This window comes from Paenibacillus xylanexedens, from assembly GCF_007676705.1.
In the GTDB taxonomy this organism is placed as follows: domain Bacteria; phylum Bacillota; class Bacilli; order Paenibacillales; family Paenibacillaceae; genus Paenibacillus; species Paenibacillus xylanexedens_C.
In genome coordinates, this window is the sequence record NZ_VEBF01000002.1 from 634385 (window position 1) to 865070 (window position 230686).

Consider the following 230686-nt stretch of genomic DNA (forward strand, 5'->3'; position numbering starts at 1 on the left):
ACATCGTGAATACTGAAGCGGTCTCCCCTTCTTTTAATCCGTTCTCATGAAGTTGCGTCCACATCTCTTCCGTCGCTTTTTGATGAGCCGTAATCCAGTCCTCCGCTTCTTGCTTCTTATTCAACAAGTCGCCAAGGATACGAATACGATCTTCTATTGAACCGAACGAATCAAATGTAACCGTAGGTGCAACCTTTGCGATCTGATCATATTGTGCTTCATCACTGTTGGAAAAAATGATCAGATCGGGATTCAAGTCCAGCGCCTTTTCCACACTGATTGGAAATCCTACATCTTCTGCCTGGGCAACCTGTTCATCGTACACGGTCCCCTCTTGACGAAGTATGCCGACAGGAACAACACCAAGTGCAAGCAGATCCCCGGTAACTTCTCCATGATAGATGACGCGCTTCGGATTCATAGGAACCTCAACCTCATGGCCAGTCCAATCTTTGAATACCCGGGTCTCGCCCTCATTCGTCTCTTCCACTGCAGTCGTGGTCTCTGTCGTTTCCGTGGCTGCTATGGAATCATCTGCGCCAGCAGCAGGTGTTGAGGCCTGATTCCCACAAGCCAGTAGCAGAATGGATAACCACGTGATCGTTAATAATACTGCCGTATTTCGTATACCCTTTTTCATTTCTATTTCTCCCCCTATATTATGTGCGTAGTGTAAGGAATTAATGATATTGATTATCATTATCGGATATTATCATAAAACATGGCTTCTCTCAGCTCAATGGACAAAACGAAATGAGCACTTTCAATTTTGTACAATACTCCGCTCTTTGCTCTCATGTCCTGTATAATCAAGTGGATTTCCCTCTATACAGCTCGGGATTGGCGTGATAAATTAATGAGAACTATTTGCCATTTTTAATAACCGGAGTGATGAATATAATGACCCATTCAGACCATATAACTGCTCGTTCAGCCTTTACGATACCGACTTCTGATGTGATGACACAGCTGCCAACGCAATTTTTTGCTACCCTTGTTCAAAATGTAAATCGCGAAATCGCAAGTGGTCATGACGTGATTAATCTGGGTCAGGGGAACCCGGACACACCGACACCACCCCATATTGTGAAAACACTGCAAGAGTCGGCTGAAAATCCCCTCTACCACAAATACTCCCCTTTTAGAGGGTACTCTTTCCTGAAGGAAGCTGTCGCCAAACGTTATAAGGAAGATTACAACGTTGATCTGGATCCCGAGACTGAAGTTGCGATTCTGTTCGGAGGCAAAACAGGTCTAGTTCAGTTACCCCAGGTCCTGCTTAACCCCGGCGACACCGTTCTCGTTCCAGACCCGGGTTACCCGGATTACTGGTCTGGTGTTGCACTTGCCAAAGCAAACATGTCATTTATGCCTTTACTGGAGTCCAATGCATTCCTGCCTGATTACGAAGCCGTTACTGCGGAAGATCGGGAGAAGGCCAAGCTGATGTTCCTGAACTACCCCAACAACCCAACGTCAGCAACGGCGCCCCTTTCGTTCTACGAAGATACGGTAGAATTCGCCATTCAAAATCAAATCGTAGTAGCCAGCGACTTTGCTTACGGTGCAATTGGATTCGACGGACATCGTCCAGTAAGTTTCCTGCAAGCCCCTGGTGCCAAAGAAGTGGGCATTGAATTCTATACGTTATCCAAAACATACAATATGGCTGGATGGCGTGTTGGATTCGCACTCGGTAACGCAGAGATTGTCTCTAAAATCAATCTGCTTCAGGATCATATCTATGTCAGTCTTTTCGGTGGGATTCAAGCTGCGGCAACAGAAGCACTGACTGGCTCCCAGGAATGTGTTGCCTCGCTGGTTTCACGTTACGAATCCCGTCGCAATGCGTTTTATGACGCTCTATCCTCCATTGGCTGGCAAGCTTCGAAACCAGCAGGTTCATTCTTCAGTTGGTTGCCTGTACCTGCCGGTTATACCTCCGCTTCATTTGCAGACTTGTTACTACGAGAAGCCAAGGTGGCCGTAGCTCCAGGTATTGGTTTTGGTTCGCATGGTGAAGGCTATGTGCGCGCAGGACTGCTAAGTGATGAAAACCGATTACGCGAAGCTGTGGAGCGGATTGGCAAGCTGAATTTATTCAAGTAATTTACAGGACCATAACCCCTTTGCATATGCCAAGTTTCCATGGTATGTTATAAGAAATATTGAACGAAACGTGATGACGGGACCAGTAAGAGAATATCAGTCGCGCCCAGAGAGTAAATTCCACCCTGCTGAAAGAATTTACCGTGACTCTTCTCTGAAACCTACCCCTGAGCGGCCTGTTACGTACAGGACAGTGCCTTCTGTTACAGGGCATGAAGCCGGATGATTTAATCATCAATAAAGGTGGTACCGCGGAAGTAACGAACTTTCGTCCTTTTTAACTAAAGGGCGGGAGTTTTTTTTGTACCCGCAAAAGCCTGCTCCAGAAGCACTTATTAATCATGTTTAAGGAAGTGAAACCATGACTTCACGTATTGTAGTTAAGATTGGAAGCAGCTCGCTTACAACGGAAGAAGGCGGTCTGGATCGCAGTTCGATCACTTTTTTTGCCGGAGAAATTGCAGCATTGGCTGATCAGGGCCATGAAGTGCTTTTGGTCACCTCTGGAGCGGTAGCGGCCGGATTCCGGGAGATCGGTTATCCTCAGCGCCCCAAACTGCTACATGAGAAACAAGCCGCAGCGGCCGTTGGGCAGGCATTACTGATGCAGGCATATCAACAGGCTTTTGCAGCGCACCGCGTTACTACGGCGCAAATTCTGTTAACTCGTACAGACTTTCACAGTCGTAAACGCATGGGTAATGCAGGCATGACCGTAGAAGAGCTGCTCAAACAGCGAGTGATTCCGATTTTTAATGAGAATGATACGGTATCGGTGGATGAATTGAAGTTTGGTGATAACGATCTGTTGTCCGCATTGGTTGCGAACCTGGTAAAGGCACAGCATCTGATCATTCTTACCGATACCAACGGACTGTACACCGCAGATCCGCGTAAAGATCCTTCTGCCGTTCGTTACGACCGTATCCCCGAGATAACGGCTGAGATCTACGCTTTTGCCGGCGGTTCAGGATCAACGGTTGGTACAGGCGGAATGCGATCCAAAGTCGATGCAGCCAAGGTTGCTACACGTGGAGGCGTACCTGTATTCGTGGGAAGTGTGAAAGAACTCGGAGATATGCAGAAGGCGGTTGATGGCACGGGCAAAGGAACTTACTTTGAGACACGACTCGCTTCGTTATCTCGTAAAAAGCAGTGGCTCGGCTTCATGTCTACACCGCTGGGAACAGTCGTTGTGGATGATGGTGCTGAAGAAGCACTTGTCCATGGGGGCCATAGTCTTCTACCTGTAGGGGTCAAGCGAGTACTGGGAACATTTCATGCAGGAGACGTCGTAGAGGTGATTGGTTTGGATGAAACCTTGCTCGGTCGCGGTATCGTCAATTATGATGATGACCAGCTTCGACTCATTGCCGGACTTCCCAGTGGAGAAGTGATGAAACAACTCGCTAGCATCCACAGACTTGAAGTTATTCATAGAGACGAATGGATTACGTTAAAATAAACATGAAGCAATATTAAGTTAAACTAATCATTTACACGTAACGGAGAGGACAGAAAAAACCTGAAAAAGCGGAGCGTTCGCCTTTATCACCGGATTTTCCCTTTAAAAAAGGGAATCGAAAAAATCTGGGGATAACAGCGATTGGAAGGTTATTCTGTCATCGTAGTGTCTGTGTGAATAATCTTTAGTCCAACATGTGGTTAAAATTTTAACTTTATATATATGAGGAGGAATTAAGATGAGTGAAGTTAGAGAAAAAGCCATCAAAGCCCAAGCCGCGGTTCCACAGCTGAACCGATTGAATACAGAACAGAAAAATACGGCCCTGCGTGTCATGGCAGATGCTTTGATAACGGAGACGGATTCCATCATTACGGCAAACGCCGAAGATCTGGTGCGAGGCAGGGAACAAGGTACACCGGAATCCATGCTGGATCGACTCGCCCTCAATAAGGAGCGCATTGCTGGCATTGCTGAAGGATTACGTCAGATTGCGGATCTGCCTGATCCAGTCGGTGAAGTATTGGAGACATTCACCCGTCCTAACGGATTGCATGTTGAAAAACTTAGAGTGCCGATTGGTCTGATCGGTATCATCTACGAAGCTCGACCTAATGTAACCGTGGACGCAGCGGGATTATGTCTCAAAACAGGTAATGCAGTGCTTCTGCGCGGCGGCTCCTCTGCCCTGTCCTCCAACCGCAAAATTGTAGAGGTGCTGCATCAGGCATTGGCAACGACAGACATGACTGCTGATGCGCTGCAACTCGTTGAGGATGCAGATCGTGCTTCCGTGGATGAAATGCTTAAATTAAACGGATTACTGGACGTCATCATTCCACGCGGCGGGGCTTCGCTCATTCGTAATGTGGTTGCCAATGCAACAGTACCTGTCATCGAAACTGGGGCCGGCATCTGCCATACCTATGTCGATGAATCAGCCGATCCGGTCATGGCAGCCGAAATTGCCATCAACGCCAAGGCACAACGTCCATCGGTGTGTAACGCCATGGAAACGTTACTGCTACATGCCACATACGCGGAAGAGCACCTGCCTGCTCTTGCCGAGCAATTCCGTGAGGCCAATGTGATTTTGAAAGGTTGCGACACGGTACGCCGTATTGTCCCTTCCGCTCTTGAGGCAACCGAGGAAGACTATGCGACCGAGTACAACGACTATATTTTAAATATCCGTGTGGTCGAGAACCTGGACGAAGCGATGCAGCACATCGCACATTACGGAACCAAACATTCCGAGTGTATCGTAACCCGGGATACAGCCCATGCAGAACGCTTCATGCATGATGTGGATGCAGCAGCCGTCTATCACAATGCGTCCACGCGATTCACCGACGGATACGAATTTGGTTATGGAGCCGAAATCGGGATCAGTACTCAGAAACTGCATGCACGTGGACCTATGGGACTACCAGCGCTCACGTCAACCAAATATCGGATTACCGGCAATGGACAGATTCGTCAATAATATTCCAGCACCAGTTATATAGGAGGAAGATAAATATGAGTCAAGAGCAGCAGACGTTACTACAACAGAAGATTACTTTCCACGGAGCAGGCGCGATGGCTGAAGCCATCGTGCGCGGACTGATCTCCCGCCTGGTCGTTCGTCCTCAGGATATTACGATGCTGAACCGCAGCAACCAGAAACGTCAGGAGGAGCTCAGCACCCGTTATGCTGTACATACCGGAACTGCCTCGCAATCCTTGGATCATCTTGCCTCCACTCCGGTCATTGTACTCTGTATGAAACCCAAAGATGCTGCCGCAGCACTGCGCGAACTGGGTCCGCTGTTATCGCCTGATCAACTGATCGTATCTGTCATTGCCGGGTTATCAATCCGCACGATGCAGTCCTTGCTCGGTCGTAAACAACCAATCGCCAGAACCATGCCGAATACATCTAGTACCATTGGACTCGGTGCTACTGGACTTGCCTTCTCTGCAGAGATAACGGATGAGCAGCGTAGTACGGTAATGACCATGTTTGAAGCGGTTGGTATCGTGACCATCGTGCCTGAAGATAAACTCGAAGTGCTCACAGGTATTTCCGGAAGCGGCCCTGCTTATGTATACTATTTAATGGAGGCCATGATTGCCGCAGGTATTCGTGGTGGCCTATCCAGCCAGCAATCTCGCGATCTCACTGTTCAGACAGTGCTGGGCGCATCACGTATGGTACAACAAACCGGTTTGGAACCGATGAAGCTTCGTAGTGATGTGACCTCCCCGGGAGGGGCAACCCAGGCAGCACTGAAAACGCTGGACGAAGGAGATTTCTTTGAAAATGTAATCGCAGCCGTCAACCGCTGTGCAGAGCGCTCACGGGAGATGGGAGCTGCTTTGGAAGGGGATTTAAAATGAATAACATGTGCACAGCCACATATCGTCTGCATGATGATCATGCAGACTTTCGCAAGAAAGCTCAGTCCATCGCGATTGGCATGACCGTTGGTAGCTGGACCGAGTTGCCACAGGCCCAGCGTGAAGCGATGCAGAAGCATCTGGGCGAAGTAATCAGCGTAGAAGTACATGAAGCTGATGGAATGGCTGCGGGTGAGCGTTACGCTGATATTACCATTGGATATCCTGATGTTAACTTCAGCCGTGATATCCCTGCCCTGCTCGTGACAGTCTTTGGCAAAATCTCAATGGATGGCCGTATCAAATTGACAAAGCTTGGTTTCTCGGATGGCTTCCTGAGTGCATTCCCTGGACCCAAGTTTGGACTGAATGGTGTTCGTGATTTGCTTGGTGTACATGATCGACCACTGTTAATGAGTATCTTCAAATCGGTTATTGGGCTGGATGCAGATGAACTGCGTGAACAATTTATTCGTCAGGCCCTTGGAGGCGTTGATCTGATCAAGGACGATGAAATTCTGTTCGAGAATAAATTGACCCCAATCGAAAAAAGAGTTGAAGTCTGCATGAAAGCTGCCGAACAGGCACGCCAGGAGACAGGCAAGAAACTTCTGTATGCAACCAATCTCACAGGACCTACATCTCGTCTGAAGCAACAAGCTGAACGCGCTATAGGTGCAGGAGCCAATGCCTTGTTGTTCAACGTATTGTCTTACGGATATGATGTGCTGCATGAACTCAGCAGTGATTCTGATATTAATGTGCCGATTATGGCTCACCCTGCTCTTGCAGGTGCACTGTATCCTTCACCGCATTACGGCATCTCGGCTTCGGTTGTACTTGGCCAGTTGATGCGTCTTGCCGGCGCCGATCTGGTACTCTTCCCTTCTCCTTATGGATCGGTAACGATGCCGAAGGAAGAAAATATGGCGATTACCGAGCAGCTGTTGTCATCTGATCTGCCGGTGAGAACCAGTATGCCAGTCCCTTCAGCCGGCATCCATCCAGGCCTTGTACCGCTTATTTTGCGCGACTTTGGCACAGATGTCATCGTTAATGCGGGTGGCGGTATTCATGGACATCCGATGGGCACTGAAGCAGGCGGACGAGCATTCCTGCAAGCCATTGATGCAGCTCAGCGCTCCATAACCCTCGCGCAATATGCAACCGAGCATCCGGAGTTGAAAAGCGCACTGGATCTGTGGGGTGGCGAACGATGAGAAGTGATAAGAAAACCGTTATTTTCTGTGACTTTGATGGTACGATTACTCTCTCGGACAACATCGTAGCCATCATGAAACATTTCAAGCCTGAGGGCATTGAAGCGATTATGAAAGATACGATTGAGCAAAAAATCTCGCTGCGTGAAGGTGTTGGAGCCATGTTTGCTCTGTTGCCTGCATCACAGAAAGATGAAATTGTGGAGTTCGTGCTTGGACAAGCAGGGATCCGTGAAGGATTCAGCGAGTTTCTTGAATATGTTCGCAGCGAAGGTATCGAATTCAATGTGACCAGTGGTGGCATGGACTTCTTTATCGAGCCGTTGCTCGCACCATTCCATATCCCGCAGGATCATGTCTATTGCAACGGGGCTGACTTCTCGGGTGAAACCATTCGGATTGAATGGCCGAATCCCTGTCAGCCTCCTTGTGAGAACGGCTGCGGCATGTGTAAAACGACTGTGATCCGTACCTTCCCGGAAGAACAATACAATCGAATCCTTATTGGAGACAGTTTGACGGATTTTGAAGGTGCCAAGATTGCTGATCTCGTCTACTCTCGCTCCATTTTAACGGACAAATGTATTGAACTTGGTGTAGACCATGTGTCATTCGCTACCTTTTACGATATCATCGAAGATATGAAACAGAAGCAAACACAAGGAGTGCTGTAAACGATGGGCTTTGAAAAGATTACATTGGAACACAAACGTCAGGTCCTGGAAGAACTGGCTGATATTAAAGCACTGTTCGCCAGTCGTAACTGGTTCCCTGGAACAAGTGGCAACCTTTCGATGCGTGTAGGAGATTTTGATTCAGAGCAATTTTATTTTGCGGTTACCGCCTCTGGCAAAGACAAATCTCTTCGCACACCGGAAGACTTCCTTTTTGTGGACAAGCACGGCAAAGCAATTGAAACAACAACGTTGAAACCAAGTGCCGAAACGTTGATTCACTGCGAAATTTATCGCTTGACGGGTTGTGGTGCTGTATTCCACGTACATACCGTGTTTAACAATCTGATTAGCGAATTCTTTGGAGCAGAAGGTCAGGTGCCTATTCAAGGCATTGAGTTGATCAAGGCTTTCAACATCTGGGAAGAGAATGCGGAGATTCGTGTACCAGTCCTGCCTAACTTTGCCGACATTCCGTCCATTGCTGAATTGGTACCGGATGTTCTGGATGCCAAAGTGCCAGGGATCTTGCTTCGTAACCACGGCATATATGCGTGGGGCAAGGATGCTTTTGAAGCGAAACGTCATCTGGAGGCTTTCGAATTCCTATTCGAAGTGATGTACCGTCAACTTCTGCTGAAGGGTGCTACGAAATAGCAATCATTTATTCGAAATCAAAGCTGCATAACAGAAAACACGCCAAAGGCTCGTTAAATAGCCCTTGGCGTGTTTTTAGTTTGTGGGATAACAGCGATTAGAAGGTTGCTCTGTCATCGTAATGTCAGTGTAACTTTTCTTTAGGTCACTCTACAGTCGATCATCCCGATCCTTGAATAAAAAGAGACTGTCTGCTTCTTCGTCATTCGAATGAAGCGAGCGATTCGTCCCCAATTCCCGCTGCTTACCAAACAGCAATTTCAAGCCGCCAAAAATGAGCAGCAAGGAAACAATGACAGTGTTCAAATAGGAACGGATCTCATACGTCATAAAGGCATTTGGGAACAGCTCATTCAGCTGTGGAATGACAAGCCGGATCGTTAGGTAATATAGTCCAAGCGCCGCAATCCCGAATCCAATCAGGCGCTGATGGCGGGCCCAATCCTTGAAGATCGGTTGGTCAATCAATGGCTCGCGTCCATAGCGACTGGAGCACTGTAGTCCGTCAAAGAAGCTGTAGAACCAGACCAGTGGAATCATGAACAGAAACACCGATAAGTGAAGCAGGTCCAGAACATAGATGCTTGCAAGGAATAGGAACATCAATTGCATGCCTCTTTTTTGCAATCCCAGATATAGATGACCCGCGCCTGGAAAAGCGGATAGCAGCGTTGCAAGCACTTTGCTACGTCGTCCGGCTACTCTGCCCATCTCCAATTCTTCGAATAATGTCCGATCTTGCAACACCTCACCAGCCTGCTTACGGTGGACGTGCTGCACCGCATCAAACATGCAGTATACCCATATTACTGGCAGAATGAGTAAGAACATTAGAAATACTGATTCATTGGTGATCGAAGCCACGAAAACCATCATGGCAAATGAACCAAAGAACGCCATCAAGAACGACAACCCGCGATGCAACAATCCCAGATGAAGGTGGCCCAATCCCGGAACAAATGAGAGCAAAATGGTGAAGAACCGTTCACCCTCACTGCCTTTTCGATACATGGGTTGACCATAGGGCCCCCCAGGATGACCATATTCACCACCAGGATGTTGATGCAGCTCATCTTCATTCATCTGCTCCATAGGCCCTTGCTGACCCATGTATGCTCCCTGGTAGGCTGCTCCTTGGTGTGATGCTTCATAAGGCGCACCGTATCCCCTATAATGTGCTTCTCGGGCAGAAGGTGCACGGAGTAGAACAATCACGATGTCCAGCATGCTGATCCCCCAGAAGAAAGCAGCACCGAGGGCACCGAAAATCATTAAATCTTGTTCATTAGTGACCATTGCTAGCATGAATGAGCCAACAGCTGTTCCGAAGAAAAGCAATGGATAAATCACAGCCCTTGCGGCCCGTCCCCAATACATGAAACCAAGACCTGGTATCAGGTTTAATAGAAATGCGAGTAATTTGTTACGATCTGAGTGCACAGTCGTCATCCTTTCTTTTCAGGCAATGCGAAACCATTTATGGTTTAGGCTTAAAGTTATCCAGCCATGAAGTGGCTGCCTCCGTCCATTTCTCCGTGAAAGACCCTCTGTGGTCGCCATCCTGGAACTTGTGATAAGGGGCTACCTTGTCAAAAAGTCCAGACGAGAGGAAGATCAATGTCAGACAGGCTGCTACCGCATAATGAAACACTTTATGTTCAAGCCAGCGCCGGTTCCGTCCAGCGCGGGATTTACGTTGAGACTTGGAGGATTGAATACCCTCAATCCGATGCATCACTGAATCTGCAAACCCTGTCGGGTCAGGCAACGGAGGCAGTTCCTGATGGATGCCGAGTGCTTCCAGATAGCTGTCCATTGCATCTGTGTCTTCCATCAGCAGCTGTTCCATTCTGCTCGCTTGAGTTTCACTCATATGGCCTTCAATATAATCATCCCATTGCGCAGCGGTATACTTCTCCTGTTTACTCACGCCATTCATCCTCCTTCCAATGATTCCGAATCCACTGCCGGGCACGATACAAACGGGATTCCACGGTTTTCACAGCCACCTGTGCATCACTGGCAATCTGCTCGTAATTTTTCTCACCTAAATAATACGCAGTGATAATGTCACGGTGCTGAGCAGGCAACTGATTAATACGTTCGCGAAGTTTGTCCTGACGTTCTTCACGAACGAGACGGGCAAGAACGTCTTCATCCCGTCCGGGCATGTTTATTATTTTTTCTTCTCCACCCAGATCCTCAGCACTTCGCCTGCCCAGCTTGCGTTTGGCATCAATCGCTTTGTGAAAGGCGATTCGGGTTAACCACGTTTTGAAACCTTCGGAACGGTAGTCGGGGAGAGACTTGTACATCTGAATGAACGCCTCCTGAGCTGCATCCTGAGCATCCTGATCGTTCCGCAATACGGAATAGGCCACATGGTACACATGCTGGCTATATTTATCAATCAGAGTACGCATCTGAGATGTATCTCCTTGACGGATTTGTTCGATTACGCGCGCTTCATCAATAACTCTCCCCTCCTCTCCAATACTATAGACGACAGCTTGTGTGGTAACCCCTGCGTGATCCATCAATTTTTTTAAAAACATAATGCATTCATTGCCTGAAAGGTTGATGCCGCTAAGAACTCATCCCATCTATAATCCAAAAAAAACAGGCACAGAATGACTTCTGGCCTGTTTCTTGTCCTTGCCTGTGCTGAATTAACGTCCACCATTACGAAACCGCTGCGTATATGCCTTTGCGTCTTGAACCGTCTTGACACGATTACGGCTCCACTCAAGCAGAATTCGATCGATATACCGAAAATGTACTTTGCCTGCAAAAACAGCTTCCTTCAGAGCCATTAGAATCAGTTCCTCTTGATAACGATCCTGATCCAACCAGCTGGATATCGTCTCGCACTCCATTGGAGAGAGCGGACGGCCAAATTCTTTTTCAAAGATGGAGAACATATTTCGTTCTTCCTCTTCTTTTTGAACACTGTTCGAATCTTGGCGTGCTGTACTGCTGCTCTGCTGTTCTGCACGGAAAGCCGCTACTTCTTCGGCAGTGCACGTTGCAAGCTTGGCATATAATCCATGCAAATCATACCGTTCGTACTGGATGTCACGTTCCTCGTCACGATGCTCGTCAATCGCAATATACCCATCTCGCATCAGTCGTTGCAACATTCTCGCAATACCTTCTGGTGCAAGTCCCATGCGTGCAGCAAGCTCTTCAAGCGTGGGAAACTCATTGAACTCTGCTTGACGGAACCCTAGCAGTTGAATCAGAAGAAGCACTTCTGCATCGGATAGGCCCAGCTGGTGATAATAACGTAACAATGCATAAGGTAGGTGAGCTGTGCCCGAAGTCATGCCATAAGCTGCTCCATCCAACCAAGCTTTGGATGTCGTGTCTTCCATAGACGCTCCTCTGTTAAGCATTAAGGGTACAGACGATAGAGCATACGTGGGAATGCGATTGTTTCACGTACATGATCCAACCCACAGATCCATGCTACCGTCCGCTCCAATCCCAGACCGAAACCGGAGTGAGGAACCGATCCGTATTTACGCAGATCCAGATACCATTGATACGCTTCATCCGAGAGGTTGTGCTCCTCAAAACGTTGTTGCATCAATTCCGGATCATCAATACGCTGCGAACCGCCAATAATCTCTCCGTAGCCTTCTGGTGCGATCATATCCGCACAGAGAACAACTTCTGGACGATTCGGATCTGGTTTCATATAGAAAGCCTTAATTCCAGCAGGGTAATGTGTGATAAAGACAGGTGTATTGTACTTCTCAGCAATCGCTGTTTCGTGTGGTGCACCAAAGTCTTCCCCCCAAGGAATATCGAAGCCTTGTCCATGCAGGAATTCAATCGCTTCATCATACGTAATACGTGGGAATGGAGCTACGATGCCTTCGAGTTTGGATACGTCACGGCCGATGGATTCCAGTTCTGCACGGCAGTTTTTCACCACGGATTGAACGACATGAGCGATAAACTTCTCTTGTACGCGCAGACTTTCCTCGTGATCTACAAAGGCCATTTCCGGCTCAATCATCCAGAACTCAATCAAGTGGCGACGTGTTTTGGACTTCTCTGCGCGGAATGTTGGACCAAAGGAATATACTTTGCCCAGCGCCATGGCTGCGGCTTCCATGTACAATTGACCACTTTGCGTCAAGTAAGCATCTTCATCAAAGTATTTGATATGGAACAGGTTAGTTGTTCCTTCCGCAGAAGATGGTGTCAGAATCGGAGGGTCCACTTGTGTGAATCCGTTACCATCAAAGAACTGCTGAACAGCGCGAATAATCTCTGCACGAATCACCATTACCGCACGTTGCTTCGTGGAACGAAGCCATAGATGACGATGATCCATCAAGAAATCAACACCATGCTCTTTTGGCGTAATAGGATAGTTTTCAGTCAGGTGAATGATCTCGACCCCAGTTACTGTCATCTCATAACCAGATGCGCTACGGGGTTCCTCACGAATAATACCTGTAACATACAAAGAACTTTCTTGAGTCAGGCTCTTGGCATTGTTCCAGATCTCTTCACTAACTTCACTTTTCACTACAACCCCTTGAATATATCCGGTTCCATCACGCAGCTGCAAAAACTGAATTTTACCGCTGGAACGTTTGTTGTTAATCCAGGCACCGATTGTCACGGTTTCGCCCACATGCTCGTTCACATTACGAATTACACAATTCGTATTCATGCCATATCTCCCCTTGATTCCTGAAATTTGAAAATGCAGCGGGCAGGCTTATGCCTGTCCTCTGCACTTCCTTGTCATTCTATATTTACTTTACAGTTAGATTACTGAGAATTCAATACGATTCGGTGTGTATCGCGTGCAATGACCAATTCTTCATTTGTTGGCACAACGAGAACTTCCACTTTGGAATTCGCTGTTGTGATCCGGCGTGGTTCACCGGAACGAATGGCATTCAACGCTTCATCCAGTTCAACACCCAGATAAGTGAGCTGCTCACATACTTTTTGGCGAAGAACAACGGAGTTCTCACCTACACCAGCCGTAAAGACGATCACGTCTACACCGTTCATTGCAGCTGCATATGAACCGATGTATTTACGCAGACGGTATTCGTACATTTCAAAAGCAAGCGTGGAGTTGGCATCGCCATTCTCCATACCTTCCGTAATCTCACGCATGTCACTGCTGATTCCGGAGATCGCAAGCAATCCACTGTGTTTGTTCAACATGGAGTTCACTTCGCTTACGCTCAGTTCTTCCTTGTTCATTACATAAGGTACGATGGCTGGGTCAAGGTCACCAGAACGCGTTCCCATCATCAGTCCTTCAAGCGGAGTCATACCCATCGAAGTATCCACGGATACGCCACCTTTAACTGCTGTTACACTACCACCGTTACCGACGTGACAAGTGATAATTTTCAGATCTTCCACTGGACGATCCAAGTATTCAGCAGCTGCCTTACTTACGAAATCATGGGAAGTACCATGTGCACCGTAGCGACGTACTTTATATTTTTTGTAAAGTACACGCGGAATAGCATACAGATATGCTTTTTCCGGCATCGTTTGATGGAACGCCGTATCGAAGACCATAACTTGTGGTACACCAGGCATATTGGCTTCAGCCGCACGAATACCCATCATTGCTGCAGGGTTGTGAAGTGGAGCCAAGTCGAACAAACGACGAATTTCAGCTTTCGCAGCATCATCTACCAGTGCAGATTCCTTAAATGCTTCACCACCGTGAACAACACGGTGTCCAACAGCTTGAATTTCACTTACGGATTCCAGTACGCCATTTTCTTTGTGAGTCAAAATATCAATGACTTTACGGATTGCTGTTGTGTGTTCCAAAATTTCACTAACTTCTGTAACATCCTCACGGCCTGTCGGTTTGTGTGTCAGAATGGAGGAATCCATTCCGATCCGCTCTACCAGACCTTTAGCCAGGACAGATTCGTCAGTCATATTATACAGTTGATATTTGAGCGAGGAACTCCCCGCATTAATTACGAGTACTTTCACAGTCGGTCACCATCCTTGTCGTACTTGAAGAATCCTTCGCCTGATTTAACACCCAGGTGTCCTGCACGTACCATTTTCTTCAGGACTGTGGAAGGACGATATTTCAATTCTCCGAATTCACGGAACATTCTTTCGAGTGCAGCTTCAACAGAATCCAATCCGAAACGGTCAGCCATTTCGAGTGGTCCATGTTGGAAGTTGTATCCGATACGCATTGCATCATCGATATCTTCAGCAGATGCAACACCTTCTTGCAATACATGCAACGCTTCGTTAATCAGCAGGCAGATCAAGCGAGAAGTTACGAATCCAGGTGATTCATAGATCATGACTCCTTTTTTGTCCGCTACTTCTTCTACAAAACGTCTGGTCTCTTCGAATGTCGTATCCGAAGTTTTCAGTCCACGAATAATCTCTACAAGGTCAACCCGGGATACCGGGTGAATAAAGTGCATACCAATAACACGCTCTGGGTATTTGGTCGAGCTTGCAAGCTCGGTCAAACTCAGCGTGGATGTGTTACTTGCCAGAATGACATTGCTTGGGCAAACTTGGTCCAGTTGGCTGAATACTGCTTTTTTCGCATCCAGATCCTCTGAAATAGTCTCAATGACCATATCGCAAGTTCCAAGTTCAGCCAAATGAGCTACCTTGGTAATACGGGAAAGAATCAATTTCTTTTCCGCTTTTGTAATCGCCCATTTCTCCAGTTGTTTATCCAGGTTCGTTTCGATCATATCATATGCATGATCCAGTTTTTGTGTAGTATGCTCCACGAGAAGCACATCAAGTCCTTTGGCTGCGAGCATCTGGGAAATACCTTGTCCCATCGTACCGCCACCGACAACTCCTATTTTTTTGAAAAACATGGTTCTGCTCCATCCTTTCGGTTCTCTATTTCTCTATTGTACCCTGTTCGCCGAAAATTACAAATTTCGACCCAACATATAATAATATCTTAGCACGAGTGAAATGTAAAAAAAAATAACCAGCATAAATAAATTATGCTGGTAAAAGGGCACTGTCACGAAATTGACAACGAAATTGCTCGCCAGACAATACTTCCTCCCGAATCAGGATGTCGAGTGAATTGTCGAAAATTGTCCGTTGTTCTTCAAGCAATCGCTTCGTTTGTTCCATCAAATCTTGCAGAATCAATTTATTCTCACGCATAAGTTCTTCGGTTGTAACCATATCCATGTTCACAATACCAAGTGAAGTCAATCCCGAAGCCATCATGGTCTGTACGACATTGGTTGCCTGATCAAAGTCATTGCGTGACCCAGTGGAACGTCCACCGTAGTACATTTCCTCCGCAGCGGCTCCTCCGAGTGCAATCATGATCTGCTCTTCCAGGAAGCGCTTCGTATAGAGGAACTGTTCCTGTTGCGGGTTGTGACGTACATATCCCAGCGCCTGACCACGCGGACTGAGTGCCACCTGACTAACACTGCCTGGACGAACTAGTTCAGCCATAATGGCATGTCCCAATTCATGAATGGCGACCCTTTTCTTCTCTTCCACACTGGACTCACGGTCTGTCTTCTCACCCATCATGACTTTATCAATAGCCAGAGACAAGTGCCGCTGTTCGATGTTCAACAGCCCGTCCCGCATGGCGTATATTGCTGCTTCGTTCATAACACTTTCGAGTTGTGCGCCGGAGAAACCATACGATTCTTCAGCTGTCTTCTCCAGATTAACTTCTTTCATCAGAGGTTTATTCACCGCATGCAGTTCCAGAATATGCTTTCTGCCCTTTTTGTCAGGCAAGTCCACTTGAATGTGGCGGTCAAAACGTCCCGGGCGCGTCAGAGCGCTATCCAGCATTTCCTTGCGGTTCGTTGCAGCGATAACCAGAATTCTTGGCGTATCAGAAGAATAGATTCCATCCATTTCTGTCAGGAGCTGATTCAGGGTCTGATCATATTCACGCTGTTGACCGCCTTCACGTTTACCCCCGATGACATCAATCTCATCAATAAAGATAATAGCGTTTTCCTTATTTTCTTTGGTGGCACGGGTTCTCGCGTCCTTGAACAAATCCCGAATTCTGCTGGCACCCACACCAACATACATTTCCACGAATTCACTACCCGATGCTGCTACGAAAACAGAATCTGTGTAATGGGCAGCAGCCTTCGCCATCAACGTTTTCCCCGTTCCTGGAGGGCCCGTCAGCAAAATCCCTTTTAACGGACGAATCCCGAACTTGCGGATTTCTTCATGTTTGATGAGAAAGTCAAGTGCTTCACGCAATTCCTGCTTGGCACTGTCCTGACCTCCAATTTCTTCAAAAGTAAGCTTGGAAGGTCCTTTTTTCTTCCGTTTACGTTCCTGTGCAGCGCCTACTGTAATCCCGCCACGCATTTGCATCATGAACAGCAAAGCCCCGACAAGCACCGCTGCAATCAGAATCGGAACAATATTAACACCAGTAAAAGCAAGGAAAATAATCAACACGGGAAAAAATCCGATGGCAACTTCTTTTGTCCACTTAGGCATTAGGCCACACTCCTATCTGACCGGGCACACGCGGCAGAATAATAAACTTGCTGGCATCTCCGTCTCTGAGACTGACATATACATTGTTGTCATCCATCGCTGTATTTACCTTCATTCCATTCGTCGCCATCTTCGACAACGTTGGTGTAATCTCGGTGTACTGCTTGTTCTCCATCGCCTGAGCTACGGTAAACATCGCATCCCCCCACCAACTTTCCAGTGCTTCACTGGAATGATCCACAACATCCAACTTAAGTGAACGTGTTCCAATCAAGGTCTGTCCTTCTTTGTGAATATATTGTACCAGTCTGCCCAAATCAACATCGGGTTGCAGATCCAGTTTCAATTGTACGTCATTGCGGTTAATAGTTAATTGAACGTCATTGACTCCATCGTACTGGGTGACCATCTTTTCAATGGGATTCTGCACAGCCACCTGACGATACACAAACCAACCTCCAAACAACACAACGGCTGAAATGACGGCAGTTAAAGCAATAGGCAATACTTTTAGCTTCAAGTGAATTACCCCTCCCAGAATTTGGCCCAACCTACTGGCTTATTGGTATAATACGAATATGCGTACATAGACTCCTGCGAGAATTTCGACAGGATTATTTGTTTCGAATGTAACTTTGAGTACATAACTGAGTATATCACATCGTATATACAATTTCGAAGGCGAAAATATGAATAAATTATTAATTTTAACTATTTAAATCAAAAATGTTTACAGACAACACAAAGAACCGGTTCAGTCGGATATCCGTCTGCCGGTTCTTTCACTTCTATAATTCACTAGCTGAAGCACTCTATTTGTTCTAACTGTTCGGTAGAGTGTAGACCAGGTCCACCTGTTCTCCATTGCTAAAACGATAAAAGCGATAGTGGTTATGCGTACCGTCTTTATAATACACTTGCCACACATATATTCCATTGACAACTCCAGGCATGATTCGCTTAATCTCCCCGGCAGGAACTTCAGAACTGAAGCGATTGCGGATTTGCGCTTCGGACATGCCATTCTGCAGCAACTCGCTGTGTATAGCGTTTGCACCCGTAGCCGGTTGATTGTTTGCATCGAATTTCACCCAGACCATAACATCCTGGTTATCCTTATTTTTCCCGATCAGGGTCCAGTAGATGTTGTCAGAGCCTTCTTTATCTCCCCAGATGTACTTTCGCAATTCATCATAAGATGTAATGCCCAGTTGCTCCTGTGCTGCCTGTATGGCGAGCGCTTCTTCCTTGCGCTGGTCCTGCGTGACATAGACGTAATAACGCTGAAGTCCAAACAGAATCAGAACCAGTGCAAGTAGCGAGATCCATATCCACTTCTTTTTTTTCTTCAAAAGCCGAACTTCCTTTCCCTATGATGCTCTGTCCTGCAATTAACGAGCAAGCAGACCATCAAATGCCAATTGAGACTCACGCAAAATGCGCTCTTCATCCAGCGTCAGACATTCGCCATGTTTAACCACTTGTTTTCCATCCACCCATACGTGCTCTACATCTTTGGCAGAAGCCGAGTAGATCGTATGTGAGATCAGGTCTGTATGTGGATAGAAATGTGCCTGTTCAATGTCCAAGGCGATAAAATCAGCCTTCATGCCGACCTGGAGTGCTCCGGTATTGTTCAAGAAGATGGATTTGGCACCGTATGACGTTCCGAGTAGTAACGCTTCGCCTGCTGGCACTGCCGTCGGGTCACCAGACACGCCTTTGTGGATCAATGCAGCCAGTCTCATTTCCTCGAACATATCCAGGTTGTTGTTGCTTGCCGGTCCGTCTGTTCCAAGTGACACGGTAACTCCCGCTTTCAGCAAAGCAGGTACCCGCGCAACACCGGAAGCAAGTTTCAGGTTACTACCCGGGTTATGGGATACAGCCACATCATGACTCGCCAGAATCTCAATCTCTTCATCATTCAGATGCACCGCATGTGCAACCAGGGATGGACGGGAGAAAAAGCCCAGTTTTTCCAAATGTGCCACAGGACGCAGGCCATAATCAGCCACATTCTGCTCCACTTCACGAAGCGTTTCCGACATATGTGTATGGAGCGGAAGGTTTAGGTCGTTCGCGACCTGTACAAGCTTCTCTATGTAGTCAGGAGGGCATGTATATGGTGCGTGTGGCGAGATTACGGTTGTAATACGACCATCTGCTTGTCCATTCCACTCACGCGCAAAAGCAGCCGACTCCTCCAGCTTCCGCAATTGCTCTTCTTCCGAGCACAACCCAATGACACCACGTGCCAATGCTGCTCTAACGCCGGACTGTTCCACGACTTTGGCAACCTGATCCATGTGGTCATACATGTCCAGGAAGGCTGTAGTTCCGCCTTTCAACATTTCAAGCACCGATAGGGAAGTTCCCCAATATACGTCTTGTGAAGTCATTTTCGCTTCCATCGGCCACATTTTTTCCTGCAACCATACTTGCAGCGCAAGATCGTCTCCATGTCCTCTGAGCAGCGACATTGCTGCATGACCATGCGTATTGATCAGACCCGGCAGGAAGAACAATCCTTTTCCATCCACTTTGGTACAATTTTCGTCTCCATCCGGCAATGTCTCACCAATATGCACAATCTTGTCATTCTCGACAACCATGTATCCTTGAACCACGTTCCACGTTGCGCCTTCATTAACGGCAAATTTACCGTTGTGGATTACCCATCTATTTGTTGTCATCTTCCTCGTCGTCCTTTCCAGTCTCCAAGTAATAGGCCAAACTAAGTAGATCCGTCGTAAAGTCAGCATGGTGAATGCGGATATGCGGCGGTGTTTTTAGAATTGTTGGTGCAAAATTAAGGATCGCTTCAATTCCCGATTCAATAAGCTGATCGGCTACATTTTGAGCTTCCGTATCCGGAACCGTAATAATTCCAATGCGGATGTTGTCCGTTTTAACTGCTTCCGTCAATTCGTTCATAGGCTTCACCGTCAAACTGTTGATTTGACTGCCAATCTTCGGTCCGTATGCATCGAATACAGCAACAATCTTCATATTGTCTTTCAGATATGCGTTGTAGTTGGACAAAGCCTGTCCGAGATTACCCGCTCCTACCAGAGCTACATTAATTTGCTGATCAATCTTGAGGATGTGACGAATCTTCTCGATCAAATAGGATACATCATACCCGATCCCTTTACGACCAAAATCACCGAAGTAAGCCAAGTCTTTGCGAATTTGGGCCGGATTCAGATCCAACCTTTGTCCAAGCTCTTGAGAAGAAACAGTGGCCACCTCACGCTGATGCAACTCGCTCAAATAACGCAAGTACACAGGCAAACGTCGTACCACCGCTTCCGAAATTTTATCTGATTTCATTCTTGCTCCCCCTTACCAAGGCCACGGTAAAATAATAGATGAAAAGATGAGCATCCTGTATAAAATTAAAGATAAACGTGACATTTTATACAAAATGCTCCTTGTAATTTAGGTTATAAGTTCTTACGTGCAACTGCTTTAATCGGATACGGAAATATCTAATAAAGTTTAACGCCAAACGATAGTGTCATGCAATGATATAACGAACAAAACAACCATTATTCTTGTTCTGTAGCAGGTTTTTCCAACCACTCGGTAATTCGTGGCACCATCTGCTCTGTAAGCATATGCTCCATTTTGGGCCCAGGTAATGAATATAAAAAGAATTTACCATAATACGCTTCGATCACCCGTGTATCATACACAATGACAATACCTCTGTCCTTTGCTGTACGCACCAATCGGCCAAATCCCTGCTTGAAACGAATGACCGCTTGTGGCACGGACAGTTTCATGAACGGATTTTTCTTCTGCTCCTGAAGCAACTCACTCTTGGCTTCCACCAACGGATGATTCGGCGGCTGGAAAGGCAGTCGCACAATAGCGAGACAGGTTAGCGCCTCTCCCGGGATATCTACACCCTCCCAGAAGCTGCTTGTGCCCAGAAGTACCGTTGCTTTGGCCTCTTGGAACCTGCGAGTTAACTTGGAGCGACTTCCACTGTCAACGCCTTGCCCCAGCAACGAGATATCGTTACCAGACAAAGCCTCCTTCAGCGGATCATAGACCTGTCGCAGCATCTTGTATGAAGTAAACAGAACCATCATGCGTCCACGAGTGGCGATTGCGGTCTCTGCCAGTGATTGCACCAGCATATTGACAAAGTGCGCATCACCCACACTTCCCTTCACACTTGGGAAATCACGCGGAATCACCAGAAGTGCCTGATCGCGATAATTGAAAGGTGAAGGCAGCATCGACGTTAACAGTCGATTATTCTCGGAGGCTTCCTGCAAGCCAAGCTGTTCAATCATGAACTGGAATGACTTATCTACAGAGAGCGTAGCCGATGTAAGCACAACACTTTTCTTTTTATCAAAAAATAAATCCTTAAGTTGTGCACTCACATCTACAGGTACGGCATACAGCTGGAGAGATTTACTACGGAACTGGCCGCTGGCTTCCATCCAGTACACCGTTTTGGCGTCATCCATTCGCATGAAGAAACGTAGATTCTCCTTCAATGTGGTCAGATCTTTCAGCAGTCCTGTAATATCCGTGATCAGACTATCCGATTGATAATCATCCTGATCCTCTTTCACCTCAAGCAGCAATTTATCCCCTTTGCGAATCAAATCGCCCAGAGTCACATAGATCTGGTTCTCCAGATCCTGCAACTCCTGCCATTTTGCAGGTTTCTGAGATGCTTTCAGACGCAGGGAAAATTGCCCTGTCTCTCCCGGTGAAGCATCACTTCGTTCAGGCAACAGACCGAACAAGGCATCGCTCATACGATCCCACAGTTCCTTGACCTCAACAGCCAGAGGGAACATCTGATCCACCATGGAGCCCCATTGCACCGAATTTTCATGCCCGGATAACTGCGAACGAAGCATAGGCAGCTGTCCATTACGACTGTCTTTAAACAGACGGGTCAGTGTATGAACCAAGGTGAAATATTTCATATGCATTCCAAGATGTTTACCAGCGACATCCTCCAGATGATGTGCCTCATCGATCACAAGACTCTCATAGGCTGGCAGCAGCTGATGCGCAGCTTTCACATCCGTAAATAATTTGGAGTGATTGGTGATTACGATATCCGACAACCCGGCCTCATGTTTAGCGCGATGATAGAAACATTTGCGGAACCATGGACAAGATCTTCCCAGACATGACTCGGATTCGCTCTGTACCGTCTCCCAGAAGTCCCCTCCGCGTCCGCTAAGGTTAAGTTCCTCATCATCTCCGGTTTCGGTCTGCGTTAGCCAGACAATCATCTGAGCGGCTGTAAAATAATCTTCTTTTGGTGTGGCGAATTCACGTTTATTGATTTTGTGTTCAAATTTACGCAGGCACAGATAATGTCCACGTCCTTTGAAGACAGCAGCCTTAAACGGGAACGGAACCACTTGAGTCAGCATCGGAATATCCCGCTCTCTCAATTGCTCCTGCAGATTGATCGTATGCGTGCTGACCATAACTTTCTGTTCTTGCTTCACACTTTCGTAAATAGCAGGCAACAGATAACCCAGAGATTTACCAGTGCCTGTTCCTGCTTCGATCAAGAGATGTTTCTCTTCATCCAGAGCTTGCCTTACACTGCTGAACATCTGAGTCTGCGCTTCGCGCTCTTCATAATGATCCAGCGTATCCTTCAGATTCTCTCGGACCTGATCCATAAATTGTTCGAAACTTACACCATCAAGGGGGTTACCCTCACGCTCATCGCGGGGTGCACCAATATCGGTCCAATCACTCACATTAAGAGCAAGCTGACGATAATAGGTATGTCCGTCCAGGTCCTGAATCGGCTCTGCTTCCTTCTCACTGCGCATTCCGTCCAAGAACCAACCCAAATCACTGTCTTCTGGTGCGAACAGGTCACTGAGCCGCTGAATCGTTATGAGCGGTAATTCCTTTAACTCATCCAGACACTTAAGCAGCACATAAGCTGTCGCCAGTGCATCACTGTCTGCCTGATGAGGGCGATCATGCTGAAATCCAAATTCAGAAGATACATAACCGAGTTGATAAGAACCAAGTGATGGGAACGTAATCTTCAGAAAATCAATCGTGTCCAGAATGCGACCAGTGAACGGTAAATAACCGCAACGATCGAGAGCATTCTGCAAAAAGTGAAAATCAAAAGCTACATTGTGTCCAACAAGAACCACATCATTAAGCAGCGGAACCATTTCCATCATCATCTCTTCGAGTGATGGAGCGTCCGCCACATCTTCATCGGTAATACCCGTTAACCCCGAAATAAACGGGGGAATCGGTACACCAGGGTTCACATAAGAACTATATATTTGAGTTATGCTGTAATCATGATCTATGATGGCAAGTCCGGCTTGTATAATCTCACCGTCGGACTGCGTGCCGGTTGTTTCGAAATCCAATACGGCAAATTTCATTGCAATGTACGGTCCCTTCCATTCCAGTCTATGTTACAGCATAGCAAAAAAAAGGGCATTTGAAAATTAACTGACAAAAAAGCGGTGTCCCCGCCGCTATGCCAAAGGAGGGAACACCGTTTTCTTGTCGCTGAATACCCCCTTTAATGGAGGGTCGTCAGCTGATTTGCATATTGCAATTTTCCTCTGTTCAACCTGCAAGCTTCCATGTTGTACAGTGGTTCGGTCAATGTTGGGTCATGCTGAAGGGCCTGCGCAAAGAGTGAACATGCAGCTTCCGGATTCGCAAGCTTGGCTTGAATACAGCCCAGGGCGTTACATACAAGCCCTTTCAAGCGAGGAGAACCCTTAAGGTACATGATCTGCTGCAAATGTGTCCCGGCTTCCGTCATTTGTTCCAGATTCAGATACGCGAGCGCCAGGTAAAAACGAGTCAATGCACTCTCCGGATGGTCGGCCACAACCCGGGAGAACTGCATGATCGCCTGTGGATACATCTGTAACTTGAAATAACCCTGCCCCCGACTGAAACACTCCAGATGGAGTTCAGGCAGTGCGGTGACTGCTTCCTGTTCAGGTTCAAGGGAAGCGGGCTTATCCATCTCCCGCTCCCGCACTTGGCTCATCTTTTCTTCAAACATCAGCCATTCATCCAGCATTCCGTCACTCATCCGCTTGAGCAAGTTCCACTTTTGCAGCAATTCCTGTTTGTTCAGGCCTTCAGCGGAAGGATAGCTCTTGATAATTTCATCTAACATGTCGTTCATTTCTGCGAAAACATGCTGGAACATCGATGCATCCCCACCCTTGAAAAAATGGATTAGTGCAGTGACCTGTACTCATTTTTTGCTTCAAGGGCCGATTTCATTCTCCTTACCAGTCGATTACATAATCGTCGCGTGAACTTCCTGCTTCATCGTTTGTACAGGTTTATTCTGTCCATCTACAAATACAACCGTTGGTTTGTGAGTATTTGCCTCTTCTTGAGACATCATGGCGTAAGAAATGATAATGACGTTATCTCCGGGCTGTACCAGACGTGCAGCAGCACCGTTAAGACATATGACCCCGCTTCCGCGTGGTCCTGGAATTACATAAGTTTCCAGACGTGCACCATTGTTATTGTTCACAATTTGCACTTTTTCGTTTTCCATCAGATCGGATGTTTCCATCAAATCCTCATCTATGGTAATGCTACCCACATAGTTTAAGTTGGCTTCCGTTACCGTAGCCCGGTGAATCTTGGATTTCATGAGTGTTCTAAACATGGGACAGCACCTCCGATTTTTGCAACCTTATATTGTCAATCAATCTTGTTTTTCCGAATTTCACGGCAAGTGCGATAAGCAGATCGTCACGTCCTTGAACTTCTTCCTGATCTGCGAGTGGCTCCAGACTAGGAAAAGCCTGAATCTCTGCGTAATCGATAACGGCAAGCGGTGAACTTGTAATCTGCTCACGCAAGATACGACGGATGTCTGCGGCGGTTATAGCCAAACCTGTATCTGCGGCTTCCTGGGCTGCGCGCAGTGCCTTTGACAGAACCAATGCCTGAGTACGCTGTTCAGCACTAAGATAGACGTTACGTGAACTGAGGGCAAGGCCATCCTCTTCGCGAACAATCGGACAAGGTATAATTTCTACAGGCATATTCAAATCATTCACCATCTGTTGAATGACAGCAACCTGTTGGGCGTCTTTCATCCCGAAAAATGCACGCTGAGGCTGTACGATGTTGAACAGCTTGGAGACTACGGTCGTTACCCCGTCAAAATGTCCTGGACGGGAAGCGCCGCATAAGCGCTCAGTCAATTGTGAAACAGATACCGTTGTCTGCGTTGCCTGTGGATACATCTCTTCAACCGAGGGAATAAATACGATATCAACCCCTTGTGAACGTGCTGTTTCCACATCTCTGGCTTCATCCCGCGGATAGCTGTCAAAATCTTCATTTGGACCAAATTGAATCGGATTAACGAATATGCTCAATACCACGACATCGCTCTGTTGTCTGGCTGCTTGCATCAAGCTTGCATGACCTTGATGCAGATACCCCATTGTCGGTACGAGACCTACAACGGACGCACTGGACCGAATCGCTTGACGCTTCAGGCTTAGCTCCTGTCTTAACTCTGCGATTGTCCGCAATACTTTCATGAGTTACTCTCCACCTTTTCCTTTTGTTGTCCATACAGTTGATCCAGAACACCATCCGCAGCGTTGAACACGTGCTCCTCGGCCGGGAATGAACGATCTTTAACTTCCTTCACGTAAGCTTCGATGCTGGTTCTGATTAATGTTCCCACATCTCCATACGTTTTGACAAAACGTTTAGGTGTATAAGGAGAGGCGTATTGAACCACATCGTGGAATACCAGCACCTGACCGTCACAACCTCTTCCGGCTCCAATCCCAATGGTAGGGATGGACAGCTCCTCCGAGATGGCCCGAGCGACTTCTTCCGTGACCAGTTCAAGCACGATACCGAATGCACCTGCCGCTTCCAGCGCTTTAGCTTCGTCCATCAGGCGTTTCGCATCCGCTGCATCTTTACCCTGAATCCGGTAACCACCGAGCTGGTTAACCGATTGCGGTGTCAGTCCGATATGTCCAAGAACAGGCACACCTGCTTGCACGACCGCTCTGACAGTGTCCGCTATTTCGACTCCGCCTTCCATTTTGACCGCATGGGCATGCCCCTCTTGCATCAGTCGACGTACACCCTTAAGTGTCTCATCCAGACTGCCATGATAAGTCATAAAAGGCATGTCAGCCACAATAAATGTCTTCTCTGCCCCGCGTACTACGGAACGTGTGTGGTACACCATGTCATCGATGGTCACCGGAAGAGTGGAGTTATATCCCAGCACTACATTGCCAAGTGAATCCCCTACCAGGATCAGATCGATACCTGCTTCCTCTGCAAGGAGAGCTGTTGGATAATCGTAAGCCGTGATCATACTGAGCGGCACGCCATCCTGCTTATATTTTTTCATTTTCACAATATTCAACGCTTGTTTGTTTGCCATTTTTTTTCATGGCTCCTCTCTTCTTTTCAAATAAACGCAACAAAAAAACCTTTTAGTTTTCCACTAAAAAGTCCCGAAAAGTCAAAAAAGAGTCACTTGCGATCGTCCCTTCTGTCTCGGTCCTCTTCGGCTCAGAGCAGAATCCAACAACTCACTTTACTTATTTCATACTTGTACTGCTGTCTGTCTGCCTGTGTAAAACACGTCAAAGCAGAACAAAGGTTACTTTTGCCGGAGTGCAATTCGGTCTGTATCAGCCGATATCGCCTCACGAACACAGTATACCAAAGTTCTGCTCAAACTTCACGTCTTATGTTCATTTTACCAGTGAAAATTCGACAAATGGCTACGATTTCCAGGAGACCTCACCAGAGATGACGAGTACATGTTCTCCATTATGTTTCTCCACAACAAGTGCTCCAGAAGGGTCCAAGCCGATTGCCTTCCCTTCAATGATACCTTGAGGATTCGTCACTGAAATCTCTCGATTCATCGATACGGACAGGGCCTCCCAAAGAGCTGAGATGACACCGAATCCTTCTTTTTGATACAAAAAATACAATTGTTCCAATTCCGTCAAAATGGCAGCCGTGAGCTTGGTGCGATCAACGGATTGACCCGTCTCCATCTTGAGCGAAGTAGCGATTGTAGTCAGATCTTCCGGATAATCCTCGGGATTAAAGTTCACGTCCACACCTATACCTGCAATACAGTATCTGACTTCATGATCTTCCACCGTAGATTCAAGCAATATGCCACACACCTTGCGTCCATCTATCAACAGATCATTTGGCCACTTGATGCCTGCATCAGCTCCTGTACAAGCTCGTACCGCACGACATACAGCCACACCTGCTAATAAAGTAAGCTGCGGCGTGTGCTGAAGTGGTAAATCAGGGCGCAACAGGACGCTCATCCAGATTCCTTTACCCGGAGGAGAGAACCACTTTCGACCAAAACGGCCTCTTCCCCCGGTTTGTTCTTCCGCAATGACTACAGCGCCTTCGCCCTGCCCCTGCTCAGCTAGCTTCAGAACATCCCCTTGGGTAGACAAGGTCGTGGTCAACAGAATGGCCTTACGGCCAAATACAGTTGTGTCCAGTGCCAATTGAAGGGCAGTGGCGTCAATGCTGTCCGGCTTGGTAACCAGACGATACCCTTTGCGGGATACAGCCTCGAACTCATAGCCCATGTCACGCAACTTGTTCACATGTTTCCACACAGCAGTCCGACTAATGGATAGATTACGGCTGATCTCCTCACCCGACACGAATCGTCCTTCAGCATTCAATAACATATGTAACAGATCTTCATGCTTGGTCATCTTGAACCACCCGCTTCACTTCTGCGCTTAGCGCTTCATGCTGATTCGCTATCGTTCCAATCGCCGTTTCTCTTAACAAATGTTTCATTAGTTGTCCCAACCAAGGTCCGCCTTTACGCTGCACCATCTGCAACACTTGTTCACCTGTGATATCCAGTTCTTTCAAGTCATGCACAGGGATGGATTGACTCCATTCGGCAGCAAGGTCTTGAACCACAACGACTTGCACTTCTGCCTGGTCAGACTGATTCCGCCACCCAGCTGGCAACAGCGACTGTATCTGAAGCCAATCATCCGCAGCCTGAACGCCGCAAGCCAGAACAGTAACAATCCAATCGGATCGCAAGCTGGCCGTGTCCTTCTGTTCCTGAACTGATGAATGAATCAACTGCTCTACCTGAAGAACTCCAGCGATCCGGGAGCGATGTTCATTGGAGAATGTCCACTGACGTAATAAAACATCTGCTTCATCTTTGCTAAACCCGCCAGCAATCAGGATAAGTGACCACCGAAGTAATACATGCTCGCCTGACAATTGTTCCAGATTGGATAACAACGTCTTGTTGAAGCGAGCTGAACTAACTGGCGCTTTAATATGTGCAAGCGCATCACTTCTGTATAAAAGCTCCAACCCTCTTAATGGATGCGGTCCCGACATCATTTTTACCATCTCGGTTCGTACCCGTTCCATCGCTATATGTTCAAGCAGGTCTCTCTGCCTAACAAGACCCTTCCACGTATTATGGGCGATTTTGAAATTAAATACCGAAGCAAACCGAACACAGCGAAGCATCCGGAGTGCATCTTCACCAAATCGTTCCAACGCAGAGCCCACACATCTGACTCGCTCTTCCTTAATATCTGCCTGTCCACCGAAGGGATCAACAATTGTCCCAGTGACGTCCATGGCAAGAGCGTTCATCGTGAAGTCACGCCGCTGTAAGTCTTCCTTAATATCCTGGACAAATTGAACCGCAGCAGGTCTGCGGTTATCCTGATATTCGGATTCTGTTCGAAACGTGGTAACTTCAAAGTAGTAGCCGCCTGAACGCACTGTCACCGTTCCATGCTGCAGGCCCGTAGGAATGCAATCATCGAACAATTCCATGACTTGCTGAGGAGAAGCTGATGTCGTGATGTCCATATCATCTACAACTCGTCCCAGCAATTCATCACGGACACAACCGCCCACCCAATATGCCTTGTAGCCCTGTTCATTTAATCTTGTGAGTACGTTCTCACTTTGAATTGCCATTTCACGATCTACCTGTGTCCATTGAACCACCACATATCACCTCTTCTCTTGCCTGTTGTGGTATGCACAGTATGATTTCGCCAAGCAAATGATTAACCGCAAACCGGTTTCAGATTTGGAACTTCCCTTCCCAGCACCCGGTAGTAAATCTGTTCATATTCATGCCGAATGGCATCATTGCAAAAATCATGATGGGCGCGCTGGAGACACGCCTCCCTGAACTCCGCAGCCAAACGGTCATCCGTCAACAAACGGATGGTGTTCTCGGCCATGGATTGTGTATCCCCGATTGCGGATAGGAAACCCGTCTTACCATGTAAGACCAGTTCCGGAATTCCTCCGGCCCGTGAACCGATCGTGGGTACACCGCAAGCCATTGCTTCGAGCGCCACAAGTCCGAAACTTTCCTTCTCCGATGGAAGCATCAACACATCCGCCATGGAGATGACCTGAGCGATGTCATCCTGTTTGCCAAGGAAATGAACCTTATCATTCAAGCCGAGATCATTAATTTTCCACTGCATCTTCGGCAAATCAGGCCCTTCACCAACAAATAGCAGTTTGGCTGGAACCTGCTCCTGTACCTGACGGAAGACCTCTACCACATCCTGAGTTCTCTTCACCGGTCGGAAGTTGGAGATGTGCATTAATATCTTTTCTTCTGGCGCAGCGAAGTCTCTCCGCAGACTGGCAGCATCCCGCGGATAATATATTCGTTTATCAATAAAATTATAGGTCAAATCGATTGGACGCTGAATATCCAGCAATTCTACCGTTTCACGAATCAAATCTTGTGACACTGCAGTGACCGCGTCACTTTCATTAATGGCCAGACGGATTAGATCCTTCAGAGATTCATCCTGAGCCAAAACCGTAATATCGGTTCCATGTAACGTGGTAACCACTTTGAGGCCATCCCCTACCATCTGTTTCGCGAGAAAGGCACATACTGCGTGTGGCACGGCATAATGAACATGCAGCAGATCCAGTTGCTGTGACTTGGCCACCTGAGCCATCTTGGTAGCGAGTGACAGATCATACGGAGGGTAACGGAAAACATAATAATCATTTACTTCAACTTCATGATAAAAAATATTCTTCTGGAACGTACCCAGTCTGAACGGGATACTGTTGGCAATAAAATGAACCTGATGCCCCTGTTCGGCAAGCAATTTGCCCAGCTCCGTTGCGACAACGCCAGACCCGCCGAGGGACGGATAACAGGTGATGCCGATTTTTAGCTTTTTATCCATCCTGTGGACGCTCCTTTGATCTCCCGCTTAAGCAGGTTGATATAATGCAACGGGATAATGTAACCCTTCGTTTCATTAAAAGTAAAATCTGAAATCGTTTATTGGGCACCCGAGCCAAATTGATGAACCACGTAAGGTGTAATTGTAGCAAAACCTTCTGCAAACGTGATGAGACTGCGTTGTCCGAGCAAGGAATCACGGGCTCTTACACGTTCAATATACCCTTGATTCAATGGCGTCGAGACCGCTCCGTCTCCCAGTTCGAATTGGGAACGATAACAGAGCAACGAAGTTTCTTTTTGCTCATAGTGTTCCGTAATATCCACAATCAAATCCGTAGGTCCAATGTCATTAATAAAGTAAAAATAAAGTTCCTTCACTTGTACGGCAGGCATGTCCGGCATGTAGTTCCGAAGCTTGGCATTAAATACAGCCTCCTGCACCAGCTTGCTGCAATTGACATGATCCGGGTGACGATCTTCCCAATAGGGAGCAAACACCATCCGAGGGGCATGACGGCGTATCTCAGCCGTTACCGCCTGAACATGCTCAGGCGTGAGATATAATCCCCGATCAGGCAGAGCTAGATTCGTTCGACACGAAAGACCGAGGACGCGGGAGGCTTGCTCCGCTTCCTCGGTTCTGCGCTCTACTGTTCCGTTGGAAGACATCTCAGCCCGAGTCAGATCACACACGCCTACTTTCAAGCCCGCAGCGGTATGTTTGGCAATGGTTCCAGCCATACCAATCTCCGCGTCGTCCGCATGTGCTCCAAAGATGAGAATATCCAGACTCATTCGGAATCACCTGAATTCAGTCCAGCCTCCGGCTTATATTTATGTACCAGTTCTCTCCAGCCGAAATCGCCACGATCCAGAGCCTTAACCAGGATTTCAGCAGTTGCGATATTTGTAGCAAGTGGAATCCCCTGCACATCACAAAGACGCAGCAACGCATTAATATCCGGTTCATGTGGTTGTGCCATCAGTGGATCGCGCAGAAAAATAATCAGATCCATCTCATTTTGCGCAACCAAGGCTCCAATCTGCTGATCTCCACCCAATGGGCCTGATTCGAATCGATGAATCTGCAACGAGGTTCCTTCCATAATACGAAGCCCTGTTGTTCCAGTCGAGTACAATTGATGGTCTGTAAAGACAGGCTCATATGCCGTCACGAAGTTAACCATCTCTTCTTTTTTGCGATCATGGGCGATAAATGCTATTTTCAACATGACAATCTCCTTTAGTCGATAAAGTGATCAAATCCGTAGATGAGTCCTGTATATTCCATAACCTTTTGTACGCCAATCTTAACACCAGGCATATACCCCGCACGTTCATAGGAGTCATGCCGAATTTTAAGCGACTGGCCATAATCTCCGAATACCACTTCCTGCTGCGCAAATACGCCAGGTAGTCGTACACTGTGAATTCGGAAGCCATTGTAATAACCGCCGCGTGATCCTTCAATCGTTTCTTCCTCATTCGGATTACCTTGACGAAGTTCTTCACGATTAGCAGCAATCAGTTCCGCTGTTTTGATCGCTGTTCCTGAAGGAGCATCCAACTTCTGGTCTCCGTGATATTCAATGATCTCCACATTCGGCATATGCTTGGCAGCCTGTGCTGCGAATCGCATCATCAAAATGGCACCGATCGAGAAGTTAGGGGCAATGAGCCCTCCGATTCCTTTGTCCTGACACTGCTTGTCCAACTGTTCGATCTGCTCCGGCGTGAAGCCGGTAACACCCATCACAGGTCTGACTCCATGACGGATCGCGATCTCAGTATGTGCAAAAGCATATTGTGGCACTGTAAAATCAACCATGACCTGCGGTTTTGTCTCGGCAAAGGCCATTTCGATATCATCAGTCACCAGTACTCCACACTCTGGCAAACCAACAAGTGTTCCGGCATCGGTGCCCGCTCCGGAGCGGTTGACTGCAGCTGCAAGCTCCAGTTCCGGGTCCTGAAGTACCAATTTCACGACTTCACGGCCCATTCGACCAGCCGCTCCGATCACGGCAACTCTTATTACTTCACTCATCTTGACTGCATCTCCTCGCTATATTGGATCATATGGTTGAATCCATTTCAACTTGACTTGGATATCCTTGTGAAATGAATTCTTATTGAATAGATTTCATACGTTGCTTGATTTCCTGTAACATCTGATGCAGCTGTCCGTTCTGAGGGTCCAACAAAATGGCCTCACGTAACACCTGAATTGCACAATCAAATTCATTTAAGTCACTGTAAGCCAGTGATAGCATGACATGAGCTTCTACTGAAAGAGGATCAAGTCTCACCGCTTCTTTCAACAGCGTAGACGCTTCCACATAACGCTCCTGTGTTGCAATCCCCCCCTGCTCCAACAACAGCTTGGCTCTGGAGGTCAATTGTTTCGCTTCCAATGTCTGCAGGTGCAAAATATATTCCTCTGTTCCTGCCGACATTTCAACCGCTTTGCGCGCATATTCAAGCGCCGGAACCAGATGATTGCTACGTGCGTGGGTAATGGAACAGCGATAATATAACTCCGCATGCTGCGGATGAGCATGAATGGCTGATTCGAACCAACGAATGGCCTGCTCAAAATCATTTTGCAATATACAGCGATAAGCCTGCTGCATATATTCTTCCGGTTTCATCATTAAGCTGACCCTCCCCGATCGGGTGATGGTACAGCATATGTAATCTACGCCTAATCGGTGTTTTTGGGAGTCCACCGATTGGCATCGCGGGTGTTAAATTTATGCATGACTTTATCGTGCGCCTCAGCCAGATCAATACCCAGCGAGTTCGCAAAACAAATCGTGATAAATAAAATATCTCCGAGCTCAAGTTCAATGGAATTGGCGGCTTCGGAAGACTTCTTGGGCTTCTCACCGAACTCGTGATTCACTTCCCTGGCAAGCTCTCCAACCTCTTCAGACATCCGGGCCAACATGGCCAGAGGACTGAAATATCCCTCCTTGAACTGGGAGATATACTGATCAACCTCACGCTGCATTTCTGCGATGCTTTTCTCCATGAGAACGGATTCTCCTTTTGAAATGATGTCGTATTTGTTCCTAATAATATCAGTTATTTAGATTCACTTCCACCATCATCAGGACAAATCATTTTTAAAGAATCAATAAACAGGTATACTAAGATGGGAATGACTGCTTCTCATTCTAATTCATCTACAGTGAGGGATCTTATGAGCACTGCCAAAACCTGGGTTCAAGTCAAACTGGTTCTGCCCATCCTGCTGGGTACAGCCTTATATGCCTTCGGGCTCCTCTATTTCATTATCCCCAACCAGCTTATGGAAGGTGGTCTCACCGGGGTTACGGTGCTGATCAATTATGCATTCGGCATATCACCTTCACTCACAACGCTGATTCTTAACGTTCCTCTATTTCTGATTGGGCTTAAAATTTTGGGCGGCAGACAGATGATCTATACCGGTATCGGGATTGGGGCATTGACCGTTTTTCTGTGGTTGTTCGAGAAATTGATTCATTGGGGCTGGATTGAACCATTACATACCGAGAATGATCTCCTGCTCGCAGCCCTATATGCAGGTGTTACCCTTGGAGCCGGTCTTGGTATTGTATTCCGTTGGGGCGGAACGACGGGCGGCTCAGACATCATTGCTCGTATTCTCAACCGCAAGTATGGATGGAGTATGGGGCGAGTATTACTGGGCATTGATTTCGTCATTATCGGGCTCTCTCTCATCTACATCCCCAAGGAAAAAATTCTGTATACGCTCGTAGCGGTATTTATCGCCTCCAAAGTCATCGACTTTATTCAGGAAGGTGCATATTCCGCCCGGGCATTTATGATCATCAGTGACCATGCACCGAAGATTGCGGATCAGATCACACGGGAGATGGATCGTGGTGTTACCCTCATTCCAGCCATTGGCGCATACTCTAAACAGGCCAAACACATGGCCTACTGTGTTATATCCCGACAAGAGTTCAGGCGGTTGCAGACGATTGTACGTTCCATTGACCCCAGAGCTTTTGTCATCATCAGCGATGTTCACGATGTACATGGAGAAGGTTTCAAAGAAAGTTGATGTACTACACAGAAACTACAAGAAAACCTCTTTTCGCATGAAGAGCCGTTATAGTGGCTGTTTATGTGAAAAGAGGTTTTTTTAATATACGAGGATCAGGGATCAGGTTCATGTCCTATTAGCGCCGAAAAGGAAATATACCCTGCTGCTGTGCACGATATTTACGGTACCCGGCATAACTTAGCGTTGCCACAATGACCGAACTAATAAGCAACCCGGCTGCCCTGCGATCCGGACCCTGTACAAACGGTACAAAGGCACTCTCATCCTTCTCGCGACCAAATAACTGGTTCACCAGTTCCTCACCATGGCCCACCATGCTCTTTAACTGAGCTAGATCTGGCTGCTTTGCAGTGGTAAGCCCCTTGGTATGAGATAACCAGGCATCCATCTGAGCAATCTCATACGGTTCACGGCGAATCAGTGCGGCAGGACGAATCGTCTCGTAATGCTCCTCCAGAACGGCGTAGCGGTTTGCCAGTACGGCCGCAGTTTGCCCCTGATTTGTAGCAGCAGATAAAGCATCCAAATCGTTTTTCACGATTTTATAATACTGCAGCCATAACGGCTTGCTCGGATTTGCGAGACTATCTGCTGCAAGTCTTAGTTTGGCAGAGGACTGCTGAAGAGAAGCATCATCATTCTTCACCTTCACAATGGCTTGTTTCACTTCAACTATGGTTTCGGACAAGGCATGAATGCCCTCTACTGTCGTTTGTCCCTCAAAAGAGATATGCTCCAGACTTTTACTGATGCGCAGAATGCTTCCTCGCACTTCTTCAATATTGTTCTCGAGTGCCTGACGATACAATATGGCTGCTTCTTCATTCAGTTGTGCAATTGAATTGCTTGTGGACACTTGCTGATCTGAATTCGAATTCAATCCTTCACTGTGTGCGGATACACGATATGCTAAGTTCGTCCACAGCAGCAGAGCCATGAACGATACCACCAATAAGCCAGTCTTGATCCTGAACGTTCCCTTCATGGACATCCCCCCCCACCATCAATGTATGGCGGCGGGCAGTTCCTTAGAACAAGCTCAAGATCGGATATCAGGTTCGTTTCGCTTGTCTCAGCGCAAGCCAGGCACACAGTATACTCACCAGCGTCAGCCCGAAAGTGAAATTGCGTACGCCATCTACATGATCGTAGAGGGAGGCGGGCAACCAAGGGTAAATATCATATGTATAATCCATCGTATCGTTCAAAAGCGTCCAAAGACCTGCAACGACAAGGGCTGCCCAGCGGAAGCCGAAAAACCGCACATATATAAGAGCTTCAATTGCCATCGCACTATGCGAAGCAATCAACATCCAGTCTTGCCAGTGCTGTGTACCCCCTTGCATCCACCCGGCGAAAATAATGGATACGGCCCACACGCCATATTTCACAGATGTGACCACGGCAAGCGCCTGAATCACATGTCCAATCCGTTTGATAATGATGGACCTTGGTGGATACAGGATCCATAGCAACGCTAAGGTGAAAAACAAACTCGCCGTCGGGCTATCCGGCACAAATACGATCTGCCACACCGGTTGCTCGGCCAGCGTCATTTTCATTTGATCACCGTACCAGATGTATCCGTACACTGTTCCTACTGCATTACACCAAAACAAAAGCCACAGAAAATAACGGTTGGTCAGAAATTCCCTACTCCAGAAAAACGATAAAGCCACATTCCCTGCCCCTTCCTTCATCATATGTTGCGCACAATTGAGTGCTGTCCAAAAAACACTTCAAAAAACCTGACCGCATAAACGATCAGGTTTCATTGGTTATTTCGATTTTACTGTTCTGCTTTCTGTTTCGCAAGCCATTCGGCCAGATGAGTAATCTCTTCATCCGTAACACCTTGAGCGATGGCATTATTGTACTGAGCAGGCATCTCGTTGTAGCCTTCTTTGATAATGGTGAGAATCTCTTCCTGACTGTGCTTGTCACCCACACCCCGAAGTGAAGGTCCACTTGCGCCCTTCATATCAGCCGCATGGCAGCCAATACAGCCGGCCTTCTTGTACGTTTCCATTGCAGGGTCATCCTGCTCCACGATGGCCACTTCCTCTTGCTGTCCAGGTGCATTGGAAATGGGTGGAAGCCCCTGTTCATGCCTCTCCAGCGCTTCTTCCTCACGCTGAATGTGTTCAGGCTTCTGTCCTGTCGCTTCAAGCTCATGCTTGTAGTGCGTCCATGCCACGTTCGTCAGGTAAAATACTGAAATGACCGATAGTATCATCAACGATGAAGCAATAGGACGTTTATAGAAACGTCGCTCCTTGCCTGTGTCCAGGAACGGTGCTAGCAGTAAAGCTCCGAAAGCGACCCCACTGACTCCCAGTACCCCGAGCAGGACGTAATCGCCTGATGCGTATGGATACTTCAGATACTGATACAGAAAAAGGAAGTACCAGTCCGGCATGGGAATAACGGATGCGCTCGGATTGGCCGGATATCCCAAAGGTGCAGGTTCTGAGATCGTGAGAACCAAAATCCCTACCAATACAACGACACCAACCATCCATTCTTTCAGCAGGAAGTTGGGAATAAAGGCTTCTGATTTGCCGGGATACGCCGAGTAATCAGGCGGGGTAATGAATCCCGCCCCTTTACGGACGCGTGAGTCACCGACAAAGATAACCTTTTCCTCATCATCCTTCTTATGTCCGTGAGCCATTGCGATTCCTCCCTTCTCAGTTTATAGTGGTCCCGAAATGCCCTGTCTGCGGATCATGATAAAGTGTCCGACCAGAAGCACCAGAAGCACAGCGGGGAGGAAGAATACGTGCAGGGCAAAGAATCGGGTTAGTGTCTGTGCACCAACGATCGTACCGCCTTGCAGGAATTCTTTGATAATTGGTCCCAGCCAAGGAACCGTGTTGGCAATCTCCAGTGTTACTTTTGTTGCAAAATAGGCTTTGTTATCCCATGGTAGCAAGTACCCTGTGAGCCCCAGGCCCAACATGACGAAAAAGATCAGCATGCCGACAACCCAGTTCATTTCTCGCGGTGCCTTGTAAGAGCCTGTAAAGAACACACGCATCGTATGTAAGAACATCATTACGATAACCAGACTGGCTCCCCAGTGGTGCATGCCGCGAACAATTTGGCCGAAGGCTACTTTGGTCTGCAGATACTCCACACTTGCGTAGGCATTGATAATATCAGGTACGTAATACATGGTCAGGAACATGCCTGACAGAATCTGAATAACAGTAATAAAGAACGTCAATCCACCAAAGCAGTACACGAATGCGGAAAAGTGATGAGCCGGATTTACATGCTCTGGAACTTCATGATCCGCAACGTCCCGCCAAATTGGCGTGATGTCGAGACGCTCGTCAATCCAGTCATAGACATTTTTAAACATCTGCGTTCACGCCTCCTAATTCACTCGGGTGTTCGGAACAATGTCGCCCAGATATACCCAACCCTGCTCTTCCTTAACTACGTACTCATCCAGCGGTTTGGGGGCTACGGCAAGATTCTTCCCTTCCTTGTCATAGTGCGCGCCATGGCAGGGGCAATGATACTCGTCAGGATAACTTTTGTCACTATTCCAGCCCACTGTACATCCCAGATGTTTACAGATAGGTGAGAGCGCATAAATTTTACCCTGCTCATCTTTGCGAATCCAAGCCACCAACGATGCATTACTCAGATACCAACCATCCTGTTGTTGAAGTTCAAAGGTGAATTCTTGAGGTTCATTCGTAATTTTGCTGATTTCAGCTACTTTGACAGAGGTGCCTTCTCCCTTATGCTGCAAAATCGGGTCCACCGCAAAACGGACCATGGGAAGAATTGCACCGGCGGCCATGTAGGCTGTAGCTCCACCAAGCGTGTACGTCAAAAACTGCCTGCGTGACATCTCCATGCGGCTTGGCAATTTCATCGAAGCTTCGTGCTGGTCATGCTCACTGCTCATACTGTCTCCAACCCCCTTTTTCAGCCAACTCTCTCAAACGTTTTCATTTTCATAAATTCCACGACTTACTAGAACATACATAATCATATAGTAGCCCTAGAACACCGTCAAGAATTTGTCACACATTTTTAAGGTTCAATTGTAAGCGTTATTAAAAAAGTGTTGTAAAATTGTCACATTTGTCACATAAAACTCACTTTTTCCACAACTCTCGTATTTTCTCCCCGACATATCTCGCAATCCCCTCTTCTCCGATCTCACGAGTTAATGTTAATCGGCTCAAAACCAAATCAGCAGATGGAATTTCCACACCCTCAAACTGACCATCAGATGACATAATAACCACATATTTGAATCCTGAAGATTTAAGCTGGGCGGACAAGGAATTTAATGTCATTGACATTTGCGAATTAGCATAATGAAAGGCTGGATAAGTCATGATTCTCCCTTTGAAAGGAATTTCGACCATATCCAAAAAATCTCTCAGCCGCTCCAGTGCCTCGGTAGCTTCAACTGGCGACTGCTCACCGCTAAGAGCTGTGTATGGAATAAGGCATGTATCCAGATAGAGTTGCAGTTCAGCCCAGCTGTCTTGAGTCATCTCACTGAATTTCAATTCCCTATATCCCCTTTCTATCCATTTTATTCCCATATTATATATGAGCATATCTTATAAATCCAGACAATCATTTTGGAATTACACATATCAAAAAAGGGAACACGCATCTGCGCATTCCCTTTTATCTCAGAAAAGATGTATTTAGCCCATCAGTTTATGGTCCTCAGTTCATCCGTCAGACTCCGGAAAGCTACTTCGTCTCCGGTAGCTAACGCTTTATCGATTTCCAAATAGAGCTTCTCGCTGCGCTGTTTGCGAAGCGCTTCGTCCCACACCATCTCAGCTGCTAGCCCCAACATGACTTCATACGTAACTTTCATTTTATCCAATAGGATGCACCTCCAAAACGGATTTAAGAGCTCCTATATTCTTTCCCTTTGGTAACATAACCCAGTGAAGTTCTGGACATCCGCTCCAAATCAGCATCAGTCAACTCACGTATCACTTTGGCAGGTGTCCCCAAAGCAAGAGTATAGGGCGGTATTTTACTATTTTCAGTAACTACAGAACCGGCGCCAATCAGCGTATATTCGCCAATGTCGGCTCCATTCAGCAGAATGGCTCCCATGCCAATCAATGACCCTGTTCCAATACAACAACCATGAATGATCGCTGAGTGTCCTACCGAAACATCGTCTCCCAAGATCAAAGGTTGGTCTGTGTTGACATGCCCAACAGCATTATCTTGAATATTACAGCGCTTTCCAATGATTATAGGAGCCAAATCAGCCCGTAGGACTGCATTGAACCAAACGGAAGACTCTTCTCCCATTCTCAAATCACCGATCAGTTTTGCACCTTCAGCTATGTATACCGAAGGATGTAACTGAGGTTGTATACCTTTGTATGGAATTATCATTCATATCACTCCTTAATTTGGGAGTGATTTTAGCAACTTGTCCTTCACTTGTCAAACATAATGGGTGTCGTGTCTCCTGAGATGGAGCGACAGGATGCAGCAAGACGCGTACCCCAAGCTGTCATCTGAACAGTCCGGCCTTCTTCGTGTTCCCCAATACGGACCATGCCAAGATGCAACATCATTTTAATAATTCTGTTATCATATATGGCCTCGGCCGTATCATAATAGAACGGCTGAATGAATGGACCGATCTGTCGAAACAGTGACTCGGCGGTTGACCATTCAGATGCACATTCGCCTGTCCAATACACAATAGAGGACAGATTTGGAATAGCGCCTTTATATAATCTTAACCAAAACCTAAATAGCTGTATCATTTCAGCTGTTTTCTCAGCCCCCAGCTTGTCTTCTCCAGCTGGCGATAACCTCAGTGTACCTTGCTCTTCGCGAACCAGCCGATGGTGAAATGCATAGTCGTAGAGAAGGGCGAAACGATCCGGATAATCCTTGAACGAACGGCCATATCCGAACCTCCAACCGGCCTTGCCTACCAATTCCTCGCTGATGTGCAGATGCTCCATAATCTGCTGTTGAGAGCGGCGATACATCATACCTTCAGCGTTAAGGGCAATTTCATGCTGCTGAACAAACTGCAGGAACAACTTGAGATCGTCCGCCAAGAGATGATACTCATCCCGATACATGGGGGGTTCCGTTGTTTTCGTAATCCCTGTTCGCAAATGAGTGGATAGGACATCCCTGAATCTTAATTTCAGATCCTGGGGTACCTGATACAGATATCTGGTCTGCTGCGTCGTCCCATTGAACAACCATCCACTTTTATTGAAGCGGACGATAAGATCACGTGGACTTGCTCCAGCCTCACTCTCCTTTTTATCCATCGATTGACGAGCTATGGCAACGAGTTCTTCCATACCATAGTACTGGCGAGGATCGAACAACAAGTTGTTCAAGAAGCGCTGATCTGCTTGATTCAGTTGACGTACCTGCTGCTCAAAAAAGGGTCTGCTGCCCAATGTGGTGAGAATACTCTGGATGAGTTCATGTTTGGAGTTGGGCTTGCATTCACATTGGTAATAGTCTGCTATTCGATTAAGCTGGCCAATATCGGCAAAAGTAAGCATATCCGCTAGATTCATGGGTCCATCGCCTCGCCCGTTAACTACTTCGGCTGCTGATTCGGGGCCTGAAATAGTTTGGTTTTGTAAACATCGTTGACGGAATTCCCACAATCTAAACCTCTTTTTGGAAATCTTTTATGTTTTAAAATCATACTATGCCTCAAGTTGGTTAATCAGAAGAAAAATGAGAGGTTTGAAATCATATAAAGCCTTTCTTTCCCCATAAAACGCAAAAAAACAACCCAAGTTGGATTACTCAGGTTGTTTCGCTGTGTCTAGAGACAGATGTCGTGTACAATTATATAACAGCGGACTCCAGTCATCACGTTCCTTCTCCAGGATCGTTAGTGACAGGTTTCCAATCCGTTCTGTATACCGATCTTTATACAAGGCCGTTAACAGGTTGGCCAGAAAAGCTCCATGAGTGACTATAAGCACGTTTTGATCCGGATAGGCACACCATAGATCTTCCAGAAATGCCAGTGCACGAATCTGGATATCCGCAATCTGCTCCTGTCCCAGATCAAGCGTCTCCCAGGCTTGGCCCCAGCGGGCAACCCGCTCCTCTGAAGTCAGACCTTCAATCTGACCAAAAGCCCTTTCTTTCAACCGTGCGTCCGGTTCAAGCAAAGGTACATTCAACAGTTTGGAGATAATCTCCCCTGTTTTCTGTGCCCGTGATAATCCACTTGTGATGATATAGTCCCATTGGTATTCTTCCGTCAGCAGACGTCTTCCCAGGCGTTCGGCCTGTTCACGACCTTCTCCATTCAAAGGTATATCAGTCTGCCCCTGAATACGGCCCGCCGCATTCCAGTCTGTAAGACCGTGACGAATAAGCCCGATTCGCACTTACATCCCTCATTTCTCCACACGGCGAACGAAAGGTTATTACCTATGCACGCGCACCTTGTTTTCGTTTATTCGTTGTTCGATGCATACGTCCAAGAGAAAATAAAGCCATCCCTATTGCTAGTAAAGACAGGGCCATCCAATACTGAGGATAAGCGGGTCCCATGCTCACAACAAAAGGTTCAATGATGCTTCCTCTGTCCGCTCCAGTCATGTTGTACTGATACAATCCAGATGACGATGGTCCGCTTCCGGCAACCCCTGTCTCCAGAATACCTGTAGCAACAACCTTGGTTTGCTCAGCTTCTGATACATCTGGCTTAAACATTGCCATGTACAGAAAGCTGCATAAAAAAATAGCCAGGAACGCGGCAATCCACAAAGACATATGCTTGCGAATCGCAGCAGAGAAACGATTAACCTTTGCCTCTTCCGGCAGTAGCCATGGAGACTCCGCGTAGATCCGGTCCATAACGTTACGGTTTACTCTCTCTGCCTGTTGTTCTGTCACTGGAACCGGAATGCTGTGCAGCAAGATCTGAGCTTCTTCCCAGACCTCAAACTGCTCGGAGCACTCTTCACAACCAGCGAGATGAGCATGAAATGCAATCCGCTGAGGATGATTTTCCGGCAAGTCCCAGACCAGTGCAAACAGTTCCTGGGCTTCATTGCAATTCATCGGTTCTTCATCCCTTCATATGGCTCGTACACCGGTTCGAAGAAATAAGGTTCCAATTGAGTTTTCACGCTTGATCTTGCTCTGAATAATAGCGATTTCACAGAACTGACGCTCTGCCCAAGAATATTCGCAATCTCTTGGTAGTCTAGTTGATCATACTCACGGAGTATAATCGCAGAACGCTGCTTCTCCGGCAAATTGTTAATCGCATCCCTAACCAGCATCACCCGCTCGCTGCGTAGTACAGCATACTCCGGTGCATTCTCCGAAGGAGCAACGGGCACAATCCCGCTCTCTTCAAGTGGGACATTTCCGCTGCGCTGTTTGCGAAGCTCACTCAGTACCGTATTTCTCGCAATGGTGTATAACCAGGTTGAGAATGAGGCATCCACCTCACGGAAAGAGTGCAGACTGCGGAACGCCTTATAGAAAGTCTCAGAACAGAGATCTTCCGCAAGCAGCTCCATATTGGAACTTTTCAACATATGATATACGAAAGCCAGTATTTTACGCTGATAACGACTCATCAGCTCGGAATATAACTCCAGGTTACCTTCCTTGATCTCTCGAATCAACTGGGAATCCGTCATTTGAGTGCGACCCCTCCTCGCCCATCCATGTGCTTCTCCCCGTTCGACTCTATCCATGTATTACCGAACAGGCACAAAAAAGTTGCGGTTCTCACCGCATATAAACAGCGTTCAGCACCATAACTGGCCTTCCCGCCAAATTCCCCTATGTAATGGCAATTTCCCCAACGTTTCTACATAACAGTATTTATTGTACAACGGTCTGCATCATCCTGGCAAATCCATTGCTCTCCACAGAAACCCGACCTGTCATTCATATGCAGTGTTTTTCACGTTCATGACTTCATTTTGAGCCTTTTTGGTAGGCCTTGCTTATATAGACGAACGAAATTCTGAAAAGGTTACAAAAATGTGATATTTTTTTGATCTAAGGTATCCTAACAGATTAAGGAGGATGATGTAAAGAGAGAGAGGATGTAATAAGTAGTGTACATATTAACATATCAATATCTTTCAAATATCTTTTAAGACAAAAAAAAGACCGCTTACATAAGCGGCCATTGCTCACGTGGAGCAATACAGTTATTGGATAGGAGTGGAGAGAAACCATACTGTACCCTTATTATATGTATACGTTTTCATTTTGTCAACACTTTAAGTAAAATTGTTTGAATTCATTATAGCTTTCGGAAATTCAGGATAATAACTCCTTTTCCTTGTGGACAAGAATCAAATGAACAACTCCAATAAAACCTCACAAAAAAGAGGGCTTTCGCCCCCTATCTCGTCTTATATCCACACCTGATATCCCAAGGAATCCAGCAGAGTCTTCGCTCGTTCCATATCCTCTTCCTGACGGAAGGACAGACGCATGATCCCCGGCACATCCACCCGGTTCTCGATAATTTCCAAGTTGCTCAGGTTGATGTCATTCGCACCAAGCTCGGTTGCGATTTTACCGATCATACCAGGTGCATCCTGGACATCGGTATACAGATCAAATAACGGCGAAATCATGCCTTTACGTCGCTCTGGCAATACACTCCTGAACTCGCGGGCCTGACGGAATGCATCCTCAATGCCTTCACCATTCTGATGTTCCAGCATATCCGTGAAGGCCGTCATTTGGCTATTCCAGTCCTTGAGCAAGCCCAGCAGCACATCACGGTTGCTAAGCAAGATGTCTCTCCATACAATGGCGTCACTGGACGCAATCCGGGTAATATCCCGGAAACCGCCTGCTGCCAGCATTTTATACAGTGGATTCGATTCATTATATTGACGTACCTGATTTACCAATGCAACAGCAATAACATGTGGCAGATGACTAATCGCCCCCACAATGTCATCATGCAGTAGTGGCTCCACACGTACGATCTGTGCCCGCGTATACGCAAGAAGCTCAGACAACCTGCTGTACGCTTCCTCAGGCACATGTTCTGAAGGAGTTAAGACGTAGTATGCATTCTCAAACAACACGGCTGAGGCCGCATCTACGCCTGCACGCTCCGATCCTGCCATCGGATGACCACCAATGAAGTAAGCGTCGGTCAACCGCACATGCTCGGCACAAGCGGCGATGGAAGCTTTGGTACTGCCTACGTCCGTGATAATGCATCCTTTTTTCAATGGCAGCTTGGAGAGCTGTTCGAAATAGGATTCAAGCAAACCTACGGGCACACACAAAAAAATAAAGTCGGCATCCTCTACCGCTTCTTCCAGAGAGAGCGTAGCATCATCCACTACACCGCTCGCTATGTACTTGGCCTTCAGTTCCTCCAAATGGGCGTAGCCCATCACGGATACACCTGGCTTGCCTTTGAAGCAAAGCGCCAGTGATCCGCCAATGAGTCCTACACCGATCATTGCAATTTTTAGTTTCATGGGTCCTCACTCTTTCATCGCCAGTATTAAGGGCGTGCTACCGCCTTCTCAGCCAGCGTGTTCTCCAGTGCCGTGACAAATGCACGGTTCTGTTCTGATGTTCCGACGGACACACGAATGTATGTTGGATATACGTGGAATCCTGGGCGAACGATAATGCCTTGTTTGAGCAAGGATTGGAACGCCGTTGCCGAAGGCATATTCAGATCAACCATAATAAAGTTACCCTGCGAAGGGAAATACGACAATCCCAACCGCGTAAATTCATTTTGCAGAAAATCCCGATCCGCTGCATTCCGCTTCGAGCACTCTTGAACAAACTCCTGATCCAGTAGTGCAGCCGTTGCTGCCACCTGTCCAAAACGCGAAGTGTTAAATGGCTCACGTACACGGTTAATCAAATCAATAATTTCGGGACGTGCAATACCGTACCCAATCCGGAGCGAAGCCAAACCGTAAATTTTGGAGAACGTCCGCAGAATGACCAGATTCGGGTACCGTTCAATTAATGGCACACTTTGTGGATATGCTTCATCGGTTACGAATTCATAGTACGCTTCGTCCAGTATAACCATCACATGAGCAGGCACGCGGTCCATAAATGCGATAAGTTCCTGTTCGGAAATAATTGTTCCGGTAGGGTTATTTGGGTTACATACCCATACTGCTTTGGTCTTGTCATTGATTTGTGCAAGCATGGAGCTCAGATCATGCGTTCCATCCTTCAGAGGCACTTCGATGGTTACGGCACCTTCAATATCTGCATTGCTTTTGTATACGGAGAATGTCTGATCAGCCATAATGGTCTCGTCACCCGGTAAGAAGAAAGCTCTCGTGATCAAAGCAATAATCTCATCGGAACCACAACCAAATATCAGATTGTTCCGCTCCACGCCAAGATGCTTGGCAAGGACCCCTGTCAGCTCAACTGAGCTACCGTCAGGGTATATGCTTATATTAGTCATTTCTCTCGTAATGGCTTCCAGAGCGGCAGGAGAACTGCCGTATGGGTTTTCGTTGGAAGCCAGCTTGATGACTTGTTCAAGCCCCAGTTCACGTTTCACTTCTTCAATCGGTTTGCCCGGCTGGTACACAGGCAGATTGACAATCTGGGATTTCGGTTTCAACCCGACCGCCTCCTGTTATTGAAATAATGTTGGACACGATTAACCTTGTACTGCACGTGTCCAAAGAATGTACTTTCAGGACATTCCTATCCTTTTAATTGTGCCACAAAGTTGCGAATTTGCAACAGTCCCGCTTCACGCGTATCGGGATTTCCTAGCAAAGGAATCGCGTCTTCCACCTGACGAACGATAGCACTTCCTACAACAACGCCATCGCAGATACGGGAGAAATGCGCCACTTGCTCATGACTGGAGATACCGAAACCTACCGCCACCGGAAGGTCTGTCAGACTTTTCACCGTCTCGATGAAGCTTTCTACACCATCAAAGAAAGAAGCCCTCTCTCCGGTTACACCAAGGGAAGAAACGCAATAGATAAATCCGCTCGCTCCCGTTACAATCCGCTCAATCCGTTCATTAGACGTAGGTGCAACGAGCGGAACCAGATGTACACCGGCACGATGTGCACGCTCACGCATTTCTTCCGATTCCTCAATTGGCAGATCCGGAATGATCATGCCGCTAATATCGTGTTTGACCAACTCTTCAAAGAACACATCCAGTCCAGTCTGCAACACCGGATTATAATAGGTGAACAGCACAAAAGGCAGTTTCACACCTGCCTCACGAGCTTTTGCAGCGGTCTCCATGACAGTACGAATGGTAACCCGGCTCTTCAATGCACGTTCGGAAGCACGCTGAATGACGGGTCCATCCGCTAGCGGATCGGAATACGGAACACCCAGTTCCAGAATGTCTGCTCCGGCCTGCTCAAGCTCCTTGATGATATCGATCGTTGTCTCCACATCCGGGTCTCCAACGGTTAGAAAGGGGATAAGTGCCGTTCGATTCTGTTCCTTCAATTGCTGGAAGGTCTGGTCCATCAGATTCATGCCAAGTCGCCTCCCGTGTATTTCATGATGGATTCAACATCCTTGTCTCCACGTCCCGACAGACAGATGACAACGATATCGTCCGCTGTGAGTTCAGGCGCCAATTTAACAACTTGAGCAACCGCATGTGCAGACTCAAGAGCAGGAATGATTCCTTCCGTCCGGCATAGCAATTGCAGAGCATCCAGAGCTTCCTGGTCCGTGATCGGTACATATTTCGCCCGCTCAATATCTTTGAGATAGGAGTGTTCCGGACCAACACCCGGATAATCAAGCCCGGCCGAGATGGAATGTGCCTCCTGTACTTGTCCATATTCATCCTGCAACAAGTAGCTCATGGAGCCCTGGAATACACCATGCGTACCTTTGCTCATTGTCGCCGCGTGATACTCGGTATCTACCCCTTTGCCTGCGGCCTCAACGCCAACAAGTTTCACATCCTGATCACCGATAAATGGATAGAACATCCCGATTGCATTACTACCGCCACCGACAGCGGCTACAATCACATCTGGCAAACGTCCTTCGATCTCCTGAATCTGACGACGGGTCTCGTCACCGATCACACGCTGGAAATTCCGAACCATCATCGGATAAGGATGGGGACCAACAACGGATCCGAGGACATAGAACGTATCCTCCACATTGCTGACCCAATAACGAAGTGCTTCATTACCTGCATCCTTCAATGTACGTGTTCCAGACGTCACCGGAATCACCTCTGCTCCAAGCAGCTTCATCCGAAATACGTTTAACTGCTGTCGCTGTGTATCCTCTTCGCCCATAAATACTTTGCATTCCAGTCCGAGCAATGCAGCTACTGTCGCCGTTGCAACGCCATGCTGGCCTGCTCCCGTTTCGGCAATCACTTTCTTTTTGCCCATACGTTTGGCAAGTAAACCTTGTCCAATGGCGTTATTAATTTTGTGTGCACCTGTATGATTCAGATCTTCACGTTTCAGATAAATTTTAGGTCCGCCCAACCGACGAGATAATTGCTCTGCATGGTACAATGGCGTTTCACGTCCAGAGTACTCGCTTAGCAGATAGTTCAGTTCCTTGTTAAAATCCTCGTCTTCCGAGAAGTGGCTATAGGCTTCCTCTAGTTCAATGAGTGCGTTCATTAGTGTCTCGGGTACAAAGCGGCCTCCGAAGGGACCGAAACGCCCGTGTTGATCCGGCAATTGATGTGTCATGCCTGCTTCACCCTTTCTACGAATGCTGTAATTTTGGCGATATCTTTCACACCTTCAGTCTCCACGCCGCTGGATACATCGACGCCGAAAGGTGCATATGTCTGTATTAGTTGTTGTACATTATCCGGCTGCAAACCTCCTGCAACGAACATCCCAATGCTGTGACTTTTCGCCCATTCGGCATAGGCAGGAATACGTTCCCAGGCAAAGGTTTTGCCGGAGCCTCCTCCATACTGAGGATCATAGGTATCGAGCAATATCGCATCCACGAATTTATCGTAAGCATCAAGAGCCGTTATGGCTGTATCATCAGCTTCCGAACCCGTTTCATCTTTTGGAAAAGAAATAGCTTTGAACACCTCGGCATTCCACCGTTGCTTCACCTGCTGGCAAAATTCCGCAGTCTCTTGTCCATGCAGTTGAATAACATCCAGTTGAACGACCTCCATAATGTGTTCCAGCTCTTCGAGAGTAGGATTCACAAATACACCGGCAAGCTTCGGTCGATCACAAGCAGACCATTCGAACAGCACCGTTCTTAATATAGCAGCCAGCTCAGGTTCGATTCGGCGGCGTGACTTGGCAAAAACAACACCAATGTAATCCACAGGCAAGTTTATCATCGATTTTAGCACTTCAACGTCCTGAAGTCCACATATTTTTACGGCCGCTGGCAGCGGGTTTCTCAGTTCTGACTGACTGTCGCCTTTGCCATCTTGTATGGAGGTATTCATCATTTGGGTCCCATCAGATCATATACAGCTGCCTCGACATCATCCTTACGCATGAGGTGCTCCCCTACGAGAATACCGTGAACACCTGCTTGGATCAGAGGTACTGTTGATTCTGGTCCATCAATTCCACTTTCACTGATCAAGGTGACACCACTCGGAATCAATTCCATCAAATCCAGTGTCGTATTCAGACTGGTTTCGAATGTTTTCAAATTGCGATTGTTGATGCCCACAAGGGTTGCCTGCGGAATTTCCAATACTTGCTCCAGTTCTGTCCGATCGTGGACTTCAATTAAGGCATCCAGCCCCAGACTTTTGGCGAATTCCAGATATTGACGAATCTTTTCTGGTGTCAGAATGCTGGCAATCAGCAGAATTGCATCTGCACCCAGCAATCTTGCCTCGGCAATCTGTCGTTCATCTATAATAAAATCCTTGCGTAATAGCGGAATATTCACCGCCTGATGGATAGCCTGCAAGTACTCATTATTTCCTTGGAAATACGACACATCTGTTAATACGGAGATGCAGTCTGCCCCCGCTCGTTCATAAGCAGCAGCTATCTCTACCGGATGAAAATCCGAACGGATCAACCCTTTGGAAGGCGAAGCTTTCTTCACTTCAGCGATAAGACCGAGTTTGCGATTGCGTCTGCTCGATAATGCTTGTTCGAACCCCCGGGTTGCGGGTAGTTGTTCGATTTTTTGGATAGCTTCATCCATGCGAAATGTTTGTGCCAGAACTTCAACTTCTTTATGTTTGGTTGCAACGATTCGATCAAGATACATGACTGTACGCCTCCGTTGTATGAATTAACTGTTCAAGCTTCCCGGCAGCTTTCCCCGAATCTACCGCTTCTGCGGCAAGTGTCACCCCTTCTGCAATGCTATCTGCAAGACCGGATACATAGATGCATGCTCCGGCGTTCAGCAGAACGACATCTCGGTAGGCACTCTGCTCACCCTGGAAGATCCTCTTAATAATTTCGGCATTCTGTGCCGCATCTCCTCCAAGCACTGCTTCGAGCGGATGCAGAGACAAACCCATATCACGTGGATCAATATCATAGGTGTGCACTTCACCATTGCGAAGTTCAGATACCTGAGTCGGTGCCGAGATGCTGATTTCATCCAGACCATCATGACTGGCCACGACCAACGCTCTTTTGAGACCAAGACGATTCAGTACTTCAGCAATCATCGGCGTCCGGGAACGATCATACAGGCCAAGCAATTGGCGATCCGCTCCTGCAGGATTGGTTAAAGGTCCGAGCATGTTGAAAATGGTACGAACACCCAGCTCTTTTCTTGGTCCTGCTGCATGCCGCATGGAAGGGTGATATACCTGGGCAAAACAGAAGCAGATTCCGATATCATCCAGACATTGTCTGGCCTGCTCACCGTTCAGATGAATATTTACACCGAGTGCCTCTAATACATCAGCGCTTCCAGCTTTGCCTGAAGCGGAACGGTTGCCATGTTTAGCGACCCGAACCGAGACGGCCGAAGCAATGATGGCAGATGCTGTGGAAATATTGAATTTGTGAATACCCGAACCGCCTGTTCCACAAGTGTCCAGCAAGCCGCTGCCATCCGTGAGAATTCGTCCGCCTTGACCACGCATCGCTTCAGCAAAACCGGTGATCTCATCCACCGTTTCCCCTTTCATCCGCAGCGCCATCAGCAAACCTCCGATTTGAGCCGGCGTTGCCTCACCTCTCATGATCAAATACATCAAATCTCGTGCTTCGGCTTGCTCCAAATGGCCGCCCTCCAAAACCTTTGCCAGGCCATTCTTCATGCCCTCCTCACGAGCAATCTCAGCTACGGGTGTTACTGATTTCTCATTCATCATTGGGTTCATGTTCATCTCCGGTCTCTCCTCTCTCTCAGTTCTTAGCGGCCGCTGGTGTGACAAAATAGTCTGCATTCGCCAGTCTCAACGTGCTGTCTTTGTCTTTGGCAGGAAACATTGCTTCTGCTGTTCGAATGGCCTTAAGCAGCGCTTTGGCTTTGTTAACCGTTTCCTCGTATTCATTCTCAGGCACAGAATCCCACACGATTCCCGCTCCGGCCTGAACATATGCTTTTCCTTTTTTGAAAATAATCGTACGAATCGTAATACAGGAGTCCATGTTACCCGAGAATCCGAGGTATCCGATCGCTCCTGCATAGGCACCCCGTGCCTCTTTCTCCAGTTCCGCGATAATCTCCATCGCACGCAATTTCGGTGCACCGGATACGGTACCCGCAGGCAAACATGAGAGGAATGCATCGAAGAAATCCTTATCGTCTCTAAGCTCGCCCGTAACGTTGGATACCATGTGCATAACGTGAGAATACCGTTCAATCTCCATGAACATGTCACACTTCACACTGCCGAAGCTGGATACACGGCCCAGATCGTTACGGCCCAAATCTACCAGCATCAAATGTTCTGCACGTTCCTTCTCATCCTGGAGCAGATCTGCAGCAAGTGCACGATCTTCCGCTTCTGTCGCCCCTCTTGGACGTGTGCCTGCAATTGGTCGTGTCCCCACACGATTTCCGTCCACCTTGACCAGTGCCTCCGGCGAGGTGCCAACGATAATCTCATCATCCATCTTGAGGTAGTACATGTAAGGCGATGGATTTAGCGTCCGAAGCACGCGATACACGTGAAGCGGAGAAACTTCCGTATCGATATGAAAGCGCTGGGATAATACCACTTGAAAAATATCACCTGCGCGGATGTATTCTTTGGCTTGATCCACATTGCCGATAAACTGCTCCTTCGTAAGATTGGAGCGAATGTCCCCCAGCTCCACGTCTCCCGGAATGGAACGCGGATTCAGGTTTTCCCCGGGTCCTTGCTGCTGCAAACGTTCTGCGGCCTGCTCCAGCTTCTCCGATGTCACTGCATACGCCTGCCGTATCTCATCATCCGTCGCTCCGTCTTTGACGTGTACATTACCGACTAACAGCATTTGCTGCTTCACATGGTCAAACACGATAATCTGGTCACAGAACATAAAACGAATGTCATCCATATTCAGATCATCCAGCGCGTGAGCCGGAAGCTTCTCATAATAGGAAAGCAGATCGTATCCGAAGAATCCAATTGCTCCACCTGTGAATGGTGGCAGTTCATCATCTTTCGGGCTGCGGTACTTACGCAGCAATGCTTTCAGTTCTTCAATCGGTTTGCCTGGCAATTCACGGGTCTTCCCTGCTTCTTCAACAACAATCCGGCCTTTCTTCGCCGAAATCATCAGGAACGGATCTGTACCGATGAACGAGTATCTCGCCCATTGAATACCACCCTCTACACTTTCCAGCAGGAATGCACGGTCGTTGTCAGCATAACGGCGGAATATTCGAATCGGGGTCTCCATGTCTGCCAGAATCCGTTTGACTACCGGAATCAGATTATACTCATTCGACATTTTTAGTACTTGATTAACGTTTGGCGTTATCATCAGATCACGTCCTTTCAGATTTATATAAGTTCAACTAAAAGAGGTTTACACTGAGCACTCCAATGACAGAACAACCTTCCGATCGCTGTTATCCCCAGATTTTTTTGATCCCTTTCTAAAGGGAAAATCCGGTGATAAACGCGAACGCTCCGCTTCTTCACGTTATTTCTGTCCTCTGCGTTTTTGTGTAAAAGTTCAGTTGAACTTATAGGGGTAGAAAAAAGTTGTATATACGAAAAAAACCTCTACCATCAGGTAGAGGTTTGGTTATAAGCTGTATTTAACAGGGTGATGCTTCATAAATAACAAGTCCCTATACTTCGCTGTCGGATTATGCACAGGTTGCTGAATCGATGGAAGTCACATCATTCAATCAGGTAAATACTTCAGTCATAACACGTCAACCACTCAGTCCAATATTTCATTAATAAGGAAGAGTACATTGATTGTGTTTGTACCAAAATATATCAAAACAAAAGATGCCCTAAGACAAATTTGTTCGCCCTGTTCCTGTTACCTATTCCGTAGCACGACGTACCGTGAATCAGTTGACCGGTTTCTGTTGCCCCGGTTACCACCCACTGGACTCTGCTATATACTCCACTAGCTCAGCTGCTCTCAGCTCAATCTCTACTCTACTCAACTGGTTTTCACTATACATCATTATAACCGGTTTGACAACCCACTTGCTTAAGAACCAGAAGGTGCTGCCAGATCTGGACGTAATGCCTGTGCACCATTCAGGTACACATGATTGATTTCATTCTGACTCTTGTTCGTATTCACATGTACCATGAAACGGATGCACTGTGCCAAGGCACCTTTAACCGGAACTTCCAGTGCACACATCAGTGGTACAAGCTCCCAGCCGTCCAGTTGGCGAATAGCTTTTGCCGGGAAAGCAGCATCCAGATCCCCAGTTAACGTAATCCATACACTGCAGATATCTTCCGGTTGGATCTCATTGCGATCCACGATCTCCTGCAACAATACAGCCGTTTCCTTCAAAATCTGTTCTTCGTTGTTATGCGTGACTGTTGTAGCCCCGCGAATTCCCCGTGTGACCATTGCTGTTATTCTCCCTTCCTGAGCATTTCGATGACGTCCCGAACCGCCGCCACAGGTACGTCCTTCACAATTCTTGCAGCTCCAATCCGATCAGGAATGATAAACACCATATGACCTTCACGGAACTTTTTGTCATGCATCATCGCTTCCATTAATGCATCCGTGTCGAGATGCGCAGGCATCGTTGTTGGAAGGCGAAGTGAACGCAGCATGCGGACCGTATCTTCATAGAGCCCTGCTGGCGCACCAAGCTTCTCACCAAGCAATGCTGATCCAGCCATACCGATCGAGATCGCTTCTCCGTGCAGGAATTCTCCATAACCTGCAATCGCTTCAATGGCATGACCTATCGTATGTCCCAGGTTCAACAACGCACGTTCTCCATTTTCCCGTTCGTCTCTGGATACAATCTCTGCCTTAATACCACAACCGCGCTCCAAGCCGTATCCCAATGCTTCCGGATTAAGCGCAAGCAACTCTTCCGCATGCTCCTCACACCAATGTGCAAAAGCCTCATCACGGATTAGTCCATGCTTCAACATCTCTGACAACCCTGCCGATACATCTCGTGGTGGCAAGGATTGAAGTGTGTCCACATCATAGAGCACTAGCTCGGGCTGGTGGAATGCACCGATCATATTTTTGGCCAGCGGATGATTGACAGCTACTTTGCCGCCCACACTGCTGTCATGCGCCAAAATCGTTGTAGGTACTTGAACAAACTTGATTCCACGCATATATGTAGCAGCAACAAAGCCAGCCAGATCACCTACGACACCCCCACCTAGGGCCAGAATCGCAGAGCTCCGATCCAGTTTGCCTTCGATAGCGACAGTCATCATATCCTGGTACACCGAAAGGGATTTCGATGTTTCACCAGAGGGGACAACCGCCGATACGACTGTATAACCAGCCGTACGCAGCGTTTGCTCCAAACCTGACAAGTATTTGGGTGCCACATTTTCATCTGTAATGATGAGTAACGGACTTTTTTTGGTCAAGCCATATTTCTCAAAATATTGAGGTGCTTGCGCCAATAGGCCGCTACCAATCAGTATCGGATATGAGCGTTCCTCCAACTGTACCGTCAGCTGACGCATATTAGTAATTCTCCAGCTGAGCGTTATAGCTGGCCACGTTCGCACGGATCTCTTCCATCGAATCCCCGCCGAATTTCTCCAGGAATGCTTTGGCAATTTCCCACGCTACGACATGCTCCATAACCACACTCGCTGCGGGTACAGCACAAGCGTCTGAACGTTCAACCTGAGCCGTGAATGCTTCTTTCGTATCAATATCGACACTTTGCAGTGGCTTATACAACGTTGGGATCGGCTTCATCACACCACGTACAACCACTGGCATACCGTTCGTCATCCCACCTTCGAATCCACCGAGACGGTTGGTTGCCCGATGGTAGCCGCGCTCATCCGTATGCATGATCTCATCATGCACCTGTGATCCACGAATGACTCCGGCTTCAAATCCAATACCAATCTCTACACCTTTGAATGCATTAATGGACATTACACCTTGAGCGATTCGTGCGTCCAGCTTGCGATCGTATTGAACATAACTTCCCAAACCAACAGGCACACCTTCAACGATACACTCTACAATTCCTCCAATGGAGTCACCTTCCTGTTTGATCTGGTCAATGTAGGCTTCCATCTTCTTCTCTGTCTCAGCATCTGTGACACGTACAGAGGAAGCTTCTGTCACTGCGATCAGTTCATCAATCGGAAGGTCATGGTAAGGAGCTTCGATCTCTCCGATGCGAAGCACGCGCCCAGCTACCTTAATCCCGAATTCAGCCAGGAACTGACGTGCAATGGCACCACATGCCACACGTACCGTTGTCTCACGCGCACTGGAACGCTCCAGTACATTACGCAAGTCTTTGAGATTATACTTGAGTCCACCGTTCAGATCGGCGTGTCCAGGACGCGGACGATGAACGCGCCGTTTCTCTTCGTCACTGCCTTCGATCGGCTCAATATTCATAATATTCTGCCAATGTTTCCAGTCATTATTTTGAACAACCAGCGCTACTGGAGCACCTGTTGTATATCCGTGACGGATACCACCAACGAAATTGGCCTGATCCTTCTCGATCTGCATCCGACGTCCACGGCCATAACCTTTCTGGCGGCGGTGAAGCTGGAAATTCAGTTCTTCAAAGTTAATCGTCAAATTACTTGGCAATCCTTCAATAATAGCGGTCAATTGGGGTCCGTGCGTCTCCCCTGCGGTTAAATAGCGTAAACTCATAATACGTTCCCCCTTTAAACTGTTAAACTTCACATTGCTAAAATCCCATAATTTCTTTGCTTATTATAGTATAGCTGACCGGCTTTGACAAGAAAGTCGGCTCTTTCTTGAACTTAATATACAAATAACCGCCTGAACACATGTACATGTGCTTCAGACGGCTCAACAACCAATATCATTATTTCTTCCGATAGAAGAATGTCTCTGCTGTCTCCAGACCATATTGTCCCGGGGAGAAGATCTGCTCCGTACTGCCCACAAACAAAATACCGCCTGGACGCAAACTTGCTGCAAATTTGTGATACAACAGGTTTTTGGCTTCCTCGGTAAAATAGATCATGACATTCCGGCACACAATCAGATCGTACCCATCGTCAAAACGGTCCACCAGCAAATTTTGTTTCATGAACTTGATCGAATTTTTGAGTTGCTCATCAATACGGTATACCAAGCCATCCTGCTTGAAGTAACGGTTCGCCGTTTCCTTGGGCACATCCTTAAGTGAGCGTTCCATATAACGCCCTTCCTTGGCTTTGGCCAATGCACCTTCATCCAGGTCGCTTGCCGTAATGGAGCTGTCCTTCAAAATACCCATCGTGTCCAGAATCATGGCAAGTGTATATGGTTCTTCACCTGTTGAACAGGCTGCACTCCACACTTTGACACGACGCTTGGAACCCAGCAGCTCAGGCAGGATCTCGTCCCGCAGTACTTCCCAACGATTGGGATTACGCCAGAATTCCGACACGTTAATCGTCATGCGATCAAGGAACTCGTAGAACAATGATTTATCTTTCTGCATAGCCTCAAAAAAGATAGAAAATGTATGAAACCCGTTTTTGTTGCGAAGTGTGGTCAGCCTTCTTTTCATCTGGCCTTCCTTGTATTGAGCAAGATCAATGCCTGTGCTCTCTTTGATTTTACGAATGAATCCGGTGTAATCCGGGTCTAGTAGTTGTTCTTGCTCCAGCATCGTGTATCACCCTTTTGGCTAATAATTACAACCAGGCTGCGATGCTCTTGTCGTATACCACCAGTTCATCTGAAGCAAAGAAATTTGCTGCTTCACGGGAAGCACTTTCCGGCGAATCTGCCCCATGAATCAGATTATGTGGTGTGTGGCTGGCGAAGTCTCCGCGAATGGTACCCGGAGCGGCTTCCTTCACATTGGTTTTTCCGATGACAATGCGGGCAAGCGCCACAATATCGTCCCCTTCCCACACCATGGCAAATACAGGCCCAGATGTGATAAAACAAACCAAATCATCGAAAAAGGGTTTGCCCTCATGTTCAGCATAATGGCGTTTTGCCTGATCCTCAGACATCTGCACCAATTTACCTGCCACCAACTTAAATCCTTTGTCTTCCAGACGGCTAATAATTCGACCGATCAAACCACGCTGCACACCATCCGGCTTCACCATCAAAAATGTACGATCCATCAGCTCACTCCTCACTCACGGTTCAAAGTTAATCACTATGTAAACGCAATCCCTCTGATTGTAACATACATGTCCAAATCCTCCCAATGAGGAATTTCACACATCTGTTTATCTGTGTTTGTGAGTCTTGGGTCATACAATGTTTAATGTGTACGTTTCACCACAAAATGAGCGATATCACGCAAGTTTTTGGTCGTCTTGATGTTAGGCAGCTGATCCAGAGCATCGAGCGCTTTCTTCATATATCGGTCAGCAAGGGCTTCTGCTTTAGCAATTCCTTGACTTTGGCGAATCATTCCAATTGCGTCCGAGGCACTCGCCCGTCCTTCCTCATGCTGGACACGGGAAATCTCCTTCAGCAGAGGTTCACGCAGCTCAGTTTCTTGGAGCGCATACAGCACAGGAAGAGTGATATTCCCCTGCTTCATGTCACTGCCAGGTGGCTTGCCAAGTTGTTTCTCCGTACCTACCAGATCAAGTACATCATCTTGAATCTGGAAAGCCATCCCCACATTGTAGCCATAAGTATACAGCAGAGAAGATACATGCTCAGGGGCACGTGTGGCCAAAGCCCCTAACTGACAACTGACCGCAATCAGAAGTGCTGTTTTACGGCGAATCCGTAGCAGATAGTTACGGACACTTTGTCCCGTATTGAAAAAGTCCCGAATCTGCTCCATCTCACCGATGGACATCTGTACCATGGCTTTGGCAAGTATGCGATGAATAGCCGGGTCGGATAATCCTGAAGTCATTTCAAGTGCCTTACCGTAGATATAGTCTCCAGTGTACATGGCAATCCGATTATCCCATTTTGACTTCACCGTGGGTTTCCCACGACGTGTCTCCGCATTATCAATAACATCATCATGAACAAGGGAAGCGGAATGAATGAGTTCCAGCGGAACCGCAACCAACTTCAGACGTTCAATATCATATGTACCAAATTTCCCGCCAAGTAACACAAAAACGGGCCGCAACCGTTTTCCTCCTGCTTTAAGCAGATGAAGAGACGCTTCACTAAGCAGCTTCTGTTCTCCTCGAACACTGCGATACAACTCTTTCTCAATGTAATCCATGTCCTTTTTTAACAACCCGAAAATATCCAATAGTTTCATTCGTTCACCCGTATCAGCGTATTGTCAGTCCATAAATCCATGCTTACCTTCCCCTCCAGCAAGTCGGGCCTGCAGGCATCACGAAAAACCAGGCTTACCGTTCTTGCTTGTGTTCTTCTATAAGGTAATCTAACGTATTATTCTTCTTCGAATGTCATGGCCGACACCCGGGAATTAAACTCTGCGACTTGTTCTGAAACAAAAGTACAGAAGTTGCCGGAGCATGGGTCAAGACTGTGGTATAAGAAGACTAACCATCAGCACTCACCAATACCCCGGGATTCGGGGGACAACGACACCGTCCAACGCCCTGTCAAAAATGACAGCCGTGGATCGGACACAATCGTTATCCCCGTTCATCCGGTTCTCCCCATCTTTTAAAAAGTTGATGTGGGATGCGCAAGCTATCCAGCACTTTCCCCACCAAAAACAGAATCAACTCATCCATACTCTGAGGTTTGTAATAAAAAGCGGGCATAGCTGGTATCATTCGTACACCAAGACGGGAGAGCTTCAACATGTTTTCCAGATGGATCGCATGAAGAGGCGTCTCACGTGGTACGAGGATCAACGTCCTTCCTTCTTTCATCATGACATCAGCTGCGCGGGACATCAGATTATCCGAAGATCCTTGCGCGATGGATGAGAGAGTTCCCATGGAACAAGGCATGATAATCATGCCTTCGGCCAAATAAGAACCACTTGCGATGGAGGCCCCTATATCACTCACAGGATGATAGATCAGAGATCCGGCACGGTTGCCGAATTTTTCTTCCAGCACCGCGTCTCGATTCGTCACATCCCAGTCCATTTCTTCTTTCAATACACGCCACCCTGCATTGGATATGACCAGATGAACGGTATAATCCAGATCAAGCAGCGTTTCAATTAATCGAATGCCATATATACTGCCACTCGCTCCGGTAATTCCGACAACCAGTCGTTTATTGTCCGGCTGCTGTACCATTACTTCACCGCCAGATCAATCAAAGTAAACGTAAATACGATTAAACTGAGCAAACTGTTCATGGTAAAGAATGCCGTTTGAACACGGCTCATATCATTAGGCGATACAATATAGTGTTGATAGAAAAGAATTCCATACGTAACCAACATGCCTGCGCCATACCACCAGCTCAGATCTGTCATTAACAATAACGCAAGAAAACCAACCGCTGTAACCACATGGAAGAACTTGGCGATCTGCAATGATTTGGCTAAGCCAAAACGGGAAGGTATGGAATGAAGACCCTCTCCCTGATCGAATTCCAGATCCTGACATGCATAGATAATATCAAAACCTGCTGTCCAGAACACAATCGTAACGTACAGCACAATCGCTGTCCAATCCATCGTACCCGTTACAGCTACCCAACCACCAAGTGGTGCCAAACCAATCGTCATTCCAAGAACGACATGGCATAACCATGTGAATCGTTTGGTGTACGAATACAGTACCAGCATAAACACAGCAATGGGTAACAGCTGCATGGATAATACATTAAGATTGGATGAGGCCCAGAATAACAATATAAATGAGATGATGACGAATATAACCACTTCACCATTTTTCAACAGCCCTGCCGGGATGGCTCTCATCGCAGTACGCGGATTTTTACCATCAATGGCTTGGTCAATAATCCGGTTCAAACCGAAAGCTGCACTACGTGCACCGACCATCGCTAGTAATACCCACATAATCTGCATCCAGGTTGGGAACGTACCGTTCACTACCATGGAGCCGAGGATGGCTCCCATAAATGCAAATGGTAAAGCAAAAAGCGTGTGTTCAATCTTGATCATTTCTAAAAAGATGCGAATTTTCCTAAACATGCTGATTCTCCTTGGTTCCAATATGCAGTGCCGCGATGCCTCCGGTCAGAGGGTAGGCCTGCACTTGCTGCAATCCGGTTTCTGCAAAAATGTCTGCCAGTTCCTTCCTTCCTGGAAAAATTGCCAGAGAGTCCGGCAGCCATTTGTATTGCTCAAAACTTTTAGCGAACACTTTGGCAAGATTCGGTAAAACCTTCTCAAAATAAAAATAATAAATGCCTTTGAACGGCTGCCATGTTGGCTTGGACAATTCCAGACAAACAACCATACCGCCCGGTTTTACCACACGTTGCATTTCAGACAACACTTGTCTGAGATCAGGTACATTGCGCAGACCGAACCCAATCGTCACATAATCAAATGAATTATCTTCAAAAGGAAGTGACATGGCATTCCCCTGTGTCAGAGTAATCTGTTTCTGACGCTGCACCGCATTGATCTTCGTCTGACCAACCTCAAGCATATTGCTGCTGAAATCAAGTCCATGCATGTGCCCCGTTTCACTTGCCTCTGCCATGGCGAGCGTCCAGTCACATGTGCCACAGCACAAATCAAGACCGGTATCGCCTTTGGACATATTCATCTTTTTCATCGTGAATTTACGCCAAGCCTTATGCCTGCGGAAACTCAGAATATCATTCATGACATCATACTTACCGGCTATACTCTGAAAAACCGAATGGACATATTCTTCTTTCGGTTTGGTCTCTCCGCTCCCCATTCGTCTGTCTCCCCTCAATCTTCCCTTACTGCCGCATGTGAAGGCTGCAAATATGTCAAGTAAGGTTCAAGTATTGCATGTAACTCATGCAAGCCCATTCGCCCTTCCTCGTCTTGCAACAACAGCTGAATGCGGTGTGTACACTCGCGAAGCTTGTCCAGCAGAGCTTCGCCAACCTTATACTTCATCACCATAGCGTTCCATGCGCGTGCATCCGGTTCAGACTGACGCAGCATAGTTCGCTCATCGTCATTCCCATGCTCGTATATATGCCAGAATGCATAGCTATGAAGAAATTGTTGTTCGTCATTCATCCGCTTCAGTTCTTCCACGATCGTCTCGCAGGAGCTGAATTCGGTCAACAGGCTGTTCCATAACGACTCTTCATTCTCTTGAATCATGCCTGTAAATGAAAGAAACAGCTGCATCCTCAGCTGTACCGTTTCACGCAAGTATTCATCAGCCGAAACGAGAAGCTTCTTCATCCGTTCATACAGCGTCATCTTGCGTGCGTTCACTTCGGAAACTGCACCACTGAGTTTACCAATCATTTCAATTCTGCCCGCATGGGCAAGCAATTGATAAAAACGGCTACTTAAATAATCCCCGGCGAGCACATTCAGCTGACGCGAACGCATCTCCTGTTCTCTACGCTCTCCGGAAATGGTATCGATTCGATCATGCGTATCCATGGCCAACTGAACGAGCGAGGTTGCAAGAGCGTATAGCTCATGGTGCACCTTTTCGTCTGTGCGTCCCACAAATACCTGCAGCAGACGTGCCCGGCTATCCGGAAATGATGGGATTTCCGTATGTTGTCGAATCATGTCGTAATCCGTATATTTCTTTGCTAGTTGGGGTACGCGATATGAATTCATTCTCAGCCTCCGAGCCTATACATTGTTAAACCATTTCTGCACTACAATCTTATATATTATATCATATGTTGAACGGGCACGCACTGAATCCTGCTATTCTATTACCCCTGACTTGTCATTTCGAATTGCTTCTTCCAAAGTTCGGTATCCATCAGATGAAACCAGTCCTTCAATTCATCCGAAAAGGTAGCGCTTTTCCAGCTACGTAATGTTTCAATCGCATACAGGGGCCACTCTCCACGCCGAATATCAGCCGCAAGTAACAGATGTCTTTTATGCATCCATTCATCTTCTGCCATCACACGCAGCAGCACCTGTTCGACGTTATCCAGAGTCCGAAAACTCAGCTCCGCCACAGCTGCCATGTTCTCATAGATTTCAGTGTAACTCGTACCCGTGCCTTTTACCTTGAGGTCCAGTGTCAAAATGGACTGTTTCCATTCTACTCTCGCAATGGGCGTAGATAGTTGCATGGTGCTAAGCACATCTACGAGATTGTCCTCCGTTAGCTGGACTGGTTGATGTGATGCGGAGACTGGCTGAACGTTTTCTCCGCCTGATGTACGCATATGTAAGGTTTGTATTGCAACAAGCAGAAAGACCGCCGCAACCGTTGCCAGCATTGAAGCAGTAACAATCATCCGCGGATTCATATACGCCTCCCTGCCTTTACCTGTTAGTGTAGTCTGTCCGGTAAAGGCTCATACCTCATTGTACAATGAAAAAAAGCAGGCTATGCCTGCAATCTTCATTTGATCGTATTCAACCGTCCATTACTCCGATTCAATCTGTCCATGCTTGGTAATCAGCGTGGCTTTGCCCCGGATTTTAATAGCTGAAGTATGAGTGGTAAACTGGGCAAACATTACTTCACCCTTGTCCAATTTTTCGGTGTGATGAAAACGTGTATCCTGACCTCGGGTTAATCCGATCACCTGGACACCATTTTCCTCTGCCTTAATTACAATATAATCATTGCCGGTTGGATGATCCATCACGCACGTCCCCTTTTCTAGTTCGATAGCGTTAATGATGATTAAGATTGTTTCATTTGTCAACCAGTGCCTTATGCGAATGAACCGCAAGAATCGGCTTTCCTCGGGTCATACTACAGTTGTATATCACAGAAAGGAGAATCTGCATGAAGTACACCCCTGCCGCACTCACAGACGAGCATATTCATCAGTTAAAAGAAATTGAACAGCATCTGTCTGCAGCTGCTGGCGAAGAATTGATTCTCGTTGCTTATGCCGGGCAACCGGATGATCCTGAACCCTCGGATACCCGAAAGAATCATCATTAAAGGGCAAAAGAAAAGGCCGTGAACAAGTCACGGTCTTTTTGTCGACATATGGAATATGTAGAAATCTTATTTAATTCCGTCTTTGAGCGCTTTACCTGGTTTGAACGCAGGAATTTTGCTCGCAGGAATTTCGATTTCTTCACCTGTTTGCGGGTTGCGTCCTTTACGTGCAGAGCGCTCGCGAACTTCGAAGTTCCCAAAACCAACCAATTGTACTTTATCTCCGCTTTGAAGAGCCTCAGAGATTGCTTCGAATACGGCATCAACCGCTTTCGTTACATCTTTCTTGGACAATTCAGTCGCTTCGGATACGTGTGTAATCAAGTCTGATTTGTTCATTTGTTTTTCACCTCCTGAATCAATGTCCTGAATGTTATACTGTGTTTCCGTTTTATAGCGAAATATACGTTCATACGCAAAAAATCTACGTACATCTTGAGCGATGAACACAAATCTCCGCCAGCGGTCAACAGTCATTTTCGGCAGAATGTCGCCTGAAACCAAGGGCATTTCAGACGCCGAACAAATTTCATACTAATACAGACAGCCCACAATTTCAAGTCCGGTTGCGGTTTAAGACGTAAAATGTAACCGCCAGGGCAAGTACAAGAACCCCACCTTTTACAATATCATGCGTGAAATACTGTACGTTCATCATCGTCAATCCGTTCACAAGTACACCAATCAGAACCGAACCGATGAAGGTTCCGATGACATTGGGTTTACCCGCGCCAAATACAGAGAAACCGACAAATACAGCAGCTACGGATTCCATTAACAACGGTGATCCCGCATCAATCTGCCCGGACCCTACTTTGGAAGCATAGATGATACCACCGATTGCTGCAAACACTCCAGCGGCTACATAGGCGAGCGTACGCACCTTTTTTACCTTGATGCCGGACAGGCGCGCAGCTTCCTCATTACCACCTGTAATGTACATCTGGCGCCCATATTTCGTATACGTCAAAAAGATATGCACACCGATGACCGCAATAAGCAGCAGGATGACTGATATCGGCATACCCAGCCATTTACCCTGCCCTATAAGCAGAAATGTCGGGTCCATCTCTCCCGCAGCTTTGCTTCCATCAGGGAACTGCATGTGATTATAAATGGTGTATCCCTGTGCATACGTTTTGTGAATGCCTCCAATGATGTACATCGTGGCAAGGGTAGCTAACAGATCAGGAATACGCAATTTCACAATCAGCAAAGCGTTCAGTAAACCAATAACAGCTCCAATGATCAGTGGCACGATAATTACGATTGCGAGCGGTTGCTGATACCAGATCATTAATGAAGCCGTAACGACGGTTGTTAATGAGACGGTCGCCCCTACGGAGAGATCAAACCCATCCACAATGAGAGATAACGTAACACCGATTGCTACAAACGTAACGATAGAGATCGAGCCCAAAATATCAGTTAAATTACTGTACGTAAAGAAATAAGGCAATTTAATGCCGAAAAATGCGATAACACCTATGATGACAATGATCGCCCCGTAACGGAACGCAAAATCCAGTGATTTATCCTTCATGATTGCACCTCTTGTCCACCGCTTGCATAGTATAGCAGCTGTTCTTGGTTAGTCTCGCCCCGCTTGAACTCTTTTACGATAACACCTTCGCACATGACGGCAATGCGGTCACCAATCCCCATGCCTTCATCCAGTTCACAGGTGAAATAGATTACGCCCTTGCCTGCCAATGCCAATTCATTGATGATGCGGAAAATGTCACTTTTCGCCCCAATATCCACGCCCTTGGTTGGCTCATCAAATATAAATACATCTGCATCCGCATTAAGCCATTTACCAATGGCTACCTTCTGCTGATTACCACCGCTTAAATACTTTACTTCCTGCTTTACTGACGATGTCTTAATTCCGAGCTGTTTCACCAATGACTCCGCATTCTGACGCTCCCGTTTGCGGCTCACAAACCCCATTGTACTGAGGCGACTAAGCAAAGGCAGGCTTAAATTCCGTTCCACGTTCTCCTGAATCAGAATTCCTTGTTTACGTCGCTCCTCCGGTACAGAAACAATCCCTAGAGCCGCAGCATCCGCAGGCTGAGTCAGGCGGAGGTTACGGTTGTTAAGCCGGATCTCGCCTCCTTCCAGTCGATCTGCGCCAATGAGCAAGCGAGAGCTTTCCGTTTTACCAGCGCCTACCAGACCCACTACAGCGAGGACTTCACCTCGGCGTACAGACAGGTCAACACCCTTGACCTTCACTCCACGACGAAGCCCACGTGCCTCCAGTAACAGTTCTCCCACGGGTGCTTCCGTCTTCGGAAACTCTTCTTCGAATGGTTTGCCCAGCATCTGTGTGACCAAGTCGTTAATTGTCAGTCCTTTTGCTTCACCGGTAAATACATGTTGTCCATCTCTCATGACCGTAACGCGATCACAGTGACCTGTCACTTCAGCAAGGCGATGGGTAATGAAAATACAAGCTACACCCCGATCCTTCAGGAGATGAACGATTCGGAAAAATGCATCCGTTTCTTCCTGACTCAGCGGTGCAGTCGGTTCGTCAAAAATGATGACCTTGGCATCCTGAATCAAAATCCGTGCCAACAGTATCATCTGTTTCTCTGCAAGCGTCAGATCGGCCACTTTTTCGTGAACGGATATGTCTGCTCCTAATTGCTGCAACGCCTCAACCGCACGCTGTTGCAGCTTTCGTGGACTTTTCCACCAACCTCCAGCAGATGAAGCCAGCTGATCCAACATAATGTTCTCCGCAGCCGTCAGCTGTGGCACCAGTGCCGCATCCACTTCCTGATATACACAATGTATCCCACTTGCCTTCGCGTCTCCCGGAGAACCCAAGTGAAGCGCTTGGCCACTCAACTGAATCGTACCCTGATCCAATGGATAGGCACCGGACAAAATTTTCATTAACGTGCTCTTACCGGCACCATTGGCACCCAGCAGCGCATGAATCTCGCCGCCTTTAACAGAGAAATCCACATCCTTCAGTGCAGGAATGCCTGAAAACTGCTTGTGGATATGTTCCATTTGAAGCAGAATCGGTGCAGTGCTCATGATGTTAACCTCCAATCATTCCCATCCGGGAGTATCCCATTTCTCATCCAGATCTCGCAGAGCTTTATTATGGTGGAAAAAGCGCGCCTTGCGGCGCGCTTCCCTTACGCTGCTTATTTAGCAGTAATTCCGTATTCGCTCATCCAATCCTTGATTCCTTGTGTACTGCCTCCCCAACCCTCAACGAACTCTGACAGCTCTGAAGTGGAGATTTGTTTATCTGGCAAAGCTTCACGTTGAACGTAGACCGGATTAAGCACAACTGCATCTTCCGTCTCGTCCCCGTTCAGTTTCTGATAGGCATAACGTACTTGTACGCGACCGATATCTGTTGGATCAACCGCAGCAGAAGCAACCCAAGGATTTTTCGGGTCTTGAATCATTTGCAGATCCTCGTCACTCATATCGATACCATACACTTTGATCTCGTCACGTCCAGCTTGTTGAATTGCACGCGCTGCACCTTTGGCGAACTCATCCCATGCAGCCCATACAGCTGTAATTTCACCTTTTGGATATTGTTTGAGAATGGCTTCCATTTTGGCCTGTGTATCCAGCGCCGGGTTCTGTGCGGAACCGAATGTTGCTATCTCTTTAATGTCCGGATTTGCTTTCAGGAATTCACCGTATGCGATCTGACGGCGTTCCATTGGAGCAAAACCAGCTACCCATACTTTGACGATGTTACCTTGTCCATTGATATCTTTTTTCATTTGCTCCAACGTGAGTTCAGCCATCTTCTGGTCATCCTGCGACAGGACTGTTGCTCCCGGAACACTGATGGCTGCGTCGAACACAACGACTGGAATGTTCTGTTCTACTGCCTTCTTCACACCTGGCTCTAGCAGGGAATCCCCGTGATCTGTGAGAATGGCATCGAATTTCTGGTTAATTGCGCTATCGAGCAAGGATACCATCTTCGCTTTGTCATTATCGGCAACAAACGTAGTCAGCTCTCCGCCGAATTTTTCGATTTCTTGTTTGACTCCTTGTACATATTGTTGCGAGAAGGTACCTGTATTGAATTCCATAATAAGTGCGATCCGTTTGCCGCTTAGAGGGCCTGTGACTGCTTCCGTTTTTGGTGTATCATCTGATGCACCTGAAGCCGGAGTTGCTGCCGGTTCTTTTTTGATTCCGCAAGCGGACAGCGCCAATGCGAATACTAAAAACACACTCAACCATACCCATTTTGTCTCTTTTCTTTTCATCTCTGTCTCCCCCTGTCCACTCTCTGTGATCTCGATCACAATAGTTGAATATTAATATAACGGCTAATCCCTAGTATGTAAATGGGTTTTAGTAATTTAAAGCTAAAAATCGCTAAGTTTTTTCGAAAGCATTATCCTTCCTATCCATTTCATCCAAAATTAAGAAATCACACTAAAAAAGACCGCGAGGGGGAGTCCCCTTACGGTCTTTTGATGTTTTACAGAATGATGGCAATCAAGCCGCCTGAACCTTCGTTAATGATTCTTCCCAGCGTCTCTTGCAATTTGTATCTTGCATTATCCGGCATCATGGCAATCTTGCCCTGAATACCTTCTCGCACAATGGAGTGCAGCGAACGACCGAACATGTCTGAATCCCATACCTTGATCGGATCGTTCTCGAAGTCCTGCATCAGGTATCTCACCAGTTCCTCACTTTGTTTCTCCGTACCGATGATTGGAGCGAACTCCGATTCCACATCAACCCGGATCATGTGAATGGACGGTGCAGTTGCTTTCAAGCGTACGCCAAATTTGGTACCCTGGCGAATGAGCTCAGGTTCATCAAGAGCCATCTCGGCGAGAGATGGAGCAGCAATGCCGTATCCGGTCGTTTTGACCATCTCCAGCGCTTCTGCAAAGCGGTCATATTCTCTCTTCGCATGCGAGAATTCCTGCATTAATTGCAGCAGATGATCCTTGCCTCGAATTTCAATTCCGACCACTTCCACGAGAATCTGATCATACAGTTCATCCGGCGCATACAGGTCAATTTCGGCTACACCTTGCCCCATATTCATGCCACTTAGACCCGCGCGATCAATGAATTCATATTCCATGAACTGAGCCACAACCCGATCCACGTCACGAAGTCTGCGAATATCCTTTACGGTATCCCGTACGGAATTTTCGTAGTTGCTACGCAGCCAGTGAGTCTCGTTCAGTACCATAACCCAGCTCGGCAGGTTTACATTCACTTCATGCACAGGGAACTCATAGAGCACTTCTCGAAGGACACCCGTCACATCATCTTCCGTCATCGTGGCTGCACTAAGTGTCATGACCGGAATATCATATTTGGCAGCAAGCTCACTACGCAGTTGCAGGGCTTCTTCACTGCGAGGACGAGTGGAGTTGATGACCAGGACAAACGGTTTGCCCACTTCTTTCAATTCCGCAATGACTCGTTCTTCGGATTCCACATAGGAACTGCGGGCAATTTCGGCGATCGTGCCGTCCGTTGTTACCACAACACCCAGCGTGGAATGCTCCTGAATGACTTTGCGAGTACCAATCTCTGCGGCTTCCTGGAACGGAATTGGCTCCTCGAACCAAGGCGTGGAGATCATGCGCGGACCATTCTCATCCTCGTATCCCTTGGCTCCTTCAACCGCATAACCTACACAATCCACAAGGCGCACATTGACATCGAGTCCTTCGGCCACCTTGATTTGAACTGCGTTATTCGGTACGAATTTGGGCTCCGTGGTCATGATCGTCTTACCTGCTGCACTCTGTGGAAGTTCATCCACCGCCCGACCACGATCTGCCTCGTTAGTGATGTTTGGCAATACAATGGTCTCCATGAATCGTTTGATAAATGTTGATTTTCCCGTCCGGACTGCGCCGACAACCCCGAGATAAATATCCCCTCCGGTCCGCTCAGCTATGTCCTTAAAAATGTCCACTTTCTCCAATGAAATCCCCTCCCTAAATTACTCCGAAGGAAAAATGCTAAAGAGCATCCGCTTCGTTTTTTCAATCAGAAGACTGAAATCCCTGCAACGGTAGAGCCGCCTTTGTGAGTGCCCGGAAGTCGTCCGCCGCCGAACGTTGCATTCTGATGAAACCGGCGAGAGCGGCGTTAACTCGTACATGCAATTGGACTAGTATCATCTTATGTATCCGTATGCGGCAATATGACGCGTATTTTTGTTTTTTTATCTTAAGGTGATGACATTAGGAGAATCCCCCGATCTCGGACTGCGCGTCTTTATTTCAATCTACTTTATGTGATCCTTGAAGCTTTTATGACTGTTAGTGTTCATGATTTCAGAATAAAAAAGAGATATCCCGTATTGGCGGAATATCTCTTCTTAAGCCATTGGATCAATGGCAGCATATGCTTTTACACCACTTGAAATGACGAATCCTTAATTGGTTGGTTGAGCAACAGGTATATTATTTTGCCATGCGTAGGGAACAGATTTAACAGGAACGAAGTAGGAGTGTTCCAATAGAACATCCCGAACATCTTCAGTCTCCGCTGGAGACACATCAGACTTTTCCACCGCCTGCATAATGTCAAAAGCATAATCCACATATACATTGCCTTCCTCATCCATCATAAAAGGTAACTCCTGACCGGAATATACACTATTCAACGTTATAGAAGGAGTACCTGCCTGTGCAGCCTGCTCCATATCCACAGCATATAGACCCGGGTACAGTTCCTCCCCGCTTGGCAACTTATTGTTATGTACGGTCTTGTATTGATTAACCATTCGTTGCACATCATTTACTTTCTGCACGGTCAGAAGATCCATCACTTTAACGGTTGGGTTCACTTCTTCATTCTGAATTAGGAAGTAAGCGCTACCACCGCTTTCAAAAGCCGTTCCCGGTATTTCATCCAGATACCCCAGTTGCTTCAACTTGAGCAGATCCACTCTGAACTTTTCATATTTTGGGGTTTGCATGTCTGCATTAATGATTGGCAAAATACCTTCATCTTGCTGGAATGTTTCGACCGCATTCTGGATACGGCTCACACTTTCCCGATAAGCTATTTTAGGATCCGTAATGTTCTGGGATGGGTACATGCAACCACTTGCTGTAAAAGCAAACAACAGGAGTAACAGCAGACCGCCCGTCTGATGCATAAGACGCTGCCGTCCACTTCCCTCTACACATTTTGGCTTGTTCCTGATCATCCGTATCCTCCTTGAATAACTCTTATCTCAGAACCAGTCGTCTTCCTGTTGTTGACGTTCCAATTGTTTTCGAATAGCTGCCTTCAGAGGATCCTCAGGAACATGAACCGATAGAGATCCACACACCTTGGCCTGACAAGACAGACGTGTACCTGATTCCAACAGTGAACCCAGCTTACGTTTTTCTGCATCCGTTGGTGGATAGAGTTCCGCCCGATGTTCTTCGTCCACGTTCACTTTGCACATCAGGCAAGCCGCTTTACCATCGCATCGGGTCGTAATCTTGACTCCAGCACGCCTTGCCGCATTCAGAAGTGTTGCCCCTGGTTTGAGCGTTATCGATTTGTTCATAGGTAAAAAAGTAATCTTATAGTCCATCATTGTCCTCCCTCAACCTGCTCGGCCATGCAAAGCCAACAAGATCTTCCACTTCTGCTCTGAAGCGGCTTGTCCATACATTCTGTTGACTTAACTGTGTCATTATAGGTTGATGTGCAAGTGGTTGCTGACGCATCTGTCTCGCAATGGGTACATAACGATCTTCACGACCTCGCAGCAGATTAAACAACAACTCATGGGCAAGCGGCATCAGGCGCAGGGTATACGAACCCACCTGTGCTACTGGTGCATGTGGAGCAAGTACATGTTCAATCTCGATGCGGTACCAACTTTTGCGAGCCCATATTTCGAAACCACCAACCAGTTCCAGCGCACATGCTCCAACCTGATAGTGACTCAATAGGGAAGCATACGGTCCTGTCTTATCCACAACAGGCTCGTCAAGCATTTCCCCCGGAGCAATGCGGTGAAGTTCCTTTGCTGCAGCCACATCCGCATAGACATCAATATCTCTGGGAGCCTGCTGCAACTCCACCCCCTGAAGCAGCAACCCACAGCTTCCGCCAAGCAACCATGTATGCGGCTGAGTATTCCAGGCTTTGGCCGTTTCCAGCAAAGCCGCGTGTAATTCCGGATAACGCTCTGTCCGACCCTCCGTATCATGCGGCCTCATTGGCTCACACTCCCCTCATCCGTGTTCATTGTGTCAGTTCTTATGATGTGCTTATGCGGATGTTATCCTTCAGGCATAGGAAATCAGGTCAGAGAAGCGATTCCGCCGAAAAAGCCAATCAGCATAATCAAAAATGCAAGCAAGGAAAGAATCCCCCGTACAATGCCTTTTGTTTTGGCACGAGCAAACGTAATCAAGAATACAGATAGTCCCATAATGAGGATGGCGACCAATGACAGCCACATCTTGTCCATTGCGCTCATAATCCAACAGTCTCCCCTTTAGTCCGATATTCATCACTGACACTGTGACAATTGCAACCATTATAACACGAAATTCAGCTTAACTTTCCAAAAAAAAGACAAAAAAGCAAGCCGGCAGAAGCCGACTTGTCTTTTTGTCTTACTCGATCACCTGCACAAACAGGCGTGATCTATTATTTTTTCATCATCATTTTCATTAACGACTCCATACTGTTTGGATTCAGTCCGCTTTTCTTGACCGCACTCACAATATCCTTAACCGTATCCTCAGATACCGGAACTTTCGCCATGGCGGATACTTGCTTGATCAATTGGCGCAACTGAGCTTCATTCTGGATCGTCGTTGGTTTCACCGTGCTTGCCAATTTCTTGACGGCACCCTCAGTTATCGTTTTACCCGTTTTTTTGTTGATTGCATTCAGCGCATCTTTGGAAATGTTGTTACCCATTCGTCTCCCCTCCTCCGGCAATACTCATGTGTATAGTATGAGTCCGCTACAGAAAAGGTGAATAAGCTCCTTATTTCACAAGATGCGTTTAGGCTGATAACAATCAGGAATGCCACTGCTCCCAGGTTTCAAGCTTCATGACTTCCATTTCGGTCTTCGGGTCACGTCCCATCAAGGCTTCAACCGCATCACGCGGCTGTCTCTCTTGGAATAAAACGTGATACAACTGATCTGCAATCGGCATTTGCACACCGTATTTTTGAGAGATGAAATAGGCTGCCTGTGTGGTTCGAATGCCTTCCACCACCATGCCCATGGACTTCAGGACATCATCGAGCTTCTGTCCCTGACCCAACATAGAACCCGCTCTCCAGTTACGGCTGTGCTGACTCGTAGCCGTTACAACCAGATCCCCGATTCCGGCAAGTCCTGAAAACGTTAAAGGATTTGCCCCCATCTCCACACCAATACGTGTGATTTCCGCCAGACCACGGGTCAACAGCGCTGCTTTGGCATTATCACCGAATTGAAGACCATCGGACATGCCTGCACCAAGAGCAATGATATTTTTGAATGCGCCTGCCAGTTCAACACCGAGCATGTCACGATTGGTGTAAACACGGAAATAAGCATTCATAAACAAAGCTTGGGCCGCCTCGGCAGATGTCTTATCCAGTGAGGCCACAACCACTGTCGTAGGGCAACGCTTCACCACTTCTTCGGCATGGCTTGGGCCAGAAAGCACAACCACACGTCCTTCTTCGCATTCCAGCTCTTCTGAAATGACTGTGGACATCCGTTTCAGGCTTTCTGTCTCAAAACCTTTGGTTGCATGAATGATTAACATCTCAGGCTTATAATAAGCCTTAAGCTGATTCGAAACTGTACGCATGGCTGAAGAAGGCGCAACAATTAACACAGCTATCGCACCTTCCACCGCAGCTTCCATATCAGTTGTTGCCTGAATCCGAGGTGAAAGCTCCGCATCCGGAAGATAGCGAGTATTCGTGTGCTTGCTATTGATTTCCGTCGTTTGCTCTTCACCACGAGTCCACATCATCACATCTAATTGATTAGCAGCTAGTACACTGGCCAGAGCCGTTCCCCAGCTCCCAGCGACTAGAACAGCAACTTTTTTAGACAACTCGTTTACCCCCTCCAGGGTTTTTCGATCCCAATTTATTTTCCTGTCCTTTGGCGAGCTTCGTAATATTGGTACGATGTCTCCAGAACGCAAACAGACAAATAATTAGACTCCCCCAGAAGATATTCATTGAATACCCGGGTAATACCAAGATAAAGATGGGCGTAAATGCCACAAAAATCAGAGACCCCAATGAAACATATCGTGTCAATACAATGGACAGAATGGCGATCACCCCAGCACATAACGCAGGCAGGAAAGCAAGACTTACCAGAACACCAATGGCTGTGGCAATCCCTTTTCCTCCACGAAAATGGAAGTAAAGCGGCCAGTTATGTCCTGCAATGGCTGCTATACCACTGAGTGCAGGAATCCAGGCAGAACCGTTGCCCAGCCAGATTCCAATCCATACTGCTGCAACACCCTTAAGTACATCAAGTAGCAGAACAGCAATTGCTGGCCCTTTACCCAGTATACGCAACGTATTGGTAGCTCCTGCGTTTCCGCTTCCGTGCTGACGAATATCGATCCCCCGTATCGCTTTTGCAAGGAGGACACTAAAGCTGATCGAACCGAGCAGATAACTCAGTACAATCGCTGCGATTTGTAAAATCACAAACTTCTCCCCTAACTTTCGTCGGACTTCCTCCGAGTAAATATGCGAATTGGTGTTCCTTCGAAATCAAACGCTGCACGGATTTTATTCTCCAGATAGCGCTCATATGAGAAGTGCATCAACTCAGGGTCATTCACAAATATAACCATGGTCGGCGGTTTAACAGCAACCTGCGTTACATAGTTAATTCTCATTCTCCGTCCTTTGTCGGTTGGAGGAGGGTTAATTGCAACCGCATCAGATACTACATCGTTAAGTAGATGTGTTTGCACACGTAACGAGTGTTGCTCTGCTACCCGTGTGACAACTGGCAACAGTTTTTGTAAGCGTTGTTTTGTGAGGGCTGACAAAAATACGACTGGAGCATAAGTCATAAACAGGAAGTGATCCCGAATATTTTTTTCAAACTCTTTCATCGTTTTGTCATGCTTCTCAACCACGTCCCACTTGTTCACCACAAACAAAGATGCTTTACCAGCTTCGAATGCATATCCTGCAATATGCTTGTCCTGTTCAATAATGCCTTCTTCACCATTAATGACAATCAGAACAACATCTGCACGCTCAATCGCACGCATAGCACGCATTACACTATATTTCTCAGTTGTTTCATATACTTTACCACGCTTACGCATACCTGCTGTATCAATCAGCACGTAACGTTGGCCGTCTTTTTCAAAAGGTGTATCAATCGCATCCCGGGTTGTTCCAGCCACGTCACTTACAATGACACGCTCTTCACCCAGAATCGCGTTCACCAGTGAAGATTTACCCACGTTAGGACGTCCGATCAGCGCTACACGAATGACATCTTCATCGTAAGTCTCTTCCTCAAGTTCAGGCAACTTCTCCACAATCGCATCAAGCAAATCACCTACACCTGTACCGTGACTTCCGGATACGCCGATGGGATCACCAAAGCCAAATCCATAAAACTCATAAATGAGCTCACTTCGTCCGATATTATCCACTTTGTTAACGGCTACAACAATAGGCTTGCCTGAGCGGTACAACATCTCTGCGACCTCTTCATCCGATTGCGTAATACCTGCTTTTGCATCACACATGAATACAATAACATCCGCTTCTTCAATAGCGAGCTCTGCTTGCATCCGGATTGATTTTAAGATGACATCCTCACCATCAATTTCGATACCACCTGTATCAATAATACTGAATGGTTTACCGTTCCATTCGCCGATTCCGTAGATCCGGTCACGGGTAATGCCCGGCTTGTCTTCCACAATGGCCAGTCTGTCGCCGATGATCCGATTGAAAATGGTGGATTTACCCACGTTCGGTCGTCCGACAATTGCCACAACGGGTCTTGCCATACATTCCACTCCTCCTGTCCATACTTACGATACTCATCATAGCAAAAAAGATATGTCTTGGCTAACGTTTCATGCCAAAATACTCGCAATAAAAACAATCGGCGAACCCGCCTAGGGCTCGCCGATCTTGCTTTTATTTTTCAGCAAAATATGCAGTATATAACTAAGAACCATGCATTGTTAACTTATTTGAATTTGCTGAGTTTGTCACCAAACAGTTCGCCAAGCGTAGTGCTCATACCTTGATTGTTCAAGGAAACGTTTGGATTGTTGATTTCTTCACGTGGAGCGTTGTTTCTTGCAGGTCTTTCTGATTTTTGTGGTTGAGCTGGAGCTTCTTCTGTTTCTTTGATGCTCAAGCTTACACGTTGTTCAGAAGGGTTCATGTCCAAGATTTTAACTTGAACTTCCTGTCCTTCTTTCAGCACTTCATGAGGAGTGCCGATGTGTTTGTGGGAGATTTGCGAGATATGCACAAGTCCCTCAACACCAGGAGCGATTTCAACAAATGCACCGAAGTCTACCAGACGTTTTACAACACCTGTTACGATATCGCTGGAATTGAATTTTTCGCTAGCTGTTTCCCAAGGACCTGGTTGAACAGCTTTCATGCTCAAGCTGATTTTTCCTTTTTCAGGATCAACTTTCAGCACTTTTACACTAACTTTATCGCCTTCAGACAGAACGTCGGATGGTTTTTCAACGTGTGTCCAAGCCAGCTCGGATACGTGAACCAAACCGTCAACTCCGCCCACATCAACGAACGCGCCGAATTGAGTCAAACGTTGTACTGTACCTTCGATCACTTGACCTTCTTGCAAACCAGCCATTACTGTAGCTTTGTTTGCTTCGAATTCTTGCTCCAGTACGTCTTTTTGGGAAAGGATCACTTTGTTGTTCTCACGGTCGATCTCTTTCACTTTAACACGCAGTGTGCGTCCTTTGTAGTCGCTGAAGTCTTCAACGAAATGGCGCTCAACCATGGAAGCCGGGATAAATCCACGTACGCCCACGTCTGCAACCAGACCGCCTTTAACAACATCACCTACAACAACTTCGAATACGTCTTGGTCTTCAAAATGCTTTTGCAATTGATCCCATGCGTTTTCGCTGTCGATTGCACGTTTGGACAGAACGAGTTTTTCTTTCTCGTCGTCGATGCTAAGAACTTTAGCTTCAACTTCTTGTCCAACTTCTACTGCATCAGACGCGCTGTCCACATGTAATGAAGACAGTTCACGAATTGGAATGACACCGTCATATTTATATCCAATGCTCACATAGGCTTGGTTATCTTCCAATTTGACGATGGTTCCTTTTACGGTATCTCCTTTTTTCAAGGAAACGAATTGATCCAACTCATCTTGGGTTGCTTCTTGATTTTTCATTTCTTCCGACATGTCAAATACCCTCCTCAATTCAAAAACCCCATTATATTCAAACCTGCCTGTAGCAGAGTTCAAAACACTTTCATCACTGAGTACTCACGCTTAGTCTCCCTCAAAAATATGGAAACATGCACTCAGCTATCGACGAAGCCGTTACTTGCTCGGCACGCCCGTTTGGACCATTTCGTTAATCTTGGACATAATTTTCTCAGTCGCTTTCTCCAGAGCTTCTCCGGATGGGTCTTCCTTGAACTCGTCCAAACTTACCGGTGCTCCATATACAACTTTCATCTTACGAAAAACCTTGTAGTTGCCGATAATAGCAGTAGGAATAACTGTAGCTCCACTACGGAGAGCAAAACTCGCTGCCCCTTTTTTGCCGATGCCTCCGTCATTATGACGGCTTCCTGAAGGGAAGATTCCAAGCACTTCACCATCACGCAAAATATTGAGTGAGGTCTTAATGGATTCCTTGCTGACACCTCCACGTTTAACGGGGAAAGCGCCCACGGCTTTAATAATGCGGCCGAGTACCGGAATATCAAACAACTCGCTTTTGGCCATGAAACGTACCTTACGGCGAATTTTGATACCAACGGTTGGAGGATCGAAGTTACTGATATGATTGGAACATAAAAGTACGCCGCCATCTTTCGGAATATTCTCCCGTCCGACAGCCTCCAAGCGGAAAAGAATGGTGTAAATGATCCGCAGTAATGTGCTGCAAAATGTGTAAATCATAGACCGATCTCTCCTCTGACCATTGTGCAATAAGATACGATTTTGTCAACCACTTCATGGATGTTCATCTCAGTTGTATCAAGAACGATTGCATCCTCAGCACAACGAAGCGGGGAAATTTCCCGATTCTCATCCAATTTGTCACGGGTGGCAATGTCTCGCTCCAGTTGTTGCAACGTTAGTCCTTCAGAGGGGTCCAGTTCTTTGAAGCGGCGAAGCGCACGCTCTTCCACACTGGCAGTCATAAAGATTTTCACTTCCGCATCGGGCAGTACTGTCGTTCCGATATCGCGTCCATCCATGACGACGCCCTTGCGCAAAGCCATTTGCCGCTGAGTATCCACTAATTGCGTACGCAGCCCCTCGATTTGCGCATATCGGGACACGATTCCCGTCACTTCACGGGAGCGGATTTCCGAGGTTACTTCTTCCCCATTACAGAACACTTTCTGTCCGTCGGGATCCGGTTGTAAATCAATGACCAGCTTTTGGGCTTCCTGAAGTACCTGTGTCACATCTTCCGGTGTAATTCCTTTCCGAAGCATATGCAAGGTTACCGCACGGTACATTGCGCCTGTATCGACGTATACATACGCGAGCGCTTCTGCAACCAATCGGGCCACCGTGCTTTTCCCGGCACCGGCAGGTCCGTCAATTGCAACGTTCATTTTCCCGTTCTCTGATGTGTTCTGGCTTGCCAACGGGGCATTCCTCCTCAAACGATAAACCTCAATAAAAAAACAGGCATTGCCTGCATCGTGAAAATTATACCACACTCTACACATGGATGCAAAAACAGACAAATCAATGAGATTCGAATTCATTCATCGTTTGCACACGGATTGGCGTTCCCTCCAGGCGATCAATGGTGGTCATATTTTTTTTGAAGCCAGGTACGAGCAGCAGCAATTGATACACTACAAGCAGGATTAGAAGGGTTGTGATCACAATCATCACCCTTCTTTCCATTCGCCTGGAGAGCACATAATAGAGGCGTTCATATCTTCGGGTTGCATGGCGATGACTCATGACATATCCTCCGTTTTTTCATTACGGTATCCACAGCGCCCTCTTTTTATGCCATAACATTCCTATTTAGTTCGATAATCTAATTGACGCTCAAAACAGAACTTGATAATTTTCTGGCGTTCCGAGTCTGAGATCTGCACAAATTTCAGCATGCACAACATTCTGCCTGTTTCCAGTGTTTTGATCCGCACGACTTCAGCCTCAAAATTCACATGTTCAATTGTTGAATTACGGTATGGAACGAGCAGCCAGCATTTCAATTTTTGTCCTTCAGCAATTGAAAATCCTGTTTCGCCATAGATGGACAATCCACCGCCACCAATATCTTCAGTCAAGCCTACGGCACGAGTCAGGTCTTCACTTTGAATGGCCATTTCAAGGTTTGCATGAACACGAAGAAAACTGCGGCGTTGTATTTTCGATATATCACCTGGAAGCGGTTTACGGATACGGACTAGACGGACCACATCTTCTTCAAATCCGGTGACATAGGTATTAAAATAATGCCGGACTCCATCTTCCGTAATATATGAAATGGACAGTTCCTCTCCGAAAAAGAGCCTTTTCAGACGGTTGCTTCCCTGTTGCATCGGGACCTCTATCAGAAAACTGTTGTCATCCATATCTGCAATGCGTGATTTGTACTCTTTGTTTTCCTCTTTTTCATCTGCGGAAGCAATCTGGATGTATAGAACTTCATTGATTTTAGGAAACAATTGGTTCACCGCCACTTTATGTATTTATCTTCGTATGTACAAGGACTATTATACCATGACCTTTCTCACATTGAACTAGAAAAAAACAGACCACAATGTGGTCTGCCTTGTTTGAACAACTTAACATTTAGCTTCCTAAAGCTGTTTATGAGGTTGCGTTGACTGGTTTGATCTCCTCAACGGCTTCTTCCATCCCCGTATTCGCATTAATGTATATCCGGTAACGGGAACCGTTAATTCTCCCTCCAAATTCATAACACAATACCTCTTTGCTGTAATCATTTTCAATCAGTGATTTACGAACATAATTTTCTTTGAACTCGGAATTAAGTTTTTGACGAGCCTGTTGCTCCGTAAGAGTTGCTTTCGGAACTTTACGCTTGTCATTATGTTCGTAGACAAAGTCACTCGCCTGGAAGCCCGTTACTTCCCCTGTATCCAATCCCACTCGAACTGACATTTTCTCGGGATAGATTAAGGTGTCCCCTTGCTTACGCACATAAGTGAGGTTACCCAAATTACCGAATTCATCGTAGTTTACAGCCTTCATATCTTTGTAGCCTTTATTCGTTAGAAATTGATCTGCTTTTGCCATGGCATCCTGACGAGATACTTTTTTGGTTCCAATCGGACGTGTATCGCTGTAAGAGATAAGCATCCCCCCATTCCGGGTGAAATCCATCATCAGTTTGCCATTGTTGCCATGATTGACAGTCGCAGTATACGATTCCCAGTCCGTTCCTTTACCGTTCTCTTGTACTTGGATTTTGCTACTGTCTGCATCAGAGAATTTCGCAGCTTTGCTTTGAATTTGTTCTTTGGTCATCGGCAGACCATCCAGTTTCTTCACCGTGCGTTTGGCATAGATATTGGATACGGAAGGACCCCAATCAAGCTCCGGATACTCCTGCACCTTTTTATTCACGGTACGGAATCCATCTACAATCGTGTTATCCATTGTTTGTTCTTCCGTTGCCATAGCTGTCTCCGCATCCATCCAGCGCAAACGATCCGTAAGAACTTTCTGCTGTACATCCTGCAAATTCTTGGTAATCTCGGATGAATTCTGATACAGCTTTTTCAGGTTCCCCATTTCTTTTTCACTTAACGGTTCGTTCGTTAGGTCACGCATCGACGCTCGATAAGCAAAGTTGGAAATACGGGAGAGAAATTCCTCTGTCTCGTTAAATGGCAACATGGTGAGTGGCAGTTGGTTGATCTCATTTTGCGCTTCACTGGTGAGTCGCCATACATTCATCAGACCTTTACGATGCATCCCCTGTGACGTGGAGTGAACCGCCAAGGTGTTGCCAATCTCGGAATGCAATTTATCCATATGAAAAGATAAATCGTGAAAGGCACGCTGATATTGATTCTCTGCCTTGATCAGTATTGCATTCTTTTCTTGATTCTCCTGATAGCCCCACACGAGTGCACCGACCAGCAAGACCGCAAATATCGGAAACATGACTGAACTTAAACGTTTATACATCCGTAGAGTCTCCTTTCTTCTAAACCACTACCTCTATTGTGGATCGAAGAAAGATCTCTTATGCATGCGATTTCCAGTCCTTACACAAGCAGGCTGTATTGTAACGTTGTAAAACTTCCTTTAATTCAGCTGAAGCCCGGTAGCCATGCCTTCTTCTTCAATTTCGAATTGATCCCTGTTATCACAGAGACATTGCTTGAACCCCGTTTCGATCCGGCCACGTTCTTTCTTACCTCGTAATGTAAAACGTTCACCGCATTGTTTGCATCTGATTTTAATTTTAATTCTCATCGCAGTCGATCCCCGTTTCTGTTGGTCATTCCCCGGGAGTTTATCCAAAAAAAAATAAAAACACACCGGGGCAGCAGGCGCAATATGCGCTTTATGTCCACCAGTGTGTCCGTATTTTTATAATTTAACCTCTTCCTCCCGCTTCACAAAACGAAATGGAGAACGGTTATTGGCTCGTGTGATTTTACCCATTGCCCCATACCACAGGCCCGCCATTAGTGGCGCTATAAACCATAACCAATGATTCACCATGGTGTTCATGATGACGTCGTACAGTGCATGCCAGAAAAATGGTAACACGAGTGAAAGAACCAGGTACCACCGCTTTTTCTTGCCTCCGATAAACTTGGCCTTGCCCATGTAATAACCCATAATCACCGCAAACATTGCATGCCCTGAAACAGGGAGCAGTGCTCGAAGGAACATGGCTGAGACGGATGCATTCCCCGCAAAGGCATACAACACATTCTCTACTGTGGCAAACCCAAGTGATACAGCGACTGCATATAAGATTCCGTCATATGGCTCATCAAATTCGGTGTGATTATAGATGATATGATAAAGCACGAACCATTTAACAAACTCTTCCACGCCACCCGAGATCATAATGGCCTCAAGATAAGGATTATCCCCGAGCCACAGCATCATGCCACGCTGAATAATCATCACAGGCAGTACCATCAGAATCCCCATGAGGAAAACTCGCAATACCATATGAAGTGGCTCATAATCATAACGGTCTTTCAGGTAAAAGTATGTTAACAAGGCGAGACCCGGGGCAACTGCTGCCGCTAAGACCGAAAACAAAAGCACCGAAATTCCCTCCTCTGACTAAAGACGCGATTATAACTAGAGATTAATCCTGACGTTTGAAGTGGGTGCAGATAACCTCAATCGCTTGTGCAGGAATAACAACTTTACCGTACTCTTCCATAACTGCTGGAGTAACTGAAGAACCTTCACCAAATTCAGCAAGCAAGGCAATCAATGCCGCATGTTTGGTGGAATCCACCTCATCTGGTTCCAAATGCAAGAACCACTTGTCTTTATACGAATAAAGTCTCCCAGCATCCGTAACATGCTGACGCAACATATGTGCAGCTTCAATGAGCACTTCAAAGTCCTTGAACGCATAAACGATGGAATCGCTTTGCTCGAGTGTAACTTCCATTTCATATACTTCTTCAGGAAGATCATCTTCATGACCTGAACCATATTGTTGCGGATCATATTTTCCACGTGTGACAATGACAACCATCCCTTGAGCGGGAAGTGCGAATACTTCGACAGCAAGTGGACCTGTGGCATCAAATCCAAGTTCGGAATAGGCCTGGTCCATCATTTCAGTGAACAGTTCATGAACCTTAGGTATTTCCTGCCACATATCTTCTTTTTGTATTCCGCGCTCGCTCAGATCGTCAAAGGTCAGGAAAATCCGTATCTTATCGTGACTTAGTCGTTCTATTTTCATACAGGATCTCCCCTTTATAAGCAAGTCTTATAACAGATTATGAAGCACAAAACAATATGTGCTGAAAATAAATCTATGTAGTTATGTTATCATTTTATACCTCTAAATGCACGAAGTAAAATCGACAAAAAAAGAATCATTCCACAGCAGATCCAGACTGTGGATGATTCTAATTGGTGGTTTTGGTTTATAAACCCGGTACTGTTGTGTTTGTTTGATTTAAAATCTGTTCAACTTCATGCTTCACATCCGGATTGGTGCGAATAAAATCCTTGAGCATGCTCATATTCGCTTCTTTTTCCTGCGGAGTGATTGTACTTGCCTTTTTTACTGCTGGGGTTTTATGTGATTCGCCATGTTGATTTTGCTTGCTGGTGAACCCATCCATACCCGGGAAAGTCATCTCCATCATCTTATGTTTTGCCTGATCCATCATATTTCGTGATGAACCCGAAGACAGCATGGGCAACTTGCCTTTGGACAACCAAGAACTGGCTGCTACGCCAATTGCAATTCCCCAAAAAAAGGACGACGCCTTCATTACACCAACCTCCTTTAAGTGTTAAAATCACATGTAGTGTTTGCGGGAGTGAGCATTCTCATTCCGTATAAATACAGGAAAGCGAGTTGAAATCATGTTCAGACATACCGCCGCATTAATTATTGCTGCAAGTTTGCTGCTGTCGGCCTGTGGGGCAGCGGAAGAAAAAATACCGGAAAATTCCAAACCAGCGAGCGAACCCACGACCACAACTCAAAAAGAGAAAAGTGATTCTAACCCAGCTGAAACAGGAGAACCTTCTACTACTGAGACCGAGTCTGCAACGGAAGAGTCAACTGCAACAGAAGAGGAATCTGCACCTTCCGAGCAAGCTCCAGCAGAAGAAAAAGTGGAACAGACGTATCATATGAATTCAAATTATTATATTAAACCGAATGATGACACGAGCCCAAGCAAAGTGGTTTTGTTAACTTTTGATGATGGACCCAAAGAAGAAAAGATGATTAATTCACTAATCGACACATTAGATAAACACAACGCCAAAGCGATATTTTTCGTCAATGGATATCGGGTGAAAAGTCATCCGGAATTGCTCAAGCTCATCCATGAACGAGGTCAGATTGTAGGCAATCATGCCTGGGATCATGAGGATCTCAAAAAAATGTCCAATGCTGAAGCGGCCAAGCAGGTTACGGATGTCCAAAAAATTGTGAAGGACACTATCGGTGAAGAACCGCAGTTCTTCCGTCCACCTTTTGGATCGGGCAATGATGCACTGAAAGCTACTGTGAAGAAAAATGGCATGTTATATATGACATGGTCTAACGGTTCCCTCGATTGGGATAAAAGCACCAAAGACAAACCGGAGAAAGTCATTCAAAATGTACTGGATCAGTTAAATCCAGGAAGCAATATTTTGATGCATGAATTGCCATGGACGGTTGAAGCATTGGATGAGTTGTTGACCAAGCTCGAACAAAAAGGCTATTCTTTTGTAGATCCGCGTGCGATCGAACTGGAAGCTCGTTAAATCGATATTTCTCGCATCAAAATGAAACAGCCTTGATCCAATGGATCAAGGCTGTTTCTCTGTGATTGCTTTTTCCGTAGGCACTCTTAATGTAATGAGGTGCATCTCTGCGGGACAACCTAGTCGAAGAGGGAGATGATTCGTACCGTATCCTCTGCTGACAAGCATTTTACCTTCTTGATAAACGTCCTCTGGATTGCGCTTTAGGGAGTACCATCCATTCGATATGGGACGATACGCCTTGCTCAGAAACACAGGGCCGAAAAACGGTAACACCATTTGCCCGCCATGTGTATGGCCACTCAAGATAAGATCTGCATTCTGCTCCAATCGAAGGGCCTGCAAAGGATCATGAACGATTGCAATTTTACAATACTTATCATCGATTTGCTCCAGCAGCATATCTCCCTGTTTGGAACGATAGTCTATACCGATCAGGCTCAATCTGTCGTTGCCCCTTCGCAGATATACCACGTTATCCTGAAGGAGCTGAACGCCCGATTCCCGAAGGATTCGGGCAAGTTGAGCTGTACCGGCTCTCTTGTCATGATTGCCATACACCGTAAAAGAAGAAGCAATGTTCGATAAGAGTTGCATATTATGTCTGACGATAGACCATGAGATTCCTTTTTCTGCAACGTCCCCACCGATCAGTACCCAGTCGACCTTCTTTTCAAGGTTTTCAAAATCCTTCACCTTCAGCTTGCGCTTGTGAGTGTCGGATAGATACAGAATCACAGCCCCGTCAAAGGCTATTGGCAGATGAGGTACTTCGACCTCTTCTTCAATCATTTGATGAATATGGGCTTCATGCCACATATGAAGGAGTAATAAAACTCCTATCAGTATGAGTGAACCTGCGAATAATAGCATTACCACGGCAAGGGTAGAAAGGTATTCAGAGGAGGTGCTCCTTTAACCCCCCACCAAACCAGGCTAATCGTTAGCATGACAAAAATAAAAATGAGTGAATTAACAAACCTCTTGCTTAATTTTAATCGCCGAGAAGGGTGTAATTCTGTTCGTGTTGGAAGCGAGCTCGCTTCGGGAATCGATTCTTCGGTTGATTTTGACGTTTTTTTGGAGCGTGCTGGGGCCCTCTGAGGAAGTACTGGACTTTCCAGCGTTTCTTTATAAGGCTTGCGCTGTGATCTAGGTATGGAAACGGAAGTTATTGGTGTAATACCTCCAACCTCTGCAGCGGCTGCGGTCTCGGCAACCAAGCTGACTTGCGAAGCCACCTGACGCTCGGATGTCTCTTTTTTATCCGATTGACGATGGCGCTGACTGCCATATGTCTTCATTCTACTTAATGGCTGATTCATGATCCCCTCCGAAAACGTATCGCTAATCCGGACACCAAATCAATAATAAAGTGACACAATATAGGCGCCCATAACGTGCCGGATTGCATGTAAATCCAACCTAATCCATAACTTGAGACAAACACCCACCCTGTTGGAATCCAGTGTCGCAAATAACGAATGTGGATAACTGCAAATAAAATACTCGTCCAATAAGGACCGATGGCATGTTGAATGGCTCCGCGGAATAATAATTCCTCACACACCGCAACAATGGCTGCAATACATACAATATGCCAGATTGGACGCCCACGGAACAGCATCTCGTTAATTCCACCGTCATCCATGCTTTCCTGAGGAATAACATACGACAGTACCAAGTCCATAACAAGCATAACGCCAGCAAGACCGAGACCCCACCATATGAATTGGTAATGATCAGGCCATGCGAGTACATCTAACAAGTTTCTTTTCTGCAATAAGATCCATACAACTCCGATTATCAGTGTCAGACCTTGTGTAAAGTATAGATTGATTAAAAGCAAACGCTCGGTAAGCTGTTGTGGCTCAGCCTTCTGAATCTTGAACTTGGGAAACTTGAATTTTTTCATCGGATGCGTCTGTCCTCTTGAGTTAAATTTGATGGATAACAATTACGTTGTCCAATCGGATAGTATACTAAATGATAGCCAAAAAACCAAATAGGTTCAAGGCCTGCCCGAAGTCCCGGTTTTATGTCAAAGCCATTACTTCATTAAAGCAGTAAAATCCGGTTCATCAAACAGCATATATTCCATCTCGTTGTGGTGTGTGTAGTCACTATTGAATAGCTTATAATGACTTTGTTGACGATTGAATGGAAAGACATCTGCAATGTAATTTAAAACATTTAAGCCTATTGACATGCTCATGTCAGCCATGATACATTATGAAAAAATTAGTCACGTTAAACACGATGATGGAAAAAAGATGTTGCTTCGTCTTACAGAGAGCCGATGGTAGGTGTGAATCGGTGGCAGGCAGATGATCTTGAGCGCTCCTGAGTTATTGCATTGAAATTGGAGTAGGTGCAATCGGTTTAGACCCGTTATCCTCTTCGGTCTTCATTGACCGCTAAGACTGTCGTTGCGAAACGGCGGTGAATTAGGGTGGTACCACGACAACTCTCGTCCCTTATTGCGCAAGCAGTATGTGGATTGAGAGTTTTTTGATTATTTTAAAGGATATCTGTGGAATCACTCTATTTGCTTCACCTTCCCCCTCTGCTGCGACACCGCGTTATTAGGCGGAAGAATCACCCTGGTTTTAAGGAATACCTCTTGCTGAGGTCAGACCTTGACGATATAGATACACATACCTAAGGAGGAAGAAACCATGTACAAAGTGTTAGTGTCGGACCCAATCAGTGATCTGGGAATCCAGCAACTGGTGGATGCAAATGATGTTGTTGTTGAGAAGAAAACCGGTCTTAGTGAAGATGAACTTGTTGCCATTATTGGTGATTATGATGCCCTTTTGGTTCGTAGTCAGACTCGTGTTACAGATCGTATTATGACGGCTGGTACCAACCTTAAGGTAATCGGACGCGCAGGGGTGGGTGTAGACAACATTGATCTGGAACCTGCTACACAGCGTGGTATTATCGTTATCAACGCACCTGATGGCAACACCATCACAACCTGTGAGCACACATTTGCCATGATGATGGCACTGGCACGACACATTCCTCAGGCATACGCCAAAACCATTCAAGGTACGTGGGATCGTAAAACCTTCCTGGGTGTGGAATTAAGAAACAAAACGCTGGGTGTACTGGGCATGGGACGGATCGGTAGTGAAGTTGCCAAGCGCGCCAAAGCATTCGGAATGGACATTCTTGCTTACGACCCTTTCCTCACGGAAGAGCGTGCCGAGAAGCTGCAGGTGAAACTCGCAAGTGTGGATGATATCATTCGCAATGCGGACTTCATGACCGTTCACACGCCATTAACTCCGGAAACACGGCACATGATTTCACGTCCACAATTCGAAGTTATGAAAAAAGGCATGCGTATCATCAACTGTGCCCGTGGTGGTGTAGTTGACGAAATGGCACTTGTGGAAGCAATTGACGAGGGCATTGTTGCCGGGGCTGCATTCGATGTATTCGAAAGTGAGCCACCTGCTCCAGACCATCCGTTCCTGAATCATCCTAGCATTATTGTCACGCCTCACCTTGGTGCATCCACTGTTGAAGCACAAGAAAATGTAGCGATTGACGTATCCGAACAAGTTCTTCACATTCTGCGTAACGAACCATTCAAGAACGCAGTTAACATGCCAGCGGTTGCACCTACCGTTATGAATAAACTACAACCTTATTTCAAACTGGGTGAAACACTCGGTAGTTTTGCAGCACAGATTACACAAAATGCAGTGCAGGAGATTCGGATCGACTATGCTGGTGATCTTTCTGAAGTAGATACGTCTCCTCTTACTCGTTATATTGTGAAGGGTATTCTCGCAAGACATTTGGGTGGAGAAGCCAACATCGTCAACTCCATGCATTTGGCCAAAATCCGTGATCTGAATGTGGTTGTAAGCCAAACCTCCGCAACCAAAGGATTCACTAACCTGATTACCGTAACATTGGTTACGACTCAGGAAGCTGAGGAACGCCGCGTAGCGGGGACATTGCTTGCAGGTTATGGAGAACGTATTGTTCGCCTGGACAAATTCCCGGTAGATATCGCTCCGGAAAGTCATCAAATTTTGATCTCCCATAACGATAAACCAGGTATTATCGGACGTGTAGGAACCCTGCTTGGACAGAATGATGTCAATATCGCATCCATGCAAGTGGGACGGAAAATCATTGGTGGTGCCGCGATCATGATCCTGACCGTGGATAAAGCAGTTCCCAAAGATGTTCTTGTTCAGCTTGCTGCACTTCCAGAAATTAATACAGCTGTTGAAATCGTGCTGGAATAGTTACTTATCATTCATTAAGAATCAAAAGAGACGAACCCCAAAGGGTCCGTCTCTTTTTTTTGGTAATTAGCTTAAGCGGATAATGTTGAGTGTCGCACCTGGCGGCGATAGAACAGCTGTGGCTATTAGGCCGAATAATTGAAGCTGAATGGTCGAACCCGCTGTAGCCGTGATAATAAAATCGGTTGCCAGTTGGCTTAGAGAAAGCACTGGTGAGATTACACTCGCTGGAACCACTGCTCCATTTAGCAATATACGTGATTGTACGGCGAGTGCGGCCGTCAAATTAACTTTATAGCTAATATAATACCTGCCCGCTGTAGCCAAAGTGAAGGTATCATTCGCTCCATTTACCGTAATACCAGTTCCAATGTTCTGGTTTGCAGGAAGAGCAACAGCTGTTCCGCCCAGAATAACAAGGATGGTACCATTCGTATTCTCTGCATAGGAAGAAGCTGCAGTGACCGAAGTTCCTGTCACGCCCGTTGCACCGGTTGCACCTGTTATACCGACTCCCGTTGCTCCTGTAATGCCTGTAGCTCCAGTCAAGCCTGTAACACCAGCAGCTCCTGTTTCACCAGTTACACCGGTTGTTCCCGTACTTCCGGTTACACTTACGCCTGTGGCTCCTGTAACGCCAGTCGCACCTGTCAGTCCCGTTACACCTGTCGCTCCTGTTTCACCAGTTGTACCTGTTAATCCCGTACTTCCGGTTACACCTAAACCAGTCGCACCAGTCAAACCTGCAAGACCAGTCGCTCCTGTCTCACCAGTTACACCAGTTGTTCCCGTACTTCCGGTTACACTTAAACCAGTTGCTCCCGTTTCACCAGTCGCACCGGTCAGACCTGCAAGACCAGTCGCCCCTGTCTCACCAGTTACACCGGTTGTTCCCGTACTTCCGGTTACACTTAAACCAGTTGCTCCCGTTTCACCAGTTGTACCTGTTAATCCGGTACTTCCAGTTACGCTGATTCCAGTAGCTCCCGTAACGCCAGTTGCCCCAGTCAAGCCCGTTACACCCGTCGCTCCCGTTTCACCAGTCGCTCCAGTCAACCCTGCAAGACCAGTCGCACCTGTCTCACCAGTTACACCAGTTGATCCTGTACTTCCGGTTACGCTGACGCCAGTAGCTCCTGTAACGCCAGTTGCCCCAGTCAAGCCCGTTACACCTGTCGCTCCTGTCTCACCAGTTAGACCAGTTGATCCCGTACTTCCGGTTACACTTAAACCAGTCGCTCCCGTTTCACCAGTCGCTCCAGTCAACCCTGCAAGACCAGTCGCCCCTGTTTCTCCAGTTGTACCTGTTAATCCGGTACTTCCAGTTACGCTGATTCCGGTAGCTCCGGTAACGCCAGTTGCACCAGTCAAGCCCGATACACCCGTCGCTCCTGTTTCTCCAGTTACACCGGTCGTTCCCGTACTTCCGGTTACACCTAAACCAGTCGCTCCCGTTTCACCAGTCGCACCAGTCGCCCCTGCAAGACCAGTCGCTCCTGTCTCACCAGTTACACCAGTTGATCCCGTACTTCCGGTTACACTTAAACCAGTCGCTCCCGTTTCACCAGTCGCCCCTGCAAGACCAGTCGCTCCTGTTTCTCCAGTTGTACCTGTTAATCCGGTACTTCCAGTTACGCTGATTCCGGTAGCTCCCGTAACGCCAGTTGCACCAGTCAAGCCCGATACACCCGTCGCTCCTGTTTCTCCAGTTACACCGGTCGTTCCCGTACTTCCGGTTACACCTAAACCAGTCGCTCCCGTTTCACCAGTCGCACCAGTCGCCCCTGCAAGACCAGTCGCTCCTGTTTCTCCAGTTGTACCTGTTAATCCGGTACTTCCAGTTACGCTGATTCCGGTAGCTCCCGTAACGCCAGTCGCACCTGTCAATCCCGTTACACCTGTCGCCCCTGTTTCTCCAGTTGTACCTGTTAATCCCGTAATTCCGGTTACACCTAAACCAGTCGCTCCCGTTTCACCAGTCGCACCAGTCAACCCTGCAAGACCAGTCGCTCCTGTCTCACCAGTTACACCAGTTGATCCCGTACTTCCGGTTACACTTAAACCAGTCGCTCCCGTTTCACCAGTCGCACCGGTCAGACCTGCAAGACCAGTCGCCCCTGTCTCACCAGTTACACCAGTTGATCCCGTACTTCCGGTTACGCCAACTCCCGTAGCTCCTGTAACGCCAGTTGCCCCAGTCAGTCCCGTTACACCCGTCGCTCCTGTTTCTCCAGTTGTACCTGTTAATCCCGTACTTCCGGTTACACTTAAACCAGTCGCTCCCGTTTCACCAGTCGCACCAGTCAACCCTGCAAGACCAGTCGCCCCTGTCTCACCAGTTACACCGGTTGTTCCTGTACTTCCGGTTACGCTGATTCCGGTAGCTCCCGTAACGCCAGTTGCCCCAGTCAAGCCCGTTACACCTGTCGCTCCTGTTTCACCAGTGCTTCCTGTCACTCCTACTCCAGTTGCACCCGTGACACCTGTGGCTCCTGCACCAGCAAGTAATGTATAATCCGGCGATGTGCCCGGCGTTCCTGTTGGTGATGCTACATTAGCCACATAAGTACTGCCGTTAAACGTCACAACTTGACCGGCTGGATACGTTGGGGCTACTGCGGGGTCAAATGGCACAATTCCACTTAATCCTACGCCTGTCGCTCCTGTTACGCCAGATGCACCTGTACTTCCTGTCACTCCAACTCCGGTTGCCCCTGTGACTCCCGTGGTTCCCGCACCAGCAATCAACGTGTAATCCGGCCATGTGCCCGGCGTTCCCGTTGGCGATGCTAAGTTCGCAATGTACGTACTGCCGTTAAACGTTACGACCTGACCCGCTGGGTACGTTGGGGCTACTGCGGGGTCAAATGGTACAATTCCACTCAAACCTGCGCCCGTCGCTCCTGTTACTCCAACTCCGGTTGCCCCTGTGACTCCCGTAGCTCCTGCTCCAGCAAGTAATGTATAATCCGGCGATGTGCCCGGCGTTCCTGTTGGTGATGCTACATTAGCCACATAAGTACTGCCGTTAAACGTCACAACTTGACCGGCTGGATACGTTGGGGATACTGCGGGGTCAAATGGCACAATTCCACTTAATCCTACGCCTGTCGCTCCCGTTAAGCCAGATGCACCTGTAACACCTGTACTTCCTGTCACTCCAACTCCGGTTGCCCCTGTGACTCCCGTGGCTCCTGAACCAGCAAGTAATGTGTAATCCGGCGATGTGCCTGGCGTTCCTGTTGGTGATGCTACATTAGCCACATAAGTACTGCCGTTAAACGTCACAACTTGACCGACTGGATACGTTGGGGCTATTGCGGGGTCAAATGGCACAATTCCACTTAATCCTACGCCTGTCGCTCCCGTTAAGCCAGATGCACCTGTAACACCTGTACTTCCTGTTACTCCAACTCCGGTTGCCCCTGTGACCCCCGTGGCTCCTGCACCAGCAAGTAATGTATAATCCGGCGATGTGCCCGGCGTTCCTGTTGGTGATGCTACATTTGTAATGTAGGTACTGCCTCCAAACGTGACGATCTGTCCAGCGGGATATGTTGGTGCCAATGCTGGATCGAACGGAACGATGCCACTTAAACCCACCCCTGTGGCTCCGGTCGCTCCAGTCGTTCCTGCGCCTGTCGCTCCTGCAGCAGCAATTAATGTATAATCCGAAGAAGTTCCCGGTGTTCCTATTGGACCAGCTACACTTGTAATGTAAGTGCTACCGTTATACGTAATTACTTGCCCTGCGGGATAACCCGGCGCGAGCGTTGGATCAAATGCTAAGGCTCCAGTCAAACCAGCTCCGGTTACCCCCGTTGCTCCAGTCGCTCCACCAGACAATAAAAGAGTGTAACCTGGTGAGCTTCCGGGTGTACCCATTGGGCCATTTACATTAACAACATAAAGACTTCCGTTAAAACTGACGACCTGACCTTGAGCATATGTCGGCCCAAGCGCAGGGTCAAACGCCGTAATATTGTTCAAACCCACACCAGGTGCTCCTGCCGGACCCTGCGCTCCCTGTGGGCCAACTGGCCCCACTGGTCCTACCGGTCCAATTGCTCCTGCAGGTCCTACAGGTCCCGCAGGCCCTTTCACTCCAGGCACGCCTGGTACACCGGGTACTCCCGGAACCCCTGGAACTCCCGGTGGACCAGCCGGTCCGGTAATTCCTCCAGTTCCAAATGTCGTCGTGGCCCGACTTAAGGATACCGATATGGAACGAATTAATCCCACAAGGTTATCTTTAGCTGCAGGCGGAATTTCCAGAAGTAACGTTACACTTAATAAGTCATCCAGTAAGTTCTGCAAGTTACCTGCGAGATTAATGAGAGGGACAGGCACAATCTCTGAGCCTGCAATCGTCAATTCTAATACGGCTTGCAATTCTGCTTTTACACCGGCACGAAATCCGGAATTATTTACAAAAGTAAGTAACTGACGCAACCCGTTTTGTAACGCTAGTATATTGGATGAAGTTGGCTGACTGATCGCAGCAGGAACAGTCACAGCCAGAGAATCAAGAATAGAGTCGAACTGCTCCAGTTCACTTGATGTTATTGGAATAAACGGAGAACCTGCTCTGAAAGACCCGCCTTCCAGAAATGCTTTAATATTGACCCTTTTTCGATCATCGGACATGCTTAACTCAATCCTCCTCTAATCTGCTTGTTTTTCAAGCTTATGTAACATGGGAGGGGAAATTATCTTGGACACACTTTATAGTCAAAATAAATACGATGATTCATGTTCCACGTTGAACAAGATTAAACGGTACTCTTCAACAAAAAAACACCCTCCACAAGAGGGTGTTTTCGCAATTTTTGTATGATATCAGGCTATTTCGATGAATCTACGGGAAACTGTAAAATAAACTCCGTACCTTCGCCTAATACACTATTCACATTAATGACGCCTTGGTGGGCATCTACAATATTTTTCACAATGGCTAAACCGAGTCCAGTACCTACACTTTCCCCCCGAACACGCGCCTTGTCTGCTTTGTAGAATCGTTCGAAAATAAAAGGCAAGTCGGATGAAGGAATCCCTACACCCTGATCTTTCACAGATACTCTGACAAACGGAGCACGAAGATGCGTGACCAGCTCAGCAGAGATCATGACATCTTTGCCAGAAGGAGTATGCCTGAACGCATTGTCCAGCAAATTCGTGAATACTTGCTCCAGTCGATCCTCATCTGCCTGTTGAAGTTCAATAGTTGGCTGTTTGCATTCAAACTGCAGTCGGATTCCCTGTTCTTTTGAACGCACCGAGAACTTCCGATACATACGTTCCAACAGTTCTTCGAGGTCAACCTTCTTCATCACCATGTCCGTATGTCCAGCTTCCATTCGGGCAAGATCAAGCAAGTCTTTGACCAGTCTTCCCATCCGTAGTGACTCATCATGAATGACCTGAATGAGTTCTTCATTCTCCTCGGGTGAGGTTGCCATGCCGTCCAGAAGCGCTTCGCTGTAGCCTTGCATCATGGATAATGGGGTACGTATCTCATGAGATACGTTAGCCACGAAATCACGCCGCATCTTCTCCAGCCGAACTTCTTCTGTTACATCTCTCAAGACGGCCACAGCACCTCTGACAACACTGTCAGCGTACAAAGGTGCCATCTGAACAGACCAGACACCTTGCTGTACATGAACATTGGAGTTCTGATCCCCACCTTGCTCCATCACCATTCTGAACAAAGGAAGGAGGGGCTCCGGTACATCGCGTGAAGACTTGCCAGACTGCTCGGAATCTTGTCCTTCATCCATTTGTGCCCAATCTAGATCATACCAAGCCTGCATAATCTTCTCTCCTGGCGGATTCGTCAGGATAACTTTACCTTCACCATCAAAAGTAACCACCGCATCGGTCATGCTTCGAAGCACACTCGCCAAATGCTCTTTCTCATGGTTAAGGTTTCGAATATTATCTTCAAGTTGTGCGGCCATATGATTAAACGTATTGGCAAGCTCACCAATCTCATCACTCGTTACCAGGGAGAGACGTGTTCCGTAGTTCCCTTTGCGAATCGCATTGGCTGCCTGAATCAATTGCTGCATGGGCTGCGTTATTTTGGTGAATAGAAACAATGCAAAAAACGTGGTTAAACTGAATCCGATTATACAGATATAGGTGAACAACCGCTTAATATCTCTGGATTCGGATTCTGCAAAGTTCGTATCAATGTAAGGCAGCAAAAAAAGACCCAGCGCTATAAGTACACAACCCACAAGGCAGATAATAGTGATCCATAACTTCCCGACCAGTGATCTCCAGAAACTAAAACTACTTCGGTACTTCCAGTTTATAACCCACACCCCACACCGTCGTAATCATGGCCGCCGATTCAGGCGATACCTTGTTAAGTTTCTCGCGAAGACGCTTCACGTGCGTATCCACGGTACGAAGATCGCCAAAGAATTCGTAATTCCATACATCTTTGAGCAATTCTTCTCTGGAGAAAACTTTGTCGGGAGATGTTGCCAGATAGTGCAGCAATTCATATTCTTTGGGCGTAAGACTGATTTCTTCGCCACCAGCCGTTACGCGGTGGGCATCATGCTCAATAACCAGGTGCGGGAATACAATGTTATTACTCGAATTGCTCTCCTTGGAGAGATAAGCTGTAGCGGAAGATCGACGCAAAATTGCTTTTACGCGATAAATCACTTCACGCGGGCTGAATGGTTTAACAACATAATCATCAGCGCCAACTTCGAAGCCCTGAACCCGGTTAATCTCTTCACCTTTTGCAGTGAGCATCAAAACCGGCGTTGATTTCACCTGACGAAGGCGGGTACACACTTCAACTCCATCCATACCCGGTAACATGACATCAAGCAAAATCAATCCGTAGTCCCCTGCTGTTGCTTTACGCAGCGCAGTTTCTCCATCCTCGGCCTCATCAATTTCATAACCTTCTTTTTCAAGATACATTTTCAAAAGTCTGCGGATTCTCTCTTCGTCATCCACGACCAGTATTCGATTCTCATGTTCAGCCATGTCTCTCCAGCCCCTTTGCAATAACTCCTCATCACTTCTATTATGTTCGATCTGGCGAACAATATTTGAATACCCTTCAATTAAAAGGTACGTTTGTGTTCCCGTTTCTAAACTCAACCTTTGCAATACGAGTCTACCCTAGTCCGCTCCAGCGTAAGAATGTAATCCCGCAATAACCAGATTCACCCCAACCAGCGTAAACATGACAACCAGGAAGCCAAGAACTGCAAGCCATGCAGACTTCTGACCTTGCCAACCTCTGGATAAACGCAAATGCAGATACACACTATAATATAGCCATGTAATCAATGCCCACACCTCTTTAGGGTCCCAACCCCAAAAGCGACTCCAGGCAATCTGAGCCCAGATCATGGCGAAGATTAATGCTCCCAACGTAAATATTGGAAAACCAATGGCAATCGCGCGATAACTAATTTCATCCAGATCATCGGCATCGATTCCATCCATCATCGGCTGTAAGGCTTGTCCGAGTGGTCTGCGCACAAGAAGTCGTACAATTCCATACAGGATTAGACCAACAATAAGTGACCAAACCACCGTATTCAGCTTGCGCCCGGCATTTACCCCATTCATCCAGGAAGGCGTCTCAAGTAAAGGTTTTTTCATGCCAAGAAACGGTGTCATGCTCTCCACTTCGCTATTATATGGAGCAAAAATCGGAGGCATGCGATAAATCACTTTCTCTATTGTACTATTTTCCTGTACCTCTGTGTCAATGCTGACCGTTTTCTGCACAAAAACCGTCTCATAGCCAGCCGCACGAAAGGCAAATACCGTTCCAATAAATCCGATGACTACGACGATCGTTATCAGGGTAAATTCGACCCAACCACGCTGGCGTCTTGAAGATTTGTCTTTCCCACTGAAATCAACGGTACGGAGCAAATACATGAACCCTGCCGCAAAACCCACGGCGAAGAATGCTTCACCAAGCGCGGCCAACGTCACGTGAATTTTCAACCAGATGGACTGAAGTGCCGGGATTAATGGTTGTACTTCCTGAGGAAATACAGCGGCATACGCCATAATGATGATGGTAAGTGGTAAAGCAAACAAACCTAGTAATGACTTGCGGTATATGGCATATACAACAATAAATGCAACCATGATCATCATGGACAGGAAAGACATGAACTCGTACATGTTACTAACCGGGATATGACCTGCCCCAGCCCATCGGGTTACAAAAAATACGATATGTGCTGCCAAGGCGACAGTCGAAGCGATAAAAGCTCTTTTACCCCAGCGATTCATATGGTCCAGAGGATCACGATTACTCCATTTTTTGCCCATTACCGCGACAGCATATAACAAGAATGCAGCACAATAGAGAAAGAAAGATACGATAAATGCGTCGCTGCTGAAATCCAATAATCTCATGCCTGGTTCCCCCCGTTATCCAACGACTTCTCTTCCACTTCCAGATTCATCTGTTTCAAGACGGCCGCAACTTCACGCCTGAAGCCAAACCAGTTTTTGTTGGTATGTCCACCCAAAGTGAGCTGTTTATCATCAAAACGAATCCAGATGCGGCGATGATGCCAATAAAAACCCATGACCAGACCCAACATAACAATACCGGCTCCTACCCACACAAAAGGCATTGCCTTATCCACTCTTATATTGAGATAACTTACGGACTGAATAATATCGACCTTGTCCATGCTGTCTACTTCCAGCTGTAAAGGAATCTCAGCTCCAATCAGCTGTTGGTTAATCGCATCCTGTTGAAACCGTTGTTTATCAATCTGCTTCGCAAAATACAGATATTGTATCCCTTCTTGCGGCAGATCCGGTCCCTTGATGAGAAAGAGAAAAGCAGGTGCATTAGGTGAAGGCGATTTTGATTTGGGCTCACCATTCTCATCCAACCCAAAGTCCATGAACTTTTCTTTTATCGTCAGTTCATAAGGACCTGCTTCAAATGTTCTTTGGGTATCTACCATATCGATCTTAATCGCCCCGTATACTTCACCCGTCTTCGCATTGACCAGATCAGGCGTTACCGACCTAATAGTGGGTGTTAAATCATAGTCAAACTGATAGGCTTTCAGACCGTTATAATTCAATGGATGATTCACGCGTACATCATGTCTGGCCACCTCAGCTAATTGAGGTTTCTTTGAGAGATCCGAACAATCTGCTGTACATTCATACAAAACAACTTTCGTTTCGAACAGTTTCGGAACAGTTTTATTGAGGTTACGGAATTGCTCGGGTACTTCTTCCTCACTGTAGAATTCAACATTAAACTGTTCGTTCTGCAGATACATCGACGTATTCGGGATCTTTTTGATCTCACCTTCAGGAAAAGCGACATGCTCGTCCAGATTCAGACCAGGAAGTCCTCGTGCGAGCACCGCCAGCAGAAATATAATGAGTCCAATATGGATCACATATGGGCCCCATCGACTGAATCGCTGTTTCTCGGCGAGTAATGCATCACCCTGCGAGTGCACGCGGTATCCTTTCTTTTTCAGCGGCGTAACCGCTTTCTTAATCCAGTCTTCGGGTGCCTCTTCGATGGAACCTTGGTACACCAGACGCTGTCTTGTCAAAAATTGCGTATGCTTACGTATTCTCTGTTTATTAAGTGCTTTGTAGAGCGGTAGGACGCGATCCAGGCTGCATATCACCAATGATGCCCCAATCAGCACCAGCAGTAGAATAAACCACCAGGATTCGTATGTATGGGATAGACCCAACAGATAATAAATATGACCCAACTGGCCGTAGGTTTCTTTGTAATACACGGAAGGATCGATATTCAGAAATGTACTTTCTTGCGGATAGATCGTGCCAAGCATCGAGCCTACAAGCGTGAAGACAATCATATAGACGGCAATTTTGACGGATGAAAAAAAGTTCCATACGCGGTCAATGATATTGGGATTACTGCGCTGTGAACGGCGCGCCATGCCATCATAACGCATTTCCAGCACTTCATCCGATTTAGCTTCTGCCTCCAGCAACGGCTTGCCACATGCTTCACACAGCACAGTGCCGACTGGATTTTGGTGTCCGCACTCACATTTGGTATTTTGGAACACGAATAGACCTCCTGTCAGGGCTGCTTCGCCAGTTGCGAAATTTGAGCGTCAAGTGTGTCCAAATCAAGTTGCCCGATATGAATGGTAGAGATTTTGCCCGTGTCGGATACAAAAAATGTCGTTGGCATCGGAGAGATTCCGAAATCACGAACCGAGTTCTTCTCCCGGTCAAGCATGATTGGAAACGTAACCCCAACCTGCCGGACAAAATTATCCACGGTCATCTGGTCTTCCCCAACATTGATCCCGACAAATTGCACTCCTTGGTCCTTCCATTTGTCAGCTTGTGCCTGAAGTGCAGGCATTTCTTTAACACAAGGCTCACACCACGTGCCCCAGAAGTTGATCACCATTGCTTTTCCTTTGTACTCATCAGACGTATGAACTTGACCATCCAGGCCCAGCAGTTCAAAAGAAGGAGACTTGTCCCCTTCCTTTGGCTTGCCATTCGAGCCGGATACCGATGTGGTAATCGCATATCCGCCCAACACCAGGATCAATAACAAAATGACGATTTGCACCGTTCTTCTTGATTTCCCCATGTGCTGCTCCCCTTTTAAGTGACTGTAGCATTCGCATCTCATTGGTATAAGACAACTGTGAACATCCTATGAACAATTATAGCGAATTTCGTCACAAAACTGCGGCGGTTTTATGAAAATTATGTGTCCTCACATTACCTTTTTTTCATTTTTTTGGCTGGTTCTGATTGTGCGAGGGTAATCAGGTTGTTGACTTCCTCTTTGGTCAGATTGCGTGTCAAACCTCGTTTCAGGTTTTGTAGCAAAATCCCACCAAACGAAATCCGTTTCAGACGGGTTACCGGATGGTTGATTGCCTCGAACATGCGTCTAACCTGACGGTTACGTCCTTCGTAGATCGTAATGGAAATGACCGACTCATTGGCCGCCGTATCCACATCTTTGTACTCCACCTCTGCAGGAGCAGTCATGCCGTCATCCAGCATAATGCCTGTCTTTAATTTCTCCAGAGCTGTACCATGCGGCACACCTTTAACCGTTGCATGATACGTTTTAGGTACGTGATGCTTCGGGTGCGTCAACAAATGTGCAAACTCACCATCATTGGTCAGAATTAATAATCCCTCTGTGTCATAATCCAGACGACCCACAGGATATACGCGTTCCTTGACACCTTTCAAATAGTCGGATACAATTTTCCGACCTTCCGGGTCAGATGCACTTGTAATTACGCCTTTTGGCTTGTTCAACATCAAGTACACTTTTTTCTCACTGCGGATCGGTTTTCCATTAACCGTAATCATATCCTCTTCGGGGTTCGCTTTCGTACCCAGTTCGGTTACGACCTCCCCGTTAACTTCCACTTTGCCGGACAGGATCAGTTCCTCGCTCTTGCGGCGGGATGCAATGCCTGCCTGTGCGATAATTTTTTGTAATCTTTCCATGTTTGTCATGTCACCTCACACTAATGATACCCATCAAACAGGGAAATCACAAGGATAATCCAATGATTTTGTAAACTAGCGCCACGAATATTCATTTTAAGGTATCTTCTACCTCCAGATTAACGGAGAAAAAGCCTACCTGTACACAACCTGTTTTTCACAGATGGCGTAAAGATAAGCCTTTTCCTCAAATCATTTAATTGGAAACTTTACCGACAACCGCAATCTGCTTTTTGGCAGGCGTGCTGCTGTCTTTAATGAAAGTCTGCAATGTTTTGGAAGTAATATAATAGGTGCGTCCACCGTACACAAATGTCATCATACCAATTACCCGGTTGTTCTGATCCAGAACAGGGCCACCTGAATTACCTTGTGCCATGGATTTCACAATACTGCCGATTCCTTTTTTACCTGGAACGTCCGAAGCTTGGGAACTGAACACTCTGCTTTTGGCTATCGTATTGTAGGTTGAAGGAAAATCTTCATCCAGGATGACAAGATCACCAGCAGGATTTTTGGGGAATCCAATCGTATAGACAACCTGATTATCCCTTGCATTCGTGAATGTGACCGGTTTGGCGTCTATTTCCTTGTCCAGCTTCAGCAGTGCCATGTCTGTCACTGGATCTGTCTTAATAATCTTCGCCTTTACAGGCTTACCCAAAGAGCCAGGACTCGCAACAGTCAGTGTACCTTCATCGCCATCAGACAATTCAGCATAACCCTGAACGACATGATAATTCGTGAGCACTTCATCCTTCGAGATCAGGATTGAGGTACCAACATCATAATACACCATATCCGGGTCATCCTGCTTAACCAAACGTACATTCACGACTGGAAAAGAATCCGCTGTGACTGCCATTTGTGCACGCAACTGTTTGTCGAAGTAACCTGTAAAATGTATCGTCTGAACGGCTTGGGCCGCCGCCATTCCCGTTGACCCTGCGAGCATTGCAATGGCAAGCACGCCTGACATTCCGAAACGGAGCACTCGTTTCCAACTCTTCTGCATGTCTCACTCTCCTCCGCTATTATTCTAGCATATCTAATATATCGGAAGGAAAGGAGATATCTTTTAACCGAAAACAAGTAAACAAATGGCTAGCGCAGCGATAAAACCAACGACATCGGAAAACAACCCCACTTTGAGTGCATATCGACCGTTACGAATACCCACTGCTCCAAAATAGACAGTCAACACGTATAACGTGGTATCCGTACTCCCCTGAATCGTAGATGCCATGCGTCCGATCATAGAGTCAGGGCCATGGGTTTTGATCAGATCTGTCGTAAATGCAAGAGAGCCTGTCCCGGTCAATGGACGCAGAATCCCGAGTGGTAACACTTCTCCCGGCACACCCATCCATGATACAAGCGGTGCGAATAGACTAATTACAAAATCCAATGCACCCGAGGCACGAAATACGCTGATTGCGACCATCATGCCCACGAGATGCGGAATAATGCTAATTGCAGTCGAGAATCCATCTTTGGCCCCATCAACAAAAGATTCGTATACCGGGACCTTTTTGGTAAACGCATATAATGGAACAAACGCGATAATAACCGGGATGGCCCAGACAGAGATCCAGTTGATGAAGGTTAACAAGGGTGCTCATCCTTTCATGCCGGGATTGCCACTTTTCTGTATACGCGGCGGTTTGTGTAATGCCCTGTTTCGATACCAGCGATCGGCGATTATAGCAGCAAGTGTAGCGATAATGGTAGCCATCAATGTTGTTCCCACAATCTCTGTTGCATTGGCAGAATGATAGTTTAAGCGGATGGCGATCAGCGTTGTCGGAATAATGGTAATACTAGCCGTATTCAGAGCCAGTAAGGTGCACATGGCAGGAGAAGCGGTTTGTTTGTCCGGATTAAGCTCCTGCAGCTGTTGCATGGCTTTGATTCCCATCGGTGTAGCCGCATTTCCAAGCCCCAGCAGATTGGCACTCATATTGGAGAGAATATAACCCATTGCCGGATGATTTTTGGGCACATCAGGGAACAGGAAACCAACAACCGGACCGAGCAGCTTGGCGATCCTCGCCAGAAGACCGGCATCTTCAGCCATTTTCATCATCCCCATCCAGAACACAAGCACACTAATCAGTCCAAAACAGACCGTGACTCCCGTTGCCGCTCCATCGAAAGCAGCTTGCGTGACCACTTCGATATTGCCGTTGACGGCTGCAAAAGCAAATCCGATTAAGATCATGAGTAGCCAAATTAGATTGATCATGGGTTATACCCTCCCCTCAATGTCAATTTAGCTAAGGTGATAACAGGTGACTTAATACAGCACGCCATGCTGCTGCCCAGGAAGTGACATCGCCAATTCCGCCCAGCGTTGCATCTTCTGTCTTCGGTTCAGGAGGAATATAACTACCTTTGCGGTACACCGGAATGGAGCCAACAAGTTTGCCATCAAGCTGCATATCAATCCGACCTGCCAATCCGAACGAAGGATCTGTCGATTGTTCATTGCCTTCCGTTTCAGACTGTCTTCGATTTTCGTGTAGGATCAACTTCTTGGTCAATGAGCCTTGTTCACTCTTAGCCAGTGGGTACCAAAATCCGCGGCCTGTAACGACATCTGTATTTTGAACAGGCTGTTCTTGCTTCGCGACCTCTACCAACGGGAAGTACTCAAACCCGAAATCAAGCATCCGAGCATGATCGTTCCAATCGTTTCCGTCGTTCAACGTTACCGCGGCGAGCTGCTGACCATTACGTGTAGCGGAGCTGACCAAACATCTAAAAGCTTTCTTCGTGTAGCCGGTTTTCACTCCATCCGCACCTTCATACATCCGCAGCATTTTATTTTTGTTGTGCCAGGAGTATTCCCAGCTTTCATTGGGATTCGGTGCGGATTTGTCCTCCGTGGCTACGATGCGTTTGAACACAGGATTGTGTAGCGCATATGCCGTTAATCGGGCCAAATCATTAGCTGTTGAATAATGACCTTCTGCATCCAGTCCATGAGGGTTCATAAAGTGGGAATGCGTCAGACCGATTTGCTCCGCCTTTTTGTTCATTAACAGGACAAAGCCTTCTTCTGAACCTCCCACATGTTCTGCGATCGCAGAGGCAGCGTCATTGCCTGAACGGAGCATTAGCCCGTACAACATGTTTTCAAGCGTCATCTCTTCACCTAACTTGAGATAGAGAGATGATCCTTCTTTGGCAAAAGCGGTGGGCGTCACTTTAACTTTTTCATCCAGCTTGCTGTGTTCAATCGCAACGATTGCCGTCATGATTTTGGTCAAACTGGCAATTCGCAGTTCCTTATCCCCATCTTTGCTGTATAAGATCCGGCCTGATGTGACATCAATGAGAGCAGCGCTTTGCGCATGTGTAGACGGACCTTGAATTGTTGCCTGGGCTTGAGTAACCCCAAATGAAGACAGCAAGAAGACAGGGATAAGCATGCATGCAATGACTTTCGTTATTTTTCGCATCAATTCATTCCTCCGGGTCACTTGGAATCTTGTACTATCTTATGTTCGGACAACTTGGAGTATGTCCCATAGGGGAAAACAACAAAAAATCCCTCTCGCATGGGGTGCGGAAGGGATCGTTGCGTGTAGATCTTAGCTATAGGTTGATGGGTCTGGTGTAACGGGTACATCTGTTGTATTCGTTTGTGTTGTATCCGTTTGTGTTGTATTACGTTGGAACATGCCCTGGATTCGGTCAAGAACATAAGGCGTAGAGTCAATGAGCTTCTCAAACAAATGCGTGGAGTTATCGAGTGGTACAATGTGTACCCCTTGTTTACCAACGACAAGAAATGCGATTGGGCGGATGGAAACTCCACCACCACTACCTCCACCAAAAGGTGAAGATACAGAGGCATGCTCTGTCTTCGCTCCAGTCGTGGAACCAGTCTCCTTATTCTTTTCATCATTCACGCGAAAATCGCTACCACCTGCTGCAAATCCGAAACCCACTTTACTGATCGGCAGAATGACTGTACCGTCAGGTGTTTCAACTGCATCGCCAACGATAGTATTGACATCCACCATGGCCTTGATATTTTCCATTGCAGTTTCCATTAAGCCTTGAATTGGATGATCTGACATCTGAATTCCCTCCAGTTTCAATGTAAGCTAGGTTTGATCTAACCATATGATCCCCAAACACCAGGGGACTTATGTAACAAATGCATTTTATCCATATCCTGCGATTTCTCAGTCTCATCTGGGTTAAATGTGTATCTAGTGTTCTACACATCACTGTACCCATCAGAAACTGCCGGTCCAAATTGGGAAAACACGAACGAATAACACATCGCTGTCTTCAAAAAGTTACGGTTTTGCTCCTTCGAGCTTTTGTTTCTCCTTGTGTTTACGACGCTGCTCCCGCAGTAGCTTGAACCACATCCGCCATCCGCCCTCGACTTGTAACACTCGGGTTAATAACCTTATTCCCGCAACCATAATGGCTGTAATCCGGATCTTCAATCGGAATTCAAGTTCCGTCCGAAACTCCATCTCATCTGACCATACCGGCATAACTTCAAGCATTGGCGTCTTTTCAAACTTAACCTGATAGGTCAGAAAACCAATGATAATGGACTTGATTCCCCATACCCAGCCCGTAAGGACAGCCGTATACGCTGCATCACTTACCCCGATGTGAGTAGACCAGGACAGTTGGGTCATATGTACACGAGTAAGGGTCTGCTTCAGCCAGAGCTTTAGCGCATCGGTAGCCCTCAGCATGATTTTGACATCTTTAACCCACTTTTTAACTTTACGTTTGTTGACTCGCTCGCTTCCCTCGGCCCTCCCTCTGGAATGATTCATGGATTGTTCGGTCTTGACCAGAAAACCTTCCTTCATATTGCGAAAAACAATACTCGGGATCTCATAGTTCATTCGAACAATTCCATAGAGAAGACGAACATTAATATTGGCGTAGTCATCACTTTTGTGTTTTCTGAATGTAAAATGTACATGAACATTTGAGATGAGGACTGCGGCAATCAGCAATGCGAACAACAAACCGATTCCTCCAAGCCAAATCCACACAGGCCTTACCTCCAAGCCCTCAATTCTTTTCTCGTCTAGTATGGCACTCTGGATAGGAAAAAATTCACGTTGGACCTAAAAATCCCATTTCGTATTTGTTTGGAAACGGTCCGTTATACCTTTTATATACATGAATTGGACTACACTGGTACTCCGATGACAGAATAACCTTCCGATCGCTGTTATCCCCAGATTTTTTTGATTCCCTTCTCTAAAGGGTAAATCCGGGGATAAAGGCGAACACTCCGTTTCTTCAGCTTATTTCTGTCCTCTCCGTTTTGTGTAAATATTACGTTCAATTCATCTAAAAATAATGCACAAAAAAACCGACTCCACTAATGGTGTCGGTTAATATGAACTTGCAAATTAAAGTGAAGAATCCGGATTATCCTCTTCATTGTCGACATGAATTAGATCATCCGCCGTATCAGCACTGTCCGGTTCCAGTTGTTGCAAATCCAGTTTGTTGAATAACAATTGTGTCTCTTCCTCCAGGTTTTCCGAATCTTCGAACAAACCTGGTTCTGGCAGATCTTTAAGGGAAGCCAGTCCGAAGTAATCCAAAAATGACTTGGTCGTTCCATAGAGAATCGGTCGTCCGATCGCCTCGGCTCGTCCCACTTCAATAATCAGATCCTTATTCACAAGTGTATGAATAGCACGCTCCGATTTTACACCACGGATTTCCTCAATCTCAACCCGTGTAATCGGCTGCCGATATGCCACGATGGCCAGCGTCTCCAGAGCCGCCTGCGATAAGGAGGTACGAGCTGGAGAGTATGCAAGTTTCTCGAAATACACTGCATGCTCAGGCAAGGTGCCCAGCTGGACTACACCAGCGATTTTGAGAATCTGTACACCTCGTCCCTGCTGTGTAAATTCACTGATCATCTCCTCAATCGCGTCCGTTACCAGCTCAACTCGCTGATCGACGATCTCGGCAATTTGTTTGATACTCAGACCTTCTTCTCCGGACAAAAACAGCAGGCCTTCAATAATCGATTTCAATTTCGGAAAATCCATGATTCTTTGTTTCCCCTCTCCACTCCATAACGATATCCTCAAACATCCGTTCCTGATAACAGACAATCTGCTTCATCTTCATCAGTTCCAGCACCGCCAGAAAAGTCACGACAATCTCATGGCGATAGATATGCTCATCCATTAACTTGGAGAATAAAAGTCTGCCTCCCGGCCCCATACTTTCCAAAGCGCCGATGACATCCCGTATCCGGTCCTTAACCGAAATTTCATCCCGTTTGATCCGGGTTACAGTTGTACGCTTCTCTGCCTTGCGTAGCGCCTTCTGGAATGCAGCAATCAGATCAGAGGTATGCAAACCCTCTACCGGGTTCGAAGGGGCTTCTACAGGCATATACGGGCGCAGATCCTCGGGCTCTTTGGAAAAAATAAGGCTCCGTTCCCACTCCCGTTCATGAAGATGACGTGCAATGCCCTTGTATTTGCGATATTCAATCAGACGTGCAATCAGCTCTGCACGTGGATCATAATCTTCTTCTTCCATATAATCATAATCCTCGAAATCCTCAATTACCGGTGGTTTGGGCAATAAAAGTTTGCTCTTGATCGACAGCAGTGTTGCTGCCATGACCAGAAATTCACTCGTAATATCCAGTTCCAATTCCTGCATCGAATGCAGATACGCCATGTATTGATCGGTAATATCGCTGATGGGAATATCCTGGATATGAATTTCAGCCTTATCAATCAGATGGAGCAGCAGATCCAAAGGCCCTTCAAAAGTCTCCAGTTTGTATGTAACTACCGTCACTAGACGAATCCTCCCGCCAGAAAAATACAAAACCCTGCTAAGCCGTCCGAATCCGGTCTCCCGTTTTCGTCTGCGCAAAGCAGGGCACTACTATTAAATAAGCACTATTTTAGCTGTTTCGTCAAGTTTGCCATCTCAATTGCCGCCGTAGCTGCATCCCAACCTTTGTTACCCGCCTTGGTTCCGGCACGTTCAATCGCTTGTTCAATATTTTCTGTTGTAACCAGACCGAAGATTGTAGGCACGCCTGTTTTCAGGTTAATTGCCGCTACCCCTTTAGCCATCTCGTTACATACATAATCGTAATGTGTAGTTGATCCACGAATGACAGTTCCCAGCGTAATCACCGCATCATACTTGCCACTCTCCGCCATTTTCTGCGCTATTAAAGGGATTTCGAACGCACCTGGGACCCAGGCTACATCCACTTCCTCATCCTTCACGCCGTGACGTTTGAATGCATCGAGCGCTGCGCTAAGCAATTTGCTCGTGATGAATTCGTTGAAACGTCCAACAACAACTCCATATCTTAATCCTTCTGATACTAAATGTCCTTCAAAAAATTGTGGCATTCATGTCATCTCCCTAACGGTATAATATAATGTAAGCACCGGATGTCTCTTAGTAACGACTTCCATAAATTACATATCAAAAGTTATTCATTTAAAATACATTTACTCTTCGTTCTGCTCGATATCATCGAACTTGAGCATATGACCCAACTTGGCTTGTTTCGTATGAAGATAGACGGTATTGTCCTCGTTCTCTTGCATCTGAATTGCAACCCGCTCCACCACTTCAAGTCCATATCCTTCCAGACCTTTGATCTTGCGAGGATTGTTGGTCAGCAGTCTGATCTGACGAACCCCAAGGTCTTTCAGAATTTGAGCGCCAATCCCGTAATCACGCAAGTCGGCAGCAAAGCCCAGCTTCAGGTTTGCATCGACGGTGTCCAGACCTTCTTCTTGGAGCTTGTAAGCTTTGAGTTTGTTGATCAGGCCAATCCCTCGACCTTCCTGTCTCATATAGAGCAGTACGCCATTGCCTTCCTCGTGAATCTGTTTGAGTGCCGCATCAAACTGGGGACCACAATCACAACGATGGGAATGAAATACATCGCCTGTCAAACATTCAGAGTGCACACGCACCAGGACAGGTTTCGAACCATCAATCTCACCTTTGACCAGAGCCACATGCTCCTTGTTGTCTACAGCGTTCGTATATGCCACTGCTTGAAACTCGCCAAAATCTGTTGGCATACGCACAGCCACTTCACGTTGAACCAGCTGCTCTTTTTCGTTACGGTAACGAATCATGTCTTGAATACTGATCAGCTTCAGATCATGCTTGCGGGCAATCTCCTGCAGATCCGGAAGTCTGGCCATCGTACCATCTTCCTTGATTACTTCACAGATTACGCCCGCAGGGTAGGAACCACACATGATAGCGAGATCTACAGCCGCTTCCGTATGTCCGGCACGGCGCAGTACACCGCCATCTTTTGCAATCAACGGGAACATGTGACCAGGCTTGCGGAAGTCCCCAGCTTTCGCTTCAGGATCAATCAGCCCCTTCACGGTGATGGAACGTTCATGTGCCGAGATACCCGTTGTAGTATCTTTGTGGTCCACAGAGACGGTAAAGGCCGTTCCATGGAAATCTGTATTTTGTTGAACCATGGGTTTCAGGTTAAGTTCGTCCGCACGTTGTTGTGTAATCGGAACACAGACCAGACCTCTGCCCTCAGTGATCATGAAATTAATCACTTCAGGTGTTGCCTTTTCGGCCAAAGCGATAAAATCGCCTTCGTTCTCCCGATCTTCATCATCCACAACAATGATGGGTTTGCCACGCATGAGATCGTATATGGCTTCTTCTACCGTGTCCAAAATGGATTGTTCTGACATTGGTCCACCTCCAGTGTATTTCTGTTCTCTATGTTCTTGTATAGATGTTATGCAAATCCGTGATTGGCGAGAAAATCTTCACTGATACTGCGCGGCTTGCCAGCAACTGTCTCCTGATGTCCTCTTCCATACTGAAGCAGATGATCCACATATTTGCCTAAAATATCGCATTCGATATTAATGGTATCCCCTGTCTTTTTCACATTTAGTACAGTCTCACCAATGGTGTGCGGGATAATGGAAACGGTGAATGCACTCTGTGAAGTATGAACAACAGTCAAGCTAATACCGTCCAATGTAACGGACCCCTTAGGAATCAGGTATTTGAACAACTGGTGATCATCAGGTTTGATTTCAAACACAATCGCATTCTGATCACGTGTTATACTGCCAATCACTCCAGTACCATCCACATGGCCTTGAACGATATGTCCGCCAAAACGGCCACCTGATTGCATGGCTCGCTCCAGATTGACTTTACTGCCAGATTGCAACTGACTGAGATTGGTATGCCGAAACGTTTCAGGCATTACATCAGCGGTAAAACCTCCACCTTCCAGCGTTGTCGCAGTTAAGCACACTCCGTTCACTGCTACACTATCGCCAATCTTCAGATCGTCCATGATGGCGGAAGCTCCGATATTCAGGACCATCGCTTCGCCTTTCCGACCAATACGCCGAATCTGACCGACTTCTTCCACCAAACCGGTAAACATGCTGCCGCCTCCCTCGATCATTTCTAAGGACCCTAACTTACTACTTTAAGATCCATTTATTTATTCAGGCCATACCGGAATACCGCCAATGCTGATATTATCCCCAACTTGTTCGATTTCCAGCTGATTCAATTGAATCGCCTGATTCATGCGTTCCACACCCTCAAAGCGGAAACTTCCAGGTGTATCATAACCGCCTACAATCTTTGGAGCGATGAACATAAGTAGTCGATCGACCAACCTTGCCTCCAGCATGGCTCCATTCAGGGTGCCTCCACCTTCAAGCAAAATTGAACCAATCTCACGCTCACCCAGCTTGCTAAGTCCGCTTAACAGATCCACACGTGGCCCAGGACCACAGCGTATAATTTCGACACCATAGGCTTCCAAACGCTCAGCAGCTTCAGGACTGGCTTCGTCTGTTGTCAGTACCCATGTTGGGGCTAGACCATCTTTAACCATTTTGGCACCTAAAGGAAGACGTAACTTGGAATCCACCACAATGCGTACCGGACTGATGCCTTCCACTTGCAAACGGGTTGTAAGCTCCGGATTATCGGCAATCACTGTGTCTACGCCAACCATAATTCCCTGGTGACGATGACGAAGGGCATGCACAATCTCACGAGCGGGCTCATTAGAGATCCACTTGCTATCTCCACTGCGAGTGGCAATCTTGCCATCCAACGTAGTAGCTGTCTTCAGCGTCACAAAAGGTAGGCCCGTTGTAATAAATTTAATGAATTTTTCATTCATCCGTCTTCCACGCTCACGCAATACGCCAACTTCAACTTCAATGCCTTGTTGACGGAGCATGCTAATGCCCCTGCCGGATACTTGCGGATTTGGATCTTCACAACATACCACGACACGTTTAACCTTTTCGTGAATCAGGCGTTCACTGCAAGGTGGCGTCTTGCCGTAATGACTACAGGGCTCAAGTGTAACGTATACCGTACTGCCTTCTGCGTCGCTGCCTGCCATGTTCAATGCATGTACCTCTGCATGGCCGGTTCCACGTTTCAGATGACTTCCCAGGCCTACAATACGCCCTTCTTTCACAACTACACATCCAACGACCGGATTAATTCCCGTCTGTCCTTGTGCTCGTTCTGCCATATCAAGTGCCAGTGCCATATAAAATTCATCATTGATCATTTCCAAATCCGTTCACCCCGCGGTTTAAAGTCTTGATTATGAAAAAATCCCCGTCGAACAATCAGTTCGATGGGGATGATGAGAGACAAATGTCAACAGCAGGAGTGAAATGGATACAACACGCCAACACTTTGCCCAAAACTTCATTTGGGGCAAGTGAAAATAGACACATACCTTAATGAACATCAATCACAGGTAAAGAGCTTCTATAGTGTGGCATATGTTGTATGGAACTGTCCGGCGTAACCGGCTCTTCCCTGCACAGTGCAATACATCACGAATAGTGACTGTGCAGCAATACTCCTACTGAGTACAAACCTGTTAGGTCTGCACCTCTCCTTCTCCCATCCAGACTATACTGTCGGTTCTGGAATTACACCAGATCAGCCATCTGCCACAGGCAGACAGGTCACGGACTTTGCATCAAGTGCTGGACATGTGTCCTTACACTTCCTGCATCACCGCCGGTAGGGAATCGCACCCTGCCCTGAAGGATTGCTTTCGTTATTAATTGGATGTTAGCACTTTAATGCCAAAAAATCAATTGTTTTTTGTTCCTTTTTGTCACATACTAACTTTTAATAAGTCAATAAACAACAAAAAACCGCTTCCTCTCAAGGAGGTACGGTTTTTCTTTGAAAGCATTTCATATTCATCGTCTCATTCTACAATTCGGGAAAACACCAACTCGCCATATGCTTTAATTCTTTGGCATTATGAAATGGAATGCGGTCAGGTTCTTGCAAGGGCGAAGTCGGAAGCGGGAACTCTCTTGCCACCCTTCTGACCCAACTTGTCGAATCGATTGCAATAGCCGAGCACTTCCAGCGTCCATTCGTTCTCGGTCGAAATGCCTCATGCAAATCTGCTTTTCCCGGCATCTCTGGAAACACACCATCCAGATATTCGACGATGACGCGCTTGTCTCTGACTTCATGACAATACACCGTCACCCATACACCTTCCCTGACCCGAACAGCATACACATCTCCAGGTTGTACCTCTCCGGTACCTGCATAAGGAGATGCTTTTGGTACTTTCCCCCGGACACTTCTCTTCTTCTCCAATGCTCCTAAGATCGTGTCCTTTCCAGGTGGGCTCTCTTCAGGCTTCTCTTCATGAGATGTACTACTCAGATCAAAACCATAGAATATCTTGTTCAGGTTGTTCTCATTAATTCCAATAGATGAGTCCCACCACGCCAAAGGCGCCTGTACTTCAACCCGTACATTGGGACGCTCGTCACGCTGTATGTAAGAAGTAAATTGAGTTATCATTCCGGGATGTTCCGGCGTATCCAGTATGCCAATCAGAGCTAACGTCTCGAGCAGGTCACGATAGGCATATTCCTTTTGTGTAGGCAAAAGACGTTCCTTCTTGAGCGCTATTGCTGCATTGCTGTAGCGTGTTTTGGGAGGTAATTCGCGAAGCACCGTTAACACCGCACGGAATGTCCAGCGGTCGTATTCATTTGGTATTGGAAGCTCCTGTGCGGCAGCCAGCTCTCGAAGTGCTAGCATTTGTCCAAAGGGATCACCGTCCAAAGGGGTTCCATTGGTCATCCTCCAATACCATTGCAACGTCGTGTCGGTTGCTTGATCTACGCTTAACCCGCAGATTTTACACGTACTCGAAGATGGATACGGCGTGTGTTCATGGTCTGGCATACGACTTGCAATAAGCTTGCCCGCAAGCAACGAGCGCCAGATCATGGGTGCTGACCACAAAGAAGAGACAAAGGCCTGCGCTGCATCCTCTATCGTCCATTGATTCGCAAGTTTTTTCAGTTCAGTGACCGTTTCATCATGTTGCGGACGTACAAATTGATTCGGTTCATGCCCGGCTGCCTCAAGCGCTTCTCGATCCTGTACGGATACACTATTCGGAACAACATGTCGCGATGCCTGCAGTTCTTCATCCCACAACGTGCGCTCACTATAAATTTGTTTTAACAAACTTAGCTGAGTAACCATATCCAAGGTTCATTCATCCTTTCCAATCATCGATTTCGAATACGTGACATATGAAAAATAAAAAAAGTGCTTCTATAAAAGAAGCACTTCATGTTTGGATCCAGTTAAGCTGAAGGATTTAAGCTTCTACAACTTCAACAGTTTCCATTTTGTCTTTACCTTCTAAAGCGTCTACGAACTCCATACCTTTAGTTACTTTACCAAATACAGTATGTTGTCCATCCAAATGTGGTTGCGGTTGGTAGCAGATGTAGAACTGGCTTCCACCTGTGTTACGGCCAGCATGTGCCATAGCGAGTGTTCCGCGCTCATGTTTGTTCGGGTTGATCTCACAGTTAATTGTGTACCCTGGGCCACCTGCACCGGAACCGTTAGGGCATCCGCCTTGAGCTACGAAGCCTGGGATAACGCGGTGGAATGTAAGACCATTGTAGAAACCGGAGTTAGCCAGTTTCTCAAAGTTTGCTACTGTGTTTGGAGCTTCTTGATCGAACAGATCGATCAAAACTTCTCCGCCGTTTGCCAATTTAATTTTCGCTTGTTTCGCCATATGTAAATGACTCCTTTCGTATTGACCATCGTTAATGGTGCCAGAACGCATGACCCTGGGCCAAGCATTACAGCACTTTTCTTAGTGTACACCGAAAATGTCTGGATCGCAAAAAAAACGGCAATTTTTTTCATAATTTAGTCTCAATACACAAAAAGCAGACGAAAAAGGAAGTTCCCTTTTCATCTGCTTCAACTGTTAAACCCATATATCCTGAATAATACAGAAACGCATTATCTTTGACGAATTAGCGAGTAACTGGCTGTTTGCCAATACGCGCAGGTACCAGGTCATTCTGGATGATATCCTGATACGTCTCACGGCGTACCACTACATCTCCTTGACCGTCTTTGACAAATACAACGGCCGGACGACGAATCCGGTTGTAGTTGCTCGCCATGGAGTAGTTATATGCACCTGTACAAGCTACAGCGAGCAGATCGCCGCTCTCCACTTTAGGCAAGTCCAGATCCCAGATCAGCATATCGCCACTCTCGCAGCATTTACCCGCAACAGATACTGTTTCCTGGGCAGCCTCATTCGCACGATTGGCAAGCACGGCTTCATACTTGGACTCATACAAAGCTGGACGCGGGTTATCGGTCATCCCCCCATCAACAGCAACATATTTACGCACACCAGGAATGTCTTTGCTCGTTCCAACGGTATACAGCGTTGTTCCCGCTTCACCTACGATGCTGCGGCCTGGTTCAACCCAGATCTCAGGCACTGCATAGCCGATTTGAGCAAAATGATTTTTAACGGCATCTGTAATAGCCTTCACGTATTGTGCAACTTCAAGCGGCGTATCTCCATCGATATAACGAATTCCGAATCCACCACCAAGGTTAACTACTTTGAAAGCAACGTTAAGACGCTCATATACGCTTGCTGCAAATTCAGCAACACGTTGAACAGCCATCTGGAAGCCTTCAACTTCGAAGATCTGGGAACCGATGTGGGAATGAACACCCAACAGAACCAGGTTGGACTGCTTGGAAGCCAGTTCAATCGCTTCAAATGCAGTACCATTACCAATATCGAATCCGAATTTCGAATCCGTCTGACCTGTCGAAATATATTCATGCGTATGTGCCTCAACACCAGGCGTCACACGAAGCAAAATGTTTACTTTACGATTTTTGTCCGCTGCTACAGCCTGCAACAGATGCAATTCATTGAAGTTATCGACAACAAAGCATCCGATCTCTGCATCAAGAGCCATTTCGATCTCTTCCAGCGTTTTGTTGTTACCGTGGAAGTGGATGCGCTCAGCAGGGAATCCTGCTTGAAGTGCTGTGAATAGTTCACCATCAGATACAACATCCAGGGAAAGTCCTTCTTCTGCTGCTAGGGCACACATTGCCATTACACAGAAAGCTTTACTTGCGTATGCAACCTGGAAGCCCAGTCCGGAAGCACGGAATGCTTCCATGTACTCTCTGCAACGCTCGCGAACCAATTGCTCGTCCACAACGTACAGGGGAGTTCCAAATTGTTCTTTCAGATCTGTTGCATCGACTCCGCCAATTTCCAGATGTCCTTGCGCATTTATTTTACTTGTACCATGTAAATACATAATCTGCATTCCTCACTTTTTATATACTGGAACAGTTGCTATTCCAATGATTTTACACCAGTATACCAAATTAGGCAGCGAGATGAATGGATTTTTCGGCAGATCATTTGTGTTTTTTACTTTTTCGCAGTTCGCCGTCCGGATCATCGGACATTTTGGTGTTGTCACGTGTTTTGTTGAATGATGGACGTTTTTTATTTTCCAGCAACGGAAGCCGGAATAAAAAGTTGCCCAAGGCCTTTGCATTAAACGGTATAAAAGGCCAGAGATACGAAGAATTGTATGATCGGTGAACGGTGAGCGCCAATATGAGCAGTGTACTGCCCACCACCAATCCCGGAACCTTGAATATCGCTACTGCAATGAGCAGAACCAGCCTGACCAGCCTGTTGGCGAGACCCAGCTCGTAACTCGGCGTGGCAAACATACCGATGGCTGCGATGGCCATATAGAGTACAACCTCATTGACAAAGTATCCGGTTTTCACCGCGATATCCCCAACTAGAATGGCTGCGATTAAGCCCATGGCCGATGCCAGAGGTGTAGGCGTATGAACCGCTGCCATCCGTAATAAGTCGACGCCAAGCTCGATCAGAAGAAACTGTAGGATTAGAGGAAGCTTCACATTTTCCTGTGGACCAATGAAGTCGAGTCCCATCGGTTTGATCGAAGGGTCAATAACCATGAGAAGCCATAACGGTAGCAAAAACAGCGATATGAGAATCCCTGCAAAACGCACCCAACGTAAATACGTTCCCATCAAAGCTGTCTGTCTGTTCTCCTCCGCATGCTCACAGAGGTCGAAAAAGGTCGTAGGCAGAATCATTACACTGGGGGACGTGTCTACGAAAATGACAACTCGTCCTTCAAGCAAATGGGAAGCCGTAACATCCGGTCGTTCCGAGTAACGAACGAGTGGAAACGGATTCCAACCCTTGTTGATAATCGCTTCCTCCAACTGTTTATCGGCGGCGGGAATACCATCGATATCCACTCGCTGTATTTTCTCACGGACCGAATCCACCTGCACTTTATCCACAATATCATCAATGTACACCACGCAGACATCGGTTTGTGTTCTCCGGCCTACCTGCATAATCTCGAACTTCAGTCCTGGGTCGCGTATTCTGCGGCGCACCAAGGTTACGTTGGTCAGGAGTGTTTCGGTGAAGCCGTCTCTGGAACCTCGGACGACCCTTTCCAATGAAGGCTCTTCGGGTGAACGTACCGGATAACTCCGGGTATCCATAATTAGGACCGAACGATCCCCTTCAACGAACATCGCACTCATGCCGGTAAGAACCTTGTTGATGACGGCACTCATCTTGTCCACTCTTTCTACCTGAATATGGGGAATGTAACATTCAAAATAGGATTTGAGTGCATGTCCTGACACTTCATCAGGCGTGAGATAGGTCAGTCTTTTTAATACTTCAAGCAATATCTCATCTTTCGCGAAGCCGGTGATCATCAGCAAGCCAACGTGTTTGCCACCCAGAACCATTTCCCTCAAATTAACATCAAAGGATTCTCCGAGCCCGAGCACCTGTTGCAGTGTATATTTATTCTCACTCATGCGTGGGGAAATATCATCGTTTTCCTGCCAATACTGCACCGATTCCTCAATGCTGTCGGACATTTCATTTTGTTTCTTCTTATTGTACGCTCTCTTCTCTTCTTCCTTTTGAATCTCATAAGCAGACTTGTGTAACATCTCTTCCGTTATACCTTCCCTATTTTCCTGGCCTCTATGATCCGAACGTTCATCCATTTTCCATCCTCCTATGGCCACGATCTACCGCTGATATATAAAAAAATCAAACAGAGAACCTGTCATTTTGCCTAATATCATGGCGAGCAGTAATCCAAACAAATAAGGTTTCATACCCAGACGTTTGGCTAGCACGGGCAATACATTAAGCACCTCAGTGAGTGCCGCGGCCAGTAGACCGATAAACACGCCACAGAATAGACCAATGATTGGGCTTAGCAGCAGTACCCCATGCATTTTCCAGTGCCAGAAGTCCGCCACAGTCCCGAGCAGTGAACCCCCAATTAGCGCCCCTTCGTACCAGTGGGTCTTGTCATACGATTGCGTAAGTTGAGCCAATCTGGGAATCATATCGAGCACCAGAATGAGCGCAATTACGCCGCTTCCAACGGCAATCCCCCCTGCGATACCCAGTACAATGCTGATTGCTCCATTAAGAACGCTCATCCGCATTCATCTCCCCGCGTTCCTGCTCATGCATCCGTTCACTTTCTTCAATCACCACATATTTATCCACATTTTGCTGGTATAGGAACATCTCTACTTCCAGCGGGGTAGGCTCTTCATTCCACTTCTTCTTGAATAAATGATTGAAGAATACGGCCATTCCGAATCCAATGCCAATGGAATACGCCACTTGGAACAGATAGGGATGTTCGTCCCGATGCCCTGTAAGCATCTCCACAATTCGAATCTGTACTTCCTGCATGTTCACATCCGCATGAAAATTCATGATCGTTAAGGCCGATCCGAAGAACAGCAGCAGCCAAACCAATATGAACAGAGACTTGGAAGGTTGACCATTTCCCGCAATGACTTCAACAAGCGTATGGCCTGATCCAATCAGTTCCACGCTTACCTCAGGCAAGATGTTCCGAATTCGGGGAATAATCTGCAATATATCAATGAGGATCAGATTGCCGTCCTCCGGTCCAGGGTGCAGCAGTTCAAGCTCCAGTAACCTGTCCTCCTGATCTTCAGCAGAGGTCAGCACATGTGCAATGTCTCTAAGCTTGACTGCTCTGCCCCTCTGGATGCGAATACGGCTGCGTAGACGAACATAGACCATTGGAGTGGGTGTCTGGGACATCCATAGCACTCCTTTACTGCGTAATTTAGGTTAGTATTTGAAGAATGTGCAAATTTATTACAAACTGGTTGGAAAAAAGGTGGAAGGCTGAGTTGACGCTGCGGGATGGATCGGTCACTGGTCGCTGTTATCCCCGGATTTCTTGAACTCTCCTTTTCAAGGAGGAAATCCGGTTATAAAGGCGAACGCTTCGCTCCTTTTGACCGATTCCATCCCTCCGCTACCAGTCGTCCTCCCGTTTCCAAACGTTTGTAATAAACATGCTGGGGAGTGGGCAGGGGGGATTTAAAAGATGAGTTTTTGGGGTTTATTTTGACTTAACGGAGGAGTGACTATTGATCGAATTGAGGCGTAACTTAATGTGAAGCATTATTTACATATCAAAAAAGTCGCCGTATGGGCGACTCTTCGGTATTGGTTTTATAGGCTCACGGATCATGAACAATAACTCAAAAATTATGTTCTTTGTCTCTTTTGTTCAATTCCCTTCTAAATCGTAAAGGGGTTGAATTCATTGTTTTCCGGAATTGGTTAATGTAATAACTCGTGCTGTTAAAACCGACCTCATAGGCAATTTCGGTGATGCTACGTTCGGAGAGTTGCAATAGTTCAATGCTTCTTTGGATGCGGTACTCTATCACATATTGCATGGGTGTGGTTTTCAGGATTTGCTTGAAATAACGGCACGTCTCCGATCGACTTAACTGTCCGGCCTTTGCAATATCTTCTAACCTAATCGGATCGGCATAGTTGAGATGAATACATTGCAACATGTCTTTCATTCGCTTGTTTCTGCTCATCTCTGATGGATCATGTTTTAGAGAATATCCGTTCATAATCAGCAGTTTCCACATATTCAGTACCGCAGATGCAACATTCACTTCGTAAAAAGAAACTTGCTCCGCTAGCTCCTTTCTAATCCGTGCAATAGCGTCCAGGATCTGTTCTCCCCAACCGTTAGCTCTTTCGATATACAGAAAAGGCAAATTAGTTGCTGTTACATGTGAATGTACATACTTTATATACAAATCTGAAGGCATGATAGCATGCGGGGACAAATTCAGACATAAATAGATGCACTTCTCGCTCACACCATGATCTTCGGCCATATGCATTATTCCACTGTTGATAAAAATCCCGTCACCTCTGGGTACTGCTATTATTTGATCGTTGATATGGAACAACGCCGTACCCTGAATAACAGCAACAAACTGCAATTCATCATGCCAGTGGAGAGGAATATGTCCGTGAACATTTTGAACAATGGTTGTCTCATAACAGGCTACGGATAATGTATCCGTACGGTGTTGCGTCATTTCTTTCAAATGTTGATCAATGATAAATTCGATCTTCTGCATGGCCCTCATCTCAATATAGTTATATTTTTAAGTGTAATATTGATATTAATGTACCGCATTTCTCCTTAATATAACACTATTCTTATATTTAAGGTGAGGCGAACAAGAATGACAACTTCTGCAAAATCCAAAATTTCAGGCATCGTACTCGTTCTGACGGGAGCCATCTGCTGGGGCATTGGGGGGACAGTATCTCAAAAACTGTTTCAACTGGATGGAATTGAAGTCAATTGGTATGTCACTGTACGATTGTTGATTGCTGGGTTACTATTACTGGTTATTCAATCGTTTACAAATGGACGACTTCAGATTTTTGATGTGTGGAGAAATAAAAAAACAGCTGGACAGCTGATCATCTTCGGATTGGTGGGCATGCTTGCCGTCCAGTATACGTACATGGCATCCATTAAACACGGCAATTCAGCGGTGGCTACACTCCTGCAGTACCTGTCCCCTGTCATGATCATGATTTACATCGCACTCCGGAAGCAGTCTGTCCTCACACGCAATGACCTTGCATGCGCCGTTCTGGCTCTCGGTGGGTGTTTTCTCCTGCTGACGAATGGCTCGATTACGCGGTTATCTGTCTCCTCGCTCGCAGTGATATGGGGGCTGTTATCCGGGGTTTCAGCTGCATTTTATACGCTGTATGCCGTGCAACTGATTAAAAAGTTCGATTCACTTGTTGTGGTCGGCTGGGCAATGATCATCGGTGGTCTGGGAATGAGTTTTATTCACCCGCCCTGGAAAATGAATTTTGCTAGCATCACGCTCGAAACTTACGGTTATTTAATATTTACGATCCTTTTTGGAACCATGATTGCTTTTTGGTTTTATATTGCGAGTCTCAAAAGTCTTACACCCAAGGAAACTAGCCTGCTCGGGAGCGCGGAGCCCCTTGCTGCTGTTGGAACAACCGTCATATGGCTCCATGAACCCTTTGGCTTCTATCAATGGATTGGTATGGCATGTATTCTTGGCATGATGCTGGTCATGCAGTCCAATCGTTCGGGATCTACCCGTATTAACAACAAATAACCTCCCTCGCCATAATGCGCGATAGAAGGTTGTTAGTTGTCGTATATTGGTGTATAAACGCCAATATTGATGTTCAATCCACGAAATTACTGCGCGATCTGGTCGCGGATGGATTGCAGTATTTTTTTCTCCAGACGTGATACCTGCACCTGAGATATTCCCAACCTGCTGGCTACCTCCGACTGGGTCTGATCCCGGTAATACCGAAGATAAACGATTAATCGCTCCCGCTCGCTGAGACCACCAATGGCTTCGTTCAGCGCCAGCTTGTCAAACCAACGTTCCTGAGACTCGTCGGCAATCTGATCCATTAATGTAATGGGATCGCCGTCATTCTCGAATACCGTCTCATGGATAGAAGTCGGTGGTTTGTTCGCTTCCTGGGCAAATACGACTTCCTCCGGGGTTACCCCCAGTTCCGCAGCAACTTCCTTAATCGTTGGCAAACGATCCAAATGCTTGGACAGTTCGTCCCTTTTCTTGCGGACTTTATTCGCCATCTCTTTCAGTGAACGACTGACCTTCAGGGTACCGTCATCCCGCAGGAATCGCTGGATTTCTCCGATGATCATCGGCACCGCATAGGTTGAGAACTTCACGTCATAACTGAGATCGAATTTGTCCACTGACTTGAGCAGACCGATACAACCAATCTGGAACAGATCTTCCGGATCATATCCCCTATTCATAAAACGCTGTACGACGGACCAGACGAGTCTGATGTTGCAGTTCACCAGCGTATCCCGTGAGACATGGTCACCCGACTGACTGAGCGCAATCAGCCGTTTGACCTCGGCATCGTCCAAATAGGTCTGTGAAGATGGTTTCACTTCAGCATCCATAAGAACACCAACCCCTAATTATACAATGCTTTCTTGGATTCAATCCTTTTCTTCATCTTGATGGAGGTGCCTCTGCCGGGCTCACTGCTGACTTCGAATTCATCCATAAAGTTTTCCATAATGGTGAAGCCCATGCCCGACCGCTCAAGTTCGGGTTTGGACGTATATAGCGGCTGCTTCGCCAGTTCAAGATCTTCGATTCCTTCACCGCGGTCTTCCACAATAATCGTGATCATGTCTTCCCGAATCTCGGCCTGGATGGACACAACACCCTCGGAGTTATTGTTGTATCCGTGGATGATGCTGTTGGTCACGGCTTCCGAAATGACCGTCTTCAGGTCACTGAGCTCGTCCATCGTTGGATCAAGCTGGGAGATAAATGCAGCAACGGTTACCCGCGCAAACGATTCATTCTCTGACTTGGCCGCGAATTGCAGATTCATGAAATTTGTCCCTGTTCCTTCATTCATGAGACGACCTCCAGACCTGAGAGAGCAGTTCCCTCATTTTCGTATATCGGCATAATCTTGAACAAACCCGACATTTCCAGCAAACGGTACACCGGCGAATTGACGTCACATACTACCATCTTGCCGCCTTTATTCTTAATAAGCTTGTATCTTCCCAAAATGACACCCAGACCCGAACTGTCCATAAATTGCAGATCTTTCAGGCTGAGTACCAGATGCTCGCTTTGTCTCCGCTGGATAGCTTCATCCATTTGCATCCGTACCATGTCAGCTGTATGGTGATCCAGCTCCCCGGATAATCGTACAATCAGAATCCCGCGATGGTGTTCCATTTCCACATGCAAGTTCACGTTTGCCCACTCTCCTCCCTGTCTTGAACAAGGATTTCTACGTTTCCGAAGGCTTTTCCTGCCCCCCGACAAAACTAGAAGAAAACCCCTATTTAACTACAAAATATGTTCGAAGGATGCGTGGAACTCGCGTAATTCGCCGTTTAATCAAACAGGTTGGACGTCGTCCGCTTAAACAGCTTCCACCAGCCAGCTTTATTCACGTCCTGTGGAGCCTGAATGTCGAATTCCTTAATGACGTCGTTGCCCTGGTAAACCACCAGTTTACCTATACTTTGCCCAGCCTTGATCGGGGCTTTCAATTCTTTGGCAACCAACAATTCATGCCGGATGTCATTGGATTTGGCTCCTTTGCGCATCAGCACACTATAATTTTGCGTGGCATTCAGCGGTAACTCGGCAACTTCACCTTTTTCAATTTTCAGACTACCCAGCAGATCCCCTGCCTTGTAGAGCGCCTTCATCGTATATTGACTAAAGGCATAGTCAAACATCGAAGACACTTCACTGTTCCGTGTTTTGGTATTCGGTTCACCGAGTACCACTGAAACGACACGCAGTCCGTCCTTGGACGCTGTAGCGGACAGGCAGAACTTCGCTTCGGACGTGTAACCTGTTTTCAAACCATCTGCCCCTTGATAAAAGCGAACCAGCTTGTTCGTGTTCACCAGCCAGAATGGCTTTTCCGTATCTTTGCGAAGGTAATCCTGATATGCACCGGTGTACTTCGTAATTCCGGAATGTTTCAGTAGTTCACGGCTCATGACGGCAATGTCATGGGCGGAAGAATAATGATTATCGACCGGAAGGCCGTTACAGTTGGCAAAATGAGTATCCTTCATGCCAAGCTCCTTCGCACGCTCATTCATCAGCTGCACAAAGGCTTCTTCCGAGCCAGCAATCTTCTCAGCCATCGCTACCGAGGCATCATTGCCTGATGCCATGGCAATCCCTTTTAACATATCATCGACCGTCATTTCTTCCCCGGGCTCCAGAAAGATCTGCGAACCGCCCATGGATGCTGCGTATTCGCTCGTTCTTACCTTATCCGTCAGCTTCAACTTGCCCGAGTCGATCGCTTCGATCGTGAGCAACATCGTCATAATCTTCGTAATGCTTGCCGGAGGCAGCTGATCATGACTGTTTTTCTCATAGATAACGGTTCCTGTATCTGCATCCATTAAGATCGCAGAACGCGCCGACGGGGCTAAATCAGCGGCTCCCGCTGCCTTTGGTGTTTCTTCAGCCAATGCCGTTGATGCCATAAGGGACAGCAGGATACAAAGGGTCATGAACGATGCCATTATTCTTTTCTTCACTAGGTTACCTCCTCAAATGACTTGCTTACTGCATGTTCCATACATGTACTGCTAATCATTGTCGGCGCGTTTGCAGTAAATTATTCCATCTTACCTATGATTTCCCGAACTTTTTGTGGAAAAGGGGCTCAAAGCAAAAAAACGCACTGCACTCAACTCATGAGCAACCGTACGTTCAACATAACAAGAAAAGGTTACCCCCGATGATTTCTCATTCGAAGAGGTAACCTTCTCTACTCAAATCTTGCTTACATTTGTGGAATAACTGCCACTACCAACGCCAGGAAAGACTCACGCACACGTTCAGTGGTTTCCATAACCTCATCGTGCGACAGCGGCTGGTCGAGAATTCCGGCTGCCATGTTGCTGATACAGGAAATGCCGAGCACTTCCAGACCTGCATGGCGTGCCACAATCACTTCAGATACAGTGGACATGCCCACTGCGTCTGCGCCTAATGTGCGCAGCATTTTGATCTCTGCTGGTGTCTCGTAGTTCGGACCAAGCATACCTGCGTATACCCCTTCACGTACGTTAAAACCTTGTGATGCGGCCGTATCCTTCGCTAGTGCACGCAAGCGGCGGCTATAAGCTTCCGACAGATCCGGGAAACGTACACCCAGTGCAGCGTCATTCGGTCCGATCAGTGGATTTTTGCCTGTAAGATTCAAGTGATCAGAGATCAGCATCAAATCTCCAGCTTCGTACGACGTATTCACGCCACCCGCAGCATTCGTTACAAGCAGGCTACTTACACCCAGTTCTTTCATAACACGTACCGGGAAGGCTGTCAGTTCGGGGCCATATCCTTCGTACATGTGGAAGCGGCCTTTCATCATCACGACCGGACGACCTTTGATGGTTCCGACCAATAATTCACCTTCATGTCCTTCTACTGTGGACACTGGAAAATGCGGAATATCCTGATAAGCGATACTTACGCCATCTTCAATCAATTCTGCAAGTACGCCAAGACCCGAACCCAAAATCAAACCGACTTCCGGCTTGATGGAGCTTTTGCTTTGAATATAAGATGCTGCTTCCGAAATCATTTGTTGGTTTAATGCTGCCATACGATGTATGTTCCTCCTTGAGTTGAAACGATCCGTCTTTATGTATAACGGCGTTTAGATGTATTCAATTTATTTTATCCTAAATCGGCACCATGTTCCGCATTTATTTGTGAATGCCATGCGTCAAAATCTATCTTGCCCTCGGATGATGGGTTTCATAGATTTCTTTCATGGTTCTGCGACCATGATTGCCATACTGTTGTCCCGGCTGCTCGACATGGCCGAGCATGTCCTGAACGGCACGTGTGTCCGCCCCATTGGCAATCAGATGTGCTGCAAACGAATGACGCAGCGTATGCGGCGTAATTTCTTCCGAGATTCCCGCATCCACCGCCGCTTTTTTAAGCAGCTTCCAGAATCCCTGCCGGGTTAAACGCCTTCCAGACACATTCACGAATAGTGCCTGCTCGTCCGAATCGGTTTTGAGCAACTGATTGCGGAATTCCTCTACATATACACTTGCCCAATGTGCGGCTGGCGCACCGATGGGAAGAATGCGTTCCTTGCCTGCCCCACCGCATCGTATAAAGCGCATGTCCGGCTGTACATCCCGAATGTCCAGCGCAATCAGTTCCGAGACGCGAATGCCTGTAGCATACAATAGCTCAAGCATCGCTCGGTCTCGCACACCCTGCGGTGAACGAATATCAGGCGCTGTCAGCAGCTGTTCGATCTCCGGGATAGTTAACACCTGTGGAGGCGTCTTATCCGCCTTGGGAGCTTCCACATCGAACGTAGGGTCCTGTATGATATCACCCCGCCGCAGCAAAAAATGAAAGTAGGAGCGCAGAGATACGATGCTGCGGGCAATCGTTGCGTTGGCACGTCCTGCCTGTTTGAGCTGACCTACAAACAGGACGACATGTGTGCGTCTGACCTGATCGGCTTCGCGTATACCATATTCCTTATCTGCAAATTCAATGAACTTGTCCACGTCTCGGAGATACGATTCAAGTGTGCTGCTTGACATCCCTTTATCATCTTCCAAGTATAAGGCATAGGCGTGTATCGTCTGTTTCATGTACAACGCTCCTCAACTGACAGATCTGCCGCTCCGGCAGACTGCTCCCGTATTTGCATCCCTGGCTGTTCGAAGCTACTCCCCGTACCAATAGAACAAACGGAGACGCTCTGCCATCGTAGGACGTCCTTCTCCATTACCCGGCCAATCCGTTTCCTGAAATACTTTGATGGCATTTCCAGTCGGCATCTGATACTGATCCACAGGTGAGATCCAGCCATTAAACAGGTCCAGAACATGATAGAACAGATAAACTAATGCAGCAAAAACTATGATAAATCGAATAAAACGGAGCCCTCTCCGCACTGATATAATCATGGGTGTGTCCCCCTCCTGATTGAATCCGGTTTTGTCCTTGAATCAGGGTATGTCCATAAACACAGGTTTATGCCACTTGAGGTAACTCCATATCATGTCCGGTGCCAAAAAAGCTCTCCCGTCAAAACCGCCGGTGAGAGCTTGAAGATATGCTATGTTATTCTTCATCTTTGGGCTTCTGTTCATTTTTAGCTTTGCAACGATAACAAATTCCATGAAAGTCCAATCGGTGATCTACTACCGAAAAGTTAAATTCCCGCTCCAAACGCTCTTCAAGCGGTCCAAGCCAGTCTTCACGTATTTCATCCATACTTCCGCATTGAACACAGATTAAGTGATGATGGTGATGCTTGGATGTATCTCCGCGCAGATCATAACGCGCTACACCGTCGCCGAAGTTGATTTTCTCTACAACATGCAGCTCACTCAGCAGTTCGAGGGTACGGTACACGGTTGCCAGACCGATTTCGGGAGCCTTTTCTTTAACGAGCATGAATACGTCTTCTGCGCTCAGATGATCTTCTTCATTCTCAAGAAGTACTCTTACGGTGGCTTCCCGCTGGGGCGTTAATTTATATCCTTGGGACTGTAGTTGCTGCTTAATTTTATCGATCCGTGCTTCCATTTTCTCCCTCCCCCTAGGAAATCACTGCACACTGCAACTTAACCCACTCTTTTCATTATAGGGGGAGTGCGTAATTAAAGTCAACATTTTACACTATACGATACACGCTAGGCCGGTAGTAACATTGGCGTGACCCAACGCATCATCGCAGGTGTAACCCATGTTTCAAAAGATGCCACGCCGAGCAGCAGTGCAGCCATGACCAAAGTTAACACTATATATGAAGAAAAAGGTCTTTGTCGACCCGGTGTTCGCTGCATCAAAACACGATTGCGAATGATGTATAACGAGAACGTCATGGCCGCCACACTGCAGATCAGCAGGATCGGTATGACGAACAAATTATGCGGCGCCACGGAAACCAGTGCAAACAGCAACCCTTTCCAGGAATACTGCCCAACAAGATACCCCACTGTGAATCCAATAAGCACACCTTTTAGAAAATCCAGAACCAGTATACCGGGCAGTCCGACGACGGATAAACCCAGAATAAAGATCAGACCTACCCATTTTAGATGAAGCATGGCAATGTCCCAATATGCCCCGGTTTCCGTCACTTGTGCGCTGTGCTGCACTGTCATGAAGAAGTTCCCAAGATAGCCCTCCAGATCCTGACGTTGCTCAAGAGACAATGCATTGACCATAAGCGCCCCAAAAATGACGCCGACCAGAAACAAGACAGCCACGAATACATATAACGAAGTCTGACCTTTAAATGTAAAGTAGGAAGAGCGCATACAGGTACAAGTCCCCTTTCCGGTTGTCATGCTGCAAGGATGCTCAATCATATCCTCATAGTCATTCTTATGAACCGAAACGCACCTGTATGACTTCTTGTCCAGATTGGCTCTACGTGAAGTGAAGCTATATCAGTTGAAATAAAGAATATTTACACGGGTCACTCCGATGACAGAACAACCTTTCGATCACTGTTATCCCCAGATTTTTTTATTCCTTTTTTAAAGGGAAAATCCGGGGATAGCGTATGCTTCCGATGCAGCTTTCTTTCAGAAAGCTTTTAGGCGAACGCTCCGCTTCTTCAGGTTCTTTCTGTCCTCTCCGTTTTGTGTAAATGTTTAGTTCAATTTATCTAATCTGAAGATTTCACCTGAACTGCAACCTTCCCGTACGTACCTCCACCTCCGGAAGACAGCTCCAGTTGTCCGTTCCGTGCAGCCACTATCAGGCCTGCCAGCACAGGTCCAACCACCTCAGCAAGCTCTTCCTCACGGGTACGGTGAAGTACATTCATTTCCGTACCAAAATGGTCCAGTAGCTGGCGCAGTTTGGCTTTGCCAAGTCCCGGGATGAACTCCAGTGGTACCTGATAATGATAGGCCGGTCTGTTTGCAGGAACCTGAGGACTCTCCCGATCAGAGATCGCCAGAATGCGGTCCAGCACCCCCTGCACCAGCTTCTGACTGCCACAGTGAGGACAACGCTCTGCTGACATCGCCTGCTCGTCCATAATGCTGCCACATGCTGCACAGTAGGTACGATGATACTTGCCCAGCCTTGGATTCAGACCATAATTAGCAGTAATCCTTCTGCCTGCTTCTCCCTGCAGTGCCATACGGAATTCATCAAAAGAAGGTGCAGCCAATTGCAGTTCATTATACTCCCGTCCAATCTTGCCGAGGGAATGTGCATCCGAATTAGTCAGGAACGGTACATGATCCAATTCCCGAATATAACTGGCCATCGATGAATCGGAGCTTAACCCCAGTTCGACGGCATCCACCAGACGAGTATCCAGTACATCGCCCATACGGGGCGCCGTGCTGCCATAGATGCCTTTATGCGGAGTAAAGACATGTGCAGGCACAATAAGTCCACCACGGGCTTTAATCTCGGCCTGCATCTCAAGAGCAGGAACATATACCCGCTGAGAGCTGAGGTTCACATTTTTCATATAACGCTTCATCCAGTCCGTGAAGGACTTCATCGTTCTCAGATCACGAAAGTACGCCAGCATATGGAACTCACGCATTCCAGGTTCTCGGAGCTCAATCTCTGTACCCAGTAGAATAGTTGTGTCCTGGTAGGCAATACCGCCTCCCTCAATCTCGGACATCGTGCCATCCTCCAGTAATTGCTCAATATCCATCTGCACCACTGGGGAATGACAATCAATGACACCAAGCAAATGGATCCCTTTTCGTTCCGAAGCTTCCCGAGCAATGTTCTCAAATGTCAGATCCCGACTTCCGCTGATTTTAACCGCCTCTCCGCGGGACGTACGCCCGATGTGGATATGCAGGTCCGTATAACAGGGCTCCCACAAAGCGGACGTTGCCAATTGATCTTGCATCCTTAAAACCGTCCTGTCGTTCTGTAGAGGTCCCACGCATACACAGCCATCATCGTTTTCGCATCGCTAATCCGGTTCTCATCCATGAGCGCATAGGCTTCCTCCAGTGTGATCTCGGATACTTCAAGGAATTCATCCTCGTCCAGCTCCATATCTCCAGCTTCCAGCTCTTCAGCGATGTAGAGATGAATGATCTCATCCGCGAAGCCCGGTGAAGTGTAGAACGAACGCAAATGACGCAGTGACTTGGCTACATACCCCGTCTCTTCTCGTAATTCACGCGCTGCTGCAACCTCTGGTTCTTCACCCGGGTCCAGTTTCCCCGCAGGAATCTCCACTTCGGTGCGCCCCATTGCCTGACGGTACTGATCCACAACAAGCATGCGATCCCCGTTCAGGGCAAGTACAGCTACTGCGCCAGGATGCCGGATAATCTCACGTGTAGCCGTTTGACCGTTCGGTAGCTTAACGGTATCGACCTGAAGTGAAATCACTTTCCCCTCGAAGATGGGTTTGGTGGACATGGTCACTTCATCCAACTTCGGATTGGCAGGTTGTGCTGCATGGATGGATTGGGCAGATTGGTTTGATTTCATTTGTTCTTCAACTCCATATCGTTGGATTATATTTGTTTAATGTATAATTCTCTGATTTTGGGCATATGGTGAGCGTATAGAACTCTCACAGCAAATATAAACAAATCAGGGGGACTTTCGATGAACAGTTATATGACGCCTCAATCCTTACATGTGGTAGGACAAGCCCGGCAAGTACAGCTCATACTCAAGCAATGGTTGCGCGAGTGGGGCCCTGATGCCAAGTTAATCGATCTGCTCGCTGGACGTAAATAAACGAGTCTTCTCCCATGAAATATAACATGAATTCACAAAAAGTCCGAATCCGTACAAACCGGGTTCGGACTTTTGTCTAACAACATGCGAGGTAACATGTGCTCTATATTATTTCTTATCTGCTGCGTTTTCCTGGATGATAGCGACAACCACCTGAGACAACTTCACAATGTCCTCGGCACGAATGCGTTCTTTAGTTGTGTGAATATCCTCATACCCTACCGCCAGATTCACTGTCGGAATCTCAAATCCGTTAAATATGTTGGCATCACTTCCACCGCCGGAAGCAAACGTGCTTGTCTCCAGCCCCAGACTGCGAATAGCACGCTGTGCAAGCTGCACAACATCATGTTCATCATGGAAACCAAATGCGGGATACAGGATCTCACTTCTGAATTCGGCCGTAGCACCGTATTTGCGACAAGTGGTTTCCAAGGCTTCACGCATCTGTGCAACCTGCAATTCCACTTTTTCCTGCACAATACTGCGAGCTTCCGCTTCAATCTGTACAAAGTCACATACCACATTGAGTGCTGATCCACCTTGGAATTTACCGATGTTCGCTGTCGTCTCATCATCAATTCTGCCCAGTGTCATCGCAGCAATCGCTTTGGCTGCCACCTGAATCGCGCTGATCCCGTCTTCCGGATTCACGCCCGCATGGGCAGACTTACCATAGATGCTCATCTGAATTTCAGCTCTGGCTGGTGCAGCTACACAGATCGTGCCTACAGCTCCGTTGGAGTCCAGCGCATAACCGAACTCGGCTTCGATGTCTTTTGGATTCATGGCACGTGCACCCACCAGACCAGACTCTTCGCCCACCGTAATGACGAATTGAATTTTACCATGCGGAATGTTGTTTTCCTGAATCACACGAATCGCTTCGAACAATGCTGCAATTCCGGCCTTGTCATCTGCTCCCAGGATCGTTGTTCCGTCACTGCGAATCCAGCCGTCTTCACCCAGTTCAGGTTTGATTCCTTGTCCGGGCGTTACGGTGTCCATGTGACATGTAAAAAAGATCGGTGCAACTCCTTCTGTTCCTTCGGCTTCCCAGGTAATGACGAGGTTTCCGGCGCCATGTCCGGTTTGCTCCATGGTGTCATCCTCATAGACATGAAGACCAAGGTCTGCAAACTGTTCTTTTAACACCTTGGAGATATTCTGTTCGTTTTTCGTTTCACTATCAATCTGCACCAGTTCCATGAACTGATCAATAACACGTTGGTGTTTAATCATAGGACTTTCCTCCCTCTCGTGGATACGGTACAATACAATTACTATGGCTTGTTTACTTTTTGTTGAAAGGAGTTCTCTCATCATGCAAAAAAAGAAATGGTTCAAAATCATCATCTATCTCATGCTGATCGCCATGATCGGGTCCACCCTTTTCATAGCTCTCGAACCGTTATTGTTCGGATAGCAACCCCTGAAGCCTTTTGACGATCTGTTTACAGACGTTGAAGGGCTTCTTTTTCGGTGACCCAATTAATCTCATAAGGGAAAATGCGATTAAAGTACGGCACAATCTCCTGCGCTACCTGCTCTACTGCATAGGACTTGCCCGTTATATCCTCCAGTGAGGTCACGCCATACTGCTCAATCCCACAAGGAACAATGCCCTGAAAACCAGCATGCTGAATGCCTGAGGTGATGTTAAAAGCAAACCCGTGACTTGTCACAAAACCGCGGCGGTGTTTGCAACGATTAAACTTGATGCCAATTGCAGCAATCTTCATATCGCCAATCCACACACCGGTGTAACCTTCTTTGCGTCCGGCTTCGATGCCCTGGTCTGCCAGATAATCCATGAGGACCTGCTCAAGTTTCCGTAAATATCCGTGTAGATCCAAGTCTTCATCCCGACCAAGTACCAATAACGGGTAGCCTACCAACTGGCCCGGGCCATGATAAGTAATATCACCGCCACGGTCAATTTGAAACAAGGAAATCCCTTGCTCCCGCAACTCTTCCGGACTAAGAAGCAGATGCTCCGGATGATTCTGTGAGCCGATCGTATACGTTGGGGGATGCTGTAAAAGAAGCATCTGCTCCGCTCCCTCGCCCTCGTCCAATCGCTGCACAATCGCTTTCTGGCGGTTCCAAGCCTCTTCATAATCAAGCATCGGTATGTATGCAACATCCAGCGGCTTGCTCATGATTTCCCCACACCCTTCTGCTTCATGTTCAATGTACAATTGAGCACCTGTCCGTAGATAGCCGGAAAAGTGCACGGCCTGCGGCACATACACTTTCCCGTCCTTCAACTATTGAACATTTTGCATCATTCATTTTCAAACGCTCCCGGGTACAAGTTCTAGACGAATAGAACCATTTCGATCTATAACTTGATGATTGGGAACTGCTCTTTGGATTGATGCAAAATGCCTACTTAATACACCTTGCTCTCCATCGTGTATCCTTCAAGATTCTCTTTGACACGTTGCAAGAACCGTCCGCTGATTACGCCATCCAGGATTCGGTGATCCAGCGACAGACACAGGTTCGCCATTGAACGAACGGCGATCATATCATTAATGACCACTGGCTTCTTGACAATCGACTCAAAAGTAAGAATCGCTGCCTGCGGGTAGTTAATGATTGGCTGGGACAGGATTGAACCGAATGAACCCGTATTGTTCACCGTGAACGTACCACCCTGCATATGGTCCAGCTTCAATGTACCCTCCCGCGTTTTGCGAGCCAGCTCATCCACTTCACGAGCCAGACCTGCAATATTACGCTGATCGGCATGTTTGATTACCGGTGTCAGTACGGAATCTTCGGTTCCTACTGCCATGGACAGGTTTATGTCCCGTTTAACGATAATTTTGTCAACTGCCCAAACCGAGTTCATGATCGGGAAGTCTTTGATCGCATTAACGACTCCCTTCATCATGAAGGACAGGTATGTCAGGTTGATGCCTTCCTTGCGCTTGAACTCATCCTTGAGTTTATTGCGCAGCATCACAAGATTCGTTACGTCTACTTCGATCATCGTCCATGCATGCGGGATCTCTGATACGCTCTGACGCATGTTTCGCGCAATGGCATTACGCACAGGGGTCACATCGATGAAATACTCCGATCTTCCCTGACCGCCCCCTTCCACTTCGATCTGTGGAATTTTCGGACTTTCGGTCAGATGAATGCCAGAATGTCTCACAGGAACACCTGCATCGGATGCTGATATCGCTTCTCCGGCCGTTAAACCCATTTCGCCATTTCCGCGATTCACTCCGCTGAATGGAGAAGCCGACGGTACGCCAGAAGGCGCATGGTGTACTGCTGCAGATGATGCTTGTGCAGACGATCCAGCCGCGTTACCTCCTTGTGCAACAAATGTCAGCACATCTTTGCGGGTAATGCGGCCACCGGCACCGGTGCCTTGGATGCTTTGCAAGTTCAAGCCATGCTCTGCTGCCAAGGATTGCACTGCCGGGGAATACCGATTGCGCATCGGCTGGTTAGGGTCATGTGCTGCTGTATTTGAGGCAGGAACAGGAGTGTGGCTGGCATTATGTTGCACTTGCTCCTGTTGCTGCGATACTTGTGTTACTTGCTCAGCCGCTTCTTCGTCGGAAGCAACGACCTGCATGCGGCAGATTGCTTCACCAACAGCAATCGTTGTGCCCTCTTCCACCAAAAGGTCACCCATAATTCCATCCACAGTGGATGGAATCTCGGCATTGACTTTATCGGTAATTACTTCACAGATCGGCTCGTACTGTTCCACACGGTCGCCCGGTTTTTTCAACCATTTGCCTATGGTAGCCGAGACCAGCGATTCCGCCAATTGCGGCATAATGACCTCGATCCATTTCATACGTTCAGCCATTTGATTATCACTCCAAACTTTACTTTTAAACGATCCAAAGAACGAAATTAAAACTCGGCCAGTGTACGCATTGCTACTTTGGCTTTGTCCTTGCTCAGCATGTAGAATTTCTCCAATGTTGGGCTAATTGGCATGGCCGGTACGTCAGGTCCGCAGAGACGCTGAATCGGTGCATCCAGTTCAAACAGACATTCCTCACTAATAATAGCGGCAACCTCGGCACCTACACCACCGGTTTTGTTATCTTCGTGTACAATCAGCACCTTGCCTGTCAGACGAGCGGAAGCAATAATCGCTTCGCGATCCAACGGTTGCAATGTGCGCAAATCCAGAACGTGGGCTGTAATGCCCTCTTCCCGTTCGAGTTCCTCAGCAGCCTGCATCACAAAATGCAATGGCTGGCTGTAGCCGATCACGGTAATATCGGCACCTTCACGAAGTACGTTGGCTTTGCCAATCGGAACGATGTAATCATCTTCAGGCACATCTTCCTTGATAAGCTTGTAGCATTTTTTATTCTCAAAAAAGAGTACCGGGTCCGGGTCGCGAATGGCCGCTTTGAGCAATCCCTTGGCATCGTATGCCGAGTAGGGAGCTATAATTTTCAGACCAGGCGTACCAAAGAAGATCGATTCCGGACATTGGGAGTGGTACAACCCACCGAAGATCCCGCCACCAATCGGCGCGCGGATGACAATCGGACAACTCCAGTCATTGTTGGAACGATAGCGAATTTTCGCTGCTTCACTAATGATCTGGTTCGTTGCTGGCAGCATAAAGTCCGAATATTGCATTTCGGCAATCGGCTTCATGCCATACATCGCAGCACCAATGGCAACACCTGCAATAGCGGATTCAGACAACGGTGTGTCCATCACCCGCATTTCGCCAAATTGATCTTGCAACCCTTTGGTTGTGGTAAACACACCACCTTTGAGACCTACGTCTTCACCAAGGATAAAAACATTTTCATCCCGTTCCATCTCTTCTTTCATCGCGAGACGGATTGCATCAATATATTCCATCACTGCCATCCTTACCGTCCCCCTTCTTCGCTGTCCGCATAAACGTGCGTCAGAGTGTCCTCAGGTTTCGGATATGGCGCGTTGTCTGCATACTCAGTTGCTTCTTTCATTTCCAGCGCAAGCTGGGAAGCCAGATCCGCATCCCGGGCTTCATCCCAGATGCCGCAATCGATCAAATAGTTTTTCATGCGAGGAACGCCATCTTTCTTCCAGTTCTCCTCCACTTCCTCTTTGGTCCGGTAAGCCAGATCATTGTCGGAGGTGGAATGAGGAGACAACCGATACATCATCGCTTCAATAAGTGTCGGGCCTTCTCCCGCAATGGCACGGCGACGTGCTTCCTTCACTGCAGCGTATACTTCCAATGCATCGTTACCATCTACACGCAGTCCGGGGAACCCGTATCCTAGTGCTCGATCGGATATTTTGCCGCTCAGCTGTTTGTGAATCGGTACCGAAATTGCATACTGATTGTTCTCACACATAATAATGACAGGCAATTTGTGTACACCTGCAAAGTTGGCTCCTTCGTGGAAGTCCCCCTGATTGCTTGATCCCTCACCAAACGTAACAAAAGAAACAAATTCTTGCTTCTTCATTTTGGCAGCGAGCGCAAAACCAACAGCGTGTGGAACCTGTGTTGTAACCGGGCTGGAACCCGTCACAATCCGCAGCTTTTTGTGACCAAAGTGACCCGGCATTTGCCGACCGCCACTATTCGGATCTTCTGCCTTCGCAAAAGCAGACAACATCAACTCACGCGGAGTCATGCCTACCGCCAGTACAAAGCCGTAATCGCGGTAATAAGGTAAATAATAATCGTGATCCCGATCCAGACCAAAAGCAGCGCCTACTTGCGCAGCTTCCTGTCCTACACCGGATACGTGAAAGTTAATTTTGCCGGCACGCTGCAAAAGCAAGCAACGCTCGTCAAACTTGCGTGCGAGCAGCATGTATTTGTACATATCCAATACTTCACCATCGCTAAGTCCCAGCTGTTGATGCCTGTGGACCGCGTCTGCAGTACCTTTTGAACTCATATGAGGTACCTCCTTTTAATCAGAGCCTGTGCCAGTCTTACTACCCGATCTTATAACCTGGTACTAAGACTTGGCTTAACCTTATTATAATCCCTTTTGCCCAAAAAAGGAAAGGACCTTTCTCATAAGCCTGCTTGACTTATATTCCAATGGCCTTTCCATCGACCGCCAACATGGCTTCACCCATGATTTCCGACAGAGAAGGGTGTGGATGGATGGTTTGTCCGACTTCCCAAGGTGTGGCATCCAGCATCTGAGCCAGTGAGGCTTCAGCGATCAATTCCGTCACATGGGTTCCAATCATATGTACACCCAATATATCATTCGTCTTGGCATCTGCGATCACCTTCACGAATCCATCACGACTTCCGTGAATGAGCGATTTACCAATGGCCTGGAACGGGAATTTGCCTGTTTTAATATCATGACCCCGTTCCTTGGCTTCTCGCTCGGTGAATCCGATGCTGGCTGCTTCCGGACGTGTATACACGCAGCGCGGAATACGATGGGATTCTACCGTATGTACCGTTTCGCCCGCCAGATGATTGACAGCGAGAATACCTTCATGACTTGCGGCATGCGCAAGCTGTAGACCTCCAATGCAATCACCAATGGCATAGATGTGACCTTCACCCGTTTGTAGCTGTTTGTTCACAGCGATGAAGCCGCGTTCCAATTTAATATCTGTATTTTCAAGTCCGATATTTTCGACATTAGCCTGACGTCCAACCGACACAAGCATTTTCTCCGCTCTCAACGTTTCCTGCTTTTCTTCTCCAAGCTGCACGTCAATCTGGATACCCTCTTGATTCGTGCTATATGTCTCCGTTAGAACGGTGGCGCCTGTCAGGAAACGAACACCTCGTTTGCCGAGCAATCGCTGCATTTCTCTGGCAACATCCTCATCTTCGGCAGGCAACACGTGAGCAGCTGCTTCAACAACTGTGATTTCTACGCCAAAGTCATTGAGCATGGATGCCCACTCCAATCCAATCACACCACCTCCAACAATGATGAGTGATGATGGAAGCTCATCCATTCGCAATGCTTCGTCACTGCTCATAATGAACTTGCCGTCTGGTTCCAGGCCCGGCAGCACACGTGGACGTGAACCGGTCGCAATAATGAGATTGGTTGGCACAACCGTATCCATCTCTCCATCTTCAAACTCCACTGCGACTGCTCCGCTCTGCGGTGAGAAGATGGATGGTCCGATGACGCGACCTTTCGCGTGTACAACCTGGATCTTATTTTTTTTCATCAAGTATTGAACGCCCTGATGGAGCTGCTCCACAATCGCATCCTTGCGTGCCTGAACTTTGGGAAATACAAGTGTGGCCCCAGCTGTCTCGATACCATACGTCTCGCTCTCCTGAATCTCGGCGTACACTTCCGCGCTTTTCAGCAAAGCCTTACTCGGAATACAGCCACGGTGCAGGCAGGTTCCACCAAGTTTGTCCTTCTCAATAATAACAACCTGTTTTCCGAGTTGTGCTGCCCGGATCGCGGCAACGTACCCTCCAGTACCTCCTCCAAGAATTGCAACATCACATGTAATTGGCATCTCTCATGCTCTCCTCTATGAATCAAATTTCAATATAAATGTATTAATTGATAATAGGTTAACTCATGGTTTTGCATATAATCTCTATATACCATTGTACTCTCCTTAAGCGGTCAACTCAAAGTTTGAACCAATCACACATGGACAGCCCATGCATTCCAAGCTATGATGGAATCAGGCATGATCTGTAAGCGTAACCTTTATTTTATGTCGACTCTGGCAGAAAGGGTATAATGCTCATGAATACAAGATTGGTCTTTGCGCGATTCTTGGCGATTATTGTTTTGGTCATTCCCGGTTTAATGGCAATGAAGGGTTTTCTAATGATGAAAGATGCCCTGTTCCTATATTATGCCGAGCACGGGAACGAACTGATTTCACCAGGTTTCCAGTGGCTTTCCTTTGGCGGTGGACTTGTCCTTTTCGCGGCAGGCATGAGTTTTCTAGGAGGCTGGATCCTATTCCGTGACCGCAAGCGTAATTATGTAGGTCCCCGTTTCCGATCCAAAAGTGTACCCGAAAAAGCAGAGACGCCCGGAAGGACTCCATGAGTCCGGGCTTTTTGTGTGTTTTCTGCAACACACCGACAATTATACATAGACAGGATGGATCTTCATGGTATCGTTTTTAATCACGTTACAACGATTGCTCAAAGGCATTTTTCATGCGTTCAAGGACCCCAAGTTTCTGGCTTTGTTCGTATTAACTGCAGCTACTCTACTGTCAGGCACTTTGTTTTACACGCGCGTTGAAGGCCTGCACTGGATCGATGCGCTTTATTTCTGTGCGGTTACTTTAACTACGGTGGGACATCCTGATTTTGTGCCAGCCACCGGATTCGGCAAAGCCTTTACCGTGATTTATATGTTTGCCGGCATTGGGCTTACCTTTGCCATGATTGCCAGAATTACAGCAGGTATTCTATTCCCTCGCAAATTAAAGACAGAAGAGGACCCGGAGTAATCTCCGAGTCATTCGTATAATGCATCCCGCAGTTTGGTAGACATACGTGATTCTTTGGAAGAGGACTTCAATATCGTTCTGCGCAAGGTAAGGTTACTTGCGTGCAGTCTCTCCGCTTCTGCGAACAATTCTGCAAATAATGCTTGCGTCGCTTCATCCAGAGACCCCTGTTCTTTCAGGCTTTCATATTGCGCTTGCAGTGATGTTAATGCTTCACTCATCGTAAACACCTCTTTTCCATAACTCCTGTTAAATAGCTGCCGGAACCAACGGCTTAACATTCCATATAGTAACACAAAGCTGCACAGATTAGTTCTGGCTCTTACTAAAGATTTTGTGGTACTCTGTAATGGTCGCTTTTTTTGTTGAATCCCGTATGTGAGAGGAGTAGCAGCACCGTGCAAACAGGACGTATTACCGTAATTACTGGACCCATGTTCAGTGAAAAATCCGGTGAACTCATTCGCCGTTGTCAGAAATTAATTCAATTTGGCCGTAAAAAGGTTGTGGCCTACAAACCAGCCGAGGATGATCGATTTGCCCAGGATGAGATCGTGAGCCGCATTGGTTATCGATTACCTGCTCATTCCATTCCCCGGCAGTTAACCCCGGAATCCGTAGAAATGATCTTGAACCAAACCATAGATGCTGATGTTGTTGCATTTGATGAAGTACAATTTTTCAGCAGTGCCATTATGGAACTGGTCTCGGAGCTAGCCTATTGTGGCAAACATGTTATTGTGGACGGACTTAATATGGATTACCGTGGTAAGGAATTCGGATATGTCGGTGGTCTGCTCGCCATGGCAGATGACATTGAGAAACTCTCAGCTTTCTGTGCGGTATGTGGCAGCCCGGATGCTGCCTTTACACAACGTATCGTCAATGGTGAGCCCGTTACCTTGGGTCCGGTTGTCATGATCGGCGATTCAGAAGCTTACGAGCCTCGCTGTCGTTGCTGCTTCATTCCTCCTCACAAAGTTGAATGCTCTTCATAATTTCTAGGAGATCTCTGAGATCTCCAAAAAGCCCTTATGGGCTTTTTTTGTTGAAGCTTAGCACTCGTACAAAAAAGCACCGCTTCTCAGCGATGCTTGCAGGGTCACTTCCCGCTAATCCCGGGAAACAAAATATTTGTTGGTCATGTAGTAAGCGTCACCGCGTGACGTTTCCACCATTCCTTTTTTGGCATCCAAAAATACAATCTCTTTACACTTTGTGCAGTACCATTTCGTACGCTTATATGGAGATTCCGTCACGTAAGCCGTGCCGCATTTACAATCAATCTTCATTAATAACTCGGTTGATTTGTAAGCACTAGACAAGCGTTCCAGGTTATCCTGCTGCTGTGTAGGCATAATCGTCTGCTGGTAATCCGATAAATGATTCTGAACCTTGAAATCTGCAACCAATCCTGCATTCAATCCAAAAAACTCCTTGCCAATTTCGGTCACGAAGCGCTTCTCATTTCTGTAGCAATCCAGCCACTCAATAATCTGCTTATTAGACAGTGGAACCGTACCCTTGATACCGCTGTTTAAGGTGTAGGTCATGATGTATAAAGTATCGTCTTGTCTACCTGAGTACATTAGAATCCTCCTTCGAATACATTTGCTAATGTACTACAAAAACGCGCATAAATCAAAGCAATGTTATTTCCTGAGCGCATCTCTTCTTATTAAATGGGGAACATTCCTCGTTCATCCGCCAAAGACTTACAAGAACTGCATACACCTGAAACATTTCCCTGTGGGGCCGCATAATGCACGACCGATTTAACATGTTTCTTGCAAATGGAACAGTAGTGCCTCCTTTCCTTTTTTGGGGTGTAGTCCGATAGCTTCACTACGTTTTTGTTCAGTCGGAATCGGCGTAAGAAGCCCGGCCATTCATCTCGCTTCACTCTTTCTTGTTCGCCTACTTTTGTAGTCGTTTTTTCGCTCTGGGCTAAAAATTATCGCGCCTTTTTTATGTATACGATTCCAAGTTGTGCATGTCTATCTCATAATCTATTCGACGTTTTGAGCGTTTTTCCTGTTTTTAATCTCTACACATATAAAAAAAACCGACAGAACCTGCTCTCCTTATTATAGGGAGAACAGCATTGTAGTCGGTTTCCAACCTCATTTATAAAAAGTTCCCAGAACGTCCAGCTCTGGTGAGCGCTCAATTCGAAAAGGATAGATGTAGCCCTGCTTCATTCGGGTAAATTTGCGACTCCACAGGTCCAGTCCGGATGTGAACTGATAGGCCTGATATATAAACTTGGAACAGTAATTGCGCTCAATACTATGCAGATTGGTCTGCAAACGGTAGAATTTCACCTGCTTGTAATGGTCCTGTACCCACCCAGCTGCCTTCATGCCTGCCTCATTCAGTCTGGAACGGAATACAATGAACCGATCTCCTTCATAGAAACGGGTGATATACCAATCCAGTGAATCAGCAAATACAGGCCCATAAGGGTGTACATGATATACTTTGCCGTCGAGCCCGATAATGCCCATATGCCCGGCGTAATACGTTGATTCCGAGCTTGGTGTATACACGATATCCCCTGGCTCCAACTTCATCTCGCCCAATGCGTTAATTGGCAAGTCCTGATGTAACCGTTTTGCTGCTGAACGTTCACGCCGACCTTCAACCAATAGACGATGAAGCGCACCGGCGAGTGCGAGATAAATTTCAGACCATTTAATTTTTTTCTTGTCAGGTCGTTTAAACCAACGCTGAATGAAGGTGAAACCTCGTTGTGGTTGTGAACCCTTTTTCATACGCCGCACTCCACTCTGATCTAGTTATTGTATCTATATAAGTGAATTAAAGATTATTTACACTGACACTACGATGACAGAACAATCTTCCAATCGCTGTTATCCCCAAATTTTTTCGATTCCCTTTTCCTAAGGGAAAATCCGCGGATAGCGTATGCTTTCGATGTAGCTTTCTTTCAGAAAGCTTTTAGGCGCCCGCTTCGCTTTTTCAGATTTTTTCTGTCCTCTCCGTTATTGTGTAAATGATTATTTCAATTTATATAGTTGACATTCTACAGTTTCTCAGGCTTATTATAGACATTTGGTAGTGTATATTCAATTCGGTAACCATTGTATCTGTTGAAATTATGCCTTCTTATTACCCATTTTATGCAAAAAAGATGACTTCGGAATGAATCCGAAGTCATCTTAATATAACCCATCGCAGACCTTTATTCTTCTACAACACCCAAGGCTTTATTTTTCTCCTTAAAGCGGCTGTTATGGGAAGAAACATAAGCCACTTTCTCCGCTTCAGGGTCCATGTAAAGCTTCGCACTGTTTACAGCGAGGGCTGCATCAGTGAAAGTACCCGCAATCAGGTACAGTTTGCTACCATAATCTACAAAATCACCTGCGGCAAATACACCAGGAATATTGGTTTGTAATCTCTCTGTGGTAGTGACATGCCATTCCCCAAGATCAAGTCCCCAATCCCGGATTGGACCAAAATCACTCTTCATGCCATGGTTTACAATGACAGCATCTACTTCAAGCAGTTCAGTTTCACCTGTGTCCACGTGTGAAATGGTCACCTGTTCAATCACATCGCCACTCAAACTATGCAGTGTCTCTACTGCATACGGTGTACGGACATCCACCGAGGATTCTCTCATGCGCAATACATTACGCTCAAGCCCGCCGAAACGGTCACGTCGATGTACAACCGTAACTTGCTCTGCCAGTGCTTCCAATTCATTCGCCCAATCCACAGCAGAGTCGCCTCCACCCGAGATCAGCACGCGTTTACCACGGAACGGCTCTAGTTCCTGCACGGTATAGTGCAGATTGCTAACCTCATAACGGTCTGCACCTTCAAGCTCCAGCTTGGCCATTTTATATATACCATATCCGATTGCCAAAATGACGGTACGTGTCCAGTGTTGTTCACCTGTTGCAGAAGTTAACAGAATCGTGCCATCAGGTTGACGCTCGAATCCTTCGATCTGTTGTTCAAACACAAGGGTTGGCTCGAAAGTTCGAGCCTGTTCTTCCAATTGTTTGATCAGATCCTCACACAGAATTGGTGTCACACCTCCAACATCCCAGATCATTTTCTCCGGATAAAAGAGCATGCGACCGCCCAATCTGTCACGCGCCTCAATCAACTTGGTCTTCATATCCCGCATGCCGCTATAAAAGGCAGAGTACATGCCCGCAGGGCCACCGCCGATAATGGTTACATCATAAAGTTCCAACTGCTGATTCATATTAAAAATACCTCCGTTAATTCGATCCAGAACATCGAGTATTTGATATCGATTCTCATTATCACTTAAATCCTAGTTTAATGGTAATCTTATCAAATTACAATGACTAAAAAACAAACATTTCTTGTACAAAACTTCTGCGAACCGCTCTTTACTATTGCGCTCTTGGAGCCGCCAACATCTTTTCTACGACAAAATCAAGTTGTTTATTGACTGAATAGATATCGGAATAATAGAAAAATTCAAAGTCAATCTCGATCAGACGGCCTTCCTTAACAGCCGGTATGCTACTCCAAATTGGATCATTCGTAAGGTTATCTGCCCCTTCATACACCGAACGAAACACATAATCTCCGATATACTCAGGCAGTACTTCCATGGATAAGTTGGAGCCTCCTGCTTCCGAAACCACATCAATTTTCTTTTGCACTACTTCCGGAGCTTTCATGTCCAAGTACTCATATAGTGCCTGAGATCCTCGGCCATATTGCTTGCTCTCTACAACGACCATACCTTTCAAACCGCCCTCCACAATGGAAACCGTTTTATCCAATATGCCTGCATCTGCAAGTGTTTTCTTGCTTTCTTCAACTTTGCTGTTGAGATTAGTGATTAATGTCTCGGCTTCCTGTTCTTTGCCAAAAACACTCGCTATACTCCGGAGTCTTTCTTCTGTAGTCATTTTCTCGTACGGAATATATACCGTAGGTGCGATATCCTTTAACAACGAATACGTCTCTTCTGAAGGCGCAATAATCAGATCCGGATCGAGGTCTATGACAGCTTCAGGATTCGGTTCAAACCAGGCACCCAGTGAATTTACACCTTCAAGTTCGCCCTTATATGCAGCTCCGGCGAATACTTCTGAGGTAGCGATTGGCTTAATTCCAAGTGCGACAACATCCCCCTGGAGATACAATACAACAACCCGTTTCGGATTCGCTGGAACAACCACGTCACCTTTAACCGTTGAGACCGTACGTGTTTCATTGTCTTTGTTCGTCTGGCTTCCAGTGTCCGATGACACGGCCGTACTGCTGTTATTGGAACTGGCACCCGTTCCTTCGCCAGCTGCTGGTGTTGTTGCAGTACCTGAAGAGCAGGCTGCGAGGAGCATCGTTATGCTCAACAATGCAACCATGATCATACTGGAACTTGTTTTTCTTCTTTTCATTGGTGTAGACCCTCCGTCTATATATTGATAATGATTCTCATAATCAATATATCCCGACTTCCATCTTCGGCCAATGGACGATTCAGAGATTTGCAATGGACGATCCTCTGTTCGAGCTTCTTCTCTCATCTTTCGTTGATACAGAATCGGAGAGATCCCCACATGTTTTTTGAAGATTCGACTAAAATAATACACATCTGAATAACCCACTTCGGCTGCAATTTCACTCAGCGTTGCATCGGATCGTACAAGCAGATTGCGCGCCTTGGCGATTCGAGTCTGAATTAAATAATCGATTGGACTGTAACCCGTCTGTCGTTTGAATTGCATGGATAAATGCCGGGAGCTATAGTTGAATTGTTCGGCCAGAAAATCAAGCGTGACCTGTTCCCTGTAATGCTTTTGTATATAACGAAGGGTTTGTTTCACCGGGTCAGCAAGCTCAGTTTTGATCTCCTGCTCTGCCAACTGAACCATCATTTCATGAATGAATTGGTAAAATAAACTTTTCGTATGAAGCAGATCCAGACTGCCAGACTGCACCCATGCATTCTCAAGCTCGTCAAGGTAACGTAACAGCCCAAGTGGACTACTTGGCGCAAAGCCATATTGCAATGAGAACGGTGTAACCTCAGGTTGTGCCATTAACCACTTTTTACGATAATTAGGAAAGGCAAGAAATGCTCTGTAATAGAGCAGAATATATTCAAAATCTTCGTTGGTTTGGATATCAAGTGAAGATCCTTTCGCCCCATGAAGCATGTAAAATCGCTCTGCCTTGTATGCTTGCCCATCCAATCGTAGTATAGCAGATCCTCTAATCGTATATATAAAACCATTTGCCGGAAGTGTATAGGACTCCAGTTGTGCTCCTGCCTCCATAACAATCCGGCGTATATCCAGGACCTTCACAGCGGCATGATTCCAGCATTTCATCTGTTCGTCTAATTGCATCGAATACTCTCCAATCCCAGCCTCACCCGCAACAAAGACCTTGCAAGGTCATCATTCTGCCACCCATCCTTGTAATACATGCGGTAGTAGCAGAGGTTCACTAATATTCCTTACATTATAGATGATAATAATTTTCATTATCAACTGTAATTTTAGGCTGGAATTGCATTTCATCTTATCATACAGTACTCGTTACTTTATTGTTGTTCAGAGATCTTTGTACACCACGCGGCCAATTCCTTTGTCTGATCTTAATGTTGCAATTGTGTCAAAGTACCACGAACGATCCGGTTGCAATCAGTTCAGTCACAATCTATCTAGACAATGGGAAGCGGAATGTGGAATGATTATTTTATCCTCTGGAACTATGCTGCAGTGAGAATAAAAGATATCCGATACATGAAATTTGGGCACTCATTTATTGATAACCATATCAATTATAATGATCAAGTACGCATAGGCCTACGTAAATGAATCCATTCTAACGAAGCGATTGATCTTCAATTACTTCTCTTAACATCCGATATATGTAAATAGACTCACAATTAAGCGTAGAAGGAGAACAGGATATGACTTCAATTTCATCTGCAACCAAAAGCAGTTTCACTCCCGGGAACCAAGTCTCCAATCGGGATAAAGAAATTCAGGGACTCATGCAGCAGAAGATCAGACTTAATGAAGAAATGCAGGGCGTGAAAGCCAATGACGAGTTGGATACCAAAACTAAAGCTGAACGAATTAAATCCTTAACAAACTCCATATCCCAAGTCGACAGCCAAATTGCCCAAATTAAAGCAGAAGAATTGCAGGAAAAGAACAAATTAAAACAGCCCGAAAAGAATCAGCAGCAACAGACAAAACCAACCGACGAGGCACAATCCCCTTCACTGGATCACCTGATCAAGAATAGTCAGACTTATGATCAACTGGGTAAGCTGGTCGGTATGCGTGATCGGATGCAGGGCTCCATACAGACTACCGAGGGAGAAACCCGCTTCGACCGACTTGTTCTGGAGATCAACCCTCCGGGAAATGATCTCGATCTCGGCAAATCAATGATGCTGGAAAATGCAGAGCGCACTGTCTTCCAGGCAAAACGAGAAGTAGTTCAGGACATCAACGCTCAGTTGAGCAAAGTCAATCAGAAGATTGGGGAACTGGTGGAAGAGATCCATCCATCCGCGCCTAAAGAAGCGGTCCAACCTCCTAGATCTGCAGCATCTGGGGAAGAAGATCAAGAAGTAAACGAAGATAATAAAACTGGAAATAGTGAGAAGCCATCGGCTGGCGAAAACACAGATCAGGTATCTGGAAACCGCCTGCAAACTCCGGCTTCTGCATCTCCTGCTGCTTCATATCCATCCGTTGATATTCGAATCTGAGTACGTACTGATCATACATTCTTATATGTATACATAATGAGATTAAAGTGTTTTCGTTACACAACTTTCGACTCTTAGCCAAGGATAGAATAACCGCTATGACAGGTGACTAACGCCTGATACGTAGCGGTTTTCTTGCATCTTGCACGTTAGCTGCATCTATTATAAGTAATTCTTACTCTAACATGAATTACTAGCGGTATCATTTGCACAGATGATACTGCCGGCAATCGCTTTACAACTTTTTTTGATGCGTGTGGCCTCATCGATAATCTGATCTATGTTTTCATATTTTTGCTTCCTATTGGTCACAACAGCGATGGATACCGTCACTAGAGGAATGGGCCGATTCAACCCGGAGCGTCCTTCCCCCAGAACGTATTGATGACTCCAATCATGTTCGTTGTAGAACGTCCTCTTCATGTCCTCAAAGCCTGAAATGACCTCCTCACTAATATGCTGATAATTATGATGATTCAGGATTGCAATAAAATCATCACCCCCGATATGTCCGAGAAAAGCTTCCGGAAAAACAAAAAGCTTGCGAAGCAAGTTAGCTGTTGCCTGAATAAGCTGATCCCCCATCTTGAAACCATAGCTATCATTGTAGGATTTGAACTGATCGAGATCCACGTAAAGCACGCTAAAATGATCCATCTGAAGCGCCTGATATAACCGTTCGTTTATGATATGATTCCCTGGAAGACCTGTCAGCGGGTTCATAAAAATCGCCATTTCAGCCCGTACATCAGCAACAGCAAGCAGTAAACGGCGAATACTCACAGCACCCAAGAAACTGTCGCCCGAGGTGATCAGCACAAGGTCATATAAATCCCCTTCGTCTCGATCCATCGCAAGAACACTTACATCTGTAATCTGTTCCGAATAATCCACGACTAGTGCCCGCGTATTCATCACGAGTTCTACAGGACGTCCCATATACAGATTATAGCCATATTGTGTGCCAATCTGTTGGAAGAATCGGGCTCGCATCATCAATGACACACCCTTGTCCCCCATAACAGCTACACCTTCCAGACTGGGATTAGACTTAAACAGATGATAGACGATATCGCATTTTGTATCAGATCGTACTACAGGAATTGGTTCAGCAATCTCACCTATTTGCGTAAACATACCACTCTACCCCTCTATTCGTAGCATCAAATCCAAGCATTCTAATTATATAGTGGGTCTTTGTCAATGGTCACATCGTACCACTTTCTAACTAAAAAAGCGTTAACTCAAGGTAAAAGTTTATAAAATATTTCCTTTTTTCTAAAATGGTACTAAGAGGTAGGTTTTTCCTCAATGATCGGAAGTAACGTTGAAAAATAGGATTCATCATCATAATCTCCGTTATTTCGTAATGCAAAATACCGTCATTTATTGGATGATCTTCAATCCACTAAATGACGGTATTCGTTAGCATATATCACAAAAGTTTATCGCCATAAAAACTTTGCAGGCTCACTACTCCTGACCCTTTCAGCTTACCTTATGCTCAATTCTCAGCTTGTCAGCGACCATCGCAATGAACTCGCTATTGGTCGGTTTAGACTTGCTGATGTTGATCGTATAGCCAAACAAGTGGCTGATGCTGTCGATGTTACCACGCGTCCAAGCTACTTCAATGGCATGACGGATCGCACGTTCGACGCGGGACGGCGTTGTTTTGAATTTTTCGGCAATGGCCGGATACAGAGTTTTGGTGATGGCTCCCAAAATTTCGATATTGTTGTACACCATCGTAATGGCTTCGCGCAAATACTGATATCCCTTAATATGCGCAGGAACGCCGATTTCATGTATGATGGACGTGATGCTGGCATCCAGATTTTTGTGTTTGCCCATTGGCACGACATTGGATTTCATGAACATGGATGATCCGTTGCTTGTGGACATCGCGGTCTGTGTTCCCACCAGTTGGCGTACACGATTCGCGAGCACTTCCATGTCAAACGGCTTAAGAATGTAGTAGGAAGCTCCGAGTTGCACGGCACGCTGTGTGATATTCTCTTGTCCGAATGCCGTAAGCATAATGACTTTAGGCTGTGGAGATAGGTTCAGGTTACGCAAGCGCTCCAGCACACCCAGTCCATCCAGATGTGGCATGATGATATCCAGAATCAGTACATCCGGCACATCCCGGGTTTGCTCCAGCAATTGCAGTACTTCTTCTCCATTGTATGCAATACCGGTTACTTCCATATCTTCCTGTTCAGATATATATTCGGCAAGCAAATTCGTAAATTCACGATTATCATCGGCCAGCAATACCTCAATTTTTTGCAAAACGGTATCCTCCTTTAAATTAAACATCGTTTCGTACATTTCCTTACAGGTTAAATTTTCGACACAGCAGGTTAAATTCCTCCTGTCGAAAATTATTTTTCTTTATTTTTTTTTCTTGATCCTATATAATAAATAATTTATTTCATTATCCGATATATTATGTTTGCTTTCGACAAAAAAGAACCTCAGGGCTGTTTATCCAGCCTTGAGGTTCTTTGCGTTTTCCTTTTTCATCATAACGCCAGCATCCTGTAACATCCATTCAATGAAGCAACCGTACCCTGATTTCGGATCGTTGACAAATACATGAGTCACTGCACCAATCAATTTACCATTTTGCACAATTGGGCTGCCACTCATGCCTTGAACAATGCCTCCGGTCTTATCCAGCAGTTTCGGGTCTGTAATTCGAAGTACCAGACCTTTAGTCGCTGGCTCAGATTGATCTGCTACATGAACAATGTCAATGGAGAAGCGCTCAACTTGTTGACCGTCAACCACGGTAAGAATTTCGGCCGGGCCTTCCTTAACTTCATGAGAAAAAGCAACGGGAATACCTTTGGAATACAGACTGTGCTCAGGATTTCCGGACATTTTACCAAAGATGCCAAAAGCCGTATTGCGTTCAATATTGCCCAAAATCTTACTTTCCTTGAGGAAATGAGCACGTTTTTCACCCGGATCACCGGTCTCGCTCTTCGAAATTGACGTAACGTTTGACTGAACGATCTGACCACTACCCACAACAATGGATGTCTGTGTATTCATATCTGTAATGACATGGCCCAGTGCGCCATATACGCCCTGATCGGGAGCATAGAAGGTAAGAGTACCAACACCAGCTGCAGAATCACGAATATACAAGCCAAGCCTCCACGCTTGATCCTCGGAGTCATACGCTGGAGTCAATCGTGTTTTGACCGTTTCCTTGCCACGTTTTAATACCACATCGATGCCTTTTTTACTTTTGCCTGCAAGTTCAACCGCTTCGGAGACACCTGCCACACCATCAAGACGTTTACCATCCATATGCGTGATCAGATCCCCAAGCTTAATGCCCGCGGTTTCTCCGGGCGATACGCGCTCATCTTGGCCAGAATGGACCAGATGATGTCCAACCACCAGAATACCTGCCGATTTAACTTTGACGCCAATCGTTTGACCCCCGGGTACAACACGCAAATCCGGTATCACATTTACCTGAACTGTTTTCACCGGAATTTTACCCCACAACTTCAACGTTAATTTAGCATGTCCCGTCTCGTGAGGGTGAAGATGCAAAGGTTGTTGCCTGGTAACATGCATCGCTGCCTGATCATCCAAACCAACGATATCAGGACGATCGACAACGGCGCTTGAAGCAGCAGGTACGGCGAGCCGGACATCCGCTTGCCTGCCAGCAAACACCTGTAATTCATCCGGCAGTGAAGCATAACTTTGCACAGGCTGAATGGCCTGGCTAATCACACAAAGAAAGAAGGCAAATAAAAGACCTAGCAATTTCTTCCTGAGGGGGGAATTCAATGGCTGTCACACTCCCTTTGCTTCTTTCGCTTGACGAAAGGTGGTCGCCAATTGCGTACCTTTAAGATAACCTCGCCCCCAGGCTTTTATTACTGTCAATCATTACGCCAGCCGTCCGTTTCACCCTTTTTTGGCTTCCGCCAAATTCAGCATTTCCTGTGCGTGATGCAGCGTTTTTTCTGTAATTTCCACGCCGCCCAGCATACGTGCCAATTCCTTCACTCTGCCTTCGTCTGACAGCGATTCCACCTGCGTCATCGTCCGTCCATCATAGACATGTTTCTCGATGAGATACTGATGATCTGCCATACAAGCCACTTGTGGTAAGTGAGTTATTGAGAATACCTGACAAGTCGAAGACAGCCGGAATAATTTTTCTGCAATGGATTGAGCTGCTCTACCACTAACGCCAGTATCAACTTCATCAAAAATCAACACAGGTATCCGATCATGTCGTGCAAAGATACTCTTCATCGCAAGCATCATTCTCGACAGCTCTCCACCTGAAGCAATCTTGCCCAATGGTCGAAGTGGTTCACCGGGGTTCGGTGAGATCAGGAATTCGGCATTGTCCGCACCCTGACGATTCAGACGAATACGGCGGCCATTCCATTCAATGCCCTTCGGATCTTCAAATGGAGTAATCTGAACACGCAGTGAAGTTCGCTCCATCTGCAGATCCTTAAGCTCACTTTCCACTTGCGCAGCGAGTTCCTCGGCACATTGTTTGCGAACCTTGCTGAGTTCCTCGGCAGACTCCATCACAAGATTAAGCATTTTATCACGTTCAGCACGCAATTTCTCCAGACGCTCGTCCTTGTTCTCCAATTGGTCGGTTTCATGACTAATCTGATCATAATAACTCAGAATAAGTTCCACGCTGTCCCCGTATTTCCGTCTGAGGCCAGAAATCAGATTCAACCTTTGCTCCACTTCTTCCAGCCTTGCCGGATTAAATTCAATTTTCTCCCGGTAATCCCTTAACTGGAATGTTGCATCTTCCAATTGATAAAATGCCGATTGCAGCTGCTCTACAATCGGTTGCAGACCTTTACTATCGTATCCGGATATATCTTCAATTCTTGAAAGAGCAATACTTACAGCTTCAAGTCCGCGTTGACCACTGAGCAAATCATATGCTCCGGCAACACTGTCCATCATTTTCTCACTATGGGATAGTTTGACCCGTTCTTCCCCGAGTAATTCATCCTCACCTCGTGTAAGGCTTGCGGCTGCAATCTCTTCAAGCTGAAAGCGATACATATCCAGAAGTTGATAAGCACGCTGACTGGACTCCTGAAGTGCACGCAATTCTTTTTCCGCTGTGATAAACTTGCTGTAGCGCTCCTGATATTTCGCTTTGATCGGTCCGATGACTTCAGAGCCATAGGTGTCGAGAAGCCCCAGATGGCTCTCAGCGCGCAGCAAACTCTGATGTTCATGTTGACCATGGATATTGATCAGCTTCTCGCCTACTTCCCGCAGCATGGTGAGATTGACCAATTGCCCATTAATGCGGGACGTACTCTTCCCCTGTGTGTTCAGTTCACGTCGAATGACCAAATGCTCTTCCGGCTCACAATGGATACCCAGCTTCTCTAATGTCTGCCATACCGGATGACTCTGCTCCATCTCGAACAGGGCTTCCATCTCTGCCTTATCACAACCGTACCGGATCAGATCTGCTGAACTGCGTCCACCAGCAATTAAACCAAGTGCATCTATAATAATCGACTTCCCTGCACCCGTTTCCCCAGAAAGTACATGGAATCCCGGGTGGAATACAACATCCACTTCTTCCACCACAGCCAGATTACGAATCGATAACGTAACTAACATCTGCAAAAACACCTCCGGATGACTAACTCAGAAATTATGTTTTTGAACCATTTATTCAAGAAATGTAACCCATGATCCGCTCAATAACGGTCACACTGTTACCTTCAGTCCGGCAGATAATCAGGATGGTGTCATCTCCACAGATCGTGCCCATGACTTCATTCCACTCAATATTATCAAGTAAAGCAGCAATGGAATTCGCTGTTCCCGGCAAACATTTCATCACAACCAGGTTGTTCGTGTGATCAATATGCAGGAAGTTGTCAACGAGTGCACGCTTCAGCTTCTGAATCGGATTATATCGTTGATCTGTTGGCAAAGAATACTTGTACCGTCCGTCATCCATCGGAATCTTGATTAATAAAAGTTCCTTGATATCCCGGGATACCGTCGCCTGAGTCACCTGAAAACCTGATTTGCGCAGTGCTTCAACCAGATCATCCTGAGTCTCAATTTCATTTTGACTAATGATTTCACGAATCTTGATGTGCCTTTGTCCTTTCATACATGCCTCCAGTTAAATGTATTGCAATAAAGCAGCAAGTGTAGTTCGCTGCAGATTTCGCCAAACCATGTTCATTCTACTATACTAGTCCAGATCATCCCCATCATACACATCTTCCTGATAGTCCATGAGCCTGATTAACTTAATATCGGAATCCTCCACGTCAACATACAGCAGTCCTTCACAACCAGGATATAACAACAGATAATTGAGGAAGCGATCCCTTAGCGCAGGACCAGTCAATTCAAGCGGCTGTCTGCGACGCGATGTTTTGACCAGGTATCTGAGATCCTCACGCTCTGCAACATAATCGATAAATAATCTGCTGTAAAATACGGATTCGTTGGCCTCAAAAGCCAGGGGGACTTTCATTTTACCCCCGATGACTTCGTACCCCTGCGCTTCAAGCAGATCTAATGCCGGGGAATCCTGAATCTTCACGTTTAGTTGCATTCCAGACAAGCTTACAGGCATCGGTCGGTTCACCCAATTACGCAGGCCGATGAACAGCCACAAGATCAGACAGACAGCAAGAACTCCTATAACGATTGTGTCATATTGACCATTCATTATCGCTCACCTCGAAGACATATTCGAGATTCAGTCATGATTTCCCTTTACATCAATCACCTTTCCAGCGAAAAGAAACCCATCTTATGATGAGTTTCCCGTAAATGTATGCGCCGCTTCCTTCGCAACTTGCTCCGCAAGTGCATCAAGTGAAGCTGGATCGTTCTCTGGTTGTGTTGCCTCTGGTGCTTCCAGACGCCAATGAGCAAGAAATTCTATATTGCCTTCTCCACCGGTTATAGGGGAAAAAGTTAAACTCTGCAGATTCAAACCAAGTTGACTCGCAAAATGAAGCATGGTCTGTAATACATCCTTGTGTACCTTGGTATCACGCACTACACCGGACTTGCCTACTTTTTCACGCCCTGCCTCAAATTGAGGTTTAATCAATGCTACGATATCTGCAGGTTGTTTCAAAAGGGCCAGGAGTGGCGGCAATATGATGCGCAGTGAAATGAAAGACACATCAATACTCGCAAAATTTGGCACGGGTCCGGTCAGATCTTCGGGAGTCACATAGCGGAAATTGGTTCTTTCCATCACGGTAACCCGTTCATCATTACGCAAAGACCAGTCGAGCTGATTATAGCCCACATCAATGGCGTATACGTGGGACGCACCATGCTGTAGTGCACAATCCGTAAAGCCACCGGTGGATGAACCGATGTCGAGCATGACAAGTCCATTCATATCAAGGCCGAAATGACGGATCGCTTTTTCGAGCTTTAATCCGCCTCTGCCAACATAGGGATGTACCGAGCCTTTAACCTTCAGCTCGGCTTCCCGTGGAATTTTCATGCCCGCCTTTTCAATCGGCTCATTGTTGGCATACACCAGTCCAGCCATGATCGCTGCTTTCGCCTTCTCACGACTTTCATAATAGCCCTGCTCAACCAGCAGAACATCAATTCGTTCTTTCGGGAGTGACATGTCTTTCTCCTATCATGTAAATTTACGAAGGAAAACGTGTTTTGGGCATGCTGTAAGATGACTGAACAGCCATGTTGCGCAGTTCAGCACATACATTCTCAACGGTAAGACCCACTTCCTCACGTTGTTCCTTGATGCTGCCATGCTCGATAAAGCGATCCGGAATCCCCATCAGTTGCACATGTACATCATGCAATCCCTGTTCTGCGTAGAACTCCAGAACCGCACTGCCCATGCTACCTGCTTGGGATGCTTCTTCAAGCACAATCAATTTGGTGCCTCGAACAGCCAAATCACGCAGCATTTGCTCATCCAGAGGTTTGAGGAAGCGAGCGTTGATTACGCCTGCTGTAATGCCTTCCCGTTTTACCATCTCTGCTGCTTCTTCTGCAAGCTGAACCATCGATCCTGAAGCGATAACGGCATAGCCTTCCGATGGACGCAGTTGCTCCCATGTTCCAATCGGAATCGGAACAAGCTCATCATCCAGAGGTACACCCACCACATTGTTTCGTGGATAACGGTATGCAATCGGACCTTCATTATAATCAAGCGCCGTTTTCATCATATGACGCAATTCATTTTCGTCTTTTGGCATCATTAGAACGATATTTGGAATATGGCGCATGAACGCCACATCGTACACCCCTTGATGTGTTTCGCCATCGGGACCTACAAAGCCTGCACGGTCAATGGCAAACATCACGTTGGCGTTATGACGACAAATATCATGTACAATCTGATCATAAGCACGTTGCATAAACGTTGAATACACGGCAAATACTGGCTTCAAGCCTTCCATGGCCAACGCAGCACACATCGTCGCCGCATGCTGTTCTGCGATACCCACGTCAATCATACGATCCGGAAATTCCTTACTAAACGGAATGAGCCCTGACCCTGTAGGCATTGCTGGAGTTACAGCTACAATCCGCTTATCCTGCTTCGCAAGATCAATCAGCGTTTGACCGAACATTTCGGTGTACATCGGTTTTCCCACAGCTTTCAGCACTTGACCGGATTCAATTTTGTACGGAGAAATCCCGTGCCACTTGTGCGAATCGGCTTCAGCTGGCTGATAACCTTTTCCTTTGGTCGTGAGCACATGAACCATGACTGGACCATCCACATTGTCCGCCTGTTTAAACGTCTCGATCAATTTAGGAATGTCATGACCATCAATCGGTCCCAAGTACGTGAAGCCCAGTTCTTCAAACAGAACCCCAGGTACCATCATATATTTGACACTGTCTTTGATCCAGCTTGCCGATTTGGCCAAACGCTCCCCAATAGCTGGGATTTTTTTGAGCATTCCCTCGACATCATCTTTCGCTTTCAGATAATGGCGATCCGAACGAATCTTGCTCAAATATTTATGCATAGCCCCAACGTTTGGAGCAATGGACATTTCATTATCATTCAAAATAACCATCAGTTTTCTCTGCTCATGACCAATATGATTGAGGGCCTCAAATGCCATACCACCTGTAAGCGCTCCATCACCAATCATTGCGATGACTTGATTATCTTCACCCTTCAGATCACGTGCAAGGGCCATCCCCATCGCAGCGGACAATGAAGTACTGCTGTGGCCAGCTTCCCATACATCATGTTCACTTTCGTTACGTTTAACAAATCCGCAGAGTCCGTTGTGTTGACGCAATGTATCAAAGCGATCCATACGCCCTGTAAGTATTTTGTGCACATAAGCCTGATGCCCTACATCGAAAATCATTTTGTCTGCTGGACTGTTATAGCAGTAATGCAGGGCTACCGTGAGCTCAACCACTCCTAAGTTGGGTGCAAGATGCCCACCTGTAACGGACAGTTTCTCAATTAGAAACTGCCGGATCTCTGCCGACAAAAGCGCAAGATCATCCTGAGACATCGACTTTAGATCACTGGGTTGTTTAATTTGTGGAAGCAGCACGAGAATCTCCCCGCTTTCCTAGATTGTTTAATTATTTGTGTAAATCCCTATTTACATTATGAATCAAATGACATTAAATCATTATAACATAAAAGAACAAGAATCATAATTTACTGCACTTTACTCCCGATAACGAGCATTTTCGCCAGCAAGATAGATATGATCTGTCTCCGTATGTATTCCCGAATCTACTCGGGACAGACTTTTTCCATCCACTCGGAAAAAGGACATTACATTCATTACACTGTTCTACAGGTTTTGAAACAGCGCGCTCTGTCAGAATCTAATGGTCTCGACTCATCAGATAATCTGCGATCTCCACCAATCTCGATGCATCAGGTAATTCGGCTCTTTCAAGTGCATCTTTTGCAGATTGTGTAAGGGACTTCACTTCATCCATAGAGGCATCCATCCCAATAAAATAAGGATACGTTACCTTTTGCTGATTCACATCGCTCTGTGTTTTCTTGCCCATCTTATGCTCGTCGCCCGTCAGGTCGAGAATATCATCCTGAATCTGGAACGCCAGCCCCAGATCACGGCCGAACACACGCAGTGCTTCCAACTGTTCTTCTGTAGCTCCACCGATTCGTGCTCCAGCAATGAGGGAGAATACAATTAAGTCACCCGTTTTGTGCAAATGAATGTACTGGAGCTGCGCAAGATCAGTCATCCCTTGCTCGCCTTCCATATCCGCAACTTGGCCACCGACCATGCCTCTTGCTCCAGCGAGTTCAGACATATCCTCTACGATGGACAGCAACGCTTCTGATGCCACCCCACTGCGCCGACCCGCTTGAACAATACTATAAAAAGCATGCGTTAACAGTGCATCACCTGCCAAAATGGCTGTTGCTTCACCATATACCTTATGATTCGTTAATTTTCCCCTACGGTAATCATCATTATCCATAGCAGGCAGGTCGTCGTGGATCAGTGAATAGGTGTGAACCATCTCCACGGCGCAGGCTACCGGCATTGCAGCTTTACGCTGTGTACCGAAGGCTTCCGCCGCAGCAACGACCAGAAGAGGACGAAGGCGTTTGCCTCCGGCCATAAGTGAATATTGCATCGCATCCTTCAGCGATTGAGGTACATCCCAATGATCGGGAAGAGTGTGCTTCAACTCTTCAGTCACCTCAGCTGTGACTTCCTCAAGGTATGCTTGAAACGAAGGACGATTACTCATGGACTTCACCGCTCTCATCGTCAGCAGTTCCGAATGGCTTCTTGCGAAGCTCTCCATCTTCTTCTACGATCATCTCGATCTTACGTTCCACTTGTTCCAGCTTCAGACCGCAAAGTTGCGAAAGTTTCATCCCGCGCTGAAACAGATCGATGGCCTGTTCCAACGGAACATCACCATGCTCCAGCTGACCTACGATGTCTTCCAATGCCGCCATTGCTTCTTCAAAATTCAATTCCGGTTCATTCGCCATGGGTATTGTCGTCCTCCTTCATTCCCCAAACCTGACAGTCCAGCTGTCCGTCTGTTAATTTAATCTTGATCGAATCTCCAGGTTGTACATCCTTCATCGACTTGATCAATCGTTGTTCCTGCTCGTCATAGACGAGGCTATATCCGCGTGACATGACTTTAAGCGGGCTAAGCGCATCCAGATGCCGCACAGATGACTTCCACTGTTGCTGTTTCGATCTGGTTATGGACCTGATCGCAAGTTCAAGTTGTCTGCGTGCTGCGGCGTTTTCACGGCGTGCTGCATTGACCTGATCACGAGGATTGAATCGTTGCAGTGCGGCCCGAAGACGTTCCTGCTTCTCTCCCGTCCATTTCATACGCGTATCCACAGTTCTCAAAAGCCGTTGGTGCATCATATCCAAACGTTCCGTGTGCTGCATTAAGGTACGTCTTGGATGAACAAGCACCGGCGAACGCTGTAATCTTGCGAGCCGTTCACGATTATGTACAGCACGCTGACGCAAGCTGTGCTGTAACTGGCGCTGACGTTGTCCGATCTGATCGAGCAACTCAGCCCGATTAGGTACAGCCAGTTCAGCAGCTGCTGTAGGTGTAGCCGCACGCAAATCAGCCGCAAAATCGGCAATGGTAAAGTCCGTTTCGTGTCCAACCGCAGAAATGACAGGAATATCCGAAGCGACAATTGCTCTTGCCACGATCTCCTCATTGAACGCCCACAATTCCTCCAGTGAACCGCCTCCGCGTCCAACGATAAGTACATCGGCTTCTCCCATGCGGTTCAGGTTACCAATCGCTTTAACAATGGAAGGTGCTGCGCCTTTACCTTGGACAAGAACCGGATATAAAACGACTTTGGCAGAAGGATATCTGCGTTGGAGTGTGATCATAATGTCCCGCACCGCCGCTCCCGTCGGTGAAGTTACAACCCCGATCGTCTGTGGGTAACGAGGAATCTGCCTTTTTCGCGAAGGTGAAAATAAACCTTCATCCTCCAGCTTTTTCTTCAATTGTTCGTAAGCCAAATACAGACTTCCAATTCCGTCCGGTTGCATATGGGTAGCATAGAATTGATACTGCCCGTCCCGTTCATATACCGAGACATTACCACGGGCAATAACCCTTGCACCCTCCTTCGGTACAAAGGGTAATCGCTGATTATGGGATGCAAACATAATCGACTTGATCCGGCTGTCCTTGTCCTTCAATGTAAAATACATGTGGCCGCTGGAGTGATGTGTGAAATTCGAAATCTCCCCGCGCAGCCAGACGTCCGACAGGACCTGATCCGATTCCAGTTTCATTCGAATGTATCGGTTCAGATCTTTGATGGAGTAGATCTTTTGATCTGCCACAGACAGAACCCTAGGCCAATCCGTGAGCGCGTTTGGCAGCGATCAATGTATTTTGCATCAGCATTGTAATTGTCATTGGACCAACACCACCAGGAACAGGTGTAATTGGACCAGATACTTCTTTCACGCTCTCGAAATCAACGTCTCCTGCCAGCTTGCCATTCTCCAAACGGTTCATGCCGACATCGATAACAACAGCACCCGGTTTCACAAAATCAGCATCCACAAAATTGGCACGGCCGATAGCTACAACCAAAATATCTGCCTGACGTGTGATTTCTTTCATGTTGGCGGTACGGGAATGACACATCGTTACCGTCGCATTCTCACGTTGGAGCAACAGCGATACCGGTTTGCCAACAATGTTGCTTCTTCCGATGACTACTGCATGCTTACCTGACATTTCGAGTCCAGTACGCTTGATCAGTTCGATTACACCCGCTGGAGTACACGGAAGCAGACTATCGTCACCAATAACGAGATTACCTACATTCACCGGATGGAATCCGTCTACGTCTTTATCCACGGCAATCGCATCAATAACCGCTTTCTCTTCAATATGCTTCGGCAGTGGGAGCTGAACCAAAATTCCGTTAATGGATTGCTGATTGTTCAGCTTGTCCACCAGCGCAAGCAGATCTTCTTGGGAAGTGTCTGCATCCAGCCGATGCACTTCGGAATAGAAGCCGAGGTCGTGACATGCTTTTTCTTTATTACGCACATATACTTGGGATGCCGGATCTTCCCCGACGAGCACAACAGCCAGACCAGGTACTACCCCCTGTTCGCTAAGCTGTTTTACTTCTGTTGTCATGCTCGCGCGGATCTCTTGGGATACTTCTTTACCGTTAATAATAGATGCTGTCATTGTACTCTCTCTCCCTTATGTGAATATAAATTTAGAGGTTGTTCAAAAAAACCGCTTTTGATTATGAAGGGTACTGAAAACCGGTCCTTTTGAACACGCACTATAGTTAATCATAACTTAAGATAATTTTGCTTTAATCGCGTCAACTTCCTGAATCATACGTCCAAGTACACCATTGACGAACTTACCGGATTCTTCTGTACCAAAGTATTTGGACAGCTCGATTGCTTCATTGACCGATACCTTGGCCGGAATGTCATCACGGAATACCATTTCATACGTTGACAGTCGCAGAATCTGGCGATCCACACGTGATAGACGGCTGATCTGCCAGCCTTTCAAATAATCCACAAGCAGCCCATCAATCGCTTCCTTATTGTTCCAGGCTCCCTGTACAATCTCAGTAACATAGGTACGCATTACATCTGCATCGCGGATGACCACTTCGGTTTCATTATCTTCAGCGGCTTCATTGATCAACATGTTCACAGCTTCCGCTGCACCTACCTCATTCATTTCCATCTGATACAGACTTTGTACTGCAATTTCCCTTGCCAAACGTCTTTTCATGTCCTGCCTCCTGCAGCGCTCCGTCTGGAGCGTCATCATGCTTATTTTAAAATCATGCAGACATCGCATCATATCCTGTATCGGTTAGATCGATGGCTTCCATGGTATTGTTATTGTTATCCCTTTTCACAAAAAAACCTGCAATACGTTTCCTCCAAAAAACGGGCAACCTAAACTACAGCTCTATTTTCGGAAGAAACATATTGCAGGGTTCAGGTAGGTCACTTAAACGGACGCCAGCGATCGCCAAGCCATTGTCCCCACTCCCTCCAGGGAAGGGACGAACCCAGCTTTGAATCGCTTCGTCTGCCTAACGTATAACCGATGAACACCAAGAGTGCAAAGAACAACATATCCCAAAAACCGATCCATACATAAAGAAATCCAAAAAAGATGCCGCCGATAATCCCGGTAATTCGGCCTCTGTGACTATCCCAAATCTCTTTCCACAGCATCAGTGAAACTCACCTCATTCCACTCGACTCTTGTAGTTAGGCGACTGGGTTACATTAGCGATATACACCGTGACAAAAGATACCGGAATGCCCGTAATCTCTTGCACATGATCATGTATAGCCTTTTGCAGATCAGAAGTCAGCGCAGGAATAGGTGTCTCGCCATCCACTACTGCACGGATCATAATCTCCAGTCCTGACTCAACCACACGTATACGTGCCTTGATATCACGTACTCCCCGGAAACGGGAAGCCGCCTTCAAACAGAGATTCTCAATCGTCTCCATCGAAATCTGTACATCACCAAATTCTGTGCGTTGATCCACAGACGGCAACGAAGCACGCTCACGCCGAACCGAGATGTAGAAAAATCGCAAACTCAGGATAAACAAAATCGCTGCTGCAATAACCGACGCAACAATAACGTTTTGTTCCTGCTGGTAATTCAATTCGTAAGGCAGCACACCGCTAATCAGAAGAATGACGGCTGCCGATATTGCTCCAACGCTTATGCTGTATATAAACAACAGAAGCCGATCCAGTATTTTAGCCACGAACTGCACAGCCTCCCTTGCTCACTAACATCACTTAACCTGTTCACTAGCAAAAATCAGATCCTCATCCAGCTTTCGCTATAATGAAGACCTGTCCAAGACGGGATAACCCCCGGCAGATGATGCCGGGGGAATCTGTCTTCTTTTATTTTACGCGCTGACTGTTCAGGTCAATTTCTTCCACTTTCTCAGTGCTCTTGAACTGAACGTCATGAATGTGAACATTCACTTCATTCACATTCAATCCTGTCATGTTCTCAATGGAACGTTTCACGTTCTGTTGAATCTCCGTAGCCACTTGTGGAAGACGGTATCCGTACTCGATAATTACGGAAACATCGACTGCAGCTTCACGTTGGCCCACTTCAACCTTAACGCCTTTGGAAAGGTTTTTGCGGCCAAGCAATTCAGCAAATCCGCCTGCGAATCCGCCACTCATGCCTGCTACACCTTTCACTTCAAGAGTTGCCAATCCAGCAATCACTTCAATAACTTCAGGTGCGATCTGGATTTCACCGATATCCGTTCGTTCAAATTCAGTCGGTAGTGTACTCATAACTGTTCAACACACCTTTCGCGAGATAAGTTTGCGGCCATCCGTGAGGGCGCTGGACTCAGGTCAATCGACCTTCAGAACCCTTCCGGTCCGGCTTTACCGGAACTCCTGCAAACATCCGCGAGGTGCGGGCTTATCCTTTGCAGGAGACATGCGCTCTTATTATTACATACTATATCATTTGGGCTACATTATGACAAACAAGCCCAATATACCTTTTAAATCTCGTTTTCCTCAAGAAATTTGATATCAAAGTCACCACGAATGAACGTTGGGTGCTCCAGCAATTTTTGATGGAAAGGGATGGTTGTGGATATGCCTTCAATCGCAAATTCCCCAAGGGCACGCTTCATCTTGGCAATCGCCTCTTCACGATTCGCTCCCCACACAATCAACTTCGCAATCATGGAGTCGTAGAAAGGTGAAATGGTATAACCGGGATAAGCAGCACTATCTACACGCACGCCCGGTCCTCCGGGTGCAAGGTAGAACCCGATTTTGCCTGGTGATGGCATGAAGTTACGATCCGGATCCTCCGCATTGATACGACATTCAATGGCCCAGCCATTGATAACCACGTCTTCCTGACGGAACGAAAGTGGGTTGCCTTCAGCTACCGAGATCATCTCACGAATCAGATCCACGCCAGTAACCATCTCGGTTACCGGATGCTCTACCTGAATACGCGTATTCATCTCCATGAAATAGAACTCGCCATTCGGGCTAAGCAGGAACTCCAATGTGCCTGCTCCCGAGTAATCCACGGCAAGAGCTGCACGTACTGCAGCTTCCCCCATCAGTGTACGCACATCTTCGGAGAGAATCGGACACGGAGCTTCTTCTACCAATTTCTGGCGACGACGCTGAACCGAACAATCACGCTCTCCCAAATGCGCTGCATTTCCGTGTTTATCAGCAATGATCTGAATTTCCACGTGTTTCATGCCTGTCAGGAATTTCTCCAGATATACACCTGCATTGCCAAATGCTTTTTGAGCTTCCTGCTGAGCAGCAGTAATCTGCTTAATCAGCGTCTCTTCATCTTCGGCAATACGAATTCCCTTACCACCACCACCAGCAGTAGCTTTGATAATAATAGGATATCCGATATCTCTAGCAATCATGATTGCTTCATCCATATTTTCAACGAGGCCGTCTGATCCAGGAATAACAGGCACTCCTGCATCTTTCATCGTTTGTTTGGCAACAGCCTTGTCTCCCATTTTGGTAATGGCTTCCGGTGAAGGCCCGATGAATGTGATGTTGCAGGAACCACAGATTTCTGCAAAATCAGCATTCTCCGCCAAAAAACCGTAACCAGGGTGGATTGCATCACATTCTGTGAGTGTAGCTACACTCATCAGGTTCGTGAAGTTCAGATAACTGTCCTTGGACAGTGTCGGTCCAATGCAGTAAGCCTCATCTGCAAGACGAACATGCAGAGAATCCTTATCCGCTTCTGAATAGACGGCTACCGTTGAGATGCCGATTTCGCGGCAGGCACGAATAATACGTACCGCAATCTCTCCACGGTTCGCAATCAGTATTTTTTGAAATTTCATTTCGTTTTGTCCTCCTTCGAAGCTCATGCGGTTAGCTGTTAACCAGCTATAACGGTTATTCCGGTTTCACCAGGAAAAGGGGCTGCCCGTACTCGACCAGCTGTCCGTTCTCAACCAGCACTTCAACGATTTCTCCCTTGATGTCCGCATCAAGCTCGTTCATCAGCTTCATCGCTTCGATGATACATACCGTTGTTTTTTCAACAACTTTATCACCAGCGCTCACAAAAGGACCCGCTTCCGGCGAGGAAGCTCTGTAAAAAGTACCTACCATCGGAGATACAATTTTATGTAAATGACTTGTAGTATCGACCTGCGGTGCAGCTTCACTTACCACTGCTGCCGGCTGTACTTGCGGAGCAGCAATCATTTGCGGTTGCACAGCAGCTGCTTGAACATACTCCGTTTTGCCCGGTTTACGGATCGATAACCGTGATCCTTCATTTTCAATTTCCAACTCTTGAACGGAACTTTCATCTACCAGTTTGATCAGTTCTTTGATCTCACTCAATTTAAACATTTCCATTATTCACTCCTTCGGCATCATGCCAGTCTCACTAGGACGGTCATATGGCTTTATGTATTATATCATAATCGTTAAAAATGGAAAGAGCCCGAGAGTACAACCAGCTCCCGGGACTGCATTTCCATGATTTGGATTACTGTTCTGTAACGTATTGCACGCTGATTTTGTTCTGGGAAACAGCCAATTCTTTCATGACCAGGTCCACAATGGATACCGCCTGTTTTACATCCAGTTTGTCACTGAGGACCACAACTTTATACTTGTCGGCATCTTCTTGAACAATCGCATTGGCGAACTGCTGGGAAAGTGTCTCCTCAATGCCTGTAATTTTGGCTTCTTTTTCTTCCAGTGTACGAAGTTGCTCCGTTGCTTTGGCATTTTCCTCTGGCGTTTTGCTCAGATCACCTGCCACGGTCATCAGTTCCTCATACTTGCGATTGTTGCTTTCCTCACGTTGCCACTGGTAGTTCTGGAACTGGCTGCTCGCAGATGCTGTCGTATTCTGCTCTTCCATTTCCTTGAGGACTTCCTCATCCGTCTTCGTTGCAGTGCCTTCTGTCTGACCGCCAGTCTCTGGTGTAGTTGCTGCCCCTTTATCCGTTTCTTTGTCGGCTTCTTTTCCTGCTTCACCCTTATTCTCGCCTGATTCGACAGCAGGTGTTTGCTCTGTATTTCCGGCCTCTTTACCTTCTGTAGCCGCCGGTTCTTCAACAGTACCAGTCGTACTTGGGTCACTCTCAACTTCGCCGCTATTCACCACTTCATTCACAACCAGACCTTGTGTAGGATCAAGAATGCCTGCTGTTTCCGTCGCTTCCCCTTGCTTGATTCCATCGACTTGCTGACTGTCAGCCACGGGTGCATTGACTGGACCAGAATCCTCAGTGAACAGATAATACGCGGACAAAATGACCATCAGACTCAGCATGGAAACGAGCCATACCGTTTGACGTTTGTTATTCATTAGAACTTCCTCCTCAAATTGGCTTCACTCTTATGAGAATTGAATCTTGATTCATCACACCAGATTAGTCTTGTTTGCGCGGTACAACCGAGATCCGGTAGGCGGCCACATTCAGTCCTTTTTCCACAGCATCGGTTATCAGTTCCTTCACAACCTTGTTCTCTGCACCCCTCGCAACTACAAGTACACCACGGATCTGCGGTTTGAGCTTTTTGGTCACTATCGGTGTCTGATCCCCTGATATTTCGTACGTAATAATCTCGCCATCACGGGTATATTGCGTCATATGTCGCTTGCCCCCGTTAGCATCAGTTTCTTCGGTAAGTTGCTGAGAATCCTTCACGTTCCGCTGAACGACCAGTTCTTCTGTGGAATCCACGGTAACCATCACATCAACGGTCCCCACACCAACGATATTCTCCAGCACACCTTTGATCTTGTCCTCAAATGCAATTTCGATTGCCTGAAAAGGGTTCTGATCCATCGGATCACTCTGTATGGATGCCATGGATGTTGTCGGATCCGGTGGTTCCCGACCGATATTTTCGGAATCAATTTTTTTGACATTGACGAAGGAATTGAACAGCATGATTCCCACCCCGATCAAACCCAGGATAATCAACCAACGGAAAGTTTGGCTCCGCCTAGCCCCACCCTCACCGCCACCCATCCAGGTTTCCATCTTTTTGAACCATTGTTTCATCGGACACCCTCCTCCTCAGAGAACTTCAGCACTTTTCGGCTCTTTCACTTGGACGTTGTTCGCATCAACATCCCACTTTTCAGTCAACAATGTAATAATTTTCACCGCATGTTCCGACCGTGAAGATGTCTCGCTTGGGGTCTTGGTCTCATCTGCCTGATCACGTATAACAGGCTCGGAAGATGCTTCATTTCCATCCTGCTGACTTTTACGCACATCAATCTGTACATCAGGCACTTCGATCTGACCAATCTGGATGGGCTGTTGTGTTTTCTGCGATTCATCCTTTTCTGACTCTGTATTTGTACCGAATATGGGTTGTGTATTTGCAGCGACTTCTTGCTGCGTTGATTTCACTTCTCCTCCTGCATTCTCTCCTGCCATCTCAACCAATACACGCTGGATTACAGGAAGTTCGACTGACGAGGCAGCTTCCATTTCCGTTTCATATTTACTCATTGCCAGTTGCACCTCTACGGACCGAACCTTCGCTCCTGTTGTTTCTTCAATCTGGCCTTTCATGACATTAGCCAGTTCTTTGGCTGTCCACTGCAGGGATTGTTCCTGCTCATTCGCTTGCAGTCGCTTGCCCTGAGCCAGAATCTGTTCGAGCGTTGCATTCCCAGCCGATGGAGCATCCATGGCCGACATTGCCCGTTTCAGTTCACCAACCGGATCACTTCTGAGGAGCTTGGTTATGGGTGATAAAAGAGTCAGCAGGATGAGAAGGCTCAGCACAAGCTTCACATAACGTTCCATGGATCGATTGGGCAATAACATATCCACGAAAGTCGCCAGCAGAACGATCATGATCAATTCCTGGAGCCAGTTGCTCAGCCACCCCATCCTCTCCAACCCCTTTCTTGCAACCTGCACTCAGCGCATCATAACAGTCAGATTCCCTGCAGTCAGCAGGATGGTGATCGCCAGGAAAAACATCAACCCGACAGCTGCCAGCGCCGCAAATACGTATATCATGCTCTTGCCAATGGCCTGTAGACATCCTACGATCGGGGTGTCTCCGAGCGGTTGCATAATGGCACCGGTAACGTTGTATATCAAGGCAAGAGCCAGGATCTTGAGTGCCGGAAAGGCACATAGAAACAGGATGATGATAACGCCAGTGAGTCCAATTGCATTTTTGACAAGTAGTGAAGCTGTAATTACCGTATCCGTCGCATCCGCAAATGTTCTGCCCACAACAGGGACAAAGTTGCCTGCGATGTATTTGGCGGCCTTCAGGCTGACTCCATCCGCTACGGAGCCCGATGCTCCCTGAACCGAGATTACACCCAGAAACATCGTCAGCAGGATACCCAGCAGTGCCACACTTATATTGCGCAGGAGGTCTGCCAGCTGTGTCAGCTTGTACTTGTCAGACAATGAGCTGACGAGATGCAGAACAGCTGAGAAGAAGAGTAGCGGGAATACGAGCATGTGAATCAATGTACTCACCAGATGGATCATGAAAATGATGAGTGGATGGGTCACAGAGACGGTGATGACGTTACCCATGGACGCGAGCAGTGTGAATAACAAGGGAACCATCGCCATCATGAAGTTGATCATGCCGGTTATGGCATCCTTGGCGTATCCAATCGCCACACTGAAGCTGTTAATGGCAATGATGATGATGACCATATAACAGATCGAATAGGCGATTTTGCTAATATTATTTTTCTCAAAGGCGGTTTGAAGAGTCTCCAGAATCATACTCAGTACGCTTAACATCACAATCGTGACCAGAAGCTTGCCATTATATAAAATTTCATGCAGCAAGAAGGTTCCTATGGCTACAAACACCGACTTCAGGCTGAACCCTTCATTGCCGGGGATTAACATATCCATGAAGGAAGGGGTTTTCCCATCCGGGAAAAAACCACCGTATTGTTGCATCAGTTGATCCCAGTATTTCTCCACCTGATCCTTGGGAAGCTGATCGGCCTGCTGCTCCATCCACTCGCCGGAAGGCGAGCTTGCAGTAACCTGTCCCAGAATACCGAACAGAAAACAGAGCATCAGCACAACCGTAAGGCGCCATTGCGGCTTATGATGAATCGATTTCATATGAAGTCCGCACGCCCCTTCTACACCGGCATCAGCTTCATGACGGTTTCGATAATAATGCTGATGATCGGTATAGCAAGAACGAGGATCAACACCTTGCCGGCCAGTTCAATCTTGGACGCAATGCTCTCCTGGCCTGCATCCCTGACGATCTGTGCACCAAATTCAGCAATGTACGCTATGCCAATAATTTTCAGCACCGTTTTTAGATAAATACTCTCCATCCCTGAATTCTCGGCAAGCCGCTTCAACACCTCGATGACTGCACCGATCTTGCCAATCAACAACATGAAGATCACAATACCAGTCGCAGCAGCAATCAGAAAGGCAAACATCGGCTTCTGTTCCTTAATGACCAGAATGAGCACTGTTGCGATGAGCGCCAAACCTACAACTTGGATAATTTCCACAGGTCACCACCATCCGGCTTCATGACCGTTTTCATTGAAAAAGAAATATCGATTTGATCTCTTGTAGCAGGCTGTCCAGCATACGGACCACCATGAACAATACAACGACAAATCCGATTACGGTCACCCAGTGAGCCATATCTTCCTTTCCCATTTGTTTCAGTACCGTGTGAATCATGGCAATAATGATTCCGATACCCGCAATTTGAAAGATTGCGTTCACTTCTAGATTCATGACCTTGGCACCTCACTATCCCGGCTATTTCAGAAGATCAGAATGACGATTAACGCTCCGACAAGCATCCCGAGGCTTCGGCTCATTCGTTCATATTTCATTTGATCGGCCTGGGCACGGGATTCCTCATGCATTAGTTGTTGAATGGCTAACGATATATGTTTGGTCTGATCCTGACGGTCACTTGTGCCAAGGCTGAAGCTTAATTGCAGCATGACTTCCCGCTCGTCAGCCTTCATGGCCGATCTTCCCCAAGCCAGATCCACGCCGGACTGAAGACTCTCCCGGGCAGTAAGTCCATGAGGAGGTTCCATCTGTGTAGCTGCATGAAGGAACAGCGTCTTTACAGGTTCTTTGGTCTGGGCTCCCATCTTGCCCATGGCATCGGGAAGGGGAGTAAGCCCATAGTTAATCTCCGTCATTAGTCGCTGAAGGGCTGCAATGAGTTCTCGCAATTGTCTTGGTCTTAATGCATACTGTCTGGCCTTGTAAAATCCGGCGAGGGTGCTGGCTAAGAGAATGATTACCGCACCAAGCATGTTAACCAAAGGCTTCACCTCCTGCCCCGGTCTGCTGCAAACCACGCATTTTGCCATCAGCCAGTCGAAAGGTCATGCCCCGGCTCGTCCGTTGCAGCTGTACATAACGTTGAAACATCTGCTCTGCAATTAAGGTTCTGAGCGCGGGCCTGGCCGACAGCTCCGATAGGTCACGGCCATGAGCAGTCGCGATTACAGAGACTCCTGCATGCAGGGCTTCCATCACCGCCTCAGCGTCCTCCGGACGACCGATCTCGTCCACAATCAGGACATCGGGTGACATGGAGCGAAGCATCATCATCATGCCCTCAGCCTTCGGACAACCGTCCATCACATCTGTTCGTGGGCCTACGTCGAATCCAGGTACTCCTTTGTAGCTACCGGCGATTTCGGACCTCTCATCCACAATGCCCACTTTCAGGCGCGGACGTATCCCCTGTACCAGTTCACTGCCCCCCGCAAGCTTCGTTCCGCTGCTAATTTGTCTCGCCAGATCTCGCAGCAACGTCGTTTTTCCTTGTTGAGGCGGTGAAAGGATCAACGTATGGAAGACCTGTCCGCTCTTCATATCGAGAAGATAAGGAAGGATACGGTCAGCCACTCCATGTACCTCACGTGCTACCCGGACGTTAAATCCGTTGATGTCGCGCAGGTATTCGACACGCCCACCACTTAGTACGGTTCGGCCAGCAAGTCCTATTCGATGCCCCCCCGGGATGGTGATGAACCCTTTGCGCAGTTCCTCTTCCAATGTATAAAGTGAATGGTTACTGATCAGATCGAGCAACCTGTGCGTCACTTCTTTCTGGGGAACATACGCTTCTTCAGGGTTCCCTGTCGGGCTACCTTGAGGTGTCAGGAAGTGGTATGTGTTGCCTGCATTTATCTCCAGGGGTCTGCCTTCACGAATACGTACTTCCTCCACTTGTTCCAATAGAGCGGGTGGCATTCTTCCGAGAATGGTGCGGATCGGTTCCGGAAAAAGTTCCTTCCAGTTCACCTTCATGAGTAGGCTCCTCCAACCTTGAGATCATATGGTTCACGCTTCTGGCGCTTGTTCATATCTCAAGTTTATGCCTGTACATTTAATTTATGACGCTGAAATCTATCATTTCTTCAGAATGCGGTTGAGAGTTGAAACCATAGATCAACCTACTGCTCTAGGCACCCGTCTAGATGCGCATGCATATGGTAATTGCAGATAGGTAAGTTCCATTCCAGTTCAAATAGAACTACCGATCCCCAGATACAGAAAGGAGTTGTGGGGAGTGCGAGTTGATGTGGTAGGCAATGTGAATGAGTTACGCACCATTGATGTTGCAGGGCGTAGTGCGGTTGTCATTGATGTATTGTGTACGACCAGTACGATTGTTACAGCCCTGGCGTATGACGCTGCGGCTGTGATTGCCGTAGAGACGGTTCCACAAGCCAAACAAATGGAAATGAAAGATTGCATTCGGGGCGGGGAGCGTTTTGACAAAAAAATTACCGGATTCGAGGTGGGTAATTCCCCCTATGAATATATGACTGAAGGCGTTGCAAATAAAACCATCATATTAACTACAACCGATGGGACCCGGGCCTTGATCAAAGCTTCCAAGGCGAAACATGTACTCGCTGGATCATTTCTCAATGTGCAGGCTGTCGCAGCAGTTCTATGTGAACTGCAAAGAGATGTATTGTTGCTATGTGCGGGGACACAGGATGAATTTGCACTGGAGGATGGTTTGTGTGCTGGATGCATTATCGAAGAGCTACACCGACAATCCTATTCTCCCATTCAATTGAATGATCTCGGTATAGTACTTCATCAGGCGGTATCCCAATGTAGGGACAGTATCCCGGATATGATGAGAATATCGTCCGGCGGGAGAAGGCTTGAAAAGTTAGGCAGGGTTCATGATATTTCGTATTGCTCTCAATTAAATCTGCTGGATTGTGTTCCCGAGATGGGAGAAGGGAACCGTATGGCGCCTTATCGGGGGATACGCGGGGAGAAGATATTCAAGTCACTCTGAGAATTGCTATGAGAAAAACAAAAAGGTGCACTGCTGCCCGTTGGCAACAGTACACCTTTGCTATGTTTACATGTGTAGAAACAACTTATCTGCGATCTTGTGGTCCGCCAATCACAGCTTGCTCAGCGGTATCGAGATCATATGCTGTATGCAACGCCTTAATAACGTCATGTAGCTTCTCTCCATCAATGACACAAGATACTTTGATCTCGGAAGTACTCACCATCTTGATGCTCACGCCTTCAGCAGAAATGACCTTGAACATCTTGGCAGCTACACCCGGGTGACTGACCATCCCAGCGCCAACAATGGAGATTTTAACGAGGTTCTCTTCAGATGTGACTTCACGGTAAGGCAAGCGGCTGTGAAGGCCTTCAATGACACGCAATGCGTTCTCACGATCAGATAGCGCAACAGAGAAAGAGAAGTCCGCTTTGCCATCCATCACTCCGCTCTGAACGATAATGTCCACATCCAGCTGATTGGATGCAAGCGCACCAAATACTTCAGCCAGAACTCCTGGTACATCCGGCACACCCAGAATACTGATGCGAGCTACGTTTTTGTCATAGGCAATACCACTAACCACTACACCTTGTTCCATTGCTGCTTCCTCCTTCACAACCGTTCCTTCATTATGGTTAAAGCTGGATCTTACAATCAAAGGCACACCGGAATGCTTCGCGTACTCAACTGCACGCGGATGCAGCACCGCTGCTCCCAAATTAGCGAGTTCCAGCATTTCGTCATACGATATTTCCTTCAGCTTGCGCGCAACCTTAACGATCCGCGGGTCTGTAGAATAGATTCCGTCCACATCCGTATAGATCTCGCACGCATCAGCCTTAATGGCTGCAGCCAGCGCTACAGCTGTTGTATCCGAACCACCACGACCCAGTGTTGTGATCTCGCCGTCTTCCGTCATGCCCTGGAAGCCTGCAACAATAACAATGTTGCCTTCGGCAAGTGCTGCATTCACACGGTCGGGATGAATATCATTAATACGTGCTTTTCCGTGAACCGGCTCTGTGCGGAATCCCGCTTGCCAGCCCGTAAACGATACTGCCTTGCGTCCAAGCGCTTGAATAGCCATCGATAACAAGGAGATCGAAATCTGTTCTCCTGTCGTTAAGAGCATATCCATCTCACGAGCAGGCAGATCACTATTCAGTTGTTTTGCCTGATCAATCAAATCATCCGTTGTATCCCCCATGGCCGAAACCACGACTACACACCGATGTCCTTCATCAGCTTTTTCTACAACACGTCCGGCTACACGCTTCATGCGCTCTGTATCTCCGACCGAGCTGCCCCCAAATTTCATGACGTACAATGACAAAGCAAATCCACTCCCTACCTTGTGCAGTATGCATAATTGATGTCCATCGTCATTATTCTCTACGAGAAATGACTTTAACCCAGTATATTACGAAAGCGACTGATAGGCTAATCTTTTTTCGAAAAAACCCTCTGCCAAAGGAATGGCAAAGGGTTGTTAATAACCTTTTTTAGCTTACAGGCTGTGAAAGTTACGCACGGGAAGAGTATTTACCTTCACGTGTATCGATCAGGAGAACGTCACCTTCGTTAATGAACAAAGGAACCTGTACGTTCAAACCTGTTTCTACTTTTGCATTTTTGGTAGCACCTTGTGCAGTGTTACCTTTAACGCTTGGCTCAGTCTCGATAACTTTCAACTCAACGCTTGTTGGCAAGTCGATTCCGAGGATTTCACCTTGGTAGCTAACGATCTTAACGACCATGTTTTCTTTCAGGAAGTTCAATTCCCATTCCAGTTGATCACTAGTCAATGTGAACTGATCATATGTTTCGTTATCCATGAACGTGTGCTCTGTACCACTTGCATACAGGTATGATACGCCACGGTTTTCGATGATCGCACGACCAATGGTTTCGCCTGCACGGAATGTTTTTTCAACGGTGTTACCATTACGCAGGTTTTTCAATTTGGAACGTACGAAGGCAGCGCCTTTACCTGGTTTGACGTGTTGGAAATCAAGCACGGTATAGATATCGTTATCTACTTGCACGGTCAAGCCTGTTTTAAAATCGTTTACTGAAATCACAAAAAATCCCTCCTGATATGGTTGAAAAGTAGGTGATATAAGACGATGGGTTAATATAAAGATGAGTTCATCTACTCGGTGACTCTGTGCGACATGACCGTTTCGGATTCGGATCGTTCTTCCGATCGCTGTTGACTCCCCATTTTCATGATTACACTTACATAAGGTTGAAAATGGGAAGACAAAGGCGAACGCTGACGCTTCTTCTGAATCGATTCCGTCCCCTTCACTGCGTTTGCGCTCGCATAGAATCAATCGTAGATATACATACCTCTATATTAAAAATCGTCTTATATCCCTGGTGGCTGTAATTTAGCCGATTACGGTGAACTTCTTGTCCGACTTCGTGAGAATATGAATACCCGTCTCGGTAATCACTACGTCATCCTCGATACGCACGCCGCCAAGTCCGTCAATATATATACCCGGTTCAACGGTAACAACCATACCCGGTTTCAATACATCGTCGCTAAGCTTGGACAAGCGAGGAGCTTCGTGAACTTCCATGCCCAGACCGTGGCCTGTGCTGTGTCCGAACTGATCTCCATATCCGTGACCTGCAATGATATCACGAGCCAGTGCATCTGCTTCCCGTCCGGTCATGCCCGGTTTCAGGTTCTCCAGCGTATGTAACTGAGCTTCCAGTACAATGTCATAAATTTTGCGCAGTTCAGGTACAGGTGTGCCTGTTGCAATGGTACGTGTCAGATCTGAACAGTATCCGTCCAAAAGTGCACCAAAGTCAAATGTAATTAACTCATTTTGACCGATGACCTTGCTACTCGCTACACCGTGAGGCATAGCAGAACGTTCACCCGATGCTACAATCGTGTCGAACGAAGAGGACGTTGCTCCATGTTTACGCATGAAAAACTCCATCTCCAGATCCACTTCACGCTCTGTCATGCCTGGTTTTGCAAACTGCAACACGTGGCTGAACGTGGCATCCGCCAAATCTGCTGCTCTCTGCATAACCGCAATCTCGTCTTGATCCTTGAACATGCGAAGTTGTTCCACAATCCCGGATACAGCTTTCAGTTCGATAGATTGAAGTGCTTCAGCATAAGCGGAATGCGTGCCGAATGTGACACTATCCTGCTCGAAGCCCACTTCTTTGATATTCGCGGATGTCAGCAATTCGCGCACCGTATCCATCGGCTTAGCTCCATGCTCCACAACGGTAAATCCTTTGGCTTGCTGAGGCGCTTGTGACATATAACGGAAATCAGTCAGCAAATATGCATCCTGTTCCGTAATCAGCACATATCCCGCAGAGCCTGTAAAGCCCGTCATATAACGACGGTTAATCGGGTTTGTAATCAGCATTGCTGTGAGTTCACGCTCACGCATGGCTTCACGCAACTTATTTACTCGTTTGTTTTCCATCGGTAACCCTTCTTTCTCTCACATTCCCGGGTTCCCGGCTCAGGTTTGTTTGTCCAGATGACGCACAAGAGCCAGCAATCCCAGTTCATAGCTTACTTCGCCAAATCCGGCAATCTGCCCGATTGTTTCCGCTGCAATCACTGAATGATGTCTGAACGCTTCGCGTGCATGAATGTTGGATAGATGTACTTCCACTGTAGGGACTTTTACAGCATTGATTGCATCACGTATAGCATAGCTATAGTGGGTAAATGCTCCGGCATTCAATATCAGCCCGTCTGCTTCACCTAACGCTGCATGAATGCGGTCAATGATGTCCCCTTCATGGTTCGATTGATAAAAAGCGATGGAGACGCCAAGTTCATCAGCCTGTCTGCGAATTTTGTCCTCAATATCCTTCAGACTAAGCGTTCCATAGATGCCCGGCTCACGTACTCCAAGCATGTTCAGGTTCGGACCATTGATCACAATAATTCGTTTCATCGCTGCTCCACCCTCTCTGCAAATAACCATCTGCTATTTTAACACAGGCATTGCCGGATTGAGAAGCTTTTTTGCGCTATGCCCCCGCTTGCTCTGGCTCGCGTTTGCGTTCGTCCGTGTACTCCATGGCTACCGTGTAACCAATGAACAGCCCCCATAGCAAAAAGAAACAGAGTTCCGTGATGATCGAATCCCACGTTAAACCGTTCAGAGGCTTCATCATCCCGAGTTTCGGCCCTACCAGTACAAAGAGAATCAGCCACCAGACAATTCCATACACCATGCCGGGTAAAGGCCCTTTTAATTTTCTAATCGTGAACGTGTAGAGCAAAGAAGCCAAGATGGAAAAAACGATAAAAAACAACCAGCCTGTTAAATGCCCAGCTGCGGTATATATATATTCATGTTTGAAAAAAGGCTCGGCCAGAAATCCCACCGGCACAATCGTAAAATGCAGCAGATAGAATAGCCAGTGTAGCCCACCCCAGATAAACCCGGCAAAGAAGCCAAGCTCTAATGCAAAGGAAAATGGCTTGGTATAATAGTGCGCTTGACCTTGTCGCTGAGTAGGGCGCCTGCCTTTATCTTTTTGCTGACGCTCATTCGGTCGTTGACCTTCATCATGTGATGTATCATCATGCTTACGTTCTGTCATCGATATTCTCCTTCATTTCAGTTGATAACCCCGTATTATGACTCGATTTTTGTGCTTCATTCTACGAGGTAGTATGTTCAAAACAGGACAATCTTAACAACATCCTTCAAGGATTGACTCACAAACTAGAAATTGCTCTTAAAATTCGATACAATAGGGTTATTAAACTGCCTTTGATCGCGAAGGCCTAGAACAGAATAGGAAGGTGAATAATTTGCCTCAACAATCCAAGCCTGTCAGCTATGGGGGGCAAGCTGTCATTGAAGGCGTAATGTTCGGTGGGAAACATGTCAACGTTACAGCTGTTCGTAGAAAAGACGGCGAAATTACGTATCTGGAAGTTCCCAAGCAAGACAAGTCCTGGGTCACGAAATTGCGGCGGATTCCTTTATTACGCGGAATTGTCAGCATTATAGATTCAAGTGTCAAAGGTAGCAGACATCTCAATTACTCTGCTGACGCCTATGCTGATGATGAACTGGAACCGGAAGAGAAAGCCAAGCAAAAAGAGAAAGAAGGTTCAGGCTGGAGCCTTAGCATGATCATTGGTGTGACTGCGGTAGCCATCCTTTCATTCCTTTTCGGTAAAGTTGTGCTTACATTACTTCCTGTTGTCATCGAGAATTTTCTATTTAAAAATGCATTCGACAATCAATTTTTGCATAATTTACTGGAAGGCGGCATCAAGCTGATCCTGTTGCTCGCTTACTTGTGGTTAATCTCACAGACGCCGATGATCAAACGTCTCTTCCAGTATCATGGAGCGGAACACAAAGTAATCAGCGCACATGAAGCTGGTGAAGAATTGACACCGGAGAACGTGCAAAAATACAGCCGACTGCACTACCGTTGTGGAAGCAGCTTTATTATGTTGACTGTCATTATTGGAGTGTTTCTGTACTCCCTCTTCACGTACGATAACCTATGGGAACGGATGGGTCAGCGTCTGCTGTTGTTGCCTGTCGTATTGGGTATATCTTTTGAGCTGTTAAAGCTTACGAATTCGGTACGTGATATTCCTGTACTGCGTTATCTCGGATACCCGGGATTATGGTTGCAATTGTTGACAACAAAAGAACCGACCAACGAACAGGTTGAAGTATCGATTGCTTCGTTTAACCGTATGCGTGAGTTGGATGCCAAGCTCGCCAATGTCTCCGCTAGATCAGAAGTACCTGTTGCAACACTCGATCCTGTGAAAGGGTGAATGATATGAACAAGCAGGCAATCTTATTTTGGACGTTCATCGCACTAGCTGCTGTTGGAGTATTGACTTGGTTGGGGAGCGCTAGTCCCTCCAGAATCATTATTCCTCTGGTCGTGTTCGGAGCTGTATTCCTGCTGTATAAGTATCCGCCTCGTCGCTGGGCACAAAAAGCCAAATCACCGAAAATTAAGCCATCGGCACGTACCATGGCGAAAGTAAATGCACAGTCCAGTGCCAGAAAGAGCAGCGGCTCTTCGAAGAAACGCAAGGATTATCCTTTCCAAGTGATTCAGGGACAAAAAGGTAAAAGCGATGAAGATATACCGAAATTTCACTAAAAGTTATTGAACATACAAAAAAGCAATTCTTCCAACAAGCGGAGAATTGCTTTTTTCGTGTTTATATAGGAATCAGAGGCGGAGCTTCAGCTTGTTTCTTGCGGAGCTCTTTTCTTTGTTTGTCCAGCTGATCATCATACATTTTCGTGTTCCATCCATTGAAAAATTCGGTTCCCGCGTTCGCACCGGATCGATACAAAGCCGTACTGTCTTGTACCGATAGATGAAACTGTGTCGGTTTAATCCCCAGCGTTGGTATTTTCACTGTACGGAACCGGTTAATCTGTTCAATATAGCGCTCATCGTGGGCTGTGAGCATCGTCTCCACAAGAGCCTGAAGCATGCTTAGCGGTCCTTTAATCCGTGCAGGTTCCACCTCTGTCTTACCCACCATTTTGAATCCGACAACCGGAATTATGTCTCCCTCTCGTTCCGAACGATCACCATCGAAGAGCCACAGCGGAAAATTGCTAAGCAATCCACCATCCACAACATAAACGAACTGATCTTGAAAAGGCAGGCCTTTGGAGAATACCGGCGATTTGCGTATCACGACCGGATCGAAAAAATACGGAATACTGCAACTCATGCGTACCGCTTTCGCAACATCCAGCTTGGCAGGATCAATTCCGAAGCGCCGAATATCATCTGGCAGCACCAGAATGGTCCCATTGGATATATCTGATGCTGTAATGAGCAGCTTGCCTTGCGGCAAGTCGGCAAAAGTGCGAATCCCTTTCTGCTCCAGCATCTTGCGAATCCATGATTCCAGCGCTTCCCCCGAATACAAACCTTTCTTCAAGAACAGCCTCGCTGCGGGGCCGATCCATCGGGTATTAAATATGGGGGAACGACGCAGCAATGAAGCAAACGGCGTATTCTCAATAATGACTTTCATCTCTTCGGCCCTGTAACCAGCCGCTAGTAGAGCAGCTACAATAGAACCCGATGACGTCCCAGCCACCCGATTAAACTGAATGCCGCAGTCTTGAGCACCCTGCACAGCTCCCGCAAGCGAAATTCCCTTCACGCCTCCACCTTCAAACACTGCGTTAATTAACACAACAAAACCCCCGTTCTCCAGGCAGCCACGTTTCTACTGCCACTCTATGAGAACAAGGGTTTGTCTTATAACCGTATTGTTAAATTGTTTTAGAGACCATAATAAGCTTTTAATTTGGCAATTAGGCCGAGAGGGTTCTTCGTCAGGTACTGTGAACTAAAGAATATATCCCCTTTAACCGAAGAATACTTCTTGTTGTAGTTCAGCTGATCGATGATCTCCTGTGATGTCTGCCAGCCAATCTCTGGCGTACCTAACTTATAAGGTGAGTGGCCAATATACAATTTTACATTCGTGTTAGCCACTTCATTCGCCCACCAGTCCACGACTTTGTCGTATCGGGCTGCGTTCAATGTCATACTCCAATACACCTGAGGGGCAACATAGTCGATCCACTCCTGATTAATCCATGTCCGCACATCCGCATTCATGCTATCATAAGCGGTTACTCCTGCTTTGGTATCAGAACCTGTCAGATCAACGGATTTGTTACGCCATACTCCAAATGGGCTAATTCCATATTCAACGTTAGCTTTCACTCTGTGAATGCTCTGTCCAAGCTGCCTGACGAATTGATTAATATTGTCACGACGCCATTCAGCACGGTCCTTGGTATTCAATGTGTTGTAAGTTTTGAAGGCTGCATCATCATTAAAGGTCACATTGGACGGGTAGAAGTAATCATCCAGATGTACACCATCAATATCATACTGATTGACCACTTCCATGATCGTATCAATAATATGCTGTCTGGCTTCCGGAATACCCGGGTTAATGTACATTTTGCCGGACGCATTCACAATCCAATCCGGATGAAGCTTGGAAATGTGATTTGCAGCCAGATTGGATGTACTCGCCGAATTCGTTGCTCTAAACGGATTGAACCAGGCATGAAACTCCAGACCACGTTTGTGTGCTTCCTCCACCATGAATGCGAGGGGATCATAGCCGGGATCTTTACCTTGTGTTCCTGTCAATACGCTGTTCCAAGGTACCAGACCTGAAGGATAGACGGCATCCCCATTGGCTCTCACTTGAACGAATACGGCATTAATGCCCATCCCTTGTAAAGTATCGAGCTGTTTCGTGTACTCCTGCTTTTGCTTCTCTACATTTCCCTTGGCACCGGACGAAGGCCAGTCTCCATTCACAGTGGAGATCCAGGCTCCCCGCATCTCTTCAGAAGCTGGTACAGTCCCTGTGCCTCCAGGCTCTGCTGGGGTTGCCGGAGTTGGTTCAGGAGTCGGTACTGATTCGTCTCCTGTGTACAGATCAATGGTCTGAGCCGCCTGATTCCAGTTCACCCGAATACCAAGGTTCTCACTGACGAATCGAATGGGTACCATGACCCGACCTTGCTTCAGTTCTACGGATGCATCCAGACCAACTACAGTGTTATCCACGGTAGCCTGCTGGCGTCCGCTCGTCATCGTGATGACAGAATCCGATTTCTGAATAGTCACGGTACGTGTAGCCTGAGACCATAGAACAGACGCACCCAGTCCTTCACTAATAACTCGCAGAGGCACCATCGTTACATTTACCTTAGGCAGGATGTAAGGTGATACATCCGATTCCAAGCGGTTACCATCTAGAAAAATAGCGATATTCTTCTGTCCGGCTGCTTGTGCTGTCATACCTGCTGTCTGTAATCCAAGTACAAAAATGAGCAGCAGCATCAATCCTTTACGAAGCTTCATCAGTGCAATCCTCCAAAATCATTATAAATTTGCGGTAAATTCTACTAGTTTAATAGACGTTCCTAACGGCTGTTTAGTTGCGAATATCACCAAATTATGGTGTGGATGCACAAAAAAATGCTTCCTGCCATTGAAACGGCAAGAAGCATCCTTTGATCACAGGATACGATTCATTGTATATCACCATGTTGAAATTAACTGTTGAAAATCAAGACTCCGTATTACTCATGACGTCCTGAAGATTTTTGAGGTCACGTAACCGACTCTCATCCTGACGGAAGTATTCGACCAAAGACTCAATGCAAGTAATAGAATCCCAGCTCAAGTGATGTTCAATACCCTCAACATCATTATAGATGTTCTCTTCCTGAACACCAATCGTCGTCAAAAACTGTTCAAGCAGATGATGGCGCTCCATCAAACGTTTGCCCATCTTTTTGCCTTTTGGCGTAAGTACCAATCCGCGGTACTTCTCATAGATCAGGTACTCGTCTTTGTCCAGCTTTTGGATCATCTTGGTCACCGATGAAGGATGTACTTCCAGTCCTTCAGCTATATCAGACACACGAGCATAGCCCTTTTCATCAATTAATTTGTATATACGCTCCAAATAATCTTCCATACTGGGCGTTGGCATCTGCTTCCCTCTCTTCTCTCTGACCGGCCCCTATTCGTGCCAGGTCCCTATCTTATAATGATACATGTTATCAATACGCATTGGCAAGTCCTGCACAATTCGGAGTGCACTGTTACGCAAGTAATTGGCAGGCTTGACTTTTCCTCGAACGAGGCAAACTAATTAAAGTTCCGCATCGAAAGGAGTGATTTCTTGAGTACAAGTGTAGCCCAACCGCCTGCTCGAAAAGCAAAAGGCACTAAACCCTTTATTCCCGATTTGGTGTATTTTGAACCCGGTGCGCTGGAATATGATAAAGGCAAACGAATTATGGAATGGGTGACATCCAAAAACATCCCTTATCAGATGACCACATCCCATAACCGGATCACGAACCTGCCGGGTGAAACCGAACAAGAAAAGTACCGGATGGCGAAGCGTACTCTGGTTGTCGGTGTGCGCAAAACACTCAAGTTCGACCAGTCGAAACCTTCAGCGGAATATGCCATTCCCATCTCTACAGGCTGTATGGGGCACTGCCATTATTGTTATCTTCAAACTACACTTGGCGCCAAACCTTATGTCCGTGTCTACGTTAATACCGAGGAGATCATTCAGGCTGCAAAAGGATACATCGAAGAACGCGCGCCAGAAATCACGCGATTTGAAGCTGCCTGTACATCCGATCCCGTAGGACTTGAGCATATCACGGAAAATTTAAGTGACTTGATCCGTTTTATGGCGGAAGAAGAATATGGACGCTTGCGGTTCGTAACTAAATATCATCACGTTGATCCGTTATTAAACATTAAGCATAATGGCCACACCCGTATCCGGTTTAGCGTCAATTCGGATTATGTCATCAAAAACTTTGAACCGGCTACTTCTAGATTTGAAGAACGCATTGAAGCCGCAGGCAAAATTGCACACGCCGGTTATCCTCTGGGATTCATTATCGCTCCGATTATGTGGTATGAAGGCTGGGAAGAAGGATACTCGGCTCTGTTGCAGAAGCTGGCAGATACACTTCCAGAGGAAGCAACCAAGGATCTTACGTTTGAGATGATTCAGCACCGATTTACCAAAACGGCCAAAGCAACCATTGAGAAGCGTTATCCCAAGACCAAGCTTGAGATGGATATTGAGAAACGCAAGATGAAATGGGGCCGCTGGGGTCAGTACAAGTATGTGTATAAAGATGACCAGCAGGATGCACTTCGCGAATTCATTACGGAGCGGATTTTTGAGCATTTCCCATTAGCCAATATTGATTACTTCACCTAAACGAAAACAACCCAACATCATATGCTGATATTAGTATTCCTAACAAACGATTAAAAAGCAGGTTACATGCCAGAATAATTCTGGTTTATGTAGCCTGCTTTGCCATACTTTTTTAAATTAAAATTTAGTTCATACGCTTAAATAATCATCCAGTCTGGTGTAATCTGCTGCAACCAAATGGTAATCTTCGTCATCTGATCTGTAAAAAGTAATACGCCAAGGAACAACATTAATGCGCCTCCGACTTTCATCATGACATTGGAATACCGTAAGATCCAGCGTGTCGAGCCGATGAAGAATGCCAAAATAAAGAAAGGTATTGCAAACCCTGCGGTATATCCTGTAATAAGCGCAAGCCAGGTTGTAGGCTCACTCGCAGCCATAGCTATGATCGCTGTTAGAATGGGGCCAATACAGGGCGACCAACCTGCTGAGAAACCGATACCAAATATAAATGAGCCCAGATAGCCTGCCGGTTTCCATTTCATATCCAGCTTGCGTTCCTTCATCAGAAACTGCGGCTTGAACACACCCAGCAAAAACAATCCCATAAGCATAATCAGAATCGCAGACAATTGTCGGATCAGCTCACGGTTATCATTGAAAAACTGGCCAAACAGTCCTGCACCAAGGCCAAGCGAATAAAATACAGCGGAGAAGCCCAATATAAACGCCAGCGTATGCGTCATGGTCTTAAAGCGGACTTCTCGCTGATTGCGGTCTTCCTTCAATTGCTGCACCGTCATACCTGTGATATAAGAAAGGTATGATGGATACAGCGGAAGACAACATGGTGATATAAATGAGACCAAGCCTGCTACAAAAGCCATCCATACATTAACATCAGGCATGAAGCGGATGTCTCCCTTCCCTGGGCTCACGTGCTTGCTCGTTCAGTCGTCAGGCTCGGAACCCTTTTTTTCCAATCATCGTCAGAATCAGCATCATGATCAGCAATAATACGATCGTTGCTCCAGGTGCGAGGTTCCAGATGCCTGCTACGACCAGTCCAAGGACTACGGCAATTTCACCGATAACCACGGACAAAATAATGGCGGACTTGAAACTTCGGGCCATCAATAGGCTGACTGCTACCGGAATGGTCAATAACGCCGATACTAGAAGCGCACCTACAATCTTGATCGCCGTACTAATGACGAGTGCTGTCATCACAGTAATTAACATGTTCAGAATTCTCACAGGTAATCCTGTGACAGCTGCCGCATCTTCCTCAAAGCTCAAAAGGAAAAATTCCTTATGTAACAACGCCACTACGATCACCACGATCAGCGTAACCACACCTACCAGCTTCAGATCCGTCGCATCCAATGTATATATGCTGCCGAACAAATAACTCATGACATCTGCATTATATCCTTTGCCCAGCGTGAAGAACAATGAAGCTAGCGCCACGCCTCCGGACATGATAATGGCAATCGATAATTCGGCATAACTCTTGTACGCTTTGCGCAGTTTCTCTATTGCAAATGAAGCAAGAACGGCAAATATCAAACCTACCGCAATGGGATACACTTCAATCAGGAATCCGAGTGCAACGCCGGCGATGGTCACATGAGACAAGGTGTCTCCGATCATGGATAACCGCCGTAACACCAGGAACAGTCCGATCAGCGGAGCGGTGATGCCAATTAACAGTCCACCCGCCAGCGCACGCTGAAAAAAATCACTCATTAATATTTCCAAAACAAACACGACTCCTTCGGCCTTGCTCTAATCTAATGGGCCATAAATACGGCTAGCGCACCTGTGCAGTAGTATGTTGCAGGTTGGTCTCGGCACAATCTTGCAACTCATGCGAATGACGGACATGGAAATTAATTTTGCCATTCGTTACCGCAGCTTCGGAACCCAGATAATTCTCCATCCGGTCCATATCATGAGACACCATCAGAAAAGTCATCCGGTGATGTTCATGCATATGTGTAATCAGTTCAAAGAAACTGGCCTGTGATTCAGCATCAATACCTACCGTTGGTTCATCCAAAATCAGTAGATCCGGGTGATTAATAAGCGCTCGTGCCAAAAATACACGCTGCTGCTGTCCGCCGGACAACTGACCAATACGTTTGTTCGCCAGATCCTCGATCCGCATGACCTGCATCGCATCCGTACACTGTTGCTGACATTTGCGAGACATACGACGGAACATGTTTTTGTTATTGTATAAGCCGGACATGACCACTTCACGAACGGTCGCAGGGAACAACGGGTTAAATGCATTCTTTTGTGGCACATACCCGATACGGTCCCAATCTTTGAACCTGCGGATCGACTGTCCGAAAAGTTTGATATCTCCCTGCGCAGGAGGCAACAATCCTACCAGCATGCGCAGCAACGTCGTTTTACCCGCGCCATTGGAACCGATAATCCCGACAAAGTCCCGTTCCTGAGCCATAAAATCGAGATTCTCAATCACTCGCTGGTCCCCATAGGAAAATGATAGTTTCTCGATCTCTATAATTGGATCATGACATAATGGCATGATTTGCTGCATGGCAAAGCCGCCCTTCATTATATATAAGGATCTCATAGCGTCCTAAGAGCCTTCACCGCGAACGGTAAAGACTCTTAGGTCTGAATCCTTCATTCTATCTTATTTTAATGCGATCAGCAGATTTTGCAAATTTTTCTCCATCAGGGTAAAATAATCATCCCCGTTTGTTGCTTGCTCTTTGGTCAATCCCTCAACCGGATTAAGAACCATGGTTTCCACACCTGCTTCGCTTGCCAGTGTTTTCGCCAATTTGTCAGATACCAGCTCTTCGAAGAAAATGTATTTGATACCTTCATCTTTAACCAGTTTCGCAAGCTTCACAATATCCTGTCCTGTCGGTTCAGCATCCGGGGAGAGTCCCATAATGGCATGCTGGGTTAATCCATAATCACGCGTAAGGTAGCCAAACGCTTGGTGCGAGACAACAATTTCCTTGTTCGGTACCGTAGCCAGTTCATCCGTAAAACGCTGATCCAGCGTCTCAAGCTTGGTAAGAAGCGCTTCATACCGTTGTTCGTAACCGGCTTTGTGATCAGGATCTGCTTCGACCAGACTATTTTTAATATTTTCAGCCATGATCATGGCTGATTTCGGACTAACCCACGTATGTGGATCAATATGATGATCAGCGACATCTTCACTGCTCGCCTCATCTGCGTGTTCATCTGCATGCTCGTCTTCGTGTTCTTCGCCATGACCATGCCCATCATCACCCTCAGCGGTTAACAGCTTAACGCCTTCGCTGACAGCAACAGACTTCACCTGTGTATCACTGTTCAGCGACTTCAGGAAATTCGGTACCCATCCTTCGAGTCCAGCTCCATTATAAAAGAACAGCTGTGCCTTGGACGTATTGACAATATCCTGACTTTTCGGAGTCCAGTCATGTGGCTCTACTCCCGTTGGCAGCAGGTTAATGACATTGGCATCTTCACCACCGATTGCAGCTGTAAAAGCATATACAGGATAAAATGTCGTCACGACGTTTACTTTACCTTCCACCATCTTGGCATTATCGGAACTATTCTGCCCACACGCAGATAATACCAATAAGCTGAGAATAAGCAGACCCGTCCATAGCAACTTCCTGTTGCCTCTTTTGTTCATCTTCCCTGTCCGGTTATCTTGAACTTGATGTTGCACTTTATAAAATGTCATTATGATTCACTCCGCATCTCTTAATCGTAAACATTACTGAAAGAATTATAGGTAACCTGAACCCAGTTGTCAAGCTATCTCATCCTATTTATTCTCTCCCGAAGTACGAAGTTCATAACAGTATATGCTTGTTCTCTTCCCTTAAGATGCGATTTATATCAACAAAAAAAAGGGGCCCGAATTACATTGGGCCACCTTGTGTCATTTTTATGACAGGACTTGAATCAATTTCATAACTCAATAAAAATAGATTTTTGTATCTACCCTTGATTGAAGCAGCTAAAGGTATTATGAAATTGATTCGTTTATATTCTTATTTCACTTGTGCGCCATTAGGCATGTTGTCCGGTACTGTAGCCAGTGTTAGTTGATCGCCGTGCGACGCTGCCAGAATCATGCCCTGGGACAGTTCACCACGGAGTTTCACTGGTTTGAGGTTGGTCACACAGATGACTTTACGTCCAATCATCTCTTCTGGCGAATAAAACTTCGCAATTCCCGATACAACCTGGCGTTGCTCATAACCCAGATCCAGCTGCAATTTCAGCAACTTATCTGCTTTTTTGACCGGTTCGCAGGCAATGACTTGTGCGACACGCAGTTCAACTTTGGCAAAATCCTCAATACCGATCTCTTCCGTACCCTCAGGTGCAGTCACCGGTTCAACAACTGCCGTAGCTCCAGCTTCTGCTTGATTCGCTTCAGGCTGTGCCGCTTTTTGGCCGCCAGTCATTGCTTCCGAGATATAAGCAATTTCCTGTTCGGAATCCAAACGCGGGAAGATTGGATCACCTTTTTGCAAGGCATTTCCAGCTGGAACCAGACCCCATTGCTTGGCTGAATCCCAAGCCGTGAGTTCACCTTCCTGAATGCCGAGCTGTGCCCAGATTTTATGAGGAGCACGTGTCAGGAACGGTTGCAACAGAATCGAAGCAATCCGCAAGCTTTCGATCAGGTGCGACATCACGGATGCCAATTCATCGCGTTTTGCTTCATCACGAGCCAGCGCCCATGGTTGTGTTTCATCAATATATTTGTTGGTGCGGCTGACAAACTGGCTGATCGCTGTCAGTGCTACGGAAAACTGCAGGTTTTCCATCGCCTGTTCCACTTTTTCCACTGTAGCATGGCCTGCTTCTTCCAGCGAAGCATCAAATTCCGTTACATTCGAAGCAAACGCAGGGGCTTTGCCTTCAAAATATTTGTCTACCATGGCAACTGTACGATTCAACAGGTTACCCAGATCGTTCGCGAGGTCAGAGTTGACACGCTCGACGAAGCTCTCCGGTGTAAATGTACCATCAGAACCAAACGGCACTTCACGCAGCAGGTAATAACGCAATGCATCCAGACCGTAGCGGTCGATCAGGGTCACCGGATCAACGACATTGCCTTTTGATTTGGACATTTTGCCATCCTTCATCAACAACCAGCCATGTGCGAAGACTTTCTTCGGCAAAGGCAGATCCAACGCCATCAACATAATTGGCCAGTAAATCGTATGGAAACGAACAATTTCTTTACCTACCAGATGTACATCTGCAGGCCAGAACTTGTTATACAGAGATGCATCAGACGAACCGTAGCCCAGAGCTGTAATATAGTTGGACAACGCATCAATCCACACATAGACCACGTGTTTTGGATCGCCTTTGACTTTGACACCCCATTCAAATGTGGTACGTGATACGGCCAAGTCCTCAAGACCTGGCTTGATGAAGTTGTTGATCATCTCGTTCTTGCGGGACTCCGGCTGAATAAAGCCCGGGTTCTCTTCATAATATTGGAGCAGACGATCTGCATATTTGCTCATGCGGAAGAAGTAGGATTCTTCTTTGACCAGTTCCACGGGATGCCCGCTATCCGGACTCTTGGCTGAGAGAATCTCGCCTTTTTCATTCTTTTCCACATCAACCAATTGTGTCTCCGTGTAATAAGTCTCATCGGGAATACTGTACCAGCCTTCATACTCGCCTTTGTAGATATCTCCCTGCTTCAGCAAACGGTCAAAGATATCCTGAACTACAGTTTTGTGGCGCTCTTCTGTTGTACGAATAAAGTCGTCATTGGAAATGTCCAACTTGTTCCACAGTTCCTTAATGCCCACAACGATATCGTCGATAAAAGCTTGCGGTGATTGTCCTTTCTCTTGTGCCTTGCGCTCAATCTTCTGGCCATGTTCATCGGTTCCTGTCAGATAGTGAGCATCATAACCGCGCAGACGCTTGTAACGTACCATCGCATCTCCCGCCACTGTTGTATACGCATGCCCAATATGCAATTTGTCACTCGGATAATAAATCGGGGTTGTCAGATAAAATGTTTTTTGGTCAGCCATGAATGACTTCTCCTCCTTCAAATGTTCCTGCTTCTTGTGCGCCCTTTCGTGTAAAAACACTAAAAAAGAACACAAAAAACTCCCGCCCCTATGGGACGAGAGTTGCTCTCACGTGTTACCACCCAAATTCCCCGTATTTTTCACAAAACACAGGCTCTGTCGGTCCTTCGACCGCCCATTAACGCTGGATCACGCCTCAGCCTTACGACAGCAGCTCTTAAATCACCGTCTGCACGCTCGAAAGAGGTTCCTCCGGGACCATGTTCCATCCTCCTCCCAGACCGGTTCTCAGCTCATCCGGCTCTCTGCACTGGGGGTGTGTCTGTACTTATCCCTTCACTGGAAATCATATAGGAAAAATATACTGAAATGCGGCCACCTTTGTCAAGTGGACAGCTTACTCAACTTCAACCCTGGCCTGTTCCAAGCCACTCTATTACTTCAGGCGATATTGTTTACTCCGATACCATCATAGACTTCTCCGCCTTCGGCGGCACCAGATCCACGCCACCTGGATGAAATGGGTGACATTTGGCTATGCGTTTCGCTGTTAACAACGAGCCTTTGAGCGCACCGTGCACTTCAATCGCCTCCATGGCGTAAGCCGAACAACTCGGATAGAACCGACATGTTGGCGGCGTTAATGGAGAGATATAGTTGCGATACACCCGAATGGGTGCCTGAGCAATTCTGCGAGATAACTTCATGGTCAGTGCTTCCCGTGAGCGTGTTGATGTCCAGACGCCGCTTTGGCCGGAGCATGCTCAGCACAGTCCTTGCAATATCCAAATACCTCGAACTTGTGATCTACAACCTGAAATTGCTCAGGCGCATCCGCAAGCTGCATCGGGCAAAAAACAATGGGATATGTCTTCTGACACTTCAGGCAGATCATATGATGGTGATGATGATCTTCACTACAATGTGCTCTGAATTTGACGCCATCTTCGAAGATGACCTGTTCCAGTACACCCAGTTCCTGCATCACACGCAAATTCCGATATACCGTGTCAAAACTCAGTCCGCTATAAGTCTTACCCATATATTCATAGACGTCCTTGGGTGTAAGATACCCGGGCGACTCGGCAAATAACCGGGCCAATGTTTTCCGCTGATCGGTAATGCGGAGCCCCTGTGAGGACATGGTCGAAATAATCTGTTCTGTCGACAGCATGATCTAAAGCACCTCCTGTCATACGAGCATTTTGCATTATTCATAGAGCGACAGTTATTCGGCAAAAGCGAAAACTTTTGCTTTCTTGTATACCTCTAATAATGCATCAAATTACGATTAGAGTCAACGAAGACACCGGGTTATATCATTCCAACAACACATAAAAAGGACTCCATGCACATGCATTGTCATTACGTTTAGCTTGGAGCTAATGACATTGCATTTTGATGGAGTCCCTTCCTGACGGTTCAGATGATCAATCGTTCGGGCGACTTTTGGGGTGAACGGGTATATATGATATAAGCTTTCACTCCAAACCGTCCGTGCATGTTCCTGATATTACTTTTCAGCCGGAAGCGGTGTGAACAGCAGGTTAACAGGCAGGTTACTACCTGGTGCCGCCGAGAAGAGAATGGTTACACTCTCGCCGTACGAACCTGTGCGATACATAACGCTTTGCTCATTTGGTGCAGTAACAGATTTACCTGTGGAAATCTGAACGACCTGTCCATTCACGAGTGCCACACCTGAGTATCTGCCCCCACGAGGGTTGAAAGAAATCAACGTGCGCGGAGCAACGTTATTCAATGTAATTTTGTACAGTACACCGAAGTTACCTGCGTTGGAAGCTTCTGTATACGCCATAGGATCCGTTCCTACAAGGTTTGGATCACTTGCATTATCTCCAAGTGGAAGACGTGCAGGCTTCGATCCTACTTCTTGATCGTACGTAATAATTCGTGTTGCATTTGGATACGTTCCACGGTTGTGAACCCCATCACGATCGAGAACCGGCAGGCTCGACAACACTTCCATCGGGTCCTTGTTCTCTTCGATCATGATAATGTTGTAATCCAATTCATAATCACTGAATACATCCGAATACAAGGAGATGACTTGTCCCTGTTTCATCGGAAGAACGCTCAGATCATTGAGAATCAGCTTGCTTTCTCCTGGCTGGATGTACACTTTCTTTTGTCCGGTACCATTCTGCATGGATTGGAACCAACGGTCAATCGACAACTTTCCAGCTACCGTTGCAAAAGGAGACGGTCCTGCAAAGCCCATGTTTTGCTGTTCAATGGACGCCGTGTAAGCATTGTTGTTTGTTGCTACAACGTACATTTTCACGTTTTTGCCTGTGTTGTTCACATGGTGAATCATGAAGCGCGTCTGTCCGAAAGAAGATTCCTTGTACACAATGCCTTCCGTATTCACGGTTTCCGGGCTGTTACTGCGGATCAGAAGACTTGGTTCATCATAATATGTGAAAGGAACTTTCTCCAATGCCGGTACGCCGCCACCATCGAAGGTAAACTTCTCACCTACTGGTGTGAACAATTGGTTGAAGTCGGTCAAACTGTATAGCGTCTCGCCCGTAATATTGATCATCTTGGTATAGCTGTCGCTAGCACCATGTTTATCGGTAACTGTAATCGTTACGGTCTTCGGTCCTGGAACAAAGAATGCCAGTGCATTGTTATCCCATTCTGTTTTTACAATCGCATTTTCATCATCTGTACTTTGATCAATATAGGTGATTTTCTCACCCATTTTGTATTCTTCCTTATCCGTCGTAAACATCGCAACTGGTGGCAGATTCGGTCTTTCAACCTTAATCGTAACCGAGTACGGATCACTCCATTGACCACTCGAATCCTGGACCGCATAGGTTACCGTATATGTACCTGGTTGGTCGAATGAATCCTGACGGCCAGTCCAACGCTCATCAACAATGCTGAGTCCCTTGGGAGAGCTGGATCTGGTTGTGTAGGTTACCTGGTCTCCGGCAAAGACTTCTTTTTGTACCGTGAAGCTCGCCACCGGTTTGGTACTCAGATTCAATACAACCGTTTTGGCCGGTTGATTGACTTTATATGTGATGTTCAGGGCCTGCGTAATCGACGTCAGTGGCACCATGAACGTATTCTTTTGTTGATAAGCCGCGCCCTTCATCGTTCTGGACACACCATTAACGGTATAGATCTTGCTGTTTGTTTTGAAACGCAGCTCATCTTCACCACTAATAATGATCGTTTCTTTGGTTGTGTTATCATATTTAACATCATAGCCAACCCGATCAACGAGAGCACGGATCGCTACATAGGATACACCATTTTTAACAGCCATCGGCTGTCCGGCAAGATACGTTTTGCCATCTTGCATCATTTTATTACTGTTCATATAAAGAGTGAGGTCTCCACCCCCACCTCCAGCAGTCGAATTCCCTGTAGACGGTTGCTCCACTTCTACCGGTGCAGGTGCTGGTGTTTCCTCAGCTGTACCTTCTTCGTCCGTAGGTTCCGTTACCGGCTCAACAGGAGTCGCGTCTGTTCCTGTAGGAACATCTGTCTCAGGATTCACTTCTTCAGTTGTTTCAATATTTGATGTTGGAGTGTCTGTTCCGGATTTCACTTCGGATTCCGCGATGGTTTGTTCTTTCTTCACAACCTCCACGGATTTAACTTTGGCTGTATTCACTGGTGTAGTATCGCTCTGATCAGCTGATTGTGCATTGGCAGGAATGACTGCAAACGCTTGAAAAACAGCAAAAGCGGTAAGTATGGACAATTTCTTCTTCAAATTCATTCTTTGTCTTTGGCTCCTTCTGCTCCCATTTTATAAATATCCCCCTCAAAAAGTCATATTATTAGACGCTTGGGACCGGGAAAAGTTGCTAAAAAGTTAAGAGGAGAATTGTAAACTTTTAATAGAAGGAAAATACTATGAAAATAGTTATCTATCAATAATCTTTTTTAGCATCTACTCCCAAGTTAACCCAATAGCAAATCCCAACAAAAAAATCTCCCCAGGAAATGGTAGATTAGCACCATGTCTTAGAGAGATAAAAGGATTGAATATGTCTAACGTAAACGGACAGGTAAACTTCCTGTAGACTCCAACTCACCGGTTAACACGAGAGAGAGTGCCCGGACGACTGTAGGCGTATTTTCATAGGTACACACATAACTTCCCGGCATCGAAAACTCCAGCAGATCATATGGATTACGCAGAGCAATCACAATTAGCGAATGATTCTCACTAAGCTTTTCAACTAAATACCGTTGCCCTTTCGGAAGATGACCTGCAGATGTGTAAGTACATACGATGACCTGCTCAGCCTCCAACACATCCTTCAAAATCCGATCCGCTTCATCATACGATGGCTGAGTCGTTATTTTACGCTCACGAACTCTGCCTCGCAGCTGCAATAGCGCCACGCCAAGGGAATCTGTATGGGACCATGGTTCATCCACTTCTGTCCGTTGCACAACTTCGGGCCAGATGACATACACGTCCTGCTCTGGATTCAGCGGCAGCAACCCTTCATTATGAACCACTGTAATACTGCTCGAAGCGATCTTGAACAAGGTCGATTCAATGGATTCATTGGAAGGCAAGGGTTCATTATCTACTGCTTTGGCAGTTTCATTCGTTTTTGGTAAAATCAGACTCGTGTCCCGGTAACCGCAACGCGCTGCCTTCCATGTAATAATACGTTCCAGTGACTTGTTAATGACCTCTTCCTTTATCCGCCCCGTTCGGACTGCTCGAACCACCGCTTCCACAGCAGCGACCTGGTCTTGCAAAGTGTGACTCACCAGAATCAGATCCGCTCCTGCCTCCACAGCACGAATGGCAGCCTCAGCTACCCCATATGGCTTGGATATCGCATGCATTTCAAGACAGTCAGTAATAATAATGCCCTCAAAGCCCATTTCTTCGCGCAACAGCCCGGTTAACACTTTACGTGATAATGTTGCCGGAATAGGCTCCGGTTCAATCGCTGGAAAGATAACATGAGCTGTCATAATGGCATCGACCCCTGCCTCAATAGCTTGGCGGAACGGTAACAGCTCTATCTGTTCCAACCTGTTTCGATCATGGGGTACCGTAACCATACCGAGGTGAGAATCTACCGTGGTATCTCCATGTCCGGGAAAATGTTTCGCTGTTGCAGCTATGCCCTGTGATTGATATCCGGTAATAGCTGCTGCTCCATGCTCGGCCACACTCTCGGCATTTTCACCATATGATCGTACGCCAATTACCGGGTTAAGAGCATTGTTATTCACGTCCACCACGGGCGCAAGGTTCATATCAATACCGATGCTTTTCAACTCACGACCGAGAATTTGTGCACATTCAAGCGTATACTCCGGATTGCCTGTCGCACCTAGCGCCATGTTACCTGGCACTTGGGTCACTCCATCTTTGTCGATCCGTGCGACCATGCCACCTTCCTGATCCACCGATATCATGAGTGGTAATTCCCCCACTTCAGCAGCAATCCCTTGCAGTTCAGTAGACAGTCGCGTCAATTGATCTACACTTTCTACATTACGCCGGAAATAGATGACGCCCCCAACGTGGTATTCCCTGATCAAGCGAGTAATCTGTTCATCTGCGTGCTGACCGTGAAATCCACACATGAACAATTGGCCTACCTTTTGCTCCAACGTCAAATTATTCAATGGTTTCATGCAACCCTATCCCTCCGTTTCCCTTAGGAGACTATGAACCCAACCGTTTACTCTGCCTATACTCCGATGGTTTCATATGAAAGTGTTTGTGAAACACTTTGGAGAAATAACGGCGCTCCTTGAATCCCGTTGCTTCTCCAATCGCTGTAATGCTCCATTCGGTGGTACTCAATAACAAGGCGGCATTTTCCATACGTCTCTGAGTCATATATTCAACAAACGTTATCCCCATATGGGTTTTGAATAGCTGGCAAAAGTAACCCGGGCTGATTCCAAGCCAATCCGAGACTTCATCTATACCCAAGTCCTGCTGCAGTCTGGCGTTCATGTAATCACATGCAGATCGAATTAATTCCGATATGGAAGGACGCGGCTGAGATTGTTTACCCTGACAGGAATGGGTGATGACCTCTGCGAGTTCAATCAGTTCTCTCACGGACACAGCCTGTTGCAGCGCATCCCAGAAATTCGCTTCATCCTGTTCGGCCACGACATTGACTTCGCGCAGTTCCCGAAGCATGTGTACAAGCATATAGCGAACATGGGTCTCATCCATGCTGCCTAATGATTGTTCAGCGATCCTCATTCGCTGTTTAAGCGTATCTATTACATCGAGTAATCCCTTCTTATTCCATTGCCGAATGAAGCGTGTGACAAGCTCCAGATCGTCTCTTGTTATCCATGTGCCCGCCTTTTTGGAAGTCTCAAGCCCATGTGATAAAGAAGATGATGAGAATTCAGGTTTCAGCACCCTGTCTGCACTTTCCGGATGTGTCATTAAAATTCGTTGACAATGCTGATACCGCTCAAGGATTTGCTGTTCCAGTTTCACGGGTACATCATCCTGAACAATCCTTGCTCTTACGTTTGAATCCATGGTCAATATCGCATTCAATTCCAACAAAAGTTGATGTGCCAATTCTTCTGACTGAAATTTCCACTCACCCGATGCCTCGAGCAAGATGCACCACTCCCCTTTGCGGGTACGCAGAACCTGAATGCCATTAGAGATTCTGTCCGTAACTTCCCTAATCCGTGAACTCATCGCCTCATGCCATCTTTGGTGCTGGTTCTCGGACCAACCAATGGAATGCCGAAAATAACCGACTGCATCTACCAGCAGTAATGTATAGCCTACAGAAGGAAGCATGAATTGAGGCACAGAGACAGGATCAGAAATCTTCAACGGTGCTTCTCCTCGCAACAGGTCAATCAACTGTTTTTGTCTGATCCAACTTGCCATCTCCATACTTTGATATCGCTCCGACTCGTTCTCCTGACGTCTCTTCTGGATCTGCTCTGCAAGCTCACGCAGTTTATGTTCCAGATTCAGATAATCAATGGGCTTGCATATGTATTCATGTACGTTATATCGGATAGCGGTCCGAGCATACTCAAACTGCTGGTATCCCGTCAGTAAAATAATTTCACACGTTTCACCCTGCTCTCGCAGCAGTCGAATAAGTTCCAATCCATCCATGGACGGCATCCGAATATCGCATAAGATAATGTCTGGATGACTTTCAGTCACTTTATCCAGCGCTTCTGCGCCACTTCTTGCTGTACCCGTTATTTCGATTCCCATCTCTTCCCAGGGTAAAATATAACTTAGATTTTCCAGAATCGGCAGTTCATCATCAACCAGCATTGCAGTCAGATTCATTCGGCTTCCTCCTGCTCATATAATGGAATGATACATTGAATGACTGTGCCATACCCCGGTGCTGAACATATAAATATGCCATACCCGGCCCCATACTGAATACGAATGCGATCTGCCACACTTCGTAATCCCAACCCTCGGCGTTCCGTAATGGCTGACAACGATTCCCTGTCTTCAGTTAACATATGTTCCGGTGGATCTGCTGCCATGTACTCAAATCGTGCAAGCATTTCCTGGGGAATACCGATACCATTATCCTCAACCTGTAGCACCAGATGATCACGTTCTTCATAGGCGCTTATCCGCAGCACACCTGGATATGTGATCCCTTCAAACCCATGTTGAATGCTATTTTCCACCAGTGGTTGAAGTGTGAGCTTAAGCACGATTGAGGTATATAGATCAGGTGGAATATCAATTTCATACCTAAACAAATCACTGAACCTGTACTGTTGAATCTCCAGATAACTCTGCAAATGCCTTACCTCCTCACCCAGGGGAATCTCCTCCTGATCCTGAATGCTAATGCGAAGCATATTGCCAAGTCTGGTGACCATCTCGCTTACTTTGCGACCCTCACCACGTAGTGCCAATCCATTAATGGATTCCAGAGTATTGAACAGAAAATGGGGTTTGATCTGAGCTTGCAGTACACGTAGTTCCGCTTGAGCCTTCTGCTGTTGCTCGGCCTGAACACGACGGAATAATCCGCCAATACGGTCCAACAGTTCATTGAATCCCTGCGCAAGCAGCTGCATCTCGTCAAATCCTTTTCCTTCCACCCTCGCATTAAAATCTCCATCATCCACACGACGCATAAACCTTACAAGTACAGCAATGTTGCCCGTAATGCGATTCATGAAAAAAAGATTGAAGATCATGGCGGCGAACAGGCATAACAGAATAATGATGACCGACCAACCTGCAAAGGCATTTGTTTCAGCAGATAAGGCTTCCCATGAAGTGACACTAACGAGACTCCAGTTATAATTCTTTAGGTGATATTGTGAAATGATACTCTCCGTACCGTCAAAGACCGTTCTGACACTGCTAAAACCTGGACCATAACCGCCGGATTTCGATCCCAAATTTTCCATGTTCTCACCATTGTAACGTCCGGAGGGATCGTAGACGATCAGTCCTTCCTCATTAATTAACAGGAATGACGTATCCTGTGCCGAATCGCTGATTTGCAGGTGACGGAAGATCCGGTCAATCTCTCCTTTTTTGATCTGAACAACAAGCACGCCGATATTTTGAAAATAACTGAGTTCCTTGACCAGCCTGATCTGGGTGAAGACAGGTTCTACACCCGTTAATTCAGAATATTCCAGAGGCGCGAGCCATTTGGGAACCCCATTGAGTTGCTGAATTTCATTGAATAAGGGATGTACTTTAAATTGCTGAAAAGGAAGGGCTTGAAAGTTTTCTTTGGTGAAAATGGAGACAATCTGATTATTTTCAGACGAACGCAAATCATATAAAAAGGCATAACTGATGAACGGATAATTATATAGAAGGGAACGGAAATTGCGCTGGCTGGCATTCAGGGATAACTGATTACCGGTTCCCAGATCCTGCTTGGTCGGATCTTTGGCGTTCAATGCCATTTGAAAAACCGATGTCGCTATCCCGTTGTCGGTAACATTGTTAATCTGCTGAAATACATTCTCGATATTGTAGCTAATGGCCTGAAGCGCATATTCGGCCTGTTGATTGTACTTTTTCTCAATCGTATGTGACGTGACCAGAAACATGCCAATGCCCAGCGCACACATCGGTACAATGATCAGCAGCAGAAATGCCAAGGCCAGCTTCATTCGCAAGTTCATATCCCGTTCTCCCTATTCACTGGTTCATGGTATTAACCTTTGACACCACCTGCAGTTACTCCTTCAATAATTTTCTCCTGCAGTATGGCGTAGATCACAAGTACAGGTACAACGCTGTACACAATGCCTGCCGACATCTGGGCATAGTTCATCTGATATTGATCCCGAAACTGGACCATGCCCACAGGCAGCGTACGCAATTTATCAGTGGATAAGAAATAGTTGGCGAGCAAAAATTCGTTCCAGTTGCCGAGGAAATTAACGATAAAAACCGTAACGATGGCTGGAACTGTAAGAGGTATCACTATTTTAGCAAAGATACCCGGGGCCCTCAAGCCATCCATGACAGCAGCTTCCTCAATTTCTCCAGGCAGAGAACGCATAAATGCGGCCAGTATAATAATTGTGAAAGGAATCGCATTCGCCACATAGGGCACGATCAACGCCAGATGCGTATCCAATATGCCCATTTTGCGAACAAGCAGATAGATCGGCAGCATAAGTGCATTGTTGGGTATAAGCATGCCGGCCAGAATCAGGCTGTACAGAAACAAGCTCCATCTCCGATGTCTCATCCGGGTTACGGCAAAAGCAAACATGGCACCGAGCGCAATCGTGCATGCCGACGACAGAACCGAAATGTACAGGCTGTTCCAAAAATACGTGCCAATCTTGGCATTCACCCAGGCCTCCACGTAATTGTTAAACTCCCATGATGTAGGCAGACCGAACGGATTCAGGGCGATTTCATTGTTATCCTGCTTGAAGGAAGAGAAAATCACAAACAAAAAGGGAAACAAAATCGCGATTAAATACAACATTAACAACACATGAGGTATACTGCTTTTTATGCTTTTCGCCATCAATATTCCACCCTCTCGCCCCGCCTCGCCACCAGCAGTTGATACACCGCAGTGAGCACAAGCGTCAGAGCAAAGATCAGCACTGCAATGGTATTGCCATAACCATATTTGAAGTTGGTAATCGCATATTTGATCATGTATGTCGCCAGAACCTCGGTGGACCCAGCGGGCCCACCTTTGGTCATGACAATCACGATATCGGCTGCTTTCATTGCACCTGCAATGGATAACATGATAACCACTGAAATGATCGGCCGGATCAGCGGCAACGTAATTCGCATTGCACGTTGTACCGCCGTTGCACCATCGATGGCAGCCGCTTCATCCAGATCACGGGGAATCGCCAGTATGGCCGCGAGCACCATGACAATGTAAAATCCCGTCCACTGCCAGGCGTTGGTCACCAAAATGGACAACATGGCGAATCGGTTATCCGATAACCAGTAGATTGGATCGATGCCCAGCACATGAAGCATTTTATTTAATAGTCCGATATTGGGTTCATAGATGAATCCCCATAAGATACCAATAACGGCTGTCGACATGATGGATGGTAAAAAAACAGCAGTTTTATACAGACCTTTTAGCCTTTTCACATTGGCAATAAGAAGTGAAAACAGGACGATCAGGGGTACTTGAATCAGCACCGAAAATCCGATAAAAAAGCCGTTATTCCGTGTGGAGATCCAAAACCGTTCATCAGTCAGTGCTTTCACATAGTTGGATAAGCCCACAAAACGCGGCTCAGCCGATACCCCATTCCAACTCGTCAGACTGTAATACAGGGAGCTGCCAATAGGGTACAGAAAGAACATCACAAACAGAATTAGGGCCGGCATGACAAACAACGTATAAATTAACGGGCTGCGGAGTGAAGTATTCATGGTCAGCCTCCTTCGGTCACTTCAACGATCGCAGTTTCAACTTGAATTGGTCTATTCCACTGAGGCGTTTGCTTCCTCCTGCACCTTTTGCAGTTCTTCTGCCATTTTCTCTGGCGTAGTCTGGCCACCAATCAGCTTCTGAATCTGCAGATTGCTAATCTCTGTCGTCACATCAGCCTGAACAAGTGCATCAAATGCCGGGAACGACGTCTTGGACGCATTAAGCACGGCCACAATTTCTTTCATCAGATCATCTGTAATGCTATCGGTCAGTACTTTTTCATCCAACTTCATGGCAGGCAACACCCCATCTTCCACAAGCCCACGGATCTGCATATCTTCATTGTAGAAATTTTGGATAAAAGCTTTCACTGCTTCCAGCTTCTGCGGATCGTCTGCCACGGATGCGGAGAAACCGTATCCATTGTTCACATCACGCATCAATGACGTCTGATCGCCTGCTCCGTTCTCTACCGGAGGCATATTGAAGAATCCAACTTTGCCAATGAGCGATTCACCGCTCTGGCCTTCTTTGAATACAGATGATTTCCACGTTCCGTCATACATCAACACCGCTTCTCCGCTCGTAAATTGCGTGGTATATTCGGCATACTCGAAGCCCAGCTCGCCTTTTTTGAAGTAACCCTTATCGACCCATTCCTTATGCTTGGCAAAACCTTGCACGACACCCGGGTCGGTCCATTTCGCTTCACCTGTTGCAAACTTTGCAGTAATCTCCGGCCCGGCATACCGGGACCACAGATGATTGGTTAACATGAGCGGTACCCAGCCTGCCTTGGAGGCAGAAGCAAGCGGCACTTTGCCATCGGCCTTGATCTCGGCCAGTGTATTGTCCAGTTCAGCCATGGTGGTTGGGGCTTTCCATCCTTTTTGTTCAAAGTACTCTTTATTATAGAAAAAACCTTCGCCCGAACCGCCAATCGGCAGCCCATATACTTTGCCTTCATACGTAAATGGCTCAAGGGATGTAAACTGGTCCTGAATGCCCAGCTCTTGCAGGATCGGGGTCAGATCAAGCAGCATACCTTCCTTGGCATAAACTTTGGAATCCGGACTGCCGAACAGTTCAAATATATCCGGCGGGTTACCTGCCGCCATCTCTCCACGAAGCTTCTCCTTACGATTCACATCGGATTCGACACCATCCAGTGTAAAAGTCAGGTTGGGTATCTCACCCTCAACTTTGTCCACAACATCCTGCAGGATGGCCAGTCGTTTCTGTTTGTCAGCCCCTACTTGAGTGTGGCGGAGAAGCATCTCAATCGGTTCCTTACTTGTCTCCCCCGCAGGTGTATTGCCTGCGCCCTGCTGTGGCTCGGTACTTGAGCTTGCACATCCCGCCAAAGTCCATGAAGTGATAAGCAATAATGAAAGCAGCAACGTCATTCTTTTTTTCATCTGGTTGACCCTCCTCAAGATATTGAGCATTTGGCTTTACACTCTGATTATAAAAAGCCGGAGCTTACATCGTAAGGATGACAATTCATCAATGGAGGGATAAAATCCTTCACTGGACAAATAATCCATCTTGCCACATGTGGAGAAACAAAAAAAACAGCCCCTGCGAAGTATGTTCGCAGAGACTGCTTGGTTGATTGTTTTTACCATATATAAAGGTTAGATCACTTACCTGAACAAGCCATGCCAGCCGTTTCCTGGCGACCTTGTTCGATCAGGCGATACGCCCGCTCCACTTCTTCTTCACTTGGCGAAGGAACACCATCCAGTGGATATACTTTGCCGAGCGCCTCCCATTTATAGATCCCCATCTGATGGTATGGGAGAATTTCGAACTTTTCGACGCCATTCAATGTTCCAATAAACCGTCCGAGGTTAAGCAGATCCTCTTCCTCGTTGTGAATACCAGGCACATACACGTGGCGTATCCACATTTTCCGTCCTTGCTCCGATAGCCATTTGGCCGTTTTCAACGTTCTCTCGTTGGATTTGCCTGTCAGCTTGATATGTTTCTCGTCATCAATATGCTTGAGGTCCAGCAGAACCAGGTCTGTGTTATCCAACAAATCGTGAATCCGGTCCGGTTCGTTAAACCCGTTGCTGTCCAGCGTCGTATGCAATCCCCAGCGCCGCTTTACTTCCTTGAAGACTTCGGCTACAAAGTGAGCCTGTAACGTTGGTTCTCCGCCAGATATCGTGAGCCCGCCTCCAGAGCTGCGGTAGTAGGATAGATACGGCTCAATTTCAGCCAGTACCTCCTCTAGCGTCATTTCTTTTCCACCATCCAGCGCCCATGTATCAGGGTTGTGGCAATATTGACACTTGAGTAGACATCCTTGCATAAAAAGCACGAAGCGGATGCCTGGGCCGTCAACCGTCCCGAAAGTTTCGAGTGAATGAATATGTCCTTTAACCATGCTGCCTCTTCCTTTCTGTATCCGCATCCGCTGTGCGTTTAATATGTTTGGAATGCCTTGCTCTAGCGGTCCTCTACTTGCACATTACTTACATGGAGCCATGGAACGTACGGTTGATTACATCCAACTGTTGTTCACGAGTCAGTTTAATGAAGTTAACAGCATATCCGGATACCCGTACAGTCAGTTGTGGATAGTTTTCCGGGTGATCCATCGCATCAATCAATTGTTGACGATCAAATACGTTTACGTTCAGGTGATGAGCGTTTTGACCGAAGTAACCGTCCATCATCGCAGTCAGGTTGGATTTACGTGTAGTCTCCTCTTTACCCAATGCTTTTGGCACGATGGAGAAGGTATTGGAAATACCGTCAAGACTGTGTTCGTAAGGCAATTTGGCTACAGAGCCAAGGGATGCCAGTGCACCTTTTTTGTCACGACCATGCATTGGGTTCGCACCTGGAGCAAATGGTTCACCTGCTTTACGACCATCCGGTGTAGTCCCTGTTTTCTTACCATATACCACGTTGGAAGTGATCGTCAGCACGGATTGTGTTGGCACTGCGTTACGGTAGGCTTTGTGTTTGCGAATCATACCCATGAAGTTCTCTACCAGTTCAACAGCAATGCTGTCTACGCTGTCTTCATTGTTACCGTAACAAGGGAAGTCTCCTTCGATTTCGAAATCAACAGCGATGCCTTGTTCGTTACGAATTGGTTTAACTTTGGCATATTTGATCGCACTCAGTGAATCTGCTGTAACTGACAGACCAGCGATACCGCACGCCATCGTACGTACAATGTCACGGTCATGCAATGCCATCTCGATCCGCTCATAACTGTACTTGTCGTGCATGTAGTGAATGACGTTGAGAGTGTTCATATACAGCTTCGCCAACCACTCCATCATTGGTTTGAAGCGTTTCATGACTTCATTGTAATCCAGCACTTCACTTGTAATGGCAGGATACTCAGGTCCGACCTGTGCTCCGGATTTCTCATCACGACCACCGTTGATCGCATACAGGAGAGCTTTTGCCAGGTTGGCACGAGCGCCGAAGAATTGCATTTGTTTCCCGATCTTCATCGCTGATACACAGCAAGCAATACCGTAATCGTCGCCATAGATCGGACGCATCAGATCATCATTCTCATACTGGATTGAACTGGTTTCAATGGATACTTTACTGCAATAATCTTTGAAAGCTTCCGGAAGTTTCGTGGACCAAAGTACAGTCAGGTTCGGCTCTGGTGCAGGACCCAAGTTGTGCAGCGTATGCAGGAAACGGAAGCTGTTTTTGGTTACGCGTGTTTCACCATTCACAGACATCCCACCAATAGACTCTGTTACCCATGTTGGATCTCCACTGAACAGTTCGTTATAATCCGGTGTACGCAAGAATTTGACAATCCGCAGTTTCATGACGAAATGATCAACCAATTCCTGAGCCTGTTCTTCAGACAGAATGCCTTCTTGCAGGTCTCGTTCAATGTAGATATCCAGGAAGGAAGATACACGTCCCAGTGACATTGCAGCACCGTTCTGTTCTTTGATGGCAGCGAGATAACCAAAGTACAACCATTGGAACGCTTCTTTCGCTGTAGTCGCTGGCAAAGAAATATCGAATCCGTGCATATCGCCCAATTGCTTCAATTCTTGCAATGCACGAATCTGCTCAGACAATTCTTCCCGCAGACGAATGACATCTTCATCAATGACATCAACTTCGAGTGCATTTAATTCGCCTTTTTTGTTACGAATCAGGAAGTCTACCCCGTACAAAGCTACACGACGATAGTCACCGATGATCCGGCCACGGCCGTAAGCATCTGGCAGGCCTGTAATAATCCCTGCTTTACGCGCTGCACGCATGTCGGAAGTATAAGCATCGAATACACCCTGGTTATGTGTTTTGCGAATGTTTGTAAATATATCAATGACACCTTGAGGCAATTCGAAGCCGTATGCTTCACATGCATCAATCATCATCCGGATTCCGCCTGTTGGTTGAATGGAACGTTTGAACGGAGCATCGGTCTGAACGCCGACAATCTGCTCTTTGGATTGATCCAGATAACCGGGTTGGTGAGAAATAATAGTACCTGGTGTGTTCACGTCAACGTCAAGGACACCGCCGTTATCACGTTCTTTTTTGGTCAGATCAGATACGATCTCCCACAATTCTTTGGTATTCTGGGTAGCACCTGCGAGGAACGCTTCGTCACCGTAATACGGAGACAAGTTGTGTGCCAGAAAATCATTCACATCTACGGATTTGGTCCATGTTCCTTTGGTAAAGTTTCTCCAGCCTGTTTGTTGTTTGACATCTTTTTCAATCACCGACATCGTAATCCCTCCACTAATTTGGATTTCTGGACACATAACATGTTGCTTCATTCGTATCATTGTGTGCCCAGAGCCGCGATTAATGTGAATTGTTTCACATAAACCGGATCATGTTCTCTCTACTTGGGAACCGGAACCGCGGGATGAATGTTTTTCTTACATTTTCAGTATACGACTTGGGGCTTTCATCATCTGTGATTTTTGTCACAAAGTCAGTGAACTAACTCACTCCACCTGCGCTTTGTCCCATTGAACCGAAACTTCACACAGGATCACTGCGTGACAGAACAACCTTCCAATCGCTGTTATCCCCAGATTTTTTTGATTCCCTTTCGAAAAGGGAAAATCCGGGGATAAAGGCGAACGCTTCGCTTTTTCAGGTTATTTCTGCCCCTCCGTTGTCGTGTAAAGGGATTGTTCAAACAGCCACATCACGAATTCCGTGTAATCTCTCTAGAACCGAACCATTGCTCCTCTATACTCGGAGCAAACCAAATCTTCAAATAACCCCTGAAAAACAGATGCTTTGCTCTTCTGTTTTTCTGCCCTCTTCTAATTGTGTGAAAGACGGCAATCGGGGCTCCCCATTTCGGGGAACCCTGATCCTCTTGCCGTAAGGCACGCTTAGTTCTAATTCCTTATTCAAACTTTCCGTAGAAAGCGTTGCGGTACACATCAGCCAATTCAGTTACCAGCGGCAACTTCGGATTGGCGGTTGTACATTGGTCTTCGAAGGCACGGTCTGCCAGATAATCCACGTGTGCTTCAAAGTCTTTGGCATCAAATCCGATTTCCTGGAACGATTCTTCAATGCCCAATGTTTTGTTCAGATTACGGATGGCATTGATGAGACTGGTTACCCCTTCTTCTGTCGTGCGAGCAGGCAATCCCAAGATACGGGCAATTTCGGCATAACGCTCATCCGCTACAAAGTGCGAATATTTCGGGAACGATGCAAATTTGGTCGGTTTTTTTGCGTTGTAACGAATAACGTGCGGCATCAGGATTGCATTGGTGCGTCCGTGTGCGGTGTGGTACTGACCGCCCCATTTGTGCGCCAAGCTGTGGTTAATGCCCAGGAATGCGTTGGCAAACGCCATACCGGCAATCGTGGAAGCATTATGCATTTTCTCACGTGCCAGTTTATCTCCTTGCAGCGCAGATTGCTCTAGGTATTGGAACACCAGTTGAATGGCTTTGATCGCAAGTCCATCCGTGTAATCATTCGCCATGACAGACACATAAGCTTCAATCGCATGAGTCAATACGTCCATACCTGTATCCGCTACAGCCGTTTTAGGCAGGGAGTATACGAATTCCGGGTCGACAATCGCTACGTCTGGAGTCAGCTCATAGTCGGCCAATGGATATTTGGTATTTCCTTGATTTTTATCTGTGATAACCGCGAACGATGTCACTTCAGAACCTGTACCGGATGTTGTTGGAATCGCTACAAATTTCGCTTTTACGCCTAGACGTGGATATTTGTAGATCCGTTTGCGGATATCCATGAATTTTTGTTTCAGGTCGTTGAAGTCCGTATCTGGATATTCATAGAACAACCACATGGCTTTGGCAGCATCCATCGGTGATCCACCGCCGAGTGCGATAATGCAGTCCGGTTGGAAGCGGCGCATCATTTCGGTTCCGCGGTCTACCGTTGTTGTCGATGGATCGGGCTCTACATCGGAGAATACTTCGATCGCTACTGGCATTTGGCGTTGACGCAGATAATGTTCTACCTTTTCCACATATCCAAGTTTGACCATCATGGCATCGGTAATAATGGCAACACGTGTGATGTCAGGCATTTTGGCAAGATACTGCGTTGCCCCTTTTTCGAAGTAGACTTTGTTCGGCACTTTGAACCATTGCATATTCACGGTACGGCGAGCCACCCTTTTCACATTGATTAAGTTCACAGCGGTTACGTTGGAAGAAGTCGAGTTACGTCCGTATGATCCGCATCCCAGTGTCAATGACGGCATGTTCGTGTTGTAGATATCCCCGATGGCACCGTGTGTGGATGGTGAGTTCACAATAATACGTCCGGTTTGCAGACGATCTGCGAATTTGCCGATCACTTCTTCATTCGTGGAGTGGATAACCGAGGAGTGACCCATGCCGCCAAAAGCAACTACTTCTGCCGCACGTTCAATGCCCTCTGCTGCCGTTTTGACTTTGTAACAAGCGAGTACCGGACTTAATTTCTCAGCCGACAATGGGAATTTCGTACCTACCCCTTCAATCTCGGCTACGAGAATTTTGGTGCCTGCCGGAACTTCAATACCGCATAACTTCGCAATGCTCACCGCAGATTGACCAACAATCGCCGGGTTCACCGCACATTTCTCGGCATTAATCGCACCTGCTGTCAATTTTGCTGCTTCATCTTTGTTAACAAAGTAACAGCCATTCGCAATCATTTTTTTCTTCACTTGATCGAAGATCGGTTCTTCAATGATTACCGCTTGCTCGGAAGCACAGATCATGCCGTTATCGAAGGACTTCGACAGAATCAAATCCGTAACTGCCTGATTGATATCCGCGCTTTTCTCGATAAAGCAAGGTACGTTACCTGGTCCTACGCCCAGTGCAGGTTTACCACAGCTGTACGCTGCACGTACCATGCCTGATCCACCTGTTGCCAGAATGAGAGCCACATCATTGTGATTCATCAGTTCGTTCGTGCGATCCATGGAAGGATCATCAATCCACTGAATACAATCTGCTGGTGCACCATGTTTCACTGCCGCTTCCAGTAGGATTTTAGCAGCTTCCCGGCTACAATTCTGTGCAGATGGATGGAAACCGAAGATAATTGGGTTACGGGTCTTGATGGAGATCAGTGCTTTAAACATCGTCGTTGATGTTGGGTTCGTGACGGGTGTAATCCCCATAATAATACCGACCGGCTCCGCAATTTTCTGGAAGCTCTCATATTCGTTATCTTCGATCACACCTACGGTTTTGTCATACTTGATGCTGTGGTACACATATTCTGTTGCAAATATATTTTTGGTGATTTTATCCTCATACACTCCGCGGCCTGTTTCTTCTACGGCCATCTTGGCGAGCATCATGTGTTTATCCAGACCCGCAAGCGCCATGGCTTGCACAATCCGATCAATCTGCTTCTGGTCCATCTTCATGAATGCGGCGTGTGCTTTATTCGCTTTGTCGATTAACGTTTGAATATACTGACCTGCTGTCGGTTCTTTTGCTGGGGCGACTTCGTTCTTTACAGCCATCTCCCTCATCCTCCTAAAGGTTCGTATTAGTTTGTCTCTCTCGTTTACATTCACATCGTACCATAGCCAAAAACATAATCATGTGATTTTTTTCACAAAGTATAACAAATTTAAATTTAGTTTTGTAATGTCTGCTAACAAGTTGATTTCCACTTCCTATAATAAGTGTAGGGCTATCGAACACATCCTTCCCCATTAAAAGTGAATTTAATCACAATGTTTGAAATTTCGCCATTTTTGATGCCTTCCCATGCCCCCCAAAAGGTAACTTTAGGTATATACTGAACTTAAAAATTGAACCACCGCAATTTGTACCGTCCTTCCTCCCGGCCGAGATGACCCTGATCAGGACGGCAACGGTTTGCGGCGAACCTCGGAGGCTACTGCAAGCTACAGAAGGCCGTCCGATGGACATAAAGGGGAGATAGACTTATGAGAGAACTAACGACTGTACTGGAAAAGCGCGGCAATACCAACTGTTTCTCGGAAGCAAATTTCAACCATCTGCTGGTTACAATGAAAGATAGAACCTATCCGGAAGGTACCCACCTGTACTGGGAAGGAGACGTCTCTGACAAACTTTATTATATGAAACGGGGTCGTGCCCAGATTACCAAATCCACGGATGAGGGCAAGGAACTGATCATGTACATGTATCAATCCGGTGATATGATCGGCCAGGCTGATCCCTTCTTTGGCTCCAAGCATAGCTTTTCAGCGGAAGTGCTGGAAGACAGTGAGATTGGTGTACTGGAACACAAAGACCTGGAAATGCTGATCTGCCAGCATTGTGACTTCGCGATCGACTTTATGAAATGGATGGGCATCCACCACCGGTTGACACAGACCAAGTTCCGGGACCTCATGTTATATGGCAAACCTGGTGCGCTCTGCTCTACCCTCATTCGGTTGTCGAATTCGTATGGCGAGCCTCATGGAGAGCATGTCATTATTCACAAAAAAATTACCCACACGGATCTGTCCAATATGATTGGAGCCACTCGTGAAAGTGTTAACCGTATGTTAAGCGATCTGCGCAAGAAAGATGCGATTGAATATGACAATGGCATGATTGTCATCAAAGATCTGAAGATGCTGCAAGGGATCTGTCACTGTGAACTTTGCCCGAACGAGATCTGTCGTATTTAATCTTCGAGTATGCTATGCAGATGTTGGTTATAGAATAGATTTCAATAAAAAAAGCCCATTTCTCTGCAGAGAGACTGGGCTTATTTGTATGCTTAGGATGCACTGGTCAATTCAAGCTTAACCGCATCACGTGGATTCAATTTCATGTCCAAACCATTTTCCATTAATTCCTTGTCGTTCACCATAATGACCCACCGCTGATTCATGCGGGGCGTAACATTCTCGACCGAAACGACAAATTTGTTGTTCTCCGACATTCTCACAATCCCACTGGACTTCAAGACATCGCGAACTGTGCATTCCTGAACATAGACGCCAGCATATTGACGATTGAGTGTTGGCATAATGTTTCCACCGCTCACCTTGAGTAACGTTGTCTGATATGCAACGCCATCCCCCCCACTGTCAGCGGCTTTCACGTAAATGATCACTTCATCTTTGGCATGAAGCTCCATGTCCCAATCTTCCTGTTCAATATCCTTGCCGTTCAATTTGACAGCCCAACTGAGCGAAGAATCCAGAGAAACTTCACCAACAGATTGAATCCGTTTGCCATCCGCTGTGAAATCAACCAGTCCGCTATTCAGTAATGCTTTTTTGAGCGTCAAACCCTCACTAAAATCTCGCTTAATGGACTTCGTTGCATCAGGCAAAAACGTACTACCATCTACAGCCACTGTAATCGTATTCGCTGTTTCTGTCTCTTTGACAATTGGCTGCTCTGAAGGCTGTGTCTCACTACAACCAGCCAAGATCGCTAGTAGGAGCAAACATACACCTATGTAACCGGGGATTTTCTTCTTCATGTAGGTAACACCACCCTGCGTAAAATCACTCACCCTGTTGTCCATAACCTCTATTATGGCACATTATTCAACAAAAAAAAGTGTCAAAGCCGTTACTTTTATGAGGCATGCACTCCACACAAGGCTTGTACAACAAAGAGAGCCTGCACACAGGCTCTCCGATCTAAATCATTTTTACGTTCTTATTGGTTACGTTATCATTGGACACTAGCCTGCATGTAAGTCCGTCCTCCATCGCCATCTTTCAGATATGGATTGAGTCCGAAGAACTGTTCCTCCGACACATATACCCCTGTCAGCAATCGGCCTTCAAGCAATGCACCGTCCACCTGCACGCAGCATGAAGGTGCATCTACATACTCCTGATATAGCGGAATCTGACCATATTGTTGGTGTATCTTGAGTACCTTGCCTTGTTCATGCAAAGGACGTTCCGAAAAATAAGTAGGCACAATATAGCGGGCAATGACATCCAGTTCCTGCACGCTATAGAAGGGTTCATCCCCAAGCCACGGGGCAAACATTCGAATCTTCTCATATTGAGACCAAACAACCGCCTGAATCAGCATTTCTGCCTGAGCCAACCGACCTTCGCCTACATCCAGCATTAGCCGTTTTCCATGGGTGGCTTCCTCCATCTGGGACATTGTCGATTCAGGTTGCCTTAGTTCACAGCCGATACATTTCCAGCCTCTGGACGTTTGAATCCATTTTTGCAGCACCGCCGGAGCTGATTTCGGACCATCGCTGTTCATAGGATACATATTCACTTCGGCTAGATCATCCTTAACCGAACGGGAATATACGGTGCGCTTGAACAACTCTGCAGCTTTTTTGTAGATCAGATGGACCTGAATGGATGCGCTCTCAAGTTCTGCAATATCTTGCTTGCCGTAGCGTACTTCGCGGGATAAGCTTTCTTCTCTCATGACAAGTGGCCTCCTTCGCTCCGGCCGTCTGTGGCCATTTTCTATAGATTATACTACAACTCATGACAACATGTGCACAGCCCAAGAGAAAATCGCCAATCCACGTTATACTTAAGACAAAAACCCCTGATTTCTACAGAAATCAGGGGTTTTTGTTCAGTCATGCACGGAAGTAGGTGATGCTGCTTTTATACGTTAGTCAACCCACTTCTCAGCCCAATCTTGAATTTGATTCATGACAGGCTGGAGCGCTCTACCCTTATCCGTCAGTTCGTATTCAATACGAACCGGCGTCTCAGGATAGACGTGACGAACCAAGATACCTTCACTTTCAAGATCCTTCATCCGTTCAGATAACATCTTGTCACTCATAGACGGAATCAGATTGGAGATATCCTTGAATCGCTTTGAACCACTCATCAACGTTTGAATAATTAAACCATTCCAGCGCTTGCCCAAAAAGGAAAACGCCGTCTCAAAACGCGGACACATCCGCAAGTCTTGACCTTCCACATTAATCACCTCTTTAGAGATCACTCAACTTACATTTTGTTAGTATATTTCATAATAACATATTTAAGCTTCAAAGAAAACGTCTGCAACTAAAAAGTTTAAATTTTAGAAGCATATCACCCAGATCGGATGTTACATCCCAGTATACAGTACACCATGTCCCATAACCATGGGAAATATCGTATAACTTCCCCATAGTACTATCTTACCCAAAAAGAACCCAACTGCCACAGTCATCATTGACTTGGAGAAGGGTTCCTGGGTATATGCTTGCGTTTACGTTATCTATATCAGTTCAACTAAAGAATATTTACACTAGCACTCCGATGTCAGAACAACTTTCCGATCGCTGTTATCCCCAGATTTTTTTGATTTCTTTCTAAAGGGAAAAAATCCGGGGATAAAGGCGCACGCTCCGCTTCTTCAAGTTATTTCTGCCCTCTCCGTTAATGTGTAAATGTTAGTTGAACTGATATATATCTTTCACGAAGCAAATTATGAATTAAACTAGCACGCCACCAAATGGTCTTACAGGTTCGCTCTTGCCGAATTCCGGCTTGAAACTGCGGGCAGGATATGCCCATTTCACTGCATTACTGATCACTCTTAATATTTCCGGTTTGTAATAGGTCGGATACGTCTCATGACCTGGACGGAAATAAAAGATTTTACCTTCACCACGCCGGAACGTGCATCCGCTTCGGAATACTTCCCCACCCTGGAAGTTGCTTACAAACACCAGTTCATCAGGTACTGGAATATCGAAGAATTCCCCGTACATCTCTTCTTTTTCCAATACAATCTTGCCTTCGATGCCATCCGCAATCGGATGGGATGGATTCACACACCATACAATTTCCTGCTCGTCAGCTACACGCCACTTCAGATCGCAGCTCGTTCCCATCAGCGCTTTGAATGGTTTAGAGAAATGACCTGAATGAAGCACAATCATACCCATCCCGTTCAGTACTCGCTGTGCGACCTTCTGCGAGATCTCATCGCTTACGCGATCATGTGCCATATGTCCCCACCATATGAGCACATCCGTGGAATTCAGCACTTCATCACTTAATCCGTGTTCAGGCTGATCCAGTGTAGCCGTTCGAATAGCAAAGCCTTCGCCGCCAAGTCCGTCAGCCAGCGCTCGATGCAGACCATCCGGGTAGACTTCCCTTACTTCATCGTGAATTTTCTCATGGACAAATTCATTCCAAATGGTGACGTTGATCATATTCAATTTCCCCCTAGTGTAGCTCTAAACCCACCACATATCGCCCAGCGGCTCTTCGATCAATACTTGCTGGAGATTTTGCACAGCTTTAGAGAATCCTTCTTCAACCGACATCAAACCGTCTTCGTGCTCAATACTTACTACATAATCATATCCGACCAGACGCAAGGCACTCATAATATCTGCCCAAGTCTTGTTATCATGTCCATAACCGACCGAGCGGAACTGCCAAGCCCGATCCAGCATATTTGTATAATCTTGCATATCCGTTACACCGTGTTTGTTCACGTTTACCGGATCAATCGTTGTATCTTTCGCATGGAAGTGATGTATTGCTCCTTCACGTCCCAAAATGTGAATCGCCTGCACTGGATCAATGCCTTGCCACCACATGTGACTTGGGTCCAAGTTCGCTCCGATGACTTCACCCGCTGCTTCACGCAGTCTCAGCAAGGTTGCAGGTGTATGAACCGAGAATCCACCGTGCAACTCCAGTCCAACTTTTACATTACGTTCTGCTGCAAATTTACCCCACTCTGTCCAATAAGGGATAACTTTGTTCTCCCACTGCCACTTCAGGATCTCCTGGAAGTCATTCGGCCATGGTGCAACAGGCCAGTTCGGATATTTCGCATCCTCATGGTCTCCTGGACAACCGGAGAATGTATTCACTACAGGCACTTCCAGCTTCTCAGCCAGTTCTACCGTTTTGACAAAATCATCATGGAATCCTTTAGCAATATCCTTTTGCGGATGCAGCGGGTTACCGTGACAGCTCAGTGCGCTGATCGTCAAACCACGTGATTCCACTGCATTTTTGAAGTTTTTCAGTGCTGTAGGATTGCTTAACAATTCATCCGGCTTACAGTGTGCATTGCCTGGATGTCCACCTGTTCCGATCTCTACTGCTTTTAATCCCTTGGATGCTACATAATCAAGAGCATCCTCCAATTTACGTCCTCCGAATAGTACCAAAAATACGCCGAGTTTCAAGTGCGATTCCTCCCTGGATTAGATATCGTATGATTGCTGAATTCATGAATATTGAACTGTATACAATTACCGTTCAGATCACATGCCTGTTTGATTAGTGTGGAAAATCGAGAGTGTTTCTATCCTGAAATTGAACGTAAGAATACTGGTTATTCTCTTCCACTCGAAAGAGCATCAAGCTTCAAACACTTGGTACTCCATTCTAGTGCGATTCCACGGTTTCAATCTCAGTTTGAACTGTGCGAGTTACTGCAAAAGAGTCATAGCTGCTCTCCAGATGGATGTGCTTGCCCTCAAGTGAAGAACGCTGGAATGAATGCATAGCTTCCAGTACGTGATAAGCAAGCTTACCACTGGCTTTGTGTTCGCGTCCGGCACGAATGGATTCGACCATTTCGGTTACGCCAATGCCTCGTTCGTTTTGTCCGCTTTCGAAGACTGGTTTGATCGTTTCCCAAGTGTCTTGACCGTACCTGCGAACCTTCACTTCCCCGTTAAAATAATTTGGGTCCGGTACACTAAGCGTACCTTCTGTACCATAGATTTCAATACGTGGCAGATCCGAAGCTCCGCGAATATCGAAACTGGTAATCATCGTTGCAATGGCCCCTTCTGCAAAATCGATGGTTCCTGCCAAGTGGGTCGGCGTCTGTACTTGCAGCGATGTACCTTCCTTCGGTCCAGAGCCAATCTTGCGATCCGCAACCTGTATTCCAGCCGAGGCACTGATTCTGCGTATTGGTCCAAGCAATGTTATCAGCGCGGTCAAGTAGTAAGGTCCCATATCAAACATCGGTCCACCACCTGCGACATAAAAGAATTCCGGATTAGGATGCCAAGCTTCTGGTCCTCCGCCCATGAAGAATGAAGTCGCTGCAATCGGCTTGCCAATCAGTCCATCCTCAATGGCTTTACGAGCGGTTTGAATTCCTGAGCCAAGGAAAGTATCTGGTGCAGAACCAACATACAATCCTTTTTCCTCAGCAAGCTCAACAACCTTGCGACCATCCTCAAGCGAAATCGCCAGCGGCTTCTCGGCATACACATGTTTGCCTGCTTCGAGTGCAGCCAGATCGGTCATGGCATGACTGCCTGGAACCGTAAGGTTCAGCACAAGTTCAATTTCGTTATTTTGCAGCAACTCATCTACATTGTAAACGTTTTCGATATTAAATTCATCTGCCCGTTCCTGAGCGCGTTCACGAATCAAATCCGCAACAGCCACGACTTCAATGACCGGGTTGTTTTTGAGATTTTCCAGGTAGATGGCACTGATGTTACCGCACCCGATGATGCCTGCTTTCATTTTCTCCACTGTGACGTTCATCTCCTTACGCATGGTGAAAATCCGCGTTTGAATGGTTGAGATACATATGTTTTGTTGGATGTTTCCTGTTCCTTAAATCTAATACTATGGTATTCCGTTTCCGCTTCAATTAAAATGAATAATATGATTGAAACATGAACTATCTGGTCATAATTTTCAAATTGCAAGGAGTATGCCCATGTCGACAGATCAATCCTGCCAAGTTCTTACAGCAGGCTTCTCATTTCATCGTAAACCTTACGCTATGGTGCAGCCTGAAGGAGTGAAGAACTACCTTTTAAGACTGCAAACAGACGGACGTTGCCGTGCACGTATTGACGGGGACATGTCCCTGGTAGATGCGGGTGATTTGCTTCTTTTTGACCCTGACGAGCCCTATGAGCTTAGAATAGACAATGAAATTAATCCGATGGGAGAACGGCTGGTGGAGAGTGGAGACTATCACATCTTTTTCAATGGTTCCTGGGTAGATGAGTGGTGGAAACGTCACAAACGACCGACCCGAATCAAAGTCGAACTGACGGAAAGTCTGCTAGTCCTGTTTCGACAACTTGTGCTGGAACAGCGCCGCATCTCCAATCCTTACCCTGAAATTTCAAGTTATTATATGCGAATCTTATGTCTCGAAGTGGATCGTCTGCTCTCGGAGCATCCGACGGTAACCAACACCAATTATGTGGCTTATGAGATCAAGAACTACATTGAAGAAAACGCTTCCTCTTTGTTCAAGTTGGATGATGTGGCAACACATATTGGCATCAGTGTCTCAAGGGGTGTTCATCTCTTTAAAGAAGCGTTTGGCAAAAGCATCATGCAATACACGCTCGACGTACGACTGAACATGGCAAGGGAACGAATTATTTTCAGTCCAATGACCCTGGAGCAAGTGTCTGAGTCTTCCGGCTTTAACAACTATACCTATTTCCATCGGGTATTCCGTTCCCGGTTCGGCATGTCCCCGAAGGAATTCCGCGTTATTCACCGGGAACAGATGTAATCATATTTAGTATACGTAAGTTGAACTTATTTGCGCGCGGCTATAGCCTCGGATACAACCATCGCCAGATCTTCATTGCCAAACATGGACAACACACCAAGTACTGTATCATCCGGGATTTCACCGGCTTCCTCCTTGGATACAATCAGCTTCTGCACCTGCTGCAAACGCTCGTTGCTTTGCTGATTCGGGTAGGCTTGCCGGTACATCTCTTCCGGGTCCAATCCATGATTGACACACCACTGGGCAAAGACGAGGATCATCATCTCTTCTTCCTGTTTATAGGTTTCAATGACAGCTTCCTCGATCTGTTTATTACGATCTTTTTCAAATTCATCCATAATGTGTATTCCTCCGTATGTGTATTCTGCAACTATTTGCGAATCAATTGTTCAGCCAGTTCATGGCTGTCCATGACATGACTTGCACTGATCAGGCAATCATCCGGTGTATCCAGACACGCCAGGAAATGATCGACGGCGCCGCTAAACCCTCTGCGTGCTAACACGGTATCCCAGCTCCCGAAGGTTTCTTTCGTTTCCAGACTCCCCTGTTCCAAGTAGCTGATTGTGTCCATGTTCACTACTTCGACAGATCGTCCACCACCATGCAGTTCCACTTTCTCCAGATCTGCCCCAGCTTCACGAACCATATCGAATCGACCGTAGGCTGTTCTGCCCAGCTTGGCCGTTCCGGTCGCATGCAGCAGTCTGTCCAGATCATTCTTCCGAATCAATTGATGAAGCAGCTCCACATTGTGATCCGAGTACCACATCATTAGATCCAGTATATGGATGAGATCATCATAGATGGTTTCTGCCGCAGGACGATCTTGAATGCCTGTGCGATGTTTAGTCACTGTAAGGGACTCGAAGCCTTTTCCGCCCTGCATCCATTCTTTCGCTTTTTGGTACATCGGTGCGAATCTGCGATTGAAGCCCACTGCCAGTAACAGACCCTGTGCCTCGGCAAAAGCCGTCATCTCTTCCGACTCCCGAAGCGTATAGGATAACGGCTTATCTACATAAACGGCCAGTCCCTGTTCCAAACATTGCATGACAATGTCAAAGTGCGCTTCCGTTGCTGTATGTACAAACACCGCATCCAGTTCCCAGGACAACAGTTCTTTCAGATCCGTTGTTCCCCGTTCTAATCTATACGCCTCCTGAACGGCTTTGACCGGCTCTGGAGAGCGGTTCATAATCCCCACTATTTCCACGTTCGGATGAGCAGTCAACAGCGGCAAATACACTTTACGTGCAATACCTCCGAGGCCGATAATTGCAATTCGTTTACGTTGGGTTGTTTCCATGATGATCATTCCACCTTCAGTTCGGTTCTATATTTCCACGTCCTATAGTGTAACCCTTCGGACACCAACTTGCCAGTGATTGCAGCAGACTTCAACACGAATTGTTCAGACAATGAGCGAACGTGGTAAACTTAAGAGGAACAGCAGTACAGATCGGGACACGACTAGACCTGCCTGATCTGAAAGGAGCGTTTGGAATTTTGCGAAAATGGTTATGGCTCCTGTTGTATGTTTTACTTGCAGGAGTCACGTTTATTTACAGATATGAACTGCTGGCCTGGACCGATCTCCATCAGTCCATCCCGCTTTTACTCGCCATGGCAACATTGTTTGCTCTTGTGCCTGTAATTCCTTATAAGTTTGTTATTATTGCCTTTGGTTACAGTTACGGTACCACCACAGCAGCCTGGATATGCTGGCTTGGCACATCACTTGCTGCCATGCTCGTCTATGGCGGAGCAAGAACCATCTTCAGGCATCAGGCGAGATCGTACCTCGAACGCATTCGGGGTTTGAACCGTTTTACAACATGGATGGAAGCACATCCGTTCATGGGTGTCATGTCATTGCGGTTGCTTCCGGTCGTGCCTCAAATGGCCGTTAATATCTACGCAGGTATAACGTATACGCCATTCTGGGTCTTCATGGTCGCTACGGCCATTGGCAAAATACCAGCGATTTTTGTTTTTGCCTATGCAGGTGCACAGGCTGAAAGCTCCATCTGGCTGAGCCTGGGAATCCTTGCAGGATATCTGGTGCTCATGGCCATTGTATTGCTCTTATTTCGCTTTCGCTCACGCAACAAAGTCTGAATACGGATTTCAAAAGCTATTCAGATCCAGCTTGTTTTCAATGCGGCTTGGTTGGCTAGCCAATTCAGGATATAATAGAAGAGCAAGCCAATTGCTTGGGTTAGGCTTCAATAAAAACGGTAGATTGCTGGAGCTCGAACACGAGCACTAAATCTTCATCAGAAATGGAGTGACTATAGCATGGAACAACATTCAAGTGAGTTAGCAACTTTTGCAGGCGGATGCTTCTGGTGTATGGTATCCCCCTTTGAAGAACTGCCCGGTATTCATAAGATCGTATCGGGTTATACAGGAGGACATACCGAGAATCCAACATATGAAGAGGTCTGCTCGGAGACAACGGGACATGTAGAGGCTGTACAAATTACGTTCGACCCTGCCATCTTCCCTTATAAGAAACTGGTTGAACTGTTCTGGCAGCAGATTGATCCTACGGATACAGGCGGGCAATTCCATGACCGCGGATCTTCCTATCAGACGGCCATCTTCTATCATAGCGAAGAGCAGCGCCAGATTGCGGAAGCTTCCAAAGCGGAGCTGGGACAAAGTGGACGTTTTGATAAACCGATCTTCACACCCATTTTGCCAGCAAAACCGTTCTATGAAGCGGAAGAACATCACCAAAATTATCACCGTAAGAACCCTGCCCATTACAAACGCTACAGCAAAGGTTCTGGACGCGTAGATTTCATCGAACGCAACTGGTCTGGCAATGTGGACAAAGACGGGCTGAAAGAGCGTCTGACGCCGCTGCAATATGAAGTTACTCAAAACAGCGCAACAGAGCCTGCATTCCATAACGAATTCTGGGATCACCACGGTGAAGGCATCTATGTGGACATCGTATCGGGCGAGCCATTGTTCAGTTCTACTGACAAATACGATTCCGGCTGCGGCTGGCCGAGCTTCACACGTCCACTTCGTGACTACAACGTGAAGGAAAAAACCGATCTCAGCCACTTCATGATTCGCACCGAAGTGAGAAGTCGTGAGGGCGATTCCCATCTGGGCCACCTGTTCAACGATGGTCCTGCCGAAGCAGGTGGAATGCGTTATTGCATCAACTCTGCGGCACTTCGTTTTGTACCCAAAGAAGACATGCAAAAAGAAGGATACGGCGAGTACACCGTCCTTTTTCAATAAAATAAGATCTAACACCAGAGTAGCGGTTAATCCCGCTGCTCTTTTTATTAGCATTTTGCATAATTCGATTCTACTCGCTCTCGGGTACAAATATAGACGAATAGAACCATTTCGCTCTATATCCTGCTGATTGAAAGTCACTCTTTGGATTTATACAAAATGCTCATATACATTCCTTTTCTAAATAAAAATGTAGAGTCCCCATAGTCAAAGACTCACCTTACAGGGACCCTACTTGATCATGCTTTTTGTTATTTATAGAGATTGAATTAAGGTGCAAAATGATAATGCTTTAACTTGCTCAACCGATAAGCTTACGCTCTCGTCATGCATGATACTCGCTCAGTACACGGGCGATCTGCTCCGTGATTCGGTTATACTGCTGATGAATGAAGAAGTGGTCACCCGGATAGACACTTAGCGTACAACTCCCTTTCGTTACTTGGTTCCATGCATGCATGTGTTCCATGGGAATCAGGTCATCAGCCCCCGCAAGAACAGTTATATCTGTACTTAATGGCGCTCTGGATGCAGCCCACTGGTAGCTCTCAACGATCTGCAGATCTGATCTGAGCAAGGGAACGAAGATCTCCGCTAATTCTTTATTCTCGAATACTTCTGGTGACATGCCGCCAAGTTGAAGCATTTCCTGTATAAACTTATCGTGAGGCAATGCATGTATCGCTTTTTTATGATTGGTTATATGTGGAGCCTTTCTCGCAGCCACAAAAAGATGTGCTGGATCTCTGCCCTGTTTATCCTTGATGTAATGAGCCAGTTCATAAGCAATAAGACTTCCCATGCTATATCCAAATAGAACAATCTTCTCCTCGAACAAGTGGGACGGAATAGATAAATAGGCATCCTCCACAGCCTGTTCCATGGATGTGTACAGAGGTTCGTTCATTCTTCGACCTCTTCCGGACAATTCAACCAGATGTAACTGAATATGAGAAGGGAGGTAATTACGCCAGCGATAATACACCATGGATGAACCCCCAGCATATGGAAAGCAGATGAGATGTATGCAATTCATGAACTTCCTCCAATTTCCTAGTCTACGGCCTGATGAGCAACTTCCGGATTCAATGTGTTCACGGGAGCAGTCTGCTCATTGCGAAATTGAATTCTCATACCTGGAAGGATACTCAAGATCATCACGGTAACCGAGATGATATAGACGATAAATAAGGATGTGTTATTCATGAGTACACCTGCCATGGAAGATCCGATAAGCATGGCCCCCATGAATAATGGTGTAATGGTACCATTGACTCTCCCAATCAAGTGCTCATCAATCCGGGTAACTAAGTACGTGGAGATAATGACGTTGATAAAAGCCAGACTGATGGAGCTTAGGAAACTTATCACCAGAGTCAGCCAGAACCAACTGGATAATACTTCACCCATCGTGGTTACAGCCAGACACAGCACCCCTACCATTAGAGTCAACGTTTGATTCAACTTGCCACTCAAAGCAGCAGCGATTCCCCCACCGATCAACAGACCTAATCCAGATACACCAGACAGGAACTGTAATGACGTCTGCTCAAGTCCCAAACGTTCGGTGATCAGAAATATCTCAAGTGGGCTGATAAGACCTGAAGAGAGTCCCACACAGACGAATAACAAACTAAGCATTTTTAATGAACGGGATTGCCCGACATATTGCCACCCCTCCTTGATATCCGCCAGTAATGAGGTGTCCGTTTCTCGCTGAGCGGAATCCTTCGGCAAAAAAGTAAGAAGAAGAGCGGAGGTCATGAACAAAATAAGTAATGCATACATTGAAGTTTGAATCCCCATAACGGTATATATGAAAGTTCCGACGATAGGCCCGAGAATTAAGAAAAGAGATTGACCACTCTGTGTAATGGCAATTGCAGACTGCACATGCTCTTCCTCTACATTTCGCTTCACAATTTTCACGGATGATGGCTGTGAAAACTGACTAACGATAGAGGATACAAAAGTGGCGACATATAAAATCTGCCAATAACCAGAAGACAAGACGACAATAATCATTACAATGGATAATGCACTGAGCATGTCGCCCAGTATCATTGTACGTTTGGGATTCCAGCGATCAGCAAGTGCACCGCCAATGATGGAGAAAACAAAAATCGGAGCGTACTCAAGGACCGTTATAAGCGAGACCGCTATGGGGTTGCCCTGGGTTTGATCCATCACATAATAGAGGATCGCCATATTTCGTATCCATATAGCCAGATTTTGCAGTAGATCAGACCCCGTGACGATAAGAAAAGCTTTGTTCCTGAACAATGTGCTCATTCTCCATCTCCCTTTAAACCGACTGTCCGGTTTATTAATTTTCAAAAGAAAAACTGATTATACATCAGCTTTTCATTGTTGAAGTTGTTGGATGCCCACTAGCATGCTGGCAATACCTTTTTTGTAGAGTCGTCTGATATCGGTCAGATCCTTCTCATAATAAAGTGTGCTTAATCCGTTAAAAAGACCGTTAATAATGTGCATTAAGTCTTGTGGATCTTCCGGTTTCAATTCGCCATCCTCAATCCCTTTCGAGATGATCCGCTCATAAGTCATATAAGGAATTCGGATCAGGGAAAGCATCTCATCCAGCATCTCTTGACTGACCACTTGACCTGAGACAAACTCGTTAATCGAATGATTGAGCGGATTCGCCAAATCGTCAACATAATGATCTGCAAGACCATACAGTTTATCTACGGAAGTCTCGTACTGATGTTCCTTTTCCAGCCATGAATCCATCCACTCTTCGTTATTGAGTTTGATGAGATACATGAAGAGTTCTTCCTTACTTTTGAAATGATAATATATACTGCCTTTACTTCGATTGTTAATTGTACATATGTCCTCCATAGAGGTTGCACTATATCCCTTTTGGGCAAATAACTCTTTGGTATTACGAGCGATATCTTTCTTGATCTGAGCAACATCTTTTCTCCGTTTGACTTCGATTGAAGACCCCTCCATCAAAAGACTGACCATTCAGTCTAATAGTATCACACCCAAATTTTTCCGTCAATGCACTTTATGTATGTACCCTCTTACATATCTCATATTTTCCTGAGATTTGCAAGAGGGTACATTATGAAAACTTAGATTATTATCAATTTATTTATTTTTATCTTCATCTTCTTCTTTGAAAGCGTCGCTTAATTCCTGTCTAATCGTCTCAGGCAGTTTCTCTGTTTCTTCCACCAATTCATTGATCTCTTCGGGTACTTCCTCGTCCCTTACAACTCCGAATTTGAAAAATTTGCTCATGTTTTTCTCCTCCTATGAATGGTTTATATTAGTGTATCACAGAATCTTTCCAATGGTTCATCTGATTCAGATGATCAATAAGAATATGAGGCTCCTCCACAATATGTTCGAATAACCTCAGATACTGATTGGTAAACTGCTCCATATCCTCCCGGGTGAAACTTGCCACCCGATAGTCAAAGTGGATACTGAAATGTTCTCCAACTTTCTGAGCTGTAACATAGATCTCATACTCACTGAACTTCCATTCATACTTGAATGGAGTAATCTGAATTTCAGAAGTTTCTACAGAGCGCTGAGCAAAATTGTTGAGGTTAAACATGGTATCAAACAGCAAATCCCCATCGGGTGCAGAAGAGAAACCTGCATCTTCCATCATTTTTTCAAATGGATAATCCTGATGATCAAATGCATCTATTTGGTTAGCCTGGAGCTTAAGAAGATATTGGTGATACGTATCACCTGTTGATATTATATTTCGCAAGGGAATTGAATTAATAAACAAACCAACCGTGTCCTGCAATTCAGGTCTTCTTCTGCCAAATGCATACGTTCCTACAATCAGGTCCGTTCTCTCCGTCTTCTGATGCAACGTAAGCAGATATACCGAAAATAAAATAGCGTAGTCCGTTAAGCTTGAATCATGGAGCTTTTCTCTAAGTTGTACGAGATGGCTTTCAGGTAGCTTCACAACTATCTGATCTCCCACATAAGAAATGATATCCTTGTCACTTACACGTTCGCTACTTACCGTAAAAGGTTCGTAGCCGCGAAGTACTTCCTTCCAGAAGATTTGGGATTCTGCATATCCTCCCCGATCAAGCCTGTCCCTTTGCCAAACGGCATAATCTTTATATTGTAACTGGACAAGCGGAAGCGTTATCCCCTGATAGAGCTGAATCAACTCGTGCATCAGAATGCCTACGGATGTACCATCCGATATGGCGTGATGCATATCCATCAGAAGCACATGATCCTCTTCTCCCATATGGAGAAGCTTCGCACGAAGAAGTAGTGGCCGTGCTGCATTGAACGGTTGAATAAAAGATTCCATGATACGTATTCTGTCTGACTCTGACTCAACGTTCTCTTGAATCAGGTCAAAAGGAGTCCTTTGGTGAATACGCTGAACCACTTGTCCTCCCTCGTTGTGCAATGAGGTACGCAGAGCTTCATGGCGTTCAATTAAAGCCCTAAAACTATTCTCCAGCCGCTTCGCCTGAAGTCTTCCCTTGATATGGAATGCCATTGGCATATTCCAATGATTATTGTCCTCGCTTGCTTCGAAACCGTAAGCTTGATAAGGCGTTGCAGGATAGGTGCTCTGTTCAAGTGCAGGCTGAATAGGCTCATATTCATCATGATAAAGGGCTGCTCCTTGCTGCTGGATGTAAGCGGCCAACAACTTTATCGTCGGATACTTAAATACATCCTGCAGATCTATCCGGATATGAAGCTGCTCTTGGATAAGTGTATTTAACATCATGGCTTTCAGTGAATGTCCACCGTGTTCAAAGAAATGATCCTCTGTACCTGCACGTTCAATGTCAAGTACCTCTGCCCAGATCAATGCCAAATCCTGTTCAAGCGCATTTTGCGGGGCACAATAGCCACTCGTCAGTTGATTGACTGGCTCTGGCAGGGCTCTTCGATCTATTTTTCCATTGGAGTTGCGCGGCAGATTATTCAGAAACTCAAATCTAGACGGGATCATATACTGTGGAAGCATTGAACTTAACTCTTGCCTGATATGAGCCAGTTGTTCCTGTGCAGCCTGTTCTTCCCATTGCAGTACAACATAGGCCACAAGATAGGAATGGCCTTGTTTGTCCCGTTTGGGAACAACTACAGCCTCCCTCACTTCAGGTAGTGATATCAAGTGATCCTCGATTTCGGGAAGTTCAATGCGATTGCCACGAATTTTGACTTGCTGATCCAGGCGATCCAAATATTCCAGATTTCCATCAGGCAACCATCTGACCAAATCGCCAGTGCGATAAATGATCTCTCCAGGTGTAATAACACTTTCAATGAATCGTTCTGATGTCTGCGCAGGCTGATTGAGATATCCCAAGGCCAGGCCATCTCCACCAACATAGAGTTCCCCTGGAACACCAATCGGCTGTCTTTGTCCCCAACGGTTAAGCACGTAGACTTTGGTATTGTGAACCGGACGCCCAATAGGTACATTCCGTCTATCTCTCAGCGTTTCATCCACAGTATAGGTTGCAGCAAAAACGGTCGTCTCTGTAGGTCCGTATCCGTTAGCCAATCGGTGTGGACCCAGATAATCCAGAGCCTTTAGAACATGACTTCGGGAGGCTGCTTCGCCGCCAAAAAACAGTTTGCGAACATGTGTCAGACTGGTCACATCATAATCCACAAGGGTATTGAACAGTGCAGCCGTCATAAAAGCAGAGGAAATCCGCTCTTCTTTCAGCGTTCTGGCAAGTTCAGCTGTGTGTACAACGTCCTCCCTGGGAATCAGCACCAGAACAGCCCCATTAAGCAATGCGCCAAATATTTCATAGGTTGATCCATCGAATGCATAGTTGGACAACTGCAAAACCCGATCTTCCGGCCCCATATCCATGAACCCATTATTCACACTTGTTCTCATGATATTCCGATGCGTGGTGACGACTCCTTTGGGTGCACCAGTCGATCCAGAAGTGTACATGACATAGGCAGGTGAATCAGCCGTCCACGTTTGAACCCGGTTAGATACAACCTCTTCCTTGGCCATTTCACCCCATAAGCGTTCGTCTAGCAATATCGTTTGACCCTGAAAATCAGGTACGCCCAGATTAACTTCAGATATCAATAGTTGGGCTTGGCTATCTCTCAGCATGTAGGCTAACCTGTCTTCCGGGAAAGTCGGATCAAGCGGTACATATACAGCTCCCACCTTCAAAATCCCCATAATGGATACGATCATGCCTATGGAGCGATTAGCCAGTAATCCTACCACTCCACCCGAGGCGATTCCCTTCAGTCGGAGTATCTCTGCAAGCTGATTGGCCCTCATCTCCAACTCCCCATAGGTTATCTCCTCCGTACCCATCACAACGGAAGGACGATCCCCATATTGCAGCACTTGCTTTTCAAACCTCTGTGATATCGTTTCTTCTCTCGGGTAATCTACGATCTCTCCTTCGAGACTTGCCAGGTGCAGCCTTTCCTCCGGAGTACACATCTCAATCTTCATGATTTGCTCATAAGGGCGGATCACCATTTGCTGCAAAATATGTTCATAATGATGCATCATGCGCTCAATCGTTTCCGAAGAGAACAGATTTTCATTATATTCAACGGTTAGGCTCAGGCCTCCAGCGTGCTCAACACTTCCCCATGTCATATCAAACTTGGGCTCACTCGATCCAGAAGGCATCTGACGTATGGAGATCGAACTCGCTTCAGGTGATGAGTGCTCCATGTTCTGCAACACAAACATCGTATCAAATAGTGGATGGCGGTTCAGTTCTCTGGGCAATGCCAGCTGTTCAATTAACTCCTCAAGAGCATACATCCCATGTTCGTAGCCCTGCAGCAACTGGGTGTGAACCTGTTGAATGTATCTCTCTACTTCGATCTCTCCCTTGGGCCTCAATCTCAATGCCAAAGTATTCACGAACATGCCAACCACGGATGCAGTATCTGCATGTTCCCGCCCGGCTGTAGGTACACCGATGATGATATCCTCCTGTCCGGCATATTTGGACAACAGGATGGAATAGCCCGCCATCATTACCGTATACAACGTTGTTTTATTCTCTTCTGCCTGCATCTGCAGCTGTTCAGTCAGCTCTGTTCCAAGCTGCATCTCTACTCGTGCCCCAGTAGCTCTATCCGTTCTGCCATAGGAATTGTCATAAGGAAGATTCAGCACCGAGAGTTCACCTTGGAATTGATTCAGCCAGTATTCCCCACTGCTTCGATAGCTTTCTGCGTTCTTCTGTTCCTGTTCCCAGACAGCATACTCCTTGTACTGAACAGGAAGCGGCTCAAACTTTTGTTGTTCATACAACTGAAACAGTTCACTGAAGATAATACCGGTCGATGTACCATCAGAAACAATATGGTGAGTATCCACAACCAGAATATGCTTATTTGCTGAAGTACTTAACAAGCCTGCACGAATAAGCGACTTGTGATCTCTGAGGTTGAAGGGGCGAATGAACGAATGAACGTACGTCTTTGTATCAGTTGTAGCTGTTTCCTTCCGTTCAGCCAATGCACGCTCCATCCTCCACTCCAAGTCTGCTGCAGGCCATATACGCTGTCTGAGATCCCCTTGAACAAGTTCAAAAGACGTACGCAAAGATTCATGTCTATGGATCAGGGAGATAAAAGCTTCCTCGAGTCGCTCAGCAGAAAGTTCACCTTCAATTTCAAATATCATTGGCATATTGTAGCTGGTACTCTGCTGATCCATATGCTGAAGGAAAAATAGTCTCTTCTGAGCCGACGAAGCAGGATAGGTATCTTGAACCGTCACAGGTTGCAGCGATGCATAACGATGGGTCCCTCTAGCTTTTTGAATAAACTTGGACTGATCCAGCACGGAAGTGTAAGTAAACACATCCTGTACCGTCAACTTTACATCAAAAGCTTTATGGATCTGGGCAATAAGAGACATAGCCTTGAGAGAATGTCCTCCCAGTTCAAAGAAATGGTCGTGAATGCCCACTCTTGATAACCCCAGAACATTGGTCCAAATTTGGGCCAGTTCAGCTTCGAGCGGATTGGTTGGTGCAACATAACTCTCGGTTAACAGGGGCTGTGGATTCGGAAGCATTCTCTTATCCACTTTGCCATTACTGGTGAGCGGAAAAGAGTCAAGCAAGGTGTATGTTGAAGGCACCATATAATCTGGAAGATCGTGAAGCAACTGTTCCCGAATAATACCCGCCAGCCTAGGCTCAGATGTCGAATGAGGAACGATATATGCTGAGAGAAAGGAGTGCCCTTGCTCATCCCGTCCAGATGTTACCATCGCCTCTTTAACCTCCGGCAATACAAGAAGCCTGCTTTCAACCTCTGTCAGCTCCACTCGATTGCCACGAATTTTGACCTGCTGATCCAAACGATCCAGGAATTCCAAGTTTCCATCAGGTAACCACTTCACCAAATCTCCTGTACGATAGAGTCTTGTTCCTGACTTCAGCGGATTCTTACCAAATCGCTCTTCCGTCAATGCTGGTTGATTCAAATAACCCAGTGCCAGTCCTTCTCCTCCGATATAGAGTTCTCCGGGTACCCCAATTGGCTGTCTCTTTCCCCACGGATTAAGCACATATACCTGTGTATTGTGAACTGGGCAGCCTATAGGCACATTGCTTCTGTCCCGCATACTCTCGTCCACAGAGAATGTTGTTGCAAAAACAGTCGTTTCCGTTGGGCCGTAACAATTAATAATGCGATGGGGACCAAGATAATCCAGTGCCTTCAGGACATGTTTTCTGGAACCGGGCTCCCCACCAAAAAACAGTCTTCGCACATGTTTCAGACAACTCAAGTCGAAGTCTACCAGCGTATTAAACAGAGCCGTCGTCATGAAGACAGTTGTAATTCGCTGTTCATCCAATGTACGGGCCAGTTCTGTAATATGCAGCATGTCCTCTCTGGAAATCAAGATAAGCGCGGAACCATTCAGCAAAGCTCCGAAAATGTCATAAGTCGATCCGTCAAAAGCATAATTGGACAACTGCAGTACCCTATCCGTAGGCATCATGTCAATGAACCCATTCCCGATACTGGTTTTCATAATGTTACGATGTGTGGTTACGACTCCTTTTGGTTTCCCGGTTGAACCCGATGTATACATCACATAAGCTGCATGATCCGGTTGGGATTTTTGATCCGACTCGAACTCTTCATTAAAAGGTCCACTCCAGCACTGTTCATTTAACACCATCGTTTTCCCAGAAAAGCCGTGAACTGCTCGACCTTGTTCAGCAATGAGCAATTGTGCCTGGCTATCTTCAAGCATGTAGGCCATGCGCTCTTGTGGAAAACCCGGATCAAGTGGAACGTATGTGGCTCCGGATTTTAGAATGCCGAGAATGGACACGATCATTCCCATAGAGCGATCCGTTAACAATCCGACTCTGTCTCCCGGACGAACCCCTTCCTGTTTTAACGTTTCAGCCATCCGTTTAACATTCATACCCAGCTCACTATAGGTCATGCTCAGGGAGCCCATGATCAACGCAGGACGATCTCCGTGCTGTCTCACTTGTTTTTCAAACCGCACTGGTATTGTTTCTTCTCTTGGATAATCAACAACTTGTCCTTCAATCTTCTCAAAGTACAGGCTTTCCTCCAATGTACACAATTCAATATCGTTGAGACTCAGATTGGGATCGTTGACCATCTGTTCAAGAATGTACGCATAATGGGAAGACACTTGTTGGATCCTGGCATGGGAAAACAAGTCGGTATTATATTCAATCGTCATGGAGATGTCTTCTTTCAACTCATGTCCAGCCCAAGTCATCTCAAACTTGGATCGCCCTGTTGTTGTCTCCATCTGATCAATATTTAGCTGATCCGCCTTTAACTGAGCCATGTTCATGTTCTGTAGTACAAATAACGTTTCAAACAGGGGATGACGACTCGGCTCCCTGACCATTTGCAGATGATCCAGCAGCTCTTCAAGTGGGTACAGCGCATGATTGGAGCAATCCAGTACACGTTGCTTCAATGATGCCATGTACCCTGCAACCGTAAGTTCCGGCTTGATTTCGCTGCGCAAAGGCAACGTTTTAACAAACATCCCCACCATGGAAGCCGTTTCGACATGATCTCTGCCTGCGATCGGTGTACCCACAATGATATCTTCCTGTCCGCTATATTTGGATAGCAGAATGTAATATGCGGCTAACAGCGGTACATACAAGGTTGTATCCTGGCTCGCCGCGAGATCGGTCAGGCGCTTGGCAAGAACGTCACCCAGCAGGAATGTATGCTGCGCTCCTTCATAGCATTGTACTCGTGGACGCACATTCTCCAGAGGGAAGTCCAATACCGGCAGCTCTCCCTCATACAGTCGATGCCAATAATCACGAGCAGCACTGTAGGCTTCCGTTGATCGCTGTAGCTGCTCATAGGCAGCGTAATCTTTATACTGTTTTTGCAGAAGCGGCAGCTCTTCATCTTCATATATTCTGAATAACTCGTCGTACATAATCGCTGTTGATATCCCATCCGAAACGATATGGTGAACATCCAGCAATAATAGATGCTGCGTATCCGATTGCTTGCGGACATAAGCTCTAAACAAGCTTGGAGCTGACAAGTCAAAAGGAAAAATACATGATGTAACCCATGACGCCTCGTCATGATCTATAGACCCGTATTGTGATGTGCCATTATTTACTTCTGTCATAGCAAGTTTCCAGTCCAGTTCGTCCAGCGCGTGTACCTGTTGTCTAACCTCATCATCTTCCACCAAGAAAGAGGTTCGTAAGGACTCATGGCGCTCAATCAACTGAAGCAGAGCGTTTTCGAGTCGTTCAATATTCAGATGACCTTCAATTCGTAATACCATGGGCATATTATAACTGGTACCCATATTTTCATTTTGCTGAATGATATACAATCTTCTCTGAGCAGAAGTCACATTATAACTTTTATCCGGATTCACAGTAGGGAGAGAGACATGCCTGTGAAGCTTGTCGTTCCCCTGGATAAGCATTGCCTGCTCCCGAATGGTAGGATGGCTGAAGATATCCTGAAGGCTTAGCTTTACATCAAACTTCTGGTGTATTTTGGCTACTATGGTCATCGCTTTAAGCGAGTGTCCTCCAAGATCGAGAAATGATTCCAACATACCCGGAAAATCCTTCCCGAGAACTTCGGACCAGATATGCTGCAACTGCTCTTCATACGGGTTCTCAGGCTGTATGACCTCCGCCGTATTCCATTTAGCCGAAGGCTTGGGAAGAGCAGCATGATCCACCTTACCATTGGATGTCATCGGTATGGTGTCCACAATAAGAATAAATGCAGGAATCATATATTCCGGAAGTGACTGTCTCAATTCATCCTTCCACTTAGAAACCAGATCGGAGCTGTCCATTTGCTTCGTAGCAAGATCTTCGGGCACTACATATGCACAAAGAAGGGAACCCTCGCCACGCTCCTCTTTGCGCGCAATTAACACTGCTTCATTCACGGAGGGAATTTCTTTCAATCTGGTTTCAATCTCACCGAGTTCTATCCGGTTGCCCCGAATTTTGATCTGATTGTCCATTCTTGCCAAGTACTCCAGTTGGCCATCCTCTCTCCAAACCACTAAATCTCCTGTCCGATATATCGTTTCTCCAGGGACAAATGGATCTGGAACAAAGCGCTCTTCCGTCAAACCGGGCTGGTTCAGATATCCTTTCGATACACCTTCCCCCCCGATGTACAGCTCACCAGGAACCCCTATAGGCTGCAATTGGTTCCATGGATTAAGCACATATAGTCGTGTATTGTGTATCGGCCTTCCGATGGGAACCCGTGCATGTTGACGCAAACTGTTTTCAACCGAATATGTCGCAGCAAAAACAGTGGTTTCTGTCGGTCCGTACCCATTCACAACACGATGCTCCCCCAAGTAATCCAGTGCTTTCAGTACATGTTTAATCGATGCGCTCTCTCCACCAAAGAATAGTTTTCTCACATGCTTGAAGCACGTAACGTCATAGTCGACCATCGTATTGAACAATGTCGTCGTCATAAAGGCCGACGTAATTCGTTGTTCATCCATCGTTCTGGCCAGTTCGGCAGCATCGAGTAACGTATGTTTGGCGATTAATAGGAGTGATGCACCATTTAATAGTGCCCCGAAAATCTCATAGGTTGAGCCATCGAATGCATAATTGGATACTTGAAGTACCCGATCGGCAGGGGATAGTTCACTGAAGCCATTGTGAATGGCTGTCTTAATAATATTTCGATGACTGGTCATAACCCCTTTGGGCTTACCGGTCGAGCCCGAAGTGTACATCATATACGCTGTTGCTTCCGGTGGGATTGCTGGCAACTTCCAATTTCTGATCTGTTGCTTCGTCCTTGCTGCCTCTTGAAGTATTACATCAAGTGACAGATGATGTGTTGTACATCCAGCCATAGTTAATTCATTGGCTGTGATCAGCCAATTGGCCTTGCTGTCTTCCATAATGAAACGCTTGCGTTCTTCGGGAAAGGAAGGATCAATAGGAATATACATAGCACCTGTCTTGAGAATCCCAAAAATAGCTATGATCATTCCCAAAGAACGATCTGTCAACAGACCTGCAACATCTCCTTGCTTCATTCCTTTTTCCATCAGTACGCGTGCAAATTGATCTGTTACTTCGTTGAATTCCCTGTATGTCAAGCTCTGATATTTATCCATGACCGCAATCTGATCAGGAGTTCGGGCAGCCTGCTCCTCAATTGCTGACGAAATACTGGATTGACGTGGATATTCTGCCTGAGTTTCATTCCAAGCAAGCATAGCGGATTGCTCATCGTTCGTTAACAAATGGATTTCCTTCAGCCTCATGAAGCGGGCATCACCCATTTGTACAAGTATGTTTTTGAAGTGATCAATCATCTTCAGAATGGTTGACTCTTTATAGATGGAGGAAGCATATTCCACTGTCCAGTTCAAGCCATGGCGATCCTCTTGGCATCCCCATGTCATATCAAATTTTGCATGATTCCAGTCCCACTCCGCAGCAGTAAATGTAGTTCCCGTCAGTTGGATTGGGTGAATATCCATATTTTGCAGTACAAAAAGGGTATCAAACAACGGATGCCGGCTAAGATCCCTTGACAGTTGAAGATGCTCAAGCAGGTCCTCCAGAGGGAACTCTCCATGCTCTTGCGCCTCAACAAAATTGGACTTCACCCGACCTATGAATTCATCCACTGTGAGTTCACCTGGCACCTGATTACGCAGGGCCAGCGTATTGACGAACATGCCTACCATAGGCTGAACATCTTCGTGATATCTTCCGGCTGTGGGTGAACCGACCACAATATCCTCTTCTCCGGTATATTTGGATAACATGATATTATAGGCAGCCAGCAAGACAACATATAGTGTGGTTTTATGCTTAGCAGCAAGACTTTTTAGGCGATCCGTGAGCTCAGATTCAAGTTGAAATGAGATCGAATGCCCCTCATAAGATCGAACGGAAGGCCTGATATAATCAGGTACAATCTCTGTACTCGGGAGTTCACCTTCGAATTGAGCACACCAGTATTTCCGATTATCCTCATATCTCTGACTTGTTCGCTCATTCTGTTCGTATACGGAGTAGTCTTTATAGTGTAGATTTACGGGTGACAACTCTTCGCCCTCGTATAACCGGGTCAGTTCTTTATAAATGATTCCGGTGGATACACCATCAGATACGATGTGATGAATATCAATGAACAAGAGACTTCGATCGGATGTGACTTCAGCAAGGGCTGCACGGATCAACGGACCGGTTGAAAGATCAAATGGCTGTACAAATGTCTCAAGATGTGAGGCAATCATCGTTTTTTGATCATACAGGATATCGGTGCTGAGATACGCTCCCTCTTGTTGCTCTTGCATCTCATAGTAGATTAGACCCCAGCTTAATTCCGCGGGTTCCAGAATATGTTGCCGCAAGTGTTCACCAGACCAGATGAAACGCGTCCTTAGAACCTCGTGCCGTTGTATAAGCTGTATGAAGGCCTTCTCAAGCTTATCGCGGTTAAGCTTACCTTCAATCTCCAGTACCATCGGCATATTGTAGCTGGTCTCCAATGGAGCCAGCTGTTGTGCAATGTAGACTCTTTTTTGCGATGCGGATACTGGGTACGATTCTTGTACTCCCGCGGCAGGAATAGCCTTATATACACTTTTGCGAGAATTTTCAATGCATACAGACATGTCCCGCAGTACTGCTGCACGGAACACTTCATGCAAGGAAAGTTTTACGTCCATCTCCTTATGTATTTTGGCTACCAGCATCATAGCTTTTAACGAGTGCCCCCCAAGTTCAAAAAAGTGATCCCCGGCACCTGGTTTAATGCCCAATACATCTTCCCAGATCTGAGCCAGCTTCTGTTCGGTATCTCCAGACAGTGGCTGATTTTTGGTTTGACCCATCACCTTTGGAATAGGAAGGTTTTTCCGATCGATTTTTCCATTCGAATTAAGCGGAAATGCACGAAGAATCTGGAATTCAGCAGGAATCATATATTCTGGTAAACGGGCTCTCAACGCCAACTTCCAATCCTGAATTTGCTGATTCTGCTCCACATGAGCCTCTGCATATTGAACGGGGATGATATATGCACTTAAGTTGGAACTCCCCTGCGCATCCTGCCATGTTGTAACAAGAACATCT

At 46.6% G+C, this 230686-nt stretch carries 223 protein-coding genes, 1 riboswitch and 2 other annotated features (2 of these 226 cut by a window edge); of the genes, 26 read left to right on the forward strand and 197 right to left on the reverse strand.

Annotated features, from left to right (window positions below; translation table 11 throughout):
• On the reverse strand, nt 1-640 hold the 5' portion of the coding sequence (locus FS628_RS12765) for an ABC transporter substrate-binding protein (protein ID WP_145322396.1). 356 nt of this gene lie to the left of the window's left edge; only the first 640 of its 996 coding nucleotides appear in the window; the start codon lies at nt 638-640; the stop codon falls past the left edge of the window.
• Nucleotides 641-900: 260 nt separating this feature from the next.
• On the opposite strand from FS628_RS12765, the gene FS628_RS12770 reads away from it, so the two are divergent.
• From FS628_RS12770 to FS628_RS12800, 7 genes are all read left to right on the forward strand, one after another.
• Entirely contained in the window at nt 901-2109 is a 1209-nt protein-coding gene (locus FS628_RS12770) for a pyridoxal phosphate-dependent aminotransferase (RefSeq protein ID WP_145322398.1), read from the forward strand.
• Between the two features lie 64 nt (nt 2110-2173).
• Nucleotides 2174-2388, forward strand: a binding site (T-box leader).
• A gap of 82 nt (nt 2389-2470) precedes the next feature.
• Complete coding sequence (proB, locus tag FS628_RS12775; protein WP_145322400.1) at nt 2471-3574, forward strand: glutamate 5-kinase; 1104 nt, start codon at nt 2471-2473, stop codon at nt 3572-3574.
• Nucleotides 3575-3812: 238 nt separating this feature from the next.
• Nucleotides 3813-5060 (forward strand): glutamate-5-semialdehyde dehydrogenase, encoded by a 1248-nt coding sequence (locus FS628_RS12780; RefSeq protein ID WP_145322402.1) that lies wholly within the window; start codon nt 3813-3815, stop codon nt 5058-5060.
• 35 nt (nt 5061-5095) lie between these two features.
• Nucleotides 5096-5956, forward strand: a complete 861-nt coding sequence (proC, locus tag FS628_RS12785; RefSeq protein WP_036671976.1) for a pyrroline-5-carboxylate reductase — start codon at nt 5096-5098, stop codon at nt 5954-5956.
• The gene (locus FS628_RS12790; protein ID WP_186327806.1) at nt 5953-7176 is read left to right on the forward strand and encodes a 2,3-diketo-5-methylthiopentyl-1-phosphate enolase; all 1224 of its coding nucleotides are present in this window, start codon (nt 5953-5955) and stop codon (nt 7174-7176) included. The genes proC and FS628_RS12790 overlap by 4 nt, the downstream gene beginning before the upstream one ends.
• Entirely contained in the window at nt 7173-7850 is a 678-nt protein-coding gene (locus tag FS628_RS12795; protein WP_145322404.1) for a 2-hydroxy-3-keto-5-methylthiopentenyl-1-phosphate phosphatase, read from the forward strand. Before FS628_RS12790 ends, FS628_RS12795 begins: the two co-directional genes overlap by 4 nt.
• Nucleotides 7851-7853: 3 nt before the next feature.
• Nucleotides 7854-8507: a methylthioribulose 1-phosphate dehydratase gene (locus FS628_RS12800; protein ID WP_145322406.1), complete on the forward strand. Its 654-nt coding sequence runs from the start codon at nt 7854-7856 to the stop codon at nt 8505-8507.
• Between the two features lie 150 nt (nt 8508-8657).
• On the opposite strand, the gene FS628_RS12805 is transcribed toward FS628_RS12800, so the two are convergent.
• The 25 genes from FS628_RS12805 to FS628_RS12925 all read right to left on the reverse strand — a co-directional run bounded on the left by FS628_RS12805 (nt 8658) and on the right by FS628_RS12925 (nt 33322).
• The gene (locus FS628_RS12805) at nt 8658-9956 is read right to left on the reverse strand and encodes a multi-tm2 domain protein (protein WP_145322408.1); all 1299 of its coding nucleotides are present in this window, start codon (nt 9954-9956) and stop codon (nt 8658-8660) included.
• Between the two features lie 28 nt (nt 9957-9984).
• Complete coding sequence (locus FS628_RS12810; protein ID WP_145322410.1) at nt 9985-10437, reverse strand: hypothetical protein; 453 nt, start codon at nt 10435-10437, stop codon at nt 9985-9987.
• Nucleotides 10430-11062 (reverse strand): RNA polymerase sigma factor, encoded by a 633-nt coding sequence (locus FS628_RS12815; protein WP_145322412.1) that lies wholly within the window; start codon nt 11060-11062, stop codon nt 10430-10432. The genes FS628_RS12810 and FS628_RS12815 overlap by 8 nt, the downstream gene beginning before the upstream one ends.
• Nucleotides 11063-11176: 114 nt before the next feature.
• Complete coding sequence (locus tag FS628_RS12820; RefSeq protein WP_145322413.1) at nt 11177-11881, reverse strand: DnaD domain-containing protein; 705 nt, start codon at nt 11879-11881, stop codon at nt 11177-11179.
• Between the two features lie 20 nt (nt 11882-11901).
• Nucleotides 11902-13197, reverse strand: a complete 1296-nt coding sequence (gene asnS, locus FS628_RS12825; protein WP_017687752.1) for an asparagine--tRNA ligase — start codon at nt 13195-13197, stop codon at nt 11902-11904.
• A 101-nt stretch (nt 13198-13298) separates the two neighbouring features.
• Nucleotides 13299-14504: an acetate/propionate family kinase gene (locus FS628_RS12830; RefSeq protein WP_145322415.1), complete on the reverse strand. Its 1206-nt coding sequence runs from the start codon at nt 14502-14504 to the stop codon at nt 13299-13301.
• A complete protein-coding gene (locus tag FS628_RS12835) occupies nt 14501-15373 on the reverse strand; it encodes a 3-hydroxyacyl-CoA dehydrogenase family protein (protein WP_145322417.1) in 873 nt (290 codons plus the stop codon). The genes FS628_RS12830 and FS628_RS12835 overlap by 4 nt, the downstream gene beginning before the upstream one ends.
• Nucleotides 15374-15506: 133 nt before the next feature.
• Nucleotides 15507-17009, reverse strand: coding sequence for an AAA family ATPase (locus tag FS628_RS12840; protein WP_145322419.1), 1503 nt, complete (start codon nt 17007-17009; stop codon nt 15507-15509).
• Complete coding sequence (locus FS628_RS12845; RefSeq protein ID WP_076209942.1) at nt 17002-17529, reverse strand: hypothetical protein; 528 nt, start codon at nt 17527-17529, stop codon at nt 17002-17004. The genes FS628_RS12840 and FS628_RS12845 overlap by 8 nt, the downstream gene beginning before the upstream one ends.
• Before the next feature lie 301 nt (nt 17530-17830).
• Complete coding sequence (locus FS628_RS12850; RefSeq protein ID WP_145322421.1) at nt 17831-18361, reverse strand: DUF5590 domain-containing protein; 531 nt, start codon at nt 18359-18361, stop codon at nt 17831-17833.
• Nucleotides 18362-18400: 39 nt separating this feature from the next.
• Nucleotides 18401-19705 carry an amidohydrolase gene (locus FS628_RS12855; protein WP_145322423.1) on the reverse strand — a complete coding sequence of 435 codons (1305 nt, stop codon included), beginning with the start codon at nt 19703-19705 and terminating at the stop codon, nt 18401-18403.
• The gene (locus FS628_RS12860) at nt 19692-20345 is read right to left on the reverse strand and encodes a redox-sensing transcriptional repressor Rex (RefSeq protein WP_062835163.1); all 654 of its coding nucleotides are present in this window, start codon (nt 20343-20345) and stop codon (nt 19692-19694) included. The genes FS628_RS12855 and FS628_RS12860 overlap by 14 nt, the downstream gene beginning before the upstream one ends.
• 218 nt (nt 20346-20563) lie before the next feature.
• Nucleotides 20564-23425 (reverse strand): ATP-dependent DNA helicase DinG, encoded by a 2862-nt coding sequence (gene dinG, locus FS628_RS12865; protein ID WP_145322425.1) that lies wholly within the window; start codon nt 23423-23425, stop codon nt 20564-20566.
• Between the two features lie 143 nt (nt 23426-23568).
• Nucleotides 23569-24183, reverse strand: a complete 615-nt coding sequence (locus tag FS628_RS12870; protein ID WP_313958600.1) for a tetratricopeptide repeat protein — start codon at nt 24181-24183, stop codon at nt 23569-23571.
• 126 nt (nt 24184-24309) lie between these two features.
• The gene (gene panD / locus FS628_RS12875; protein ID WP_017687742.1) at nt 24310-24693 is read right to left on the reverse strand and encodes an aspartate 1-decarboxylase; all 384 of its coding nucleotides are present in this window, start codon (nt 24691-24693) and stop codon (nt 24310-24312) included.
• Nucleotides 24686-25582, reverse strand: coding sequence for a pantoate--beta-alanine ligase (panC, locus tag FS628_RS12880; RefSeq protein WP_145322429.1), 897 nt, complete (start codon nt 25580-25582; stop codon nt 24686-24688). Before panC ends, panD begins: the two co-directional genes overlap by 8 nt.
• Nucleotides 25579-26454 carry a 3-methyl-2-oxobutanoate hydroxymethyltransferase gene (panB, locus tag FS628_RS12885; RefSeq protein WP_145322430.1) on the reverse strand — a complete coding sequence of 292 codons (876 nt, stop codon included), beginning with the start codon at nt 26452-26454 and terminating at the stop codon, nt 25579-25581. The genes panC and panB overlap by 4 nt, the downstream gene beginning before the upstream one ends.
• 346 nt (nt 26455-26800) lie before the next feature.
• Nucleotides 26801-27778, reverse strand: a complete 978-nt coding sequence (locus FS628_RS12890) for a biotin--[acetyl-CoA-carboxylase] ligase (RefSeq protein ID WP_145322432.1) — start codon at nt 27776-27778, stop codon at nt 26801-26803.
• Nucleotides 27765-29063, reverse strand: coding sequence for a CCA tRNA nucleotidyltransferase (locus FS628_RS12895; RefSeq protein ID WP_260871026.1), 1299 nt, complete (start codon nt 29061-29063; stop codon nt 27765-27767). The genes FS628_RS12890 and FS628_RS12895 overlap by 14 nt, the downstream gene beginning before the upstream one ends.
• A gap of 62 nt (nt 29064-29125) precedes the next feature.
• Nucleotides 29126-30286 carry an N-acetyl-alpha-D-glucosaminyl L-malate synthase BshA gene (bshA, locus tag FS628_RS12900; RefSeq protein ID WP_145322434.1) on the reverse strand — a complete coding sequence of 387 codons (1161 nt, stop codon included), beginning with the start codon at nt 30284-30286 and terminating at the stop codon, nt 29126-29128.
• 98 nt (nt 30287-30384) lie between these two features.
• A complete protein-coding gene (bshB1, locus tag FS628_RS12905; protein ID WP_145322436.1) occupies nt 30385-31083 on the reverse strand; it encodes a bacillithiol biosynthesis deacetylase BshB1 in 699 nt (232 codons plus the stop codon).
• Nucleotides 31080-31520: a methylglyoxal synthase gene (gene mgsA, locus FS628_RS12910; RefSeq protein ID WP_145322438.1), complete on the reverse strand. Its 441-nt coding sequence runs from the start codon at nt 31518-31520 to the stop codon at nt 31080-31082. Before mgsA ends, bshB1 begins: the two co-directional genes overlap by 4 nt.
• 11 nt (nt 31521-31531) lie before the next feature.
• A complete protein-coding gene (gene dapB, locus FS628_RS12915) occupies nt 31532-32335 on the reverse strand; it encodes a 4-hydroxy-tetrahydrodipicolinate reductase (RefSeq protein ID WP_145322440.1) in 804 nt (267 codons plus the stop codon).
• Between the two features lie 82 nt (nt 32336-32417).
• Complete coding sequence (locus tag FS628_RS12920; protein ID WP_145322442.1) at nt 32418-32942, reverse strand: tetratricopeptide repeat protein; 525 nt, start codon at nt 32940-32942, stop codon at nt 32418-32420.
• Between the two features lie 50 nt (nt 32943-32992).
• On the reverse strand, nt 32993-33322 hold the full coding sequence (locus tag FS628_RS12925; protein ID WP_017687732.1) for a nucleotide pyrophosphohydrolase: 330 nt from the start codon (nt 33320-33322) through the stop codon (nt 32993-32995).
• Nucleotides 33323-33493: 171 nt separating this feature from the next.
• On the opposite strand from FS628_RS12925, the gene FS628_RS12930 reads away from it, so the two are divergent.
• Nucleotides 33494-34363: a YitT family protein gene (locus FS628_RS12930; RefSeq protein ID WP_145322444.1), complete on the forward strand. Its 870-nt coding sequence runs from the start codon at nt 33494-33496 to the stop codon at nt 34361-34363.
• A gap of 118 nt (nt 34364-34481) precedes the next feature.
• Here FS628_RS12930 and FS628_RS12935 read toward each other — a convergent pair whose 3' ends face one another.
• The 32 genes from FS628_RS12935 to mtrB form a co-directional block, all read right to left on the reverse strand.
• On the reverse strand, nt 34482-35351 hold the full coding sequence (locus tag FS628_RS12935) for a sporulation protein YpjB (protein WP_186327807.1): 870 nt from the start codon (nt 35349-35351) through the stop codon (nt 34482-34484).
• Nucleotides 35352-35418: 67 nt separating this feature from the next.
• A complete protein-coding gene (locus FS628_RS12940; RefSeq protein WP_145322447.1) occupies nt 35419-36045 on the reverse strand; it encodes a DUF1405 domain-containing protein in 627 nt (208 codons plus the stop codon).
• Nucleotides 36046-36155: 110 nt separating this feature from the next.
• Nucleotides 36156-37040, reverse strand: a complete 885-nt coding sequence (locus tag FS628_RS12945) for a menaquinol-cytochrome c reductase cytochrome b/c subunit (protein WP_145322449.1) — start codon at nt 37038-37040, stop codon at nt 36156-36158.
• 21 nt (nt 37041-37061) lie between these two features.
• Entirely contained in the window at nt 37062-37733 is a 672-nt protein-coding gene (qcrB, locus tag FS628_RS12950; RefSeq protein WP_017687726.1) for a menaquinol-cytochrome c reductase cytochrome b subunit, read from the reverse strand.
• A gap of 15 nt (nt 37734-37748) precedes the next feature.
• Complete coding sequence (locus FS628_RS12955) at nt 37749-38291, reverse strand: ubiquinol-cytochrome c reductase iron-sulfur subunit (RefSeq protein WP_145322451.1); 543 nt, start codon at nt 38289-38291, stop codon at nt 37749-37751.
• A gap of 193 nt (nt 38292-38484) precedes the next feature.
• Nucleotides 38485-38907: a DUF2487 family protein gene (locus FS628_RS12960; RefSeq protein ID WP_145322453.1), complete on the reverse strand. Its 423-nt coding sequence runs from the start codon at nt 38905-38907 to the stop codon at nt 38485-38487.
• Between the two features lie 152 nt (nt 38908-39059).
• Nucleotides 39060-39239 (reverse strand): IDEAL domain-containing protein, encoded by a 180-nt coding sequence (locus FS628_RS12965; protein WP_017687723.1) that lies wholly within the window; start codon nt 39237-39239, stop codon nt 39060-39062.
• Nucleotides 39240-39262: 23 nt separating this feature from the next.
• Nucleotides 39263-39769: a gamma carbonic anhydrase family protein gene (locus FS628_RS12970; RefSeq protein WP_145322455.1), complete on the reverse strand. Its 507-nt coding sequence runs from the start codon at nt 39767-39769 to the stop codon at nt 39263-39265.
• A gap of 44 nt (nt 39770-39813) precedes the next feature.
• Complete coding sequence (locus tag FS628_RS12975; protein ID WP_145322457.1) at nt 39814-40932, reverse strand: hypothetical protein; 1119 nt, start codon at nt 40930-40932, stop codon at nt 39814-39816.
• 234 nt (nt 40933-41166) lie between these two features.
• Entirely contained in the window at nt 41167-41766 is a 600-nt protein-coding gene (locus tag FS628_RS12980) for a histidine phosphatase family protein (protein ID WP_145322459.1), read from the reverse strand.
• Nucleotides 41767-41809: 43 nt separating this feature from the next.
• Entirely contained in the window at nt 41810-42445 is a 636-nt protein-coding gene (locus FS628_RS12985) for an anti-sigma factor family protein (protein ID WP_145322461.1), read from the reverse strand.
• On the reverse strand, nt 42442-43035 hold the full coding sequence (locus tag FS628_RS12990) for an RNA polymerase sigma factor (RefSeq protein ID WP_062835180.1): 594 nt from the start codon (nt 43033-43035) through the stop codon (nt 42442-42444). The genes FS628_RS12985 and FS628_RS12990 overlap by 4 nt, the downstream gene beginning before the upstream one ends.
• A 729-nt stretch (nt 43036-43764) precedes the next feature.
• On the reverse strand, nt 43765-44859 hold the full coding sequence (locus FS628_RS12995) for a prephenate dehydrogenase (RefSeq protein WP_145322462.1): 1095 nt from the start codon (nt 44857-44859) through the stop codon (nt 43765-43767).
• 26 nt (nt 44860-44885) lie between these two features.
• Nucleotides 44886-45986, reverse strand: coding sequence for a histidinol-phosphate transaminase (gene hisC / locus FS628_RS13000; protein WP_145322464.1), 1101 nt, complete (start codon nt 45984-45986; stop codon nt 44886-44888).
• 86 nt (nt 45987-46072) lie between these two features.
• A complete protein-coding gene (trpA, locus tag FS628_RS13005) occupies nt 46073-46879 on the reverse strand; it encodes a tryptophan synthase subunit alpha (protein WP_145322466.1) in 807 nt (268 codons plus the stop codon).
• Complete coding sequence (gene trpB, locus FS628_RS13010) at nt 46876-48075, reverse strand: tryptophan synthase subunit beta (RefSeq protein WP_145322468.1); 1200 nt, start codon at nt 48073-48075, stop codon at nt 46876-46878. Before trpB ends, trpA begins: the two co-directional genes overlap by 4 nt.
• A complete protein-coding gene (locus FS628_RS13015; RefSeq protein ID WP_145322470.1) occupies nt 48072-48809 on the reverse strand; it encodes a phosphoribosylanthranilate isomerase in 738 nt (245 codons plus the stop codon). Before FS628_RS13015 ends, trpB begins: the two co-directional genes overlap by 4 nt.
• On the reverse strand, nt 48809-49597 hold the full coding sequence (gene trpC / locus FS628_RS13020; RefSeq protein ID WP_145322472.1) for an indole-3-glycerol phosphate synthase TrpC: 789 nt from the start codon (nt 49595-49597) through the stop codon (nt 48809-48811). Before trpC ends, FS628_RS13015 begins: the two co-directional genes overlap by 1 nt.
• Nucleotides 49587-50627: an anthranilate phosphoribosyltransferase gene (trpD, locus tag FS628_RS13025; RefSeq protein WP_145324136.1), complete on the reverse strand. Its 1041-nt coding sequence runs from the start codon at nt 50625-50627 to the stop codon at nt 49587-49589. Before trpD ends, trpC begins: the two co-directional genes overlap by 11 nt.
• Nucleotides 50628-50697: 70 nt before the next feature.
• Nucleotides 50698-52266 (reverse strand): anthranilate synthase component I, encoded by a 1569-nt coding sequence (trpE, locus tag FS628_RS13030; protein ID WP_145322474.1) that lies wholly within the window; start codon nt 52264-52266, stop codon nt 50698-50700.
• Between the two features lie 690 nt (nt 52267-52956).
• Nucleotides 52957-53334 carry a chorismate mutase gene (gene aroH / locus FS628_RS13035; protein WP_145322476.1) on the reverse strand — a complete coding sequence of 126 codons (378 nt, stop codon included), beginning with the start codon at nt 53332-53334 and terminating at the stop codon, nt 52957-52959.
• A gap of 5 nt (nt 53335-53339) precedes the next feature.
• Entirely contained in the window at nt 53340-54434 is a 1095-nt protein-coding gene (gene aroB, locus FS628_RS13040; RefSeq protein WP_145322478.1) for a 3-dehydroquinate synthase, read from the reverse strand.
• A gap of 1 nt (nt 54435) precedes the next feature.
• Nucleotides 54436-55605: a chorismate synthase gene (gene aroC / locus FS628_RS13045; protein WP_145322480.1), complete on the reverse strand. Its 1170-nt coding sequence runs from the start codon at nt 55603-55605 to the stop codon at nt 54436-54438.
• A gap of 178 nt (nt 55606-55783) precedes the next feature.
• Nucleotides 55784-56578, reverse strand: coding sequence for a CheR family methyltransferase (locus FS628_RS13050; protein ID WP_145322482.1), 795 nt, complete (start codon nt 56576-56578; stop codon nt 55784-55786).
• A gap of 25 nt (nt 56579-56603) precedes the next feature.
• Nucleotides 56604-57047 carry a nucleoside-diphosphate kinase gene (ndk, locus tag FS628_RS13055; protein WP_145322484.1) on the reverse strand — a complete coding sequence of 148 codons (444 nt, stop codon included), beginning with the start codon at nt 57045-57047 and terminating at the stop codon, nt 56604-56606.
• A 143-nt stretch (nt 57048-57190) separates the two neighbouring features.
• Nucleotides 57191-58165 carry a polyprenyl synthetase family protein gene (locus tag FS628_RS13060; RefSeq protein WP_145322486.1) on the reverse strand — a complete coding sequence of 325 codons (975 nt, stop codon included), beginning with the start codon at nt 58163-58165 and terminating at the stop codon, nt 57191-57193.
• A 346-nt stretch (nt 58166-58511) separates the two neighbouring features.
• Nucleotides 58512-59132, reverse strand: a complete 621-nt coding sequence (locus tag FS628_RS13070; protein ID WP_145322488.1) for a UbiX family flavin prenyltransferase — start codon at nt 59130-59132, stop codon at nt 58512-58514.
• On the reverse strand, nt 59132-59998 hold the full coding sequence (locus tag FS628_RS13075; protein ID WP_145322490.1) for a UbiA-like polyprenyltransferase: 867 nt from the start codon (nt 59996-59998) through the stop codon (nt 59132-59134). Before FS628_RS13075 ends, FS628_RS13070 begins: the two co-directional genes overlap by 1 nt.
• Complete coding sequence (locus tag FS628_RS13080) at nt 59991-60719, reverse strand: demethylmenaquinone methyltransferase (RefSeq protein WP_145322492.1); 729 nt, start codon at nt 60717-60719, stop codon at nt 59991-59993. Before FS628_RS13080 ends, FS628_RS13075 begins: the two co-directional genes overlap by 8 nt.
• Nucleotides 60720-60733: 14 nt before the next feature.
• Nucleotides 60734-61597: a heptaprenyl diphosphate synthase component 1 gene (locus tag FS628_RS13085; protein WP_145322494.1), complete on the reverse strand. Its 864-nt coding sequence runs from the start codon at nt 61595-61597 to the stop codon at nt 60734-60736.
• 101 nt (nt 61598-61698) lie between these two features.
• Complete coding sequence (locus FS628_RS13090; RefSeq protein WP_145322496.1) at nt 61699-62250, reverse strand: hypothetical protein; 552 nt, start codon at nt 62248-62250, stop codon at nt 61699-61701.
• Nucleotides 62251-62370: 120 nt separating this feature from the next.
• Nucleotides 62371-62592, reverse strand: a complete 222-nt coding sequence (gene mtrB, locus FS628_RS13095) for a trp RNA-binding attenuation protein MtrB (protein ID WP_017687697.1) — start codon at nt 62590-62592, stop codon at nt 62371-62373.
• Nucleotides 62593-62738: 146 nt separating this feature from the next.
• Here mtrB and FS628_RS31355 point away from each other — a divergent pair, with 146 nt between their 5' ends.
• Nucleotides 62739-62900 (forward strand): hypothetical protein, encoded by a 162-nt coding sequence (locus FS628_RS31355; protein WP_186327808.1) that lies wholly within the window; start codon nt 62739-62741, stop codon nt 62898-62900.
• 66 nt (nt 62901-62966) lie between these two features.
• Here the strand turns inward: FS628_RS31355 and FS628_RS13100 are convergent, their stop codons facing one another.
• The 23 genes from FS628_RS13100 to FS628_RS13205 form a co-directional block, all read right to left on the reverse strand.
• Complete coding sequence (locus FS628_RS13100) at nt 62967-63239, reverse strand: HU family DNA-binding protein (RefSeq protein WP_024630670.1); 273 nt, start codon at nt 63237-63239, stop codon at nt 62967-62969.
• Between the two features lie 217 nt (nt 63240-63456).
• Nucleotides 63457-64443 (reverse strand): ABC transporter permease, encoded by a 987-nt coding sequence (locus FS628_RS13105; protein ID WP_062835197.1) that lies wholly within the window; start codon nt 64441-64443, stop codon nt 63457-63459.
• Complete coding sequence (locus FS628_RS13110; protein WP_145322497.1) at nt 64440-65957, reverse strand: sugar ABC transporter ATP-binding protein; 1518 nt, start codon at nt 65955-65957, stop codon at nt 64440-64442. Before FS628_RS13110 ends, FS628_RS13105 begins: the two co-directional genes overlap by 4 nt.
• 113 nt (nt 65958-66070) lie before the next feature.
• Nucleotides 66071-67168, reverse strand: a complete 1098-nt coding sequence (locus FS628_RS13115) for a sugar ABC transporter substrate-binding protein (RefSeq protein WP_145322499.1) — start codon at nt 67166-67168, stop codon at nt 66071-66073.
• Nucleotides 67169-67386: 218 nt separating this feature from the next.
• A complete protein-coding gene (spoIVA, locus tag FS628_RS13120) occupies nt 67387-68865 on the reverse strand; it encodes a stage IV sporulation protein A (RefSeq protein ID WP_036607700.1) in 1479 nt (492 codons plus the stop codon).
• A gap of 456 nt (nt 68866-69321) precedes the next feature.
• The gene (locus FS628_RS13125) at nt 69322-70101 is read right to left on the reverse strand and encodes a hypothetical protein (RefSeq protein WP_145322500.1); all 780 of its coding nucleotides are present in this window, start codon (nt 70099-70101) and stop codon (nt 69322-69324) included.
• A 27-nt stretch (nt 70102-70128) separates the two neighbouring features.
• Nucleotides 70129-70479: a 2Fe-2S iron-sulfur cluster-binding protein gene (locus FS628_RS13130; protein WP_145322502.1), complete on the reverse strand. Its 351-nt coding sequence runs from the start codon at nt 70477-70479 to the stop codon at nt 70129-70131.
• Complete coding sequence (locus FS628_RS13135) at nt 70469-71113, reverse strand: hypothetical protein (RefSeq protein WP_145322504.1); 645 nt, start codon at nt 71111-71113, stop codon at nt 70469-70471. Before FS628_RS13135 ends, FS628_RS13130 begins: the two co-directional genes overlap by 11 nt.
• An 83-nt stretch (nt 71114-71196) precedes the next feature.
• The gene (locus tag FS628_RS13140; RefSeq protein WP_145322506.1) at nt 71197-71376 is read right to left on the reverse strand and encodes a DUF2768 family protein; all 180 of its coding nucleotides are present in this window, start codon (nt 71374-71376) and stop codon (nt 71197-71199) included.
• A gap of 173 nt (nt 71377-71549) precedes the next feature.
• The gene (locus FS628_RS13145; protein ID WP_145322508.1) at nt 71550-71825 is read right to left on the reverse strand and encodes a stage VI sporulation protein F; all 276 of its coding nucleotides are present in this window, start codon (nt 71823-71825) and stop codon (nt 71550-71552) included.
• Nucleotides 71826-71928: 103 nt separating this feature from the next.
• On the reverse strand, nt 71929-72969 hold the full coding sequence (locus FS628_RS13150; RefSeq protein ID WP_145322510.1) for an NAD(P)H-dependent glycerol-3-phosphate dehydrogenase: 1041 nt from the start codon (nt 72967-72969) through the stop codon (nt 71929-71931).
• On the reverse strand, nt 72962-73585 hold the full coding sequence (gene plsY, locus FS628_RS13155; protein ID WP_145322512.1) for a glycerol-3-phosphate 1-O-acyltransferase PlsY: 624 nt from the start codon (nt 73583-73585) through the stop codon (nt 72962-72964). The genes FS628_RS13150 and plsY overlap by 8 nt, the downstream gene beginning before the upstream one ends.
• An 11-nt stretch (nt 73586-73596) precedes the next feature.
• Nucleotides 73597-74919: a ribosome biogenesis GTPase Der gene (der, locus tag FS628_RS13160; protein ID WP_145322514.1), complete on the reverse strand. Its 1323-nt coding sequence runs from the start codon at nt 74917-74919 to the stop codon at nt 73597-73599.
• Nucleotides 74920-75104: 185 nt separating this feature from the next.
• Nucleotides 75105-76319 carry a 30S ribosomal protein S1 gene (gene rpsA / locus FS628_RS13165; RefSeq protein ID WP_062835205.1) on the reverse strand — a complete coding sequence of 405 codons (1215 nt, stop codon included), beginning with the start codon at nt 76317-76319 and terminating at the stop codon, nt 75105-75107.
• A 141-nt stretch (nt 76320-76460) separates the two neighbouring features.
• Nucleotides 76461-77048, reverse strand: a complete 588-nt coding sequence (locus FS628_RS13170) for a lysophospholipid acyltransferase family protein (protein WP_145322516.1) — start codon at nt 77046-77048, stop codon at nt 76461-76463.
• A complete protein-coding gene (gene cmk, locus FS628_RS13175; RefSeq protein ID WP_145322518.1) occupies nt 77045-77749 on the reverse strand; it encodes a (d)CMP kinase in 705 nt (234 codons plus the stop codon). Before cmk ends, FS628_RS13170 begins: the two co-directional genes overlap by 4 nt.
• A 103-nt stretch (nt 77750-77852) precedes the next feature.
• A complete protein-coding gene (locus FS628_RS13180) occupies nt 77853-78077 on the reverse strand; it encodes a hypothetical protein (protein WP_145322520.1) in 225 nt (74 codons plus the stop codon).
• 62 nt (nt 78078-78139) lie between these two features.
• The gene (locus FS628_RS13185; protein ID WP_145322522.1) at nt 78140-78793 is read right to left on the reverse strand and encodes a flagellar brake protein; all 654 of its coding nucleotides are present in this window, start codon (nt 78791-78793) and stop codon (nt 78140-78142) included.
• 145 nt (nt 78794-78938) lie between these two features.
• Nucleotides 78939-80285 (reverse strand): germination protein YpeB, encoded by a 1347-nt coding sequence (gene ypeB, locus FS628_RS13190; protein ID WP_145322524.1) that lies wholly within the window; start codon nt 80283-80285, stop codon nt 78939-78941.
• Between the two features lie 120 nt (nt 80286-80405).
• The gene (locus FS628_RS31360) at nt 80406-80576 is read right to left on the reverse strand and encodes a hypothetical protein (protein WP_186327809.1); all 171 of its coding nucleotides are present in this window, start codon (nt 80574-80576) and stop codon (nt 80406-80408) included.
• A 117-nt stretch (nt 80577-80693) separates the two neighbouring features.
• Nucleotides 80694-81389, reverse strand: a complete 696-nt coding sequence (gene prsW / locus FS628_RS13195) for a glutamic-type intramembrane protease PrsW (RefSeq protein ID WP_145322526.1) — start codon at nt 81387-81389, stop codon at nt 80694-80696.
• 43 nt (nt 81390-81432) lie between these two features.
• Nucleotides 81433-82047, reverse strand: a complete 615-nt coding sequence (locus FS628_RS13200; RefSeq protein WP_145322528.1) for a genetic competence negative regulator — start codon at nt 82045-82047, stop codon at nt 81433-81435.
• Nucleotides 82048-82234: 187 nt separating this feature from the next.
• A complete protein-coding gene (locus FS628_RS13205) occupies nt 82235-82588 on the reverse strand; it encodes a hypothetical protein (RefSeq protein WP_145322530.1) in 354 nt (117 codons plus the stop codon).
• A gap of 94 nt (nt 82589-82682) precedes the next feature.
• On the opposite strand from FS628_RS13205, the gene FS628_RS13210 reads away from it, so the two are divergent.
• On the forward strand, nt 82683-83579 hold the full coding sequence (locus tag FS628_RS13210) for a polysaccharide deacetylase family protein (RefSeq protein ID WP_145322532.1): 897 nt from the start codon (nt 82683-82685) through the stop codon (nt 83577-83579).
• Between the two features lie 45 nt (nt 83580-83624).
• Here the strand turns inward: FS628_RS13210 and FS628_RS13215 are convergent, their stop codons facing one another.
• From FS628_RS13215 to FS628_RS13225, 3 genes are read right to left on the reverse strand one after another with little or no spacing between them, the layout of a single operon-like run.
• The gene (locus tag FS628_RS13215) at nt 83625-84398 is read right to left on the reverse strand and encodes a metallophosphoesterase (protein WP_222125231.1); all 774 of its coding nucleotides are present in this window, start codon (nt 84396-84398) and stop codon (nt 83625-83627) included.
• A gap of 53 nt (nt 84399-84451) precedes the next feature.
• Entirely contained in the window at nt 84452-84904 is a 453-nt protein-coding gene (locus FS628_RS13220) for a hypothetical protein (RefSeq protein WP_145322536.1), read from the reverse strand.
• Entirely contained in the window at nt 84901-85494 is a 594-nt protein-coding gene (locus FS628_RS13225; RefSeq protein WP_145322538.1) for a CPBP family intramembrane glutamic endopeptidase, read from the reverse strand. The genes FS628_RS13220 and FS628_RS13225 overlap by 4 nt, the downstream gene beginning before the upstream one ends.
• 335 nt (nt 85495-85829) lie before the next feature.
• Nucleotides 85830-86060: a binding site (T-box leader), on the forward strand.
• A gap of 197 nt (nt 86061-86257) precedes the next feature.
• Here FS628_RS13225 and serA point away from each other — a divergent pair.
• Nucleotides 86258-87853, forward strand: a complete 1596-nt coding sequence (serA, locus tag FS628_RS13230) for a phosphoglycerate dehydrogenase (RefSeq protein WP_145322540.1) — start codon at nt 86258-86260, stop codon at nt 87851-87853.
• 66 nt (nt 87854-87919) lie between these two features.
• Here the strand turns inward: serA and FS628_RS13235 are convergent, their stop codons facing one another.
• From FS628_RS13235 to FS628_RS13360, 26 genes are all read right to left on the reverse strand, one after another.
• Nucleotides 87920-92500, reverse strand: a complete 4581-nt coding sequence (locus FS628_RS13235; protein WP_145322542.1) for a BclA C-terminal domain-containing protein — start codon at nt 92498-92500, stop codon at nt 87920-87922.
• A 197-nt stretch (nt 92501-92697) separates the two neighbouring features.
• On the reverse strand, nt 92698-94095 hold the full coding sequence (locus tag FS628_RS13240; protein WP_260871027.1) for a cell wall metabolism sensor histidine kinase WalK: 1398 nt from the start codon (nt 94093-94095) through the stop codon (nt 92698-92700).
• Between the two features lie 55 nt (nt 94096-94150).
• Nucleotides 94151-94867 (reverse strand): response regulator transcription factor, encoded by a 717-nt coding sequence (locus FS628_RS13245; protein WP_017687664.1) that lies wholly within the window; start codon nt 94865-94867, stop codon nt 94151-94153.
• A gap of 138 nt (nt 94868-95005) precedes the next feature.
• Nucleotides 95006-96268, reverse strand: coding sequence for a cytochrome c biogenesis protein CcsA (gene ccsA / locus FS628_RS13250; protein WP_145322544.1), 1263 nt, complete (start codon nt 96266-96268; stop codon nt 95006-95008).
• Nucleotides 96265-97938, reverse strand: a complete 1674-nt coding sequence (gene resB, locus FS628_RS13255; protein WP_145322546.1) for a cytochrome c biogenesis protein ResB — start codon at nt 97936-97938, stop codon at nt 96265-96267. The genes ccsA and resB overlap by 4 nt, the downstream gene beginning before the upstream one ends.
• Nucleotides 97939-97952: 14 nt before the next feature.
• Complete coding sequence (locus tag FS628_RS13260; protein WP_017687661.1) at nt 97953-98480, reverse strand: redoxin family protein; 528 nt, start codon at nt 98478-98480, stop codon at nt 97953-97955.
• 134 nt (nt 98481-98614) lie between these two features.
• Entirely contained in the window at nt 98615-99364 is a 750-nt protein-coding gene (locus FS628_RS13265; RefSeq protein ID WP_062835222.1) for a pseudouridine synthase, read from the reverse strand.
• 196 nt (nt 99365-99560) lie between these two features.
• Nucleotides 99561-100379 (reverse strand): S1 family peptidase, encoded by an 819-nt coding sequence (locus FS628_RS13270; RefSeq protein ID WP_145322548.1) that lies wholly within the window; start codon nt 100377-100379, stop codon nt 99561-99563.
• A 63-nt stretch (nt 100380-100442) separates the two neighbouring features.
• The gene (locus FS628_RS13275) at nt 100443-100976 is read right to left on the reverse strand and encodes a spore maturation protein (RefSeq protein ID WP_017687658.1); all 534 of its coding nucleotides are present in this window, start codon (nt 100974-100976) and stop codon (nt 100443-100445) included.
• 6 nt (nt 100977-100982) lie between these two features.
• The gene (locus tag FS628_RS13280) at nt 100983-101609 is read right to left on the reverse strand and encodes a nucleoside recognition domain-containing protein (protein ID WP_036672256.1); all 627 of its coding nucleotides are present in this window, start codon (nt 101607-101609) and stop codon (nt 100983-100985) included.
• Between the two features lie 31 nt (nt 101610-101640).
• Nucleotides 101641-102828: a D-alanyl-D-alanine carboxypeptidase family protein gene (locus tag FS628_RS13285; protein ID WP_145322550.1), complete on the reverse strand. Its 1188-nt coding sequence runs from the start codon at nt 102826-102828 to the stop codon at nt 101641-101643.
• 132 nt (nt 102829-102960) lie between these two features.
• The gene (gene ytfJ, locus FS628_RS13290) at nt 102961-103452 is read right to left on the reverse strand and encodes a GerW family sporulation protein (protein ID WP_145322552.1); all 492 of its coding nucleotides are present in this window, start codon (nt 103450-103452) and stop codon (nt 102961-102963) included.
• Between the two features lie 225 nt (nt 103453-103677).
• Entirely contained in the window at nt 103678-104403 is a 726-nt protein-coding gene (locus tag FS628_RS13295; RefSeq protein WP_145322555.1) for a DUF2953 domain-containing protein, read from the reverse strand.
• A 366-nt stretch (nt 104404-104769) separates the two neighbouring features.
• Nucleotides 104770-105426: an SMC-Scp complex subunit ScpB gene (gene scpB / locus FS628_RS13300; protein ID WP_145322557.1), complete on the reverse strand. Its 657-nt coding sequence runs from the start codon at nt 105424-105426 to the stop codon at nt 104770-104772.
• Nucleotides 105395-106195, reverse strand: a complete 801-nt coding sequence (locus FS628_RS13305; protein WP_017687652.1) for a segregation and condensation protein A — start codon at nt 106193-106195, stop codon at nt 105395-105397. The genes scpB and FS628_RS13305 overlap by 32 nt, the downstream gene beginning before the upstream one ends.
• Before the next feature lie 104 nt (nt 106196-106299).
• A complete protein-coding gene (gene ribH / locus FS628_RS13310) occupies nt 106300-106767 on the reverse strand; it encodes a 6,7-dimethyl-8-ribityllumazine synthase (RefSeq protein ID WP_145322559.1) in 468 nt (155 codons plus the stop codon).
• A gap of 102 nt (nt 106768-106869) precedes the next feature.
• The gene (locus FS628_RS13315; RefSeq protein WP_145322562.1) at nt 106870-108102 is read right to left on the reverse strand and encodes a bifunctional 3,4-dihydroxy-2-butanone-4-phosphate synthase/GTP cyclohydrolase II; all 1233 of its coding nucleotides are present in this window, start codon (nt 108100-108102) and stop codon (nt 106870-106872) included.
• Between the two features lie 47 nt (nt 108103-108149).
• Entirely contained in the window at nt 108150-108818 is a 669-nt protein-coding gene (gene ribE / locus FS628_RS13320; RefSeq protein WP_145322564.1) for a riboflavin synthase, read from the reverse strand.
• A gap of 60 nt (nt 108819-108878) precedes the next feature.
• Nucleotides 108879-109982, reverse strand: a complete 1104-nt coding sequence (gene ribD, locus FS628_RS13325; RefSeq protein WP_186327811.1) for a bifunctional diaminohydroxyphosphoribosylaminopyrimidine deaminase/5-amino-6-(5-phosphoribosylamino)uracil reductase RibD — start codon at nt 109980-109982, stop codon at nt 108879-108881.
• 326 nt (nt 109983-110308) lie between these two features.
• Nucleotides 110309-110475, reverse strand: a riboswitch (FMN riboswitch).
• Nucleotides 110476-110641: 166 nt separating this feature from the next.
• The gene (locus tag FS628_RS13330; RefSeq protein WP_145324142.1) at nt 110642-111949 is read right to left on the reverse strand and encodes a hypothetical protein; all 1308 of its coding nucleotides are present in this window, start codon (nt 111947-111949) and stop codon (nt 110642-110644) included.
• Between the two features lie 118 nt (nt 111950-112067).
• Complete coding sequence (locus FS628_RS13335) at nt 112068-112499, reverse strand: peptidylprolyl isomerase (RefSeq protein ID WP_017687646.1); 432 nt, start codon at nt 112497-112499, stop codon at nt 112068-112070.
• 247 nt (nt 112500-112746) lie between these two features.
• Nucleotides 112747-114078 (reverse strand): diaminopimelate decarboxylase, encoded by a 1332-nt coding sequence (gene lysA, locus FS628_RS13340; RefSeq protein WP_145148860.1) that lies wholly within the window; start codon nt 114076-114078, stop codon nt 112747-112749.
• A gap of 103 nt (nt 114079-114181) precedes the next feature.
• Nucleotides 114182-115849, reverse strand: a complete 1668-nt coding sequence (locus FS628_RS13345) for a spore germination protein (RefSeq protein WP_145322566.1) — start codon at nt 115847-115849, stop codon at nt 114182-114184.
• 24 nt (nt 115850-115873) lie between these two features.
• Nucleotides 115874-116302 (reverse strand): stage V sporulation protein AB, encoded by a 429-nt coding sequence (locus FS628_RS13350; protein WP_076331327.1) that lies wholly within the window; start codon nt 116300-116302, stop codon nt 115874-115876.
• Nucleotides 116283-116939 carry a stage V sporulation protein AA gene (locus tag FS628_RS13355; RefSeq protein WP_145322568.1) on the reverse strand — a complete coding sequence of 219 codons (657 nt, stop codon included), beginning with the start codon at nt 116937-116939 and terminating at the stop codon, nt 116283-116285. Before FS628_RS13355 ends, FS628_RS13350 begins: the two co-directional genes overlap by 20 nt.
• 449 nt (nt 116940-117388) lie before the next feature.
• Entirely contained in the window at nt 117389-118297 is a 909-nt protein-coding gene (locus FS628_RS13360; RefSeq protein WP_145322570.1) for a helix-turn-helix transcriptional regulator, read from the reverse strand.
• Nucleotides 118298-118405: 108 nt separating this feature from the next.
• On the opposite strand from FS628_RS13360, the gene FS628_RS13365 reads away from it, so the two are divergent.
• Complete coding sequence (locus FS628_RS13365) at nt 118406-119335, forward strand: DMT family transporter (protein ID WP_145322572.1); 930 nt, start codon at nt 118406-118408, stop codon at nt 119333-119335.
• 86 nt (nt 119336-119421) lie between these two features.
• On the opposite strand, the gene sigF is transcribed toward FS628_RS13365, so the two are convergent.
• From sigF to FS628_RS13420, 11 genes are all read right to left on the reverse strand, one after another.
• Nucleotides 119422-120177: an RNA polymerase sporulation sigma factor SigF gene (gene sigF / locus FS628_RS13370; protein WP_036607856.1), complete on the reverse strand. Its 756-nt coding sequence runs from the start codon at nt 120175-120177 to the stop codon at nt 119422-119424.
• 14 nt (nt 120178-120191) lie between these two features.
• On the reverse strand, nt 120192-120647 hold the full coding sequence (gene spoIIAB / locus FS628_RS13375; RefSeq protein ID WP_036672324.1) for an anti-sigma F factor: 456 nt from the start codon (nt 120645-120647) through the stop codon (nt 120192-120194).
• Nucleotides 120644-120997, reverse strand: coding sequence for an anti-sigma F factor antagonist (gene spoIIAA / locus FS628_RS13380; protein ID WP_017687636.1), 354 nt, complete (start codon nt 120995-120997; stop codon nt 120644-120646). Before spoIIAA ends, spoIIAB begins: the two co-directional genes overlap by 4 nt.
• A gap of 143 nt (nt 120998-121140) precedes the next feature.
• Entirely contained in the window at nt 121141-122262 is a 1122-nt protein-coding gene (locus FS628_RS13385) for a D-alanyl-D-alanine carboxypeptidase family protein (RefSeq protein ID WP_260871090.1), read from the reverse strand.
• Between the two features lie 302 nt (nt 122263-122564).
• Nucleotides 122565-123389 (reverse strand): purine-nucleoside phosphorylase, encoded by an 825-nt coding sequence (locus FS628_RS13390; RefSeq protein ID WP_145322577.1) that lies wholly within the window; start codon nt 123387-123389, stop codon nt 122565-122567.
• 130 nt (nt 123390-123519) lie between these two features.
• Nucleotides 123520-124410, reverse strand: a complete 891-nt coding sequence (locus FS628_RS13395; RefSeq protein WP_145322579.1) for a tyrosine recombinase — start codon at nt 124408-124410, stop codon at nt 123520-123522.
• A gap of 75 nt (nt 124411-124485) precedes the next feature.
• Nucleotides 124486-124728: a DUF4227 family protein gene (locus tag FS628_RS13400; RefSeq protein WP_076215836.1), complete on the reverse strand. Its 243-nt coding sequence runs from the start codon at nt 124726-124728 to the stop codon at nt 124486-124488.
• A gap of 157 nt (nt 124729-124885) precedes the next feature.
• Entirely contained in the window at nt 124886-125353 is a 468-nt protein-coding gene (gene fur / locus FS628_RS13405) for a ferric iron uptake transcriptional regulator (protein ID WP_090922447.1), read from the reverse strand.
• A 107-nt stretch (nt 125354-125460) separates the two neighbouring features.
• On the reverse strand, nt 125461-126090 hold the full coding sequence (gene spoIIM / locus FS628_RS13410) for a stage II sporulation protein M (RefSeq protein ID WP_145322581.1): 630 nt from the start codon (nt 126088-126090) through the stop codon (nt 125461-125463).
• 353 nt (nt 126091-126443) lie between these two features.
• The gene (locus tag FS628_RS13415) at nt 126444-127664 is read right to left on the reverse strand and encodes an endonuclease Q family protein (RefSeq protein WP_145322583.1); all 1221 of its coding nucleotides are present in this window, start codon (nt 127662-127664) and stop codon (nt 126444-126446) included.
• Between the two features lie 2 nt (nt 127665-127666).
• Nucleotides 127667-128260, reverse strand: coding sequence for an NUDIX domain-containing protein (locus FS628_RS13420; RefSeq protein WP_145322585.1), 594 nt, complete (start codon nt 128258-128260; stop codon nt 127667-127669).
• 120 nt (nt 128261-128380) lie between these two features.
• Here FS628_RS13420 and FS628_RS13425 point away from each other — a divergent pair, with 120 nt between their 5' ends.
• Nucleotides 128381-128515: a Z-ring formation inhibitor MciZ gene (locus FS628_RS13425; RefSeq protein ID WP_100527202.1), complete on the forward strand. Its 135-nt coding sequence runs from the start codon at nt 128381-128383 to the stop codon at nt 128513-128515.
• 108 nt (nt 128516-128623) lie between these two features.
• On the opposite strand, the gene FS628_RS13430 is transcribed toward FS628_RS13425, so the two are convergent.
• Nucleotides 128624-129757 carry a M20/M25/M40 family metallo-hydrolase gene (locus tag FS628_RS13430; protein ID WP_145322587.1) on the reverse strand — a complete coding sequence of 378 codons (1134 nt, stop codon included), beginning with the start codon at nt 129755-129757 and terminating at the stop codon, nt 128624-128626.
• 82 nt (nt 129758-129839) lie between these two features.
• Here FS628_RS13430 and prli42 point away from each other — a divergent pair, with 82 nt between their 5' ends.
• Nucleotides 129840-129941, forward strand: a complete 102-nt coding sequence (gene prli42, locus FS628_RS13435) for a stressosome-associated protein Prli42 (protein WP_017687624.1) — start codon at nt 129840-129842, stop codon at nt 129939-129941.
• Between the two features lie 28 nt (nt 129942-129969).
• Here prli42 and lipB read toward each other — a convergent pair whose 3' ends face one another.
• The 5 genes from lipB to lpdA form a co-directional block, all read right to left on the reverse strand.
• The gene (lipB, locus tag FS628_RS13440; protein WP_145324144.1) at nt 129970-130677 is read right to left on the reverse strand and encodes a lipoyl(octanoyl) transferase LipB; all 708 of its coding nucleotides are present in this window, start codon (nt 130675-130677) and stop codon (nt 129970-129972) included.
• Nucleotides 130678-130910: 233 nt separating this feature from the next.
• Nucleotides 130911-132356, reverse strand: a complete 1446-nt coding sequence (locus FS628_RS13445; protein WP_145322589.1) for a dihydrolipoamide acetyltransferase family protein — start codon at nt 132354-132356, stop codon at nt 130911-130913.
• A 47-nt stretch (nt 132357-132403) separates the two neighbouring features.
• Nucleotides 132404-133390 (reverse strand): alpha-ketoacid dehydrogenase subunit beta, encoded by a 987-nt coding sequence (locus tag FS628_RS13450; protein WP_145322591.1) that lies wholly within the window; start codon nt 133388-133390, stop codon nt 132404-132406.
• A gap of 2 nt (nt 133391-133392) precedes the next feature.
• On the reverse strand, nt 133393-134421 hold the full coding sequence (locus tag FS628_RS13455; RefSeq protein ID WP_145322593.1) for a thiamine pyrophosphate-dependent dehydrogenase E1 component subunit alpha: 1029 nt from the start codon (nt 134419-134421) through the stop codon (nt 133393-133395).
• 139 nt (nt 134422-134560) lie between these two features.
• A complete protein-coding gene (gene lpdA, locus FS628_RS13460; protein WP_145322595.1) occupies nt 134561-135985 on the reverse strand; it encodes a dihydrolipoyl dehydrogenase in 1425 nt (474 codons plus the stop codon).
• A 233-nt stretch (nt 135986-136218) separates the two neighbouring features.
• Here lpdA and FS628_RS13465 point away from each other — a divergent pair, with 233 nt between their 5' ends.
• Together FS628_RS13465 and FS628_RS13470 are read left to right on the forward strand one after the other, a co-directional pair.
• Nucleotides 136219-136536 (forward strand): DUF2627 domain-containing protein, encoded by a 318-nt coding sequence (locus FS628_RS13465; RefSeq protein WP_145322597.1) that lies wholly within the window; start codon nt 136219-136221, stop codon nt 136534-136536.
• Between the two features lie 64 nt (nt 136537-136600).
• Nucleotides 136601-136948: a potassium channel family protein gene (locus tag FS628_RS13470; RefSeq protein WP_145322599.1), complete on the forward strand. Its 348-nt coding sequence runs from the start codon at nt 136601-136603 to the stop codon at nt 136946-136948.
• An 8-nt stretch (nt 136949-136956) separates the two neighbouring features.
• On the opposite strand, the gene FS628_RS13475 is transcribed toward FS628_RS13470, so the two are convergent.
• Nucleotides 136957-137169, reverse strand: a complete 213-nt coding sequence (locus tag FS628_RS13475) for a hypothetical protein (protein WP_145322601.1) — start codon at nt 137167-137169, stop codon at nt 136957-136959.
• Nucleotides 137170-137346: 177 nt separating this feature from the next.
• Between FS628_RS13475 and FS628_RS13480 the strand changes: the two genes are divergently transcribed.
• Complete coding sequence (locus tag FS628_RS13480; protein ID WP_062835251.1) at nt 137347-137946, forward strand: thymidine kinase; 600 nt, start codon at nt 137347-137349, stop codon at nt 137944-137946.
• A 114-nt stretch (nt 137947-138060) separates the two neighbouring features.
• Here the strand turns inward: FS628_RS13480 and FS628_RS13485 are convergent, their stop codons facing one another.
• The 4 genes from FS628_RS13485 to FS628_RS13500 form a co-directional block, all read right to left on the reverse strand.
• A complete protein-coding gene (locus FS628_RS13485) occupies nt 138061-138537 on the reverse strand; it encodes a hypothetical protein (protein ID WP_017687614.1) in 477 nt (158 codons plus the stop codon).
• A 534-nt stretch (nt 138538-139071) separates the two neighbouring features.
• Entirely contained in the window at nt 139072-139722 is a 651-nt protein-coding gene (locus FS628_RS13490; protein WP_145322603.1) for a hypothetical protein, read from the reverse strand.
• A gap of 431 nt (nt 139723-140153) precedes the next feature.
• On the reverse strand, nt 140154-141191 hold the full coding sequence (locus FS628_RS13495; RefSeq protein ID WP_062835253.1) for an NAD(P)/FAD-dependent oxidoreductase: 1038 nt from the start codon (nt 141189-141191) through the stop codon (nt 140154-140156).
• Between the two features lie 154 nt (nt 141192-141345).
• The gene (locus FS628_RS13500; protein ID WP_145322605.1) at nt 141346-143319 is read right to left on the reverse strand and encodes an AraC family transcriptional regulator; all 1974 of its coding nucleotides are present in this window, start codon (nt 143317-143319) and stop codon (nt 141346-141348) included.
• Between the two features lie 569 nt (nt 143320-143888).
• Here FS628_RS13500 and FS628_RS13505 point away from each other — a divergent pair.
• Nucleotides 143889-144701 carry a FlxA-like family protein gene (locus FS628_RS13505; protein WP_145322608.1) on the forward strand — a complete coding sequence of 271 codons (813 nt, stop codon included), beginning with the start codon at nt 143889-143891 and terminating at the stop codon, nt 144699-144701.
• Nucleotides 144702-144881: 180 nt separating this feature from the next.
• Here the strand turns inward: FS628_RS13505 and FS628_RS13510 are convergent, their stop codons facing one another.
• The 26 genes from FS628_RS13510 to spoIIIAA all read right to left on the reverse strand — a co-directional run bounded on the left by FS628_RS13510 (nt 144882) and on the right by spoIIIAA (nt 168102).
• Nucleotides 144882-145838: a GGDEF domain-containing protein gene (locus tag FS628_RS13510; RefSeq protein WP_145322609.1), complete on the reverse strand. Its 957-nt coding sequence runs from the start codon at nt 145836-145838 to the stop codon at nt 144882-144884.
• Nucleotides 145839-146189: 351 nt separating this feature from the next.
• Nucleotides 146190-146996 carry a sporulation transcription factor Spo0A gene (gene spo0A / locus FS628_RS13515; RefSeq protein ID WP_091018123.1) on the reverse strand — a complete coding sequence of 269 codons (807 nt, stop codon included), beginning with the start codon at nt 146994-146996 and terminating at the stop codon, nt 146190-146192.
• A gap of 195 nt (nt 146997-147191) precedes the next feature.
• A complete protein-coding gene (gene spoIVB / locus FS628_RS13520) occupies nt 147192-148520 on the reverse strand; it encodes a SpoIVB peptidase (protein WP_145322611.1) in 1329 nt (442 codons plus the stop codon).
• Between the two features lie 120 nt (nt 148521-148640).
• Nucleotides 148641-150359: a DNA repair protein RecN gene (gene recN / locus FS628_RS13525; protein WP_145322613.1), complete on the reverse strand. Its 1719-nt coding sequence runs from the start codon at nt 150357-150359 to the stop codon at nt 148641-148643.
• A 55-nt stretch (nt 150360-150414) separates the two neighbouring features.
• Nucleotides 150415-150864, reverse strand: a complete 450-nt coding sequence (gene ahrC, locus FS628_RS13530) for a transcriptional regulator AhrC/ArgR (protein ID WP_145322615.1) — start codon at nt 150862-150864, stop codon at nt 150415-150417.
• A gap of 84 nt (nt 150865-150948) precedes the next feature.
• Nucleotides 150949-151434, reverse strand: a complete 486-nt coding sequence (locus FS628_RS13535; protein ID WP_145322617.1) for a hypothetical protein — start codon at nt 151432-151434, stop codon at nt 150949-150951.
• A gap of 84 nt (nt 151435-151518) precedes the next feature.
• Nucleotides 151519-152364 (reverse strand): TlyA family RNA methyltransferase, encoded by an 846-nt coding sequence (locus FS628_RS13540; RefSeq protein WP_145322619.1) that lies wholly within the window; start codon nt 152362-152364, stop codon nt 151519-151521.
• 22 nt (nt 152365-152386) lie between these two features.
• Complete coding sequence (dxs, locus tag FS628_RS13545) at nt 152387-154294, reverse strand: 1-deoxy-D-xylulose-5-phosphate synthase (protein WP_145322621.1); 1908 nt, start codon at nt 154292-154294, stop codon at nt 152387-152389.
• Between the two features lie 283 nt (nt 154295-154577).
• Nucleotides 154578-155483 (reverse strand): polyprenyl synthetase family protein, encoded by a 906-nt coding sequence (locus FS628_RS13550; protein ID WP_440131294.1) that lies wholly within the window; start codon nt 155481-155483, stop codon nt 154578-154580.
• A complete protein-coding gene (gene xseB, locus FS628_RS13555; protein ID WP_017687599.1) occupies nt 155476-155733 on the reverse strand; it encodes an exodeoxyribonuclease VII small subunit in 258 nt (85 codons plus the stop codon). The genes FS628_RS13550 and xseB overlap by 8 nt, the downstream gene beginning before the upstream one ends.
• Nucleotides 155723-157087 carry an exodeoxyribonuclease VII large subunit gene (gene xseA, locus FS628_RS13560; protein ID WP_145322625.1) on the reverse strand — a complete coding sequence of 455 codons (1365 nt, stop codon included), beginning with the start codon at nt 157085-157087 and terminating at the stop codon, nt 155723-155725. Before xseA ends, xseB begins: the two co-directional genes overlap by 11 nt.
• 10 nt (nt 157088-157097) lie before the next feature.
• Nucleotides 157098-157955, reverse strand: a complete 858-nt coding sequence (gene folD, locus FS628_RS13565; protein WP_017687597.1) for a bifunctional methylenetetrahydrofolate dehydrogenase/methenyltetrahydrofolate cyclohydrolase FolD — start codon at nt 157953-157955, stop codon at nt 157098-157100.
• 117 nt (nt 157956-158072) lie between these two features.
• The gene (gene nusB, locus FS628_RS13570) at nt 158073-158525 is read right to left on the reverse strand and encodes a transcription antitermination factor NusB (protein ID WP_017687596.1); all 453 of its coding nucleotides are present in this window, start codon (nt 158523-158525) and stop codon (nt 158073-158075) included.
• Nucleotides 158526-158746: 221 nt separating this feature from the next.
• Nucleotides 158747-158980: a DUF2273 domain-containing protein gene (locus FS628_RS13575; protein ID WP_145322627.1), complete on the reverse strand. Its 234-nt coding sequence runs from the start codon at nt 158978-158980 to the stop codon at nt 158747-158749.
• Between the two features lie 14 nt (nt 158981-158994).
• Nucleotides 158995-159534, reverse strand: coding sequence for an alkaline shock response membrane anchor protein AmaP (amaP, locus tag FS628_RS13580; RefSeq protein ID WP_145322629.1), 540 nt, complete (start codon nt 159532-159534; stop codon nt 158995-158997).
• A gap of 145 nt (nt 159535-159679) precedes the next feature.
• A complete protein-coding gene (locus FS628_RS13585; protein ID WP_017687593.1) occupies nt 159680-160090 on the reverse strand; it encodes an Asp23/Gls24 family envelope stress response protein in 411 nt (136 codons plus the stop codon).
• A gap of 218 nt (nt 160091-160308) precedes the next feature.
• Nucleotides 160309-161652: an acetyl-CoA carboxylase biotin carboxylase subunit gene (gene accC, locus FS628_RS13590; protein WP_062835268.1), complete on the reverse strand. Its 1344-nt coding sequence runs from the start codon at nt 161650-161652 to the stop codon at nt 160309-160311.
• Between the two features lie 55 nt (nt 161653-161707).
• Nucleotides 161708-162172, reverse strand: coding sequence for an acetyl-CoA carboxylase biotin carboxyl carrier protein (gene accB / locus FS628_RS13595; protein ID WP_036614903.1), 465 nt, complete (start codon nt 162170-162172; stop codon nt 161708-161710).
• Between the two features lie 139 nt (nt 162173-162311).
• Nucleotides 162312-163142 carry a SpoIIIAH-like family protein gene (locus FS628_RS13600; protein ID WP_145322631.1) on the reverse strand — a complete coding sequence of 277 codons (831 nt, stop codon included), beginning with the start codon at nt 163140-163142 and terminating at the stop codon, nt 162312-162314.
• A 64-nt stretch (nt 163143-163206) separates the two neighbouring features.
• On the reverse strand, nt 163207-163845 hold the full coding sequence (gene spoIIIAG, locus FS628_RS13605; RefSeq protein WP_145322633.1) for a stage III sporulation protein AG: 639 nt from the start codon (nt 163843-163845) through the stop codon (nt 163207-163209).
• A 15-nt stretch (nt 163846-163860) separates the two neighbouring features.
• A complete protein-coding gene (gene spoIIIAF, locus FS628_RS13610; protein WP_145322635.1) occupies nt 163861-164691 on the reverse strand; it encodes a stage III sporulation protein AF in 831 nt (276 codons plus the stop codon).
• Between the two features lie 30 nt (nt 164692-164721).
• On the reverse strand, nt 164722-165912 hold the full coding sequence (spoIIIAE, locus tag FS628_RS13615; RefSeq protein ID WP_145322637.1) for a stage III sporulation protein AE: 1191 nt from the start codon (nt 165910-165912) through the stop codon (nt 164722-164724).
• A gap of 20 nt (nt 165913-165932) precedes the next feature.
• Nucleotides 165933-166322, reverse strand: coding sequence for a stage III sporulation protein AD (gene spoIIIAD, locus FS628_RS13620; protein WP_017687586.1), 390 nt, complete (start codon nt 166320-166322; stop codon nt 165933-165935).
• 31 nt (nt 166323-166353) lie between these two features.
• Entirely contained in the window at nt 166354-166557 is a 204-nt protein-coding gene (spoIIIAC, locus tag FS628_RS13625; protein WP_017687585.1) for a stage III sporulation protein AC, read from the reverse strand.
• A gap of 29 nt (nt 166558-166586) precedes the next feature.
• On the reverse strand, nt 166587-167105 hold the full coding sequence (gene spoIIIAB, locus FS628_RS13630) for a stage III sporulation protein SpoIIIAB (RefSeq protein ID WP_145322639.1): 519 nt from the start codon (nt 167103-167105) through the stop codon (nt 166587-166589).
• A complete protein-coding gene (spoIIIAA, locus tag FS628_RS13635; protein WP_145322641.1) occupies nt 167098-168102 on the reverse strand; it encodes a stage III sporulation protein AA in 1005 nt (334 codons plus the stop codon). Before spoIIIAA ends, spoIIIAB begins: the two co-directional genes overlap by 8 nt.
• A gap of 262 nt (nt 168103-168364) precedes the next feature.
• Here spoIIIAA and FS628_RS13640 point away from each other — a divergent pair, with 262 nt between their 5' ends.
• Nucleotides 168365-169114 (forward strand): 2-phosphosulfolactate phosphatase, encoded by a 750-nt coding sequence (locus tag FS628_RS13640; protein ID WP_145322643.1) that lies wholly within the window; start codon nt 168365-168367, stop codon nt 169112-169114.
• A gap of 85 nt (nt 169115-169199) precedes the next feature.
• On the opposite strand, the gene FS628_RS13645 is transcribed toward FS628_RS13640, so the two are convergent.
• The 6 genes from FS628_RS13645 to FS628_RS13665 form a co-directional block, all read right to left on the reverse strand.
• Nucleotides 169200-170453: an aspartate kinase gene (locus tag FS628_RS13645; RefSeq protein WP_145322645.1), complete on the reverse strand. Its 1254-nt coding sequence runs from the start codon at nt 170451-170453 to the stop codon at nt 169200-169202.
• A gap of 190 nt (nt 170454-170643) precedes the next feature.
• A complete protein-coding gene (efp, locus tag FS628_RS13650) occupies nt 170644-171201 on the reverse strand; it encodes an elongation factor P (protein ID WP_017687580.1) in 558 nt (185 codons plus the stop codon).
• A gap of 71 nt (nt 171202-171272) precedes the next feature.
• Nucleotides 171273-171431 (reverse strand): hypothetical protein, encoded by a 159-nt coding sequence (locus FS628_RS31365; RefSeq protein WP_186327812.1) that lies wholly within the window; start codon nt 171429-171431, stop codon nt 171273-171275.
• Between the two features lie 82 nt (nt 171432-171513).
• On the reverse strand, nt 171514-172587 hold the full coding sequence (locus FS628_RS13655) for a M24 family metallopeptidase (protein WP_145322647.1): 1074 nt from the start codon (nt 172585-172587) through the stop codon (nt 171514-171516).
• Between the two features lie 39 nt (nt 172588-172626).
• On the reverse strand, nt 172627-173070 hold the full coding sequence (gene aroQ / locus FS628_RS13660; RefSeq protein ID WP_145322649.1) for a type II 3-dehydroquinate dehydratase: 444 nt from the start codon (nt 173068-173070) through the stop codon (nt 172627-172629).
• 76 nt (nt 173071-173146) lie between these two features.
• On the reverse strand, nt 173147-173725 hold the full coding sequence (locus FS628_RS13665; protein WP_145322651.1) for a YqhR family membrane protein: 579 nt from the start codon (nt 173723-173725) through the stop codon (nt 173147-173149).
• Between the two features lie 214 nt (nt 173726-173939).
• Between FS628_RS13665 and FS628_RS13670 the strand changes: the two genes are divergently transcribed.
• Nucleotides 173940-174932, forward strand: a complete 993-nt coding sequence (locus FS628_RS13670; protein WP_145322653.1) for a DUF1385 domain-containing protein — start codon at nt 173940-173942, stop codon at nt 174930-174932.
• A 5-nt stretch (nt 174933-174937) separates the two neighbouring features.
• Complete coding sequence (locus FS628_RS13675; protein WP_145322656.1) at nt 174938-175270, forward strand: hypothetical protein; 333 nt, start codon at nt 174938-174940, stop codon at nt 175268-175270.
• Between the two features lie 61 nt (nt 175271-175331).
• On the opposite strand, the gene FS628_RS13680 is transcribed toward FS628_RS13675, so the two are convergent.
• The 3 genes from FS628_RS13680 to mntR form a co-directional block, all read right to left on the reverse strand.
• Entirely contained in the window at nt 175332-176333 is a 1002-nt protein-coding gene (locus FS628_RS13680; protein WP_145322658.1) for a patatin-like phospholipase family protein, read from the reverse strand.
• A gap of 89 nt (nt 176334-176422) precedes the next feature.
• Nucleotides 176423-178033 (reverse strand): family 10 glycosylhydrolase, encoded by a 1611-nt coding sequence (locus tag FS628_RS13685; RefSeq protein WP_145322660.1) that lies wholly within the window; start codon nt 178031-178033, stop codon nt 176423-176425.
• Nucleotides 178034-178241: 208 nt separating this feature from the next.
• Nucleotides 178242-178670, reverse strand: coding sequence for a transcriptional regulator MntR (mntR, locus tag FS628_RS13690; protein ID WP_062835284.1), 429 nt, complete (start codon nt 178668-178670; stop codon nt 178242-178244).
• Between the two features lie 192 nt (nt 178671-178862).
• Here mntR and splB point away from each other — a divergent pair, with 192 nt between their 5' ends.
• Nucleotides 178863-179933 carry a spore photoproduct lyase gene (splB, locus tag FS628_RS13695; protein ID WP_145322662.1) on the forward strand — a complete coding sequence of 357 codons (1071 nt, stop codon included), beginning with the start codon at nt 178863-178865 and terminating at the stop codon, nt 179931-179933.
• Between the two features lie 137 nt (nt 179934-180070).
• On the opposite strand, the gene FS628_RS13700 is transcribed toward splB, so the two are convergent.
• From FS628_RS13700 to adhE, 17 genes are all read right to left on the reverse strand, one after another.
• Nucleotides 180071-180784 (reverse strand): cytochrome c biogenesis CcdA family protein, encoded by a 714-nt coding sequence (locus FS628_RS13700; RefSeq protein WP_145322664.1) that lies wholly within the window; start codon nt 180782-180784, stop codon nt 180071-180073.
• A gap of 49 nt (nt 180785-180833) precedes the next feature.
• Entirely contained in the window at nt 180834-181637 is an 804-nt protein-coding gene (locus FS628_RS13705; RefSeq protein ID WP_017687569.1) for a metal ABC transporter permease, read from the reverse strand.
• A 52-nt stretch (nt 181638-181689) separates the two neighbouring features.
• Nucleotides 181690-182448 (reverse strand): metal ABC transporter ATP-binding protein, encoded by a 759-nt coding sequence (locus tag FS628_RS13710; protein ID WP_145322666.1) that lies wholly within the window; start codon nt 182446-182448, stop codon nt 181690-181692.
• Between the two features lie 99 nt (nt 182449-182547).
• Nucleotides 182548-183606 (reverse strand): metal ABC transporter substrate-binding protein, encoded by a 1059-nt coding sequence (locus FS628_RS13715; RefSeq protein WP_440131278.1) that lies wholly within the window; start codon nt 183604-183606, stop codon nt 182548-182550.
• 313 nt (nt 183607-183919) lie between these two features.
• On the reverse strand, nt 183920-185965 hold the full coding sequence (gene metG, locus FS628_RS13720; RefSeq protein WP_260871028.1) for a methionine--tRNA ligase: 2046 nt from the start codon (nt 185963-185965) through the stop codon (nt 183920-183922).
• A 434-nt stretch (nt 185966-186399) separates the two neighbouring features.
• Nucleotides 186400-186651 carry a membrane protein insertion efficiency factor YidD gene (gene yidD / locus FS628_RS13725; protein WP_017687565.1) on the reverse strand — a complete coding sequence of 84 codons (252 nt, stop codon included), beginning with the start codon at nt 186649-186651 and terminating at the stop codon, nt 186400-186402.
• A gap of 2 nt (nt 186652-186653) precedes the next feature.
• On the reverse strand, nt 186654-187118 hold the full coding sequence (locus FS628_RS13730; RefSeq protein WP_145322670.1) for a Fur family transcriptional regulator: 465 nt from the start codon (nt 187116-187118) through the stop codon (nt 186654-186656).
• Between the two features lie 339 nt (nt 187119-187457).
• Nucleotides 187458-189707: a stalk domain-containing protein gene (locus FS628_RS13735; protein ID WP_145322672.1), complete on the reverse strand. Its 2250-nt coding sequence runs from the start codon at nt 189705-189707 to the stop codon at nt 187458-187460.
• Nucleotides 189708-189982: 275 nt separating this feature from the next.
• Nucleotides 189983-191602, reverse strand: a complete 1620-nt coding sequence (nagZ, locus tag FS628_RS13740) for a beta-N-acetylhexosaminidase (RefSeq protein WP_145322674.1) — start codon at nt 191600-191602, stop codon at nt 189983-189985.
• 31 nt (nt 191603-191633) lie between these two features.
• On the reverse strand, nt 191634-193265 hold the full coding sequence (locus FS628_RS13745) for a response regulator transcription factor (protein WP_145322676.1): 1632 nt from the start codon (nt 193263-193265) through the stop codon (nt 191634-191636).
• Nucleotides 193262-195097, reverse strand: a complete 1836-nt coding sequence (locus FS628_RS13750) for a cache domain-containing sensor histidine kinase (RefSeq protein WP_145322678.1) — start codon at nt 195095-195097, stop codon at nt 193262-193264. The genes FS628_RS13745 and FS628_RS13750 overlap by 4 nt, the downstream gene beginning before the upstream one ends.
• A 32-nt stretch (nt 195098-195129) precedes the next feature.
• Entirely contained in the window at nt 195130-195960 is an 831-nt protein-coding gene (locus FS628_RS13755) for a carbohydrate ABC transporter permease (protein ID WP_145322680.1), read from the reverse strand.
• The gene (locus FS628_RS13760; protein WP_145322682.1) at nt 195960-196844 is read right to left on the reverse strand and encodes a carbohydrate ABC transporter permease; all 885 of its coding nucleotides are present in this window, start codon (nt 196842-196844) and stop codon (nt 195960-195962) included. The genes FS628_RS13755 and FS628_RS13760 overlap by 1 nt, the downstream gene beginning before the upstream one ends.
• Nucleotides 196845-196895: 51 nt before the next feature.
• Nucleotides 196896-198263, reverse strand: a complete 1368-nt coding sequence (locus tag FS628_RS13765) for an extracellular solute-binding protein (protein ID WP_145322684.1) — start codon at nt 198261-198263, stop codon at nt 196896-196898.
• A gap of 224 nt (nt 198264-198487) precedes the next feature.
• Complete coding sequence (gene pflA / locus FS628_RS13770) at nt 198488-199240, reverse strand: pyruvate formate-lyase-activating protein (protein ID WP_145322686.1); 753 nt, start codon at nt 199238-199240, stop codon at nt 198488-198490.
• A gap of 88 nt (nt 199241-199328) precedes the next feature.
• On the reverse strand, nt 199329-201587 hold the full coding sequence (gene pflB, locus FS628_RS13775) for a formate C-acetyltransferase (RefSeq protein WP_145322688.1): 2259 nt from the start codon (nt 201585-201587) through the stop codon (nt 199329-199331).
• A gap of 638 nt (nt 201588-202225) precedes the next feature.
• Nucleotides 202226-204838 (reverse strand): bifunctional acetaldehyde-CoA/alcohol dehydrogenase, encoded by a 2613-nt coding sequence (gene adhE / locus FS628_RS13780; RefSeq protein ID WP_076333275.1) that lies wholly within the window; start codon nt 204836-204838, stop codon nt 202226-202228.
• A 432-nt stretch (nt 204839-205270) separates the two neighbouring features.
• Between adhE and FS628_RS13785 the strand changes: the two genes are divergently transcribed.
• On the forward strand, nt 205271-205987 hold the full coding sequence (locus tag FS628_RS13785; RefSeq protein WP_145322690.1) for a Crp/Fnr family transcriptional regulator: 717 nt from the start codon (nt 205271-205273) through the stop codon (nt 205985-205987).
• 92 nt (nt 205988-206079) lie between these two features.
• Here FS628_RS13785 and FS628_RS13790 read toward each other — a convergent pair whose 3' ends face one another.
• From FS628_RS13790 to FS628_RS13815, 6 genes are all read right to left on the reverse strand, one after another.
• On the reverse strand, nt 206080-206793 hold the full coding sequence (locus FS628_RS13790) for a hypothetical protein (RefSeq protein ID WP_145322691.1): 714 nt from the start codon (nt 206791-206793) through the stop codon (nt 206080-206082).
• Between the two features lie 197 nt (nt 206794-206990).
• Complete coding sequence (locus tag FS628_RS13795; protein WP_145322693.1) at nt 206991-207722, reverse strand: hypothetical protein; 732 nt, start codon at nt 207720-207722, stop codon at nt 206991-206993.
• Nucleotides 207723-207917: 195 nt separating this feature from the next.
• Nucleotides 207918-208214, reverse strand: coding sequence for a winged helix-turn-helix transcriptional regulator (locus FS628_RS13800; protein ID WP_076333333.1), 297 nt, complete (start codon nt 208212-208214; stop codon nt 207918-207920).
• Nucleotides 208215-208737: 523 nt separating this feature from the next.
• Nucleotides 208738-209466 (reverse strand): ThuA domain-containing protein, encoded by a 729-nt coding sequence (locus FS628_RS13805; protein ID WP_017687549.1) that lies wholly within the window; start codon nt 209464-209466, stop codon nt 208738-208740.
• A gap of 24 nt (nt 209467-209490) precedes the next feature.
• The gene (locus FS628_RS13810; protein WP_145322695.1) at nt 209491-210459 is read right to left on the reverse strand and encodes a sugar phosphate isomerase/epimerase family protein; all 969 of its coding nucleotides are present in this window, start codon (nt 210457-210459) and stop codon (nt 209491-209493) included.
• 202 nt (nt 210460-210661) lie between these two features.
• The gene (locus FS628_RS13815) at nt 210662-211774 is read right to left on the reverse strand and encodes a Gfo/Idh/MocA family protein (RefSeq protein ID WP_145322697.1); all 1113 of its coding nucleotides are present in this window, start codon (nt 211772-211774) and stop codon (nt 210662-210664) included.
• Between the two features lie 190 nt (nt 211775-211964).
• On the opposite strand from FS628_RS13815, the gene FS628_RS13820 reads away from it, so the two are divergent.
• Nucleotides 211965-212783, forward strand: a complete 819-nt coding sequence (locus FS628_RS13820; protein ID WP_145322699.1) for an AraC family transcriptional regulator — start codon at nt 211965-211967, stop codon at nt 212781-212783.
• A 26-nt stretch (nt 212784-212809) separates the two neighbouring features.
• On the opposite strand, the gene FS628_RS13825 is transcribed toward FS628_RS13820, so the two are convergent.
• Nucleotides 212810-213124, reverse strand: coding sequence for a hypothetical protein (locus tag FS628_RS13825; protein WP_145322701.1), 315 nt, complete (start codon nt 213122-213124; stop codon nt 212810-212812).
• Between the two features lie 32 nt (nt 213125-213156).
• Nucleotides 213157-214095: a Gfo/Idh/MocA family protein gene (locus tag FS628_RS13830; protein ID WP_145322703.1), complete on the reverse strand. Its 939-nt coding sequence runs from the start codon at nt 214093-214095 to the stop codon at nt 213157-213159.
• A 122-nt stretch (nt 214096-214217) separates the two neighbouring features.
• Between FS628_RS13830 and FS628_RS13835 the strand changes: the two genes are divergently transcribed.
• Together FS628_RS13835 and msrA are read left to right on the forward strand one after the other, a co-directional pair.
• Complete coding sequence (locus FS628_RS13835) at nt 214218-214907, forward strand: TVP38/TMEM64 family protein (RefSeq protein WP_222125232.1); 690 nt, start codon at nt 214218-214220, stop codon at nt 214905-214907.
• A 180-nt stretch (nt 214908-215087) separates the two neighbouring features.
• Nucleotides 215088-216050, forward strand: coding sequence for a peptide-methionine (S)-S-oxide reductase MsrA (gene msrA / locus FS628_RS13840; protein ID WP_145322707.1), 963 nt, complete (start codon nt 215088-215090; stop codon nt 216048-216050).
• Between the two features lie 325 nt (nt 216051-216375).
• On the opposite strand, the gene FS628_RS13845 is transcribed toward msrA, so the two are convergent.
• The 5 genes from FS628_RS13845 to FS628_RS13860 form a co-directional block, all read right to left on the reverse strand.
• The gene (locus tag FS628_RS13845; protein WP_145322709.1) at nt 216376-217086 is read right to left on the reverse strand and encodes a thioesterase II family protein; all 711 of its coding nucleotides are present in this window, start codon (nt 217084-217086) and stop codon (nt 216376-216378) included.
• A gap of 17 nt (nt 217087-217103) precedes the next feature.
• Nucleotides 217104-218342 (reverse strand): MFS transporter, encoded by a 1239-nt coding sequence (locus FS628_RS13850; protein WP_145322711.1) that lies wholly within the window; start codon nt 218340-218342, stop codon nt 217104-217106.
• A gap of 72 nt (nt 218343-218414) precedes the next feature.
• Nucleotides 218415-219029: a TetR/AcrR family transcriptional regulator gene (locus tag FS628_RS13855; RefSeq protein ID WP_100527643.1), complete on the reverse strand. Its 615-nt coding sequence runs from the start codon at nt 219027-219029 to the stop codon at nt 218415-218417.
• Nucleotides 219030-219170: 141 nt separating this feature from the next.
• Nucleotides 219171-219323, reverse strand: coding sequence for a hypothetical protein (locus FS628_RS31370; protein WP_186327814.1), 153 nt, complete (start codon nt 219321-219323; stop codon nt 219171-219173).
• Nucleotides 219324-219351: 28 nt separating this feature from the next.
• Nucleotides 219352-230686 carry the 3' portion of a non-ribosomal peptide synthetase gene (locus FS628_RS13860; protein WP_145322713.1) on the reverse strand. Its footprint extends 2648 nt past the window's final position, so only the last 11335 of its 13983 coding nucleotides appear in the window; the start codon falls outside the window, past its right edge; its stop codon occupies nt 219352-219354.

Coding starts and splice junctions, on each gene's coding strand:
- accB (WP_036614903.1), bottom strand. CDS start 162,172: ATGTTTAAATTGAGTGAGATCAAAGAACTGATCAAACTGGTAGATGAA.
- asnS (WP_017687752.1), bottom strand. CDS start 13,197: ATGAATACGAATTGTGTAATTCGTAATGTGAACGAGCATGTGGGCGAA.
- FS628_RS12805 (WP_145322408.1), bottom strand. CDS start 9,956: ATGACGACTGTGCACTCAGATCGTAACAAATTACTCGCATTTCTATTA.
- FS628_RS13420 (WP_145322585.1), bottom strand. CDS start 128,260: ATGAAATCAAACCAATCTGCCCAATCCATCCATGCAGCACAACCTGCC.
- FS628_RS13210 (WP_145322532.1), top strand. CDS start 82,683: ATGTTCAGACATACCGCCGCATTAATTATTGCTGCAAGTTTGCTGCTG.
- nusB (WP_017687596.1), bottom strand. CDS start 158,525: ATGAAAAGACGTTTGGCAAGGGAAATTGCAGTACAAAGTCTGTATCAG.
- mgsA (WP_145322438.1), bottom strand. CDS start 31,520: ATGTTGAAAATAGCATTTATCGCCCATGATCGCAAAAAAGAAGAGATG.
- FS628_RS13170 (WP_145322516.1), bottom strand. CDS start 77,048: ATGATTTACACATTTTGCAGCACATTACTGCGGATCATTTACACCATT.
- der (WP_145322514.1), bottom strand. CDS start 74,919: ATGGCAAGACCCGTTGTGGCAATTGTCGGACGACCGAACGTGGGTAAA.
- FS628_RS12795 (WP_145322404.1), top strand. CDS start 7,173: ATGAGAAGTGATAAGAAAACCGTTATTTTCTGTGACTTTGATGGTACG.
- FS628_RS12800 (WP_145322406.1), top strand. CDS start 7,854: ATGGGCTTTGAAAAGATTACATTGGAACACAAACGTCAGGTCCTGGAA.
- FS628_RS13280 (WP_036672256.1), bottom strand. CDS start 101,609: ATGATCAATCTAATTTGGCTACTCATGATCTTAATCGGATTTGCTTTT.
- FS628_RS13365 (WP_145322572.1), top strand. CDS start 118,406: ATGACAACTTCTGCAAAATCCAAAATTTCAGGCATCGTACTCGTTCTG.
- trpE (WP_145322474.1), bottom strand. CDS start 52,266: ATGATAACGCCAAACGTTAATCAAGTACTAAAAATGTCGAATGAGTAT.
- proC (WP_036671976.1), top strand. CDS start 5,096: ATGAGTCAAGAGCAGCAGACGTTACTACAACAGAAGATTACTTTCCAC.
- FS628_RS12930 (WP_145322444.1), top strand. CDS start 33,494: ATGAGCACTGCCAAAACCTGGGTTCAAGTCAAACTGGTTCTGCCCATC.
- ccsA (WP_145322544.1), bottom strand. CDS start 96,268: ATGAGATTATTGGATTTCAGCAGCGACGCATTTATCGTATCTTTCTTT.
- ribH (WP_145322559.1), bottom strand. CDS start 106,767: ATGCCACAATTTTTTGAAGGACATTTAGTATCAGAAGGATTAAGATAT.
- FS628_RS13425 (WP_100527202.1), top strand. CDS start 128,381: ATGAACAGTTATATGACGCCTCAATCCTTACATGTGGTAGGACAAGCC.
- panC (WP_145322429.1), bottom strand. CDS start 25,582: ATGAAAGTATTGCGGACAATCGCAGAGTTAAGACAGGAGCTAAGCCTG.
- FS628_RS13550 (WP_440131294.1), bottom strand. CDS start 155,483: ATGAGTAATCGTCCTTCGTTTCAAGCATACCTTGAGGAAGTCACAGCT.
- ndk (WP_145322484.1), bottom strand. CDS start 57,047: ATGGATCGTACATTTTTGATGGTGAAGCCGGATGGTGTGCAGCGTGGT.
- FS628_RS12855 (WP_145322423.1), bottom strand. CDS start 19,705: ATGACAACAAATAGATGGGTAATCCACAACGGTAAATTTGCCGTTAAT.
- FS628_RS13130 (WP_145322502.1), bottom strand. CDS start 70,479: ATGGACTATAAGATTACTTTTTTACCTATGAACAAATCGATAACGCTC.
- FS628_RS13015 (WP_145322470.1), bottom strand. CDS start 48,809: ATGAATACCTCCATACAAGATGGCAAAGGCGACAGTCAGTCAGAACTG.
- serA (WP_145322540.1), top strand. CDS start 86,258: ATGTACAAAGTGTTAGTGTCGGACCCAATCAGTGATCTGGGAATCCAG.
- FS628_RS13385 (WP_260871090.1), bottom strand. CDS start 122,262: ATGGCATCAACGGCATTGGCTGAAGAAACACCAAAGGCAGCGGGAGCC.
- FS628_RS13485 (WP_017687614.1), bottom strand. CDS start 138,537: ATGTACTCAGGTAGACAAGACGATACTTTATACATCATGACCTACACC.
- FS628_RS13075 (WP_145322490.1), bottom strand. CDS start 59,998: ATGTTTAGGAAAATTCGCATCTTTTTAGAAATGATCAAGATTGAACAC.
- qcrB (WP_017687726.1), bottom strand. CDS start 37,733: ATGTTTAAAAATGTCTATGACTGGATTGACGAGCGTCTCGACATCACG.
- recN (WP_145322613.1), bottom strand. CDS start 150,359: ATGTTAGTTACGTTATCGATTCGTAATCTGGCTGTGGTGGAAGAAGTG.
- FS628_RS13500 (WP_145322605.1), bottom strand. CDS start 143,319: ATGCAATTAGACGAACAGATGAAATGCTGGAATCATGCCGCTGTGAAG.
- FS628_RS13060 (WP_145322486.1), bottom strand. CDS start 58,165: ATGAAACTATTGGATATTTTCGGGTTGTTAAAAAAGGACATGGATTAC.
- pflB (WP_145322688.1), bottom strand. CDS start 201,587: ATGTCGGTGATTGAAAAAGATGTCAAACAACAAACAGGCTGGAGAAAC.
- FS628_RS31360 (WP_186327809.1), bottom strand. CDS start 80,576: ATGAGAATTAAAATTAAAATCAGATGCAAACAATGCGGTGAACGTTTT.
- FS628_RS13715 (WP_440131278.1), bottom strand. CDS start 183,606: ATGACATTTTATAAAGTGCAACATCAAGTTCAAGATAACCGGACAGGG.
- aroB (WP_145322478.1), bottom strand. CDS start 54,434: ATGCGTCAGCTGACGGTACAGTTGGAGGAACGCTCATATCCGATACTG.
- FS628_RS13495 (WP_062835253.1), bottom strand. CDS start 141,191: ATGAATCAGCAGTTGGAACTTTATGATGTAACCATTATCGGCGGTGGC.
- FS628_RS13585 (WP_017687593.1), bottom strand. CDS start 160,090: ATGAGTACACTACCGACTGAATTTGAACGAACGGATATCGGTGAAATC.
- accC (WP_062835268.1), bottom strand. CDS start 161,652: ATGAAATTTCAAAAAATACTGATTGCGAACCGTGGAGAGATTGCGGTA.
- FS628_RS12970 (WP_145322455.1), bottom strand. CDS start 39,769: ATGATAATTCCATACAAAGGTATACAACCTCAGTTACATCCTTCGGTA.
- nagZ (WP_145322674.1), bottom strand. CDS start 191,602: ATGAAACCATTGAATAATTTGACGTTGGAGCAAAAGGTAGGCCAATTG.
- FS628_RS12815 (WP_145322412.1), bottom strand. CDS start 11,062: ATGTTTTTAAAAAAATTGATGGATCACGCAGGGGTTACCACACAAGCT.
- FS628_RS12975 (WP_145322457.1), bottom strand. CDS start 40,932: ATGAATCTAGCGGATATGCTTACTTTTGCCGATATTGGCCAGCTTAAT.
- FS628_RS13245 (WP_017687664.1), bottom strand. CDS start 94,867: ATGGCTGAACATGAGAATCGAATACTGGTCGTGGATGACGAAGAGAGA.
- yidD (WP_017687565.1), bottom strand. CDS start 186,651: ATGAAGTTATCTCGCAGAATTGCTCAGGCACCCATTCGGGTGTATCGC.
- FS628_RS13820 (WP_145322699.1), top strand. CDS start 211,965: ATGTCGACAGATCAATCCTGCCAAGTTCTTACAGCAGGCTTCTCATTT.
- FS628_RS13285 (WP_145322550.1), bottom strand. CDS start 102,828: ATGCGAAAAATAACGAAAGTCATTGCATGCATGCTTATCCCTGTCTTC.
- fur (WP_090922447.1), bottom strand. CDS start 125,353: ATGGAAGCACGGATCGATAAAATTAAGCAGCAACTACAGTCCCAAGGA.
- sigF (WP_036607856.1), bottom strand. CDS start 120,177: ATGGATGCTGAAGTGAAACCATCTTCACAGACCTATTTGGACGATGCC.
- FS628_RS12985 (WP_145322461.1), bottom strand. CDS start 42,445: ATGAATTGCAATGAAGCCCAGGAACTGTTTGCACTGGTCTGGGACTTG.
- FS628_RS13475 (WP_145322601.1), bottom strand. CDS start 137,169: ATGAGTGAAGCATTAACATCACTGCAAGCGCAATATGAAAGCCTGAAA.
- FS628_RS13330 (WP_145324142.1), bottom strand. CDS start 111,949: ATGGTTACTCAGCTAAGTTTGTTAAAACAAATTTATAGTGAGCGCACG.
- FS628_RS13745 (WP_145322676.1), bottom strand. CDS start 193,265: ATGAATCTGACTGCAATGCTGGTTGATGATGAACTGCCGATTCTGGAA.
- spoIIIAA (WP_145322641.1), bottom strand. CDS start 168,102: ATGAAGGTGAACTGGAAGGAACTTTTTCCGGAACCGATCCGCACCATT.
- FS628_RS13355 (WP_145322568.1), bottom strand. CDS start 116,939: ATGTCCCAGACACCCACTCCAATGGTCTATGTTCGTCTACGCAGCCGT.
- mtrB (WP_017687697.1), bottom strand. CDS start 62,592: ATGGATCATCCAACCGGCAATGATTATATTGTAATTAAGGCAGAGGAA.
- FS628_RS13135 (WP_145322504.1), bottom strand. CDS start 71,113: ATGAGGCCGCATGATACGGAGGGTCGGACAGAGCGTTATCCGGAATTA.
- FS628_RS13735 (WP_145322672.1), bottom strand. CDS start 189,707: ATGAATTTGAAGAAGAAATTGTCCATACTTACCGCTTTTGCTGTTTTT.
- FS628_RS13070 (WP_145322488.1), bottom strand. CDS start 59,132: ATGGTACAGCAGCCGGACAATAAACGACTGGTTGTCGGAATTACCGGA.
- lysA (WP_145148860.1), bottom strand. CDS start 114,078: ATGTATTTACATGGTACAAGTAAAATAAATGCGCAAGGACATCTGGAA.
- spoIIIAF (WP_145322635.1), bottom strand. CDS start 164,691: ATGGGGTGGCTGAGCAACTGGCTCCAGGAATTGATCATGATCGTTCTG.
- FS628_RS13855 (WP_100527643.1), bottom strand. CDS start 219,029: ATGGAGGGGTCTTCAATCGAAGTCAAACGGAGAAAAGATGTTGCTCAG.
- FS628_RS13050 (WP_145322482.1), bottom strand. CDS start 56,578: ATGCTGGAGCAAGAACAACTACTAGACCCGGATTACACCGGATTCATT.
- spoIIIAG (WP_145322633.1), bottom strand. CDS start 163,845: ATGAAACAATGGTTCAAAAAGATGGAAACCTGGATGGGTGGCGGTGAG.
- FS628_RS13350 (WP_076331327.1), bottom strand. CDS start 116,302: ATGCGGATGAGCGTTCTTAATGGAGCAATCAGCATTGTACTGGGTATC.
- FS628_RS13800 (WP_076333333.1), bottom strand. CDS start 208,214: ATGTGTCCGCGTTTTGAGACGGCGTTTTCCTTTTTGGGCAAGCGCTGG.
- FS628_RS13505 (WP_145322608.1), top strand. CDS start 143,889: ATGACTTCAATTTCATCTGCAACCAAAAGCAGTTTCACTCCCGGGAAC.
- FS628_RS13675 (WP_145322656.1), top strand. CDS start 174,938: ATGAACAAGCAGGCAATCTTATTTTGGACGTTCATCGCACTAGCTGCT.
- spoIIM (WP_145322581.1), bottom strand. CDS start 126,090: ATGCGCTCTTCCTACTTTACATTTAAAGGTCAGACTTCGTTATATGTA.
- FS628_RS13575 (WP_145322627.1), bottom strand. CDS start 158,980: ATGCTGTGGAAAGAGATTTGGGATAGTCACAGAGGCCGAATTACCGGG.
- FS628_RS13225 (WP_145322538.1), bottom strand. CDS start 85,494: ATGAAAAAATTCAAGTTTCCCAAGTTCAAGATTCAGAAGGCTGAGCCA.
- xseB (WP_017687599.1), bottom strand. CDS start 155,733: ATGGCGAATGAACCGGAATTGAATTTTGAAGAAGCAATGGCGGCATTG.
- FS628_RS13115 (WP_145322499.1), bottom strand. CDS start 67,168: ATGAAAAGAAAAGAGACAAAATGGGTATGGTTGAGTGTGTTTTTAGTA.
- lpdA (WP_145322595.1), bottom strand. CDS start 135,985: ATGCCAATTACATGTGATGTTGCAATTCTTGGAGGAGGTACTGGAGGG.
- FS628_RS13260 (WP_017687661.1), bottom strand. CDS start 98,480: ATGGGGAAATCAAGAAGAACGGTGCAAATCGTCATTTTGTTATTGATC.
- FS628_RS13655 (WP_145322647.1), bottom strand. CDS start 172,587: ATGGAAAACAAACGAGTAAATAAGTTGCGTGAAGCCATGCGTGAGCGT.
- FS628_RS13765 (WP_145322684.1), bottom strand. CDS start 198,263: ATGAAAAAAAGAATGACGTTGCTGCTTTCATTATTGCTTATCACTTCA.
- FS628_RS12860 (WP_062835163.1), bottom strand. CDS start 20,345: ATGAAATCAGATAAAATTTCGGAAGCGGTGGTACGACGTTTGCCTGTG.
- FS628_RS13205 (WP_145322530.1), bottom strand. CDS start 82,588: ATGAAGGCGTCGTCCTTTTTTTGGGGAATTGCAATTGGCGTAGCAGCC.
- FS628_RS13200 (WP_145322528.1), bottom strand. CDS start 82,047: ATGAAAATAGAACGACTAAGTCACGATAAGATACGGATTTTCCTGACC.
- FS628_RS13125 (WP_145322500.1), bottom strand. CDS start 70,101: ATGATCAGGAACAAGCCAAAATGTGTAGAGGGAAGTGGACGGCAGCGT.
- FS628_RS13085 (WP_145322494.1), bottom strand. CDS start 61,597: ATGAATTCATATCGCGTACCCCAACTAGCAAAGAAATATACGGATTAC.
- FS628_RS12770 (WP_145322398.1), top strand. CDS start 901: ATGACCCATTCAGACCATATAACTGCTCGTTCAGCCTTTACGATACCG.
- FS628_RS13220 (WP_145322536.1), bottom strand. CDS start 84,904: ATGAATCAGCCATTAAGTAGAATGAAGACATATGGCAGTCAGCGCCAT.
- aroH (WP_145322476.1), bottom strand. CDS start 53,334: ATGGTCACACGGGGAATTCGCGGGGCTACAACAGTCACGCATAACAAC.
- FS628_RS12925 (WP_017687732.1), bottom strand. CDS start 33,322: ATGGAGAAAAGCATCGCAGAAATGCAGCGTGAGGTTGATCAGTATATC.
- FS628_RS13785 (WP_145322690.1), top strand. CDS start 205,271: ATGAGAGAACTAACGACTGTACTGGAAAAGCGCGGCAATACCAACTGT.
- FS628_RS13100 (WP_024630670.1), bottom strand. CDS start 63,239: ATGAACAAATCAGACTTGATTACACACGTATCCGAAGCGACTGAATTG.
- aroC (WP_145322480.1), bottom strand. CDS start 55,605: ATGAGTTTACGCTATTTAACCGCAGGGGAGACGCACGGACCCCAATTG.
- FS628_RS13790 (WP_145322691.1), bottom strand. CDS start 206,793: ATGAAGAAGAAAATCCCCGGTTACATAGGTGTATGTTTGCTCCTACTA.
- FS628_RS31355 (WP_186327808.1), top strand. CDS start 62,739: ATGAAGTACACCCCTGCCGCACTCACAGACGAGCATATTCATCAGTTA.
- trpC (WP_145322472.1), bottom strand. CDS start 49,597: ATGTATCTTGATCGAATCGTTGCAACCAAACATAAAGAAGTTGAAGTT.
- FS628_RS12870 (WP_313958600.1), bottom strand. CDS start 24,183: ATGTTAGATGAAATTATCAAGAGCTATCCTTCCGCTGAAGGCCTGAAC.
- FS628_RS13345 (WP_145322566.1), bottom strand. CDS start 115,849: ATGGATGAACGTTCGGATCATAGAGGCCAGGAAAATAGGGAAGGTATA.
- prli42 (WP_017687624.1), top strand. CDS start 129,840: ATGCAAAAAAAGAAATGGTTCAAAATCATCATCTATCTCATGCTGATC.
- trpA (WP_145322466.1), bottom strand. CDS start 46,879: ATGAATCTGATGGACCAGACCTTCCAGCAATTGAAGGAACAGAATCGA.
- FS628_RS13235 (WP_145322542.1), bottom strand. CDS start 92,500: ATGTCCGATGATCGAAAAAGGGTCAATATTAAAGCATTTCTGGAAGGC.
- FS628_RS12790 (WP_186327806.1), top strand. CDS start 5,953: ATGAATAACATGTGCACAGCCACATATCGTCTGCATGATGATCATGCA.
- FS628_RS13455 (WP_145322593.1), bottom strand. CDS start 134,421: ATGAGTTCAAAAGGTACTGCAGACGCGGTCCACAGGCATCAACAGCTG.
- mntR (WP_062835284.1), bottom strand. CDS start 178,670: ATGCCAACGCCCAGTATGGAAGATTATTTGGAGCGTATATACAAATTA.
- ytfJ (WP_145322552.1), bottom strand. CDS start 103,452: ATGTCAGATCATCCAATTCAAGGCTTAATGGAAACTGCAATGGAAAAT.
- msrA (WP_145322707.1), top strand. CDS start 215,088: ATGGAACAACATTCAAGTGAGTTAGCAACTTTTGCAGGCGGATGCTTC.
- pflA (WP_145322686.1), bottom strand. CDS start 199,240: ATGGTTAAAGGACATATTCATTCACTCGAAACTTTCGGGACGGTTGAC.
- FS628_RS12935 (WP_186327807.1), bottom strand. CDS start 35,351: ATGAAGGGAACGTTCAGGATCAAGACTGGCTTATTGGTGGTATCGTTC.
- spoIIIAE (WP_145322637.1), bottom strand. CDS start 165,912: ATGAAATCGATTCATCATAAGCCGCAATGGCGCCTTACGGTTGTGCTG.
- panD (WP_017687742.1), bottom strand. CDS start 24,693: ATGTTTAGAACACTCATGAAATCCAAGATTCACCGGGCTACGGTAACG.
- FS628_RS12840 (WP_145322419.1), bottom strand. CDS start 17,009: ATGCCTAAGTGGACAAAAGAAGTTGCCATCGGATTTTTTCCCGTGTTG.
- FS628_RS13685 (WP_145322660.1), bottom strand. CDS start 178,033: ATGAAGCTTCGTAAAGGATTGATGCTGCTGCTCATTTTTGTACTTGGA.
- FS628_RS13830 (WP_145322703.1), bottom strand. CDS start 214,095: ATGGAAACAACCCAACGTAAACGAATTGCAATTATCGGCCTCGGAGGT.
- dapB (WP_145322440.1), bottom strand. CDS start 32,335: ATGAGTGAAGTAATAAGAGTTGCCGTGATCGGAGCGGCTGGTCGAATG.
- FS628_RS13665 (WP_145322651.1), bottom strand. CDS start 173,725: ATGACAGAACGTAAGCATGATGATACATCACATGATGAAGGTCAACGA.
- FS628_RS13445 (WP_145322589.1), bottom strand. CDS start 132,356: ATGGCTGAACGTATGAAATGGATCGAGGTCATTATGCCGCAATTGGCG.
- FS628_RS13180 (WP_145322520.1), bottom strand. CDS start 78,077: ATGAGTCATCGCCATGCAACCCGAAGATATGAACGCCTCTATTATGTG.
- dinG (WP_145322425.1), bottom strand. CDS start 23,425: ATGAAATTTGCCGTATTGGATTTCGAAACAACCGGCACGCAGTCCGAC.
- FS628_RS13105 (WP_062835197.1), bottom strand. CDS start 64,443: ATGAAGGATAAATCACTGGATTTTGCGTTCCGTTACGGGGCGATCATT.
- FS628_RS13090 (WP_145322496.1), bottom strand. CDS start 62,250: ATGAATCCGCGGATGATTGTTACTGCTTCAATGCTGGCAACGGTTGCG.
- FS628_RS12820 (WP_145322413.1), bottom strand. CDS start 11,881: ATGGAAGACACGACATCCAAAGCTTGGTTGGATGGAGCAGCTTATGGC.
- FS628_RS13710 (WP_145322666.1), bottom strand. CDS start 182,448: ATGCAGCAAATCATGCCATTATGTCATGATCCAATTATAGAGATCGAG.
- FS628_RS13490 (WP_145322603.1), bottom strand. CDS start 139,722: ATGAAAAAGGGTTCACAACCACAACGAGGTTTCACCTTCATTCAGCGT.
- spoIIIAC (WP_017687585.1), bottom strand. CDS start 166,557: ATGAATCTAGAAGTGAACGCAATCTTTCAAATTGCGGGTATCGGAATC.
- proB (WP_145322400.1), top strand. CDS start 2,471: ATGACTTCACGTATTGTAGTTAAGATTGGAAGCAGCTCGCTTACAACG.
- FS628_RS13080 (WP_145322492.1), bottom strand. CDS start 60,719: ATGGGGAGCGGAGAGACCAAACCGAAAGAAGAATATGTCCATTCGGTT.
- FS628_RS13845 (WP_145322709.1), bottom strand. CDS start 217,086: ATGAATTGCATACATCTCATCTGCTTTCCATATGCTGGGGGTTCATCC.
- FS628_RS13270 (WP_145322548.1), bottom strand. CDS start 100,379: ATGCAGAAGAGTTGGAAACGAGTGCTCCGTTTCGGAATGTCAGGCGTG.
- FS628_RS13850 (WP_145322711.1), bottom strand. CDS start 218,342: ATGAGCACATTGTTCAGGAACAAAGCTTTTCTTATCGTCACGGGGTCT.
- FS628_RS13415 (WP_145322583.1), bottom strand. CDS start 127,664: ATGCAAGATCAATTGGCAACGTCCGCTTTGTGGGAGCCCTGTTATACG.
- adhE (WP_076333275.1), bottom strand. CDS start 204,838: ATGGCTGTAAAGAACGAAGTCGCCCCAGCAAAAGAACCGACAGCAGGT.
- FS628_RS13700 (WP_145322664.1), bottom strand. CDS start 180,784: ATGCCTGATGTTAATGTATGGATGGCTTTTGTAGCAGGCTTGGTCTCA.
- FS628_RS13335 (WP_017687646.1), bottom strand. CDS start 112,499: ATGGCGAAACAAGCGAAAATTAAATTGGCAAACGGCGGAGAAGTTTTG.
- bshA (WP_145322434.1), bottom strand. CDS start 30,286: ATGGATAAAAAGCTAAAAATCGGCATCACCTGTTATCCGTCCCTCGGC.
- FS628_RS13535 (WP_145322617.1), bottom strand. CDS start 151,434: ATGAATGGTCAATATGACACAATCGTTATAGGAGTTCTTGCTGTCTGT.
- FS628_RS12890 (WP_145322432.1), bottom strand. CDS start 27,778: ATGACCAAGCATGAAGATCTGTTACATATGTTATTGAATGCTGAAGGA.
- lipB (WP_145324144.1), bottom strand. CDS start 130,677: ATGAGCAAGCCGCTGGATGTTGCATACATACCGATGCTTGATTATGAA.
- ypeB (WP_145322524.1), bottom strand. CDS start 80,285: ATGTATAAACGTTTAAGTTCAGTCATGTTTCCGATATTTGCGGTCTTG.
- FS628_RS31370 (WP_186327814.1), bottom strand. CDS start 219,323: ATGAGCAAATTTTTCAAATTCGGAGTTGTAAGGGACGAGGAAGTACCC.
- FS628_RS13450 (WP_145322591.1), bottom strand. CDS start 133,390: ATGGCAGTGATGGAATATATTGATGCAATCCGTCTCGCGATGAAAGAA.
- FS628_RS13400 (WP_076215836.1), bottom strand. CDS start 124,728: ATGATTATATCAGTGCGGAGAGGGCTCCGTTTTATTCGATTTATCATA.
- rpsA (WP_062835205.1), bottom strand. CDS start 76,319: ATGTCGGAAGAAATGAAAAATCAAGAAGCAACCCAAGATGAGTTGGAT.
- FS628_RS12780 (WP_145322402.1), top strand. CDS start 3,813: ATGAGTGAAGTTAGAGAAAAAGCCATCAAAGCCCAAGCCGCGGTTCCA.
- FS628_RS13140 (WP_145322506.1), bottom strand. CDS start 71,376: ATGAGCGCAATGGACAAGATGTGGCTGTCATTGGTCGCCATCCTCATT.
- FS628_RS13465 (WP_145322597.1), top strand. CDS start 136,219: ATGCTCATGAATACAAGATTGGTCTTTGCGCGATTCTTGGCGATTATT.
- FS628_RS13360 (WP_145322570.1), bottom strand. CDS start 118,297: ATGCAGAAGATCGAATTTATCATTGATCAACATTTGAAAGAAATGACG.
- FS628_RS13760 (WP_145322682.1), bottom strand. CDS start 196,844: ATGAATACTTCACTCCGCAGCCCGTTAATTTATACGTTGTTTGTCATG.
- trpB (WP_145322468.1), bottom strand. CDS start 48,075: ATGACACATCAATTGCCGGATCAACACGGGCGTTTCGGTCCCTTCGGA.
- FS628_RS13145 (WP_145322508.1), bottom strand. CDS start 71,825: ATGGGTAACAACATTTCCAAAGATGCGCTGAATGCAATCAACAAAAAA.
- FS628_RS13315 (WP_145322562.1), bottom strand. CDS start 108,102: ATGTCAGAACAATCCATTTTGGACACGGTAGAAGAAGCCATATACGAT.
- FS628_RS13755 (WP_145322680.1), bottom strand. CDS start 195,960: ATGGCGAAAAGCATAAAAAGCAGTATACCTCATGTGTTGTTAATGTTG.
- FS628_RS12945 (WP_145322449.1), bottom strand. CDS start 37,040: ATGGCTCACGGACATAAGAAGGATGATGAGGAAAAGGTTATCTTTGTC.
- FS628_RS13825 (WP_145322701.1), bottom strand. CDS start 213,124: ATGGATGAATTTGAAAAAGATCGTAATAAACAGATCGAGGAAGCTGTC.
- spoIIAB (WP_036672324.1), bottom strand. CDS start 120,647: ATGAATGAAGGAACAGGGACAAATTTCATGAATCTGCAATTCGCGGCC.
- FS628_RS13265 (WP_062835222.1), bottom strand. CDS start 99,364: ATGGAAAGATTACAAAAAATTATCGCACAGGCAGGCATTGCATCCCGC.
- scpB (WP_145322557.1), bottom strand. CDS start 105,426: ATGGATTTTCCGAAATTGAAATCGATTATTGAAGGCCTGCTGTTTTTG.
- FS628_RS13540 (WP_145322619.1), bottom strand. CDS start 152,364: ATGTCACTCCCGAAAGAACGAATTGATGTTCTGCTGGTTGAGCAGGGC.
- bshB1 (WP_145322436.1), bottom strand. CDS start 31,083: ATGAGTCTGGATATTCTCATCTTTGGAGCACATGCGGACGACGCGGAG.
- FS628_RS12990 (WP_062835180.1), bottom strand. CDS start 43,035: ATGACGGATTCCCAGTTGATTCGAGAGATCAAGGAAGGTAACCTGGAG.
- ahrC (WP_145322615.1), bottom strand. CDS start 150,864: ATGAAAGGACAAAGGCACATCAAGATTCGTGAAATCATTAGTCAAAAT.
- FS628_RS13390 (WP_145322577.1), bottom strand. CDS start 123,389: ATGGCAGCATTAAACCAACAAATGATTTCGGAAGCAGCATCTTATATT.
- FS628_RS12955 (WP_145322451.1), bottom strand. CDS start 38,291: ATGAGCAGTGAGCATGACCAGCACGAAGCTTCGATGAAATTGCCAAGC.
- FS628_RS13215 (WP_222125231.1), bottom strand. CDS start 84,398: ATGTGGCATGAAGCCCATATTCATCAAATGATTGAAGAAGAGGTCGAA.
- FS628_RS13395 (WP_145322579.1), bottom strand. CDS start 124,410: ATGAAACAGACGATACACGCCTATGCCTTATACTTGGAAGATGATAAA.
- FS628_RS13795 (WP_145322693.1), bottom strand. CDS start 207,722: ATGAGAGAAGAAAGCTTATCCCGCGAAGTACGCTACGGCAAGCAAGAT.
- FS628_RS12835 (WP_145322417.1), bottom strand. CDS start 15,373: ATGTTTTTCAAAAAAATAGGAGTTGTCGGTGGCGGTACGATGGGACAA.
- panB (WP_145322430.1), bottom strand. CDS start 26,454: ATGGCAAACAAACAAGCGTTGAATATTGTGAAAATGAAAAAATATAAG.
- FS628_RS12995 (WP_145322462.1), bottom strand. CDS start 44,859: ATGAAACTAAAAATTGCAATGATCGGTGTAGGACTCATTGGCGGATCA.
- folD (WP_017687597.1), bottom strand. CDS start 157,955: ATGACAGCATCTATTATTAACGGTAAAGAAGTATCCCAAGAGATCCGC.
- FS628_RS13430 (WP_145322587.1), bottom strand. CDS start 129,757: ATGATTAAACACCAACGTGTTATTGATCAGTTCATGGAACTGGTGCAG.
- FS628_RS12920 (WP_145322442.1), bottom strand. CDS start 32,942: ATGATGAAACCGGAAGAATATATGCAGCAGGCTTATCGCTGTATATTG.
- FS628_RS13470 (WP_145322599.1), top strand. CDS start 136,601: ATGGTATCGTTTTTAATCACGTTACAACGATTGCTCAAAGGCATTTTT.
- FS628_RS13805 (WP_017687549.1), bottom strand. CDS start 209,466: ATGATCAACGTCACCATTTGGAATGAATTTGTCCATGAGAAAATTCAC.
- FS628_RS13600 (WP_145322631.1), bottom strand. CDS start 163,142: ATGAATAACAAACGTCAAACGGTATGGCTCGTTTCCATGCTGAGTCTG.
- FS628_RS13510 (WP_145322609.1), bottom strand. CDS start 145,838: ATGTTTACGCAAATAGGTGAGATTGCTGAACCAATTCCTGTAGTACGA.
- FS628_RS13750 (WP_145322678.1), bottom strand. CDS start 195,097: ATGAACTTGCGAATGAAGCTGGCCTTGGCATTTCTGCTGCTGATCATT.
- ribE (WP_145322564.1), bottom strand. CDS start 108,818: ATGTTTACCGGTTTGGTGGAAGAAGTCGGTCAGATTCGGCGTATTGGT.
- aroQ (WP_145322649.1), bottom strand. CDS start 173,070: ATGAAACGAATTATTGTGATCAATGGTCCGAACCTGAACATGCTTGGA.
- FS628_RS13110 (WP_145322497.1), bottom strand. CDS start 65,957: ATGAGCACTGCACCGATTCTGCTTCAAATGGAACATATCCACAAGCAG.
- FS628_RS13730 (WP_145322670.1), bottom strand. CDS start 187,118: ATGCTGTCGACAGAACAGATTATTTCGACCATGTCCTCACAGGGGCTC.